Genomic DNA, 230,686 nt, shown 5'->3' with positions numbered 1-230,686 from the left:
CCTTCTGTGCATAATCGTTGTACTTCTCGGAGATTGGGATCACACGAACCTGCTCCGGGCAGAGCCATGTCGGGAACATTCCTGCGTATTTCTCAATGAGCCATGCCAGTGTTCTCTCATAGCATCCCATGGATGTACGGTGGATGATGTACGGACGCTGTTTGTCGCCATTCTCATCGATATAGTACATATCAAACTGCTCTGCAAGAAGTGCATCCCACTGGATCGTGATCATGGTGTCTTCTTTTCCGTATACGTTCTTTGCGTTGATATCAACCTTCGGTCCGTAGAAAGCAGCCTCTCCCACATCCTCTGTAAACGGAATGTTCAGCTCGTTCAGCATCTGGCGGATATGGCCTTCTGTCTCTTCCCATACCTCAGGCTCACCAATGTATTTCTCTTTGTTTGTCGGATCCCATTTGGAAAGATGATATGTTACATCTTCCTCAACACCAAGTACCTGCAGACAGTACTGGGCAAGTGCAATACAATCTTTAAACTCTTTTACCATCTGGTCCGGTCTTACGATCAGATGTCCCTCGGAAATAGTAAACTGACGAACTCGTGTCAGGCCATGCATCTCACCGGAATCCTCATTACGGAACAGTGTGGAAGTCTCGCCGAGACGGATCGGCAGATCACGGTAGCTGTGCTGCTCTGCTTTGTATACATAGTACTGGAACGGACATGTCATCGGACGAAGTGCATAAACCTCTTTGTCCTTCTCCTCATCACCAAGTACAAACATACCATCTTTGTAATGATCCCAGTGTCCGGAAATCTTGTAAAGATCGCTCTTTGCCATGAGAGGAGTTTTTGTTCTTACATATCCACGCTTTGTCTCCTCATCCTCGATCCAGCGCTGAAGCTCCTGCATCATGATCACACCGTTTGGCATGATAAGCGGAAGTCCCTGTCCGATCACATCTACAGTTGTGAAGATCTTCATCTCACGACCAAGCTTGTTATGGTCACGTCTCTTTGCTTCTTCCATCTGCTCCAGGTGCTCTTTCAGCTCATCCTTTGTAGCATAGGCAGTTCCGTAGATACGTGTGAGCATTGCGTTCTTCTCGCTGCCTCTCCAGTATGCGCTGGAAGAAGAAAGAAGCTTGAATGCCTTGATACCTTTTACACTCATCAGGTGCGGGCCTGCACAGAGGTCTGTCCAGTCTCCCTGGGAATAGAAGGAAATCTCCTCTCCCTCAGGAAGATCCTCGATCAACTCTACTTTGTATGGCTCATTTTTCTCTTTGAAGTATGCGATGGCATCTTCACGGGATTTTGTGAAACGCTCGATCTTTGCGCCTTTTTTGATGATCTTTTTCATCTCTTTCTCAATGGCGTCAAGATCTTCACGGGAAAATGGCTCGTGGTCGAAATCATAGTAGAAGCCTGTATCAATGGATGGTCCGATGGCAACCTTTGCCTCCGGGTATAAGTTCTGTACAGCCTGTGCCATTACGTGAGATGCTGTATGGCGGAGAACTGCAAGGCCCTTCTCGTCTTTCGCTGTAAGGATGTTAAGCTCACAGTCACTGTCAAGAACAGTACGAAGGTCTACGACCTCTCCGTTTACTTCTCCTGCACATGCAGCACGTGCAAGACCTTCGCTGATGTCATAGGCGATATCGATCACAGATTTTGCTTCTGCATATTCTTTTTTTGAGCCGTCTTTTAATGTAATGATCATTGTTGTTTCTCCTTTCGTTTTAAATGAAGTTTCTATGATACACAGCATGTGTCTGCTTTTGCAAGAGATTCTGCAATAAAAAAATCCCTCACAGTACATCACATACTGTAAGGGACGAGTTCATTCATTCTCGCGGTTCCACCCTGCTTGCTCTGCTGCCCGGTCATGCCAGGATACAAAGCCTCTCAATTATGATGATAACGGAATCACCGGACCGGATTGGGGCCACTCAGAGGTAGTCTTCGGCTGTTTCCCGATAAGATGTTTCCAGCACTTCACATCTCTCTCTGTAACGTTTCACAGCTTACTCGTCTCGTCAGCGTGTTTTTATTTCTTTTTCTGTGGTTCATTATAAGCGCAGTATTTTTATTTGTCAACGCATGTTGACAAAATTTTTGAGATTTCTCTTCTCGCACAGATCTACAGATTTCCCATGAGTTTGTCTTTGATAATGGCCAGAATCTCACGGGGAATGTAGATAAAAAGACGCCAGCTTCGATACCTGGAAGGTACCATGGCCACTTCCCGGAATCCACATTTTCTTGCAATGGCTGCTCCTCTCCATACATGAAAATTGTTCGTCACCACGCCTACGGAACAGTCTGTGGTTCCGATCTTTCTGCAGCTGAATTCCAAATTCTCTTTCGTACTGGTAGATTCCTCTTCCCGTATCAGTCTGTCCCCGTCTATTCCGTGACCGGTAAGATAACGATACATGGCCTCTGCCTCGGAAATGTTTTCTCCATCGCCTTTTCCTCCTGAGAGCACTGCCTTCGTACCCGGATTTTCTTCAAGATAAAGAAGGGCCCTTCTGGCTCGTTCCAGAAGGGCAAGTGTCATCCGTGTTCCGTCCACATGGGCACCTAACACGATAATGTAATCCAGATTCTTCTTTACGCTCATTATCTTCCGCAGCAGTGTTTGTATTTCTTGCCGCTTCCGCATGGGCACGGATCGTTTCTTCCGACCTTGTGCGGTTTCACAACTGTGCCGGATTTCTTCTGCTCCATGTAGAGGGTTTTCTTTTTCTCTTCTGTGAAGATCTTGTCCCACTGAGGAAGGTTGTAAAGCCAGTCAGCCTTGGCATCTACCATGTTCTTATAGAGTGCCTCTTTATCAAATGCAAGGTTTACCTTGGTATTCTCATCCATGGTCTCGATTGGGTTCGGAACCTTCAGACTGTCATTGATTCCGTCAAGGAAACCAACCATAGTCATAACATCCTGACCGTATTTCTCAGCAAGTTCTTTTACAGTTCCGGAAACAACCTCATCCGGGTTCTCAAGAAGCTGCTCATAAATATTCTTTTCAATGTTAAAATAATTTGCCCAGAAGCGCTGAAGCTTATTCTTATCTGCATTCTGATTATAAGCAATGGAACGCCACTGCTCAAGAATTGTCATATCGCTCATTGTCTGATCCTCTTTTCCAAAATTTTAGATAAATAAGACGGAGATTTATATTCCGCTTCGCAATTTCTACTTATTATATCATCTTTTGGCGAAGAAATCAAATATATCTGTTTCATATCTGAGTTATTTTATCACACTGAGTAGGCATTTGATTTGAAACAGATTGGATTGACAATTCGAGACTATTATGATAGTATGAATGTATAAACTATTGCAATAGTCTAAGAGGAGTAATTATGAATACGAAATTATATGATTCAGAACTTAAAGTTATGGAGGTTTTATGGAAGGAGGGAGATGATTCAGCTAAACATATTTCGGAAATTTTAAACGCAGAGATTGGCTGGAATAAAAATACTACTTATACGGTTATTAAAAAATGTGTTGCAAAAGGAGCTATTGAACGTTATGGAAGCAACTATATGTGCAAACCATTGATTTCCAAAGAGAATGTTGAAGAATTTGAAACAAAGGAACTCATTGATAAACTGTTTCACGGATCAAAAATAAATTTTTTTGCTTCCTTTGTGAGTCATGAAAAATTATCAGAGGAGGAACGTAGGCAGATAAAGAAAATGCTAGAGAAATGAGGTGCTGGACTATGATACGTCAGATGCTGATTATTTCAAGTATGTTTATTGGTCTGGTTTTGATGGCACATGCATGTCTGAAGAATCGTATTCCCGGACGTATTTATGTGATACTCTGGGAAATTGCATTGCTTCGCCTGATTCTGTCGTTAAAGTTACCAATTCTGCCATTTTTCAATCACATAGCTACTTTTCAGCAAGTACAGTTTCGTTAACAACAGGGAATATTGAGAAAATTTTTTTTATAATATGGAGAATAGGATTCAGTATTTCACTTATTACAGTCCTTAGCAGTTATTATAAAGAACGAATGATATAAGAAGTGGAGGGATACATTTATGAAGACTAACAAATGGTTATGTAGCTGTATGATTGTTGCTTTATGTTTATTTTCTATATGTACAACTGCTTTTGCAAATAATAATAACGTTAAAGTAGCATCAAAGCTGGATGCAAAAGATGTAAAAAATAGAATTGTAACAACTGTAACAATTCAAGATGTTAAAAGTGGCTTCGTCTCTTCATATAATGTTGAAGATGAAAACATTAAGTGTTCTCGTAGTGCTGATGGAAAGGAAATTATAGCCATTATATCTGTAGGAGATGAAAAAGCCAGTGCTAAAAGAGCACCGTCTCAAACAAATAGCAATACATTCTATGGGTGGAAAGGAAATGCCCGAATTTCTTGGTACGATGATGGAACTTGGGCTTGCCTTAAAACTGCAGGAGGTGATTGGACAAAAATATCAGGAAATTACAATATGACAGGGAAAAAAATAGTTTGGGGTCAAGATCTTGGTACTAATAGCAAATCGAGTAGTGCAACCTTTATTAATAGCTATAATACAACAACTAATTGGCCAAAAGGAAAGTATGGATATGGATTAGGACATAAAGTTGGTGCTTACATCAGTGGGACTGTGAATGGAAAAAAGGTTAGTGTATCCTGCAATTATGTTTTTTAATAAGAAACAGAAAATTTAAAAACAACAAAATCATTGATAAGTACAACTGAAAATTATAATACATACGATAATGGGAAAAGGTATCAAGTGGCAAAATAAAATTATTTATTCTTATATGTGTACGTATAGCACGGAGGTGGTTTTATGAAGTATATTCAGGATAATGGAAAAATTAAATTATGTGAAACTGATAATATGGATCATCTCGTGCGATTAACACAAGCGTTGAATGAAAATAATATTCCTTATGAAACCAGATTGAAAAAAGCAACATTTATCAATAATCTTTTTTTCTTGATTTTTTATCATACTTTTGCATCGGGAATTGATCATAAGAATGAAACAACATGTATTTATGTACTAGAAAAGGATTTTGATGCTGCCAAAAAAGCAATAGTAAACTACAGAGAGACTGTGAGAAAAAGTCTGTAAATAAGATTCTTCTATGATAATGAAGGGTGATTTCCTTGTAAAAAAAGGATTTTGATATGGATCACTTAAAAGAACTCTACCATCTCAGATGGTCACAGGAAACAGCATACCGGGATCTAAAATACCCACTATGTTTAAAAGCATTTCATAGCCAAAAGTATGCTTATATTGTACAGGAAGTATTTGCCAGGGTACCCATGAGCTTTTGTTACCGCTAGCAGTAACTGCCCACACTGCGATACAGGGGATCGAACACACTTTGCATACCGGAAATGTCTGTATCATCCCACCGCATACCACTCACAGTATGGGGATCTTTGATGACAGTGTTGCTTTTAATATCCTGGTACGTAGCTCCACCTTTCATTCCACATTCTTCCAGTCACTGACTGCTGACAGTGCCCTGACGCAGTTTTTTGCCCATGTGCTGTACCGCAAGACCGTGGGAAATTATCTGATCTTTCACAGTGGAAATGATGCACAGATCCATGACATGCTGGAAAATCTCTATATCGAATATCTCGGCCACGCCAAATACAGCTGCACCTTTCTCAACTCCATGCTGGTCATGTTCTGGGCCATGCTGCTGCGTTTTCACGAAAATGATATTGAATCCATCCTTACAAAGGACAGCACCGGAAATTCTGTAACGGAAATCCTCAACTACCTGAACCGTCACTACCAGAGCGTTACCTTACGTGAAGCTGCGAAGCATTTTGACTATAGTACTTCCCACTTCAGTACCCTGATCAAGGAAAGTACCGGACGGACATTTTTACAGATCATCCGGGATATCAAGCTGAACCAGGCATGTCATGCTCTGCGTGAAACCTCTCTCAGCAATCTTGCGATCTGTGAACTTGTAGGGTATGAAAGTCCGGAGCATTTCATGCGTACTTTTTAAAAAACATATGGAATGACTCCCGGTGAATACCGGAAGAAGAACAAGGAATAAAAGATTACAAGATCTTATATATTTTCTGTATAACAGATGCCGTTCCGGGAGATACTTATCATATCCTCCCCTTTAGAATGCAGAGGGCTTCGCGATGGTGCAGGCCCTCTGCGTTTCTCTTTTCACACTGAAGGTCATTTCACACCAAGCTTCTCAAGCGCCTTCGCCGCCTGCTTCAGATTCTCAAACTGGATGGTATGGATACCGGCTTTTCCGGCTCCCTCACAGTTCACGGCACGATCATCCAGAAATACCGACTTCTCCGGTTTCAGGCTGTAACGCTTCAGAAGTGTTTTGTAAATATCCACCTCAGGCTTGATCTGCTGCACATCACAGGAAAATACCACTCCGTCCATATATTTCAGAAAAGACATATCCTGCTTTGTACGATCCAGCATATAAGTTCCGTAGTTGGAAAGGACATAGAGATGATATCCCTGATTTTTGAGATATTTCACCCAGGTTTCCGCATAATCATACAGATGCATACACTCCGGATCACGTCGTACCACCTCACGGATATCTGCTTCATATTCCGGTGCACTTTCCACAAATTTATCTACATACCAGGACTCCTCATGCTGTCCACGGTCCTGTTCCTCCCAGATCGGGTTTCGAAATACTGCATCTGCGATTTTCTGATACTTTTCTTCCGGGAAGTCATAGCTCCGAAGATACTCTTCCCAGTCATAGCCCATCAGCACATTTCCCACATCAAAAATAATATTCTCGATCATACGGTTTTCATCCTCTCTCGGCTCCTTATTTCCCCAGATCCGGTACGCCATCCAGAAAACATACGCTACGATCGGTACCAGAACGGCTGCCGCAAAAGCCCCCCGGAACAAAGCCTGGGCGTTTTCACTGCTTCCCCAGGCAAATGCCATTGGAAGGCAGAATATAAGAAGTAATATGACAACACCTGCAAGTGCCGCGATTCTTTTAAAATTTTTCATTGAGCTTCCTTTCACATGATACATCCGCTATTCTATCTGTTATTTTAACTGAATATCTCTTTGAACCAAAAGGGCGCCGGAGAAATTCTTCCCCGGCGCTTCCTGTTGTCATAATCCTGATACTGTAAAAATAATTATCTGTAAATGATGTCGTTTCTTCCTGGTCCGTTAGAGATCATTGTGATCGGGAATCCAATATGTTTTTCTACGAACTCTACATATTTTCTGCAGTTCTCCGGAAGATCCTCATATTTTTTGATTCCACGGATATCGCATTTCCATCCCGGAAGCTTCTCAATAACCGGTTTTGCTTTCTCAAGCTGCACAGTTGTCGGGAATTCTGTTGTCACCTCTCCGTCGATCTCATAGCCTGTGCAAACCGGGATCTCATCCAGATATCCCAGAACATCCAGTACTGTAAAAGCAACGTCTGTAGCTCCCTGGAGACGGCATCCGTATTTGGATGCAACACAGTCGAACCATCCCATACGTCTCGGACGGCCTGTAGTAGCACCGAACTCACCACCATCACCGCCACGTTTTCTCAGCTCATCTGCTTCCTCGCCGAAGATCTCAGAAACGAATGCACCTGCTCCAACTGCACTGGAGTAAGCTTTGCATACGGTTACGACCTTCTTGATCTCATATGGAGGCAGGCCTGCACCGATGGCACCATAAGCAGCCAGTGTGGAAGAGGATGTAACCATCGGATAGATTCCGTGATCCGGGTCTTTCAGAGTTCCGAGCTGTCCCTCAAGAAGAACCTGTTTTCCCTCTTTCAGTGCATTCCAGAGATAGAGAGATACGTCGCATACGTATGGCTCAACCATCTTCTTGTATTCCATCAGCTCATTCATGATGTCTTCCGGTTTCAGAAGAGGCTTATGATAGAGATGCTCAAGTGTTACGTTCTTGGTCTCGCAGATACGTACAACCTTCTCTTTCAGTGCTTCCTCATCAAAAAGCTCACTTACCTGGAAGCCGATCTTTGCATATTTGTCAGAATAGAACGGAGCGATTCCGGATTTTGTGGAACCGAAAGCCTTGCCGCCAAGACGCTCCTCTTCATACTGATCGAACAGAATGTGGTAAGACATTACCATCTGTGCTCTGTTGGAGATCAGGATCTTCGGTGCCGGTACTCCACGGCCTACTACTTCGTTGTACTCCTTGAAGAATACCGGAATGTTCAGTGCAACACCATTTCCGATGACACTTGTTGTATGTCCGTAAAACACACCTGACGGAAGTGTATGAAGTGCGAATTTACCGTAATCATTTACGATGGTGTGGCCCGCATTGGCTCCACCCTGAAATCTTACGATGATATCAGCTTTCTCAGCAAGCATATCTGTGATCTTGCCTTTACCTTCATCTCCCCAGTTTGCTCCTACTACTGCAGTTACCATAACACAGTTCCTCCTTGTGTCTTTCTCTACTATTCGGAACGACATGTTCTCTGCCTGTAATACACAGAGACACGTCATTCCTGTCTGTGTTCATTTCTTAATGTTTATAACATCTTGGAATTATACGTTGATCTCAACCTTAACGCCAAGCAGATCCTTATGTGCATCCAGAACCGGCTGTACCACATTGGCAATAAATGCCTCTGTCTGCTCTTTGGCACGTCCTGTATATCTGGACGGATCCATGGATTTCTGAAGATCCTCAAGAGTCAGGTTAAATGCCGGATCTGCTGCGATCAGCTCAAGAAGATTGTTATCTTTACCCTCTACCTTCACGTTCTTTCCTGCTTCCATGGAAAGCTCACGGATACGCTCATGAAGCTCCTGACGGTCTCCGCCTGCCTTAACTGCATCCATCATGATATTCTCAGTTGCCATAAATGGAAGCTCAGACATCAGTCTCTTCTCGATAACCTTCGGATAAACAACCAGTCCGTCTACAACATTGAGGCAGAGATCCAGGATTCCGTCGATCGCAAGGAATCCTTCCGGAACGCTGAGACGCTTGTTTGCAGAGTCGTCCAGAGTTCTCTCAAACCACTGTGTTGCAGATGTGATCGCCGGGTTCAGTGCATCGATCATCACATATCTGGACAGGGAAGCGATTCTCTCACTTCTCATCGGATTTCTCTTATATGCCATAGCGGAAGATCCGATCTGGGATTTCTCAAATGGCTCCTCTACTTCTTTCAGATGCTGAAGAAGACGGATATCGTTGGACATCTTATGTGCACTTGCAGCGATTCCCGCAAGGATATTCAGCACACGGGTATCAACCTTTCTGGAATAGGTCTGTCCGGAAACCGGATAGCAGGATCTGAATCCCATCTTCTCTGCGATCATCGGATCGATCTTGTCGATGGTCTCCTGATCCCCGTCAAAAAGTTCCAGGAAGCTAGCCTGTGTACCGGTTGTTCCCTTGGAGCCAAGAAGCTTCATAGTGCTTAATACATACTCAAGGTCCTCAAGATCCATCAGGAATTCCTGAGTCCAGAGAGTTGCTCTCTTACCTACGGTTGTCGGCTGTGCCGGCTGGAAATGAGTAAATGCCAGAGTTGGCTGGTCCTTATACTGCGCTGCAAACTTGGAAAGCTCTGCGACCACGTTCACAAGTTTCTTGCGGACAAGTTTCAGTGCCTCTGTCATAACGATGATATCCGTATTATCTCCTACATAACAGGAGGTCGCTCCCAGATGGATGATACCTTTTGCCTTCGGGCACTGTACACCAAACGCATACACGTGAGACATTACATCATGGCGAACCTGACGCTCACGCTCCTTGGCCACATCATAGTTGATATCATCCGCATGAGCTTTCATCTCGTCAATCTGCTCCTGGGTGATGTTAAGGCCAAGCTCACGTTCCGTCTCAGCAAGTGCGATCCACAGCTTTCTCCATGTGCGGAATTTCATGTCCGGGGAAAAAATGTACTGCATCTCTTTGCTTGCGTACCGCTCTGACAGCGGGCTTACATATCTGTCTGTATTCATTATTATCCTCCTGATTACATACATCCGGGCCGGAATGGCGAATGATCCGTTATCTGCCCGAATCTGGTTAATTCACGCCTCTTGAAATTATATAACATTGCCTCTTTAAAAGCAACCGTTTGTTACTCCATACCCTGATGGAATTTTCCCAAAAATTCCTTCATTCTGCCATTTTCGGAAGAAAATACCTCCTGCGGCGTTCCCTCCACTGCGATCACACCCTTATCCATAAAGATGATACGGTCGGAAATATCTCTTGCAAAATTCATTTCATGAGTAACGATCACCATGGTAATATGCTCCTGAGCAAGATCCTTGATAACCTTCAGGATCTCACCAGTCAGCTCCGGGTCAAGTGCAGATGTAGGTTCATCAAAAAACAGGATCTTCGGATTCATACAGAGCGCACGGGCAATGGAAACTCGCTGCTGCTGTCCTCCGGAAAGCTGAAAAGGATATGCCTTCTCCTTGTCTGCAAGGCCCATTTTCTTAAGAAGGCTTCTTGCCTGGGCGTAAACCTCATCTTTCTTTCTCTTCTGCACCTTCAGAGGTGCATCCACTATATTTTTCAGTACGGAAAAATGCGGAAACAGATTGAACTGCTGGAACACCAGTCCCACATCACCGTTTTTGATGATCTCGCCGCTGTCCGGCGTCTCAAGTCCTGTAGCACAACGCAGGATGGTTGACTTGCCGGAACCGGAAGGACCGATGATACTTAAAACTTCTCCCTCTTCCACGTCAAGAGAGATATCTTTGAGAACTTCCAGTCCGTCAAAGCTTTTTTTGATATGTTTCATTTCAAATAATTTCATATTTTATACTCTCCATTCCGGTTAGCGGTAGTAATTCATACTTTTCTCAACCTTCTGCATCACAACAGCCACGATCAGGTTGAACACATAATAAAATATCGCAGCGATCACAAATGGCATCATTGTTGTCTGTGCACTTGCGATCTGCTTGGCAATGGTAAACATCTCCGCAACTGCCACAACGAACGCAAGGGAAGTATCCTTGACCAGCGTAATGACCTCATTTGTAATAGACGGCAAAATCCTCTTGATCACCTGTGGAAGGATGATGCGGAAAAATGTCTGCACCTTATTGTATCCAAGGATCTTTGCAGCTTCATACTGTCCCACCGGCATGGATTCAATGCCGCCGCGGTAGATTTCTGCAAAGTAAGCTGCATAGTTGATGGCAAATGCGATAAATACAGCGATCAGACTATATCCCATGGAAATACGGATCCCGAAGATAAAATAAGGGCCGAAATATACCACCATCAGCTGCAGCATCAGCGGCGTTCCTCTCATGATGGATATGTACCCGGATACAATGGTACGGATCACTTTGTTTCTGGACATTCTGCCAAAACAGATCAGAAGTCCCAGCGGCAGAGAAAACAGCAAGGTTACAAAAAAGATCTCAATAGAGACCAGCATTCCTCCTGCCAGCTGCTGGAGCATTACACTAAAACTCATTTTTTTCCTCCTGGTTCGGAGTATCAGTCCCATTTATCGGACTGATACCTGTAATTCCTGTAAACAACAGGAAATGAGCGTGTACGGCAGCTCTTTCTGCGCCGAAGCACCCTCATTTCCTTTTTATGCGGAAGCTTCAAAAGCTTCTGCTATGTTTCTTATTTCTACTGCTGTTGGATAGCTTAAAAAATATCTTCACAGCTTTTACTGTACCGGATCTGTACCGGATCATTTGGATTCAGAATCGGTTTCTTTCTCTGTGCTGTCTGCACTTTCTTCTGTGTCAGCTTCTGCTGAATCAGAATTCTCTGTCTTATCCTTGTCCTCGCTGATGCAGAGCATGCTCTTATCCAGTTCATACTTATCTGCAAGCTTGTCAACCTCGCCGGACTCGTCAAGCTTCTTGACCTCATCCCATACGAGATCCTTCAGTTCATCATTTCCCTTCTTGAATCCGATGCCATACTGTTCGTTCTGGATCGGCTCGTCAAGGATCACATATTTATCCTTGCCTCTCTGGGAAAGCTGATAATTAGCAACACCGATATCAACAGCGACAGCGTCTGCAGCTCCGGAATCAATATTCATAAATGCAGTGTTGTAGTCCGGATTCTCTGTAAGAGATGCAAAGCTGTCCTTCAGTTCCTTATTGTCATCGTTGTTCAGTGCGTCCAGCGCAGCGGATGCAGCCTGTACAACTACGTTCTTGCCCTTAAGATCCGCAAGCTTCTCAATTCCGGAATCCTTGGCAACTACGATCACCTGCTCATTGTTAATGTATGGATCACTCCATGTATAGTCATCCTCACGTCCGTTGATAGTAAATCCATTCCAGATACAGTCGATCGTTCCGGAGTTCAGCTCCATATCTTTGGAATCCCAGTTGATAGGCTTCTTAACAAGTTCCCAGCCAAGATTATTACATACTTCCTGGGCAAGGTCAAGGTCAAATCCTACATATTCTCCATTATCATCCTTATATCCGAATGGAGGGTATTCAGCATCAAATCCTACGATCAGGGTCTTATCCTCAACACCTGCCTGTACACTCACTCCTGTTACCATCATTCCTATTGTCATCGCTGCCGCCATTACTACTGCAACTGTTCTCTTCTTCATGGTCATTCTCCTTTTTTCAGCTATCTCTTTATCACATGGTCACTCTACCACGCGAAAGCGTATGGTTATAGTAACATACCCAAAAGGAGCTGTCAAGAGCAAACCTTCTGCTCCGCCAAATAATCTTTGTATTTCTTTCTGGCCGTTTTCAAATATGTTCTGGAAATTGGGATTTCCGTCTGTCCGACCACAAAACTGTTCTTCTTAAGTGAAGTTACCTTCTCCATGTTGATACAAAAGCTCTGATGGCATCTCAGAAAGCTGCTGTCTGACAGCTGTCCTGAAAAATCCCCCAGCCTGGCTCTGCAGCTGATCTTTTTTCCATCGGTAAGATGAAATGTCACACTGTGAAGACTACTGGATATATACGCCAGATGATCGTGCTGCAGTGTATAAACCTGTGTCCTGTAACGAAAATACAGTGCTCTTCCGTCTTCACGCCTGCATACCTCCAGGATATGTTCCAGAACATGTTCCAGTTCTCCACTTTCAACCGGTTTGACCAGATAGTTATAGGCAAACACTTCAAATGCTTCTTTATAGAATTTCTCATTCTCTGCCACCAGTACAACCGGGATATAATGTCCTTTCAGGCGCATTGTCCGTACAGTTTCCAGACTCCTGCCCTGATCACCATCCAGTCCCAAAAATATCAGATCGCAGATCTTATGTCCCTCTGCCAGTCCTTTCAGAAGACTCTCTCTGGTCCGATACAGAAGGAGCTCTGCATCAGGAACCAGTGTGGAAAGCTGCCTGTACAGCTTCTGTGCATCCTTTCGTATTTCATCACATATCGCGATCGTCATCACTGCCATTGCCGTGTTTTCCTCCATCATGCTCTTTCTGATATTTAACATTTTATTTTCAAAGAAAGACCTGCGCAATATGTGCTTCTAATTGTGCCTTGTTTTTTTACAAATTATTGCAATTCATGATCTGTTTTCGTATAATAATGCCATATAAGCACAAAAAGGAGTACTATCATGTCTGATTTCAGCAGCAAATGCCGGGAATACCTAAAGGATACAGGAGAAAACGTTTATCAGTTATCTGCTTATTCGGGACTTGACCGTACCTCTCTGCAGCGTATGATCACAGGGAAACGTCTTCCCGGTATTGATTTTGTGCGCCAGTTCTGCGATTCCCTCCGGATCAACCCTTCCCAACGCCGGGAACTGATGGAATTATATAAAATAGAAAAAATCGGAAAAGAAATTTATTACAACCGCAAATATATACAGGAACTTCTGGGTGTTATCAGCTCCCGGCAGGTCATTTCCCGGGAAGGTTTTCTCAGGCTTCCATCCTTTCCCTTTTACCGTGGAACTTTTTCTCTTGATGTGGAAAAGAAAGTCCTGAGCCTTTTTGAGGACATCCTGTCTTCCGGTTCTTCCGAAACGATCCGTACCAACCTTCCGGCCAACTGCCGACTTCTTGTACAGATTTTTTCCCATCTTTATCCCAAATATGAGAAACTGCCACCGGTGATCCAGATCCTGCCGCTTCACCAGAACCCGTCCGCCTCACCGGATTACAACATGAATCTGGAAACCTTTCTCTGCACACTCCTTCCGATCCTGTCAGGTTTTGCGGGCTACCAGCCATATTATTACTATACTCAGGCAGGCCGAGAGTTTTCCAGCTATGAACTGTTTCCTTTTTTCTTACTCACTGAAAAAAAACTGCTGCTGTTATCCTCAGATATGATGACCTGTATTTTTACCGAAAATCCGGAAGCGATCCACGCATATCAGCAGGAATTCCGGCGGGTTCTTGAGAATTCCAGTCAATTCTTCCTGCAATCGGATTCTCCGGACAGGATCCTTAATATCTTTGATTCTATCATGCAGACAAAGATCTCAACAAATTTTGCACTGGAATCTCATCCCTGCCTTGCACTGATGTCCTATGGTCCGGGCTTTATTCAGTCATTGTTTGATAACAGGGATATCGATCTTTCCGATCCGGTCTATACCCAGCTGGCAGCGGTCCTGAACCAGACTTCCTTTGCTTTTACAGAAGCTGCCTTTTCCTGCAATTATTTTACACTGAGCGGGATCCGGAAATTTGCCCGTACTGGACTCCTTGACGGTCCTTATTCCTACCATCAGACCCCTCTTCCGAAAGAAGAACGAAAAAAAGCTCTCAGGCATCTTCTTGACACAGATATGGGACATGAAAAATGCAGGATCCTGAAGCCTTCCGTACTTCCGGAAACCGGGATCCATCTGGAAGTTCTATCTGACTATTCCGTTTTTCTCTGCTTTCTTTCCACAAAAGATACTTTTCTCTGTATCTATCTGAAAGAGACCAGTATCGGACAGGCCCTGAATGATTACCTCTGTTCTCTGTCTGAGGAAGAATCCGTATATACAAAAAAAGAAGCCCGGCAGATCCTGCTGGGACTTCTTGAACAGCTTTAAGAGCCGGTACTTCTGTGATATTCTCTTGTAAGATCCTCCAGGATCCTGTCGGTTTCTCCGGATACGATATGCTGCTCCGGGAGACCGGCAAAGTTTTTCAGAGCCTGGTCTGTTTCCTGTATTACCCTTTCATCTGTCTTCAGCTCTTCCTGTCGTTTCCTGTATTCTTCTTCACTGTGAACACTGCGGTAGGCCAGAAGATAAACCTTCATTGCTTTCTCTGAATGATTCTCCTTCCATGCTTTCCAAAAGCAATCCAGCGCCTTATCCATCTGGAACAGATAACCGTATGCGCATCCCTGGTTATGCAGGATTCTTTCACGCATCTCTCCGGTAATCTCTTTCCCGCCATGCTCAAGAAGCTTCTGATAAACACGGAGCGCATTCACATACATCCGGTTTTCCATCAGTGCGTCGCCTTTTCGCTTCTCCCGTATTTCTTCAGGTTCACGTTTTCTGGCTTCGATGCGCCCGTTTAAGGTCTTAAGTTCTTCATAAGCCAGATAATTGATCTCTTTAAATATCGGATACAGTACTTCTTCAAGTCCGGCCTCTCTTCCAATATAAGGTTTCAGCTTGGCCGCAAGCTTCGGAAGCTCCAGTTCTTCCTCCAGCCAGGCACAGAGCTTACTGCTGATCAATGAGCTGTCCACAAGATAAAGATTGTTATAGAGATAATAGCAGAGTTCTTCTATAGAATAGATATTGGTACTGATATTTTCGATATAAAACGGCTTCTCTGCTTTTTTTACCTGACATAAAATATATCCGCTCATGCCTGATTCCTTTCTTCCTGCTCATCCCATCGTACCAGTTCCCTCCAGATTTTTCCACTGGAAGGATACATTTCGCCAAATCCCAGATCCTTCACTGTGATCTCGCAGTCTCTCGGCGATACGTATTTCAGCGTGAGGGAAAGCCTTGAAGTCCGATTAGGCCGCTTTGGCAGACCGTCAAGTGCCATGGCCACACGTTTCTTCTCGGTTTCTTCCGGAATACTTACCACAAATACCAGTTCACTGGTATCATCCAGGATCAGCTCGCAGGATGCACTGCATTCATACCAGTTGCTGCCGCTTTCGATCAGCGGATAGTAAGCCGGAGAGCCCATCACCCGCATGTCCATCCCTACGTCCACAGCCACCAGCGAATCACTTAAATAACGGTAACCTTTGAGTTTTTTATCTTCCAGCCTGTCCTTACCGGCTATGCAGGCTCCCTTTGCAAAAAGATTGTTTCCGTAAAAAACCTTCCGTCCCTGATGACACAGGAGCTTTACAGACTGCTGTGCCCACTGCTGGTCAAATCCCTCGCCCGTGATCTGCACACTGGAGAAGAGTTCTTTGCCGAGAGTCTTACTGATAAAACGGTAAAATTCCACATCACGGATCTCATCTTCCAGTTCAAGCTTTGTACTGACCGGATCCTCCAGTTTTACAAGCACCGGTCTGGAAGAGCCGTTGATGGTCAGCTTCCGGAAGGTTACCGTATCGCCTGCAAAGGCATACCATCCTACACTTCGATTCCAGGTTTCCCGTTTCTGCCCCAGCGCATAATAATAAAAGCTCTCGCCATAGTCCATAAGCATATATTTCTCACGTGAAAAACCTGCAAGGCTGCAGGCCTTCTGATAATTCCGTACCTGAAGTGTACTAAGTTCCGGCGATGTGATACAAAGGCACCGGGTATTCTTTACAATATCCTGGATTCCCAGAAATTTCAGGATTCCTCTCAGAAAATGTGCCAGAAGCTCTGCCGGCTCTTTTTCCTCTCCTGCCACCTGGATCTTTTCTTCCTTCTGACAGATATCATAAATATTTCCGATCATGATCCCGCCCTTTTCCCTGGCAAAATACTCTGCTTCCAGGCCTACGCAGTAATCACTGTGATCGGTACGATAGCAGATACAGCCCGGAGCTTCGTACTGACTGGCTCCTACCTTCATGGAAAGAGAACGGGCTTCTTCTGCTTTTCTGTCATAATAACAGATCTGTGTGTATTCTTTTCCAATATCAATTCCTATGATCAAGTCACGAATTTCATTCATCTTTCCGGTTCCTTCTCTATGACAAACATTTCATTAACGTACTGTTCCTGCCGGAGATACTGTGCCAGCTTCTCCTTCACTTCCGTTTCTTTCTCAAGTTTCCTTGCACAGAGTATCTGATTGATCAGCTGATATTTGCTGGATGCCTGGTCATTACTCTGGTTCATGGTCAATATTTTTTCTTCCGTTTTGTGTACACCGGTTTCATCTTCTGTCTGGAAATAATATCGCAGGGTTTCTCCATAAAACAATGTAAATGCTCTGGCAAAAATTCCCTCATAGACATTTTTGAGCGGTTCACTTTTATAGTCCGGTACAGTTCCAAGTCCGGTATCCAGGGAATAATACAGTGTGACCGAAGCCTCCGGTGAAGTATGATACTCTACAAAAGTCTTATCATCCAGCTGATACGGTCGCAGGATACTCTGATCCAGGTTCCGGAAAAACTCAAATGTCATTCCTTCCTTTACACAGGAAGAGAGGATTTTTTCTTCCATTTCCAGATTTTCTTCATCAGAAGTTTTTTCTTCGGAAAGCAGTTTCAGAAGGGTCAGGTCACAGATCCGGTCTCCGGGCCACTCCTTTTCTCTGCGATTTTTCAGATACTCCTTAAGTCCCGGCATCTCCGGCATTTCTTTTACAAACATTCCGTAAGACATCAGAGTCAGATACGCACCGATCACACTCTCTTTTCCGGAATGGCGGATATATGCTTTCAGGATATCCGCCCCCTCTGGCCGGTAATCCCAGTTAAACATCAGAAGAGAAAGGATCCTCTCCTCCAGATTATAGGTATCCATCTCAAACCCACAGGCACTTTTCCAGATATCCAGAAGTTCATCCACAGGTCCAAACCGGAATTTCATCAGATACATGAGGATCACTTCATCATAGATTCCCTGTCGGTATACATGAGAGGAAAGTGTGATCAGCTCTTCGTCTTCCGCACAGTCACAGCGGATGATCATACGGCTTACCAGCTTCAGAAGAGCACGCTCCTCTACTCCTTCAAATCCAAATGCTTCCACCACTCTCATAGCCTGCGGAAACAGTCCCCGCTGGATCAGGATCTCCAGAAGGGTTTTCCGGTCGACCATGGCATATTCCCGATAATCCATCATCTCCAGACAGGCATCCAGATCTTCTCCCTGTACGTGATCCCGATAATAATCCAGGATCTTTTTGCGGATCAGCCTCTTATATTCATCGGTAAACGCCGGTGAAAGGACCAGTTTCTGAAAAATCCCCAGATTCTTACGACTGATCTCCTGTCCCTGACAGTAATGTAAAAGCACAGCCGGTTCATCTGCCCCTTTTTCCAGCACTGCCGGAACCATCTCACGATCATCGAAAAGTGGTGTCAGATTATAATCTACCGTAGCAGCATAACGTCTCTGTTTTTCATCCTGAAATACAACGGCCGCATCTTCGCTGCAGATCCTCGGGTAAGCGATCCCATGGATACACGGATAGATTTCTTCCTGTTTCATCTGTCTGTGACGGACGATCACACTACGGACCTTCGGATCATCCGTATACAGCCGGTGGGTAAACATCCTGGAGGCGATCACCTGCGCTTTTTCGCTGTCCGATGGTTCTCGCATGAATTCCTGATAAACAGCGGCATAATTTTCATTCATCCGGCCTTCCCGTAACTTACGGAAAGCAAATTCCTCCATGCTTTCACGATAGCTTTCGTATGTCTGTGGATCACGTTCCTTCCCTGCAATGATGCATGCATACAGATAGGCACGCTTGGAATCACCGAGAGTATTGTTGTTATAGGTAAAATACATCAAAAGCGGTTTCGGCAGGACTCTCCGATAAGAGGTATCCAGTGTTTCCACATAATATTCATACAGCCGTGTGATCCGGATCCCGCGGTCCACGGCAGCAGAAAACCACTGAAAATATTCCGGTTTTCTTGGATTTCCCTTCATAATATATTTACAGATAGCCTCCACGGTATCATCCGACGGAAAGGCTTCACATCCCATGGCCATAGCACGGTACAGGCTTTCGTTAAAAGCTTTCTCATAGCCGGAAAGATATGCCAGGCGCATGACCAGCTCTTCCGTCAGCATCTGTTCTTTTCCTGCAAAAAGGAATACCTGGGCCCAGAACCCATTGATTCGATGCAGCAGCGACATATCTGCACAAATACTGTTCCATGCTTCCAGATACAGAAAAGGACTTGTACATCCCCGCTCAAAAAGTTCTTCCATCAGAAAGATCTTTTTTGACGGAGAAAGCGTATGATCCATTTCAAATGCCAGTTTCAGAAGGATAAAGCTGTCTTCCTTCTGCATCCGGAAATTCTGTACCTTGCGGAGGGCCTGTTCCTTATCCCGGTACAGCCCGGTCTGTGTACACAGATACAGATAAATCCCTGCCAGTTCCAGTTCATTGTGATGAAAGGATTTATTCTGATAACGCTCAAGGATTTCTGAAGCCTGGTCATCTTCTCCTTCCAGATGAAGAAGATAGGCTTCCAGAAGCTGATATTCCGGATATTTCAGTCCGCTTTCGCCCATACGGTCAAGTTTCTCATGAGTAAAGGCTGTCCAGGCCTGAAAATCTGTTCTTTTACAGAGATATCCCAGATATTCCTTCATCAGAGATATCCGGTACTGTTTTTCCAGAAGATCCAGGTTCACGGCACTCTCAGTTCCTCTGGATGCAAGAACGTGATATACCAGTTTCTGGTATGGGGTTTTTACAATGATCTCGCCGTACTGATTCCCTTTTCCCAGTTTTTCCTGGCGTATCACATAGTTTATTTCACAGGTACTTCCGATAAAATCCTCTTCTGTGACCACATGCTTGCCTGCCTCCAGAAAATCCCCGTTTACCTCAATATCTGCCCGCAGGTGTCCCCATCCGCTCCTGTGGATATAAAGAGATTCCTGAACAGATTCACTGACATCATAAAAACCGGCCTCTTCTCTGTTCAGACTCAATGTCACCTTTTCCTTGGCACCGGCTGCGATCAGAAATTCCTCCAGATGCTGATAGGTCACCGGCTGCTGTGACATTCCTGCATAAAGAGAACGGATTTTCTCACTCTGATCACTCAGGATCAGGGAAAAATGGCGTTCTGTAAAAATCCGGTAAGCCTCATGGAAATCTTCTTTTGCAATGTGCAGAAATTCTTCCAAAGAAGACACCTTTCTGCCTGCACTCTTCACCTCTTCCGTCTGTACCTGCACAGTGAACGGCAGCTTATATTCTCCGATACTGGTAGTAAAACACAGCCAGCCTTCAAAGCTCTCTCCCGGCTTCATTCCCTCTGCATCTACCCCATAAGGCATGCGCACCGTAGTTCCGGAAAAGCGGTCAAATCCGGGTACCAGTCTCCGGTCAGATGAAGTCACAAATCCACTGATCCTGCGGTTGTCATCGGTACCGAAATAAATCTCATCCTTTGTGGTCTCTCCTGCCTTCAGCGTAGCGAAAATACGGTCCTGTGAAAACAGAAGCTCCGGCTGTTCATAAATAAATTTTCCGTTAAGAAGCTGTTCTATCCTCTTTTTCAAAATATATACTCCTCATCAATATACACTGATTGTTGTCACTCGTATTTTATGATTATACACCAGATCAGAATGTGGCGCAACAGGTGTTCGCCTCTGTCCTTTTTATAAAGTTTCTGTTGGAAAAGCACGAAAAGCACGTCCGGCTCATAAGCTATAAGGAAATCCCCTTTGAGGTGAACTCTTGAAAACCTTTCTGAAACCGCTTTCTTTTGCGGAAGAGCAGTTCTATCTTCTGCAGCTCCAAAGGGGCGATCCGGAAGCAAAAAATATCCTTATCGAACACAATCTCCGCCTCGTAGCACATGTTGCAAAAAAATATCAGGGATGTGACGAGGATCAGGATGATCTGATCTCCATAGGCACCATAGGTCTGATCAAAGCCATTTCCACCTTTGATCCCAGCCGGACTTCCAAACTTTCCACTTATGCTGCACGGTGCATCGACAATGAGCTTCTCATGATGTTTCGTGCCCGCAGGAAACGTTCCAGAGAAGTTTCTCTCTATGAACCCATCGGCACAGACCGGGAAGGCAATGAGATCAGCCTTCTCGATATCATTGAAAGTCCCCCCGTTGATGTTGTGGATGATTGTTTCAAACGGGACAGCATTTCCTATCTTCTCCGTTATATCCGGACAGTACTCTCCCCAAAGGAATACCAGGTGATCTGCTGCCGCTACGGTTTGAATGGCCAGGAACCACTGACCCAGCGAGAGATTGCCAAAAATCTCTCCATCAGCCGCTCCTATGTATCCCGTATCGAAAAGAACGCTCTTCGAAAACTCCGTACTCTTTTTCCCGAAAATCAGTAAAGGGGAGAACGTTCTTTTCGTTCTCCCCCAAACACTCTCTTATCCACCCTTCCGGATCATTCACCTCTTCGGAGAATATCAAATACCTCCGGCATCTCTGTCAGTTTCACATAGATTCTCTGCTGGGCATGTGGTGCACTCTCCATAGCTTCGCCCTCTTCATTATAAATGGCTTCCACTGTGACCGGAATATTCCTTCCGTCCGGTTTCATGATCTCGATGGTCTCTCCTACAGAAAACTTATTTCTCTGTGTCAGTCTTGCCAGACCTCTCTCATCGATCTCTTCTGCAAATCCAAGATATGTGTATTCTCTTACATATGTGTTGCTGTCATAGATCTGGGTATTTTCATCCGGCTTTCCGTAGAAAAATCCGGTGGTAAACTGACGGTAGGTACAGTTTGAGATCTGCTCCTGATACCACGGCATATTTGCATGATATTTTTCCGAACTTTCCATACAGTCGTCAATGGCTTTGCGGTAGGTTCTTGCCACTGTTGCCACATAAAGAGCTGTTTTCATACGTCCTTCGATCTTCAGGCTGTCAATACCGCTTGTAAGGATATCTTCCATATGCTCTACCATACAGAGATCCTTGGAATTAAAAATAAAAGTTCCTCTCTCATTTTCAAATACCGGCATGTATTCTCCCGGACGCTTCTCCTCCACGACAGAATATTTCCATCTGCATGGATGGGTACAGGCTCCCTGATTAGCATCTCTTCCCGCCATAAAGTTACTGAGAAGACATCTTCCGGAATAGGAAATGCACATGGCGCCGTGAATAAACGTTTCAATCTCCATATCCTCCGGAATATGTGCCCGGATCTCCCGGATCTCTTCCAGAGAGAGCTCTCTTGCACTTACCACACGTTTGGCACCAAGGTTATACCAGAAACGGTAAGTCTCATAATTGGTATTATTTGCCTGTGTACTGATGTGACGCTCGATCTCCGGACAGATTTCCTTTGCATACATAAAGATTCCCGGATCTGCGATGATCAGTGCGTCCGGTCCGATCTCCTTCAGTTCCTGAAGATATTCCCTTACACCCTCAAGATCACGGTTATGCGCCAGAATGTTTACTGTCACATAAACCTTTACGCCATGGGAATGGGCAAATGCGATTCCCTCACACATATCTTCTTTTGAAAAATTCTTAGCCTTTGCGCGAAGTCCAAAAGCTTCTCCGCCGATGTAAACAGCATCTGCACCATATATGACGGCAACCTTTAAAACCTCAAGGCTGCTCGCCGGAACCAATAGTTCTGGTCGTTTCATAAGCCTGTTCTCCTGTTTTTACACTTACAGCCGCTCCGTCTCCAAGAGGAAGCACCGATGTACGAAGCACCGGACTGTGAGTCAGCTGCCAGAGATATTCTCTCATTCTTTTATAGATTGTACGGTTACGCCGTTCCACAAGATAATGAGATTCAATAATATCCCCTTCCTGCAGCACGTTGTCAGATACCAGCACGCTTCCCTCTTTCATCAGTCTCAGCACGTCAGGAAGCCAGTGGATATACTGGCCCTTGGCTGCGTCCATGAAGATCATATCAAAGGTTCCGGTAAGATTCTTCAGGATCTCTCCGGCATCTCCCTCCAGAAGCGTGATCTGTGACTCTCTTCCTGCGCGCCTGAAATTATCCTTTGCGACAGGAATTCTTTTTTCATAATTCTCTATAGTAACAATTTCCATATCTTCCGGCCCATACTCACACATAAGAAGTGTGGAGAAGCCTACGGCAGTCCCCACCTCCAAAATGCGCTTCGGTTGTTTCAGTGCCAGAAGCATCCTCATAAAGCTCTGCATATCTCTCCGGATGATCGGCACCCGGCCTGCAAGTGCCTTTGTCTCCAACTCCTGCAGAAATGGAGTATTCCCCATATCCAGTGAATTGATATAGGTCTGCATGCGTTCTTCTACGATCACTGGCTGTTCGATCCTTCCTTGCTCTCTTCTCCTGACAGCACTGCCATGATCCTGGTCGGTGTATAGGCTGTACTGAGAAGGTATGTACCGGCTTTGATCTGTCCGTGATATGCGGACATTCTTTCCTGTATGGTAAATGCAAGCGCATCCTTGACAAGGCCCTTCTGCTCCAGTGTCTTGCCTACTTTATATGCAGAGGCGCCTTCTTTTATGACTACCGTGACCTGCTGTCCCTCTCCCGGGCTCATAGCCTGCTGGTTAAACACATCGTAGCCAAACTGATATGCTGATTTTCCAACCCAGATCAGAAATACGATAATAAAGATATATACAGCGGTTTTAAATACCCCTCCAGCCAGAAAAACGCCGGCCCTGCCAACCTTGTCTCTTGTGTCTGCCATAGTCTTTCCTCCTATAAGTCAGGAATCTGTATGTCGATCCCGTCCACCAGCGTCCTGCATATCCGCTGCATCAGTCTGCACAGCGCAAGCTCAGCGTCGAGATAGGCATTTACTTTCAGGTTCTGTCTCAGACTTGCAGACTCCTGATTGAGCTGTTCCTCAATATGGAACAGCTCATCCTTGTCTGAATGATTCTGCAGTCTGAAATTATCTCCACGGAATCTCATCACTCTGGCTTTCAGCTCAGGATCCGCTTCAAGCTGGGCTGCCTGTTTCTGATATTCCTGATATTCATCGCTTCTGTGCACAGCATCGAGAAGCTTCTCGATCTCCATGCTGATCTCATCCATGAACCTACGCCTCCATAATGATAGGCAGGATCATAGGATTTCTCTTGGTCCGTTTCCACAGATACTCTCCAAGGGCATCCTTGACCTCGGTTTTGATCTTGCCCCAGTCAGTGATATTGTTCTCCAGGCAGGAATCCAGTGCAGTTTCCACAACCTGTCTGGCATGCTCCATAAGATCCTCAGATTCTCTTACATACACAAAACCTCTGGAAACGATATCCGGACCTGCGAGAACTACATTACTGTGGCGCTCCAGTGTCATAACTACGATCATGATTCCATCTTCTGAAAGGTGCTGACGGTCACGAAGTACGATATTTCCCACATCGCCAACTCCAAGTCCGTCTACGAAGATCGCACCTGTATGAACACTTCCTGTCACCTTGGCATCCTGTCCGTCCAACTCCAGAACATTTCCGGAAGAAAGGATAAAAATATTCTCCTTCGGGATTCCCAGATCTTCCACTATGTGTTTCTGTGCAGTCAGATGACGGTACTCACCATGGATCGGAATGGCATATTTCGGTTTTACGAGGGAGTAGATCAGCTTGATTTCCTCCTGGCAGGCATGTCCGGAAACATGAACATCCTGGAAAATAACCTTGGCTCCCTTCATAGACAGTTCGTTGATAACCTTGGAAACTGCCTTTTCATTTCCGGGGATCGGATTGGAGCTGAAAATGATGGTATCGTTAGGCTTGATCGTGATCTTCTTATGGATATTGGCTGCCATACGGGAAAGTGCCGCCATGGACTCACCCTGACTTCCGGTTGTGATCAGAACCACCTTGTCGTCCGGATAATTCTTTACCTGATCGATCTCGATCAGTGTGTTCTCCGGGATCTGCAGATAGCCAAGTTCTGACGCTACGGAAATAACATTGACCATACTGCGGCCTTCCACAGCAACCTTTCTTCCGAACCGGTATGCAGTGTTAATGATCTGCTGCACACGATCCACGTTGGATGCAAAGGTTGCAATGATGATCCTGGATGTACGGTACTCATTAAAAAGATTATCAAATACATGTCCCACTGTACGCTCGGACATTGTAAATCCCGGTCTCTCTGCATTGGTACTCTCACACATCAGTGCAAGCACACCCTTCTTGCCGATCTCTGCAAAACGCTGCAGATCGATGGCATCTCCAAATACCGGTGTATAATCAACTTTAAAGTCTCCTGTGTGTATCACGATTCCTACCGGTGAATAAATAGCAAGTGCGGATGCATCCTGGATACTGTGATTCGTTTTGATAAATTCCACAGCGAAATCCCCAAGATTGATCACCTGCCCGTGTTTTACTTCTTTCAGTTTGGTAGAACGCACAAGGTTATGCTCTTTCAGTTTGTTGCGGATCAGTCCCAGTGTCAGCTTGGTAGCATAGATCGGAACATTGATCTCTTTCAACACATACGGAAGAGCTCCGATATGATCTTCATGTCCATGAGTGATCACAAATCCCTTCACCTTGGAAATATTTTCCTTAAGGTATGTTACATCCGGAATGACCAGATCGATTCCCAACATATCGTCCTCAGGGAAAGAAAGACCACAGTCTACAACTACAATACTGTCGCCATACTCAAAAGCGGTAATGTTCATTCCGATCTGCTCCAGACCGCCAAGTGGTATGATCTTAAGTTTGGATGTTGCTCTGCGGCCGTTTTTCCGACCGGATGGCCTGCCGCTGGTCTTTGCCGGTTTCTGTGTGTTTCTGCTGTTTTTTACAGCGCCACCGGCTGCTGTTTTCTTTGCTGTTGGCCGGAAAGGCTTATCCTGACGGTTTTTGCCGCCACCACGATACTGTCTTGTTCTTGATCCGGCATTCTTTTGTCTTGATGCGGTTCTTCTGGCACCGCCTGCGGAAACTTGTACTCTGCTCTCCGCATTTTTGTTGTCATCGTTGTTCTCGCTTTTCAAAAATCGCTCCTCCATTCAAAATTCACGTCATCCAGCATCTGCTGAAAAACTGCATATACAGCCTGAAGTTCGTCATCATCCTCGACCATTTCATAACAGGCTTCTGTACTTCCCGGAGCTGAAATATCCTTCAGAATATATGCGTCTGCTTCCTCATCCTGTGAATCGGACACCAAAAGATAAGTCACACCCGCAATATTGGTCTGCTCCTCTACGTAAAACTCAGCAGCTGTGCCGTCGTCTGACTGAAATATTATTTTTTCCATATTTAATTCTTCCTTATCCGTTCTTGTCAAGCGGATATTCACAATCCGCATTTGCTACCTGATCCGCTCAAAACATCTATTTGCGTTTCCGATCATTCTTCCACGCCTTCCTGCTGCTCTCTTCTGTATGCGGCAGCATCCAGATATCCCTGCAGGATAAAGACTGCAGCTACCTGATCCAGATACTGTTTACGGTCTTCCTTATGCACACCGGTCTCCTCCAGAGTGCGGTCTGCCGCCATGGTAGTCAGTCTCTCATCCCACATAACAACAGGCAGGCCCGTACGTCTCTCCAGCATTTCCTTAAACTCCAGAGATTTCTCGGCCCGCTCTCCTACTGTATTGTTCATGTTTTTCGGGTATCCCAGAACGATCTCCGTAATCTGATACTCCGAAATGATCTCTTCAATACGTGCCAGAGTACGACGAAGCTTGTTTTCCTGCTTGCGCCATACGGTTTCCACACCTTGGGCTGTCAGACCAAGAGGATCGCTCACTGCAACCCCCACGGTCTTCGAGCCATAGTCCAGTCCCAGTACTCTCATATTACCGTTCCCAAGACTTGTTCTTGATATACTCGGTGAGAAGCTCTTCTACCAGTTCATCACGTTCCACCTTCATGATCATGCTTCTCGCACCCTTGTGGCTTGTGATGTAGGTCGGGTCTCCGGACATAATATATCCTACGATCTGATTCACCGGATTGTAGCCCTTCTCATCCATTGCATTGTACACCAGATCCAGGACTTCTTTTACCTGAAGCTCCTGATCCGGTTTTGTTCTGAAATACTGTGTATTTCCCAGATTATTCTCTGCCATTGTCTCTCACGTCCTTAAAATATATTCTTTTTTATTTTAATATAAATTTACATAAATTACAATCTTAAATTTAACAAGGATTGAGGATACAAACTGTCAACATTGCTGTTCACTCCGTTCTCAGTAACACGCTTCGCAAAATATTACCAGTGAACAAACAACCTTTCAACATACGATCCCGTTCTTCACTCCACGGCTTCACCGGTCATGATATGCTCTTCAAGAAAGCCTTCTGCCTTTACGCTTACGATATCATTTACGCCATAAGCTTCCGATTTCGGTACAGCAGTTTTTATATACTCCCGGCTGTGTCCCAGATACCAGGTCCGTCCATCCTTTGTATACTCTTCCTCGATCAGTACCTCCAGTTTTTTGCCAAGCATGGATTTCTCATAATCCCCTGCATGACGATGATGCAGCTCGATCATCTTCTCACTGCGGAAGGATTTCTCCGCCTCTGTCAGCTGTCCGTCCATGGCAGCCGCCTTTGTTCCCTGTCTTCTGGAATATTTGAAAATATGAGTCTCATAAAAACGGATGCTGTCCACAAAATCATAGGACTTCCGGAATTCTTCCTCCGATTCCTGCGGAAAGCCTACGATCACATCCGTTGTCAGTGCCGGATTTCCATACACTTCTCTTAAAAGCTCACAGCGTTCTCTGTATTCCCCGCTTCTGTATCTGCGGTTCATCCTCTCCAGAGTCTCATCACAGCCACTCTGCAGGGAAAGATGGAAATGCGGGCATACCTTTGGCATCGCAGCGATTCCTTCCGCAAATTCTCTTGTAACGATTCCAGGTTCCAGCGATCCCAGCCGGATACGCTGGATTCCTTCGATCTCATGCACAGCACGGATCAGAGAAAGCAGTGTCTCTTTTTTCTCATCCGGGAAATCCACTCCGTAGGAGCTTAAATGGATTCCTGTAAGGACCACTTCCTTATAACCTTTTTCCGCAAGTGCACGGACCTCCTTCAGCACACTTTCAATATTCCGGCTTCTGACACGGCCTCTTGCATAGGGAATGATACAATACGTACAGAACTGATTGCATCCGTCCTGAACCTTGATATATGCCCTTACATGTTCTGCTGTATGATCAATAGAAAGATCCTCATACTCTTTTGTCTGATTGATCTTGATCACATGGGAACCATGGCCCGGTTTGTTTTCCGCATATTCGGCCAGCGCCTCCACAATATTGATCTTCTGGTTATTTCCCAGAACAAGATCAATGGCTTCGTCTTTTTCCAGTTTCTCGCCACCGGTCTGTACATAACAGCCCGTTGCCACCACGATCGCTTCCGGATTCATTTTTTTGGCTTTGTGGAGCATCTGTCTTGATTTTCTGTCTGCAATATTGGTTACTGTGCAGGTATTGATCACATAAATATCCGCTCCCGGCTCAAAAGGCACGATCTCATATCCCGCCTCCTCCAGAAGCTGCTGCATGGCCTCGATCTCATAGGCATTTACTTTGCAGCCAAGGTTGTGTAATGCAACTTTATTTCCCATTTTTCCTCACTTTTTTTACACTTTAACTAATTATTGAAACAATTTTTATCTCTTTTCACCTTGACTTTTTGGGTACTGACAGGTAAGATGAAAGCTGTAAAACAACAAAAATCTATCAAGGGAGGTTATTATAATGAAAACAGCTAAAATCTCACTGAATTCCATCGATAAGGTGAAAGCATTCGTAAACGAGATCAGCAAATTCGACTGCGATTTTGATTTAGTATCCGGAAGATATGTGATCGATGCAAAATCCATCATGGGTATCTTCAGCCTGGATCTTTCCAAGCCGATCGACCTCAACATCCATGCAGACGGCGCTGCTCTGGATAACGTAATGCAGATTATTTCCAAATATACAATCGACTGATCTATACTGTATATTTGAGAGGAACTGTATCGGATACAGTTCCTCTTTTTCATGCTTTCAGAATTCTTCTGTTCTCAATGAACTCCCTTTTCCTGATATATCGGTAGCTCCAGGGAACCTCTACAGTGAGGTTCCCTGTTTGTTTTTTCTTATCTAAAAACGGATTACTGAATTTCAATGATCTCTGTGGTATTCAGAGCAGTTTCCATAAGCTCATCGATCTTCTCAGAAAGCTTCTGCTCAGAACGGCGGATCACCTTAAGATTCGGCTTTGTTACAGGATGTTTCGCTACAAAGATGGTACAGCAATCCTCAAACGGCTGAATAGAAGTCTCAAAGGTATCGATCTTTCTGGAAATACGGACGATTTCCTCTTTATCAAAGCCGATCACCGGACGGTATACCGGAAGTGTGCAGACCTCATTTGTGGAAGCAAGGCTCTGTAAGGTCTGGCTTGCAACCTGTCCGATGCTCTCACCTGTGATAAGTCCGAGACAACGGTCTTTTTTAGCGAAATGCTCGGCAATACGCATCATATATCTTCTCATGATAATAGTAAGCTCATCATGAGGACACTGATCATAAATATAAAGCTGTATATCTGTAAAGTTAACTACATGGAGACGGATCGGTCCACTGTATTTGGCTACCAGGCGGGCAAGGTCCACTACCTTCTGTTTTGCGCGCTCACTGGTGTAGGGCGGTGCATGGAAATATACCGCATCGATCTTGACGCCACGTTTTGCGATCATATAGCCGGCAACCGGACTGTCGATTCCACCAGAAAGAAGAAGCATGGCTTTTCCGTTTGTTCCGATAGGCATTCCGCCTGCGCCCGGAATGGTCTGGGAATATACGTAAATCTTGTCACGGATCTCAACAGAAAGATCCAGCTCCGGATGATGAACATCCACACTTGCCTCCGGGAACGCATCCAGGATACGTCCGCCAAGCTCAGCGCTGACTTCCATAGAGCTGATCGGGTAGGATTTCTTTGCGCGGCGTGTCCAAACCTTGAAGCTTCCGTTAAAGTCCGGATGCCACTGCTTCATATAACCCACAACATCTTCGGCAAGCTTCTCGAAGCCCTGTTCTTCATAGATCATAACCGGGCAGATGCCAACAATACCAAATACATGCTGCAGCGCATCTACAGCCTCATCGTAATCATAGTTCTCCGGGCAGAATACATAAACTCTTCCCTGCTCTTTTTTTACTTCAAAATCTCCCTCGATCTTGGAGAGTGCGATCTCCATCTGATGTACGAGAGCATCTTCAAAACGATAGCGGTTTTTTCCCTTAAGGGCAATTTCCGCATATTTGATCAGAAATGCATGTACTAACATAAAAATCCCTTTCTTCTGTATTCTCTATCGACGTGCATACCTGCGCAGCATCGGAATTGTTTTTCCCAGTGCTTCCAGGCAGTAATCTACCTCTTCAAAGGTATTTTCCTCACAGAAGCTGATGCGGACGGTACTTTCCACATCGGCTCTGCTCAAGCCCATAGCTGTCAGTGTTGCACTTGGTTTTCTCTTATGACTGGAGCATGCACTTCCTGCGGAAATATATACTCCGAATTCTTCCAGTGTATGGAGAAGAACCTCACTTCGTACTCCATGGAAGGTTACACTCATGATGTGTGGTGCTCCCTCCATTAACGGCATTCCGTTAACAGTAATATCGCCAAGCTTTGAAAGTCCCTCTGCCATCCGTTCTTTCAGAGCATAGAGCTGCTGTATCTTTTTATCAAAATCTGTGTATACCATATCTGCGGCAACGCCAAGTCCTGCGATTCCCGGCACATTGTCCGTTCCGGAGCGCATGCCGTTCTGCTGTCCGCCGCCAAGGATCTGCGGCTGTACTCTTACTTTTTCGTTAATATAGAGAAAGCCTACGCCCTTTGGTCCATGGATCTTGTGGCTGCTCACGGAAAGAAGATCGATCCCCAGCTTTTTCGGATAGATACGATACTTTCCGAATGCCTGGATGGCATCTACATGAAAAAGTGCTTTCGGACTTTTTTCATGGACAAGCTTTCCGATCTCTTCTACCGGCATCACAGCTCCTACCTCATTGTTCACGTACATTACAGACACCAGAATGGTATCCGGACGAAGAGCCGCTTCCAGTGCATCAAGCTTTACAACGCCGTGATGATCAACAGGAAGAATGGTCACCTCATACCCCTGTTCCTTCAGATAAGCAAAAGGCTGGGCCACTGCTGCATGCTCTACTGCAGTTGTGATGATATGATTTCCCATACGCTTATTGGCTTCCACACCACCGATGATGGCAAGGTTATCCGACTCTGTTCCACCCGAGGTAAAAAGAATCTCTTTTTCATTCACTTTCAGTAATTTTGCAAGGGTCTGGGCACTTCTGCGAACATAATTCTCCGCTTCCACTCCTTTTTTATGCATGGCAGAAGGATTTCCGAAATCTTCTGTCATGGTTTTGCAGACAATATCCTTTACTTCGTCGAAGCATCTCGTTGTCGCGGAATTGTCAAAATATGCTTCCATAATCTATTCATCCTCCAGTTGAAACATCAGAACAGAAAGTACTGCGAGTCCCGCGGTTTCTGTCCGTAAGATCCGGTGTCCCAGGGTGATGGGTTTCGCACCGGCTTCCATGGCATCTGCCACTTCCTGCTCTTCGAATCCACCCTCAGGGCCAATAAAGACACCTATGCTTTTTCCCGGTTCGATCGACCGGATCAGCTCCTTTGTCTCTTTCATTCCCTTTGCAAGCTCATAAGGGATCAGCAGAATGTCCAGTTCCTCTGCATAGGCAAGAGCTTCTTTAAAGCTCATCACGGAATGTACCTCCGGCACCAGCATACGTTTGGATTGTTTTGCCGCACTTTCTGCGATCTGCTGCCAGCGGAATACTTTTTTTTCTGCTTTTTTGTTATCCAGTTTTACCACGCAGCGCCTTGTTGAAACAGGAACTATGGAATATGCTCCAAGCTCTACTGCCTTCTGGATGATCAGCTCCATCTTATCAGCTTTCGGTAGACTCTGAAAGAGATAAATACGGTTCTTCAGCTCATAATCCGGCTCCTGTGCATAGAGGATATGAAGCAGGACTTCATCCTCACCCGTGTTTTCGATCACACAGTGATATTCTTTTTCCTTATCGCTGATCCAGAGCTCCTCGTCTTTTTTCATGCGGAGTACATTCACGATATGATTGACATCATTTCCTGTGATACGGATCTCATGTCTGTCCCTGTCGATCTGATGAGGTTCCACAAAAAATCGCTGCATGAGATCAGTCCTTTCTTGCTGTCACAGATACCCACTCGCCCTGATGAGTCACCTCAACAAGAGTCAGTCCGGCGTCTTTTACAGCCTTCACTACGACATCCTCCTTTACATCCAGGATGCCTGATGTAATGTAGTAAGCGCCTTTTTTCATCTGTGCAACGATCACCGGAGTCAGCGGTACCAGAACATCTGCCAGGATATTTGCAGTTACGATATCATATTTCTCATATCCGACCTGATCCTGAACTTCTTTGTCATCAATGATGTTTCCGATCATCATGTCAAAGGACTTCTCCTCGATCTGGTTGGCTTCCCTGTTCTCAGACACTGCCGGAACTGCACAGGGATCAAGGTCTGTACCAACCACATGGCCTGCACCAAGCTTCAGTGCAACGATTCCCAGGATTCCACTTCCGGTTCCCACATCAAGGATCTCCATTCCCGGCTTCACAAATTTCTTCAGCTGACGGATCACCAGCTGGGTAGTCTCATGCATTCCTGTACCAAAGGCAGTTCCCGGATCAATGTGAAGGATCATCTTGTCTTCATCTTCTGCCTTCACTTCTTCCCAAGACGGTACGATCAGAATGTCGTCTACATAGAACTGATGGAAGTACTGTTTCCAGTTATTGATCCAGTCTTTGTCCTCTGTCTGGGATTCTGTGATGGTTGCCTCTCCGATATCCACAAAGCTTCTCAGATCCTCAAGTGCAGCTTTCACATCTTTCAGGATCGCCTCGGTATCCGCATCCTCTTCCAGATAGAAGTTCAGATATGCGATCCCGTCATCTGCAGGTCCTTCCGGCATGATATCCACAAACATCTGTGCCTTGTCCTCATCAGTCAGCGGCTGCTTGTCCTGGATCTCCACACCTTCAATTCCCACCTCGGCAAGTGTACAGATCACAATATCCTCTGCCTCTGTTTTTGTCTTAAGTGTAAAACGGTTCCATTTCATATTTCTATATCTCCTTATGCTGTATACACATTTACGGATTTTCGTTCCTGTCTGTCGCCTGTTTTCTATTGTCCCGAAAACGGGCACTTCTTTTAATATACACGAATACAGAAAAAAAAGAAAGAGGCATTTTGTGCCTCTTTCCTGTTTTCACTTTATTTATTCCTCGAACATTTCCTTAACTTTCTCACGGAAACCTTTTTTCTTCTTTTCAGTTTTTTCGGAAGTCTCGGATGTGCTGTCCTCTGACGGACGGTTTCCACATGCCGCATCAAAAGCTTCCAGAGCTTTCTTTGCTTCCTCATTGAGATTTGTCGGAGTCTGGACTACCAGGGTTACATAGTGATCACCACGAACATTCTTGTTACGTAATGACGGAACACCTTTGCCCTTCAGACGAATTCTTGTATCAGTCTGTGTTCCCGGCTTCACCTCATAGGCAACCTCACCGTCTACCGTATTGATACGCATCTCCCCGCCAAGTGCAGCCTGTGCAAATGTGATCGGAGCTGTTGAAAAGATATTCATATCCTGTCTCTGGAAGATCGGATGACGGGCTACATTTACCTCCACCAGCAGATCACCTCTCGGTCCGCCGTTGGTTCCCGGTTCGCCTTTTTCGCGGATACGGATACACTGACCATTATCAATACCGGCCGGTACAGACACCTGGATCTTCTTTCTGGAAGAGGTATATCCTGTTCCACGGCAGGCACTGCATTTGTCCTTGATCACCTTACCGGTTCCATTACAGTCCGGACAGGTCTGAACATTACGCACCATGCCAAACATGGACTGCTGGGTGTAAACGATCTGACCCTGGCCTTTACATTTCGGACATGTGACCGGTGATGTTCCAGGTTTCGCACCGGTTCCGTGACATGTAGTACATTCATCCTTCAGAACGATCTCCAGTTCTTTCTCGCATCCGAAAACCGCTTCCTCAAAAGTAATGTTCACACGTGCACGAAGGTTGGCGCCCTTCATCGGTCCGTTGTTGGCCCGTCTGGTTCTGCCTCCGCCGCCGAAAAGGTCTCCGAAGATATCTCCGAAGATGTCTCCCATATCTGCACCGTTGAAGTCAAATCCGCCAAAGCCGCCAGCTCCGCCTCCACCGCCGTTTTCGAATGCCGCATGACCAAACTGATCATACTGTCTTCTCTTGTCGGCATCACTTAAAACGGAGTAAGCCTCTGTCGCTTCTTTGAATTTCGCCTCAGCCTCTTTATCACCCGGATTTACATCCGGGTGATATTTCTTGGCCAGCTTACGATATGCTTTTTTTAATGTTGCGTCATCGGCGTTTTTATCCACACCTAAGACTTCATAATAATCTCTTTTATCAGCCATTGTAATTGTTTCCTACTTGTCTTAGACTTCCTTGTAATCAGCATCTACAACATCATCGCCGTATCCTGCTTCATTTCCGCCCTGGGCACCAGCGTTTCCGCCCATGTTGCCCATATCCGGTCCAGGACCAGCCTGACCCTGAGCTCCCTGAGTCTGCTCATACATCTTGGAAAACAGCTTCTGAGCGCTCTCCATCATCTTCTCCTGTGCAGCCTTGATGTCTGCAACCTGAGAATCGGTAAGCTCCTGAGCATTTGCTGTCTGTGCAAGAAGATCCTTCAGTGCATTGAGGTCTGCCTCAACACTTGCTTTATCGTTTGCATCAAGCTTGTCGCCTGCTTCCTTCAGTGCATTCTCAACCTGGAATACCATGGAGTCTGCATTGTTCCTTGTGTCGATCGCCTCTTTACGTTTCTTATCCTGAGCCTCGAATTCAGCTGCTTCTTTGACAGCTTTGTCGATATCGGAATCGGACATGTTAGAACCAGCTGTGATTGTGATGTGCTGCTCCTTACCTGTTCCAAGATCCTTAGCGGATACGTTAACGATACCGTTAGCATCAATGTCAAATGTTACCTCGATCTGCGGAACACCACGACGTGCTGGCGGGATTCCATCCAGACGGAACTGGCCGAGGGATTTGTTGTCTTTTGCGAACTGACGCTCACCCTGTACAACGTTGATATCTACAGCTGTCTGGTTATCTGCTGCTGTGGAGAAGATCTGGCTCTTCTTTGTAGGAATTGTAGTATTTCTCTCGATCAGACGAGTTGCGATACCACCCATTGTCTCGATGGACAGAGACAGCGGAGTAACATCCAGAAGAAGGATATCACCGGCACCTGCATCACCTGCAAGTTTACCACCCTGTACGGAAGCACCAAGTGCAACACACTCATCCGGGTTCAGGTTTTTGCTCGGCTCTTTGCCTGTCAGCTGTCTTACCTTATCCTGTACTGCAGGGATACGGGAAGAACCACCAACCAGAAGTACCTGGCCAAGCTCGGAAGCTGTGATACCTGCATCAGACAGTGCACGGCGAACCGGCTCAGCTGTCAGCTCTACAAGATCATGTGTCAGCTCATCGAATTTAGCTCTTGTAAGATTCATATCGAAATGCTTCGGTCCTTCAGCTGTAGCTGTGATGAACGGAAGGTTGATGTTTGTTGTTGTTGCAGAAGAAAGCTCTTTCTTAGCCTTCTCAGCTGCCTCTTTCAGTCTCTGAAGAGCCATCTTGTCATTGCTTAAGTCTACGCCCTCTGTTCTCTTGAACTCGGAAAGCATGTAATCTGTGACCTTCTTATCAAAGTCATCTCCACCAAGACGGTTGTTACCAGCTGTAGAAAGAACCTCGATAACACCATCACCGATCTCGATCACAGATACATCGAATGTACCGCCGCCAAGGTCGTATACCATGATCTTCTGCTCTTTCTCATTGTCAAGACCATATGCAAGAGCTGCTGCTGTAGGCTCGTTGATGATACGTTTTACATCAAGACCTGCGATCTTACCTGCATCTTTGGTAGCCTGACGCTGAGCATCGTTGAAGTAAGCCGGAACTGTGATAACTGCCTCTGTTACTTTCTCACCAAGATAAGCCTCTGCATCCTTTTTCAGTTTCTGAAGGATCATTGCGGAGATCTCCTGTGGAGAGTATTTCTTCTCATCGATGGTTACACGGTAATCGGTACCCATTTCTCTTTTGATTGAGGAGATTGTTCTGTCTGCGTTTGTAACTGCCTGACGTTTTGCAGGCTCACCTACCAGACGCTCTCCTGTTTTTGTGAATGCTACAACGGATGGTGTTGTTCTTGCGCCTTCTGTATTTGCGATAACTGTTGGCTGTCCACCTTCCATTACGGCTACACAGCTGTTTGTTGTACCTAAGTCAATACCAATAATCTTTCCCATGATTTTTTCCTCCTGTTTTAGTCTGTATCTGTTAAAATAAAGTTTGTTGTCAGTTAGTTCGCAACCTTTACCATACTGTGGCGTACTACGAAATCCTTGTACGTGTAACCCTTCTGGAATTCTTCCACCACGATGTTCTCTCCAACCTCTTCATCCTCCACATGCATCACTGCATTGTGGAAATCCGGGTTGAATTCCTTTCCCACTGCTTCGATCGGCTTCACACCAAGCTCATCCAGTGTTGTGGTAAGCTGCTTGTAGATCATTTTCATTCCATCTGCAAAAGCATCGCCTTCCTGTGCCTGTGCAAGACCTCTTTCGAAGTTATCCACAACCGGCAGGATCTTTTCAACGATCTCTTTTGCTCCGATGATGTACATGCTGGATTTTTCTTTTTCCGTTCTTTTACGGAAATTATCAAATTCAGCCATGGTACGCTTCAGGCGATCGGTAAGTTCCTCCACCTTCTGCTCAGATTTATCTTTTTTCTTCTTTCCGAAGAAGGAAGTTTTTGATTTTTCTTCTTTTTTATCCTCTGAGGCAGCTTCTTCGCCTGGAGTATTGTTTTCTTCCTCCGGCAGATCTTCTCCCTCCGGTGTCAGGCTTTTTTCTTCCTGATCTCCATCAGTTACGGGGATTTCCTTCTCCGTTTCCTGCTCTTCGGATGTTTTCTTTGTTTCCTCCGACACTTTTTTTCTACCGCCTTTCTAAGTTTTCTTCTTTTTCAAAACGTCATCCAGATGATTCTTAAGCTCTTTCAGACTGTCCACTACATTCTCATAATCCATTCGTTTGGGACCGATGATCCCGATGGTTCCGTACATTCCGTCTCCCAGTTCATATCTGGCAGTTACAATGCTGCAGTCCTTCATGGTCTGGATCGGCATCTCATCACCGATATAAACCTGGATTCCTGTATTCTCTCCATCTGACATCTGTTCTTTTACAAGATCGGCAAGTTCATGCTTTTCCTCAAATGCGGAGATCAGCTCCGTTGCCTTTTCTTTATCGGCAAGCTCCGGATACTTGAAGATGTTGGTTGCACCTGAAGTATAGATCTCCATATCTTCCTCTTCCACATGAATGGTGGCTGCCACTGCATCCAGAACTGTTGCCACCACACCACTGTGGCTGCCTGCCTGTTCCTTCAGTCTGGCGATCATCCCAAGGTTGATATCCTGGATCGGGATCCCATTGAGATTGGTGTTAAGAAGAAGATTCAGTTTCAGGATCGTCTGGTCGTCCATTTCCTCGTCCAGATTGATGATCTGGTTCCGGACTGTGTTGTTGTCACTGACAACCACTGCCACAAGCTGAAGCTCGCTCATTCTCGACAGCTGGATGAACTTGATCTTGTTGCCGCTGTACTGCGGAACGGAAACCATGGTAGCATAATTGGTATTGGAAGCAAGAACCTTCGCAACCTTCTTAAGCACCTTATCCATCTTATCTGTCTTCTCAATGATCAGATCTCGCAGCTCTGCAACCTCTGCTTCCTTCTCCTTCATCAGCTCATTGACGTAAAGTCTGTAGCCCTTATCTGAAGGAATCCTTCCTGCTGAGGTATGAGGCTGGACGATATAGCCCATATCTGTCAGGTCTGACATTTCATTTCGGATCGTTGCGGAACTTACATTGAGATCCGCATACTTGGAAATGGTCCTGGAGCCAACCGGTTCTCCGGTCTCCATATAGGTCTTGATGATTGCTTTTAAGATTTTTTGCTTGCGCTCATTCAACACCTCTTCCATGAAGCCATCTCCTTTCCTTTTATTCTTTCCTGACGGATGTTGATTCTTTTTTATATCTGTTAGCACTCATTTTAGTGGAGTGCTAACATCTACAGTCTTTAAGATATCACCATGTAAAATATTTGTCAATATGTTTTGAAAAAAAGTTCTTATTTTTTCAAAACAAAAAAAGCATCAGTACGATGCTTTTTTGTAATACTTGTCTATGCAGTTCTGTGCCCCGGCAAAAAATTCCGCTTCTGTTTTCTGTCCCAGCACGTATTTCTGAAATTCCGTACCCATAGCCGAAACAGCTTCTATGGAATCGGTGCACAGTGGTCTTGCCTTCAGCTTATAATCTTTCAGATATTGCCGGATCATTTCAATGCCATCCAGATCAAAATTCTTATCCTCGATCACATCCAGTCTTGCCGGACACATTTTTGTCAGCTGTCCGTAATTTTTACTGGCCTCATATCCTGATACATACTGAAGGAACTTCAGAGCTGCTTCTTTATGATCAGAATTTTTATTCAGTACATACTGCCAGGTTGCGATATTGGTCACCTTCTCATCAAATTCCGGAAATGGTGCCATATGGATCTTATCTTTTCCATACACGCCTGCATTCTGAAAGGTACTCAACGCACCGGTATACATGAACATACATCCATACTGGCCGTTTATAAATTTTTCATTCAGCTGTTCATGCTGGTCGATCAGATTCTCCTCTGATATCATCCCTGTATCCAGCATTCGCTTCATATATTCTGCCGCTTCTCTGGTTTTCGGATCAGTCCAGTCTGTATAATCTCCTCCGAAAAAATTGACATACTCGCTGATACTGTTATATATGTAAGAAATCTCCCATGCATCTCCGTATGCATATTTTCCCATATTCTGAAGCTTTTTCTGAAGAATCTCAAGATCACTGAGATCGGAGATTCTGTCCAGACCTGCCTGATCCAGCAATTCCTGGTTCACCCAGAACGCCATGATATCCATCCTGAACGGTACCGAAAAAATATGTCCGTCTGACATGCATATTTCTTTCAGGTATTCCTGCGGAAAATTCGCCGCTGTCTCCTCCGTCATAACGGTATCTTCCAGCGGAAGAAGAAATCCCTTATGCTTAAATTCGGATATCATCTCATCATTTACTGTGATCAGATCAACAGAATCATCTCCTGATGTCAGAAGAGTTGCTATTTTGGCCTGGCGATTGTCCGCATTAGACGGACATTTTTCGATATGGATCTCTATTCCAAGATCCTTTTCCGCCTGACTGATAAAAGAATCAAAGCCCTCTGTGTCTGCATCCACATGAAGGATCGTCAGTTCCTGTCTGTTCTCCGGCACAATATCAGATGCAGTCTCCTTCTTCTGGGCTCCACATCCTGTCACTGCCAGAGCCAGGGCAAATACCCCGCAAAATACCTGTTTTTTCAATCTCTACCACCCTTTTTATCTGGGCCATCTATCCTCTTTTGACATCAACGGCTGGAACGGTGCATGAGGAAGTGTCTGATACCAGTACGCTACACTTGCCACATCATCCTGTCGTTCAAACAGACCACGGTATCCGACGCCTATCTGCTGAATGGTAACGCGAAGATCCTCTTCAAAGCAGATCGGATCCTGTAAATGCCATCTGTAAAAGCCTCGCATTGGCGGGCAGTCATCATTATGATAAAAATTGTGGATCAGTTCGTCATGGGCAGAATAATACGGATATCCAAGATATGGTGTGTTATAATTCTGTTCCACGGTTTTTCCATCCACCTGTTTGGCAAAGCTCCAGGAACCTCCAAAGTAATCTTCCGTTCCTGTTCCGCAGATGGTCGGATACTCCTCATCTCCGTCAATATAAAATTTCATTTCTCCCTCGCCCCACCAGTAACGTTCCAGTGTGGTAAGTGCCATGTAGGTTCCTATATAATGGCCTTTTCCTTTTACTCCATCCAAAATTGTATAATCTTTTGTTTTTTCTGTCAACCGTTCCCGTCTCCACTGCGCATGGAAATAAGCAATATCGTCCGGAAGCTCATCATAGAGACAGTAATCTACCTGATAAAAGAAAGCCGGTATTTTATTTGCATGCTGGTTTTCCAGTGTGATCTTTGCTTTCTTCTTAAACGGCATCGGGAAATAGCAGTTAAAGCCCCTGTTTGGAACAACAGCCACCGGAACAGAATTTACAAAACATTCTCTTCCGAATCCGCAGCAGAAGAAATCACCCAGAGGACTTTCCACGGAAGGAGTTTCCTCGTCATCCCAGTACATACGGATCACAAGATCCCTCAGTACAAAGCAATCTGCCTCTGTAGTCTTGTTGTCGACGGTGATCCAAATATGATTGATCTGTCCCGGTCCTTCCATTTCTGCCAGAGTTACCACAGCTCCCGGCTCAATATCCTTAAGACACGGGCTTCCTTTTCTGGACGGTCCGAGATGACTTGCAGCCATACCGCCTCTGCCTTTTTCTCCATGAGGATTTTCTGCATTAATCGCACGGCTTTTTCCATGCTTTGCAAGTGCGATTCCTCCCAGTCCGCCTGTAAATGCCTGATACATATCTGTTTTCTCCTCTCTTTTGGAAATTAAAAATATTTACGCTTTTACTCCACCTGCCATGATACCATCCATGATCTGTTTCTCAAAAACAGCTACAAAGATAATGATCGGAAGAAGGATGATCCATCCCATGGCGCTGACAAGATCCCACGGAACTCCATACATGTTGTCACGTAACGGAAGCTGTACGATGGAAACAGAAAGTACCTGAATACCATTTGAATAAAACAACGGTGTGAAAAAGTTATTCAGACAGGTAATAAAGTTGATGATGCAAACCGTAGCGATCGCCGGCTTCATCAGCGGCAGAACGATCGTAAACAGTCTCTGTGAAAAAGATGCGCCGTCAATAGCAGCTGCCTCCTCCAGTGAGATCGGGATCTCACCGACAAAGTTTCTGAGGATCAGAACCGTAAACGGTATAACGGTACTGATATAAAGAAGGATAAGTCCCGGATATGTATCATACAGCTTTACCTTCTGCATAAACTCATACAGCGGGCGGGCTGTAACAACCTCAGGGATCAGCATGGTAGCCAGAACAAATGCAAATGCAACAGAAACTCCCTTTGAGTTAAATCTTGAAAAGCCATAAGCTGCCATTGCACACAGCACGGTGCTGATCACAAGAGTAAGACCGACGATCAGTACGGTGTTTCCAATCTTTGAAAGCAGTCCGACATTCTGTAGCAGAAATGTGTAGCTTTCCAGTGTGGGATGATCCGGAAGATAATCAATCGGTGTTTTAAACAGTTCTCCTGCCGGTGTGATCGAAGAAATAAAGATCCAGTAGACCGGGAACAGGATCAGAAAAGCCACAATGGCAAACAGAACCCATCTTCCAACAGCTATCACTCCATGATAAACATTATATTTTCCTGTATTCTTCACGATAATTCCCCCCTAACTGTCAAACTTATTCATAACACGTATATTCAGCCAGCTGAAGATCGCCATTACAACAAACAGCAGCATAGCCAGCGCCGAAGCATATCCTACGTTTAGATTTGTAAATGCTTCTGTTGTGATTCTGTATGCGATCAGCGCAGTATCCTCGCCAGGACCTCCGGATGTCATGGAATAAACCAGATCGAAGGTTGTCAGTCTCCAGAGTGTGAACGGAATACATAAAGTCAGGACATTTTTTGCGATCAGCGGAAGTGTGATCCGGAAAAAGCTCTGAATCCCGTTTGCACCGTCTACCTTTGCTGCCTCATAGATATCGCCGGAAATAAACTGAAGTCCGGAAAGTACAAGAATTGCAAAGAACGGAAGATCCTTCCACAGGTCCATTGCAATTACCGCTGCTCTTGCAGTACCTGTATTGATCAGCCAGCTGTTCTGGTATCCCGGTACAAACCAGCGGATAAAATCATTGATCAGACCATAATCATTGTTAAATGCCCATTTTGCAGCCATACCGGCTACTACTGCTGGCATAGCCCATGGGATCAGCACAATAGTCCTCAGAAAACGGCGGCCTTTGAATTTCATATTCAGGATCAGTGCCAGAATAACTCCGAGGATCACATGCAGGATCATGGAAACAACCACAAATATTGCCGTAAAGCTGATCGATGTAAGCACTTTAGGATCAGAAAATACCTTCAGGTAATTCTTGAAGCCTATAAATTCATTGATACCTGCAAGGATACTGATATTAAAGAAGCTGTTTTTCACAGTCATCAGAATGGGATATACTGTTGTAAAGCCTCTGATCAGTACAACCGGCAGGATCAAAAGCCATGGTATCCACTTCATAGTTTTTTTACTTATTGTCATGGAACTTTCCTCCCTGTTCATCAAGCAATGTAAAGCAGACTTTTACCTCTGCTTTACATTGCTGTTTTTTTATATCTTTTACTTATACATATCTACCACATCCTGAGCCTTCTTGCAGAACTCATCAACTGTAATCTCGTCTTTCATACAGGACTGGAAGATCGTTCCCATATCGCTGATAAATTCCATTGTCTGTGCCACCAGTGGACGTCCCTGTACATTGCATTCATTTGCATATCTGCTGTACATTTCTTTTGCCGGGTCAGAATCCGGAACTACCTTCTCTGCAACATCCTTTCTTGCAGGATATCTGTCAAATGCTTTATAGGAAGCTTCCATTCCGCCTTCATCAGCCATATACTGAAGGAATTTCACAGCTGCATCTTTATTCTTGGATGCTTTGTTAAGAACATAGTTCCAAGAATCTGTAAAGATCGCACGCTCTCCCTTACCGCTGAAATCCGGTACCATTTCCATGTGGATCTTATCTGCGCCAAGCATATCTGCCTTTGCATAATCTGTTCCAAGGCCCCACATAAACCAGCATCCGTATTTTCCGTCATTGATCTTCGGATTCATCTGATCATATTTATCAGCAATCTGCTCAATGGAGGTTTCTTTATCAGCAACCAGATCATGGAGGAACTGAACCGCTTCCTTGTTTTCCTCTTTGGTCCAGTCAAAATAATCGCCGCCGAACATGTTTACAAACTGTGCAAGCTCGTTAAATGCATAAGTTTTCTCCCAGGAACCGCCGTAACCGAATCTTCCATCCTTGGAAACAGCCTTCATATACTTCATGAAGTCCTCTTTTGTATCAATGGACTTGATTCCGACCTCATCCATGATCTCCTGATTTACCCAGAATGCAAGATATCCTGCATAGCCTGGAACACCGATAATGTTTCCGTCCTTATCTGTGATCATATCCTCTACATATCCCTGAGCAAACTGATCAATGATATCATCTGTCATTACTGTATCATTCAGTCCTTCCAGCCATCCGGAATTTTTAAATGCCGCGCTCATCTCATCGTTGATCTCAATGACATCCACGGAAGTATCTCCTGTGGAAAGCATTGTGGTGATCTTCTGCTGACGGGTATCTGTATCTGTAGGTGCCGCAATTACATTAATGTTCAGGCCCGTGGCATCTTCCACATTTGCAAGCCAGTCCTCAAAATCCGGGTCTGTGGTGTTGACGCTGTATAAGGTAAGATCATATTTTTCCTTTGCGGAAACAGTAACCACGTTACCTGCCATACCCACAACCATCGCTGCTGCCAAAACTGCACTCATTACTTTTTTCTTCATATCTTTCTTCCTTTCTGGACATTTTCGTGTTTGTCCACACCTGTTTTTGATGGTTTAAGGATACCAGAGAGCCCCCTCATTCTAAATACAATATTTTATGATTTATTTATATTATTTTTCGTTCTCTTGTATTTTTGTTGTTTATTTTTTATAATCCTTTTATATAATCTATATTTGTAACGGCTTTTTCACAGCTGAATTCGGTTTCATTAATTTGTTTTTGACATAAAGGAGAATATGTACTATGAAATTCCACAAATGTATCCCACCCAGTTTTTCCTCATTTCGCTATAAGCTCCTGCTCGCATTTCTGATCGCAACTATGGTACCTCTGATTTCCCTGACCTTCATCAGCTATCACATTTCCTATAACATTGCCAGAGATCGTATCATCGATTCCGCCGTAATGACTGACAGACAGCTGGTTTCTCAGCTGAACGACCGTCTCGGCCAGGTTGAAAATGTAGCAGATACCATACAGTTTCAAATGTACTCCCTAAATCATTCTTCCTCCAATAAGGTAGATGCACTGAAAAAATTCACCACTGTAAAAAACAATATTTCGCTGTATAAATCCACATTCGATTTCTTCCATATATATGTTTTTCTGCGGCCGGATCAGCTTGGTTCAAAAGAAGGCCTGTACTTCTTTTCCACAGACGAGCTTTCTGCATATGGTCTGGATAAAAATACTGTTTCCGGTTCAGGCTTCTCCTCTGTCTGGATACCGGTTTCCAATATGCCGCTGCCTAAAATATTGTCCACAAAAAAATCATCCGCCGATGTGATCCTCTGCGTCCGGGCACTGAAAAATCAGGCCACCAGTATTCTGGAATACGCCTACGGCATTGCACTGGATACCTCAGAGCTTGCCACTTATCTGCAGCCTGCTGCTCTGGATTCCCGCATATACAGCTACATTCTCACAGATCACGGAGAGATTGCAGCGAAAAATACATCCTCACTGAATTTATCCGAAATTTCCAAAGCACAGTTTCAGAAACTCAAAGAAAATGCAGATTCTTCTTTTCACAGCGGCGACAAATATTATAACTGCTGTACCTTAAGCAATGGCTGGCTCCATGTTACCGAAATCCCTGAAAGCTACATTCAGGGCAACACACACATCCTGATCCGTGCCTTACTGATCACTGTCCTTATTTTTCTGCCCCTTACTGTTATCATCGTGATCCTGTTTTCCGAAAATCTTACCCGGAAGATCACTGCACTTTCCTATGCAATGGAAACCTTTCAGCTGGGACATGATCCGGAACATCTGTCTATCGTTACTGTTCCCCACCCGGATGACCCTTCCAGGTATGATGAGATCGACAGACTGGGCATCACCTTTGAAGATATGCAGCACACAATAGCCGGAAACCTGAAGTCCATTGTAAATCTTTCCGTAAACGAAGAACGTCTGAAATACCAGCTGCTCCAGTCACAGATCAATCCGCATTTTCTTTACAATATCCTGGGATCGATCCGTACCTGCCAGTCCCTTGGAAAGCTTGACATTGCTGATCAGATGATTGCAAATCTGACTGCCTTTTACCGTCTTACCCTGCGTAAATCAAAGGAACTTATTCCTATTAAAGATGAATTGGAAATTGCCCGGCTTTATCTGGAAATGGAAAAGCTCTGTCATAAAGATAATCTGGACTGGGAGATCGAAGCAGAAGATGGAATCGAAAATTTCCTGATCTGCAAGTTTACACTTCAGCCATTTCTCGAAAATTCCATTCTGCACGGGATTTCTTCGGGCACACCAGCTGTTTTCATTTCGATCCATGTTCTTTATGGCGATGATACGGTTGTGATCTCCATTGAGGACAACGGTGCCGGCATGGACTCCGAAACCCTTGCACAGCTGCGCCATGCTATTGAGCATAATGTTATTGATTATGAGAAGCATTTTGGAATTTCCAACGTAAGTTCCCGTATTTCCAACCCATTATACGGAAACGGTTCCGTAAGGATCCGCAGCAACCCCGGAAACGGCACATACGTCACCATTGAATTCGAACAGATGGAGGAAGATATCGATGAAAAAAATAATGATCGTAGATGATAATTACTTATCTGCAGAAGGTATCGAAAAAAACATAGACTGGGAAACACTGAATGCAGAGATCATCCATGTCTGCTACAATGGAACCTCTGCTATCGAAGCCATGAAAAAAGAACCGGCAGATCTGATCATTTCTGACATTGAAATGCCTGATCTTGACGGCATTTCCATGAGCCGTCAAGCTCTTGAGATCAATCCTATGGTGAAGATCATCCTGATCAGTGCCTATGATAAATTTGAATATGCAAGACGCGCTCTGCTCCTCGGTGCTCTGGATTATATCGAAAAGCCTCTGGATTATGCCTATCTTATCCAGAAGGTAAAAAACGCTTTTGCACTGATGGAAAAGGAACAGAAAAATCTCCAGCTTCTGAAACAAAGCAGGCCTCTTCTTACGGAAAAATTTTTCCGCGAGATCACACACCTTCCGTCTTCTGAAGCAGCCTACCGACTGAAGCCTTATCTTAAGTATCTGAACCTGGAGCTGAATTATGATTTTTATACAGTTGTTATTCTGGAGCTTGAAAATGCTCCGGATCTAAAAGCTGTTTACGGGATTGAAAAGTTTCAGATGGAGCTTTTCAACCTTCAGGATCTGATAACTGAGGAAACCGCTTCTCTTGATTTTGTGTATCTTCTCCCGGATATGGATGGCTATCTGTGCATTCTGGGACACAGCGGCTGTCAGTCCAACAGCTTCCGCCAGCTTACCAGCGGACTTATTTCCTCAATCGCAGATGCCTGCCAGCCACTGGGACTTTCTCTCAACGCAGGTATTGGAACAATTGTCCAGGATTTTTGGAACCTGAACCATTCTTATAAAAGCGCCGTACATGCACTGGAATACAGATTCTTTTTCCCGCATCAGAATATCTTTGACGGAAGAGAGGCTCTGGGTTCCGATCTGTCTGTTGCAGATTTTTCAGATACAAAGGAGGATGAACTGATCCGGCTTCTCTGCAAAAAGGATACCGCTGCCATAGATCTCTGGTTTCAGAATTTTTCCGACTGGCTCACTCAGAAATTTCGCACAAAGAATTTCGCTTTCATACAGATTTATTCTCTTCTTGGCCGGATCCTGAAATTTTTCTATGAATTAAATCTGGATACGCATGACCTTGAAGCTAAAATTTTGTATGTTTACAACCACATAAATGAGTTTCATAATACGGAAGAGCTATGTCAATGGCTGAAGGATCTGTGCCATCTTTTATGTCGGAAGCTTGATTCCTCCATGAATGATTATCACCAGAAGCTCTGCGAACTGGTGATTTCCTATATCAACGAACACTACACTGACAATACGCTCTGCCTCAATGATATTGCTGCCTCTGCCAATGTAAGCCCTGCTTATTTAAGTGCTCTTTTCAAAAAAAATCAGGGAATCAGTCTCAGTGACTTTATCACATCTCAGCGAATTTCCGCAGCCGCCCGTTACCTGACTACGACTACTATGAGTCTGAAGGAGATCAGCCTGAAATGTGGTTATGCCAATCAATATTATTTCAGCACCAGCTTCAAAAAGAAAATGGGGATCACACCTTCCGCCTATCGGGAACAGCATACATAACTTCTTCTCTTCTTTATAACAAAGTTACTGGCACAAATGCCAGTGCCCTTCTCCGGAATTTTACTTATAATCAATCAATAAAGAGAACCATCATATTTTTTCGAAGGAGGGATCGCTATGAAAAAATGGAAAAAAATCCTGATATCTCTGATAACAGTCTTTGTACTGACCATGCTTCCGGCAGAATCGGCAATTCTGCCTGGCACAGTCTGTGTTACAGAGGCCGCTCCCAGGATTAGTTCTTCCAAGCTAAGGCAGATTCTGACACAAAAAGATGCTTCCGAGCTTGCCAACGACACTCTGGATATGGCTGTTCCATATTGGGCTGATCTTCTCAAGGGCTCCAGCATCACCCTGCGCTCCCTGGGCTTTTCAACTACAAAATAAGCTTTTCCCAAAAACAGATCGAACATACCCGGCAACACCCCTGGCTGTAACAGCCAGGGGTGTTGTACTGTCAGCTGCTTTGCAGCCTATTCCGTTAATTCTTCCAGATTCTTTTTTAATTCGAGCATCTTGTCTCTCAGCTCAGCAGCCTGCTCGAAATTCAGGTCTGCTGCCGCAGCACGCATCTGCTTCTCTACCTGAGCGATTACCTTCGTCAGTTCTTTTCGGTTCATGGATTCCGGATCCTTTTTAAGCTTCACTTCTGTCTCTGCCACCTTCTTCGAAACAGCGATCAGATCACGGACCGCCTTCTTGATCGTGGTTGGAGTGATGCCATGCTCCCTGTTGTAAGCCTCCTGTATCGCTCTCCTTCTTTCTGTCTCCGAGATTGCTTTTTCCATGGATTCTGTCATATTATCTGCATACATGATCACATGGCCTTCGCTGTTCCGGGCAGCACGGCCGATAGTCTGTACCAGGGATGTTTCCGAACGAAGGAAGCCTTCCTTATCTGCATCCAGGATCGCTACCAGCGTGATCTCCGGAATATCCAGTCCTTCTCGCAGAAGGTTGATCCCGACTAGCACATCAAACACATCCAGGCGCATATCGCGGATGATTTCCGCACGTTCCAGAGTGTCAATGTCTGAATGAAGGTATCGGACACGGATTCCCAGATCCTTCATATAATCGGTAAGGTCCTCTGCCATACGTTTGGTCAGGGTCGTGATCAGGACTTTGTTTTTCTTTTCAATTTCCTTATTTACTTCTGCTACAAGATCATCGATCTGTCCTTCGATCGGACGCACCTCCACCTTCGGATCAAGAAGCCCTGTAGGACGGATGATCTGCTCTGCGCGGAGAAGCTCATGGTCATATTCATATTCTCCCGGTGTCGCAGATACAAACATTACCTGGTCAAGCTTGTTCTCGAATTCATCAAAGCTCAATGGACGGTTATCCTTGGCAGACGGAAGTCGGAAGCCGTAATCCACCAGTGTCTGTTTACGGCTCTGATCACCGGCATACATACCGCCAACCTGGGGAACTGTCTTATGGGACTCATCTATAATAAGTAAAAAATCATCTCCGAAGTAATCCATCAGTGTATACGGCGGCTGCCCCGGTGCAAGCCCTGTCAGGTGTCTGGAATAGTTCTCGATCCCGGAGCAGAATCCCGTTTCCTTCATCATTTCCACATCAAAGTTGGTACGCTCCGCAATTCTCTGAGCCTCGATCAGCTTATCCTCACTTTTAAAGTATTCCACCTGCTGCTTCATCTCTTCCAAAATGGCATCTGCTGCACGACGGATCTGCTCCTGAGGCACAACGTAATGAGATGCAGGGAAAATCGCTGCATGGCTTTCCACACTTTTGATCTCTCCGGTAAGCACATCGATATCTGTGATACGCTCGATCTCATCTCCGAAAAACTCCACCCGTACTGCCCGGTCTGTAGAATTCGCCGGAAAGATCTCCAGCACATCACCCCGGACACGAAAGGTTCCACGGTGAAAATCCATCTCATTTCTTGTGTACTGGATATCGATCAGCTGTTTGATAACCTCATCACGGTCCTTCTCCATTCCAGGGCGAAGAGAGATCATCATATCAAAAAACTCCTGAGGTGCACCTAAGCCATAGATACAGGATACCGACGAAACCACGATCACATCCTTGCGCTCACATAAGGCTGCTGTGGCGGAGAGACGGAGCTTATCGATCTCATCGTTAGTGGATGCGTCCTTAGCGATGTAGGTATCTGTGGACGGGACATAAGCCTCCGGCTGGTAGTAGTCGTAGTAGGAGACAAAATATTCCACTGCGTTCTCAGGAAAAAATTCTTTCATCTCGCCGTAAAGCTGGGCCGCCAGTGTTTTATTGTGGGCAAGTACCAGAGTTGGTTTATTTAACTTGGCAATGACATTCGCCATTGTGAAAGTCTTACCGGAGCCAGTAACACCAAGCAAAGTCTCGAACTGGTTGCCTTCTTTAAATCCCTCGACCAATTTCTCGATGGCCTGGGGCTGATCGCCGGTTGGCTTGTATGGGGCTTTTAATTTGAACTCATTCATGGTAAATCCCTCCATTTGTGACTTTTACTATGATCATTATCAGCCAAAAATTCGTATCCAGATTCGTAACGAAAAGCTCATTTTTATAGTGAATAGATGTGTTTCTCACCTCGTTACGAATAAAAGTCACAAAACTAATATTTGCGGATAAAACAGCACTCGGAAATACCTGAAAATACTAACCTCCGGTCCTGTCATATTTTTAATGTTTGTTCTTGTAACAGTCCCTATTATATCAAATAAATTTTTGAAAGTATATAGATTAACTCAAGAAAAAAAGTACAAATGTTCGATTCTTATTTGTACTTTTTTCTTTTGCCGTCGTACGGCAGATAATTATTTCTTATTTTTAATTGAAAAAGAATTTTTATAATATCGCTTATTTTTATATTTGAAAAGTTATCCCGCTTTTGCTTACCATATTATTTTCTTAAATTAACATTCATGTAACGCCCAATATTACGCAAATTCATCGAGTCCTCTACAAACTGAAGTTCATCCCAATATGCAGACCTTTGATTATACACGCTTATAAATTATTGGTTCATCATATCCAAAAGTTCTCTTTCCATTAACTTCCATGCTTTCCGATACTTCCAGAAAATTGTTGGAAAACTTTTCCCAAAGTTTGAATGTCATTACCGGAGAGAACTGGCTTGTGCTGCCTCCCTCCCAGATTCCGTCCTTTTCATGATAAAGTGCCGGATTAAATTTTTCAGATTTTTCTAGTTTAGAGTAATCAACATTCTTCATAGAATCATATGAAAATGTATTTTTATCTTCTCCTTTTGGAATTTTATAAGAAGAAAGTAAAATTCCCTGTTCTATTTCCGTGATAAGGAAAAGATGTGGAGATGCATGACGTTTTCCATTAATTTCATAATAACTCTCTTCAACAACAAATTTTCCTTTGAAATCTTCAGGAAGGTTATTTATTTTGTCATTACAGATTGTATTTACATGTTCCGCATATGGATATGTTTTCCCTTCTGCCTGCATCTTATTAAATTGATCCTTATTATCAAAATGTCCTGTCATCATTCCTACAAAATTATCAAGTTTCATCATATACTTTACCTCCTGGTATTTGCCTAATCACACTATTCCTCTTTTGCTTTTGCCATACTGGCGATATCTCCCACTCCATTCAATACCATTGTCGGAAGATAAGCATAAGTTTTGAGTGTATCCTTCGTTGAACATCCAGAGAGAACCAATACAGTAGACATACCACTTTCCATTCCTGAAATCACATCTGTATCCATACGATCCCCAACCATTACAGCTTCTGCTGAATGACATCCAAGCATATTCAATCCTGTTCTCATCATCAGTGGATTCGGTTTCCCACAGAAATATGCCTGTGTACCTGTTGCCATTTCTATAGGTGCAATCAATGCACGACAAGCAGGAGCGATGCCGTTCTCAATCGGTCCAGAAACATCTGAGTTTGCTCCGATCAGCTTTGCACCTTTCAGAACTAAATTCGTTGCTTTTGTTAATGTATCCAATGAATAGGAGCGTCCCTCTCCCACAACAACATAATCCGGATTTACATCATTCATTGTGATACCTACATCATAAAGTGCATTTAACAGGCCGGCTTCTCCTATCACAAACGCCGAACAGCCTGCCGCCTGTTCTTTTAAAAATGCGGCTGTTGCCAATGCACTGGTATAAAAATGTTCTTCTGGCACATCAAGTCCCATCCTAGCCAGTTTCTGATTTAATTCTCGTGGTGTATATCCACTATTATTTGTCAAAAACAAATATTCTTTCTTTTCATCATGCAACCACTGGATGAATTCTGGAACACCTGGCAATATCTGATTGCCATGATAGATCACACCATCCATATCACAGATGAATCCTTTTTTTTCATTAAAATCGATTATGGATTTTATCATGTTCATGTGCGCCCTGCCTTTCTTGTTTCTTTAGAATACACCTTACTCTTTTCATAATAGAATAAAACTCTTTTTTCTACAAATACTTTTATATTATATCATCCACACATGAAATCAAATACATAGCACTGTAAAATCAAAGTAAATATTTCGATCAACAGAACCTTTTATGACAACATCTCTTTCACACAAGTACTTCGATAATCACTTGGTGATATTTTATATCTTTCTTTAAATACTCGGTTAAACGTTCTCTGACTTTCAAATCCACTATCCAGACAAATATTTGTAATAGAATCACTCGTATTTTCCAAACGATGGCATGCATAGTTCAGCCTTGCATCGTTAAGATATTGATTAAAGTTTCTATGGAATGTCTTGGAAAAGAGTCTGGATAAAACATATTTGCTCACGCCCAGGTCTTTTGCCATCTCTTCCAACGAAAACTTCTTCTTGAAATTTGCTGATATATAGGAAACTGTCTGGTAAATAAGATCGTTGCTCCCCACACTGCTCTTTTCTACCAAATTTAATTTTCCTATGCAGCGTGCCAACACAATTTGAAGATATGCCTGTGCAACAGTAATATCCGACTGTTCTGTCTCTAAAATTGCATTTATAACCCTATATACCTCCGGTTCAACCTTTTCCGCTTTGATGATTGGGTATTCAGGAGCCATGGATTGCATGATATCTGCAAATTTGGCTATCGTAAATGGCGATGCAATCAGATAAGTCGCTTTATTTACACCGGGTGTCAGTACCTGATAGTGATGAATAACATCTGGAAATACAAAGCCTATATCTCCTTTTTCCATATGGTATAGTTCCTGTCCGACACCAAGTTCTAATGATCCACTTGTTACACAAACGATCTCCAGTGCATTATGAAGATGTGGTTCAATATGTTTTGACTTCCTATTTATTGCTATGATCTCCTCTTTTGTGTCAACATATTTTAACTGCATGAAATACTCCCCTTTGCAACATTTGTCTATATCTTCTTTCGATTTGGCAAGCAATCCTTTTACACCTATCTTATAATCAACTTGTAAATAAGGAAAGGAGGAATTGCAAATGAGCAACCTAAAAAAATATCTGAATGGCCTTTTAGTATTCTACACTGAATATTTTGAGCATCCTTACCATGTATAAATACTAAAAGGACTATTTTGTGAAAACTGAATATTTTCTTAAGGCCATTTCACAAAAATGAAGTGGTCCTTTTTTATTTTCAAAATACAGTTCAATCACTTTATATATAGAAAAAAGCACTGTCTCATCGAGCAACGACCAGACAACGCTTTCTCCTGTCAATTCTAATTTATGTCTGATGCATCTGTTACTTCATCTGCAGCAATTTCTTTTTCTGCTTTCAGTTTTTTATTTGCATCTTCTACATTCATTCTTGAAAGTACAAACATAATCAATACATCAAAGATTAACGGAAGCCAAAGATACATAAACTGCATCATATCAAGTGCAGACTGCGGCTGAGTTGCATTTGTTCCGATATATCCACTGAACTCAAGCAGCCATCCAACAACAGCGGTTCCAATACCTCCACCGATTTTTACGCCAAGAGAAGTACAAGAGTACATCGTTCCGTCAATTCTCTTTCCCTGTGTAAGATAAGTGTACTCAGAGCAGGATGCGATAACTGCATTCATATCTCCCTGCCATGGTCCCTGACCTAAGGCTGCAAGAGCTGTAAATGCCATCATCAGCGGAACACTGCCCATATATCCTGCAACAACAACAAGTGCTCTACCGATGACTGCTAAGACATAACCTCTTAAGTTCAGTTTATACATACCTTTCCACTTACCAACTAATGTCGGTGTGAAAATCAGGGCAATGATCAGTGGAATATTTACTGCCCATGCAAATTGTCCAAACAAATTCTTATTTTTCAGTACCCATGTCATGTAATAAATGCCAGCTCCAATCATGGCACTATATAACTGCTGTAAAATATATGTTCCACAAATCATCATGTAATATTTGTTTTTAACAAGAAGCTTGAATGCCTGTACCATTCCGTACTTTTCATTATCATCCTTTACTTCTCCTTCGTTAAGTTCTTCCTCCGGAAGTTCCTTAACAGAAAGTGCTGAAATCGTATTTATGACAAGACCAATGATTGCATAGATAATAGCAACCGTTCTCCATGCCGCAGCATCTCCACCACATTTATCTACAAATCCAACTGTAATCGCCTGAATCAGAAGACTTGTTGAAAACGCAAAAATAAAACGGTAAGATCCCATCTGCACACGCTCTTTGCTGTTCTTTGTAATCAGTGACGTAAGTGCTGAGTAAGCAATATTGTTTGCTGTATAAAACACACCATTTAACAGTGTATAAGAGATAAAGAACCATGCGTATTTAGCCGTTGTTCCAAAGCTGACTGGTACTGCAAAGCAGCAGACCAGCGTAATGGCACAACCAATGTATCCGTATAGCATCCATGGCTTCGCTTTTCCCATTTTACTGTGTGTTTTGTCAATCATTGATCCAAAAAATATATCCGTAAAACCATCAAATAGTTTTGATACGGCAATCAGGGTACCTACGACACCTGCAGCAAGTCCTACTGAGTCCGTCAGATAGACCATCATAAAAGATGTCAGGAAGGCATAGACTACATTACCTGCAATATCACCTGATCCATATCCAATTTTGTTATACCATTTCAAATACTTTTTTTCTTCCATCGAATTTCTTTGCTCCTCATCTTCATCGCACTTAGAATTTCAAGATGTCTAACAGAGTATGATGTCTAATTCTAGTTTTTTCTCTGTTTTTGTCTGATTGCTCTGTATATCCGGACTTTACATAACAATCAGACTCTCTTTCCTTGTTTACGGGTTACATGAAACTTTATTATCCCTTTATATACGGTATCAGTGTAAACTGGAACCGGAATAATACATCATCAAATCGGTACTGCTCCAATACAACTGGACCACAACTGTTAGAACCAATGCCATTTAGTGCATAGTCAACACAAAATACTACACTATCTGATTCTGTCAGTTCATAATTATGCGTTTTCTTCTCAAGTTCTTCCTGTGTATAATAAGAAGCATTGAATGAAAATGCCTTTTCTGCGGATGCCACAATTCCATATCGGCTGTTGTTAAGTTCTACATATTCACAATCATAATGGCTTCCATTTTCCTGTGGACGAATATAGTCCTCATGTAAATCCCCTACATCTGCCCGGTACAAACCGTGGCTCGCAGCCTGATGTTTATCACAATAACTTTCCTGTGGTCCCATTCCAAAGTATCTTACAGCTGAAAGTTTTTTATCCAGGAACATCCTCACACCAAATCTCGGAAGATCCGGGAATTCATCGTCTTTTGTTACTGCAATATCTGCATCAATCTTTCCAGCAGCTTCTATTTTCCATGTAATCGTCACATCAAGAATCTTCTGTACTGTCTCTGCCACAACGGAAGCATGGCTTGTAATCTTCACACCATGTTTTCCCTGCACAACCTCTGTCGTATAGGCTCTTGTGTAAGCCTTATCATAGTGGGCTTTCTTCCATTCAGACTTGATGTACATATCGTTATCTGTTGGAGCTCTCCAAATATTTAATTCCATCGGATGGTTCAAGTATTCCCGCCCTGCGAATTTCATCTCTGTAAAGAGTGCAGTACGTTTGTCTATGGTATAAGCAAATTCACGCCCCTTGATATGAATCTGTGTATCATTTTCATTTACCTGTAATTCAGAGTCCACTACTGTTTTTGGTATCCATTTCTCTGCAAGTTTACATTTTGTATCCTCTTTACTTACCTCAATTTCATCAAATCCAAGAATATGGTCTTTATCCAACAGTGGCAATTCTTTTTTCAGATGGTAAATAAGTTTTAAATAACATTTCCCATTCTCTGGAACATTGATCTTCAGGTTTGTTTTTCCTTCCCCATGTGGTGCCACAGAAAACTCCGGAAGTATGCCTTTGCTGATCACAAGACCATCCTGTGTCAGCTCATAACTAATCTTCACATAATCTTTCAAGTCATCAAAATCCATGTAGTTATGAAGCACCAGTTCTCCGCTTTCTTTGTTATAGGAAATAACTCTTGCCGGGCGATAAACATTCTTGTATTCCAAAAGTCCTGTATGTACCGTTCTGTCCGGATATACTAATCCATCCATACAGAAGTTGCCATCATGAATTTCTTCGCCATGGTCGCCCCCATAAGCATATATAGTCTTTCCATTCTCAGCAGTTCCATGAGCAATCGCATGGTCACACCATTCCCAGACAAAGCCGCCGCACATTTTATCATTATCCTGAATCATCTGGAAGTAATCTTCAAAATCTCCAGGTCCGTTTCCCATGCTGTGACAGTACTCTACCAAAAGGAAGGGTTTGCTTCCATCTTTATCCAGATATTCCTGAATTTCGGAAAGCGCTGGGTACATCCGGCTGTACACATCCAGATTGCTGTAATCATATGTTTCATCATAATTACGGTATCTTGCACTCTCATATTGTGTGATACGTTCTGGATCAAAATTCTTTGTCCATTCCAGTGCTTTTTCAAAGTTGCAGCCATAAGCACTCTCATTTCCCATTGACCACATAACAATACAGAAACGGTTTTTGTCACGTTCCACCATGAGTTTTACGCGATCAACGATTGCCTCTTCCCATACCGGATCATCTGCAATCTTCTCATTCCATCGTTTAAACCGATTGTAATCAGTGTCTTCTTTTCTATAGATCATAAATGGACCATGAGCTTCAATATCTGCTTCATCTATTACCATGAATCCATACTTGTCACACATTTCATAGAAAAATGGTGCGTTCGGATAGTGGCTGGAACGGATCGCATTAAAATTATGCTGCTTCATTAACGTAAGATCGGTTGTAATCTGTTCCGGATTGATTGTAAATCCAGTAACCGGATCAGAATCATGTCGATTGACACCACGGAATTTAATCTTCTGTCCATTTAAATAAATAACCTGGTCTTTAATCTCTATCTTTCTTAATGCAATGTGATCTACAATTACTTCATTCTCTGTCTCAAGAATCAGTTTATATAGATATGGATTTTCTGTATTCCAAAGTTCCGGACTTGCGATTTCTAATACAGCTGTTCCTTCTTCAGCAATACTTCCTAGTGCTACAACTGCTCCGTTTCTATCTTCAATCGAAATTTTTACATTTAACGGAGAGTAGAATTTCATTTCAATTTCTACTTTCGCAAGCATATCCTCAATTCTTGTTTTAATATGATAATCACTGATTGCCTGTTTTGGGCGTTTCAAAATGTACACATCCCGGAAAATACCACTCATACGGAATTTGTCCTGATCTTCCAAATAGGAACCATCACACCACTTCATTACCAACACTGCCACCGTATTCGTTCCATCCTGAAGTACATCGGTAACATCAAACTCACTGGTCATATGCGAAACCTGGCTGTATCCTATGTAAGAGCCATTGATCCATACGTAAAAGCAACTGTCTACTCCTTCAAAGTTCAAAAAAGATTTTGGCGCTTTCTCATCTCTACTGTACTCAAAAGTATGTACATAGACTCCACACGGAATGTCCTGTGGCACATATGGTGGATCAAACGGAAATGGATACCGGATGTTTGTATACTGGTGTGTATCATATCCAGCCATCTGCCATACACTTGGAACCTGAATCTCATCAAAATTTTCTGTATCATAATTCTTCTCAAAGAAAGAATCCTGAATGTCATAGATGCTGTTAAAATACTGGAATTTCCAAGTTCCATTCAATAACTGCATACGATCTGACTCTTCTCTGTGTTCCACCAAGTTATCCATTCTTCTGGATGCCGGAATATAATAGGCTCTGGCTGGCATTGTGTTTTCGTGCAGTACGCTTAGATTTTCATAATAACGTGGTACGATCATAAATAGCTCTCCTCCAATACATATACTTTTTTGTTCTTTGTTTTCCTAAAGAAAACCTTATACTTTACTTTTTGTTTACGTTCCTTAGTTATGCTATATATATAGCTTATCCTAATTCGCAAAATATGTCTATGAATTGGATTAGACAAAATATGCACTAAATGATACAATGATAAAAAGTACGAAAAGAGGTGCTGTCCTATGTATTTGAACACCGGTTATTTGAACCACTCACATATGGATTTCAAAGACAAAAGTCGTCCGCTGATTGTAGGTAGCTGTGGTACTTACCGTCTTTCCAGACATCCCAAACTTCCGACCTACCGTCCAAAGGGTCGTCTGGATTATCAGATTATATATATCACTGCTGGTTGTGGGCATTTTCATTTTGATAATGTAAATAATGAAACGATTGTTCCAGCCGGCAACATTGTACTGTACAGACCGAAAGAACTCCAAAAATATGAATATTACGGAGAAGATAAGACAGAAGTATACTGGATTCACTTCACAGGAAGCAATGTAAAAAATATCTTACGTCAATATGGGTTTCCGGATAAAGAACGTGTCTTTCAAGTGGGTACATCTAATGAATATGAACAAATTTTCAAACGTATCATTATCGAGCTGCAACGCTGTCAAGACAATTATGAGGAAATGCTTGTCCTTTTGCTACGTCATCTTCTGATCAGTTTCCACCGGGAACTGACAAGAGAGCACATATTAAAAAATGAATACCTTGATCATGAGATGGATAATGCTGTTACCTTTTTCAGTGAAAACTACAATCAAAATATCAATATTGATGATTATGCTGCCTCACGAGGCATGAGTGTCAGCTGGTTTATCCGAAATTTCAAAAAATATACCGGTTCTACACCAATGCAATTCATTGTGGGAATCCGCATCAACAATGCTCAGATGTTACTTGAAACAACAACTTATTCCATCCATGAGATTTCTAAGATTGTCGGATATGATAACCAGCTTTATTTCAGTCGGCTTTTTCACAAGTTGAAAGGATATTCGCCGAGAGAATACCGAAAAATAAGAAATAGGTTATGAAATCTATAATGTCATAAAAAGTGAACTACTCGGCAACTTAGTTACCAGAGCATCTGAAATCTGGCGGGATACCGCCTTTTTTCAGGGTACGTCCATGACACCAATACTGCTTGCCTTTCGGCTATACAGCTACTTTTATTATTTCTGGATTTTTTAGTCCGGTTACGGACAGTGTCTTCTCTTTTCCGGATGCGGAAAGATATTTCCGCAGGATATTAAATGCGCCTACTGCATCTGCATTGTAGCTTACTCCTTCAGTTATATACATGCCCCGTTCTTTTCGGTTTGTTGCTTCTGCATATCTTTTTGATACTTCCGGTGATAACGGACTGCACTGGCTGGTATAGCTTTCCTCCTGTTTTATCAATTGGATCCCATACAGTTTCAGCTTATATCCCAGCATGATATACAGCTTGTTATATGGCAGTCCGTGAAACTTCTGGTTGACCTTATGCCCCATATCCTTCTCTTTACGGATATTTCGGATATCTCCCACAACCACACAGCGGATATCTTCTTTTCTGCAGTATTCTGCAATCCATCTGGTCACTTTATGAAGATAATCCTTCACTGTATTCTGCTTTTTTCTGTAAAGTCTCTGGATATGTTTCGATGATCTTGGATATTTTATCCCTCTTTCCGATTGCTGCGCATACCAGACAGACTGCACTCTGGCGATCTCTTTATGAAAGTATCTTTCCAATGAAAGATATCTCCTTCCAAGGATAAAAGTCCGACCGTTTCCGGAATCATAACAGGTCATCAGATTATGAAGTCCAGGATCAATAGATAAATAATGTCCATTCTGGGAAAGCTGCTCTGTCCCTTCGATCTCATAGATAACGATAAGGTCACATTTTCCGTTTTCCGGCGGATAGATCCGCAATTGTTTTATATGATCCATGTCCCTGAAAATCTTATTTTCAAGATATAGAAATCTTTCATGGATCCCGTAGGTTTCTTCCATATAGCTTTTCAGATCCTTTGGCAGAGACAGCCGCAACCGATCTGAACCTTTCTCATGCCGGATCCCCATCTGCATGTATGTGACCGGGATATTGTCCTGTTTAAAACGGGGCGGATTTGGATCTTTGACCCCTCCGGTCTTTTTCAGGACATAAAAAGATCTCCATGCTTTGTCCAGCTGTTTGCAGATCTCCTGTGCTATCTGTGACGGAAGCTGTCTGTACCACAGATCTCCTTTATGCGCTTTTTTCTGATAATACCAGTCAGGATACTTTTCCAGTCCCAGCTCTTTATAATGATGACGTTCGTAGTTGCAGACATTCCAGAGTTTGGAAGCTGCATAACACATATGCCCTATGATATTGGAATATTCCGGCCGGATCTTTACAGATGTTCTGTGTGACAGCAGCATTCCTCTTCCCCCTTTGGACAGCTATGCAGATAGAAATCTACACTCCACCTTGGTTTAATACGACTTGCTCTGATGCTCAATATAACGGCGGATATTCTCCTCAGATACAGATCCGATCGTTTCCACATAATAGGAATGGTTCCACAGCTCTCCCTTCCATAGCTGGTCTCTTATTTCCTGAAAACGTTCGAACAGTTTTCTACCGGTGATCCCCTTCAGATACTTGACGATCGCTGTTATGGACAGCTTTGGTGGAGCTGATACAAAACAGTGGACATGATCACCTTCACCACATTCAAATAAATGAACGGTAAAACCTTTATCCTCAGCGATCTGCTGCACCAGTTCCTTTAGGTATTCCTCAATTTCTGGGTTTAATATCTTCCGCCGGTATTTCACCGACCACACCATATGGTAATTAATATTACACACACAAGTCCTGTAATGTATTAGATTTTCTTTCATACATATAGTATAACATAACGAATAAAAATGCGCAGCAAAAATCGAACATATTTTCGAATGATTATATGCCGGTTACGGCATTAATATCAAGGGATTGGGAGATTATTATATTATTTCAATGTGCAGATATGCACAATCTTGCGCTTTCATCTCGGTAATTGAATTGCCGAGGATTCCCGCTTATTGTCCTAAATGCCAAAAAAGGATGCCAACGAATCAAATCAGATTACGTGACATCCTCTTCTTTTTATTAGTGCTATTTTATAAATTCAACCGAATAGTAATACATGTACTCATTATCTGTATCTATATGCTCCCCTGCAATATCCTGTATTGGCAACGAGCTTAATCCTTTTTCTCCATAAATCAGTGCTGCTAATCCTTGCTCTGTTCCATACTCTATCCTGCATTTGTTTTCAATAGTCGTTGCTGATCTTCCATAATATTCCCTGTTTTTAACTCCCTCCAAAATTGGTATTTCTGTCATATATTTTGAATATTTATCTGCTGCGATGAGCTTTGCAGTAAAATTATCAAAATCCGGTGTAATGACAATCAATCCATTTGTGGAAGATTTCACATCTTCATAGGAAAGTTCCAAAACTTTTTTATGTGAAACTCGTTGTCCAAGCTGATATTCTGACAAGTAAATAGATAACGTTTTAAATGTATCCCTTGAATTGTATCGAAACATCATTGTTCCATCAATTCCTGATAACAATTCAGCAGTTTTCATTTCTATACTATCTGAGTCTACTGCTTCAATATAGTTTTGTGGTTGTCGCAATTTATTACATACGATGGATCCAAAAGTAACCATAGATATTCCCACTACAATAAGAAGCACTATAATGATTGACCAGTTTTTCGATAGCCTGAGGCTAGTCTCCTGTGGGTTGTATTCGGAGTGTAATTTGAAATGATCCATACGGTTCTCCTTGTTGTTCTGAAATTTGTGGATATGTAAATACTGCCTGTTACTATATGTAAAGAGAGTGCTTTTATCTTTATTATTGTTGCTTTTACAGTATATCATTCAGAGTAAAAAAATTTATCCAAAAAGCTTCGGCTCATTCTCGATCAAATCTTCTGCCAGATATTTTGCATCCATATTTTCTATTCCATAACTATCATTTGAAATTTGTTCTGCAAGTTTACTGGAATAAAATGGATAGTTCACAATCCACTTGTTAAAATGTGCTTCACTTTTTGCAATAGGCTTAATATCCGTGTCATGATCCATATTAAAGTCATAGGTCATGTACGAGAGCTGTTGTGCATATGCCTTTAATTCCAGATCTGATATATCTGCCAGAATCATAATGTCCACATCAGAATCCGGACGAAAGTCACCCCTTGCACATGAACCATAAAGGATTATCTGGCGTACATAGGAACCATAGATCTTCTTGATCTCTTCTACATACTGTTCGATTAAATCCTGCATCATCTTTGGCATATATCATCCCTCATTTTCTACTGATCATTCTATGCTCTGCTTACTTCTTAATTTTATTATAACCAGTTTACCCTTGTTTCTCAATCAGTATTTTCCATGTATCAATTTTACTGTTACTGAGAACGGAGTGAACAGTAACATCTTCTCAGTTTCCCGTAAAAAAAGCTGCCCGCATTTACGGACAGCTTTTTTGGCGTTATTTACAGTTTTCTCCTTTTTTGTCAGATTCCCTCATACCGTGCGATCTGGGAATAGATGTAGGAATTGTAGGTAAGTCCTGGTTCGTATCTTCTGTACAGGAACATAAGCTCGCTGGACTGTTTGCTGTCAACAGCTTTGGATACATACTCAACCTGCTGACGCAGAGATGCGAAGTATGCCTTTGCTGCTGTTGCAAAATATTTTCTGTTTGTATTATCATTCTGGCCGTTTGCCAGTTTTATTCGCAGATTTTCCATCTGGGACTGAAGATATCTTGTATTACAGATAGTGATCCATGCCTTATTGTAAGCTGAGATCGATGGCTGGATTCCGCTGAATGCCTTGCCCACCAGTTTAAATCCCCATTTTGCTACAAGGGTATAGCTGGAAGCACCCAGCTTCTGCCCCTTCCATACAGTATTTACGATACCTTTTGTTATAAGATCATTGGTAAGGTCTGCTGTTTCACTCAGAATATCATCTGCTATATAATCCACCGCCATACTGTAGATATCCTTACTGTACCACTGTTCCAGCTTATTCAGTCCTGTATAAAGACCACTGTCTGTCGGAACCAGATGCATCAGCTGTACGATCTGATCATATTCTACATGCAGGACCAGCATCCAGGAGATCACAAAGTCATAAAGGTCTAATCCCTTTCCAATTGCTTTGTTCGCTTTTTCGATCTTGCCCCAGTTATCCGTAAACAGTTTAAATGCATTATTCAGTTTGCTGGCATCTACCGCTCCATTTAAAAACTTTGAGGAAACTGTCCGGGCAAACTGATAACGGGTTCTCCCGTCCAGTTTAAAGCTTTCACGGATATTCTTGGCTTCACCGAAAAATCCATTTATTACTTTCAACAGATCTGCCAGCGAATCATATCTTCTGTTCCAGTCCTCTTCCTGCATACTCTGAAGAAGTTCTCTGGCCATCTCCATGTTAAGCTTATCTTCACTGTAGCTTACACCGGTAAAATGTTCAAATATGGCTTTTACATTCGGTGTGCCTGCTTCCAGCTGGCTGATCAGTGCTGCTGCCATATCATCAAATTTACTTTTTGATGCCATTGCAGTATAGGATTCACTCTGCAATTCTTTTGCAACCTTGCTGATCTCTGCATTTCCAAGGTAATCTGCATGATCTGTAAGGAATTCTTCTTCTGACATCTTCACGAAACTTGAAAGGAAGTTTTCTCCGTAAACATAGGAGGTAAGGCTTGCGTTTTTAAGTTTTTCATTGCCTGCGCCCCAGGAAATGGACTGAGTCCATCCTCTTTTGATTCCGGCATAAGCTGCTTCCGCAAGGCTTTCGCAGCCCTGGAAAGCATTTTTTCCGATTCTGGTCACATAACCGAAAACGTGTACCTTGCCGATAGCCCGGCAGTTTTCAAAAGCAGAATCTCCGATAGTCTCCAGATTTAACGGAAGATACAGCGCTCCCCCCATTGTGGTACATCCGGAGAAAGTATTTGCTTCAATGATAGTAAGCTCGTAAGGAAGCCTGATCATGGTAAGTGCAGAACAGTTCATAAACGCTGCGGCTCCAATGGATGTAACCGTTTCCGGTAATTCGATATTTTTAAGTTTTTTACAGTTCTTAAAGGCATTTGCGCCGATCTTCTTAAGTGCAGAAGAATTGCTGACCTCACTGAGGCTGCTACAGCCCTCAAATGCACTGGCTCCAATGGTATTTACGCTGGAAGGAATGCTTACGGACGTTATCGTCGTATTGTTCTTAAACAGTCCCGCCCCCAGTGCTGTTACTTTTCTTGCAGAGGAAGCTATGCTCAGGCTTGACGGAATACCGACCTTGGAATTCTTTCCATAATATCTTACCAGGGTTATGGTTCCGTTATTGTTCTGTTCATAAGCCCATTCCTTGCCGTAAACGGCAAAACCGTTCACCTCCACCGTAATGGTTTTGGTTGTCTTTGGGTAAACATGATGCTTACTCTCTTTTGCGGTGAGCCTGATGGTGATCTTTCCTCTACCCTTTGCCGTAAGCTTGTCTCCGCCGGTGATCCATGCTTCTCCATTTAATCCGGATGCATTCACGCTGCAGGTAACTGCCGCCTCATCCAGTGCCTTGACTCTTAATGGCTTCGCCAGAAGTTCGCCGGAGGTAACATAGGTATTGGCTTTTGTACCTTTTTTCATTCCGTCCGGATTTAAGGTAATGTTCTGTTTTCCCTGAAGAACCGCAAGAGCCTTTTTGGATACTGCCTTGTAATGCTTTGTGGCGCCTACATTTACGGTAATATAAGAATATCCCGTCTTCTGAAGTGTCGCCTTACTTCCGTTTAGCTTTGCAACGGAAGAATTGCTGCTCTTAAAGGTGATCTTCGGTTTATCTGCCTTACCTCCGTTGATCTTTGTGGAAATGGTGAACGTTTTTCCTTTATTGCCGGCTCCTTTGATCACATTGGATACCTTCAGTGTACGTGCAGCCTTATTGATCTTGAAATTTTTCTTTACAGATTTTGATCCTGCAAAAGCACCCGATCCCTTAATAGTCACACTTCCGGTTCCCGGCTCTTTGCTTTTGGTCGATGCCTTATAATCCTTACCGGATTTTAAGGTTATACCGTTAAATTTTACCGTTACCTTTGGAAGGGATGCCTTTCCGTTCCAGGTACGGCTTCCAACGGTGATCTTTGCCTTGGTCAGATCTGCTTTTGCCCAGTGTGCGTATAATGTCAAATCCTCGGGCAGAAGTAATAAAGACTTGGAAGTGATCTTCGTGCCGCCTTTTCCTGCTCTGGTATACCATCCCAGGAAATAATATCCCTTATAGACAGGTACCGGAAGGGTTCCGAATGCCTCTCCCTTTTTCAGGAGCTTTGTCTTCTGTTTCTCCGACAGCACTGCTTTTTTCGCATTTTTGTTGAATGTGATCTTAAAGTTTAATTTTTCTGTGGTTCCTACGGAAACAAACTTGAATGAGTGGTCCTTTGCGTAGCTTTCTGCATAGGATCCTGTATATCCGTAAATGGCAAAATTTTCTGATACGCCATCAAAAAGGCTATCATTCAGCTTTGTAACCCCGGAAGGGATCGTAGCATTCTTCAGGGAACTGCACTCCGCAAAAATATTGGAGCCTGTTCCATTTGCAATATTCCGGGAAGGAAATGTGATCTTCTCCAGTGCCGTGCATGCTTTAAAGACCTCAGATCCCATATAGACCAGCGATTCCGGAAGCTGGATTTCCTTCAGCGCACTGCATTTCAGAAATGCATCATTGTCGATCTGTGTTACGTTCTTTGGAATATTCACCTTTGTAAGCCCTGTACAGCCGCTGAAGGCATAGGACTCAATTTTTTTCACTGTATCCGGGATCTCTACGGTTTCAAGGCCTTTACAGTTCTCAAAAATGCTGTAGGGAACATTATCGATTCCCTTTGCGAATGTAACCTTTTTAAGATTGGAACAATCTACAAAAGGTCCTGCTTCCCGGTAAGCAGTATCAACACCTGCCGGCACATTGATCTCGTTAAGGCCTGTACAGCCTCCAAAGGCACTTCCTCCAAGAAATTCCAGTCCTTCCGGAAATACGATCCTGTCAATATTTTTACAGCCATAGAACGCAGAACCATTGATGACTTTCAGGGATGCCGGAAGTTCACTTCTGCTCAGCTTCAGATCCGTACAGTTCCAGAATGCATCTGCATCGATAGATTCCAGGTTTTTGGGCAGTGTGATCTCTTTAAGATATCCGCAGTTACAGAATGCCCGATAGCCGATTTTTTTTACGGAATCCGGCAGAACCACTTCCTCCAGCATGAGCATTGACCCCGGTGAATAAAAAATACCTCTCGGGATTTCTTCCATTCCCTGCTCAAATGTAACCTTCTTAAGTGTCGTCAGACCTGCAAACGGTCCTCCCCATGCTCTGTTGGCTGCGGTATAATCCTCTGTTTTCATCTGTGGCGGAATATTGATTTCTGTAAGACTGGTTTCGCTGAACGCACTGCCTCTTAAAACCTTCAGTGTGGAAGGCAGCTGGATCTTGCTCAGACTTTTACAGTTATTAAAGGCTCCTGCTTCGATAGACTCAAGCTTTGCGGAAAGATGGACATCTTTCAGATTGACGCAGCTGTTAAACGCATTTTTTTCGATATTTGTCACACTGTCCGGTATATTGATACTGAGAAGCCCGGTACAGCTTAAAAAGAATCCCTTGGGGATCGAGGTAATGCCTTCTCCGAAGGTTACATTCCGCAGTGCGCTGCATCGTGCAAATACGCCTGCATAGGCCGGACTTTCCCCGATGGCTCCATCCGCCTTTACAGATGCCGGTATATGAACAGAATTCAGTGCCGTACAGCCCTGAAAAACACCGGCACAGATGGTAACTCCATTATCCGGAAGTGAAATACTGCGAACAGAAGTACAGCCGCTGAAGGCTTCCCTTTCCACTCTCTTCACCGTTGACGGAATGACCACCTCAGTCATGTTAATGCAGTTCGCATAGGCTCCTCCTGCGATCTCCGTAACCGGATAGCCTGCGATACTTGAAGGGATCTTTCCGTCTGTCTGCTGACAGCGGTCCTCCCCGGTCTTTTTCCCGTCTTTGTCAAAATGCTGATCATAGACCACTGAAAGGATCGTTACTTCCCCATTGGATACCTTATAGTTAAGTCCGTTCCAGACGCCTGTGGTACCTGCGCCGGCTTCTTCTGTCTGGCCATCCTCAAAAGCAGATTCCTGTTCTCCGTCAGCCGGCTCTGGCAGAAGCTCCTGTGTTTCTTCCTCCTCTGTCATTTCCTCTGATGGCTGAATTTCTTCCGCTTCACCAGTGTCCGTGTTTTCGTCGGAAAGGATATCTTCCTGTACCTCCTCTTCTCCGGCTTCTTCTGTGTCTGCTTCCGGTTCTTCTTCAATTTCTTCTGTTTCCGGTTTCTCTTCCGTGTACAGAGAGTTTTCTTCACCGGAAGTAAACTCTGCCGCATTTGCCAGCCACGGTGTATACACACTTGTTGCCAGCATTGTCACTGTCAGAAGCAGTGCCAGTTTTCTCTTCATCTTACTCTCCTCCTTTTTCTTTTTCATAAATATTTATGGGAATGGTTTATTCCCGTTCAAAGACGACTTTGCCGCCAAGAACTGTCATATCCACCTTCACCGTCTTGATCTCATCGGGATCAATGGAATAAATATCTTTCTCAAGAACTACAAGATCCGCGTTTTTCCCGGTTTCAATCGTTCCGTTCTCCTTCTCTGTATAGGAAGCGTAAGCTGCGTTTTTTGTAAAAAGCTTCACCGCCTCATCTACAGACATTTTTTCGGATGGGATCCAGCCTTCCTGTGGCTGACCGCTGATATTTTTGCGGGTGACTGCAAAATAAATATTCTCCATGGCATCAAAGCTTACCACAGGAGCATCCGAACCGCCGGACGTATGGATTCCCATATCCAGCATGCTCTTCCATGCATACACCTTATCCATACGGTGTGCGCCGATGGCAGGTTCCACTGTGTTCATATCCAGATCGATAAATACCGGCTGGATATATGCCAGAAGATCCTGGTCTTTCATCCCCTGCAAAATACGCGGATTGGTGATCTGGCAATGCACGATACCATGTCTGCCCTTTTTATTATCCTTCCGGTAAGGAGATTTCGCTGCTGCCTCAATGACCATATCCATGGCACGATCGCCGATACAGTGTACCGCTGCCTGCATCTGATGCTGGTCAAAAAAAGCAAACAGATCGTCAAGCTCCTCCTGACTGAATGTGATGATCCCGGTATTTCCCGGCGAATCCTCGTAAGGCTCATTCATGGCCGCTGTTCTTGCACCAAGGGAACCATCTTGGATCAGCTTCATTGGTCCGACAGTAAAGTGATACCCCCTCTGTCCGGTACGATATCCTTCCTCAATAAAAGCCTTCGCATCCTCCGCCCGCTCAAAAAGGCACTGCTCATAATGGCGGATACTCAGCTCTCCTCTGGCATCCAGTGCCTTATAGGAGGCCATGATCCGACGCCAGTTTTTCCCCGGAAGTGAAGCAAGATCATCGGACTGTACACCTGTAAATCCACATTCATTCAGCTTCTTCGCACTGTATTTGATGTAGTCTTCCACTTCTTCCTGGGATGGTGCTTCCAATACGGAAGAATAAAACTGTACTGCATTCTCCTTCAGAAGTCCGGTATCCAGGTCAACCTCCTTCTCAATCTCCGGGAACTCCGGGATTTTTTTCAGAAGCTCCAGACCGCAGCTGTTGCACACAGCCACATGCCCGCAGACACGCACCATAATGATGGGGATTTCCGTTGAGAGCGCATCCAGCTCATCCTTGTGCGGATAGCGTGGCTTATCAAAATGCTCCTCATTCCAGCCTCTGCAGTAGAGCCAGGTCAGCTTCTGACCTTTGCTCTCCTCCAGTCTTTTTTTTGCTGCGGCAAGCATTTCCTCAACACTTGTGCAGTCAAACAGTTTTACAGATCTTTCCACAAATGCATAATGCAGCATATGCATATGTGTATCCACAAAACCGGGCAGCATCAGCCTTCCCTTAAGGTCGATCCGCTTTTTGCAGGAAAAAGCTTCCGCTTCTTTATCAGTTCCCACAAAAACGATCCGGCCATTTTCGATTCCCACAGCCTCTGCCACTTTTTCACTGTCATCCAGTGTTCTTATACATCCGTTAAAAAAAATTGTATCCACTGTTTATTTTTCCTCTTTTTCTTTTTTATCCTCGTAGAAAAGTGCCATATCCTTGTCTACCTTTCCGATTCCCATGTAACGCGCCTTGTAATCCTTCAGCAGTTTAAAGAAAGTACCACTTAAGATAAACAATGTGGCAACATTTACAAATGTAGGGAATACGGTTGTAAAGTCTGCAATTACCCACAGCTGCGCCGGTGTTCCGTTTCCGTAAAGAGTAAGCACTGTGACCAGAAGACCCCATAATGGTGTTCCAAGGATAAAAACCTTCTCTGCAATCTTCAGAACCTTCTGATTATTTTTCAGCCAGTGCTTCAGGATCACGCTGTAGTAGGTGAACCATCCGGTTGATGTTGTTAATCCAAAAAGAAAAATACTGATCGCGATCAGTGCTCTCGCAATGGAGCCCATTCCAGACTCAAATGCTGTCAGTGTCAGCTCTGATCCCTGAAGTCCTGAATTCCAGTAGCCGGTGATGATAACAACAAGACCTGTCATGGAGCAGACTACGATGGTGTCTGCAAATACCTCAAATGCTCCCATCAGTCCCTGTTTTACAGGATGGTCTGTCTTTGCGGAAGCATGGATCATAGGAGATGTTCCCCAGCCTGCCTCGTTGCTGTATACGGAACGGGCAAAGCCAAGACGCATTGCTGTTGCAACACCGGCTCCCATAAATCCGCCGACTGCCGCCTGTGTTGTAAATGCACCCTTGAAGATCAGTCCAAAGGTTTCCGGCAGCTTGTCAAAATTCACTACCAGTATTGCGAGAGAGCCTACAATGTAAAGCATACACATGATCGGTGTCATATAGGAAGAGATCACGCCGACTTTCTTTACACCGCCGATGATGATCAGATAGATCGCTGCCACATACAAAAGTGACGGTACGATGTACGGCAGGTGGAAGGTACTTCCGACAGCCTCTGATACTGTATAATTCTGCAAAGTAATGAACCATGTCATGAAAATACAGCCGCCGAACAGTACTGCAAAAAGTTTCCAGAAGGGAAGCTTTTTCTCTCCGCCAAGCCCCTTCTGCATGTAGTAGGTCGGGCCTCCCTGGTACTCACCGTTTGGCTGTTTCTCTCTGTAGTATACAGCAAGTGTTACCTCTGCCATCTTGATGACCATGGCAAGAAGCGCTGCGATCCAGAGCCAGAATAATGCCCCAGGTCCTCCTGTTGCAATAGCCGTTGCAACACCGGACATATTGGATACACCAACAGTACCTCCGATCGCAATGGAAATAGCCTGGAACGGTGTCAGGCTCTTTCCGTCATCTCCGCCTTCCTGGCGACGTTCTTTACTGAACATGTTTTTCACAATGTAACCAAAATGGCGAAACTGGAAGAAACCGGAACGTACTGTCAGATATACGCCTGTAGCGAGGATCGTGATCAGCAACGGCAGTCCCCAGAGCCAGTTGGTCAGATTTTCAAATAATTCAAACATCTTTTCCTCTCCTGTCCTTCTTATTTTTTGTCTTTTGCATCCACTCGGAAAATCTGTGTATAGAATATAAAAAATCCCCGGAACATGAAGGCAGATACGGATACCCGGTGTTCCCGACATACAGCTCTTCTGCCATATATCTGCGAGCCCCGTTTCTATCCTCTTTATCCTTCATGCTCTGGGGATCTTACATTTCAGCCCACGAATCTTCCAAACGATGACAGTATATCACAGTTCCGGAGGAATTTCTACTTTTTCTGTTTGAATTTTGTATTTTTATTCATTTTTCGTGAATATTACTATTTTACCGTATGGATTCCGGATACTCCACCCCTTCCGGCATGGAATCCCATTCGTTAAGGCCAAGGCTCTGCTTGAATTTCGCCTGTTCAAGCGTAAGCGTCGGGAGATCATCCTGCAGATAATCCATCAGCTCGCTGATGCCTTCCCTTGTCTTGTTATTTACCATAAAGATCCTCTCACAGCCCATGTTCTCCATCCACTGTCTGACCATGGGAATGTTGGCATGGGGAGAATCCACCTTGGTGATGATCCCGATCAGCGGCCGTAGTAGAAAATTCCTGCTGCCGTCACTAAACAGGTTAAAGGGCTCATTGGCTGCCTGTACAATGGCGATCACATCCGCCTCAAAGGAAAAGCAGGCCAGTCCTACGCTGAAATGCTTGGATTCCGCATATTCTCCCGGTGAATCAATAGTATCTTCATTTGTATTGGTATACTGAGTCTTATGATAATGAAGCTCTTCCCCTTTAAGCGCCTGTGTCAGGGATGTTTTGCCGGCTTCACTTCGACCCATCAGAAAAATTTTTTTCATTTTTTATCCCGTCCTGCCTCAGCTTCTGTGGATCTTACAGACATCGAATTTCAATGTCTCATGGAAAAATCGTACCACTTCCTCCACGGCTGTCATCACTTCCGTAAAACCGCCTGTCAGGATCAGCGTCCCGCAGAAACGATCCATAAATCCTACTTCCACATGAGCTGCCTTCACTGCAACATCTGCCGCAACCACGATTGCCTCCCAGGGTGTGACACGGACCATGCCGATGGCATCTCCTCTGTGATCTTCACCTTCATGAACACCGATATGTAACGCAAGATTCTCATATATCGATCTGTCATTTGGTGTAAAAACATGTGCAAAGGAAAGCTCCTTTCCAGGTACTCTCACCCGGGTCAGCCGAAGTCTTCTTCCCTTAAGGTTCTCATAATCATCATGAAACAGCCTCTCCAGCAGTTCTTCCTTTGTTATCCGTTCTTCCATGGTACACTTCCTTATCTCTTGGTGATATTGCATACTACATATCCCAGAGTATCACGGAAATAATCCACGATCTCCTCCATTGCAGTCTGCACATCGGAAATCTCTCCTGTTATGATCAGTGTTCCTGTAAAACGGTCTGCAAATCCAAGATACACATTACCGCTCTTCACAGCAATATCGGATGCGATCACAGCAGACTCGGAAGGTGTCATGTTCATGATACCAATTGCAGATGATCCATAGTCCACCTGCGGATTCAGTCCAAGCTTCTGATATATGATAGGTGCCGGACCACCCATGATATGGGCAAATGTGATCTCCTTACCGGCTACGGTTTCCTGTACGATTCTGATCTGATCTCTATGTTCATCCGCCATTGATGATTCCTCGCTTTCAAAAATTTCGTATTACAGCATTTTTTTAATTACTGCTATATTCTTCCCGATCGATCTATAGCACTCTCAGAAATTACTGCATCAAGTTCAGCTGTGCAAAACATAATTTGATGCGTCAGATGTTCTCGACGTACGTAATATTCGATAAGCCGGACTCTGTTCATCCGGCTTATAATTTCCCTACGTTAAATTTTACTATCTGAGCCTCTTAATGTCAATACAATTCTTCGAAAATAAGGCAAAAAACAACGTTAATCGAAATATAAATCCACAGAAAACAACATCTATTTCCACATCAGGATAAAAATCATTCAAAAATCTGCTCAGAACTCAAACACCTTCTTAATACTGTCATAATGTAGGAATTTTCCCTCTGCGGCAAACGCCCGGATCTGCTCCAGGGTTGCAAACATATATCCGTCTGTCTCTTCTGTCTGAAGCTTCAGATCCTTATCCTCCACATCCATGACAAAACGGTACACATCCACAAAGTAATTATCTCCTTCCCCCGGGTTCTCTCTTTTATATGTAAAAAGGTATCCGCCCTCTGCCTCACTGGCGTCCAGTCCGGTCTCCTCTTTCACCTCACGGAGTACTGCATCACGGGAAGCCTCTCCTGCCTGGGCTGCACCGCCGGAAACCTCCCACCAGCCCGGAGCCCAGGCCTTTGTCATCACACGTTTAGTAATAAGAAAGGTCTTGTCCGGTCTTGCTACCACGCCCAAAACTGTCAGATGATACTCTCCATCCTTTAAACACCAGTCATTGCGCTTCATAGTTCGTCCTGTCGGTTTCTTATCTGCATCGTAAATATCCCAGAATTCCATTTTATCTATCTCCTGTCTTTTTACAGAACGCGGAAATACAGTCTTACATTTGATCCGTTTCAGCCTGCCCGTTTCTCCGTTTTCTGTATCTTTTTTATTTGTTATGATAACACGTTAAAATCATATATGTAAACCCCTGGATCCGATACCATTTTCCAGTTAGCGTTACCGTTCTACATCTGTTTTTTTCACATTATAAACATGCAAGTACCTGCAGCCTGAAAGATGATACACAAAAATCTATAGATTATTTTTATTATATCGCTCGTATTATGAATTAGTTTTATAGATTATTTTGTTATATAATTAACACAAACAAACGATTCTATTTAAAATAACCAGGGAGGTTTTTTTCAGATGAAGAATGATTATCCGCATATTTTTTCCCCATTAACCGTTAAAAATATGACTATCAAGAACCGTATTGTTATGATGCCGATGGGCACCAACTACGGTGAACAGAACGGCGAAATGAGTTTTCTTCATATCAATTATTATGAGCAGCGTGCGAAGGGTGGCACAGGTCTCATCATCGTAGAGAACGCAAGCATCGATTCCCCGCAAGGCTCCAACGGAACCACACAGCTGCGCATCGACCATGACAACTATCTGCCACGTCTTTTCAAATTCTGTGAAAATATTCATAGATACGGAACAAAGATCGCGATCCAGATCAACCATGCCGGAGCTTCCGCTGTTTCTTCCAGGATCAACATGCAGCCGGTTTCCGCATCTGACGTTCCATCCAAAGAAGGCGGCGAGATCCCGCGACCTCTTTCCAAAGACGAGATCCTTCACATCGTAAAAAAATACGGTGAGGCTGCAAAACGTGCACAGACAGCTGGCTTTGACGCGGTAGAGATCCATGCAGGACACTCCTATCTGATCAGTCAGTTCCTCTCCCCGATCACAAACAAGCGTACCGACGAGTTCGGCGGATCTGTTGAGAACCGTACCCGTTTCTGCCGTATGGTCATCGATGAGGTAAGGAAACAGGTAGGACCTTTCTTCCCGATCATGCTCCGTCTCAGTGCGGATGAGCTGATGGAAGGCGGAAATACACTGGAGGATACTCTGGAATACCTGGATTATCTTCAGGAAGAGGTTGATATCTTTGATGTTTCCTGCGGACTTAACGGTTCCATCCAGTACCAGATCGATGCAAATTATCTCCCGGACGGATGGCGTTCCTACATGGCAAAGGCCGTAAGAGAAAAATTCAACAAGCCATGTATCTCCATGGGTAATGTCCGTGACCCGAAGGTTGCTGAGCGTATCCTGGCTGACGGTGATGCAGACTTGATCGGTATGGGCCGTGGTCTGATCGCAGACCCTGCATGGGTAAACAAGGTTGCCACAGGTCATGAGTGTGACCTCCGCAAATGTATCTCCTGTAACGTTGGCTGTGCCGGAAACCGTATCGGTGTAAACCGTCCGATCCGCTGTACTGTAAACCCATCTGTTCTTGAGGGCGATGTATATAAGAAAAAACATGTAAATAAAAACTGCAACGTAGTCGTTATCGGCGGCGGCACTGCCGGACTGGAAGCTGCCTGTACAGCCGCAGAGGTTGGATGCAATACCTTCCTTCTGGAAAAAGGCAATGAGCTTGGCGGACTTGCATCTCTGATCTCAAAGATCCCTGCAAAGAACCGTCTTGCTGATTTCCCGCACTATCTCATGCATCGTGCTGAACAGCTTGATAATCTTTACATCTTCAAAAACACAGAAGGAACACCGGAAAACATCCGCAAGTTCCATCCGAATATCATCGTAAGCTCCACCGGCTCCGCTCCGCTTCTGCCTCCGATCGCAGGACTGAAGGATCGTATTGACAACGAGAAACATAATATTTATTCTATTCTTGGTATGATCAGCCACATTAATGATTTTCCGAAGGATCTGGAAGGCAAAAAGGTTGTTGTTGTAGGCGGCGGTGCTGTAGGTCTTGATGTTGTGGAATTCTTTGCTGACAGAAACGCAGACATCTCTATCGTTGAGATGATGGATCAGATCGGACGTGATCTTGACCCGGTAAGCAAAAATGACACAAAGACCATGATGAAAAAACACAATGTACATCAGCTTACAAAAACTGCTCTCCTTGAGGTTAAGGATTCTTCCTTCCTTGTCAGGGGCGACGGTGAGCCTTATGAGTTTCCATTTGAGTACGGCTTCGTATGTCTCGGAATGAGAGCTCAGGGACAGCTTTACCAGAACCTCACAGAGGAATTTTCTTCTGAGGATGTTGAGATCATGAACATCGGCGACAGCCAGAGAGCAAGACGAATCATTGACGGTACCCAGGAAGGACGCAATATCCTTACCATTCTTGAGCAGAAGGGATACCTTTAATATTTTTCCGCTATACCCTTTCCGGGAATATTTCAATCCTTCTACCGGAAAGTGTATATAGATCTGTTACAGTTCACTCGGTGATCCGTAACATAGTTTTTCCACGTCTTCCTCCCCCGCAGCCGTCCGGAGAATGTCCGCAACTTCTTCAGATCTATGTGGCGGGAGGTTTAAAAAAGACAAATCTTCATCCAGATTTTACCAATGAGAGGAGTTATTACCATGTCAGAAAGAATCACAGGACATACCGAACTGATTGGTCTTATGGCATATCCGATCCGCCACTCCAGCTCTCCTGCCATGCAGAATGAAGCTTTTGCAAAGCTTGGCTATGATTATGCATATCTTGCATTTGAGATTGGTGCAGACGAGATCGAGGATGCTGTAAAGGCCATCCGTACTCTGAAAATGAGAGGTTCCAACGTTTCCATGCCGAACAAAACTCTGGTAGGCCAGTACCTTGACGAGCTTTCACCGGCAGCAGAAATGTGCGGCGCTGTAAACACCATCGTTAATGATCATGGTCATCTTACAGGCCATATCACAGACGGTATCGGATTTATGGCAGCACTGAAAGACAATAACATCAACGCCATCGGAAAGAAAATGACCATCGTAGGTGCAGGTGGTGCCGCAACTGCTATCGAGATCCAGGCAGCACTTGACGGTGTAGGCGAGATCGTGATCTTCAACCGCAAAGATGAATTCTGGGACCGTGCAGTATCTACGGTAGAAAAGATCAACACCAGAACTTCAAGCCATGCTGTTCTCTATGATCTGGCAGATCTTGACCAGCTGAAAACAGAAATGGCTGACAGTTATATTTTCGTAAATGCGACAGGTGTTGGAATGAAACCACTGGAAGGTCAGTCCGTTGTTCCGGACAAGTCTTACTTCCGCCCGGAGCTTATCGTTGTTGACGTGCCTTACTCCCCTCTTAAAACTGCTATGCGTTCTATGGCAAAGGAAGTTGGCTGCAAGACAATGAACGGCCTTGGCATGATGCTTTTCCAAGGCTCCGCTGCATTTGAACTGTGGACCGGCGAACCGATGCCGATCGAACATATGAAAGAGATTCTTAACATCAGATACGACGACTAAACTGCTATCTGTTCCTGTCGTATCAGAAAGGACCATTATGAAAACAGTTCAGGTAAGAAATATCACACTCGGAGAGGGAAGACCGAAGATCTGTGTCCCGATCGTGGGACAGACAAAGGATGATATCCTCCTTGAGGCAGGGACCTTCGCAAGGATACCCGTAGACGTTGTGGAATGGCGTGTTGACTGGTTTGAGGACGTTTTTGACACAGACAAGGTTCTGGATGTGGCAAAAGATCTCCAGACCGTTTTAAAGGACACTCCGATCCTCTTCACCTTCCGTACGGCAAAGGAAGGCGGAGAAAAAGCAATCTCCAATAAAGATTACAAAGCTCTTAACATGGCCGTTGCAAAGAGCGGCTATGTAGATCTCATTGATGTAGAAGCCTTCACAGGTGAGGAGATCGTAAAAAGCATGATCCAGGAAGCACACAGCTATGGCGTAAAGGTCATCGCTTCCAACCATGATTTTGACGCAACTCCTGCGAAGGATGAGATCGTGCGCCGTCTCTGCATGATGCAGGACTATGGCGCAGATATCCCCAAAATGGCTGTTATGCCAAGAAACAAACAGGACGTGCTTACACTCTTAAGTGCCACTCTGGAAATGTCCGAGCAGTTCGCCGACCGCCCGATCATTACCATGTCCATGGCAGGTACCGGTGTTGTCAGCCGTCTTACAGGCGAGACTTTTGGTTCCGCCCTTACCTTCGGTGCAGCTACAAAAGCTTCCGCACCGGGACAGATCAATGTCAACGAGCTTGAACAGGTTCTTGACATTATCCACAAAAGCCTGTGATCCTGTGACCTCCCATAAAAAGGATCTACAGTAGATTTTTGTAACAGAACGCGAATTATAAACCAATTTTTAAACCCAATTGATGTAACAAATTTTTGCAATTTTAATCCCATAATAGCAAATCTATTAAAATAATAATTAAAAACAACAAATCTCATGACAAAAAAAGAAGTGTGCTGACCCATCCAGCACACTTCTTCTTTTTCTGTTTTTTATATCTTTGTTATTCCTCTGATCAATTTTTATCCTCGATGGCATTCTCCTCTTTCTTTCTGGGATCCCAGTTTGAAAGGAAGATATTCAGACCGAAGCCTACAGCCAGGGCCCATGCGGATGCCCATGCAGTTCCCTGGGTTGCAAGCACAGCTGCCATAACACCTGCGATCATCTTGTCACGGTCTGTTCTGCAGTAATCCATACCGATCCTTGCACAGACAAAGGCCTGGAACATCAGAGTAATGGAGGAACCGACTCCGAAGATCGGACGGAAGAAGCTTACAACCGGAATGATCAGCACACTTAAAAACGTTGCAATACGGAAGGATGCCATACCGCCGATCAGAGACTTCATAGCTTTCTTTCCCTCCTTGTAACGGATGGAAACAGATACTGTCATTCCAACCCATAACGGACCGGAAAGCGGCGGAAACGGCGCAATGACGGAAAGGATCAGGTTCCTGATGCCGCTGACCAGGTTGGAACGGCTGGAATTGAAATCAATATACTCATCGTTTCTGGACTGACGTGCCTCTGTAACCAGTGTCTCTGTGGTAACAAAATCACCAAATGCGATAACATAGCATACAAGTGCCAGAGGAAGCGCTTTGACAAACATGGAGACCGGCGGGATTCCCACACCAAAGATACTTACCTGTGAGATGATCTCTTTGAACTGCGGGATCTTGATAAAGGTTCCCAGCTCCAAACCAGGCGCATCCAGTTCTCCTACAAGAAGACCTACCACCATGGCGATCAGATACGGGAAAAGGTTTCCATACCTGGCAACAAGATCCAGGAATTTGTTGTTCTTTCTCTTCTCCTGATATTTATCTGAAAAGCTGATCAGGATCAGAAGGCCTACACCGGCAACGATCGCCAGCGGATACTTATGCATGTTGCCGCCCTCTCCCAGCTGTCCTGCCATAACCGTCACCGGCGCAGCAAGAAGGATACCACCCTTAACAGAATTTGGTACTGCATGGACAAATTTATCCGCAAGCTTGGTGATGCCCATAAATATGAACACGAGACCAACCAGCATCTGCAGGGCGATCATTGCCTGGATACGTTCTTTTCCCATAGGGAAGCCTTCCAGGAATACGATCGTCAACGGAAGGGTCGGTGTGATCCATCCCGGTACAACCGGATCACCAAGTAAGCTGTGTAGCATATACAGCATGGTCTCTATGATCACACAGCTCCATGCCAGCTCATAAGGCAATCCCAGATATTGTTCCAGATAAGGAACCGCCGCCAGTGCCGTAACCCCGAGGATCAGGCCCTGGATAAACTCTACGGACTCAATTTTATAGTGAATAAACGGAAAACGAATCTGAAATGGCCCAAACGGAATGTAGGGCAGTTCGTTTTCTCTTCGCTGTCTTGCTGCACGTGCCATAACGATTCTCCTTTATCGTTTTTTTGATAATACATATATAGTATCTTTTATTTTGTAAGTTTGTTAATTAACAAACATTTTCAGAAACGGTAAAGTCCAATCCGGGAATTGTTCCCGAATTGGAACTTTGTTTTGCACAGATTCAGTCATCTTTGTCTGTATCCATACAATGATTCACTTTTTTTACTGTAGTCAAACGGATATTCACCCCAAGGGATTTCCTTGATTCAGTCAAGCCTCTTTTCCACGGTTCATCTTAACGAACAGTGCAAGAAGGATTCCTATGAATGTCACTGCCATATTGAGAAGCAGGATCATTCTCGGAGCACTGGTTCCGGCAGTCTTTGTAATGTAGCCGGCCAGTGTCAGAATGGTGTAGTTCGCAACGCTGGATGCGATCATGACCATGGATGTTGCAGTTCCCTTGTTTTCCGGGAAGAACTCCGCAGTTGTGGAAACAGCCAGCTGAAGCACACCGCCTGCGCCTGCAAAACCGATCACAAATCCACCGATAAGACAGATTGTCGGATTCTGGATAAAGTAGCAAAGTCCCAGCATGATGAAAGAGATCAGCGGATAAATGATCAGGATATTGATCTCCTTCAGTCCTTTTTTGATAAATACAGAGGAACACAGGATCGCTGCAAAGGTTCCTACTGCATAAAAGGACTGGATCTTGGAAGGATCACTTAAGTTATAAAGCTTTCCGAGCTCCTGGTTACAGTTCAGCCACAGCATGAATGTAGAAGAGCTTGTAAATCCGATGAGGATTGCTGCAAGAGCTGCAGGAGTGATCTTTAATTTTGCTTTTTCTTTCTTTACTGTACCTGCTGTATTTCTCTCCGGGAATGGCAGGAACAGGATCAGGATTCCATCGATAAAGATCGCAGCACCTGCAACAATAAAAATGGTTCTGTAGGACATATTCGCCGCTGCTACAAATCCGATGAGGAAAGGAAGCAGAAACTGGCTGATACACATGGAGAATTTTGTAAACAGGTTCGCTACAGAAGGATTGTTTACATAAATCTCCATACATGTCGGGCTTACGCAGGTGTCCAGGAAGGAGTTTGCGATACCGCCTACAATGGCAAAGGCGTAGGCAACTCCCATAGACGGAGCAAATGCGATTCCCATAAAGTATGCTGCATAACAGATCACGCCGATGATTCCGCTTAATCTGCGTCCGAATTTGTCGGACAGGGGACCGGAAAATGGAAGAGAGATCAGTCTTCCAAGTCCCAATGCAGCGATTACAGATACTACCATGCTGACATCCATAGTTCCGTCACTTAAGGCCTTGGCTCCCCAGTGAGCTGCAAACTCCGGTTTGTACTGACCCATGATGGAAGCACCGATTCCGTGAATGAAATATGTAAAGTACAGCGCAATAGAAGTAATTACTAAATTTTTCTTACCTGTCTGGCTCATTTTTCTTATTTCCCTTCGTTCTCAGCCTGGAATTTCTGGTATTCAGCTGTCGGCATCTCAAGACCTGTATAAAGCTTGTAAGATGCTGCACCCTGCCACAGAAGCATTCCTTTTCCGCCTACTGCAAGTTTTACGCCTGCCTCTTTTGCCTCTTTTACCATTCTTGTCTCTGCCGGATTGTATACGCAGTCAGCAACAACAAGATCTTTATGGAACATGGATTTGTCAACAAGAGTAAGGTCGTCATGTGGTTTCATACCTGCAAGTGTTCCGTTTGCAAGGATATCAGCGTTTGCGATCTCTTCTCTCAGTTTGTCCTGATCGTCAAGGCAGTATACATTTACTTTGCAGTCCGGTACTTCTTTTGCAAGTTTCTCAGCTGTTCCTTTTGCTCTTTCAAGGAATGGATCATTAGGGTTGAAGATTGCGATGGAAGCAGCTCCGTCAAGGGCACACTGTACAGTAAGAGCTGTTGCAGCTCCGCCTGCTCCCAGAACTACCATCTTTTTGCCTTTTACATCAACGCCATGCTCTTTTAAGTTGCGGACAAAACCGATACCGTCTGTGATATGTCCTACAAGCTTTCCATCCTCGTTAACGATGGTATTTACAGCACCGATGATCTTTGCTGCCGGTGAAAGCTCGTCTACACACTGGGCAACTTTGTTCTTGCAAGGCATGGTTACGTTGCATCCTCTCATCTTGAACAGACGCATTGCATCAAGAGCTGCCGGAACCTGGTCCTCTTTGATATCGAATGCCATGTAAGCATAGTCCAGGTTATGGTACTGGAAGCTGAAGTTGTACATAGCCGGGGATCCGGAATGTCCCACAGGGCTTCCGATCAGTGCAAGTAAACCAGTTGTTCCTTTAATTCTCTGTTCCATTTCTTTTTACCTCCTGCATTTTCCCCTGGCAGACAGCGGATATATCTTCTCTGGTGTCTGCCGGGGCATCTTTTTAATTTTTATACCGTCCGGTTTATTGGATAGATTGGCAGATCAGATCCTGGAAGCTACCTCGTAAGCCTCTTTTGTTGCATCCAGTGCACGTCTTGCACGGATAGCATCTCCGATCACATGTGTCTCAGGCACAAGATCTTTGATCTTCTCTTCCAGAGGATTGTAGTTGCGGAATCCCATGGAAAGGATCACAGAATCATATCCTCTTGACTCGTGACGTACTCCGTCAGCGGTCTCATATTCTACACCGTCTTCATAGAATTTGCATACCTTTGCTCCGGTGATCTCCTTGATTCCGTAGTCCTCGAAATCCTTCATCAGATATACTCTGTGCTCGTGGATCACGTCTGCACCTACAGTATCACGGAACTCGATAACCGTTACATCATGCTCCTGCTCACCTAAGAATGCAGCTGTCTCGCATCCAACCATTCCACCGCCGACAACGAGAACCTTTTTGCCTGCTGCTCTCTTGCCATCCAGAAGGTCAGAGCCGTGGATGATAGCCGGATTGTCGATTCCCTCGATCGGAAGGATCAAAGTCTTGGAACCGGTTGCGATGATCACTCTGTCCGGCTTCTCTTCTTTGATAAGCTCCGGAGTTACCTCACAGTTCATCACGATCTTAACGCCATCCTTCTGACAGCGATGGATGTAGCTGCGGATCATGTTCGTGATGTCACCTTTTCCTGGCGGATATGCGGCAAGTCTCATGTTTCCGCCGAGAATATCCCCTGCCTCATAAAGTGTTACCTCATGGCCTCTCTCCTTTGCGATAAATGCGGCAGAAAGTCCTGCAACACCACCACCGATAACCATAACCTTCTTCGGCTCCTCAGCTTTCTCAAGCGGCTCTGCCTCATGACCCAGGAACGGGTTTGTCAGACAGCATACCGGATTTCCTGCATACATGTTTGCAACGCAGCCCTGAAGACAGGCAATACAAGGAGTCATATCCTCAAGACGCTCTTCCTGTGCCTTCTTCGGCATAGCCGGATCTGCAAGGCTCTGACGCCCGAATGCCACAAGGTCAGCTCTTCCTTCTTTTACCATCAGCTCTGCGAACTGTGGCTCTGTATAACGTCCAACTGTGATCACCGGGATATTTACCGCACGTTTGATCTCTTCAACCTCTGCTGCGGAAAATCCACCGTGGATAACGGTCGGTGCCCACATAAACTCATCCTTGATATGAACAGCACGGGATACATGAAGTCCGTCCAGTCCACAGCTTTCCAGATATGCTGCGATCGCTGCACTGTCGTGGACATCAAGTCCGCCCGGAACCTCGTCTGCACAGTTGATTCTTGCAAGAACTGCAATTTTTCCCTGTGTTGCTTTTTTAACTTCCTCAATGATCAGACGGGAGAAACGCATACGGTTTTCAAAACATCCGCCAAACTCATCCACTCTTTTGTTTGTTCTCGGAGAAAGGAAGGTACTTACCAGATAACCGTGTGCCATATGGATCTCAACAGCATCCGCTCCTGCTTCCATTGCTCTTCTTGCTGCCTCACCGTAGCCTTTGATCAGCTCGTAAACTTCCTCAGTTGTAAGCTGCTTCGGAATATCACGTCCGCATACAGACGGAATGCTGGTTGCTGCTGTGATCGGTGCTCCTGCGTTCTTTGCATTTCCCTCAGGACCTGCGTTCTGAAGCTGGATGGACACCTTTGCTCCTTCTGCATGACATCCGTCGATGACCTTGCGGAAGCTTTCGATAGTGGAGTCATCATAAAGACATGGTTTACGCGGGCCGCCCTTTGCGCCCTTGTGAACTACAGTAGCCTCGATGGTGATCAGGCCAAATCCGCCTTTTGCTCTTTCTCTGTAATATGCAGCGGACTGCTCACTCATTGTTCCGTCTGTGTTTGCAAAGTTGTTTCCCATTGGCGGAACAACAAAACGGTTCTTTACTGTCATAGGACCGATCTCGATCGGCTGAAACATCGCATTGAATTTCATATGCGTTCTCCTTTCCTTTGAAACAATCTTTTTTCTCTCACGGGAACGCCCTGTCACCGGTATGACGTCGGAAACAGGGACCCGTCTGAAATATCAGTTTCTTATATTAATTACAGTACTTCCGGCCAAGCCTCTTCCAGTACCTTCTTTGTGTTCTCATATGTATGTTTTGCAGCATACTCGATACCTTTTTCAAGGTTTGCATCGCTGATAACCTCTACGCCGATGGCATTTGGCTTAATGCCTTTTTCTTTGATCATTTTTACGAACGGCACAGTTGTTCCGATTCCTGTTCCAGGAGCAAGACGGTCATGCATGGACTCATCTCTTAAGATCGTTGTTGCATATGGTCTTTCCCATACATCGTTGATCTGGATGGATACGATCTTGTCTGCCGGGATTCCCTCAAGTACGGAAAGCTCAATCGGCTGGTTTGCTCTTACCCAGTGCCATGTATCAAGGATCAGTTTTGCATTCTCGCAGTCAGCAGCTTTTACAACAGCCCAGCCCTTTTTCACATCCGGGATTCCGCTGTATGGCATTGGCTCAACACCGATGATGTATTTGCCTGCTCTGTGGCAAAGCTCACGAAGCTTCTGCGCTGTGTACTCTACGGAATAGTTCTCCATCAGTCCGCAGTTGATCTGTTTTACGTTAAATAATTCACACATATGGAAGCAAAGCTGTTCTTTGTATTTCTGCTCATAGGAACGATGCTCCTCTGCCCACTGCACGATGTACTCAACCTCTGTTACCTTCATGTCATATTTATCCAGGATTGCCAGGATATCCTCGTCGAAAAGTCCCTCATTCAGGGCATCTACGTAGGTTTCTGCTCTCAGACCGATTCCCTCATAGCCAGCCTCTTTGGCAGCTTTTACACGGTCCTCAAATTTACACTGATCTCCAAGTGTCCAGGAACTGATTGTGATTGGAAATTCTTTTGACATGATAATTCCTCCTGAAAATATAAATAATTTTATTTGTTTTTTTTTAATTATTTTGTATCTTTTTTCTATAAGCATTATATAACTTTGTTAAATACAAAACAAATTGATTGTACCAGGAGAATTCATAGATTTTATCAATATATCATGTTATACTATATAAAACATATTCAGCCGTATTGCCGCCGTCACAGCATACGGCCCGGCAAATCTCTTATGTCTGTCAGACTTACCGGGGATCTGTCCGAAGCAAAACATTCAGATAAACTTACGAAAGGAGTATTGAAAAATGAATCTGTATCATCTTCGCTATTTCGTGACACTGGCTCATCTGGAACATTATACAAAAGCTGCGGATGTTCTGGCCATCACACAGCCCAGCCTAAGTCACGCGATCTCTTCTCTGGAGGAAGAGCTTGGAGTGAAATTATTTGAAAAAAACGGACGGAATGTTTCTCTCACCAAATATGGCAAGTCTTTTCTGGAGGATGTGGAACAAACCCTGAACCGGCTGGATTCCTCTGTAAACGGTCTCCAGCTTGCAGGAAAGGGAGAAGGACAGATCGATGTGGCTTTTCTCAGAACTCTGGGTGTTGACTTTATGCCAAAGATCATCCGCAGCTTTCTTAATGCCAATAAGGGAAAACAGATTCATTTCAATCTGTTCTGTGATAAGGTGCTTACCGGCGATATCCTCACCGGACTGAAAGAGAAGAAATACGATATCGGCTTCTGTTCCAAATTTGACGACGAACCACTGATCGAATTTATTCCGGTTGCCAAGCAGGATCTGGTCGTCATCGTTCCGCCGGAACATCCTCTTGCTGAGAAATCCGAGATCCATCTGGAGGAAACGCTTCCATACAAGCAGATCATCTTCAAGAAGAGAAGCGGTCTCCGCCAGATCATTGACCAGTTATTTAAGAGCATTGGTCAGTACCCGGATGTGGCTTTTGAGATCGATGAGGATCAGGTTGCCGCAGGGTTTGTTGCCAATGATTTCGGCATCTGCATTGCACCGGATATCCCGATCCTGCACTCTCTGAACCTTAAGATCCTGCCCCTTGTCTCTCCAAGCTGGCAGCGGAATTTCTACATGGCCATGCTGAAGGATGTATACCATCCGCCGGTCGTGGAAGCCTTTAAGAAATTTGTGATCGAGGAAACCTCGAGGGAGATTTTTTATAAGACCAATTAAACGATCTGTTCATCTGCAAATATATGGTCCGGATCTTTTATATCATAAAGGACAGCTGTCCGATCTCCGTTCTGTTTCTGTACGGTTTATCGGACAGCTGTCCCTTTTATATGTAAAACTATTCTGTTTTATGATCAGCAGTTATTTATTTGCCTCTGCCTCACGAAGTCTGTGGATCAGCTCCTCGCAGATCTCAAGCTCACTCTTTCCGTCTGTCTCAACAACTATATCTGCTGCTGCCTCATATTTCGCGCGACGTTTTTCCAACAGATCAGCGATAAATGAAACATTTTTGTTGTTCTCAAGTAAAGGACGGTCATGATTATCCTTTACACGTTCCAGAATAGTTTCCGGCTTTGCAGTCAGAAGTACAACACGGCCATTTTTTTTCATCTCGGTAACATTGCGCTCCCGCATCGGAACACCACCGCCACAGGATACTACAACATTCGATCTGGACTGCATCTCGATCAGAAGATTTGTCTCGAGCTCACGGAAATACTCTTCACCGTAAGTCTCAAAGATATCGGAAATGCTCATTCCCTGTCTCTCCACGATACACTGATCCATCTCCACAACATCCATGGCAAGAACATTCTTCAGATAATCGGAGATCGTAGATTTACCAGCTCCCATAAATCCGATCAGGAAGATATTATAATTGAAAAGATTTCTGGACTGGATCCTTTTACTGTTCTGTGTGATGCTTGCAAAAACATCATTGACCTCTTTCTTATGACGTCTGCCTTCCATTCTGGCTTCCAGCCATCCTTTCTGCTTCGCCTCCTGTTCCGGCTGAAGTACCGGAAGATCGTTAGCTTCCTTGTATACCATGATGTCCTCTACGATCCTGTTTCTCATAAGGAGTGCGTCCAGGATGATCTCATCGCACTGTCCAAGGCTTTCTCTTAATACTTCTAACTGGTTCATAATATCTCCTTTACTTCGTTCATTTTATTACGGATTTCCGTCATCACTTTATCACTTTAAATCAAGTATCTGTCCTTATTATACCAACTGGTCATTTTTATCTCAACCCAAATTTTCATTGAATTTACGCATGTGATCTATAGATTATTTTTATAATTTTTAGGCACGGCAAAGATATCTGACGCAGGACTTCACGCTATGATGGACTGGATTGTTTGCAGTAATTTATGGAATTGCTATAGTATTCACGCCAGGATCTGTGTCAAAAAAATCTCCGCCCTATTATAGAAGCAGAGATTTTTTACAGAAATTATATCACCAAGATTCTACTGTATCACTTCATAGATCCGGTAATGCTTATATATATAATCCCGGAACTGCTCCACAAGCGCACTTGGATACCGGTTTTTCATCATTCCCATATATATATATCGGCGATAGTGAAGATTCTCGATATTTAAGATTTTCACAGGAAGTGTATGGATCACCGGTACATCCGGCACAATGCCTACCCCAAATTCCTCCGCCACCATACCTGCCAGTGCACCATCCTCTTCTACCTCAAAGGCCGTCTCCGGTGAAAGTCCTTCCTTTTCGAAAAGCTCCCGGATCACAAAATACAGTCCGCTTGCAGGGGTAAAGGTCACCTGCGGATACTGTCCCAGCTCTTTTATGGTCACTGAATTTCGGTCTGCAAGAGCATGGTTCTCAGGCACTACAGCCACCAGCTTTTCTTCTGACACCGGCACAAAGCTGATTTCCTTCTCTCCCTCTGCCCGGGAACAGAAGATCACGTCGAATTTCTCTTCCTTCAGACCCCGGATCAGACTTCCGGTAGCTGCATTCTGAAAACGGAAATCAATCTTCTTCCCCTCCTGTTCATTAAGGAACCCCCGGACAAGCTCCGGGATAAATCTGCGTCCCTGGGTATGGATATATCCGATGGAAATACTTCCTCCCGGAATCCTTGCCGCTTCCTGTATCCTCTCCACACCAAGATTCAGGATATGTAAGGAGTCCTGCACATATTTCAGAAACATTTCCCCGTATTTGGTCATGGTCACATTTCTTCCGTGACGCTCAAAAAGTGGAACCTGCAGTTCCTTTTCAAGGTTGGAGATCGCATGGCTCAGGCTTGGCTGGGTTATATCCAGCCTCTTGGCTGCTCTGGTATAATTTTCGATCTGGGCAAGAGTCACAAAATATGTGAGCTGATTTAAGTTCATATGTCAAAAAATCCTTTCTTTCCTCCGCGCGAGAGACCTTCAGGCAGGTAAGCTCAGACACCTCGCTGCCTGGTCTGTTTCACACTCCAAGGCTCAGGAGTTCTTTTCCCGCCGCAAGTCTCTCATAAAACTGCTCATAAAAATCTCGCTTCTCATCATAAGGCTTCCTGTAAAACTGGTTTACCACATACATGTTCAGGTTTCGGATCAGATCACTGTCCTCGCTCTCATAGAGAACCGCCTGGACATCCAGAAGAAAATAATGCCAGTCACAGACAAATTTTTCGTAATTTCGAAAATCCGGAGTATCTACCCATTTCCGGACCTTGATCTTACTGCGGCTGGTCTTTTTGCACTCGTGGATCTGAAGAATGTATTTAAAACTCCCGTCCTCATAGTATCTTCCCAGCGGGAACAAACGGCAGAAGCCCGGACGGAAGCTGTGGATGGAGCATCTTCCGTTGCCATTCAGAAATACGCATCGTTCCTCTGCCCCTGTCATCCTAAGATGCGGCAGAATATTTCCGTCTGTGACGCCAAGCTCTATTTTTCCGGCAAGCAGCTGGTCCACACTTAAGTGAAGTCCCTGACTTAACCGCCATACATCCAGCGGATCCAGTACAACAGAATCTCCCATTCCCGTACAGCAGTCAAAACAGCCCTTACAGTCCTGACAGTCTGCCTTTACCATGTCATTTGCCTCGTATAAACGACCGTCGGAAATTTCCTCCAGTGTAACCTCCCGCCGCATTAGACAAGTGCCTCCAGTCCTGTAACTCCCCAGTCCTCAGCCAGGCTTTTCAACCCGTCCAGAATCTCCTCCCTGGAATAATCGTGATCATCCAGGTAATCTACGTCCATATCATTGAGATGCAGATAAAAGGTAAGGGCAAGCTCCAGATAATCCGGATCATCTTCCTCCATGTTCATAAGAAGCTCATTTTCCGCTCCGTTGATGTCACCCTCATCAGCAAGTCCGATAACCTTCTTAAAAAGCTGGTCTGCCTCTGTATAATCTGCCTCTGCTGCAGGAAGTGTATACTGCGGCATATCTCCCTTAAGAAGAAGTCTTGTGATCAGTCTTGCGATATCCTGAATATTTCCTGACATTCTGTCATCCTGTAATCCCAAATCGTTTTCCTCTCTTTCTGCTGTCCTGTTCTGCCAGACACATTTCTCCGACCGACGTATCTGCATCCGGTCCTCCGCTCATCCGAACCCCGGATATCTGGACAGGCAATTTATTTAATCCAGTTTAATTCCTGACAACGCCTGCGCAAATGCATTGTTCACCGGCTCATTGGCCTCTTTCTGCTGTTTCTTAAGATAACGCTGCACATCACGCTTATTCACACCTGCACCCTCTTTGGCTCGTCTTGCCTGGAAGGATGAAAGCTTTTCTTTATAGCCGCACTGACATACAAAGGTCTCTTCTTTTCCCTTCAGAAGCATCTCCATACGCTTATGGCATTTCGGACAGCGCGCATTGGTGGTCCTGGATACTGTCTCTCTGTATCCGCATTCCCGGTCCTCGCACACCAGCATTTTGGCATTCTTTCCGTTGACTGCCAGAAGATGTTTGCCGCAGTTAGGGCACTTCTTGTTTGTCATATTGTCATGGCGGAAGGTTCCCTGTCCGCCTTTGATCTCATCTACGATCTCACAGGCATATTTACGAATCCCTGTGAGGAATTTATCCTGACGGAGCTTTCCGTTTGCAATATCACTGAGCTTCATCTCCCAGTCTGCGGTAAGCTCCGGCTTTTTCAGTTCTTCCGGAACCAGCTCCAGAAGCTGTTTCGCCTTGGAGGTAATGTAGATCTCATTGCCTCTTTTTTCCATCATAAAGCTGTTGAAAAGCTTCTCGATGATGTCCGCTCTTGTGGCTACCGTTCCAAGTCCACCGGTCTCACCAAGGGTTTTTGCCGCTTTTTTGTCGTGGCTTTCCATAAAATGAACCGGATTTTCCATGGCACCAAGAAGTGTGGCCTCTGTAAATCTGGCCGGTGGTTTTGTTTTGCCTGCTGTAAGAGCTGATCCTTCCACAGTAAGTATCTGACCTTCCGTAAGCTCCGGAAGCTTCTGGTCTTTCAGCTTATCACCGGATTCCTCTTCATCCTCATCCTGCCAGCCGCCTTCATAGACTTCTCTCCATCCGGCACTTTTTACAATACGTCCGCTTGCAGCGAAAGTTTCTCCTGCTGCAGTTCCTTCCATGCTTACCAGCTCATATACAGCCGGCGGATACAGCACGCTCAGGAAACGGCGTACTACCATATCGTAAATCTTTCGTTCCTCGTTGGTCATATGATCCAGCTGTACAAACTGTTCTGTAGGAATGATGGCATGATGGTCACTGACTTTTTTGTCATCCACAAAGCCAGCACTGGTCTGGATTGGTTTATTGGCCAGTACACCGGCAAGTTTCCGATAAGGACCTGTCCCGCATGCCTGAAGACGCTCTTTAATGGTAGGAACTACATCTTTTCCTATATATCTGGAATCCGTTCTTGGGTAGGTAAGGACCTTGTGATTCTCGTAGAGCCTCTGCATGATATTCAGAGTTTCCTTTGCAGAAAAGCCGTATTTCTGATTGGCTTCTCTCTGAAGAGTGGTCAGGTCATAAAGCCCCGGCGCATAGGTCTTCTTCGGCTTTCTGGAAACCTTTGTTATGGTAAGGCTGCTTTTTCCTGCCTTTGTCTGGATCTCCTGGGCACGCTCCTTCTTAAAGGTGCGGAGGCTTCCGCTTTTTCCGTCACGCCAGGTCCAGCGTACATTTCCCGCCTGCAGAGTGATCCCGTAATAATCCTCCGGCTTAAATTCCCGGATCTCCTGCTCTCTTCTTGCGATCATGGCAAGGGTGGGGGTCTGCACACGTCCGCAGGAAAGCTGGGCATTATATTTACAGGTCAGTGCTCTGGTCCCGTTCATTCCCACCAGCCAGTCCGCCTCCGCCCTGGCCTGTGCCGCACGGTAAAGATCATCATAATCATGGCCGTTTTTAAGGTGGGCAAAGCCGTCACGGATCGCTTTGTCCGTTACGGACGAGATCCACAGACGCTTAATAGGCTTATGGCAGTCTGCCTTTGCAAGGATCCACCTTGCTACCAGTTCTCCCTCACGTCCGGCATCTGTGGCAATGATGATCTCCCCAATATCTTTCCTGTAAAGCTGGGTTTTCACCGCATTGTACTGCCTGGAGGTCTGGCGTATCACCACCAGTTTCATTTTCTCCGGCATCATGGGGAGCGTAGAAAGCTCCCATTTGGTATATTTTTTATCGTATTCTTCCGGATCTGCCAGTGTTACCAGATGTCCCAGGGCCCAGGTCACTACATAGTCTTTTCCTTCCAGGGTTCCGTTCCCCTTCTGACTGCAGTGGAGGACTCTGGCAATGTCTCTGGCAACGGATGGCTTCTCCGCAATTACTAATGATTTCATATTTTTTTCTTTCACCTCTTACTCTTTGGAGCCTGTTTTTCAGAGCTCCGGGGTTCAACTATTATAGCATGAAAAAAGCACTTCGTCCAGAAAAGGGCCGAAGCCTTTTTCCGTCGAAATGCTCTTTACTTTCATATTACTCTCAGCAGCTGTTCATGCACATTTTCCGCTGATCTTATAGCCCACTCCACGAACGGTTTCCACCAGATCTCCTGCCGGTCCAAGCTTCTGGCGAAGGGTACGGATATGTACATCTACGGTTCTGCTCTCCCCGTCGAATTCATATCCCCAGATCTGATTTAAAAGCTGTGTTCTGGAAAGAACCGTACCACTGTTTTTCAGAAGGAGACAAAGCATCTCGTATTCTTTCAGTGTCAGATTCACAGGCTCCTGATCAACAGTTACCTCATGTCTTCCCGGACATACATAAAGATTTTCCATACGATACTCCTCTGCGCCATTGTCCTCTGATCTCCGAAGAAGGGCACGTACCCTGGAGATTAGCTCCATCATGCGGAACGGCTTCGGAATGTAATCATCTGCACCGCTGTCCAGACCTACCACGGTATCAAACTCACTTCCTTTTGCAGTAAGTATGATCACCGGAAGTTTCCGCACATCCGGACGGATACGGATTTTTTTTAAAATAGACAGTCCGTCTTCCTCCGGAAGCATAATGTCCAGAAGCACCAGTGAAGGCAGTTCTTTTTCCAGCGCTTTCCAGAAAAGTGATGGCCGTTCAAAGCCCTGTGCCTCCAGCCCCTGACTGTTTAATGTATATACAACAAGTTCACGGATACTTTCATCATCTTCCACAAGATATATCATAATTTTCCTCCAGCTTCATTTTTCATCTGATACGTGCAAGTATAAAGTGCATTCGTAAAATCCAGCATAGAAAAAAGGTTAAGTTTATGTAAAATATAGAAATCCTTAAGAAATTTTAATTTGTAAAAGCCGAACGTCAATGTTATGATAAAGCTGACAGTTGTCTGGAGGTTTTTTATTATGTATTCTTTTATTGTGAATCCCAATTCAAGATCCGGTGAGGGACGTAATGTCTGGAACCGGCTTCGCAGCATCATGGAAAGTCAGGGGATCTCATATCAGTATTTTCTCACAGAATATGTGGGACACGCCACAGTACTGGCACGAAGGATCAGTGCCGCCGGAACACCGGAGGATCCGGTAACTCTGGTAACAGTAGGCGGTGACGGCACTATTTATGAAGTACTTACCGGGATCATTGATCTGTCTTCGGTTGTTTTCGGATTTATTCCGGTCGGGTCCGGCAACGATTTCTGCCGCAGTATGGGCCTGCCCTTTGATCCTTTTGAAGCGCTTCGCTCTATTCTTGAGAACAGACGGACCATTTTCATGGATGTTCCTGTTCTCCACCTTGGCAGCCATTCCTACCGTTTCGGCATCAGTGCAGGAATGGGCTACGATGCGGCAATCTGTCAGGAAGTCCTGATCACACCTGGCAAAAAATTTCTCAACCGTCTCCATATGGGTAAACTCATCTACCTTATGGTGGCACTGAAGCAATTTCTCTTCCTTACTCCGTCCCCGGTCACGATAACACTTGACGGAAACAAACCACAAACCTTCAGCAGGACTTGGTTTGCGGCTGTAATGAACCAGAAATATGAAGGCGGAGGCTTTAAATTCTGTCCAGACGCCAGTCCGGAGGATGGTTTACTGGATGTGATCGTTATTGAAGGAATCTCCAAGCTGAAAATGCTGTTCTGCCTGCCGAGCGCTCTCTGGGGAAAACATACCCGCATTCGCGGTGTACATATTTTACAGTGCAGGAACGTACATATTACAAGTGCCCATTCCCTTCCTGTGCATAAAGACGGAGAATCCGGCGGAATCCAGCGTGAATTTTCTGTGACCATTGAAAAGAAACCTTTAAAAATCATAATGCCTGTGTTATAGTAGCAGGTAGATACTTAACAAAAAAGAAGCTTAAGGCTGACATCAGCCATACCTCAAGAAAAGGAGCGGCAAAATGTTGAGTAAAATTAAAAAATACAGGCACGGTTTTATCATAGCGATCTATTTCGTTGCCTATCTTATCCTGTTTGGATATCTGGAGCAGCGGCCTGTACGAGCCTACCATGTTGTACATACTGTTTTTGATGATATGATCCCGTTCTGCGAGATTTTTATTATTCCGTACCTTTTATGGTTTCCATATGTGGTAATGACGGTTGTGTATTTCCTGTTTCGCAATAAGAATAAAAAGGAATATTTCCAGCTGATCTTCAACCTGATGATGGGAATGACGGTTTTCCTTGTTGTTTCCTACATCTATCCGAACGTTCAGTATCTCCGCCCTGCGGTATTCCCCAGAAGCAACATCTTTACACGACTGGTGGCTGAGATCTATCGGACAGATACTCCCACCAATATCCTGCCAAGTATCCATGTATTTAATTCCCTGGCTGTTTATTTTGCCATTCATCACTGCCAGGCACTAAAAGACAGGAAATGGCTTCAGCGAGGAGCTCTGATCCTTTCTGTTCTGATCATCCTGTCCACCATGTTTATCAAGCAGCACTCCGTGATCGATGTATGTCTTGGTACCACACTGGCACTGTTCGGACATCTCCTGTTCTATCCACAGAGAGTGGAGGATTACGAGGAACAGCGTTCCCTATCTCATATGCGCAAGAAGAAGCCGGAACAGAATTTATAAAAAAAAGCCCCGTTGGGGGCTTTTTTTAATTAAATCCATAAAACTTCTGACAGATCTTATAGGCTGCCACAAACATCTTTCTTCCACCTCTTCCGGGAAGATTGGACACCCTTCCGAAGAGACTTCTCCGAAGCTTCCGGTACAGTCCCATATTCTGATCTTTGATGTAATCCTGCAGCTCCTGTTTTTTATCCAGGCATTCCTGCGTTGCAGCTCTTACCAGCATGATCGAAGAAACGGTTGTGATGATATCCAGATAGCTGAACATATAAGCACGAAGTCTGCGGTTGCTCACATTAGCCTTCAGATAGGCGTCCACCATCAGTTTGTTTACACGGATCTGCTGATCGATACGCTTGATCATCACTTTCTCATTGACAGACTGATCATCTCTTCCAATAAAATATCGATAGAAATTTACATCCAGATAATAGAGATTTTTTACATAGGGAAGCGGCTCAAACGCAAACAGGTTATCTACGTAGAACGTATGCTTCGGAAGCTCCATTCCACAGTCATGGAGAAGTTTTGTACGGTATATCATGGAATGCATAAGGAGATACTGGCCTTTTTTCATGTGGCGTACCTCATCCCATCCGAAAATCTGGTTTGTCGGAAAACAGTGTCTGTACTGCATGACCTTTTTGCGGGTAGCTCCCTGCTTCTCATAAACGAAATTACTGATGAGAAGATCCACGGTCTCAGCCCCACGTATCAGTTCATAAAGTGTTTTCAGGACCTCATAGTAGGCATCCTGATTTACCCAGTCATCACTGTCCACAACCTTGAAATAAAGTCCTGTTGCGTTTTTGATCCCTGTGTTGACTGCCTGTCCATGGCCGCCATTTTCCTGATGTATGGCTTTTACGATAGTTGGATATTTCTCGGCATAATCATCTGCGATCTCGGCAGTACGGTCACTGGAGCCATCATCTACAATGATGATCTCTACTTCCTCTCCTCCGATCAGCAGGGAATTGATGCATTTTGACATATAAGCCTCTGAATTATAGCATGGTATTGCTACGCTCAAAAGTTTCATGTGTTTTCCTCCTTCATATATCTGGTGTATGCGCGAAACGCAGATGGTATTGCATATTTTTTATCGGATTCTCTCTTATCCACAAACAGGAACTCCCCCTGCGGTGCTTCTTCCAGAGAGGATACAGCGATACGATAAGCACACATCCTCCATTCAATATGGGAAAAAATGTGCTTCGCATCCGGCAGTGCTTCGATCCGCAGTGGTTCCAGCCCCATGGCTTTTACCCGGGCAAGTGCCGCCTTCTCCGTCAGATGTCCTTCCACATTTGGAAGCTCATAAAGGCCTGCCAGAAGTCCTGTATCCGGACGTTTACGGATCGCTGTGCCTGCTCCGTCCTGGATCACAAGGACCGTTCGCTGTTCTATGGTGCGGGCTTTCTTCGGTGCTTTTACGGGAAGTTCTTCTACAGTTCCATGCTTTCTGGCAAGGCAAAAATGCCCCAACGGGCATTCTTCGCACTTTGCTGCTCCGTTTGGAACACAGACTACAGCTCCCAGCTCCATCATAGCCTGGTTGAAATCCCCTGGTCTGTCCTCAAACATCTGCTCTGTAAGATCATTTTCCACCGATTTCCGTACAGACTGTTTCATGATATCTCCACGGTTTTCGGTGAGTCTTGCGTATACCCGCAACACATTTCCATCTACTGCAGGGACTTTCTTTCCGTAGGCAATGGACGCAATGGCACCTGCCGTATATCTTCCTATTCCTTTTAACGAGAGAAGTGTCTCAAAATCCTCAGGGATCCTGCCTCCATATTCTTCCATGACCTGAACAGCCGCTTTCTGCATGTTGCGGACACGGCTGTAATAGCCAAGGCCTTCCCACAGCTTGATGATCCTCTCTTCCGGTGCCGCCGCAAGGGCTGCTACATCCGGAAGTTCCTGGATAAAGCGCTGAAAATAAGGTTTCACCGCTTCCACTCGGGTCTGCTGGAGCATGATCTCAGATACCCAGGTATAATAGGCATTGTCTTTATCTCTCCAGGGCAGGATCCTTTTGTTTTTATCGTACCATTTCAGAAGGGGTTCTGCAATGTTTTCAGGCATATCGTTTCCTTTCTATAATCTTACCGGTATCGGATCACATATCTTCATGGAATCTTCCGTGACAACACAGTCATAGGCCAGGATGTGAACACCGGCATCTGCTGCCGCCTTAAGTGTTTCTCCAAATTCCGGATGTGTCTCCCGATTTGGTTCAAAATACCTTACACCCTTCATCTGGATCACCAAAAGAAGATACGCCTCATAGCCGTCAGCTGCTGCATGCATCAGCTCACAGAGATGCTTGATCCCCCGTTCTGTAGGTGCGTCCGGAAAACGCACGATATTATTTTCTTCCAGAGTGACGCCTTTTACCTCGATAAAAGCCTTTCGCTTCCCGGATTCCACATACAGGTCAAAACGGGAATTTCCGTATGTCTTTTCTCTCCTGACAGTCACTTTCTCCGGAAAAAGATTTCCGGCCGCCACCCACTCTTCTGCTGCTTTATTTGGGGCCTGGGAATCCATATTGATCCAGCGGCCCTCCTTGTTCACACTGATCAGATCGTATTTCGTTTTCCTGGCAGGATTATCACTCTTTTCCAGGATCACTTCTGCTTCCGGAACAAGAAGTTCCCGGCATCTGCCTGTATTCTTCACATGGACCGTTTCCAGCTGATCCCCGATCTGCACATGAGCGATAAAACGGTTAGGCCTGTCTTTGAATATACCTCTGATCGTATTCTTATAATTCATAGTTTTTCCCTCGTAACCCTTACTATAACATAAAATCTTCAAAAGCGCAGTTGCTTTTTTTTCTTTTCTCATATAGAATTGTTTTGATAACTGTTCACTGGTAATATTCTGCGAGGTGTTTTTTGTGAGCGAAGGCCACAGAAAACCCGAGACATACCGCGCGAATTTATTCGATTAGCATAAATTCTGTGCATCGTGAAGCGTATTGCTGAGAACGGAGTGAACAGTAACTTGTTTTGTACTATGTCCAGTACAAAGGGTTGCTTTTTTTACATATCATAGTTTTTTGGGGAGGTTTTTCTGATGGACAGTATTATTTTTGATGTTGACGGTACGCTCTGGGATTCCACCGGAATCGTAGCTGAGGCCTGGAGTGATTACCTTATCCATACGGAGCACATGGATACCGACGTAAGCGCCAAACGACTGATGGGGCTTTTCGGCCAGCTGCTGCCGGATATCGCAAAGGCTCTTTTCCCTGAGCTTCCGGAAGCAGAACAGCTTCGTATCATCGACGGCTGCTGCCAGGCAGAGCACGAGGCACTGCTTCGCAAATGTGCTCCGCTGTATCCGGATCTTGAGGAAACACTGAAGATTCTTTCCAGCCGTTTTCCTCTTTTTATCGTCAGTAACTGCCAGGCCGGATATATTGAAGTGTTCCTGAAATCCACAGGCTTCGGACACTATTTCAAGGGCCATCTCTGTCCAGGTGACACCGGCATGGCCAAAGCGGAAAATATCATGAAGATCCGCGAGGATAATAATCTTTCCGATCCGGTTTATATCGGTGATACTATAGGAGACTTTAATGCCTGCCAGAAAGCAGGAGTTCCTTTTATCTTTGCTGAATACGGTTTCGGTCAGGTGGATAAACCGGATTACCGGATCACCAGGCCTTTTGACCTTACGGAGATATGCAGATGAGTATGAAAAAATCAAAATCCATAGACCTTACTTCCGGTCCGATCCTGAAAACGCTTTCAGAGCTTGCTCTTCCTATCATGGCATCTTCCCTTCTTGGAACTGCCTATAATATCACAGATATGGCCTGGATCGGACTTCTGGGCTCCAAGGCAGTTGCCGGTGTCGGTGTGGGCGGCATGTATGTGTGGCTTTCCCAGGGACTTGTAGCCCTTCCGAGAATGGGCGGACAGGTAAACACCGCACAGTCCTGCGGCCGGAAGGATTATAAAGAGGCACGTTCCTACGCGGCCAGTGCCCTGCAGATGACCATTCTCTTCGGGCTCTTATTTGCTGCAGCAAGTATTATATTTCTTGATCCTCTGATCGGATTTTTTAATCTGACAGACCCGGAAGCATATTCTTCTGCCAGATCTTATATGCTGATCACCTGCGGACTGATCATTTTTTCCTTCCTGAACCTGACTCTCACCGGACTTTTTACAGCCCAGGGAGATTCCAGGTCTCCACTGATGGCCAATTTTCTTGGACTTGTGGGAAATATGCTCCTGGATCCGCTCCTAATCCTTGGCATTGGACCTTTTCCACGGCTTGAAACGGCAGGTGCTGCCATTGCCACAGTAACTGCACAGTTTCTGGTTTTTGCAGTGCTGGTTTTCCGGATCTTTACTTCCGGGCTGGAAACAAATGTACTTCGTGAACTTCATCTTTTTTCACGTTTTCCGAGAAAATTTTATAAAAATATCTTCCGCATTGGTTTTCCAACCGCTATCCAGAGCATGCTCTACTGTATGATCTCCATGGTACTGACCAGAATGGTTTCCGCCTTCGGTGCTGCTGCCATTGCTGTCCAGCGTGTGGGCGGACAGATTGAATCCGTTTCCTGGAACACCGCGGACGGCTTTGCCTCTGCCTTAAATGCTTTTACCGCACAGAATTTCGGTGCAAAAAAATACGACCGCATCCGCCAGGGCTACCGTATTTCCTTTGGTATCCTGACAATCTGGGGCCTTATCATAACTGCAGCCTTTGTGCTGCTCCCACGCCCGATCTCCGGACTGTTTTTCCATGATCCGGAATCCCTTGGGATTTCTGTAAATTACCTGATCATCATCGGCTTCTGTGAGGCTTTCATGGCCATTGAGCTGATGACCATCGGTGCACTGTCCGGCCTTGGTATGACCAAGCTCTGCAGTATCATCAGTATTATCCTGACAGGGGCCAGAATCCCGCTTGCCATGCTGCTGACTCATGCGGGAATGGGACTCAATGGTATCTGGTGGGCACTTTCCCTTACTTCTATCGTAAAGGGAATCATCTTTACTCTGACATTCCGGCAGACCAGCCGAACGAAATTAAACTAAATACAGACAGAAAAACTCCCCGCGGATACCGGAGCCTGATCAGACAGGTTACCGTTTCACGGGGAGTTCTGCTTTTTTACCTAAAGGATAGTTCTGATACTTCTGATCATTTTTTGATACATTTTGTTCTGAGTACAAACAGAAATACCGCAAGTATCACAAACAGAATTACTACATAGGCAATCTTTGCTGCTACACTTGTGGTGAATGCGTCAACTCCTGTAGCCACTCCGATAAGTATCAGACAGATTCCTGAAACCTTTTCCATTTTTTTCTCATCATACTTCTGGGCTCTGGCCTGTGTGTTTCCGCCTTTCATAAAAAAGGAACCGTGTCCGGTAAAAAGCATAAATCCTACTACCAGTGCTGCGATTGTAAGTATAAAGCTGAATGACTGATCAAACATAATGTTTTCCTCCTGCTAAAGAACAGGAGCCACACACCGGATCACCGGCTGGCTCCTGTTTGTTTTTTGACTACAGCTCCGATCAATAGAAACAGACGATCGGAACATTATACTGGATAATGTTGTAAAGCTCTCCCGCTTTATCCGGCGGCATATTGATACAGCCGTGGGAACCTCCGGTTAGATACCGATCGCCTCCAAAATACGGCTGCCAGTCTGCATCATGGAATCCAATGCCTCCGTTAAACGGCATCCAGTAGGTTACCGGCTGTTCATAGGAATAGGTTCCGTCTGGTTTCTTGGTGCCACGTAACACATCCGGGCTCTTCTTATAGTACAAGGTGAAGATTCCAGGAGGTGTTTTTCTCTTGGGATCACTTGCAAGTCCGGATACGATATCTGATTCAAAGATCACATTTCCATCCTGATAATACCACATATACTGTTCTGTAAGGTCCACTTCAATGTAGGTATTTCCCAGATCATTCACACCATAGGAATTGGCTCTCATGGAATAAACCGGCTCTCTGGTCGTCTGAGCTCCGGACTGGATCTCCTGGGTAAGCTGTGCCACCTCTCCGTCCTGATCGATCTTCCAGCCATATGCAGAACCGGAAACCGAAACAGTTCTTCCGCTTGTTGTCTGGAACTGACGCTCTGTACCTACTGTATCATGATCCGCTGCAAGCTGTGCCACATAATCCACGATATGCTGTTTGAAGGATGCATCATCCTGGATCAGCTGGCCCTTTTCGTCAAACTGCAGCCAGTTCTTGATGGTGCTTCCATCAAGTGTTACTGTCTCATCTCCAAATGTGTAGGTGATGCTTGCCCTCGCAAAGTTATTATATGCATCCACCGTTGCCTGCAGATCTGCACTGTCGCTGGTCACATCTGCTTTCACATAAGCATCCGGGTTACTGCCAAGATCTACTTCCCCGTCATCGCTGCTGATAGCATCACTGATCATCTGATAGGCTTCTTTTACCTTCAGTTCACTTCCCACTGTCTCCGGCACGATCGTAAACTCGGAATCATTAAAGCTTACGTACGCATTCTCCGGTGCTACCTGATTCTCTTTCTGGGCACAGTTCAGTGCTTTCACTTCTGACTCCAGCTTTGACTTGTCAAAAGCTGTCTGCTCACTGGCTGTGTAAGTCGTCTTTTCAAAAAATCCTCTCACCCATTCATAGGGCTTCTGCGCTTTCAAAAGCTTCAGAACTTCACCACTGGATATATAACGATAACTGATATCCGTTCCTTCTATCGTCTGCGGTTCCTGATCTCTGGCCTTTACCTGGATGGAATAGCCTTCCATTTTTTTTGCGATCTCCTGCTCAACCTCATATGCAGTCCTGTTGGAGCTGTCGATCCCGTTAATCGTTGTGCCCTCAAAGAAATGACTGGTATAATAATAAGATACTCCTGCATATGCACAGCCTGCCACTACCAAAACCATGGCGGCGATCATTCCGGTCACCTTCAGTGCCTTATGCTTTTTCTTTTCGGGTATAACAATAGGTTCAAATTCAGATTCATCGATAGGTACGTAGGTGATCTTCCTTGGCCTTGCTGATTTCGAAGGTCGTGCCGACTTGTGAGCAGCTGATCTGTTATTTTTATTTTCAGGCTGAGGCTCTCCTGCAGTATCACTGACGATCTTTGCCATGGCATCATTGATCCTGTCCTCGATATCCCTCTTTTCATCGTTGCTCATATTTATTCACCTCTATGTTCATGTGCCTTCAAAAAAGGCATCTTTCCATTGATACTTTCTGGTCTTACTCACCAGCTTTTTCATTATATCATACTTTCCGGAAATTGCATCTCATTTCACGGTTTTTTTATAACTTATTTGTACCGTACAGCTTCCGCGCCATATCTTTCATAACATAGAAATACATTACCCAAAGGAGCACTGACGCAAAGATCCAGGCCACCGGACTTGCAAGACAGGTACCGATATAGCTGCTTTTTCCGGCTGCAACGGTAGCGGTGATCCCTCTTCCTGCAAGCTCAGCCACACCGGCCATCATAGGAAGAAGACCATATCCCATTCCCTGGATCCCGTTTCGCAGTACATTGACAAAATACAGAGGAATAAAAAACAGTGCCACACATTTTACATAGATTGCTACCATAGGAAGCACTTCTTTAATGTTATCTGAGATAAACAGATATGCGAAATATTTTCCCGCAAAGAACAGAAAACTGCCAACAACAACAGAATATACAATTCCTATAAAATGCGAAGCCCGGAAGCCTTCCCGCACTCTCTCAAGCTTTCCGGCTCCGATATTCTGTGCATTGTAGGTAGCGCTGGCAGTTCCCTGTGCCACATATGCCTGGGTGAAGATCTGCTCGATCTTACTTCCTGCTGTAAACGCCGCCACCGCATAAGAGCCAAGCATATTTAAGGCTGACTGTACCATCATGGTTCCGATCGCCGTAATGGAATACTGCAGTCCCATTGGGATTCCCACACCGATCTGCTTGGCTGCGAGGTTACGTCTAAAATACCAGTCTTCTTTTTTCATACGGAGCTCCGGCACAAACTTCCAGATATATACCAGACATAAGACTCCTGAAACTCCCTGGGAAATAATGGTAGCCCAGGCTGCTCCAGGTGCTCCCAGCTTAAACACGATGATAAATACAAGGTCAAGCACAATATTCAGCATTGCAGATAAGATCAGAAAATACAGTGGTACCTTACTGTTTCCCAGTGCACGGAGGATACTGGCCAGGATATTATATAATGCCTGGGCAAAAATCCCTCCGCAGATGATCATAACGTAAGCATATGCATCCTTGAAAATATCATCCGGCGTATGCATAAATTTCAGAAGTGCATGCATACCTGTCATGCTGACTGCTGTCATCACTGCCGAGACCAGCGCTGTCAGGATCAGTGCATTTCCCACGGTCTGACGCATCTCATCCATTTTTCCCGCACCGTACTTCTGTGCAGTCAGTACGGTAAAACCGGCAGTAAGTCCCAGAAGAAAGCCTATGATCAAAAAGATGATAGTTCCTGTTGAGCCAACTGCCGCCAGTGCCTTTGTTCCTACAAATTTTCCTACAACCACCGCATCTACCATATTGTAGAACTGCTGAAATACATTACCAATAAATACCGGGATCGTAAATCCCAGGAGCACTTTTACCGGTTTTCCCTGTGTCATGTCTGTTTTCATGAAATCTTTTTTCCCCCCATTTAATTTGATCGTTCATAAACTTTGTGCTGCTTTTTGTTATTCTTTTTATTATTCTTTCTGTAACTTTACAGTTGCTCAAAAGTTACCTGTTTTTATGTATCAGAGGGATTATAGTTGAAATGGAATGATTTTACAAGATGATTTTGAAAATTTTTTTCATGTGTGGAAACAGAAACAATCGGATGAAAAAATCCCGGCAGATCCGTAAAAATCTGCCGGGATTCCGTGAAGCTTATTTATTTCTCAACAAGAAGAGACTCTCCTGTCATTTCCTTCGGCTGCTCCATACCCATAAGCTGGATCAGAGTCGGAACGATATCTGCAAGACATCCGTTCTCACGAAGTGTGTATTTCGGATCTGCGTTTACAAGGATAAACGGTACCGGGTTCGTTGTATGAGCTGTCCACGGCTCACCTGTTTCATAATTTACAAGCTGCTCTGCGTTACCATGGTCAGCGCAGATAAAGAGCTGTCCGTCAACCTCTTTGATCGCCTCTACAGCCTTACCAACACACGCATCAACAGTCTCAACAGCCTTGATCGCAGCTGCCTCAACACCTGTATGGCCAACCATATCCGGGTTCGCAAAGTTGATGATGATCACATCATATTTGTCAGATTTGATCGCCTCTACAAGCTTTTCACAAACCTCCGGTGCACTCATCTCCGGCTGCATATCGTAAGTCGGAACCTTCGGGGATTTTACAAGGATTCTGTCCTCTCCTTTGTTTGGTTCCTCAACACCACCGTTGAAGAAGAATGTAACATGTGCATATTTCTCTGTCTCGGCGATACGTGCCTGTGTCATATCGTGAGCTGCAAGGTACTCACCAAAGGTATTGTGAAGAAGAACCTTGTGGAATGCTACCAGCTTATTCTGGATGGTATCATCATACTCTGTGAAGCATACGAATGTGGTATCCAGTCTCTTTGCTCTCTCAAAGCCCTTAAAATCGTCATCACAGAAAGCTCTTGTGATCTCTCTTGCACGGTCCGGACGGAAGTTGAAGAATACAACGGAATCCTTATCGGAAATAGTTGCAACCGGTTTGCCGTCCTTCTCGATAACAGTCGGAAGCACAAATTCATCTGTCTTGTCATCATCATAGGAAGCCTGAACTGCTGCTGCAGCATCTGTTCCCTTTACGCCTTCGCCCTGTGTAAGAGCTTTATATGCAAGCTCAACACGATCCCAGCGGTTATCACGATCCATTGCATAATAACGTCCGGAGATCACACCGATCTCACCAACGCCGATCTCTTTCATTTTAGCTTCCAGCTGCTCTACAAACTCTTTACCGGATGCAGGCGGTGTGTCACGTCCATCCAGGAAGCAGTGTACGTAAACTTTCTTGAGTCCCTCTCTCTTTGCCATCTCAAGAAGTCCGTAGAGATGTGTATTGTGGCTGTGTACTCCACCGTCAGAAAGAAGTCCCATAAAATGGATCGCGGAATCGTTGTCTTTTGCATTCTTCATAGCAGTAAGAAGTGCCTCATTCTTGAAGAAATCGCCGTCCTGGATCTCTTTTGTGATCCTTGTAAGCTCCTGGTATACGATACGGCCTGCGCCCATGTTCATATGACCAACCTCGGAGTTACCCATCTGTCCGTCCGGAAGACCTACCGCAAGACCGCTGGCATTGCCTTTTACAAACGGATAATCTTTCATGAGTCCGTCCATAACCGGTGTTTTTGCCTCATATACAGCATTTCCGTCATGTCTGTCATTGAGTCCGTATCCATCAAGGATCATTAAAACTGTTGGTTTTTTGCTCATAATTTTCCCCTTCTTATCTTTGATCGAAAATCTGTCCGGCACAGCTCTTCACTGATTCTGAAACCCTCTGTACCATTCAGGATTCTTTTGTTTTCCATTTTATATAGTACCAAAATCCAGAAATTTTGCAACGTTTTCTTTGACAAAAATTTGTCTGTTTTCAATTTCCCGACAACTGATACAGCTGATCTGTAAATTTACGCGAAAGATATTATTTCTGGTATACACGGATCATAGAAGAAATCTTTCTTACAGATGCGCTGTTTTCCAGTTCTTCCTTAACCTTAAAGAAAGCGCCCTCGCTTACAAGTTTGGTGATCACAACAACCTCTGCGGTATCCGGTCTCTTGCTTTCTTTCTGCATGATCTGTGCCACGCTTGCCTGATATTTTGCAAAATGCTCCAGGATTTCAGCCAGCACACCGCAGCGGTCCTCTACCTGCAGGCGGAGGAAATAACGGTTATGGGTATCTGCCATATTTTTTACCGGAAGTGTCTTATAGCAGGTGCAGCCTACTCTTCCGCAGCAATCTGCCTTCATATTACGGACTACCTCAAATACATCACCGGCAACCGCACTTGCTGTAGGAAGCTCACCTGCTCCACGTCCGTAGAACATGGTATCTCCTACTGCATCTCCGTGTACAAAAACCGCATTATAAGAATCATTGACGGATGCAAGGGGATGCTCTGCCGGGATCAGCATCGGGCAGACATAGGCCTCAACGCCGTCCTCCTGACAGCGTGCAACACCCAGAAGCTTGATCTCGCAGCCCATTTCTTTTGCGTAACGGATATCCTTTGCCGTGATCTTTGTGATTCCTTCTATATGAACATTATCAAGGGTAACTCTGGAATTAAAGGCAACTGATGCAAGGATGGCAACCTTTCTTCCAGCATCAATTCCCTCGATATCTGCAGTAGGATCTGCCTCTGCATATCCAAGTTCTGTAGCAAGAGCAAGAGCATCTGAAAATTCCATTCCCTCCTGGGACATCTTGGTAAGGATAAAGTTCGTAGTTCCGTTTACGATTCCCATAACTTCCGTTACATGGTTGGCCTCAAGACTGTTCTTCAACGGGCTGATGATCGGGATTCCTCCGGCAACTGCTGCCTCAAACAGAAAATCCTTCTGCGCTGCCCTGGCAGTTTCCAGGATCTCTTTTCCGTGGACTGCGATCAGATCCTTGTTTGCAGTTACAACGTTCTTGCCGTCTTTCAGTGCTGCAAGGATATAAGTACGTGCCGGCTCGATCCCGCCGATCAGCTCGATCACAATATCAATGGAAGGATCTCCCTCAATATCTGCCCAGTCTGTTGTAAGAACAGAAGGATCGTCTACCTTCCCGGACGCTTTCTCAAGGTTACGCACCAGGATCTTTGTGATCTTTACTTGGCATCCAAGCTTGGCTGTCATTTCCTGCTCCTGGCTTTTGATCACTTTATATACACCGGTTCCTACTGTTCCGAGACCAAGAAGGGCCGCATTTACGACTTTTTCGTTCATTTTCTGATGTCCCCTTTCCGTTTTTTCCAATTTTTATCAGAGTAACTCCTATGTTATGGCAGAAAACGCTTTTTGTCAAGTTCCGGCAGAGGAAGCAATTCCAGCCAGCTGCCAAAAAGTCCGGTGATCAGTTCCTGCACCATAGCTTTTGACTGTGGTTCCAGTTTATCCAGCTGGCGCACCATGGCAGCCAGACTTTTCAGGCCACCTTCCTGGATTTGGGAAATGGTATCTGCTCCGGTTGCTTCCAACACAGAAAAGAGTTCCCCGATGAGATGCTCTCTCTGCTTTTCATCCATATGGTCGATCCATTTATGAAGACTTCGATCTGACGCCGCAGCTCTTCTTGTCAAACTTTCTTTCTCTATAAAGGATGGCCCCATTACCTCCCAGGTAAAAGCATCATGCTGCAGGATTCCCTTCTGTGTACTGGCTACGATCCGCGGATCTTTCTGGTGGCTGAGCAACATACCGATCACAGATGCCTCGGGAATGATACGAGTGACTTTTGGCAAAACCCTTTCCACTCTTCCGGGACTGAAAAATCCTTCTGGAAAACCCGGGCCATCATTATCATAGACAGAAAGAAGCTTTTCCTGCAGGATGTCACTGCACTGCATCGCTGCATACATAGCCAGATTTCCGCCTTTGGAATGACCGCCGATCCGCAGCATGGACTGTATATAAGTTCCATGCGTTTCCAGATATCCCAACGCTTTTCTGTGCGAAGGAACAACTCCGTTGCTTAAGTTAAAATCCTCCTTCCATCCCACAATGGTATCATCGGTTCCCCGAAAGGAAATATATGTGGTTCCATCATCCAGTCCTATAGTCACTGCCGCAAACTGCTGAGCCTGACTGGAAAGGATTTCATTGACAAAGCCTCCTACTGTACATTTCCGGAATCTCTCCGCACAGGCCATTTTTTCAAGGAGCACCGGTGTATTCTGCAGAAATGCACTTTCTGCTTTCAGATCCTTCTTCATTTCCCGTCTGGAAAAAGCCGCAAAGAGTTCTTCTACAGAAAGAGTATTTCCGTTTTTTACTTCTGCCCTCTCATCCAGATCAAGATAGGAAAAACACGCCAGTATCAGATTGTCAACTTCATTAAAGGGTGACTGCTCAAAGGTAAGATCTCCTCTCCAGTCAAGATAATCCAGAATATTCCCCATAAAATCCTCCGCAAATGATCATATAAGCGTCTTACGCACAGCTACAGGCTTTCTTTCTATTATAATACGTAACGGCTGCATCACAACACAGCCATCTGATGCGTTTCTGCCGTTATCAGATAACCGTTTTCTGAAACGACATACCCTGCCAGATATTTATTGTTATCATACCATAAATCCTGATCATTTGCTCCTTTCATCCATTTTTTTTCTGAGATAAAGGATGTAATGAATGCAGCCGCAGGTAAAAGCCGGAAACAGTATCGACAGGCCTGCTGCTGACATCATATAGATCACTGCCCCTTTTCCGTCATCCGGTGTTCCTGCCACAAAGCAGTAGAACATGGTAGCTGAAAAATACAGTGTGATCACCACTGAAATTAAGATTTTAAAAAACTTCCTCATTGCTTCTCCTTTCTGTAGTGTCGATATAAGGACACTGTTGTGATTCCAATTTTACCTTCATAATAAGATTAATTCAAGGATGAATCGGACAGGATATATATCTGATAAAATATGACAGATTTTGGGTCACGATGAAGAAGCGTGGGATCACTCAGTATGATCTTTATGAACATTATCAGATCACCCGTTCACTTCTGGACAGACTTCGAAAAAATAAAAATGTTGAAATTTATACCATAGACAGGCTGTGTTCCATTCTCCACTGCGAGATCGAGGACATTGTGGAACACGTTCCCGAGCCTGACGAAAGGAACGAACATACAGAAAAAGCTTCAGAGAAAAACAATCCTTACTCTGAAGATAAGAAAAACTCTCTCTGACTGTGATCAGATGCAGCTTTTTTGTTAGCTGTGCTATCCGTGTCAGGGAGAGTTTTTCTGGTTTTTTTATAAAAAGATATAAAAAAAGGGGCCGAAGCCCCTTTTTAAGTGAATCTTATTTGTAGTTTACGATCTTTCCGAAATCTGGTTTCAGGGAAGCGCCACCTACAAGACCGCCATCGATGTCAGCCTGAGCGAATAAGTCAGGAGCTGTTGCAGCGTTTACAGATCCGCCGTACTGGATACGGATCTCTGCTGCTGTAGCATCATCATAGATCTCAGCGATGCATTTACGGATATCAGCGCAAACTTCCTGAGCCTGCTCTGTTGTAGCTGTCTTACCTGTTCCGATAGCCCAGATCGGCTCGTAAGCGATAACTGCTGTCTTAGCCTGATCAGCTGTAACACCCTGGAATCCAACCTTAACCTGCTGACGGATGAAGTCCATTGTTACGCCCTGCTCTCTCTGAGTAAGTGTCTCACCACAGCACATGATCGGTGTGATGCCATGCTCGAAAGCTTTGAGCATTTTTTTGTTAACGTCCTCGTTTGTCTCACCGAAGTACTCTCTTCTCTCGGAGTGTCCAAGTACAACGTACTTAACGCCTGCATCTACGAGCATAGCCGGAGCGATCTCACCTGTGTAAGCGCCTTTCTCCTCGAAGTACATGTTCTCAGCACCAACCTGGATGTTAGAACCTTTAGCTGCCTCAACAACAGGGATGATGTCGATAGCCGGTACGCAGAATACTACGTCAACTTCATCGTTAACAACAAGCGGTTTTAAAGTCTCAACAAGCTTTACAGCCTCGCTTGGTGTCATGTTCATTTTCCAGTTTCCAGCAATGATTTTCTTTCTTGCCATGGTTTTATCTCCTTTTTTGTGTTCTTGGAACACTTTATTTTTTATCAGTCTTTATCGTTAGCTGCTGCTACACCCGGAAGCTCTTTTCCCTCAAGGAACTCAAGAGAAGCACCGCCGCCTGTGGAGATGTGTGTCATCTTGTCGCCATATCCGAGGATATTTACAGCTGCTGCAGAATCACCGCCACCGATGATCGTTGTTGCATCTGTCTCAGCAAGAGCTTTGGCAACTGCTTCTGTACCATGAGCGAAGTTCGGCATCTCGAAGCATCCCATCGGTCCGTTCCATACAACAGTCTTGGCATCTTTTACAGCGTCTGCAAAAAGCTTCTCAGTCTCCGGTCCGATATCCATTCCTTCCCATCCGTCCGGAATCTCACCACGTTTTACAACCTGGATGTTGCAGTCGTTGGAGAAGTTATCACCGATTCTGTTATCTACAGGAAGAAGAAGCTTCACGCCCTTCTCCTCTGCTTTCTTCATCATGTCAAGAGCATACTGAAGGTAATCATCCTCGCAGAGGGATGTTCCGATATGTCCGCCCATAGCCTTGGAGAATGTATAGGACATACCACCACCGATGATCAGTGTATCTACCTTGTCAAGAAGGTTGTTGATTACAGAGATCTTGCTGGAAACCTTAGCACCGCCAAGAATTGCTACGAATGGTCTCTCCGGATTGTTTACAGCGTTTCCAAGAAAATCGATCTCTTTCTGCATCAGATATCCTACAACTGCTGTTTTTACATATTTGGTAACACCTACGTTAGAGCAGTGAGCTCTGTGAGCAGTTCCGAATGCATCATTTACAAATACATCACAGAGGGAAGCAAGATCTTCGCTGAACTTGTCTTCGTTCTTTGTCTCTTCTGCACGATAACGTGTGTTCTCAAGAAGAACTACATCGCCATCTTTCATCTCTGCTACAGCAGCTTTTGCGTTCGGTCCTACTACCTCAGGATCTGCTGCAAATTTTACTTCCTGGCCAAGAAGCTCAGAAAGACGAACTGCTACAGGTGCAAGAGAAAGCTCCGGTTTCGGCTCTCCCTTCGGTTTTCCAAGGTGGGAGCAAAGGATAACCTTTCCGCCGTCTGCGATCAGTTTCTTGATTGTAGGAAGAGCAGCTACAAGACGGTTCTCATCTGTGATCTTTCCATCCTGAAGCGGAACATTGAAGTCGCATCTTACAAGTACTTTCTGTCCTTTTACATTGATATCGTCAACACTTTTTTTGTTCAGCATCTCTATATCTCCTTAACTTTTATTTCTGCAAAAGCAGATGAATAAGGGCGAGCGGTATTGTTGTCCGCTCTGTTAACAGTCATTCCTCAGACATTTTTTTGTTTGGTCTTTTGGAAAAAAAGGGCCCGGTCCTCTTCAGACCGGACCCTTTCTGAGTCTATTCTTCTACACCCGTTCGCAGAAAATTAAGCGTTCAGAAGTTTTCCGAAGTGCTTGATTGTACGAACCATCTGGCTTGTGTAGGAGTTCTCGTTGTCATACCAGGAAACTACCTGAACCTCTGTTGTGCCATTCTCAAGTGGAAGTACCATTGTCTGAGTAGCATCGAAGAGGGAACCAAATCTCATACCAACGATATCGCTGGATACGATCTCATCCTCGTTGTATCCGAAGGACTCATTGGAAGCTGCTTTCATAGCTGCGTTGATCTGCTCTTTAGTAACGTTTCCTTCAACTACTGCTGTAAGGATTGTTGTAGAACCTGTTGGGGTAGGTACACGCTGTGCAGAACCGATAAGTTTGCCGTTAAGCTCTGGGATAACAAGTCCGATAGCTTTAGCAGCACCTGTGCTGTTCGGAACGATGTTAACTGCAGCTGCACGGGATCTTCTCAGATCGCCTTTTCTCTGCGGTCCGTCAAGTGTCATCTGATCGCCTGTGTAAGCGTGGATTGTGCACATGATACCGGATTTGATCGGTGCAAGATCGTTAAGAGCCTTAGCCATTGGTGCAAGGCAGTTTGTTGTACAGGAAGCTGCGGAGATGATCTTGTCCTCGTTTGTAAGACCCTGATGGTTTACGTTGTAAACGATTGTCTTAAGGTCGTTTCCAGCCGGAGCGGAAATAACTACGTGCTTAGCACCTGCATCGATATGAGCCTGAGCTTTGTCTTTGGATGTGTAGAAACCTGTGCACTCAAGAACTACGTCTACACCGATCTCTCCCCATGGAAGCTCTGCAGCGTTAGCCTTAGCATAGATTTTGATCTCTTTTCCGTCTACTGTGATGGAATCCTCGCCTGCTGTTACTTTATCAGCAAGAGCATATCTTCCCTGTGTAGAATCATATTTTAATAAGTGAGCAAGCATCTTAGGAGATGTAAGATCGTTGATTGCTACGATCTCAAATCCTTCTGCTCCAAACATCTGACGGAATGCAAGACGACCGATACGTCCAAAACCATTAATTGCAACTTTTACTGCCATGATAAATTCCTCCTATGAATTGAATGGTGATTTAAATCGTTCCTTTGTTAAAGAAACATCAACCTGTTTCATATTGTACCTAATTCCAAACAAAAATTCAAGAGCTATTTATAAAAAAGAACATTAAAATAAATATTAAGAAAATTTCTGAAAAATGTGCTATAATTCTCTGATAGAAAGTTCTGTCCTGCTGATTCCCAAAACGGATATCTATATTCCCGCTGGGAGTTTGACTTTCCCGGATTCATAACAGGCAGATACGATCATTGTCACAGAATATAAAGGCTTGAATATGGAGGTACAAAATGGACCAGAAAATTTTATGGGACTGCCATATGCACTCCTCTTTTTCCGCAGATTCCGATACGCCGATGGAAGAAATGATCCAGACTGCCGCAGACCAGGGTCTCACGGGAATCTGTTTTACTGAACATTTTGATCCGGATTATCCCGATACTCCGGAAAATCTTGATTTTTTCCTGAATATCCCTGCATACCGCCAGAAACTTGAGAGTCTTGCGGATGCTTTTAAAGACCAGATCCAGGTTAACTTCGGGATCGAGCTTGGACTTCAGCCTCAGCTTGCAGAATCTTTTTCCGATCTTCTGAAAGAAGTTCCCTTTGATTTCGTTATCGGTTCCTCCCATGTGGTGCACGGATACGATCCTTATTATCCTTCTTATTTTGAGGGCCGTAAGGAATCCGCATGCTACATGGAATATTTTGAATCCATCCTGGAAAATATCGCTGCTTTTGACGAGATGGATGTGTACGGACATATCGACTATGTAGTACGTTATGGTCCAAATCAGAACCGTCAGTATTCTTATGGAAGATATAAGGAGATCCTGGACGAGATCCTGCGGACATTGATCCGCAAAAATGTGGGAATCGAGCTGAACACAGGCGGTTATCACTACGGGCTTGGTGAACCGAATCCATGTGTCAATATTATCCGACGTTACCGTGAGCTTGGCGGTGAGATCATCACCATCGGTGCAGATGCCCATACTCCGGATAAGATCGGCTATGCTTTTGACAAGGCGGCTGATGTTCTCCGTGAATGTGGTTTTTCCTATTATGCTGTATTTAAAAACCGCCGTCCTGTTTTTCATAAGCTGTAGCTCTGTTTCTCTCTCCAGTGAGAGAGTTTACATTTTTATACCGAAAATATCATTTTATCTAAGGAGGAATTCTATATGTCAACAAAAAGACTCCAGAAAAAGAAAGCTGCCATGCAGGCAAAAAAAGAAAAGCAGCTGAAAAAAAATACCTCTGCTGCCGGCACCAGTTCCAGTGTTGCCAAATCTGTTGAAAATGCTAAAGCCGAAGTGAAAAAACTTGAAACCGTAAAGAAGGAAACGCTTAAAGTCGAAACCTCAAAAACCGAACCGATCAAAGTCGAGACTTCCAAGACCGAGCCGATCAAGGTCGAGACTTCCAAGACCGAACCGATCAAGGTCGAGACTTCCAAGACTGAGCCGATCAAGGTTGAGACTTCCAAGACCGAACCGATCAAGGTCGAGACTTCCAAGACTGAACCGATCAAGGTCGAGACTTCCAAGACTGAGCCGATCAAGGTTGAGACTTCCAAGACCGAGCCGATCAAGGTTGAGACTTCCAAGACCGAACCGATCAAGGTCGAGACTTCCAAGACTGAGCCGGCAAAAGTTACTACTTCCAAGATTGAGCCTCTGAAAGTCGAAACTTCCAAGGAGGACACAGCTTACGATGCCCTCTACGAGAAACGTCTGAAACACTACTACAATGATCTGAAATGGCTTTACTGCGAGCTGTTCCGCGATCACCCGGAAGTTACCGGCACATTCTCAAGCCTCACAAAAAAGATGAAAGAAATCTACCGTGAGCGTTCTCTTTCCATGAAGGAAGCCGACCAGAACTGCGCTGCAGATCCTGACTGGTTCCGTAAGACTACTTTCACCGGAATGGCTGTAAATCCTGCTGACTTCGCAGATACTCTTTCCGGGCTGTCCGATAAGCTGGACTATATCAGTGAATGCAAAGCAGACACTCTGTACCTGACAGATCTTTTCCAGGCAACCTCCAACTGCTCTCTTCGCATTATCCCGGAGATCGGAACCTCCGAAGATCTGTACACACTTGCAGCTAACTGTAGGAAAGCAGGTATCCGCCTGGCTCTTGAGATCCCGTTAAGTCTTTCTGTGGATGACCCACAGTCCGGTGCGCCATGTGTGCTCCAGACTCCGGCTTATTTCAATGCAATGCTTCTTCAGATCCTGGAGCTTGCAAATGAAGGTGCTTCTATATTCAGCCTTGGTGTCCTTCCGATGATGCCGGAAGAAAATCTCTGGAAGCTTCACTCTCTGCTGCGTATGACCCGAATGGTGTGTGAGATTGTATGCCCCGGAATTCTTCTCCTTGGCGAAACAGACCGCCCACCTGCAGAGGCTGCTGCATTCGGCGGAACTTCCGATATGCCGGAACTTCACATTGTAAACAGCACCCAGCTGATGTCCGATCTCTGGCATACCGTTGCCACAAAGGACACTGCCCTTCTCCGCCGGGGAATCGACAGAGCTGCAGACCTTCCGCAGGCACCGGTATTCCAGAATTACCTCCGTAACCGCAACACGGTACGCTGGAATCTGGACTATGATTTCCTGAAAGGAAGCTTTATCACAGAAGGGCCTCACAGAGATTATCTGAATGAATTCCTGGCAGGTATTTTCCCTGATTCCTTTGCCCGGGGTGAAATTTATGTGAATCCGGAAACCGAGGAATCGGAGCTCTGCGGAACAACCGCATCTCTTGCAGGAATCGAGCGTTTTGATTATGAAGGAAATATGGAGGGTGTCAGCCGGGGAATCCGCTATGACGTAGCACTTCATGCATTGCTTCTTTCCCTCCCCGGAATTCCGGTACTTCGAAGCGGTGACGAGGTCGGACAGCTGAATGACTACACCTATAAAGCCGACATTTCCAAAGCAGCTGATCCCCGCTGGCTCCACAACGGACGTTTCAACTGGGCACTTGCCCGGAACAGAGCCGATGCCGAAACGATCCAGGGACGCATTTTCAACAGCCTTGAGCAGCTGGAATCCATCCGTGCCAGCCATCCGGTATTTGCACCTAAAGTTTCTGCACATACACTGGAAACCTGGGAAAAAGCTCTCCTTGCCCTGGTAAGAGAAACTTCTGAAGAAAAGCTGATCTGCATCTACAACTTCAGCGACCAGGATAAGGTAGCCTGGATCAACGAACAGGACGGTACCTACACAGATCTTCTCACAGGAGTTCAGAGAGGCGCACAGGCTGTAGAGATCCCGGCCTTCGGATTTATCTGGCTTATGCACACGAAATAATAGCTTTGTCAGGCGGATATCCACAATCTGCATTCTCTACACAGCTCTGCACCGGATAACTTGATAACTGCTTCACAGTTTATTTGCAAAAAAAGGACACTGCCATTTTCAACGGGCAGTGTCCTTTTTTATTTCTCATATTATTATTTTCTCAGCTTATCAATAAATGCAGCAAATTTCCCCTGTTCCCCACTATCCAGCGAACGGCTGTAAATATTTCTGAGCCAGGCCGTGATCACATCGATTAGGATCGGAGAAAATGTCATCAGAAGGAACACCAGAATGATCATTCCGAATTCCAGCGATCCCAGTGTCAGAAGATTCTGCAGAACCACCGCCGCACCGAAAAAGATCACCTGCATACTGTAAATGATCACCTTTCGATACTTATTCAGAGGTGCGTAAACTGTCTTAAGTGCCGCCATATAATTCCATCCTGTTACAAGCACACAGGCTGTATTCAGCATAGCATTGGAATGGTATACATTCTGGCATACCAGCATCACACTGAACACACAGCCCGTGATGGTCACAGCAGCCGGAAATGCATTCATAAATACATGACGCAAAAATGTATGGTCGATCTTCTCATAATTATTCTCCTGTGCCAGAAGGAATGTAGGAATACCAACAGCGCAGGCACTGATCAGAGACATCTGGATTGGCTCAAAGGGATAGGAATCCCCGAAGAAGATCGTGATCAGTGACAGCAGCACGGAAAAAATCGTTTTGATCAAAAACATAGATGCCGCAGTACGGATATTATTTACAACCCGGCGTCCCTGATTCACAATTTCCGGCATTGCTGCAAAATTAGAATCCAGCAATACCACATTGGCAATATTCTTGGCAGCATCACTGCCCTCAGCCATGGCAATACTGCAGTCCGCCTCTTTAAGCGCCAGAACATCATTGACACCATCACCGGTCATGGCAACCGTATGCTGCTGAGCCTGTAAAGACTTCACCATTGCCTGCTTCTGCTGAGGTGTTACACGCCCGAACACACTATATTCTGCAACTGCCTCGTCCATCTGTTCCTGTGTTGTGATCGTTGTTGCATCGATATAATGCTCTGCATTTTTAAGGCCTGCACGTCTGGCAATGGCAGAAACTGTCACCGGATCATCACCGGAGATCACTTTCAGATCAACACCCTGGCTTTCAAAATATGCCAGCGTATCCGGTGCCTCTGCACGGATCACATCGGTAATAAGCAAAAGTCCGACAGGTTCCAGTCCCTCCGGAAGCTCCGCTCCCTCACTCACATTTACACTATGGGCAAGAACCAGCACACGAAGACCTTCCTCTGCAAATCTGCCACAATACTCCATCAGCTCCGGGTTCCCTTCCGGAAAAAGAAACTGCGCTGCCCCCATCAGATAAGTACCTGTATCTGTAAATGCAGCTCCGCTGTACTTCCTGTCAGAAGAAAACGGGATCACATGATCCAGCTCCATATCCTGAGATACTTTAAATCTTGCCCTGAGTGCATCGGCAGTGGCATTCTGATCCTTCAGCACAGAAAGCAGATTTCCCATGATATGCTCGATCTCCCGGATCTTCTCCGGATCTTCCTGACTATGTTTCTCCGGGTCAGCTTCTGACTTTTCCTGTAATACGAGATTCGCGCTTCCATCCTCCTTTGCGATCGCATCTGTTGCTGAAACTGCAGAAGTCGCAGAACTCTCAGTTCTATTGCCGTCACCTTCGCCGAATTCAGGATCTTTCCCGGATATTTTCTCTGAAATCTCATCATACACCGGCGGATAGCTCTCCACCGCCTCCACACACATGGTACCCTCTGTGATAGTTCCTGTCTTATCCAGGCAGAGCGTATCCACGCGTGCAAGAGTTTCTATACAGTACAGCTCCTGCACCAGCGTCTTCTTCTGGGCCAGCTTCAGCGCACCCAGAGTCAGTGCCACACTGGTAAGAAGGACCAGTCCCTCCGGAATCATTCCCAGGACCGCTGCAACCATATTGACAACAGAATCCCGGATATTGTCTCCCACAAAATAATACTGTTTATAAAAAAGCATCGCACCCATTGGTACGATAATGATACTGATCACCTTCAGAATGGCATTCAGGGAATTTCTAAGCTCTGAATTATGGCGTTTGAATTCCTTGGCCTCGCTGGTGATCCTTGACGCATAGTTGTCACTTCCCACATGGATGATCTGGCAACAGGCCTGTCCCGCCGTCACAAAGCTTCCGGAAAAAAGCTCATCTCCAGGATTCTTCGGAAGATTGTCTGCCTCACCGGTAAGCAGGGATTCATTGACCTCAAGGCTTCCCTCCAGGATCTTCGCATCTGCCGGAACCTGTTCTCCGGCCTTCAGGAATATCAGATCATCGACAACCAGCTTCTCTGTAGAAATTTTCCATTTTTTTCCTTCACGCAGAACAACCGTCTTGGATTCTGTCAGGATGGCCAGCTTGTCAATCGTCTTCTTGGCACGGACCTCCTGAATGATCCCGATCACGGTATTAATAAAAATGATTCCTACAAACATGGAGTTTTTGTAGGAACCAACCAGCAGTACGAGAACCAGCAGCACCAGGTTCAGAAAATTGAAGAATGTCAACGTATTCTCCAGAATGATCTGCTTATATGTCCTGGTGTTGGGGTTTTCGTTATTATTTACCTGGCCCTGCGCAATTCTTTCCTGAACTTCTTCGTTCGTAAGTCCTGTCATGCTTCTTACTTACCTGTCCTTTCAATGGCTTACGGTTCTGTTCGACTGAAGCTTGCTCATGCCCCGGTTATGATCGTAAATAAAAGGGATCAATACTCCTCTTCTGTATCCTCTTCACCCTCGTGGATATCAGACTTCGGTTTGGAAAGACCCTCGATCTTAATGTGATGTTTCTCTGCATAATCCCAGAGAGCTGCATGAATTGCTTCCTCAGCAAGCAGGGAACAGTGGATCTTTACCGGCGGAAGTCCGTCCAGAGCCTCCATAACGGCCTTGTTGGTTACTTCCATAGCTTCCTCAATGGTCTTGCCCATTACAAGTTCTGTTGCCATGCTGCTTGTTGCAACTGCTGCACCGCATCCAAATGTTTTAAATTTGCAGTCTTTGATAATATGAGTTTCGTCATCGATATCAAGGAATATTCTCATAATATCACCGCATTTTGCATTTCCTACAGTACCCACGCCGCTTGCGTTCTCGATCTCACCGACATTACGTGGATGCTGAAAATGATCCATTACTTTTTCACTATACATTATTTTTTCCTCCTGGCAAGTATTTTTATTATTTTTTCTGCTTTTTAATAAAATCTTCATATAATGGAGACATGCTTCTTAAGTTTGCAGTAATATCTTTCAGCTTATCTACTACAAAATCAACATCCTCCATTGTCGTCTCCTCGCTTAAGGTCATACGGAGAGATCCGTGTGCGATCTCATGAGGAAGACCGATAGCTAACAGAACGTGTGACGGATCCAGAGAACCGGATGTACATGCGGAACCGCTGGATGCACAGATTCCGAAATTATCAAGCATCAGAAGAAGTGACTCTCCCTCGATGAACTGGATGCTTACATTTACGTTGTTCGGAAGACGTTTTACTTTATCTCCATTGAGACGTACGTACGGGATCTCTGTGAGGATCCTGCTGATCATATGATCTCTGATCTCGATTTCTTTTGCAGTACGCTCTTTCATGGACTTGTTTGCACGCTCTGCTGCAAGACCGTATCCTACGATACCAGGAACGTTCTCTGTGCCTGCACGACGTTTTCTCTCCTGTGCTCCGCCATGTACGAAGGAGCGGATCTTAACGCCCTTACGGATATAGAGGAAGCCGATTCCCTTCGGTCCGTTGATCTTATGTCCGCTGGAGCTGAGCATATCGATATTGAACTCATCTACATTGATCGGGATCTGGCCGAATGCCTGAACAGCATCTGTATGGAACAGGATTCCATGCTCATGTGCGATCTGTCCGATCTCTTTCAGCGGCTCAAGAGTACCAATCTCATTGTTTGCAGCCATAACAGAGATCAGGATGGTCTCCGGTGTGATGGCTTTCTGAAGCTCATCCAGGTCAATGAAACCATTCTCATCTACATCCAGGTATGTGACCTTGGCACCACGCTCTTTTTCAAGGTACTCGCAGGTATGAAGGATGGCATGATGCTCGATCTTTGTTGTGATGATATGGTTTCCTTTATTTTTATATGCCTCAAAGGTCGCTTTCAGAGCCCAGTTATCAGACTCGGAACCACCTGCAGTAAAATAGATCTCCTCTTTTTTGGCTCCGATCACATCTGCGATCTGCTGTCTTGCCTTTGCGATGGCAGCCTTGCTGTTTGCCGCAAAATCATAAACGGTTGAAGCATTTCCATAAAACTCTGTAAAATACGGCAGCATAGCCTCCACAACTTCCGGTGCGGTCTTTGTGGTAGCCGCATTGTCCAGATATATCATTTTTCCCATTTTCTTTTCCTCCTGTTCAGGATAATTATTTTTCGTGTATTCTCCGGCTTTCTTCGATCAGCTCACTGAGCATCAGGGTATCCACTGCATCTGTGATGCTGTCGTTGATCCTTTTCCACACTAATTTAGCCACGCAGAGATCAGAACCTTGGCAGCCACCGTCACCTTCTGTTCCCGGACATGTTGCAGCCTCCAGGCCACCCTCCAGGACACGAAGGATATCTCCCACTGAAATCTCTTCTGCCGGTCTTCCAAGGAAATATCCTCCGGCTGCACCGCGGACACTCTTCACAAGGCCCGCTTTCTTCAAAAGTGCCATCAGCTGCTCCAGATAGCTGACTGATATATTCTGACGGCCCGCAATACTCTGAAGCGAGACCGCTTCTTTTTCACTGTAAAGACCAAGGTCTATCAAAGCCTTAAGTCCGTATTTTGCTCTTGTTGACAGTTTCATCCGCTCACCTCTTTTTCAATTCCCAGTGTTTTCCTCGGATTTCATGTTTACTCTATCAGAAACATATGGTTCTGTCAAGACTAACTTCTTCATATACTGACAAAAAAGACTCAAGGTTATCCATGTCAAAAAAAATATTTCTCAAAGGAACCCTGATTCTTGCCTGCACAGGCCTTATCAGCCGTATCGCAGGTTTCTTTTATAGAATATTCCTCTCCCATGCCATTGGTGCGGAAGGTCTTGGTTTGTATCAGCTGGTTCTTCCTCTCCAGGGACTTATGGCCGCTTTATCCTATACAGGGATCCAGTCTGCCCTTTCACGCCTGATCGCGTCCAGACTTGCCCTTCAGGAGAAAAAGGAGGCACGTTTTTCGCTGGTCACAGGAACACTTATGGCTGTCTTTTTTTCTGCTGCAGCCGGTTTTCTGCTTTTTCAGCACGCATATTTTTTTGCTTCCGCAATTCTGAAAACACCGCAGACTGCCGGTCTTCTTCGCATAACAGCTGTCAGTATTCCTCTCTGTGCCATTCATTCCTGCATTGACAGCTATTATTATGCCCGGAAAAAAGCCTCTGTTCCGGCAGCCGTGCAGCTTTCGGAGCAGTCTGCACGGATCGGCACTACCTATATCCTGTATCTGATCTTTCTTTCCGAAGGACGTCCGATCACTGCATTGATCGCAGCGGGAGGTTCCCTTGCCGGAGAGACTGCCGCTTCGCTGGTGTCGCTGCTGGTAGTTTCCTTTCATTTCGGAAATCACCCTGTACACGAAAAGACTCCCGTCAGGATCTTTCCGCTGATAAAGGACCTTTTCACACTGTCTTTTCCCATTTCCCTGAACAGGATCCTTCTGACACTTCTCGGCAGCATAGAAGCGGTCCTGATCCCACAGATGCTTCTGCGTTCCGGCATGACAGCCTCAGACTCACTGAAGATCTATGGGATCTTTACAGGAATGGCACTGCCCCTGCTCCTGTTTCCTTCCACACTTACCTCTTCCGCCGCTGTGATGCTGATGCCTTCCATCGCACAGCTTGATGCACTGGGAGAGCAGCAGCAGATCCGCCGTGTCACTGACCAGACCTTTTTTCTGTGCATGTTCCTGGGATTTCTATGCGGAAGCGGATTCTTTCTTTTTGGCCCATTCCTCGGAACATTGCTTTTTCACAGCCAGACTGCCGGAACCTACATACGGTATCTGTCTTTTATCTGTCCTTTTCTTTATACAAACACCATGCTCACCAGCATCCTGCAGGGACTTGGAAAACCGGGGCTCTGTCTGATCCACAGTATTGCCGGCATTCTCATCCGTATTTTCTCCGTTGTTTTTATAATTCCGGCAACAGGGATCCGAGGCTATTTTTACGGAATTTTTCTGGGTGAGCTGCTGCTTACTCTTCTACACGTGAAAGCGCTAAAATTTCCCTATCGACAATCGGCCAATAATCGTTTATAATAAATAATTGAAATGTCTATAGTTATGGAGGAATAAAGTACTATGAGTTTTGAATTCATAAAAAAACTGCCAACTCCTGAGGAAATCCGCAATCAGTATCCGCTCGATGCTGAACTTCAGGCGCTCAAGGAGAAACGCGATGCTGAGATTCGCGACGTTTTCACCGGAAAATCCGATAAATTCCTCGCTATCATCGGACCATGTTCTGCAGATAACGAAGATGCCGTATGCGATTATCTTTTAAGACTTCGCAAAGTTCAGGAAAAGATCGAGGATAAAGTCCTTATCATCCCGCGTGTTTACACAAACAAACCACGTACGACCGGTGAAGGATACAAGGGAATGGTCCATCAGCCGGATCCTGAGAAAAAACCGAACCTTCTTGCCGGGCTGATCGCGATCCGCAAGATGCACATGCGTGCTATCCGCGAAAGTGGCTTCACCTGTGCAGATGAGATGCTTTACCCGGAGAACTACCGTTATCTCTCTGATCTGCTTTCCTACGTTGCTGTAGGCGCACGTTCTGTTGAAGATCAGCAGCACAGACTGACTGTCAGCGGCATGGATGTTCCGGCTGGTATGAAGAATCCTACCAGTGGTGACTACAGCGTTATGCTGAACTCCATTGTTGCAGCACAGGGCGCTCATCGTTTTATTTACAGAAGCTGGGAGGTTGAGACCACCGGCAACCCACTCTCTCACGCAATCCTTCGCGGTGCGGTAAACAAGCATGGGGAAGCGATCCCGAACTACCATTACGAGGATCTTCGTCTTCTCTATGACAAATACCATGCAAAGAACCTTGCCAACCCGGCAGTGATCGTGGATACCAACCACTCCAACTCCAACAAGCATTACGAGCAGCAGGTTCGTATCGCAAGTGAGGTTCTTCACAGCCGTCAGGTAGATCCTGAGCTTCACTCCATGGTAAAAGGTCTCATGATCGAGAGCTATATCGAGCCAGGCAACCAGAAGATCGGTGGAGATCACATCTACGGAAAATCCATCACAGATGCCTGCCTTGGTTGGGATGAGTCTGAGAAGCTGCTTTACACGATTGCTGAAAATTGCTAAGATCTGTCTGATCTGCAGTTCAGGAAACGGATATTTGTGATCCTTTTACACTTTATGTTCAAAAAAAGAACCGGCATTCTTCCATTTTGGAAGCTGCCGGTTCTTTTTTGAACGCGTTTTTTATATTATTTCTTACAGATCAATGCCTCGGATGTGCTTTCATATATACGTCTCGCATTTTCGCAACGCCAAAATTCAGATAGACCTGTGTGGTGGAAATATCCGAATGTCCAAGCATTTCCTGCACACTCTTCACGTCCGCTCCATTCTGCAGCATATGTGCGGCAAAAGAATGTCTCAGTGTATGCGGCGTGATATCATGCTGGATCCCGGCTTCCTCTGCATATCCCTTCAGAACCTTCCAGAATCCCTGTCTGCTCATGGATTTTCCTGAACAGTTGGTAAAAAGACTCTCCGTCTCATTTTCTTTCACAAATTTTCCACGGGCTTCCTTCAGATATTTCTCCATGGCTGTTTTGCATACATTTCCTATCGGGATCACCCGTTCCTTATCCTCATCGTGACAGACTACATAACCAAGCCGCAGATTGAGATCCTCCAGATTCAGCCGCAAAAGTTCACTGACACGCATTCCTGTAGCATACAAAAGCTCCAGCATGGCACTGTCCCGGATTCCCTTCGGTGTATTCAGATCCGGCTGTTTCAAAAGGCGGTCCACCTCATCCACAGTAAGGATCTCCGGCATCCGCTTTTCAACCTTGGGCGGCTTCAGTTCCAGAGACGGATCCCTCTCGATCCTGTTCTCCTGATAAAGATACTGAAACAAGGCACGGATAGATGCTACATTTCTGGAGATCGTTGAGGAAGCGAACTGTCCTCTCTCCATATAGCTGAGATAGCCTTCCAGCTCCAGTTCTCCTACATCTCGGATATCATAGATCCCACGATCTGCAAAATACACTGCCATCTTCTTCAGGTCTCTCTGGTAAGATACTTCTGTATTATGTGACGTCCTTTTTCTATTATGTAAATATGTAATAAATTCCCGTATCTCTATGTCCATTTCTCTGCATCCCGTTTCTCTAAAATCATACTCGTTTATGACTGAATTATACTGTGAATTTTACATAAAATCAAACAGTTTTTCATCGTAAAACCGCACAATTTCAACACTTTCCGGCACAAACCACCAAATATCGCAGATTTTATGGAAACCATCACTAGATATTGTGGAAATTTTCCTCAAAAAAATTTCAGGCCCTTTATAACTTTTTCTACGATCCAAGGATTCAGAAAACTTTCTGCGAGGATTCCTCCTGTATACAGCAGAAAAACTGTGATCCCCTGCCGAAAATAAGCCCCTGTTTTCTGCGGCACAAGTCCATAATTTTTCCAGATCCCATACGATTGTCTGTATACGATACCTGCAAGATAAAAATACGCCGGAATATAGACCAGATACTGCGGCATCAGAAGTCCGGCGCCGGCCACACCGCCATAAATACCAAATTCCAGAACCGATAATGCCAGAATCATTCCTGTCTCCATTCCCAAAAACAGCATATATGCGACCGTCAAAGGCACTCCGAATATTGTAAATCCGCATAAAAACAACAGAAGAAAAAAACCTCCTCTTCGTCGCAGCACTTCCAGGAAATAAGCTCCGCCGGAAATATCTTTTCCTGCAAAGCTGCGGATCAGATAAAAAGAAGCCAGGGTTTTCTGTTTCCACTCCATTTTCCAGATCAGATTCGGCAACACATTTCCCGCAAAAACTCCGGTCATAAAAAGAAGCTCCGCCGGAAAACGTCCGGCATTTTTCCACTTCCGGTTCTCTGTCTTACTCTCCATTTACTCACCCTGTACCAGTTTACGCCTGTTTTTCCAGTAATATGACCGTTTTTCCACATGACAAAAAAAGGCCGGCCAGCTAAAAAGCTGTCCGGCCTTTGGTATTTCCAGAACTTTCTTCCATTGAAAGCTTATTTTGCGTAGTCAACCGCTCTGCTTTCACGGATCACATTAACTTTGATCTGTCCAGGATACTCAAGCTCTGCCTCGATCTGCTTTGCAATATCTCTTGCAAGGAGAACCATATCTGCATCACTTACATGATCCGGCACGACCATAACACGAATTTCTCTTCCTGCCTGAATAGCAAAAGACTTCTCTACACCCTTGAATTCATTGGTGATATCCTCAAGCTGTTTCAGACGATTGGTATAGGTTTCCAGGGTCTCACGTCTTGCTCCAGGTCTTGCTGCGGAAATTGCATCAGCAGCCTGTACAATACACGCGATCAGAGATTCCGGCTCCACATCACCATGATGAGACGCAACCGTGTTGATAACGATCGGGGACTCCTTGTATTTCTTGCAAAGATCCACACCGATCTGAATATGAGAACCTTCTACCTCATGGTCAATGGATTTACCAATGTCATGAAGAAGTCCGGCACGCTTGGCCATACGCACATCCACACCAACTTCTCCTGCAAGAAGTCCGGAAAGCTGTGCAACCTCAATTGAATGTCTCAGAGCATTCTGTCCATAGCTTGAACGGAATTTCATACGTCCAAGAAGCTTCAGAAGTTCCGGATGGATTCCATGTACCCCTACATCCATGGCAGCATTCTCACCGTCTTCCCGGATCTGTGCTTCCACTTCTTTCTGGGCTTTCTCTACCATCTCTTCAATTCTTGCCGGATGGATACGTCCATCCACGATCAGTTTCTCAAGAGCCACTCTGGCGATCTCTCTCCTGATCGGATCAAATGCGGAGAGTACCACTGCCTCCGGTGTATCATCAATGATCAGATCCACACCGGTAAGTGTCTCAAGTGTACGGATGTTACGGCCTTCACGACCGATGATCCTTCCCTTCATTTCATCACTTGGAAGCTGTACCACAGAAATCGTTGTCTCGGAAACATGATCCACTGCACATTTCTGAATGGCATTGACTACATATTCCCTGGCTTTCTTATTGGCATCTTCCTTGGCTCTGTTCTCAAGCTCTTTATAGAGTCTTGCAACATCCACCTTTACGTCATCTTCTACAGATTTCAGTAATTCTTCTTTTGCCTGTTCGGAGGTAAGACCTGAAACTCGTTCCAGTTCCTGTACTCCTTTTTCCTCAAGTTCATTTACTCGTTTTTCTTTTTCTTGTAACTCGTTAAATTTCGCTGTACATTCCAGCTCACGCTTCTCCACTGCATTGGCTTTTTTGTCAACAGATTCCTCTTTTGACAAAACTCGCTTCTCGTATCTCTGCAGCTCGTTTCTCCGTTCCTTGGTTTCCCTTTCCAGTTCATTTTTAGTTCGCAGAGATTCTTCCTTTACTTCAAGTAAAGTTTCGCGTTTCTTGGTCTCTGCTGCTTTCAATGCTTCATCAAGAATATTCCTTGCCTTATCCTCTGCTGTACCTATGATTTCCGCATCCTTGCGTACTTTCTTGTCAACAGCAACCTTGCAAGTAACAGGAACTGCAATAAGTAGCGTGACTACCACAGCGACAATAACACCGATAATTGTGCCTGCCACAGGAGCACCTCCTTATTTAGTTTTCATTGTACAAATACAACAATACAAGTTTAGCTGTTTTTCACATTTATGTCAAGTTTTTCTCATGAAAAAGCAGATTTTGGTTAGCACATATAAACTGGCTCTTTTTCTCCGCAGAGTTATTGTTACTGTTCACTCCGTTCTCAGTAACACGCTTCGCGATGCACAGAATTTATGCTGATCGCATAAATTCGCGCGGTATGTCTCGGGTTTTCTGTGACCTTCGCTCACAAAAAACACCTCGCGGGACATTACCAGTGAACAGTAACGAGTTATTCCATATCACGGTTCACCCGGATGTTCATTTCTTCCAGGGTATGGGAAATATCCTCATACCGGAACGCTCGTCTGGCCAGATATCCATACAGCCTTCGCATCTGTCCTTCATCAAGCTCTGTGTCCGGCGCATATTTCTTCTCGATCGTCCTGCGTAATACCTCCCGCTCGTCCGGTTCCAGAAGCTCTTCCATCTCATTCCAGGCATCCAGGGCAGTCTGACGGTCCACACCCTTTAACTGAAGTTCCGAGAAGATCTTCTGACGACTTCTGGATTCCATGCGGAAGGAGATATAGGTTCTGGCATAACGGGCATCGTTGATATACCCATAGGACTTCACATAAGCAATGGCATCTTCTACTGCCTCCGGTGAAAATTCAGCCTGACGGAGTTTATCCGTCAGGCCTTTCTCTGTGCGGTCCATATGTTCCAGAAGCCGCATGGCTTTCTTTCTTGCACGGTTTCGTTCTTCCAGATCCAGCATGGATTACTCTTCCTTCTCTGTATCTTCTGCCTGTACTACTGCTTCTGCTGTCTCATCTGCCGGATCCAGATGATAATGTACACGAACCTTCTTCTCGATCTCATCGCGGATCTCCGGATGCTCTCTCAGGAATAATTTGGCATTCTCACGTCCCTGTCCGATCTTATCCCCTTCATATGCATACCAGGCTCCGCTCTTGTTTACGATGGAGCATTCTGCAGCCAGATCCAGGATATCTCCCTCTCTGGAAATACCGGTTCCGAACATGATATCAAACTCTGCCTGCTTAAATGGCGGAGCCACCTTGTTCTTAACTACTTTCACACGGGTGTGGTTTCCAACCATCTCACCACCCTGCTTCAATGTTTCCACACGGCGTACATCCATACGGACAGATGCATAGAATTTCAGCGCACGTCCACCGGTTGTAGTTTCCGGATTACCAAACATCACTCCAACCTTCTCACGAAGCTGGTTGATAAAGATCACCACGCAGTTAGACTTGCTGATAACAGCCGTCAGTTTACGGAGTGCCTGTGACATCAGACGGGCCTGCAGACCTACATGGCTGTCTCCCATATCTCCTTCGATCTCAGCCTTGGGGACCAGGGCTGCAACAGAGTCCACGATCACGATATCCACAGCACCGGAACGTACCATAGTCTCTGTGATCTCCAGCGCCTGCTCTCCGTTATCCGGCTGTGAAATATAAAGGTTGTCGATATCAACACCTATACTCTTGGCATAAACAGGATCAAGAGCATGCTCCGCATCGATAAATCCTGCGATTCCGCCTCTCTTCTGCACTTCAGCGACCATATGTAAAGCTACCGTTGTCTTACCACTGGACTCCGGTCCGTAAATCTCCACGATACGTCCCTTGGGAACACCACCTACACCAAGGGCGATATCCAGACTTAAGCATCCTGTGGGAACTGCCTCCACCTGCATATGGGAACTGGAATCTCCAAGCTTCATGACAGAGCCTTTACCGAACTGTTTCTCAATATTTCCAAGAGCCGCTTCCAGCGCCTTCTGCTTCTCTTCACTGATCATTATGTAATCTCCTATTCTTTATTCTCTTTCTAATCAGGTTTCCTTTAATCCGAACCTTTGTTCGTGTTTTCTGTATTACATAGTATTATAAAACGGAATGATTGTCAATAAGATACTTGAAAATCCCTCTGTTTTTTTGTTGACAAGATCTCTGAAAATCCGACAAAAGGCTTCCCATACATGATTTCTTTTTCCTCTCTGAATGCAAAAAAAGCAGATAAAAAGATTTCCCTCTTCATCTGCTTTTTATGCAATATATTTCCTGTCACTGATCGTTGGTCAGCTTCAGTTTGTCCAGAATATAGAATACAAGGCTTAATGCCATGGCAACCACACATGCCAGCACCATACCGGTAAGCTCAACATTTCCAAGCTTCAGGGCAATTCCGGAAAGACCTACAACAAAGACAACGCTTGTCAGCGTCAGATTTCTGGACTTGCTGTAATCCACGTGATTGTCAACCAGCATACGAAGGCCGGAGGTTCCGATCATTCCGTAAAGAAGGAAGGAAATCCCACCGATCACCGGACCTGGAATGGTACTGATCAGGGCTGCCAGTTTACCAAGGAAGGAACAGCAGATAGAAAGCACTGCCGCACCACCAATCACCTGTACACTGTAAACCTTTGTCACTGCCATGACACCGATGTTCTCACCGTAAGTAGTTGTCGGCACAGAACCAAGGCATCCGGAAACTGTGGTAGAAAAGAAATCTGCAAACAGGGATCTGTGGAGACCCGGATCTTTCAGAAGATTTCTTCCAACAATCTTTCCGGTTACGATCTGATGGCCGATATGCTCGGAGGTTACCAGAAGCAATGCCGGAAAGATCGTCATAATGGCCTCAAAATTAAATTTCGGAGATGTAAAGTTGGGAAGAGCCAAAAATGCCGCTTCCCTTACCTGTGTAAAATCCAGAAGCCCGCATGCACCTGCTGCCACATATCCCGCAATGATCGCGATCAGGATCGGAATCACAGAAAGGAAGCCCCGGAACAGGATCTGCCCGAATACCGCAACTCCAAGTGTGACCAGAAATACGATCACATTCTTCGGATCTACCTTCTCGTCCAGAAGTCCTGCCGTACTTGCTGCATTTCCCGCAAGTTCCAGACCGATCAGTGCCACTACCGGTCCCATTGCCGCTGTAGGAAGCACGATATCGATCCAGTCTGTTCCGCACTGGCGGACGATCAATGCCACGCACATACCAGCAATACCCAGAACAACGAAACCACCAAGGGCATACTCATATCCATACTTGCTGATCACCAGAAGAGCCGGTGAAAGGAAGGCAAAACTGGAGCCCAAATAAGCCGGTGCCTTTCCTTTTGTGATGAAAATAAAAAGGAGTGTTCCCACACCATTCATCAGAAGCACAATAGCCGGACTGATACCAAAAAGGAATGGCACCAGTACGGATGCTCCGAACATGGCGAACATATGCTGGATACTTAACGGTATCAGCATCTTTGCAGGTACTTTTTCTTCGACCTGTATGATTCTTTTTTCCACTCTCAAATCCTCCTGTTTTTTATTATCTCACAGATTATAGCACAGGTTTTCACATCGTGGGAGATTTTTTACATAAATATGCAGGTATTGTGTGTTATACTGTTATTATCTCCGTAAAAACAGGCGGATTCCATAAATACAGCTGCCGTCTGTTCCGGAAGGAATTTTTCAGAAAGGAATATTCTTCTATGAAAGCATACCAACGACTTCTATCCTATGTAAAAATATCCACACCCAGCAATGAAGAAAGCTCTTCTTCCCCCTCTTCCCAGTGCCAGTTTGACCTGGCCCGGCTTCTTGTGGAGGAACTGAAAGGCCTTGGGATCTCTGATGTGTCTCTGGATGAACACTGTTACGTTTATGCACATCTTCCTGCTACAGAAGGTCTGGAGCACTGCAAAGCACTGGGCTTTATCGCTCATATGGATACGGTTTCCGATTTCTGCGACCATGCAGTCACACCGGTGGTCACAGAAGATTACGATGGAAAAGAGCTTCCTCTCGGCACAAGCGGCAGAACTCTTTCCCCGGAAATGTTCCCCCATCTTGCTTCACTTGCCGGGCGTACCCTGATCACCTCAGACGGAACCACGATCCTAGGCGCAGACGACAAGGCCGGCATTGCAGAGATCCTCACTGCGCTGGAGCATATCCTTACGGAAAAAATACCTCACGGACCTCTCTGCGTTGCTTTTACTCCGGATGAAGAGATCGGCATGGGACCGGCACACTTTGATGTAAAAAAATTCGGTGCGGATTATGCATATACCCTAGACGGTGATACGGAAGGCGAGATCCAGTACGAAAACTTTAACGCCTGCAGTGCAAAAGTAACCTTCCAGGGCGTTAATGTACATCCCGGTTCTTCCAAAAATACCATGATCAACGCAGCCCTCGTTGCCATGGAATTTAACTCCATGCTTCCGGCGGCAGATACTCCCAGGAATACAGATGATTACGAAGGATTTTTCCATCTGTGCTCCATGAAGGGAGATGTTTCCCAGGCTGAGCTTCAGTATATTGTCCGGGATCACGATGCCGCTTCTTTTGAGATCCGTCAGAAAACGCTCACACATATCACGGAGATCCTCAATGAAAAATGGGGGGAAGGTACCGTAACTCTTACCATCACCCAGCAGTATCGCAATATGAAAGAGATCATCGATACCTGCCCATGGCTGATATCTCTGGCAGAAGAAGCCTGCCACAGTTGCGGTGTTACACCGCTGATCCTGCCTATCCGCGGCGGCACAGACGGTGCACAGTTAAGCTTTATGGGACTGCCCTGCCCGAATCTCGGAACCGGCGGACATGCCTATCACGGGCCTTATGAGCACATTACAGCAGAAGGAATGGATGCCGCTGTGAACGTTACTCTGGAGATCATAAGACTATTTTCACAGAGAAAAGACTGAAAAGAAACTTTTCTTCGAAAGTCTGCATTCCCTGAAATCTGATATAATGAAAAAATACTCACAGATCCTCCGGCTGGAAATCTGCCGGAACAAATCTGTGAGTATTTTTTCCTGTGCTAGCTGTGTTCACTTTGAGTTCTGCACCGAATAACTGTATTGCCGTTTACTGATCGGACTTACAGATCAGATGATCTTCATCATTCTCGCCAGCTTCTTCATATATCTTCCACCAGGCATCATACCCAGCTCATCTTCACCGGGCTTGCTTACAAACAGATATACAATAAAGTATACACCTGCTGCCAGCATCACGGAAATACCAAGACAGATCACATTGGAATGGATCAGTGCATACAATCCGTAATACACCACTCCCGCAACAACTCCCATCGGGATAGATGCCAGGAACGGGCTTAAATAAGCACTTCTCCACGGATTCTTATAGCCCATATATTTCTTGATGGAACGGTCATTGAGAAGACACATCACAACTGCATAAACGATCTGGGCGATGACAATGGTATAAACACCAAGATTGGTAAATACCAGAAGCAGGGCCATAGCTATCACATCTGCCACCAGTGCAATGGCTGCATGGATCATCGGGAGCTTCGGCTTGCCGATTCCCTGAAGTACACCGTTGGTGATATTGGAGTTGCCATTCAGGATAATGGTGATTCCTCCCAGGATCAGAAGCTGTCCGCCTACGCCATTGGTTCCCGGGAAGATCAGTCTCGTGATCGGTCCGGAAAGAACTGCAAGACCTACTGCCGCCGGAATGGATATCAGCATACTGATCCATGTGGCACGGTCTGTCTTCATATTTGCACCTTCAATATCATGCATTGCATAATGCGCGGAAACCTCAGGGATCATAGATGTCGGTGCTGTACTTGCCAGGGTAAGCGGGATATTGATCAGCGTCATATAATATCCGTACTCGGAATACAAGGTCTGGATCACGTCCTTGGCAGCACCCTTGATATCCATGATACCGGAATACATATAACTGTTGATATATCCGTTTACATTATAAATAAAAGCACTGAGAATGATCGGCATGATGATGAGCACGATATTACTCATTACATGACCCATACTCTCATTTATAGAATGGCGGTCATTGACGATCCTTTTCCGGATGATCTTACGGTTTACCCCATAAACGATCAGCATAAAGATCAGCGCAGAAGCCACACCTGCTCCGGTACCCATGGTAGCACCTGCCGCACCCCAGCGATGGACCAGATCCATATCTCCTGTTGCGGAAAAATGCTGGATAAATACATGTGACATCAGAAGCGCAAAGGTTGCCACAAAGATCTGCTCAATGATCTGCGAGATCGATGTAGGCATCATATTGCGGTATGCCTGGAAATATCCACGGAATACACCGCAGAGACCGGACATGAAAATTGTGGGCGCAAGCATCTGCAGTGCCAGACGGGCGTTAGCCATACTGTCCGGAACCAGGATTCCTGCACCAAATACACAGATCAGCGCCACGATACCGCCGGCAACTGCCGCATAGATCAGTGCACCGTAAAATACCTTCTGTGCATCCTTATATCTGTGAAAAGCGATCTTCTCCGCCATGATCTTGGATACAGCCTGAGGAATACTGAAGGACGCGATCATCAGCAGAATAAAATATACATTCTGTGCAAACTGGAAAAGTGCAAAGCTCTGACTTCCCAGTGTAGTTGAAAGCGGACTCTTGTACAGCATTCCGATGATCTTGGAGATCAGCGCCGCAACCATAAGAAAAGATGCGTTTTTCACAAGTGTGTTATCATTTTTTTTACCCATTTTACTTTCCTTAACTTAAATATTCTCAATCTGCCAGTCAACAGGTTCTACCCCATTGGCTTTCAAAAATTCATTAGCCTTGCTGAAATGCTTGCATCCGAAAAATCCCCGGTAGGCAGAAAGGGGACTTGGATGTGGTGCTTCCAGGATCAGATGCTTCGGATTATGAAGCATGGATGCCTTCATCTGAGCAGGCCGCCCCCAGAGAAGAAACACGATCGGGCGATCCTCCTGGTCCAGGATCCGGATGGCCGCATCGGTAAACTGTTCCCAGCCGATCCCTCTGTGGGAATTGGCCTGATGTGCACGTACAGTCAGCACTGTGTTCAAAAGAAGCACGCCCTGCTTTGCCCATTTTTCCAGATTACCGTTGTTTGGGATATAACATCCCATATCATCCTCAAGTTCCTTATAAATATTCACCAGAGATGGCGGTGTTTCCACACCTTTTTTTACGGAAAAGCAAAGCCCATGAGCCTGTCCGTCATTGTGATAGGGATCCTGTCCCAGGATCACAACCTTTACCTGATGCAGAGGCGTAAAATGAAACGCATTGAACATATCTTCCGGCGGCGGAAAAATCTTTCTTGTTCTGTATTCTGTCATCACGGTTTTATAAAGTTTGGCATAGTAGGGCTGATGAAACTCACCTTTCAGTGCCTCCTGCCAGTCTCCTGCTATAGGAGCCATATCTATCACCTCTCATCCAACTTATCTTCTCACGGAAATTCCTTTTTCCGCAAGGTAATCCTTCACTTCCCGGATCTCCAGCTCTTTGTAGTGGAACAGAGATGCTGCCAGTGCCGCATCTGCTCCGCCTTTTGTCAGTGCATCATAAAAATGCTCCAGGGTTCCGGCACCACCGGAGGCGATCACCGGGATGGAAACCGCATCTGCAACGGCTCTTGTAAGTTCAATATCATACCCGGCCTTGGTTCCGTCACAGTCCATACTGGTAAGAAGGATCTCACCTGCGCCAAGTTCTTCCACCTTCTTTGCCCATTCAAGAGCATCAATACCGGTATCCAGTCTTCCGCCATGTTTGTAGATATTCCAGCCGCCATCCTGTCTTCTCTTGGCATCAATGGCAACTACTACACACTGGCTTCCGAATTTCTGTGCGGCCTCATGGATCAGCTCCGGACGGTCGATAGCTGCGGAATTTACAGAAATCTTATCTGCACCTTCACGGAGAAGCTTCCGGAAATCATCTACGGTACGGATTCCTCCGCCTACGGTAAACGGGATAAATACGTTGGCTGCAACAGCTCTTACCATATCCACCACGGTATCACGCTCCTCGCAGGAGGCAGTGATATCAAGAAAAACAAGCTCGTCCGCACCGGCTGCATCGTAAGCTTTGGCAATTTCCACCGGATCTCCGGCATCCTTAAGATCAACAAAATTCACGCCTTTTACTACACGTCCTTTATTTACATCCAGACATGGAATGATTCTTTTTGTAAACATGATTATGCCTCCTTTCCGGTGCCTGACTCAAGTGCCGCAAAATTCTCAAGGATCTTCAAGCCCCACCGGCTGCTTTTTTCCGGATGGAACTGACACGCAAATACATTTCCCTTCTCCACAGACGCATGGATGCATGTGCTGTACTGAGTGGTCGCTTTCACGATCTCTTCCTCCTCTGCCTGAAGATAATAGGAATGTACAAAGTAAACGTAGGTGTTTTCCGGAATACCCTTAAATAATCTTCCGCTGTTCTGAATATGCAGGGAATTCCAGCCCATATGCGGAATCTTCAGTCCCGTACTTGGCGGGATGCGCAGGATTTTCCCCTTCAGGATTCCAAGACCTTCCACTCCCGGTGTCTCATCACTGCTCTCAAAAAGCAGCTGCAGTCCCAGGCATATCCCAAGAAAGGGCGTTCCCTTTTCCACGATCTCATGTATTACCGGAACAAGTCCGTATTTTTTGAGATTTTCCATAGCATCACCAAAGCTTCCAACCCCCGGAAGGATTACTTTATCTGCTTTCAGAAGCACCTGGGGATCTCTTGAGACGACAGTCTCCTGTCCCAGATACTGAAGTGCTTTTTCCACACTTTTGATGTTTCCTGCATCATAGTCAATGATTCCTATCATAATAATGCTTCCTCCTGCTCTTTTGTATCTCGATATTCCTCTCTCACCTTCGATTTACATTGCTTTAGTATAACGCAAAAACAGGCGGTTGCAAAGACTTTTCTCTGCTGCCGCCCATTTTTTCACATTATCACGGTAAAGTTTTATTATTTCCGGTCCAGTGTAAACCAGAATTCCACGCCATTATCAAAGTTCTGCACGCCATATTCCTGGTTCATGCTTTCCATGATGGCCTTTACAATGGATAAACCGATACCGCTTCCGCCGTATTCCCTGGTTCTCGCTTTATCAACTTTATAAAATTTATTCCAGAGATTCGGTACATCTGCCTCAGGGATCGGAGTCCCTGTGTTAAACACACTGATCTTCACACGGTTACCCTCATCCTGCAGCTTGATCTCGATTTCTTTCTCTCCCTCCAGATGGTTCAGGGCATTGCTTACATAGTTTGTCACAACCTCTTCGATCTTAAACTCATCGGCCCATACATAAACCGGCTTCTCCGCCTCAAAGATCACTTTTGCATTCTTCTGCCCGATCATGATATTCATGGTCTGAAGCACACCGCGGATCAGGGATACGATATCAAACCGCTCCATTACAACTGCATCTTTGCCGGATTCCAGCTGATTCAGTGTTAGAAGATTTTTTACCAGTTTATTCATCTTGGAGGCTTCATCCATAATGACATCGCAATAGAACTCTCTGCTCTCAGGATCATCAGAAATATTTTCTTTTAAGCCTTCTGCATAGCCCTGGATCAGGGCAATGGGAGTTTTCAGTTCATGGGACACGTTATCCAGAAATTCCTTTCGCATCTTGTCGATCTTGATCTTGTCCTCAATGTCACGCTGCAGTTCATTATTTGCAGATTTCAGTTCACTGATGGTAGTCTCCAGCTGTGAGGACATCCGGTTGAAATTATCTCCCAGAACATCGATCTCATTGCCGACCTTGCTCTCGTATTTTGCCTCAAAATCCAGATCTGACATTTTTCTGGAAAGTTCCGTAAGCTCACTGATGGGACGGGTGATCCTCCTGGTCACGACCATAATGACCAGACCACTTAAGATTATGATCATCAGACCTACCGCAAAGTAAAACTTATTGGAAATATCAGCGCTCTCCCGGATGCTCTCAAGGGGTGTCCTTATGATAAAATAATGTTCCTCATCCAGCTGTCCCCAGCATTCCACATAATCCATTCCCGCAAAACGGTCATGCGACTGCTGGATGGTATAATTGTCACCCTGCTTCAAGGTCCGGCTCTTATCTCCGTCCTCATCCAGATCATAGACATATCCGAACAGCTTGCTCTGAAGCATTTTTTCATTTTCGCCCCAGGAAAGCCAGCTGGTATTGCTGCTGTCAATGATAACCCAGGAAAGATTGTTTCTGGAGCAGGCTCTCTGGATCTCATCGGGAATACTCTCCATACCTTTCGAGCTATTGCTGTTCATCATCTTGTCAATATCTGTATTTTCCAGAGTTGTTCGGAGATTCAGAAGTACATCGATCTTTTTTGTCACATAATATTTTTCAAGAAAGGCTCCGTTGATCACGGTAATAGTCAGAATGGATAAAAACAGCAGACCGATAAAGTATGCTGTGATCTGATGGCGGAGACTGTGGATCTTTTTTATTTTTTCCTTCGGTTTTTTCATTCTCCTACCTCAAACTTATAGCCCATCCCCCAGACTGTCTTGATATACTCGCCCTTATCGCCCATTTTACTTCTCAGTTTTTTGACATGAGTATCAATGGTTCTGGCATCTCCGAAATAATCATAATTCCACACAGAATTCAGGATCTTTTCTCTGGAAAGAGCGATTCCCTCATTCTCCAGGAAATAAGTCAGAAGCTCAAATTCCTTGAAGCTCAGATCCATCGGTTTATCATCTACCGTTGCCTGATGCGCTGCCTTGTCAATGACAATCCCACCTGCTGAAAGTATCTCATCCGGGTTGCTCTGTCCCGTTCTTCGAAGAATGGCTTCTACACGTGCTACAAGGATCTTGGGGCTGAAGGGTTTGGAGATATATTCGTCCACCCCGAGTTCAAATCCCAGAAGCTCATCACGCTCATCTCCTCTTGCTGTCAGCATAATGATGGGAACCTTGGAATTTTTGCGGATCTCACGACATACTTCCCAGCCATCCATCTTCGGCATCATCACATCCAGGATCAGAAGCGCAATGTCCTTTTCTTTATAAAAAATATCCATGGCCTCCTCACCGTCACCGGCTTCCAGTACCTGGAAATTCTTTTTGGTGAGAAAATCCTTTACCAGTTTTCTCATTCTGCTCTCGTCATCTACTACAAGAATTTTTAATGCATCCATTCTATCTTCCTCCGTTTCTCAGTCGCTGTTCCGGACAGCTGCTGACAGCCCGAAATGCTCTGTATCATCCCTCTTTACAAAAAGCTGAGCTTTTACTTCCGGTTCATTCTAAAGCGGATATTTCCATTCCGCTTTGCTACTGCTCATAATATATCACAGGTTTGTGTTGTGTGTGTGAACGTAATTTCATTTTTTTAATTTTATCCGCAAAAAAGGAGAACCCTCTAAAAGGATTCTCCGATCTTTTCTCCCATGAATACTCTTGTTTCAATTCCTTCACGGGAATTGTTTAAAATATCTTCATCCGGCTTTACCGCATTTTTTTCGGTGATCAGCACAATGGTGGAGCCGCCGAAAGCAAAATTTCCTTTTTCGTCTCCCCGTTTCACAAATGCTTTCCCTGGCCGGTTTTCGATCCTTCCGACAAGAAGAGCACCTACCTCCATCATCAGCACGGTACGGAAATTCTCTGTTTTCAAAAGAGAATACTCTCTGCTGTTTTCCTTGTAGATCGGATAGGCATCGTTGGCCACGGGGTTGACTGTATGCAGGATCCCCGGGATCCTGATGCGTCCGGACTCCGCCGCATTGTCCGGATAAATATATCTGTGATAATCCTGAACGCAGAGACGAAGCACCCACACATAGCCACCCTGATATCTTTTTCCAAGAGAAGGATTCCTGAGAAGCTCCTCTATGGTATATTCGGTCTGTTTGATATGAAGACGGGCTTTTTCATCTACCGGATACACACTCACCCTGCAGTCACAGGGACTGATAAAATGTCCCGGTTCCATATCAATATGGCGGGCACCCTCCCGGATCTTCCGCTTGAAAAAATCATTGTAAGAGATGTATTTACGCTTTTCATAATCACTCATATCCAGATGATTGAACCGTATAAAGGGTTTCACCGCTGCTGCCGAAAGCCTGGAATCCAGAAGCTTTCCCATGGCAATGGAAACAACAGGAGTGACCAGTGGACGTATCAGCATGCGTCCGGCTACAGAACCGTAGATTTTTTCCAGAAGGTTGTTCTGAAAGGAATCCTCCTCTGTAATATGCCCCATTCTGTCCGCTGTCCGGATCATAGATTACCACCTCTCTCCATGGAAAGCTTATAGAGATAATTGAACTTCCACCATCCTTCGTTGTAGAAAAGTACAAGAAGGACTGCCACAGAAACTACCGCAACAATGATCACCAGCTCCCTGTTGGTGGGCTTACGGAATTTAAAATCCAGGATAAACAGAAGTCCTACCGTCAGCATTGCAATATGAAGGAGCACCACAAACCATTTATACTCCGGAAAAAGCAGGGATACCACAAACAGAAGCGGCAGGACCACAGACATGGATGTGATGGGAAGTCCCTGATAATATTTTCGGTTTTCGGAGGTTTCATTCTGACGTTTTTCCTCCATAACATTGAAGTATGCCAGACGGATCAGGCCTGCCAGACCGTAAAATAAAAGAATAGCTATTCCGTAAATATGACACATTCCAAGCTTAAATCCCAGCACAATGGGAAGGATCCCGAAACAGACGATATCTGCAAGGGAATCGATCTGGATCCCGAAGCATTTCTCTTCCTCCGTTCTGTTCTTCTTAGTTCTTGCGATCTTTCCGTCAAACATATCGCACAGTCCGGAAAATGCAAGACAGCACACCGCTGCTGAAATATGGTCCGTCACAGCGCAGAAGATTCCGATCATGGAAGAAACTACGCTTATGTAAGTCATTATTACCGTGTAATCATAAAATCCTATCATTTGCACACCTCTTTTTTCTTTTTCATGTCAGGCTATATTCACAGTCCCACAGGAGACTTACCTGATCTGGGTCAAGCAGATCTCCGCGATCTGCATTCGATCAAATCTTTTCAGGATTCCTTTTTTCCGATAGTGAGCTGAGCCACCGCAGTAAACACCGCACTGATCAGCAGCTCTCCGTAATATCCCAGCCCTCTGCTAAGCACCATTCCCGGAAGCAGCAGGCCACCGAATACCGGACTGAAAATGGTAAGAAACAAAGTCTCACTGATCCCCATTCCTCCCGGAAGCGGCAGCATATCCACAGATACCGATATCACTGCCTGGAGAAAAAGGATATCCCAGAAACCGGTTCCATGGAGTCCAAAAGCCTGATATACGAACCAGGTTACTGCAAACAGTGCCATACGCTGGATAAAAGTGATCTCTATTACTTTAACGATCACCAGCGGATTATTCTTCAGATATGCCGCAGTATTTCGGTAAGTATCCATGGAAGCTTCCAGTTTTTTCAGCCGTCCCTCTTTTTTCCTCATCAGATGAAACCGTTCCAAAAGCTTCATGCCCTTCATCAGGATCGCTTTTGCCAAAAGCGGATGAAATACCAGAATGGTCATAAAAGTGACACAGAAGATATTCAGCATCAGCCCCAGATAAAACACCGGCAGGATTCCTTCCAGATATTTGTGAAGAAATCCTCTTCCGAAAATTGCGATCCCAATACCGATCACCACAAGCACCAGCTTATAGGTAATCGTCACGATCATCAGGATCACCGTTGACACCGGAATGGAAATCTTCTCTTTTTTCATATAGTAGATCTGCATGGGCTGTCCGCCGCTGGCGGATGGTGTGATACAGCTGAAAAAGAATCCTACAGACGAAAACAGAAAGCAGGTTCTTTTTTTCAGATGAATCCCGCTGGAACGCATCATATACCAGATAATGATGGATTCCCCCCAGATAAAAAATGCTACCAGTGCAATTCCCGGAAGCAGCCACCGTTTATCTGCCCTATGTATGGCATCCATCATGGAAGACAGGTCTTCTCCATGAAAAACGCCGTAGATAGTCAGGGCAAAAACTACTGCCAGGAACACTCCGTTAAATATGATTTTTTTTCTGCTCTTCATCACTTGACACCTTCTGTATAGCTGTTGATCTTCTTTTCAATTTTAGTTCCAAACCGTTCATAAATATGCCAGAGTTTTGTTTTCTGTCCCAGAATAAAGCATACCTGAGCCAGGATCACACCACCTGCCACATCCACAAGTACATGCTGCTTGGTAAAAATGGTAGACAGAAAAACCAGCACAGCCAGTGTAAACGATACCCCCTTATACCATGTCGGAATTCTTTTCTGATCCTTGATCCCCAGAAAACAGAACCAGCTTACCAGACAATGGATAGATGGAAACAGGTTATCTGCCGCATCAATGGAATACAGCCAGCCGGCCAGCAGATCCCAGATTCCGTTTCCTTCGATCACCGGTCTTGTATTGGTAGTGGGATATGCCAGAAATATGATCAGACACACACAACGGGATATAATATCCGCAGTAAAAAAACGGTAAACCTGTTCCCGCTCCTGCCTTGCCGCAAGGATATAATTCACTGCCCAGAATACATAACAGCCAAAATAGATAATCAAAAACTGCGGCACAAATGGGAGCCGCAGATCAAGATTACTTTCTATATTGTGATGATACCAACCGCCTGCGATCGCCCTTGAACCGGAATATACAAGACAGTTAAATACAAATGAAAAAACAAGGGGAAAAAGCCCGTACGCAGGTACGATCCCTGTTACATATTTCCAAAAACGTTTCATAAATTCACGCCTCATTATTTTATTGATATCAGGAATAAAACATATTCTTCTCCTGCTAACATCTGCTAGTCACAGTATAACAGTCGGGGCGTATGGTTTCAACTAAATATGGAAAGTTTAAGAATTGTTAAGATTTGAGTTCAGTTATTTTTTCTTTTTTGTTCATACTTTTTTCAGAATGACGTCACAGAATGACCACAAAATATGAGTATATTATTAGATGTGCAAAGGGTACTACCTTTGATAACACTTTTTTCTTTTTCATACTGCCGGGGCTACCTCCAAACAAAGCCCCGGCCTCCTTCCTTTTTATTTTCCCATTTTTTAATTATGCCATGCAAGACGTACACTGGATGGATGTACTTCTTTTGTCATCCAGTCCACATCGTTGGTGATCCAGTCCATGATCCCGAGCTGGCGTGTCTCCCATGCGATGGTTGCCTCTCTTGCTTCCGGTGTTTCTTCCACTTCCATGGTTGTGTCGATCTCATCATATCCAAAAATATATCCGCCTGCACTCCAGATGCTGAAGTTGCTGTCCGGGCCCGGATCTATTGTTTCGCCTCTCTGCGCCACAAGTCCGTCATGACGGGCTTTATATTCTTCCTCACAGCCGTCTTTTAATTTTGTCATGAACATTCTGTGGCGGATCAGCTCTTTGTTTTCTCTCACAACACCAAAATTATGATACATCAGGCGCATGTCTTTTCCAGGAGTAGAGATCCAGGTAAAGGTATCTCCGATCTTTTCAGTCAATGCTGCCTTTACTTTCTCCTCTTCCGGAGAGATCACCTCTCCGTCTGCATTTTCGTAATATCCGAAGATCAGGTCTGCCGCATTCCAGATGCTGAAATTATGGATGCCGTTACGGTCAAGATATGCAGTAAGCTCCGGCCAGATCTCGCCTAAGGTCTTACGGTAATCATTCATTTTTCCTTCTTTTACTTTCATTGCAAAAGCATGTCGTTCCATTTATGCTATCCTCCTGTTTTGATGATCCTGTGCTATGTTTTTCACTATGAGCAGATATAGTTCTTCTGCCCTCATATGATTTGATTCTATCACTTTTATTTTGTTTTTACAATTATGAGGGCAGGATTTCCGATCACTGTTCACAGGTAATATCCGCAAAGCATGTTGCCTGACACAAAGTTATCCGTAACGATTCCCTGAGATGCTCAGGCAAGATACAACATGACCATCAGTGGCATGGTTATGATACTTACCAGCGTTGTCATTACATTGATGGTGCTGGCATAGACCGGGTCCTGATCGTAGAGCTGTGCCAGCTGTACAACCGTTGTTGCCGACGGTGTGATCACTGCCATCAGACTGATAAGCAGAATGGTTTTTCCATCCTTTACCATTGAAGCCAAGGGCAGATACTTCAAAAACAACAGTATGAGCAGCGGAGTCACCACCATTTTCAAGATCGTGATCAGATAGATCCTGGAATGGCTGAAAATATCTTTCCATTTTACCTCCGTCATGGTCATTCCAAGCATGATCATACATACAGGTCCCAGGGTGGCTGAAATCTGGCTCATGGTGTTTCCAAGGATCAACGGCAGTCTGATCTGCGTGAAGAACAGAACGATTCCAAGGATAATAGCGATCAGATTGATGTTGCAGAGGATTTTTTTCCAGTTGATGCCAGCCTTCGCCTCCATCAGCGACTGTCCGTGGGTCCACATCAGGATCATCTGCACACTCAGGAAAGCACTGGCATAGATCACCCATTTTTCACCAAGGACTACCGTTACAAGAGGGATCACCAGATTTCCGGAATTGGAATAGATGATGGATTCTTTTTCTACCACACTTAATTTCAGTGGCTTGCCGATGATCTGTACAAATACCAGAAGAAAAATATGGATCAGGATGGCCGCTGCCACTGCCAGAAGGAAGCCATTCCGAATGCTTCTGGAATATTCGATCTGAAAAGCATTGATCATTACACAGGGCATGATGATGTAGATACAGATGACTGAAAGTGTCCTGCTGCTTTTTGCATCGATAAGTCCGCATTTTACCACTGTAAATCCACAGGACATCATCAGAAAAAATACGATGATCTGCTGCAATAATTGTAAAGTTATCATTTTTTCTCCCCTCCGAACGCGTCAGCTCTGTCCTATCTCTTTCAGGGCTGTCTGAAGTTGCGCGTCTTCTTTATGTGTAAGTTCTGTCCAGTCTGTGATGTCTCCGGAAAGCTCTGCTTCCACATCCGGAGTGATTCCTTTTTTGTTGATATCATTGCCCTTTGGCGTAAAATATTTTGCGATGGTGATCTTTACCGCACTGCCATCGGTAAGAGGCTGGATGGTCTGCACCACGCCCTTCCCATAGGTAGTTGTTCCTACAATCGTTCCAATTCCGTAGTCCTTCACCGCCCCCGCAAAGATCTCCGATGCACTGGCACTGTTTCCGTTTACCAGAACAGCCAGCGGCATGTCCAGTTCATTTTTTCCGTCGCAGGTTTCCTCTTCCCTCTTTCCGTTTTTGTCCTCTGTATAGACGATCAGCCCTTCCGGAAGTATCTGGCGGAGTACGCCGCAGACTGCAGTAAGAAGGCCTCCCAGATTATCACGGAGATCCACAACCAGCTTCTTCATTCCCTGATCCTTCAGATCTGCAAATGCTTTTTTATACTGATCGCTGGTCACCTCAGAAAATTCGGAGATCCGGATATAGCCGGTGTCTTCGGAAAGCATCTCATGGGAAACGGTCTGAATCTCCACATCCCGGATCTCCACTTTGACATCCCGGGTTTTCTCTTCGTTTTCCCGCTGTATGGTCAGCATTACGGAAGCTTTCTCACTGTCACGGACCATGGAAGCAATATCGGAAGTTTCTTTGTCTGTAACATCAGCTCCATCTACTGCCTTGAGCACATCTCCCTTTTTCAGTCCCGCCTGTTCTCCAGGGCCACCCTCATAAAGCTGTATGATCTTTGCCCCTCCGGTGTCATCCTTCTGAAGAACGGCACCGATCCCTACGTAGGAGCCTTCATTGGAAGTATTCAGCTCTTTATACTGTTCTGCTGTGTAATAGGTGGAGTACGGATCCTTCAGGCCGGCAAGCAGGCCAGCATAAAGCCCCTCACGCAGGCTGCTTTCGTCTTTTTCATCCAGATATTCTTCATCGATCAGTTCTTCCAAGTAATTCAGCTTCTGAACCGTTTTCACATCGGAAAGCGCATTGCCTTTCGGAAACAGTACTTTCTGATAGCTGGTAAAAACAGCGCCTGTCACAACCAGCGTTGCTGACACTCCAATGGCTATACCTTTTTTGAATTCTTTATTTTTCATATTTTTCCTTTCTTCTGCACAGCCGGTAAAGCCGATAAGATCACAGATTTTCTGTACTCCTCTGTGCGCCGTCCGGTTTTTATATACCGAAAACGGCTGCCGATATTCCGACAGCCGCTGTATATCTTATGATCACACATCATGCGGATACATAAGATTCTCTGCTATTTGGTTATACTCTGAGATGTTTTCTTGTTGTGAAAAAGCTTCCCAAAAGACCGATTCCCACACCAAGTCCAAGTCCCATAGGAACCAGACCCTCATAAATCTGCCAGATTGGAATGAAATCCACGATTCCTGTCAATACATTGAATTTTGTCAGAATAAACTCTACAGCGGAATTATACAGGAAAAACAGGCAGATCAGCGGTATCGCCGCACCGATCACACCGAGGATCATACCTTCCAGAAGGAATGGCAGTCGTACAAAAGCATCTGTAGCTCCTATGTATTTCATAATTCCGATTTCTTCCTTGCGGACAGAAATACCCATAGATACTGTATTGCTGATCAGGAATATAGAAATGATCAAAAGGATTGCGATCACGGCAATCGACACATAAGAAACCAGCTTGTTAATGGAACCAAGTGTCCTGGATGCCTGTTCAGACTGATTTACCTTCCGGACATGTTCCAGTCCCTGGATATAATTCACCAGTTCTGTCTGCTTGGTAATATCATTAAGATATACCTGATAATTGGATGAATTGGCAAGAGGGTTATCATCTTTAAATCCATCTGCCGCATCTTCATCTCCAAAATATTTCTGTTTGTATTCTTCCCATGCCTGATCTGCGGACTGATAGTCCATCCTGGCCACTTCCGGCCTGGACTGAATAGCATCGCCGATCGCCTGGATCTCTTCCTCTGAAGTGCCCTCATCAAAGAATACTGTGATCGGTACTTCTTCTTCCACCTTATGGGCAATATTACCGACGTTGTTCACGATGGAATAGAAAATGCCTACCAGAAAAATGCAGGCTGCCATCGTGATGATACATGCCAGGGAAAACATCCAGTTTCTTTTTATATTCTTAAAGCCCTGCTTCAGGGTATACCAGATCGTACTAGGCCTCATGATATCCTCCCTCTTTCTCATCGCTGATGATCTTGCCGTTGTGCATGGTGACTACTCGCTTGCGCATGGCATTGACGATGTCCTTATTGTGGGTGACTACCAGAACTGTGGTTCCTCTGTCATTGATCTGCTCCATCAGAGCCATGATCTCTTCAGAGGTTTTCGGATCCAGGTTTCCGGTCGGCTCATCTGCCAGAAGGATGTCCGGGCGGTTTACCAGTGCTCTGGCAAGAGCAACTCTCTGCTGCTCACCACCGGAAAGCTCATCCGGGTATGCCTTATACTTTCCTGCAAGTCCTACCTCCTGGAGAACCTCCGGCACACGTTTGCGTATCACACGGGTAGGTCTTCCTATGACACGCTGCGCAAATGCTACATTCTCATATACATTACGGTCTTTTAAAAGACGGAAATCCTGAAATACTACCCCAAGCTTTCTGCGATACTTGGCAACGCGTCTGTGTTTCATCTTCTCCAGACGTTCCCCGCTGACTGTGATCGTTCCGCTGGTAGAATCCAGTTCTTTCATCAGAAGCTTGATCAGTGTGGATTTACCGGAGCCACTGCTTCCTACTACAAATACGAATTCCCCTTTATCAACATGTAAGTTCGCATGATTCACAGCCGGAAGACCCGGGCCGTAAGATTTGCTCACATCTACAAGATCGATCATATATATCCTCCTCTATATTATAAAAGCATAATTCTCTTAATTTTTTTGTAACATTATTGTAATATATTTTCTATTTAAATGCAAGAATAAATTTCCCGGGCCCTACAACTGTTACTGTTCACGTTACTGTTCACTCCGTTCTCAGTAACACGCTTCGCGATGCACAGAATTTATGCTGATCGCATAAATTCGCGCGATATGTCTCGGGTTTTCTGTGACCTTCGCTCACAAAAAACACCTCGCGGGACATTACCAGTGAACAGTAACCTGTTCACTCCATTCTCAGTAATGCGCTCCGCGGAATATTACCAGTGAACAGTAATCAACGGCCCTCTTCAAATTATTTATTTTAACGTAAAAATACCAAAATTACAATAGAATCATGGATGTTATCTGTGAAGTTCATGTGAATTCGTTACTGCTCACTCCGTTCTCAGTAACACACTTCGTGAATGCTTCCAAACAGGAGGGACATTTACACAATATTCCATGATGAAAAACGCTCATACAAAAACTGCCGCCTATTCCGGGAAGGAATAAGCGGCAGTTTAAAAGTTCTAATATGTTACCTTAATATAGCAAACTATCATCTTGCATTCCGAATGCTATTAATACTCTAAGGTTTCCATATATTTCATATATCGAACAACCATCAGCGCGATCTTAAATGTAATGGCATCCTCAAACACTCTCAAATCAAGGCCTGTACTCTTCTGGAGTTTATCCAGACGATATACCAGCGTATTTCTGTGGATATACAGCTGACGTGAAGTTTCAGATACGTTCAGACTGTTCTCAAAGAATTTATCGATGGTGACAAGTATCTCCTCATCGAAATCATCCGGAGATTTGTTGTCAAAGATCTCGCGGATAAACATCTTACACAGAGGAATAGGCAGCTGATAGATCAGGCGTCCGATTCCAAGTGAGCTGTATGCGATAACTTCCCTGTCTCCGAAGAAGATCTTACCTACATCAAGGGCCATACGCGCTTCCTTGTAGGAACGTGAAACTTCTTTCAACTCATTGACAATGGTACCGTATGCCATGTGGACATCCTCACCGTCTTTATTCAGATCCAGAGTATCCATAATCGTATGAGCCAGCTTATCCATCTCCGGATAGCCCTCTCCCTCTTCCAGTTCCTTGACTATAATGATGCTCTTCTCATCAACAGCAGTGATAAAATCTCTGCTCTTTCCGCCAAAAAGGCTTTTCACGCTCTCTACAGAGCTGTGATCTTTCTCCTGGTTCAGTTCCAGGATCATAACTACACGACGGACATCTGCTTCAATATGAAGCTTCTTCGCTCTGTTGTAAATATCCACCAGAAGAAGATTATCAAGAAGAAGATTCTTGATAAAGCTGTCTTTGTCAAAACGCTCCTTGTACGCAACGATCAGATTCTGGATCTGGAAGGCTGCAAGCTTGCCTACCATATAAGTATCCTCATCATCTCCGTGGGCTACCAGGACATATTCCAACTGATAATCATCACAGACCTTAAAGTACTGAAATCCCTTGACAAGCTGGCTGTCCGCCTGGGATTCTACAAAAGCCTGGATATCTGCCGGCTGGATCTCAAAATCAGAAAAGGTAGACGCAAGTACCTTGCCGTCTGTGTCAATGACACAAAATTCCGTCCTTGATATTTCTTTAAGTCCCTCGAGCGTATTCTGTAACACCTGATTCGATATCATTCCGTTCAATCCCTTCTCACTTATGTGTATGCTTATCTTCTGTCTTTCCCTCTCTATCTATGGCTATTTTAATACAAAATCACCAAAAATGAAAGAGTAAAACTGAAAAAATTTACAAATTTTTGTTGAAATCAGCCTAATTTTTCTCTATAAAACCTTCTCCATGAACTTCTCTTGCATCGGAAACGATCACAAAAGCGTTGGGATCAATATCATCTACCAGCTCTTTCAGCTTCACAATTTCCTTTTTGTTTACCACACAGAAGATGATCGTCTTCTCCTGACCGGAATACATCCCCTTGCCACAGATCCCTGTCGCTCCGCGATCCAGGTCTTCCATAATGACTCTGGCAACCTCATCCGGCTTCTCCGTGATGATAAATGTCTGTTTGGAAAACTTCAGACCTTCGATCAGACTGTCGGATACTTTTGTTACCAGATAAACCGCAATGATGGCATACAGGGCCCGCTGGATACCGAACACATACATTCCTACGATCACAATAAGCCCATCAATAAACTGCATGATCTGTGCGATGGAATAATGACGCATATACTTCTGGATCAGTGCTGCCATCATATCCGTTCCGCCTGTGGTTCCCTGTCCAAGGAAAACCATTCCAATGCCGATTCCCAGGATCACACCACCGTATACAGCAGCCAGAAGGAGATCATCTCCCGCAATATTCCACACCGGCTGAATGGCAAGCCAGGTTGAGAGGGAGATCTCACCGACCAGAGCTTTTTTTACAAAGGAAAAGCCTTTGATCCGCCATCCCAGAAAAAACAGCGGGATGTTCAGCGTGATATTGGTAAGCCACAGTGGAACCCCGCCATCTACGATCCCACCGGTCCAGTGCTTCACCAGGATCGCAATACCGGAAAAGCCTCCGGTTACCAGCCCGGTTGCATCAAAAACGGAATTGATGGCAAGTGCCATCAGCCCGGTTCCTACTATGATCAGAAGATAATCCAGATACCAGTCCTTTTTTTTCACAAGACTCATAAAGTGCTCCTTTCATTTTTTACAGCAATTCCCGGAATTTCTGTCTTGAAATGTCCTCAATATTTCTATTCCGCTGTGAAAATCCCAGAAATGCTATAGTATCATATGACAACTGCATCAGTTTCCCGCACTGACGTGTCATAAAAAGAACGGGACCGTACACTATTCTGCGTCCGTTCCCGTTCTCCATGCTATTTTTCTGTCTTTTTATTTATAAAATGAACAAATTCATAGCTTTCCATTATCTGAAAGTATTTTACGATTCTCGGATAAAGCGGTTCTGCCTTATCTCCGAAATGCTCTTTCACCAGCAGGGCAAGCTCCTGCACGGTTTTGGCTCCATCGATCTCAGGCCAGATAAAAGTTCCCATTTCATCAAGATGAACCTTGGAAAACCTTGGCTTGCCAAAAACCTTCTGCGCGATGGTATTGAACATACCCTTATTCTCTATCTCAAGAATGATCCGCTGCTTCAGGTCCCGGTGCCACCGGATCGACTGGTTTGTTTCCGGGATCAGATCAAGATAGTTGATATCCTGTTTCTTATCCTTTTTGTTTTTTCTCATCAGGCTTTCTTCTTTCTCCAGATAGAGAATTTAAGCAGTGACAGGATCATGATGATCATCAGCACAACGCCGCCGATATTTCCAAGGTTTACAACGCCGGACATATCAAGGCTGATACCGACAACTGCAAAGATCGCAAGAAGAATTCCAACAAGACCCTCGCCGGCGATCATACCAGCACAGTACAGGGTACCATCTGTGGACTGAGCTGTCTTGGTTTTTTCGTCAACACCTTTTCTGCTGTCAAGTAATCCACGAACGATACCACCGATCATGATGGTTGCGTTCAGGTAGATTGGAAGGTAAAGACCGATTGCGAAAGGCATTACCGGGATACGGAGGATCTCAAGGCAGATTGCAAGGAATACACCTACAAATACAAGTCCCCATGGAAGGTTTCCGCCCATGATTCCCTCAACGATCATCTTCATAAGCTGAGCCTGTGGCGCAGGGATCTCTGCTGTACCGTAGCCCCATGCTGCATCCAGAAGATACAGAACACCGCCGATAGCAAGACCGGAAACAACAACACCGAGCATCTCGCCCATCTGCTGCTTCTTAGGTGTAGCACCGAGAAGGTATCCTGTCTTAAGGTCCTGAGAGGTATCACCGGCGATCGCTGCGATGATACAGATAACAGAACCAACAGCGATCGCTGCTGTCATTCCGTCGATACCTGTTTTACCGGAGCTCTTGATCGCAAATGTAGCAATCAGAAGAGTAGCGATAGCCATACCGGAAACCGGGTTGTTGGAGCTTCCTACAAGACCTACCATACGGGAAGATACTGTTGCAAAGAAGAATCCAAAAACTACGATGATACATGCACCAAGAAGAGTTACCGGGATTGCCGGAACGATCCAGATGATAAATACCATTGCTATAACACCGAGAAGGATGAACTGCATCGGAAGATCCTGTGCGGTTCTCTCTGTGCTTGTGTTCTTGCTTCCCTTCATGCTCTTCATGGAGTCACGGAAGGTTGTAACGATCAGCGGCAGGGATTTGATCAGGGAAATGATACCACCTGTTGCGATAGCACCTGCGCCGATATATTTAACATAAGTAGACCAGATTGCTGATGCTCCGCCGTTTGCGTAAAGCTGGGCAATGGTCGTTCCCTCTGCTGCCGGATACATCCATGTATCAGGTCCGAACAGGCAGATCAGCGGAATGATGACCATCCAGCCGATAAGAGAACCTGTAAACATGTAGGATGCGATCTTCGGTCCTACGATATAACCAACACCGAGAAGTGCCGGATAAACCTCCATACCGATCTCACCCTTGAAGGATTTAAATGCTGCAGAAACATCTGCCGGAAGAAGCTTCAGTCCATCAACAACAAATTTGAAGACAGCAGCAAGTCCCATACCGGAGAATACTGTGGAAGCATTTGCTCCGCCTTCCTCACCGGCAAGAAGAACGTCTGCGCAGGCAGTTCCTTCCGGATAGAGAAGAGTTGCATGCTCTTTAACAATGAGGGCATTACGAAGGGGTACCATGAAAAGTACACCAAGGATACCACCGCAAAGTGCGATCAGAGTGATCTCAACGATGCCTGGTTTGCTTGTAAGTCCTTCCTCTGCCCAGAGGAACAGTGCAGGCATGGTGAAGATAGCACCTGCTGCAAGAGACTCACCGGCTGAACCGATAGTCTGGACCATATTGCTCTCCAGAATGGAGTTTCTGCGAAGAATCACGCGGATAACACCCATGGAGATAACTGCCGCCGGAATGGAGGCAGATACTGTCATACCAACACGAAGACCAAGGTAAGCATTGGCTGCGCCGAAGATGACAGCAAGAATACATCCCATGATCACAGATGTAACTGTGAGCTCCGGAGTGATTTTCTCCGCAGGAATGTAAGGTTTGAACTCTGTGTTTTTGTTCATATTTCCTCTCCCTTTATCTAGTAAATTAGTAACGTTATATAGTATAGCAAATTTCGCAGTATTTTGCAAGAAATTATATCTGAGATATTATATATTATTTACAATTTTCTGTATAATTATAAGCAAATAATTGGTCACTATGCAGCTTTTATGCTAACATAGTGACCTTATTCCTTACAATTGAATATTATACATTTAAAATAAAATACTTTTTTTTTTCAGTTGTCCGTTTCCAGCTGTTTTGTCAGATATCGCCCTACGATCTTCGAGAAATTTCCGATATCCCGGATATAGGCAAAATCCTTTCCAAAAATCTTCTTTTCCGCCGGAAGATCCTTCTCTTCGCCTGCAAATACCCCCAGAACACTGACGCCCTGGCTCCGAAGACGCCGCACCTCTGTTGCAGTATCTGAAATGGCATATTTTCCCTGATAAGGGGCCGGATTTTTTGCATTGGGGCGGTTTATGATCACATCGTAGGGGCGTCCGTCACTTAAGATGATCAGGATCTTTTTTTCCTCTTCCCTCTGCAAAAGACTGTATCCCGCTGCTTTTATGGCAAGCCCGTCCCGATTATTGGAGGAAGTCACATAATTGAAAATATCCTCATCCGCCGAAACCGGATCATCATATTCCCGGAACCTGTGCAGGATCGTATGATCCCAGAATGTGCAGTAGCTCATAACCCGATGAGGAATGTCCACATTACTCAGGGCAGAGCTGATCATATAAGCCTGCAGTGCCACATCTCCCTGTCGGCTCATCTGTGAACCACTGGCATCGATCAGTATATCCACCACAAAATCCGTATTGTCTCCACGAAGAATCCTCTTGAAAAGATTTGCCTCACCGCTTCTGCCTATACGCCACAGCCTGGAAGGAACGATAGTTCCCCGGTCTGATAGGACTTCCTGATTTTCACTTCGGATCACCAGTGCTTTTTTCAGGAGTTCAGTCAATATGGCAATATTTCGTTTTGCAATTCTGTGCTTGTCATGATAGATCCATATGTTCTTATTACGCAGACGCTTTGCATACTGATACTGATAATTATCACGAACCGGATTTTTCAGGATTCCTTCTGTAAAATACAGGCTGCAGTCTCCGTGTATTCCCCGGCACATAAGATGGTTCATTCTTTTTTCTTCCGCAGGTGTGAGATAGGTTTTTCCAAAATTCAGTTCCACATAGGTATGAGCTTTCTGAAGAGCTTCCTCTGAAATCACCGTGATCTTGTTTTTCACCTTACGTTTTTCTTCCATATCCTGTGTCAGCGAGGAATCTTCTATATCTGTCATCCGGTCTGTGAGCTTTTCCACGTAATTTTCCAGAGCTTCCTCATACATCTCTTCATTAAGGTAGTCTTCCCAGCCAAATTCCGTCAGTTCTTCCAGCGTCACCGCCATTACCCGTTCAAGGGAACCGTTTTTCTTCTCAAAGTCCGGATCGATGACCGCATTATAGAGGCTGTCGATGATCCGAATCAGTTCCATGGTGTCTCTGCTTTCTGCGCAGGCATAAATCTGATCCCGGAATGCAGACAGTTTTTTCTCCAGAGGCTGTACGCTTCCTGTAAGTACATCACGGAATACTGCAATTTTCAGCCTGTCTAACAACTTATCGTAGAAAGGCAGGGTTTCATATTCCTGATCCAGGATATCTTCCAGAGCTTTTTTTCTCATGCGGCGAACCCCGGGGCGCTCTTCACAGATCCGCTCTCCCACTGCCGCTTCGATACAGAGCTGTGTCAGCCCGGTCAGCTCCGTCTCAGAGGCATCCAGATAGATTTTTTTTACAAGATAAAGACCAAGAAGATTTTTGTCAAAATATCTGGCAAAAGCCCCCTGTTTGATTCCATCGTAAAGAGCGATCTCTTTTGAGCGGAGAAACAGCGATACATCCGGCTTCACATCCAGTGTATAGTCGCCGCTTACCGTCCAGAGGAGATTACGGATCCGGTTTTCCAGCTCCATCTTGTAATCTTCTATAGAAAGTTCTTCTGTCAGATCTTTATGCATAGACATCGTCCTTTGTCCACTCTTCCGGGATCCTTGTGCGGACTACATCGTCCACGATCTCCTTTTCAAAAATATCGAAGGTTTTGTTCACCACTCCCATCTGCACTGCTGCCAGGGGAGAAAGTCCTGCACGAACAATCTTCATGGCAGCCAGAAGTCCTCGAAGATCCAGCGCTTTTGTGGAGATCTCACTGTTTACGGATTTCTTCTGAAGATCCATAAATACACCGATAAACTGTTCCACTGCCTTTTCCCTTGCCTCCGGGAACATTTTGCGGAAAATAAATCCCAGGGTTTCTTCTGTCTGTGCTGGCATATCGATCACCAGGAAACGGGAAACCAGAGCTTCGTTCAGCTCCTTTGTTCCTGCATATCCGTAGTTCATGGTTCCGATAAAACGTGCCGCAGGATGAAGGTCGATCCGGTCATAGCCCGGAACATCAATGGAGCGACGATAGTCCAGAGTCGCATGAAGGACAGAGACCGCATCGTTCTTTGCCATATTGATCTCATCCAGAATACCGAAGCCACCATACTCGGCACACTGATAGATGCTGCCCTTTCGGAGGCAGACTTCATTGTTTACAAAGGTATCCGTTCCGATCAGGTCTCCGCTGTTTGTATTGACATGGAAAGATACATTATAAACCGGACGGCCAAAAGCATATGCCAGATTTTCTGCCAGGATATTTTTTCCCGTGGCCTTTGGGCCTGCAAGAAGAAGATTTTCTCCTTCCAGAAGTCCTGCAATGGCCATTTCCAGGATTTCTTTTCCATAGAACGGTATGGACGGTCTGGTAACTCTGGCTGCAGCCCCCTCGTCAACGTTATAATTTTTTCGAAACTCCTCGATGCCGTGGATCAGGCTTTCGGAAACGTTCTGTTCTTTTAAAAATTCTAATTCTATCATATATATTTACTCCTGAATCTGATTGAATACCGCAGATATCCTCATCCGCAGTTATTATATGATCCTATGACGGATAACCGCTTACAGATTCTTTCTCCGCCAGGTAAAAAACGGGACAGATCTTACATCTGTCCCGTCATTTGATTTCAAAGATGCCGCTGCACCCAGGGAACATCTCTTATTTCCTGTATTTTATTTAACCGATCATACCTCAAAGATCAGATCACCGTAGGATGGCATCGGCCACATATCTTTATCTACGATCATCTCAAGCTCGTCTACAGGTTTTCTTAAAGCCTGCATTGCCGGTACCACGCTCTCTCTGAAGAATACAGCACGGTCACGTCCCTCTTCATGGGATTCCGACTCAGCGATCAGTCCGGAAAGCTTATCCATAGCTGTCTTGGTCTCAGCAAGAAGTGCGGAGGATTTTTCCAGAAGACTTGTCTGTACACTGACATCAAGCGCTGCGCTCACTGCCTTCACAGAATTGATGGACTCTGCAAGAACCGTTGTATAACGGATCACTGCCGGGATGATCTGCTTGGTAGCTACATCCACCATGGTCTTGGCCTCAATGTTGATAGCCTTTGCATAGCCTTCATACTGGATCTCTGCTCTGGACTCAAGCTCTGCTCTTGTAAATACATTAAAGGATTCAAAAAGCTTCACAGCCTTATCTGTAGTCAGCGCAGGAATGGCATCTACCATGGACGGAAGGATCGGAAGTCCACGTCTCTTTGCCTCTGCCTCCCACTCCGGTGCATATCCGTTTCCGTTGAATACAATACGCTGATGCTGGATCGCATACTCCTTGATCAGGTCATGTACTGCAGTATCAAAATCGTCTGCTGCTTCCAGACGGTCGCATGCATCGCGGAATACTTCTGCTGCAATCGTGTTCAGAACTACGTTGCACTCGGAAATGGAATCACGGGAACCAACCATACGGAACTCAAATTTGTTTCCTGTGAACGCAAATGGTGATGTTCTGTTTCGGTCTGTAGCATCCTTCATGAAATCCGGAAGTGTCTTAACACCGGTATCCAGGATCTCGCCGGTCTTACTGTGTGTGGCGGTACCTGTGCTGATCAGCTGCTCCAGAACATCCTGAAGCTGCTCACCAAGGAATACGGAGATAACTGCCGGCGGTGCCTCGTTTCCTCCGAGACGTTCATCGTTTCCAACGTCTGCTGCAGACTCTCTCAGAAGATCTGCATGCTCATCAACGGCTTTCAGGATACAGGTGAGAACAAGAAGGAACTGGATATTCTCATGAGGAGTTTTTCCCGGCTCAAGAAGGTTGATCCCGTCATCCGTTGTCAGGGACCAGTTGTTGTGCTTACCGGAACCGTTAACTCCTGCAAACGGTTTCTCATGAAGCAGGCAGCGCATACCATGGCGGCTTGCAACTTTTTTGAGGATACGCATCATGATCTGGTTGTGATCTGCTGCAATATTTACCGGTGCGTAGATCGGTGCCAGCTCATGCTGTGCAGGTGCAACCTCATTGTGCTGTGTCTTTGCTGTTACGCCCAGCTTCCAGCACTCCTCGTTGACTTCCTTCATGTATGCGGAGATTCTCTGACGGATGGTTCCGAAATAGTGGTCATCCATCTCCTGCCCCTTCGGCGGCATAGCACCGAAAAGAGTTCTTCCTGTATAGATCAGGTCTTTTCTCTGGAGCCATTTCTCCTTATCAACCAGAAAATACTCCTGCTCAGCTCCAACGGAAGGAGTTACTTTTTTTGATGTTGTATTTCCGAAAAGGCGAAGAAGTCGAAGCGCCTGTGTATTGACCGCTTCCATGGAACGAAGAAGCGGTGTTTTCTGGTCAAGCGCCTCTCCTGTGTAGGAGCAGAATGCTGTGGGGATACATAAGATCCCGCCGGCTGCGTCATGACGTACAAAGGCAGGTGATGTGCAATCCCATGTTGTATAGCCTCTTGCCTCGAATGTTGCACGAAGTCCTCCAGATGGAAATGAGGATGCATCCGGTTCACCCTTGATCAGCTCCTTGCCAGAAAAGCTTAAGAGTACCTTGCCGTCCTCTCTTGGCGCTGTGACAAATGCGTCATGTTTCTCGGCAGTAACACCTGTCAGCGGCTGAAACCAGTGACAATAATGAGTAGCACCTTTCTCAATAGCCCATTCCTTCATCTCATGTGCAACCACATCAGCGATCTCCATGGACAGCTCCTTACCCTCTTCTATTGTCTTTTTCAGTTCGCGGTATACCTTCTTCGGCAAACGGTCCTGCATAACAGAATCGTTAAATACATCGCAGCCAAAGATTTCCTTTACGTTGATATAATCTCCCATTTCTTCCTCCTTTTCGTTCCTGTATATCCAGTCTTTCTTATGAGGAAAGACATTTTCACCTCTGTATGATCACCTTGTCTTCGGATACTCGGATCATTCTTCGCTCTTCTGGGTAATCTCCTTGATCTCCTGCATTTTCTGGTTCAGCCGGCTTTTTTTCTGTTTCTTACTGCTGGTAAGATAAAGGTTCATGGCCTCATGAAGATTATCGATTTCCACATGGGTCTGATCTCCACCGAACTCTCCATCCAGCGTCCACGGAACAGCCTCCTCTGACTCTATCACAACATGCGCAGACTTAAAAGAATAGATCAGATCTGTATTATCCTCTGCAGTAAGAAGCGCAGTCATGATCTCCTGAAGCTCCAGCGGATTCTTCGGATTGGTGATCAGTGTCACCTCAAACAGTCCGTCATTCATATCCACGTTTTTTCCGGTAAGATTCTTAAATCCGCCTACAGATCTGGAATTGCTGATCATACCGTAGATAAAATCATTCTCCACAGTCAGCTCATCGGAGGTTACCTTCAGATGATAGGATTTCACCTCAAAAAGCTGCTTCATCCCTTCCAGCACATAGGCAACATGTCCCAGGATATTTTTCAGATCCTGGTCTGTCTCATAAGAAACATTGGTAAACAGTCCAAACGCAGCCACATAGGCAAATGTCTGGTTATTAAATTTACCGATGTCACAGTGATAGATCTGCTCCTCCATGATCATGGAGGCAGCTGCAGTCATACTCTTCGGCATAAACAGACTGTTGGCAAAATCATTGGTGCTTCCTGCAGGGATATACCCGATCGGTGTCTGGCTGCCCACTTCCACGATTCCAGTAACCACCTCATCCAGTGTACCGTCACCTCCACTGCAGGCGATCAGATCTACCTGATCTGCATATTCCTTCACCTGTTCATAAGCATCCTTCGGTCCCTGCGTGGCACGGATGATCACTTCGTACCCACCTTTATTAAAGATATCCACAATGTCCAGCAGATGCATCTTGATTCTTCCTTTTCCTGCTTTGGGGTTGAAAACAAAAAGCATTCTTTTTTTCATTATACAATCCTCATTTCCCGAAATGATTCGTTATGTCTATTCTTTTACTATGATAAAAAAAACGATGTAAAATGTCAATCTTAACTTTTCACATCTGGTCTTACCACAGGCAGCCGGAATTTTATAACAAAAAAAGTCCAAAAACCCAATAAAATTGAATCTTCAGACCTTTTGTTAAGTAGCGAGAGGGGGATTCGAACCCTCGACACCACGGGTATGAACCGTGTGCTCTAGCCAACTGAGCTATCTCGCCATATTCTTTTGTAACATGGGACCTATAGGGCTCGAACCTATGACCCTCTGCTTGTAAGGCAGATGCTCTCCCAGCTGAGCTAAGATCCCATATAAATAGCGAGAGGGGGATTCGAACCCTCGACACCACGGGTATGAACCGTGTGCTCTAGCCAACTGAGCTATCTCGCCATATCTTTTTGTAACATGGGACCTATAGGGCTCGAACCTATGACCCTCTGCTTGTAAGGCAGATGCTCTCCCAGCTGAGCTAAGATCCCATAACAGTTGTTCGTCTTAGGAACTCTTCCGTTCCGCAACTCGCTTTGCTATTATATAATGGTTTGTGACTTGTGTCAACAGTTTTTTTCACTTTTTTTAATTTTTTAAAAAATATATGCTTTTTTGTATTTTTACAGTGGCAGGGAGGTCTGAAATCCCCTGCCACTGTAAGGATGTTATGGGCAAAGTATTGCCCATAACTTGATACTCCCGGATTGCTCCGCTGCACGCAGCTCACGCAATCCTCAAACATTCGGAATCCGCTAATTTACTACGTAAATTGCAACTTCCTCATGTTTGGCGGGGTCCAAGTTCAAAAGTCTTATCGTGCAAGCACGAACGACTTTTTGACCTTTTCCCCCTGGTATTATCTGAAGTACTCAACACCAGATTCGAAAATCTTGATATCCTGCTCTCCGTAAATATTGACAGCCACGCCTGCGTCACGACGCTCACTGTGTGCCATCTTTCCGAGAACACGTCCATCCGGGCTTGTGATTCCCTCGATGTTCATATAAGAGCCGTTTACGTTAAACTCACCCTCATATCCAGTCTCATCTACCGGTACATACTCCGTTGCGATCTGTCCGTTTTCCTTGAGTTTCTTCAGCCACTCATCGTTTGCAACAAAACGTCCCTCACCATGAGAAGCCGGATTACAGTATACGCCGCCAAGCTGTGCTTTCTGAAGCCATGGAGACTTGTTGCTGACAACCTTGGTGTAAACCATCCTGGATACGTGACGTCCGATAGTGTTGTAAGTCAGTGTCGGAGAATCCTCTTTCTGTCCGCAGATCTCACCGTACGGTACCAGTCCAAGTTTGATCAATGCCTGGAATCCGTTGCAGATACCAAGAGCAAGACCGTCACGCTCATTGAGGAGCTTCATAACTGCCTCCTTGATCTTCTCGTTCTGGAATGCGGTAGCAAAGAATTTCGCAGATCCGTCCGGCTCATCTCCAGCTGAGAAGCCGCCCGGGAACATGATCATCTGTGCCTGAGCGATGGCTTTCTCAAAGAGTTCTACAGAATCATGGATATCTTCTGCTGTAAGGTTCTTGAATACCTTTACGTCTACCTCGGCACCTGCTCTCTCAAATGCACGGGTGCTGTCATATTCGCAGTTTGTTCCAGGGAATACCGGAATAAATACACGCGGTTTTGCAACTTTATGTTTGCATACATAGATGCTGTCTGCTTTGTAAAGGGAACCGTCATCTGCTTTGACATCCTCGGTTCCTGCTGCTGTCTTGAATACGTTCTCCAGAGTGCCCTCCCATGTGGAAAGTGCCTCTTTCAGAGTGATCTCAGTATCGCCGTAGGAGAATTTCGCATCGTCTGTAGCCTCACCGATCACTGTGTAAGTGATAGCAAGCTCGCCGACTTTTCCATCCGGAACTTCGCAGATGATATCTCCGAATGCCGGGGCAAAGAAATCTCTTGGATCAAGGCTATGCTCGATCTTCACGCCCATACCGTTACCAAATGCCATCTTGCTGACTGCTGCGGCGATTCCATGACGGTCAAGTGCATATGCGGAGATCACACGGCCAGCCTGGATATCCTGATGTAATTTGTCATACTGCTCCATAAGAGCCGGATAATCCGGAAGGTCATAAGCGTCCTTCGGTGCACGGAGCCATACCAGTTTGCTTCCTGCTTTTTTGAGCTCCGGTGTGATCACGTCTTTTACTTTTGCAACATCCACTGCGAAAGATACCAGTGTCGGAGGAACATCAATGTCATTGAAGGTTCCGGACATACTGTCCTTACCGCCGATGGAAGGAAGGCCGAATCCGATCTGTGCCGCATAAGCGCCAAGCAGTGCGGAAAACGGCTGGCTCCATCTCTTAGGATCTTCTGTCATACGACGGAAGTATTCCTGGAAGGTGAAACGGATCTTCTTATAGTCACCACCGGTTGCAACGATCTTGGCAACAGACTCAGTTACTGCGTAGGCAGCTCCATGATACGGACTCCATGAGGAAAGGTATGGATCAAAGCCGTAGCTCATCATGGTAACAGTCTCTGTTTTTCCGTTCTGTACCGGAACCTTTGCAACCATGGACTGTGTCTCTGTCAGCTGATATTTGCCACCGTGAGGCATAAATACACTGCCTGCGCCGATGGAGCCGTCAAACATCTCCACAAGGCCCTTCTGTGAGCATACATTCAGGTCAGCAAGAACATCCAGCCATTTTTTCTTTACGTCTGTTACATCCGGACGTTCCTCGAAAAGATTTCCGTCCTTTGACGGGATCTCAACCTCAACGGAGGTCTCCTGATGTGCACCGTTGGTATCCAGGAATGCACGGGAGATATTTACGATCTCTTTTCCTCTCCAGTTAAGGACAAGGCGTGGCTCCTCAGTTACAACTGCAACCGGAACTGCCTCAAGATTCTCTTCATTTGCGTATTTCAGGAAAGTATCCACATCTTTCGGGTCAACCACAACAGCCATACGCTCCTGGGACTCGGAGATGGCGATCTCAGTTCCGTCAAGACCTGCATACTTCTTCGGAACTTTGTCAAGGTCGATCTGAAGTCCTGGTGCCAGCTCGCCGATGGCAACAGAAACACCGCCCGCACCGAAGTCATTACATTTCTTGATGATATGGCTGACCTCTTCTCTGCGGAACATTCTCTGGATCTTACGCTCTGTCGGTGCATTACCTTTCTGCACCTCTGCGCCGCAGACCTCGATGGAAGCCTCTGTATGGACCTTGGAGGAACCGGTAGCACCACCGATACCGTCACGGCCGGTACGTCCTCCAAGAAGGATGATGATATCTCCCGGATCGGAATTCTCACGGATAACCGCACGTCTCGGAGCAGCACCCATAACCGCACCGATCTCCATACGTTTTGCAACGTAGTCCGGATGATAGATTTCTTTTACAGCACCGGTTGCAAGACCGATCTGGTTTCCGTAGGAGCTGTAACCGTGAGCTGCGCTGCGGACAAGTTTCTTCTGCGGAAGTTTACCCTTCAGAGTTTCTTTTACGGATACAGTCGGATCAGCCGCACCGGTTACACGCATTGCCTGATATACATAGGTACGTCCGGAAAGCGGGTCACGGATGGCACCGCCAAGGCAGGTAGCCGCACCACCAAAAGGCTCGATCTCGGTCGGATGGTTGTGGGTCTCGTTCTTGAAGTTGATCAGCCACTCTTCTTCTTTTCCGTCCACATCCACCGGTACCACGATACTGCAGGCATTGATCTCATCAGACTCTTCCTGATCTGCAAGCTTGCCTTCTGCTTTCAGTTTCTTCATTGCCATAAGTGCAAGATCCATCAGGCAGACAAACTTATCGTCACGGCCCTTGTACATGCTCTTATGGGCATCCAGATATTCTTTGTATGTTTTTTCGATAGGAGTCTTATAATCACCTTCATCAAACTTCACGCTGGTAAGCTCTGTGGAGAAAGTAGTATGACGGCAATGATCAGACCAGTAGGTATCCAGAACGCGGATCTCTGTCATGGAAGGATCGCGTTTCTCTTCATTCCTGAAATAATTCTGGATATGCTGGAAGTCCTTGAATGTCATGGCGAGGTTCAGAGAAGCGTACAGCTCCTTCAGATCAGCCTCAGCCATATCCTTGAATCCGTCAAAAATCTTCACATCCTCAGGATCCGGGAATACTGTTACCAGTGTTTCCGGCTTCTCAAGACCTGTCTCACGGGAATCCACAGGGTTGATGCAGTGATGTTTGATCGCCTCAAACTCTGCATCTGTAACGGTTCCTTCAATTACATAAGTAGTTGCTGAACGGATGATCGGTGCTGCATTCTCATCCAGGAACTGTACACACTGCACTGCAGAATCTGCTCTCTGGTCAAACTGTCCGGGAAGGAATTCTACGGAAAATACACGTGCGCCCTCTGCCACATCAAATTTTTCAAGATACAGATCATCTACCGGCGGCTCTGCAAATACGGTCTTGCAGGCTTTCTCAAATACTTCATCGGAGATATTCTCCACGTCATAACGGATCAGCTCGCGGACTGCTGTCACAGTGCTGATACCAAGATAATGTTTGATCTCATGTTTCAGTTCCTTTGCTTTTACTGCAAAGGCAGGTTTCTTTTCTACATACACACGTCTTACGTTGCTCATAGAAGGCTCCTTTCTCTATATCCGATAATAAGGATGGTAAACGTGCAGAAAGCATTTCAGTCTTTCTTTTCTGCTGAAAATATAGTATCATAGGAAATATCATTAGTAAAATTAATATATCTTATATCATTTATAAGCGGAGGATTTTTCACATATGGATATCAATCTTGAACTTTACAAAGTGTTTTATTATGTGGCCACAACACTGAGCTTTTCGGAGGCTTCCAGACAGCTTTTTATCTCACAGTCTGCAGTAAGCCAGGCCGTCAAAAACCTTGAAAAAAAGCTGGGCCATACTCTGTTTGTGCGCAGCACCAAACGGGTCATCCTGACTCCTGAGGGAGAGCTTCTTCTCCAACATGTAAAACCGGCCCTTTCCATGCTAAACGAGGGAGAGGCTGTCCTTTCCGGAGAAGGAAATCTTACCGGTCAGCTGCGGATCGGTGCCAGCGATACTCTGTGCCGCTATTTTCTCATCCCCTATCTCCGCCGTTTCCACAAGGATCATCCGGAGGTACGGATCAAGATCATCAACAGTACTTCTATCGGATGTGCGGAGCTTCTGGAAAACGGCCAGGCTGAGCTGATCGTCACCAACTACCCGAATTCCCGGCTTTCGGCCCACACCAAGCTTCAGACTGTGCTGGAATTCCGGGATATCTTCGTGGCAAATCCGGACTATTTCACCATGGGCAAATCTCCTCTTTCCATGGAAAATCTTCTGGATTATCCCATCCTGATGCTCGCTCCAAAGAGTACCACCAGCGAATATCTTCATCAGGTGTTTGCAGCCCAGGGACTGAAGCTGCTGCCTGAGGTTGAACTGAACAGCAACGATCTGCTGATCGATCTTGCAGAGATCGGACTTGGTATTGCCTGTATCCCGGATTATATGCTCCGCAACCGTCCGGGCCTGGAACCTGTCCATCTGAAAACACCTCTGCCCGCAAGAAGTGCCGTGATCGCTCATCATGAAGCACTGCAGCTTTCTCAGGCTGCCCAGTGTTTTCTGAAATATTTTTCCCAGATCTGATACGATCAAGTCCCTGCCGCTTTCTGCTTTTCGCGATTGAAGCAGGAGACTTCCCTGATCCAATAAAAAAGCCACCGGAATCTGCCATAAGGTTATTACGATCCTTATATACTCAATTCCGGTGGTCTTTTCTGTTATTGATATCGGTCAGATATTATTCTTATTACTTACACTTCAGCCTTCGGCATCACGTCTGCTGCCGCGGTGATATACTCATTCTCGATCTTACCAAACAGACCGCTGTCTGCAAGCTCTGCAAGCTTCACGTCAATCGGCATCTTGCCCAGGACCGGAACCTTCAATTCTGCAGCGATCTCATCGATATGGCTCTCGCCAAAAACCTTGATCTCTTTTCCGCAGTCCGGACATTTCACATAGCTATAGTTCTCCACGATTCCAAGGACCGGAACCTTCATCATATCAGCCATGTTATAGGCCTTCTTGACGATCATGCGGACCAGATCCTGCGGGGAAGTAACGATCACAACACCCTCGATCGGCAGGGACTGGAATACTGTCAGCGGAACATCTCCGGTTCCTGGCGGCATATCTACAAAGAGATAATCCAATTCACCCCAGATCACATCACTCCAAAACTGTTTTACCATATTTGCAAGGACCGGACCTCTCCAGATCACCGGTGTCTCCTCATCCGGAAGAAGAAGGTTTACAGACATAACCTCGATTCCATTTGCAGTTGGCATCGGATAGATCCCGTTGTCACTGCCCTGTGCATTGCCCTTGATGCCATACATCTTCGGAATGGACGGACCGGTGATATCAGCATCCATAATGCCCACTTTATATCCCTTGGAAGCCATCAGGTTTGCCAGGGAGCCTGTTACGAAGGATTTACCCACGCCTCCCTTTCCGCTGACAACTCCGATCACATGTTTTACGTCAGAAAAAACATTTGGTTCTGCTATGAGGCTCTGGTTTTTTTTCTCTCCGCAGCCTTCACAGCTTGATTTGTTGCAGGATGTATTGCTACACTCTTTTGCCATAATAGATTCCTCTCATTCTTTGTATTTACACTGACAGAACTGACTCTCTGTCCGTGCATTTTTCTCATTCATGATCTCTCATGAACCCCTTACCTTACTTCATAAATCTGTCGATCGCTTTTTCCAGTTCTTTGATAGCATCCCTGTCTCCATGCTCTACTGCATCCACGATGCAGTGTTCTATATGATCCTGCAGTATGATCTTGCCTGTATTATTGATCGCAGATTTTACGGCTGACAGCTGGATCAGCACTTCGCTGCAGTCACGTCCTTCCTCCACCATACGCTTAATGGATTCCATATGACCAATGGCCCTGGAAAGTCTGTTGAGTACGGCCTTGGTCTGTGCGTGGCTGTGATGATGAGGATGTGTGCTATCGTGAGTATGCACATGTTCCTGTTCCCCGTGGGTATGCTCAAGAACGGTTCCATCCTCGAGAACGTGCACATGTGTTTCTTTCATGTGTATTTCCTCCTTCAGATCTCCGTGAAAGAACAGCGCTGCCGGATCATAGATGTCTGAATGTCAAAAATGATGGTTCCGTCTTCCAGTACTGTCTTCTCGTAGGAGACATCCTTCCCCTGAAATTTCTGTTTCACATACGCTTCCGGATCTGCAATCTCCACTTCTTCCACAAATACATCACGCATCTGATTTCTCGGACATTTGTTAAAAATTTCCCAGATTACTTCGTACTCTTTCATCTGTGCCTGTTCCTTTCTTCGTCATCTTATCTATTATAATAATTTTATGTTTTTTTGTCAAAAATAATTGCACTCACGCAAATATTGTCGTATGATACATATTAAAAATATTACTGCTCTGTCCGTGGGCAGTAAACATATATTAATGTGATAAATCAAAGGAGATAAATTTCATGCAGCTTTTAAAAGACAGAATTCTGACAGACGGCGTAGTAAAAGAAGGAAATATTTTAAAAGTGGACAGCTTTCTGAATCATCAGATGGATATTGACCTGATCAACGAGGTCGGCAAAGAATTCAAGAAACGTTTTGACCACTGTCCAATCACCAAGATCCTTACCATCGAAGCTTCCGGTATCGGTATTGCCTGTATTGCGGCACAGTATTTCCATGTACCGGTTGTATTTGCCAAGAAAGCACAGAGTGTGAACCTTGACGGCGAGATGTACACCACCAAGGTAGAATCTTTCACCCACAAGAAAGTTTACGATGTGATCCTTTCCAAGAAATTTCTCGGACCGGAAGATCACGTACTCCTGATCGATGATTTTCTTGCCAATGGCTGTGCACTTCTCGGTCTGATCGACATCGTTAAGAAATCCGGCGCAACTCTTGAAGGAGCCGGAATCGTTATCGAAAAAGGCTTCCAGTCCGGCGGACAGACCATCCGTGACATGGGTATCCACCTGGAATCCCTTGCTATCATTGATTCCATTGCTGATGGCAAACTTACTTTCCGTGAATAAGATTTATCATAAAAAATACTCCTGAAAACTTATATACATTGTTTCCAGGAGTATTTTTATTTTTATCACAGCCGGATCATGATGTCATTTCTGATCTATGCAGCTGCATCCTTTTCTGGCTTCTCTGAAGGTGTCGGAGTTACTGTTTCCTCCGGTGTCGGTGTTCCGGAAATTTCCGTCTCTTCCTTTTCCGATGAAGCCGATGCAGCTTCCGTTGTATTTTCATCTATATCCGGTTCTTCCGTCACCGTAGCTTCCGGTGTCACTGTCGGCGTTGGTGTGGCAGTTGCCTCCGGCATGATTTCATTCTCTTCATAATATCCGTCATCCACAAGCATCTGATAATTATCTGCATCGATCAGCTGGATATCACTGGTCACAGTTCCCACGATCTTGGTCCCGTTATCATACTGCTCATAATCGGAGATCTCCGGTTTCTCCCCTTTCAAAATAGCATCCACCATCGTTACACAATCATTTGCCAGTACACGGTTATCAAACAGCAAATCATCCTCAATCTTTCCCTGGATCACAGCTGTCACTGCTTCTGCCTCACAGCCGCCTCCTGTGATCATAGGCCAGCCATCCTCTCCAGACACATATCCAGCATCCTCCAGAGCATCCACAGCCCCAAGTGCAAGGTCATCGGCACCTGTGCAGATAATATCCGGCGCACCCTCTGTATAATTCTGAGAAAGGATCTCCGCCATATCATTCTTTGCGGTATTTCTTCCGGAACGCATCACTGCAGTATCATCAAAGGTCAGCTTTCCTGAAGTACATACCAGTGTTCCATCGTCGAAATATTCCTGAAGCTCCTCCATCACTCCATTATAAAAGAACAGTGCGTCACGATCATCCGGAGAGCCCATAAGGAACTCAATGGTCAGAGTTTTCTTTTCTTCCCGTGCTTTCTCCAGATCCATTTTTTTTATGATGGAATCTCCCACCATTTTTCCGGCTTCTCTTGTATTAAAGGTAACATAATAGTTGACCTTATCTGTATCCATGATCAGCTGATCGTACGAAATCACGGGAATGGATTTCTCGTACACCTGCTCCAGCACATCGTTCAGGCTGTAAGCATCTGCAGGTGCGATGACAAGTGCAGAAAGCTCTTCATCGTCCAGAATGGACTGAATCTGGGATACCTGCGTATCACTGTCTTCATCTGCCCAAAATATCTCTGCATCATATCCATCATCTTCCAGTGTATTCTGAAGAGTTTCTCCATCAGCAGACCAACGGGGATCATCTGCTGATGAAGGCAGAAACACTCCTACTTTCTTATCTGCTGCCGCAGTTTCCTTTGCTTCTTCTTTTTCTTCTTTCTCTGCATCATCGCTGTTTTTGGCTTTTCCTTCCGGGTCTTCAGACTCCACACTTTCATTGGCTGCCTCTGTCGCCTCTTTGTTTTTTCCACAGCCGGAAAAGGCTGCTGTAAAGACAAAAGCTCCCACAAGCAGGATTGCTGTTTTTTTCTTCATGATCAAATCTCTCCTATAAGCCTTTATAGTCCTTTGCCAGTGATTTCAGATAGTCTCTGTAGGCGGCTGCAGATTTCTTGGGTTTCAGGATACGTACACTGCCGCCCATCCCGGTCAGCCATCCGTAGAATTTTCCATTTTCCGGAAGTTCTGCAGTTACCGTCAGATCTCCGCTATCTTTCATTTTATATTCTGCAGCTGTGCCGAAAAAGTCTCTCACCTCCACCTGTACAGCTCCGGCACAGAGAAGTTTTATTTCTTTTTTTATGGTTCCGGCTGAAGCCTCAAGAAGCTTCCGGTACCCTGTCACAGATGTCTCATGAATATCTTTAGTTTCACGAATATCCTTAGCTTCAGCAGTCAGCCCGGGTTCTTCAGACAGCTGTTCCTCTCCGGCACTCTCACCGGCAAGATAATAACCACCCGGCCGTTCTCTTGTATAACGGATATCCATTCCAAAAGAACGTAATACCTCCACATCATCATAAATGCTCTTTCGCTCTGCACGGATTCCCTGTTTCTCAAGATTCTCAAGGATCTTCTGCATAGATATTACCCGATGCTCCCCTGTTTCCCGCAGCATTTTTTCAAGGTACAGGATCTTCGCCTTCTGATTGTTTGATTTTGCCATACTGCCCTCTTATCCTTCGTTTTTTACAAAGCGGTGGAAAATATAGGAGTTTGCCTCCTGTTCCTCGCTGTCGTCCAGTTTCTCAAGTTCGATCTTTTTACCGTATTTCTTTTCCAGTGCACGGCTGATCAGAAGATCTGCAAGCTGCGGATTTTTAGGAAGAAGTGGTCCGTGAAGATACGTACCGATCACATTTTTGTATACAACCCCTTCCTCTCCGGATTGTCCGTCATTTCCGTATCCTGACAGAACCTTCCCCAGGGATTTGTTGTTTCCGATGGTGGTACGCCCTCCATGATTTTCAAAGCCTACGATAGGCATATCAAAAAGATCGCTCTGCATCACAATGTTTCCAATAAGGCGGCCTTTTCCCTGCTCAGTGCTCATATCTACAAGCTTCAGCCCTTCGATCATTCCCTGATCAGTTTTATAATAATTTCCAAGGAGCTGATACCCTCCACAGATTGCGATCACAACTCCATTATCTTCCACATACGCCTTGAAATCCTTCTGGATTTCCTTCAGCTTTTCGCATACCAGCATCTGTTCTCTGTCGGAGCCACCGCCAAGAAGTACGATATCCAGTTTGGAAAAATCGATTCTGTCATCCAGTTCGTAGGCTATGGTTTCTGCCTCGATTCCTCTCCAGATACAGCGCTTCATCAGACACTGGATATTTCCTCTGTCACCGTAAAGGTTCAGAAGATCCGGATATAAATGTCCTATCGTTATCTTCATTTCTCACCCTCCAGTTTCTTCAGGATATTTCTGGTGCCAAACAGCGCCGTATAATTTACAAGTACATAAAGATTGCCGCATCCATCCCCGATTCGTTTGCGGATGGCTGTCTCCACATCATTTTCCAGCATGGACGGGATATCCACATATTTCAGACGGAGGCGCATATCCTGACACCGGATACCACTGACTGTGATGGAATTGATATTGTCCCCTCCGAAAAGATCAAAATCCACATCCCAGAGCCAGGAGATATCTTTTCCATCCTGTGCATTATCATTGATCACAATGATGATATCCTTTGGTGATCCGTCCTGCATCACAGCTGAAATGTTCTGGTTAAAACCGGCCGGATTCTTAGCTAGATTCAGAACAACACCGGTGCCCTTGATCCGAAACTGTTCATTGCGTCCGTTCTCCGGGTTAAACTTCCGGAGCATCTCATTAAAATGCTCCGCCTTAAAGCCTGCGGTACGAATTCCCGCATAGGCAGCCAGAATATTATACACATTATAAAATCCCTTATAATTGGCCACGATCCGTTTATCTTCCACTGTAAAGGCGATCTGATCATCCACCTTCACATCTGTGGCATCAAAGTCGATCTCCGGACGTTTAAAGCCGCATTTCGGACATCTGTAGTCACCCAGCTGACTGTAATGATAGAAGCTGTAGATCAGTCTTTCTCCACAGCACTTACAGAACCGGCCCTCACGGATCTCGTTTGTTTTGTTCTCGATCACCGGTTTGCTGATCCCGTAGGTTACAAAAGGATTTCCGCAGTCCATGGCAAGATATGCAGACAGTGCATCGTCGCCATTGACAATGACCTTCATATCCGGAACCTTTTTCATCATTTCTTCCAGGATGTTCATAGTGATATCGATCTCGCCATAACGATCCAGCTGATCACGGAACAGATTGGTCATAACCATATAATCCGGTTTGATTCTTGTGAACACATGTCTTGTGGATGCCTCATCCACCTCTATACAGGCATAATCCGCATCCAGTTTTCCGCTGAATTTGGCCCCCAATACAAAGGCTGCCACAACTCCATTCAGCATATTTGAACCGGTATGATTGCAGATGACCTTTTTTCCCTCTGCCTCAAGGCCTGCGCACAGCATGTTATTGGTTGTGGTCTTTCCGTTGGTTCCGCATACTACAAATATTTTTTCTCTTACCTGAGAAGAAAGCTCTTCCAGGATATCCGGACAGATCTTCATCGCGACCTTACCGGCCCAGGTCACACCCTGCCGGCCCATAAGCTTACAGACATGTCCTGTGATCTTTGCTGCCATCACAGCAATAGTTGTTCTTATTTTCATAATCTTCTGATTCCTTTGTTTTTATTTCTCTTACCACAGATCTTCCGCTGTCAGGAAATCGGTACAGATTCCTTCTGCGCCCTGTGAAATATACCTTCTGGCCTGGTCACGGTCATTGACCGTATAAACATACAGACTGATCCCATTTTTTTCGAAGATCTTCTCCGTTTCTTCTGACCAGTACTCCCAGTATACTGTTGCTGCCGGAATTCCCTTATCTTTACAGAAGGATGCAATATGCTCCAGTTCTTCCACAGAATACTCCTGCCACAGTGAGTATACATAGGAAGGAAAGGAATAGATCATGGCTGTCCCGGGGAACATTGCTTCACTGTAGATTTCCGGAATGATCTGATCCAGCGTCTCACCGGCACCTGCACTCCTGGCGATTTCCACATAATCACTGTAATCCTCCAGTGTTCTCTGATAATTACGAAGAGAATACTGTTTGGAATCGATCAGCACATATGCATCCGGATAATCTTTCAGAAGAAGAAAAAAATCCTCCAGTGTCATGGGGGTGTATTTCCCATATATTTTACTTTGTCTGAATTCCTTTTCTGTAAGGACTTTTTTTCCGTTGCCATCCCACTGTCCCATGGAATCGTTCCAGTTATGCCTGCAGACCCATACTCCATCTGATGTCCTGGAAAGATCCAATTCAAAAAGACGTACTCCCTGTTCATACATGAACAGAAATCCCTCTCTGGAATTCAGGTAATCCTTTCCGTCCATACCTCCCAGAGCATGTGCAATGGTCCTGTGGTCCTTCCAGCTAAATCCTCCTGATGTATTCCGGGCAGCTTCTGTTTCCGGAAAACTTCCTCCCAGAAGAAAAAGCGATACAAACAGTATTTCCAATGTCAGTATAAAACGTCGCATCATCTCAGGCAACAAAAAAATGCACAAGACGTAAAGGAAAACAGTTCCTCTCTGCTTTCCTTTTTATCTTCTGCAAATTTATCATATCCGGGAAACTGTCCCAAATCATTCCTATATTGTTTCTGTCCGGTAATACCAAAAGTCCCACCGACCATGTTTATCATCCTTTCGCATACGTGTAGTCGTATTTCGTACATTACCGATTGTACGCTAAAAAAGGATAATAATCAAGTTAATCCTCTTCTTCCTCGTCATATTCCTGCTGAAGTCTCAGATATTCATCATATTTCTCGTGTGCATTCCGGTTATAGGATCGAGAGATCGGTATTACATGCTCGCCAATATGAAAGCTGTCATTTTCAGCTCCTGTGACCCGTTCCATATTTACTATAAAACTCTGATGACACCGCAAAAATGTACTGTCATCAAGCTGTTTTTCAAAATCTTTCAACTTACCTCGGCACTGAAGTATGCTTCCGTCTGTCTTATGGAAATTCACGATATGAAGACTGCTGGTAATATAACTCACCTGACTGTACCGCACCGTATACACACGGGCGCGATACTGAAAATGGATCACCTGATCATCATTTCCGTTGCAAAGTAGCTTCTTCAGTGGTTTCATTACATATTCCAAAGTTTCTTCGGTTACAGGTTTCAGTAAATAGTTATATGCAAACAGGTCAAAAGCCTCTCTGTAATATTCATCGCTTCTGCTCATAAAAAGCACTGCCATTGACATTTCTTTTTCCCGTATCTTCCGTATTGTTTCCAGTCCGTCTACTTTCTTTGAATCAATGTTCACAAAGATTGCATCATAAGGTTTCCTTTTCTTTTCCAATTCTTCCAGTAAAAGCTCGCCGCTTTTAAATATCCGAATTTCTGACCCTGGAACGATCCGCTCAAGCTGTTTGTGAAGTCTCCTTGCATCCACCTGCATGTCGTCACAAATGGCAATGGTCATCATCGTCATATATATGTATCCCCTTTTACTCCATCATTGTTACCTTTTGTTCTATATATTATACCATGATTTGTTATTCAAATTATGGTATCTTCATGTAATTTATGGTCGAAAATCCACCATTTATGCATTTTTTCAAACTTTTTGGAATATAAAAAAAGGACATTTGCATTTCTGCAAATGTCCTTTAAATCGGTCAGAAGTAAATTATACAAGCTCGATAAGAACTTCCATAGCTGCATCGCCCTTACGCTGTCCGATCTTAACGATTCTTGTGTAACCACCGTTACGATCTGCGTATTTCGGAGCGATCTCGCTGAACATCTTGTCAACCATGTCAACTTCTTTTGTGTTTTTCTTTCTGCCAGCGCCCTTAGCAGGAACATCTGTTACAGGATAGAAAACTTTCATCATCTCACGACGTGCATGAAGTCTGGAAGAAGCATCTTTCTTGATCTCTTTCTGAACTTCGTCGTAAACTGTTTTCTTCTTACCGTCTACAACTTCTTTTACACGTTTTCCGTCAGCATCTTTACGAGCAACCTTAGCTGTTACTGTAACTGTTTCGAAATTGTCTTTCTCACGTACAGCCATAGCAATAAGTCCCTCAGCGATCTTACGGATCTCTTTAGCCTTAGCTTCTGTTGTCACGATCTTTCCGTGATAAAGAAGGTTTGTAACCTGATTTCTGAGAAGTGCTTTTCTCTGGTTAGATGTTCTGCTTAATTTTCTATATTTTGCCATTTTATTATCCTCCATCTGTGGGACACCAGGACATGCTTGTTCGGTCTTACTGCCCTGCTGCTGACACCCCACTCATTACTCTGTTTCCGGATTATTCCTCGGTAGGCTGGAGCTGAAGTCCCAGCTCTTTGAGTTTTGCAAGTACTTCCTCTAAGGATTTGCGGCCCAGATTACGAACCTTCATCATATCGTCAGAAGTCTTGTTGCATAATTCTTCAACCGTATTGATACCGGCTCTCTTAAGGCAGTTGTAGGAACGAACAGAGAGCTCAAGCTCATCAATGCTCATCTCCAGAACCTTTTCCTTCTCATTGTCTTCTTTCTCGATCATAACCTCTGCGGTCTTAGCATTCTCGGAAAGATCAATGAACAGACTTAAATGCTCGCTGAGAACCTTCGCTGCAAGGCTGACTGCCTCATCCGGATCAAGTGTTCCATTGGTATATACATCCAGTGTAAGCTTGTCGAAGTCAGTTACCTGACCAACTCGTGTATTCTCTACGATCATGTTGACTCTGTCTACCGGTGTGTAGATCGCATCCACTGCGATCATACCGATCGGCATGTCATCGGTTTTGCCTTTGTCTGCACTGATATAGCCACGTCCCTTGGTAATGGTAAGCTCCATGGCCAGTCTGCAGTCTTTTCCACCGTTCAGGGTTGCGATCACCTGATCCGGGTTCATGATCTCAATATCCTGATCTGCCTGGATATCAGCTGCTGTAACAACACCTTTTCCCTCACACTCAATGTATGCGGTCTTCGGCTCATTGTCACTGCTGTGATTCTTGATGGCAAGAGATTTCAGATTCATGATGATCTCGGTCACATCTTCCTTCACGCCCGGAATAGAGCTGAATTCATGAAGTACACCATCGATCTTCACCTGGCTTACTGCAGCTCCCGGAAGGGAGGACAGCATAATTCTTCTTAAAGAATTGCCAAGGGTAGTACCATAACCTCTTTCCAGAGGCTCTACAACGAATCTTCCAAACTTCTTATCTTCGGATATTTCGGTAATTTCGATTTTTGGTTTATTGAAATCAAACACTATAAGGTTCCCTCCTTCTGGGTTAATCAACATTCGAGGGTATTACCAATTTTTATAACTGTAGACACAGTAAACAGTTATTAATTATTTAGAATACAGCTCGACGATAAGCATCTCGTTTACAGGAACATCGATCTGCTCTCTTGTAGGAAGCTCTTTAACTACACCCTTCAGGTTCTCCTGATCAACGTCGATCCACTCCGGAACAAGTCTTCCGCCAGTGATCTCAAGGATTCCTTTATATCTCTCAGAACCTTTGCTCTTCTCTCTGATCTCAATTGTGTCTCCTGCTTTGCACAGGTAAGACGGAATATTTACAGATTTTCCGTTAACAAGTACGTGCTTGTGATCTACGATCTGACGAGCCTCTCTTCTTGTTCTGGCAAATCCCATACGGAAAACGATGTTGTCAAGTCTGCTCTCAAGCATAACCATAAGGTTCTCACCTGTCTGGCCCTGCATTCTGTCGGCTTTCTTGTAGTAATTACGGAAAGGTTTCTCAAGAACTCCGTAGATAAATTTTGCTTTCTGTTTCTCTTTTAACTGAAGACCATACTCAGACACCTTGCGGTTTGCACGTTTTAACTGTCTTGTGGACTTCTTATCAATTCCTAAGTAAATCGGATCCAGGCCAAGGGATCTGCATCTTTTCAGAACAGGTACTCTATTTACTGCCATTTCAACTACCTCCTAATTAGACTCTTCTGCGTTTTGGTGGACGGCATCCGTTGTGAGGAACCGGAGTTACGTCACGAATGCTGGTTACTTCAAGTCCGCATGCCTGAAGCGCACGGATTGCAGCTTCACGGCCTGAGCCCGGGCCTTTTACCATAACGTCTACTGTTTTTAATCCATGAATTAAAGCAGCCTTTGTTGCAGTCTCTGCTGCCATCTGTGCTGCATAAGGGGTAGATTTCCTTGAACCTTTAAATCCAAGACCACCGGCACTTGCCCATGAAAGAGCGTTTCCTTCGTTATCTGTCAGTGTGACGATTGTATTGTTGAAGGAAGACTGAATGTGTGCCTGTCCGTGTTCAACGTTTTTCTTGACACGACGTTTTGTCGTTTTCTTTGTAACTTTTGCCATTTTAAAACTAACCTACACTTTCCTTTTATTGAAATTAATTAGTTATATCTATAAATTATTTCTTCTTGTTTGCAACAGTTCTCTTCGGTCCCTTGCGAGTTCTCGCATTTGTCTTAGTCTTCTGACCACGAACCGGGAGTCCTTTACGATGACGGATACCTCTGTAGCATCCAATCTCCTGCAGTCTCTTGATGTTAAGGGCGATTTCCCTTCTCAGATCACCTTCTACTGTCATTGTCTCATCAATAACAGCGCTCAGTCTCTTAACCTCATCATCAGTCAGATCTCTGACACGTGTGTCAGGATTAACCTCTGCTTTAGCAAGAATTTTGTCTGCGCTTGGTCTACCAATTCCATAAATGTAGGTAAGACCGATTTCAATACGTTTCTCTCTTGGTAAGTCTACACCAGCTATACGAGCCATGTACTGTTTCCTCCATTTTCTGTTTCTGAAAGTTCCGCATATCGTATGTCACTTGCTCTCGCAAGGTGAAATGGGACATATCGACCTGCCGCTTTCTTTTCTAGTTTCCTAATTGGGGTGCCTCGGTAAAACACCCAGCTGTAATTGGCGAATCACAGCCTTTCCGAAATTGCGGATCTTAACCGCTGTTGCCTCTCGGTATTAGGCAATACATGCTTATTATCTGTTCAGCAGAACAACCCTACCGGGTGTTTCATACTGCAGCCGCACGTTTCACAAACATTCCAAAGAAGTTCCGATATGGAAATCAACCCTGACGCTGTTTGTGCTTCGGGTTCTCACAGATGATTCTGATGGATCCCTTTCTCTTAATGACCTTGCACTTCTCGCAGATCGGCTTTACAGATGATCTTACTTTCACTGGAAATCCTCCTTCCGTAAATTAGTCTCATATCTGCAGTTTCACAGGCGCACTCATACACAGTATTTGCGCGCTTGAAATATATACTAACACCTGTTTTCCTGAAATGCAAGAAAAATTTAAAAAATTTTTGATTTTTTTTACGGGCTGTATTATAATGGGTGGCAAAGTCCGGCAGACATATGGAATCTGCCTATTTTAATGAAAGGAATCTTTACATATGCATACGGAAATGAAGTATCGTTTTCTGATACATTACACCTTATCTTTTATCGGTGGATACCTGGGGCTTTATGCCATTGTGTCAAGAGCTGATCTTTTTGGCAATGCCCAGACAGCCAACCTTCTTGGTGTTGTTCGTGATCTCATAGGCAGGGATTTTTCGGATATGCTACTGCGTGTGGGTGCGCTTCTCATATATATGGCTGCTGTGATCCTTACGGTCTGGATCCCGGAGCATTTTTCCACAGATCTTCGTTTTATCAGTATCGGGATCGATATCTTTGCGATCCTGCTCCTGGGATTCTTTCCTTCCGGAATGTCTCCGGTTGTCGCTCTTTACCCCGTGTTCTTTGCGATGCCTTTCCAGTGGTGTACCTTCAAGGCTCCCGGCGGATATAACAGCTCAACGATCTTTTCCACCAACAATCTCCGTCAGTTCACCACAGCTGTCACACAGTTTCTTATGAAAAAGGACAGCGCACAGTGCGATAAAGCAAAATTCTACGGAATGACGCTGCTTTCTTTCCATACAGGTGCAGCTCTGTCTCTGATCCTGTATATGACCTGCGGTCTCTCAGGCGTATGGCTCTGTCTGGTTCCTGCCTTCTATGCTGTATGGCTGATCAGTGCAGACCGGAATACTGCTGATACACCGGCAGTTACCCGAAGCAGCGCTTCTGCCTGCAGCAGCTTCAGGAATCTTTCTTATAAGAAAAAAGAGGCCTGACTTTATTTTAGTTTTGATAAAAGAAGGGGAAATGTGATCTGTTTTTACACTGTCACATTTCCTTTTTTGTTTACGCGCAGCTTACAGCTTATATGCGTTCGAAATCCAGTATCATGGTTTTGAATAGCCGCAAATTGATTTCATCTATATTTCTCATACTGTCTTCATAACATATCAATATGTTTTTTAACTTGTTTAAACATTTTCCGGCATTTTCATTGCACTTGCCGGGAAAATCTCTTATAATTATTTCAGAAATCATAAATCCCTCTATATATTTTTGACCGAACATGAATGGAGAATTGAAATGCCCAGAAGTATTTACGAAGATATTTATAAAGATCTGAAAATGAAAATAGAGGACAACACCTTTGCCTATCAGGAGCTTCTGCCTTCCGAAAACACTCTGATCCGGACTTATGGCTGCTCCCGCAATACCCTGCGCCGTGCAGTCCGTCTTCTTGTCAGTGATGGCTATGTACAGACCATGCAGGGAAAAGGTGTCCGCAATATCTACCGTCCAAACGAACAGACTGCTTTCACCATCGGAGAGATTGAAACCTTCAAGGAATCTGCTGCAAGGAACGGTCAGAATGCCCATACAGAGGTGGCTCTCTTTACAGAACTTTGTATCAGCAAAAAGCAGTCTGCTTACACAGGATTTCCCGCTGGTGCAGAAGTATATTATATTCAGCGTATCCATTATCTTGAAGATATCCCACTGATCATCAACCATAATTATTTTCTGAAGGAATCCGTTCCCGGCCTTACTGCCGAGATTGCCAGCCATTCTATCTATGAATACCTGGAGCAGGAGCTTCATATGACCATTGTCAACAGCAAACGTGTCATGACTGTGGAAAAGGTTACGGAAATTGATGAAAAATATCTTCATCTGAATGTAAAAGATTATAACTGCGTGGCTGTGGTGTCCAGCCAGACTTATAACAGTGATGGCGTGATGTTTGAGTATACCCAGTCACGACACAGACCGGATCACTTTCGATTTTATGATAATGCCCTGCGCCGATGAGCCCGGCTCATAACTGCTTCGCAGCTATACGGTTATAAGCCGGCAACAAATGTGGCTCACAAATATCCGCCTGGATCTGTATAGATACCTGAATCTGTATAGATGCTGCAGTTTCCTATTTCCCGGAATTATGTTATACTGAAACGATCAAATGGAGAGAGGATATTTTATTTATATGAAAAAACGAGAATCTTTTAACAGCCGCTGGGGATTCATTCTTGCCTGCATCGGGTCTGCGGTTGGAATGGGAAATATCTGGATGTTTCCCACCAGAGTTTCCCTGTATGGAGGGGGATCGTTCCTGATCCCGTATTTTATTTTCGTAGCACTGATCAGCTTTACCGGAGTGATCGGTGAGATGAGCTTTGGCCGTGGGACACGTTCCGGGCCCATTGACGCCTTCGGCATGGCCTGTGAAACCCGCGGAAAGCGAAAGCCTGGCGAACTGCTCGGATGGATCCCTGTGATCGGAGCACTGGCTATGGCTATCGGCTATACAGTTGTTATGGGATGGATCTTCCGATATATGATCGGAGCCTTTACAGGATCTACCCTGGCACCTGCGGATATTGAGTCCTTTGAGTCTCAATTCGGAGGTATGGCCTCTGCCTGGGGAAATAATCTCTGGCAGCTGGCTGCTCTTGTGATCTGCATGTTTATCCTGATGTACGGCGTTGGAAGCGGTATCGAAAAAGCCAACAAGATCATGATGCCTGTTTTCTTTATCCTGTTTGTGATCCTTGGCATCTATGTTGCGTTTCAGCCGGGCTCAAACGCAGGATACCGCTATATCTTCCGCGTGGAGCCGGAAGTTCTGGCCAAGCCTTCCACCTGGATCTTTGCACTGGGGCAGGCATTTTTCTCCCTGTCTGTGGCCGGAAACGGAACCCTGATCTACGGTTCCTATCTTCCGGACAGTGAGGATATCCCGGCTTCTGCTGCAAGAGTGGCTCTTTTTGATACCATTGCCGCCATGCTGGCAGCTCTTGTGATCATTCCGGCCATGGCGACCACCGGAGCCAAGCTTGACCAGGGCGGTCCCGGACTTTTGTTCATCTACCTGCCGCACCTGATCAAAACCATGCCCGGCGGACGGATCATTGCCATCATCTTTTTCGTAGCTGTATTCCTTGCAGGTATGACCTCGCTTATGAACCTTTATGAAGCACCCATTGCCACAGTCCAGGAAAAAACAGGTCTTGGCCGGACTCCTTCCTGCATGGTGATCGCAATGATCGGCGTTGTAGCTTCTCTGCTGATCCAGGGCATTGTTTCTGACTGGATGGATGTGCTTTCCATCTATATCTGTCCTCTCGGCGCAGGATTTGCAGGGATCATGTTCTTCTGGATCTTCGGCCGGAGCTATGTGGAAAGCCAGGTCAACAAAGGCCGCGAGAAACCATTCACGAAATATTTTTACCCGGTGTGTAAATATCTTTATATTCCGGTGTGCTTTCTGGTGCTGATCCTTGGTGTTGTGCTGGGCGGGATCGGATGATAAGGTGATAACATAAGTAAAATAAAAAATTATCTGCATAAACAAATCCCCCGAAAAATGATTTTTTAATCATTTCCGAGGGATTTTTATGTTTTATCTTATAATATTCGTAAAGCCAGGATTTTCGATTTGCTGCATATCCTGAATACACTCACTTCACAGTTTGTCAACAAGTTTAAGTTTTACACTGATTTCCAATTATTCTACATTCTTAGAGTGTATCCGGTTTCTCCACTTCGTAATCAGACCAGGAAGCAATTGTATCGCTGCCTGAGAAACGTAAAAAAATGTGAGTGATAAATTCCACTTCAGATTCTTTTTCTGCAGAAAAGGCAAAAAAAGACCCGGCAGCTTAACGCCACCAGGTCATCTTTTACAATATTTCTTATTTATCTCTCCAGATGATTCTTCCTTTGGAAAGATCATACGGAGAAAGTTCGATCGTTACTTTATCTCCCGGGAGAATACGGATAAAATTCATACGGAGCTTGCCACTGATATGTGCAAGTACCACATGTTTGTTTTCCAGTTCCACTTTAAACATCGCATTAGGCAGTTTCTCCAGAACAGTGCCTTCTACTTCGATCACATCTGCTTTTGACATTTTTTACCTCCTATGTCATGACAACAATTGCTGCTTACAGATTCGTAAGCGTCAGAATCTCTGGTTCCCCATCGGTGATGAGGATCGTGTTTTCATAATGGGCGGAAAGTGAACCATCCATGGTTACCACTGTCCACTCATCGTCCAGCCATGCCACGTCCGCACGACCAAGGTTGATCATGGGCTCGACGGCCAGGGTCATTCCCGGAAGGAGCTTGATGCCCCTGCGCTTCTGCGGGAAGTTTGGAATCTGCGGATCCTCATGAAGATGAGTTCCGATTCCATGTCCTACAAGGTCACGTACAATACCATAACGGTATTTCGCTGCGTGGGCTCCGATGGCTTTGGAAATATCATTTAAATGATTTCCGGCTTTTGCCATTTTCAGTCCTTCAAAAAAGCACTCTCTTGTAACCTTAATGAGCTGCTGTGCTTCTTTGGATACTTCACCTACCGCATAGGTACGTGCTGCGTCAGAATGGTAGCCCTTATAAATCAGGCCGGCGTCGATCTTAACCAGATCCCCGTCCTGGATGATCTTCTCCTCGGATGGAATTCCATGCACAACCTCATCATTCAGGCTGATGCAGAAAGAAGCCGGAAAACCTCCGTAGTTCAGAAAGTTCGGAATACAGCCCATAGACCGGATCATTTCTTCTCCGATCTTATCAATCTCTTTGGTGCTGACACCCGGTTTGATGTAAGGGATCAAACCGTCATGCACCTTCTCAAGAAGATGGCCTGCTTCTCTCATAAGTTCGATTTCATGCTGTGTCTTAATTGTTACGGACATTCTTATTCTCCTAAGATGTCAACGATCTCCTGGAATACCTCATTCAGATCCCTGGTTCCGTCTACCGTCTTCAAAACACCCTGTGTGGTGTAATAGTCAATCAATGGCTGTGTCTGCTCATGATAAACATTCAGACGCTTCTGAACTGTTTCCGGCTTGTCATCATCACGGAGTACAAGCTTGTCACCACAGGTATCGCAGACCCCCTCTGTCTTCGGTGCTGCAAATACAACGTGATAAGTTGCACCGCATTTCACACATGCACGGCGTCCGCCCATACGTTTCACGATGTTATCATCCGGCACATCCACATCGATCGCATAGTCAATTTTGCTTCCAAGTTTGTTCAGAGCCTCTGTCAGACATTCTGCCTGCGGAATTGTTCTCGGGAAACCATCCAGAACATACCCTTCCCTTGCGTCATCCTGCTGGATTCTGTCAACAACAAGGTCGCAGGTCAGTTCATCCGGAACAAGAAGTCCCTGATCCATGTAAGTTTTTGCTTTGTTTCCAAGCTCGGTACCGTTTTTGATGTTAGCACGGAAAATATCTCCTGTGGAGATGTGCGGAATCCCATATTTCGCCGCAATTTTCTTAGCCTGAGTACCTTTACCTGCCCCCGGTGCACCCAACATAATAATTCTCATAGCATACCCTCCATTTTCCTGTTTTCTGCCTGATTTTCAGACAGTCCTGTTTACAAATCAAGGCTGCGACACTTTCGCACCGCAACCTTCATTTTCAATTAGTTCAGGAAGCCTTTGTAATTACGTACAAGCAGCTGAGATTCCACCTGCTTAACGGTCTCCAGGATAACACCTACGATGATGATGATAGATGTACCGCCGAAGGAAACATCCGCACCGAACACACCGTTGAAGAAGAACGGTATAACGGCCACGATAACAAGACCTACTGCACCTATAAATATAATATAATTCAGGATTTTAGTCAAATAATCTGAAGTCGGTTTTCCCGGACGGATGCCTGGGATAAAACCGCCCTGCTTTTTGATATTATCGGCTACTTCCAACGGATTAAAGGTAATTGATGTATAGAAGTATGCGAAGAATACGCAAAGTACCACATACACGATCAGACCCCAGCTGTACTGGATCTGACTTGGATTACACCAGTTATTGGAGGAAAGTCCTCTTAAGATCTCACTTCCGATGCCCGTTCCGTTTCCTTTGCCAGCGAACTGAGCAATGATCGACGGGAAAGACATGATAGAGGAAGCAAAAATAACCGGGATAACGCCGGCAGTATTTACCTTGAGCGGGATGTTTGTGGACTGACCGCCCATCATTTTACGTCCAACCATCTTTCTGGAATACTGAACCGGAATTCTTCTCTCTGCTCCGTTGAGGATAAGTACGAGCACTACAACAAACAGAATAATCACAGCAATGATGCAGGCTGCAAGCATTCCTTTTGCAATTGTTTTGCCCTTGACGAAGTTCTCATAAAGAAGGGACATATCACTCGGGATCCTGGACACGATATTGATAGTCAGGACGATGGAAATACCATTTCCAATGCCCTTCTCTGTAATACGCTCGCCCAGCCACATAAGCATTGCGGAACCCGCTGTTAAACTTGCAACAACTACGATTCCTTTAAGGAAGCTCATGTTCGGGATCATACCCTGACGTCCAAATCCGATTGCCATGGCAACAGACTCAAACAGAGCAAGACCAACCGTTACATAACGTGTGATTGCTGTAAGCTTTTTTCTTCCTTCTTCTCCGTCACGCTGCATCTCTTCCAGTGCCGGAATGGCAATGGTAAGAAGCTGAATGATAATGGAAGAAGTAATGTAAGGTGTGATGTTCAATGCGAAAATTGACATCTGAGTAAAGGAACCGCCGGTGAACGCATCAAAGAAATTGAATGCGTCACCGGTATTAGATTCAAACCACTGCTTAAAGAAGTCACTGTCGACTCCCGGTACAGGAAGCTGGGATCCGATTCTGATCACGAATATCATCCAGATCAGATAGAGAAGCTTTCTTCTCATTTCCTTTACTTTGAAAACACTCTTAAGAGTCTCAAACATTAGATCACCTCTACTGTACCACCAGCAGCTTCAATTTTTGTTTTTGCAGTCTCGCTGACAGCGTTTACTTTAACATTAAGTTTTTTTGTAAGCTCGCCGTTTCCAAGGATCTTAACACCATCACCGATCTTGGAGATTGCACCGCTTGCAAGTAAGCTGTCAACTGTAACCTCTGCGCCATCCTCAAAACGATTGAGAACGTCTACATTGATTGCGATAATTTCTTTAGAGTTTCTGTTAGTGAAACCTCTCTTAGGAAGACGTCTGTATAAAGGCATCTGACCTCCCTCGAATCCCGGTTTCTTATGTCCGGAACGAGCAAGCTGTCCTTTATGTCCTTTACCAGCAGTTTTGCCGTTTCCTGAACCATGTCCACGGCCTCTTCTGAAGTTATCGCTATGCTTGGAACCCTCTGCGGGTCTTAAGTTTGATAATTCCATTCTGGCACCTCCTTAATCTTCTACTTTTACCAGGTGCTGCACCTGCTGAATCATTCCTCTGGTTGCAGCGTTGTCTGGCATCTCAACTGTTTTATGCATCTTTGTAAGACCCATAGCTTTTACAGTTTTTTTGTGTTTCGGTACTGCACCGATTGGAGATTTTACCAGTGTAACCTTGATTGTATCTGCCATTTCCATATCCTCCTTAACCCAGAATCTCATCTACAGATTTTCCGCGGAGCTTTGCAACCTCTTCCGGAGTCTTTAACTGGCTCAGGCCTGCGATTGTTGCCAGAACTACGTTCTGTTTATTTCTGGAACCCATACATTTTGTACGGATGTTTTTGATACCTGCAAGCTCGATTACGGCACGTGCCGGGCCACCGGCGATAACTCCAGTACCTTCCGGAGCTCTCTTCAGAAGCATCTCAGCGCTTCCGAATTTTCCGATGAAGTCATGTGTAATGGAATTGTTCTCGTCTCTTGCAACAGTAACAAGCTTCTTCATAGCGTCCTCTTTACCTTTGCGGATCGCCTCCGGAATTTCTGCTGCTTTTCCTAAACCTGCACCAACGTGTCCATTGCCGTCACCTACAACAACTAAAGCTGTGAAACGGAAGTTACGACCACCTTTAACAACCTTGGTAACACGCTTGATTGATACTACTTTATCTTCTAACTCTAACTGACTAGCATCAATAAGATTACGTTTCATGTGTTCTTTTCCTCCTCTTAGAATTTCAGTCCAGCTTCTCTTGCTGCATCTGCCAGTGCTTTAACTTTTCCGTGGTAGATATATCCACCTCTGTCGAAAACAACGCTCTCGATACCAGCCTCAACAGCTTTTTTACCGATCACTGTTCCAACTTTTGCTGCAGCCTGTACATCATCAGTGTTCTCAAGCTCTGCTTTTACGTCCTTCTGGAGAGTAGAAGCGGATACTAAAGTTTTACCAACTGTGTCATCAATAATCTGTGCATAGATGTGCTTGTTGGAACGAAATACTGCCAGACGAGGAGTAGTTGCAGTTCCGTTTAAATGATGACGTAATCTTCTATGCTTCTTTTCGCGAATTTCGCTTCTGGATGCTTTGTTAATCATATTCTCACTCTCCTTAATTATTTCTTACCGGTCTTACCGACTTTACGTCTGATAACTTCGTCAACGTACTTGATTCCCTTGCCCTTGTATGGCTCAGGTCTTCTCTTGTCTCTGATCTCAGCTGCGTACTGGCCAACTTTTTCTTTGCTGATACCAGATACGATGATCTTGTTTCCATCAACTGTGGACTCAAGACCTTCTGGATCTTCCATCTCTACCGGGTGAGAATATCCGAGGTTAAGTACAAGTTTCTTGCCCTGCTTAGCAGCTCTGTAACCAACACCGTTAACCTCAAGCTCTTTTTTGTATCCTTCGCTTACACCAACAACCATGTTGTGGATAAGGCTTCTTGTTAAGCCGTGAAGGGCTTTGATTCTCTTTAAGTCGTTCGGTCTTGTTACAACTACATGACCGTCTTCAACTTTGATCTCTAACTCTGTCGGGAGTGCTCTCTCAAGTGTTCCCTTAGGTCCTTTTACTGTTACAACGTTTCCATCTGCGACTGTAACCTCAACGCCAGCTGGAATTGCAACCGGAAGTCTTCCGATTCGTGACATAAATTTGTCCTCCTTACTTAGATTGTCGGAGAGGGCCCATGCCCTCTCTGTTTTCAGTTTAAAAGCTATATGACTGCTTCGTTAAGCGGCTTTGGCCTACCAAACGAATGCAAGTACCTCGCCACCAACCTGAAGCTTACGAGCCTCTTTGTCAGTGATAACGCCTTTGTTTGTGGAAAGGATTGCGATACCAAGTCCACCAAGAACCTTCGGAAGCTCATCCTTGCCTGCGTATACACGAAGACCTGGTTTGGAGATTCTCTTAAGTCCTGTGATGATCTTCTGGTTTTTGTCCTCACCATATTTCAGTGTGATGTGAAGAGTTTTAACAACTCCATCCTCAACCAGATCATATTTTGCGATGTATCCCTCATCTACAAGGATGTTTGCGATAGCAATTTTCATCTTGGATGCCGGTACGTCTACAGTGTCATGTTTTGCAGTATTTGCGTTACGGATTCTTGTAAGCATATCTGCGATCGGATCGCTCATTGTCATGTAAGTTTCCTCCTCTTTCTTCAGACTTTACATGTCGTGTGAATATTATTTAAATGATTAAAAAGTTGCTTTCGCCTCGACCTACCAGGAAGCTTTCTTAACACCCGGGATCTGACCTTTGTATGCCAGCTCACGGAAGCAGATTCTGCAAATTCCGTATTTTCTCAGGTATGCATGTGGACGGCCACAGATTCTGCAGCGAGTATACTCTCTTGTGGAGAATTTAGCTTTACGCTGCTGTTTAATTTTCATTGCTGTCTTAGCCATGAATCTTTTCCTCCTATTTAGCAAATGGCATGTTGAATAATGTCAGTAATTCGCGTGCCTCTTCATCTGTTTTAGCAGTTGTAACGAAGATAACGTCCATTCCTCTTACTTTATCAACCTTATCGTACTCAACCTCTGGGAAGATCAGCTGCTCTTTGATACCAAGAGCATAGTTTCCTCTGCCGTCGAATGCGTTCGGGTTAACACCACGGAAGTCACGTACACGTGGAAGAGCAAGGTTGATAAGACGATCAGCGAACTCATACATCTTCTCGCCTCTCAGAGTAACTTTACATCCGATCGGCATACCCTCTCTGATTTTGAAGTTAGCGACAGATTTTTTAGCTTTTGTAGCGATTGCTTTCTGTCCTGTAACAAGTTCCATATCTGCGATTGCAGCGTCAAGAAGTTTAGCGTTCTCTTTTGCCTCGCCAACACCCATGTTAACAACGATTTTCTCGAGTTTTGGCACTTCCATTACGTTTTTGTATCCGAATTTCTTGGTCATGGCATCCATGATCTCGTTCTTGTAAAGATCTTTTAATCTACTCACCTTTATATGCCTCCTCTCTTAATTAATCGATTGTCTTTCCTGTTGCTTTGGCAACACGAACTTTTTTGTCTCCATCCATCTTGAATCCAACTCTTGTAGCTTTTCCGTCTACAACGAGCATTACGTTGGAGATATGAAGCGGAGCTTCTTTTGTCACGATTCCACCGTTCTGATTAGCTGCGGACGGTTTAGCGTGCTTTGTAACCATGTTTACGTTCTCAACAACTACTGTGTTGTCTTTTACGTTAACTGCAAGGACCTTTCCGTCCTTACCTTTATCTTTTCCAGCGATTACCTTTACAGTATCACCTTTTTTAATTTTCATAGCTGACATTCGGCACCCTCCTATAATACTTCCGGAGCTAAGGAAACGATCTTCATGAATTTCTTCTCACGAAGCTCTCTGGCAACTGGTCCAAAGATACGTGTTCCTCTCGGAGTTAAGTCATCCTTGATAATTACGGCAGCATTTTCATCGAAACGGATGTAAGATCCGTCTTTACGACGAGCGCCTTTTTTAGTTCTAACAACTACAGCTTTAACAACGTCACCTTTTTTAACAACGCCGCCTGGTGTTGCATCTTTAACCGTAGCAACGATTGTGTCACCGATGTTTGCATATCTTCTTGTAGAGCCGCCCATAACACGAATACAAAGGATTTCTTTTGCACCAGTGTTGTCGGCAACTTTCAGTCTAGTTTCCTGCTGAATCATACTGGTTTCCTCCTTATTTAGCTTTCTCTACGATCTCAACCAGTCTCCATCTCTTGTCCTTGGACAGCGGTCTGGTCTCCATTACCTTAACGGTATCTCCGATGTTGCACTCATTGTTCTCGTCATGAGCTTTTAATTTATATGTTCTCTTCACGATTTTTTTGTAAAGAGGATGTTTTACATGGTCTTCAATTGCAACTACGATGGTCTTATCCATTTTGTCGCTGATAACCTTACCCACGCGGGTTTTTCTCAGATTTCTTTCCACGATTATGTCCTCCTGTCCTATTTGGAAGCGTTTGCCTGCTCAGTGATTACTGTCTGGATTCTGGCAATATTTTTACGAACCTCTTTGATTCGTCCTGTATTGTCTAACTGGTTTGTTGCATTCTGAAATCTCAGATTGAAAAGCTCTTTTTTAGCAGCTACTAATTCTTCATTCAGTTCTGCAACTGACTTTGCTTTTAAATCTTCCACGAACTTATTAATTTTCACTGTTATCACCGCCTTCTAAGTCTGCACGAGAAACGATTTTACATTTACATGGTAACTTGTGCATTGCAAGACGTAATGCTTCACGGGCAACCTCTTCGGACACGCCTGCAATCTCAAACATAACACGACCTGGTTTTACTACTGCTACCCAGTACTCCAGAGCGCCTTTTCCGGAACCCATTCGAGTCTCAGCTGGTTTAGCTGTTACCGGTTTATCCGGGAAAATCTTAATCCAAACTTTACCGCCACGTTTGATGTAACGGGTCATAGCAACACGGGCTGCCTCGATCTGATTAGATCTGATCCAACATGGCTCAGTAGCAACAAGACCGAAATCACCATAGTTGATAACATTGCCTCTAAGGGCTTTTCCTCTCATGGAGCCACGGAATTGTTTACGACGTTTTACTCTTTTTGGCATTAACATTATTTATCGCTCCCTTCCTTAGTTCCTTTTGTCGGAAGAATCTCACCATTGTAGATCCATGCCTTAACACCAACTTTACCGTATGTGGTGTCTGCTTCCGCAAAGCCATAGTCGATATCTGCACGAAGTGTCTGAAGCGGGATTGTTCCCTCGCTGTAGAACTCTGTACGAGCCATATCAGCTCCGCCGAGACGTCCGGATACGGAAGTCTTGATTCCCTTAGCGCCAGCCTTCATTGTTCTCTGCATTGTGGACTTCATAGCACGTCTGAAGGAAATACGATTCTCAAGCTGAAGAGCAATGTTCTCAGCAACCAGCTGTGCATCTTTGTCCGGTCTCTTAACTTCTTTGATGTCAACGATAAGCTTCTTGTCTGTGTATTTCTGAAGCTCAGCTTTAACTTTCTCGATCTCTGCGCCGCCCTTACCGATTACGATACCAGGTTTTGCTGTGTAGATGATGATCTTAACTCTGTCAGATGCTCTCTCGATCTCGATTTTGGAAACACCTGCGCTGTATAATTTCTTTTTAAGGAATGTTCTGATGTTGTAGTCTTCTACCAGGTAGTCAGCAAACTTGTCTTCTGCATACCATCTGGAATCCCAATCCTTGATAACTCCGACTCTAAGGCCATGCGGATTAACTTTCTGTCCCATGCTTTTCCTCCTTACCTTTCATCAAGCACAACTGTGATATGGCTAGTTCTCTTCTCGATTCTGTAAGCTCTACCCTGTGCTCTCGGCTGAATTCTCTTCATTGTAGGTCCCTTATCTGCATAGCATGCTGCAACATAAAGGTTGTCTGCGTTCATTCCGTTGTTGTTCTCAGCGTTTGCTACTGCTGACTCAAGCAGTTTTTTGATCACGCTGGAAGCGTATCTCGGATTGTATGTCAGGATACCAAGTGCTGTCTGTACATCTTTGCCACGGATCGCATCTAATACGTAGCAGGCTTTCTGAACAGAAATTCTTGCATAAGATAACTTTGCAGACGGCCTTGTCTCTCTATTATTCTCATTTCTGGCTCTCTTTATCTGGCTTCTATGTCCTTTTGCCATCTTAAAGTGCCTCCTTTCTTAAATTCGATATCTAAGTTATCTGCCAGCTGTCTTAAATTGACAGCGGGCAGTTATAAATCTGATGACTAGCGTACTCCGGACTTCTTCTCGTCTTTTCCGTGTCCTCTGTAAGTTCTTGTTGCAACGAACTCACCAAGTTTGTGTCCTACCATATCCTCTGTGATATATACCGGCACATGTTTTCTTCCGTCATGAACAGCGATTGTGTGTCCTACGAAAGACGGGAAGATTGTGGAACGGCGAGACCAAGTTTTGATTACGGATTTATCATTTGCAGCGTTAAGAGCGTCTACTTTTTTAAGTAAGCTCTGGTCTGCAAAAGGTCCTTTTTTCAGTGAACGAGACATGCTTTCTCCTCCTTATTATTTCGATAATGCTTTTCCATCGCGTCTTCTTACGATGTACTTGTTGGACTGTTTGTTTTTCTTTCTGGTCTTCAGGCCGAGAGCAGGTTTGCCCCACGGTGTGCAAGGACCTGGGCGTCCGATACCGGTCTTACCTTCACCACCACCATGTGGATGGTCATTCGGGTTCATTACGGAACCACGAACTGTAGGTCTGATACCCATGTTACGTTTACGTCCGGCTTTACCGATGTTAATAAGGTTGTGATCTCCGTTTCCGATTACACCAACAGTTGCGCGGCATACGATCGGAACCATTCTCATCTCACCGGAAGGAAGACGAAGTGTTGCGTACTTTCCTTCTTTAGCCATGAGCTGTGCGCCGTTTCCTGCAGAACGAACCATCTGTCCGCCTTTTCCAGGATGAAGCTCAATGTTGTGAACCATAGTACCAACCGGGATAAGCTCCAGTGGGAGGCAGTTTCCAACACGAACCTCAGCTTCCGGACCATTGTAAACCTTCTGGCCTACTTTAAGTCCCTCTGGAGCGAGGATGTAAGCTTTCTCGCCATCTGCGTAGCAGATCAGAGCGATGTTAGCTGTTCTGTTCGGATCGTACTCGATTGTTTTAACTGTTGCAGGGATTCCATCTTTTCTTCTCTTGAAGTCGATGATTCTGTATTTTCTTCTGCTTCCGCCACCCTGATGTCTTACAGTGATCTTACCCTGATTGTTACGTCCAGCGTTCTTCTTAAGGGAAGTAACGAGGGATTTCTCTGGTTTTGCAGCTGTAATCTCAGAGAAGTCGGAACCAGTCATATGTCTTCTTGACGGTGTATATGGGTTATAGCTTTTGATTCCCATGATGTTTCTCCTTTCGAATTTGTTCTCGTGCTTTCGTGCACATATTCGGACTTATCTGTTAATTAAAGTCCCTCAAAAATCTCGATATCTTTGCTCTCTTCTGTAAGAGCTACGATAGCTTTTTTAGTCTTAGCAGTTTTTCCAACTACCATTCCACGGCGTTTTTTCTTTCCATCACTGTTGATGGTGTTTACGCTCTTAACTTTTGTTCCCTCGAACATCTTCTCAACAGCCTCTTTGATCTGAGTCTTGTTAGCTTCCGGATGTACAAGGAATGTATATTTCTTCTCACCCATGTCTGCCATGGATTTCTCTGTGATAACCGGACGGATGATTACGTCATAGTACTGAATACTTGCCATTATGCGTATACCTCCTCGATAGATGCAACGGCATCCTTTGTAACAACTACGGTGTTGTGTTTCATAACATCGTATGTGTTGATTGTAGCCGGTGTTGCAGTTTCCACGTCAGCGATGTTTCTTGCAGAAAGAACTACGTTCTGATCGTTGTCAGCTGTGATTACAAGAGCTTTCTCTGCTTTCAGGTTTGTAAGAACCTTCTGCATCTCTTTTGTCTTAACCTCAGCAAGTGCAAGGCTGTCAACAACAACAAGTTTATTATCCTGAACCTTGGATGTCAGAGCGGATTTAAGAGCTGCTCTTCTTTCCTTCTTGTTCATTTTCACTTCATAATCTCTCGGAACCGGAGCGAATACAACACCGCCGCCTGTCCACTGTGGTGCACGGATGGAACCCTGTCTTGCATGACCTGTTCCTTTCTGTCTCCACGGTTTTCTTCCGCCGCCTCTTACCTCAGAACGAGTTTTCGCTTTCTGAGTTCCCTGACGGTTATTTGCAAGCTGACGAACAACTGCAAGATGAACGAGATGCTCGTTGATCTCAACGCCGAATACTGCGTCATTCAGCTCCATTGTGCCAACTTCATTGCCTTCCATATTATAAACAGTTACATTAGCCATTCTGATGCTCCTCCTTTCCTATTATAAGGACTTTACTGTCTCTTTGATTGTAACCAAAGATTTCTTAGGTCCTGGAACAGCACCCTTAACTAACAGTAAGTTATTTTCTGTATCTACACGTACGATCTCAAGATTCTGAACAGTTACCTGAACATGTCCCATGTGACCTGGCATATGTTTTCCTTTGAAAACCTTGCTCGGATCGGAGCAAGCGCCGTTGGAACCTGCATGACGATGATATTTAGAACCGTGAGCCATAGGTCCTCTGGACTGGCCATGTCTCTTGATGGCGCCCTGGAAGCCTTTACCTTTGGAAACTGCAGTAGCATCGATATGATCTCCTGCTGCAAAGATATCAGCCTTGATCTCCTGTCCAACCTCATACTCGCCGGCATTGTCAAATCTGAACTCTTTTACAAATCTCTTTACAGCTACACCAGCTTTGTCAAAGTGGCCTTTCTCCGGTTTGTTGACCAGTTTCTCTCTGATCTCGCCGAAGCCAACCTGAACTGATGTGTATCCATCGTTCTCCTCAGTTTTAACCTGAGTTACAACGCAAGGACCTGCCTGTAAAACAGTTACCGGAATTAACATTCCATCTTCATTGAAGATCTGAGTCATTCCGACTTTAGTAGCTAAAATAGCTTTCTTCATTTCTTTCTTCCTCCTTATAGCGGATTACCATTCGGTAATCATATAGTTAATGTCAAATGACATTATTAGCGGTTTTTCATCTTGATATCGATGTGAACACCAGCCGGCATTTCCAGTCTGGAAAGTGCATCTACTGTTTTCTGAGTTGGTGTCAGGATATCGATAAGTCTCTTATGTGTTCTCTGCTCAAACTGCTCTCTGGAATCTTTGTATTTATGAACAGCTCTTAAGATTGTAACAACCTCTTTCTTAGTAGGAAGCGGAACCGGTCCACTTACCATTGCTCCGTTCTTCTTTACTGTCTCGATGATTTTTGCTGCAGATGCATCAACGAGCTGATGATCATATGCCTTTAATGTGATTCTCATTACCTGATTTGCCATAAAAAAAGTCTCCTCCTATTCGTACTTATATAGCAGTACGACAAGCGGCGACTGTACACATCTCCGTGTGTGTCATGGTATATTTACACACACGTCCCATCCCAAGATGGTTATTGAACTTTGTACAGTGACTTGTCGTCAGTTTCCTAACTTGACATTCGCTCCACGGAAAACCTGCCAGTGTGGCAGCAACCTCACGCTTCATAGCTATCAATGTCACAGCAAGGATTAGTATATACGATGATTCTTCAGAATGCAAGCCTTTTTTTAATTTTTTTTGATTTTTTTTAAAAAAGAAGAAAATGGCTCATTTCTGAGCCATTTTCTTCTTATATAATAGGTATTTATTTTATTCTTCCATATCGTCCACATCACCACTGATGATATCCGAGTAATCAAACAGTGTAACCTTCGTGATGTCATCCTTAACGATATCCGGTGCATCACCGGCCTTTTTTACGCGGCTTGCAAGCTGCGCTGCGGAATAAGACGGCATCGCAAGGCTTCCAATGGTAACCGGCTCCTCTTCCTCTTCCGGAACCTCTTCGACCTTTCCGGCCGGATGCGGCTTTCTGTTTTCTTCAACCGTACGTTCTGCCATTTCCAGTCTGGAAAGCATATCTGCTTCTTCTGAAGTGGCTGCTGCAATCTCTTTCTTAAGTTCCGCATGAGCTTCACTTGCGGCAGTCTGTGCAGTCTGCTGTATGGCAGCCTTCTTTTTATTCTCCGAATAGCCTGTAACATCCTCTTCGTCAATCTCATCTACGAAACCGCCCGTACGGACCTTACGCTTATCTGCTTTTTTATTTTTGTGTTTTCGTGCCTTTTCTTCCTGAATGATCTCTTTTTCTTCTTCCTTCATTCTTCTGGCACGTGCTTTTTCTTCCTGCTTCAGTTCTTTCCTGGACTTCACATAACCCGGTTCCGGATCGTTCACATCTTCCTCAATATCATCCGGCTCTTTCTTCCAGAGTTCTGCGATCACATACAGGATGATCAGGAACAATACGACCAGACCAAGAATGATCAGGCCTTCAATACTTTCTGTAGCCACCATAAGATATCCCACATAGCCAATGGTAACTACAACTTTTGGAACATAATCTCCAACCTTAATGGTAAAAGTCTTTCCTCCGGAAACGGACTGATCTGTTACTGTTCCGGTTCCCTTGGAGGCATCGAGATTGGTGATCGTATATTTATATGTCTCGGAATCTTTCTGTACAAGGATCGGAGTACCTGCGCTGATCGCAGAACTCTTCTCCGGGATCGCATATGTAACAGATCCGACTGGGAGGTTCGTTGCCTTATCGGATTTATCCACGATCACTGTTCTCACCCCGAAGAACGGCGGAAGAACAAGTCCCAGTACACAGATCAGTGTGCATATCACAACAAAATGTACGATAAATTTCAATACTTTTGACATAGGTAATCTTCCTCTTTCATATTTGTAGGTACTTTGAAGCGGAAAGGGATACAGCGGGAATCGGTCTTCCTTTCCGTCTGTATCCCTTTATATTCCACATCCGCAGGAATCTACCATTTTCCGCGGACTGCTCTGTTCCAACTGATTACTGGTTGCTTAAATACTGTTCAATGCTCTCCATCGCTGCATTCTCATCATCACCGTTGGCAGACAGTGTAATCTCTTCTCCAGCGTCAAGTCCCAGAGTCATCATTCCCATAATGCTCTTTGCATTGACTCTTTTTTTGCCAATCTCAACATAAATTTCACTGTTAAACTGGCTTGCCACCTGAACAAGCTGTGCTACAGGTCTTGCCTCCAGTCCAGTGGATAAGTTGATAGTGATTGGTTTTTTAATCATAATAGCTCCTCCTTGTTCTCCCGCAGCTCATCTGCGATCTCACTCAGCTTGCGAAGCCGGTGATTCACACCTGATTTGCCCACCTGCGGATTCAACATCATACCTAATTCTTTCAGTGTGGCATCCGGATACTGCAGTCTCAGCCTGGCTATCTGTGCCAATCCATCACTTAAGCTCTCAAAGCCGATAGTTCTGCTGATCAGCTGTATATCTTCCACCTGTCTCACTGCCGCATTTACCGTTTTATTGATATTCGCAGCCTCACAGTTCACCTTACGGTTTACCGTGTTACGCATTTCCTTAAGTATCCGGATGTTCTCCAGATCCATAAGGGCTACGTTCGCCTCCATGACTGCCAGCATGTCAACGATCTGCGCGCCTTCCTTCACATAGACCACATATGATTTCTTGCGCACCACAATTTTAGCTTCTACGTGAAAACTGCGGATAATCCCCTGTAATTGTTCTGCTTTCCTGCTGTCCGGACACACGATCTCAAAATGATACCCTTTCTCTGGATCACTGATCGAACCGGACGACAAAAAAGTACCGCGAATAAATGCCCGCTTGCAACAGTTCATCTGAACCACAAGCGAATTATCCATTTCAAGTAAACCGGTTTCGTTATCCACAGAAAGCTTTGTCCCCTGCAGTACTTCCTCTGTTCTGGCAGGATCCGTAACCTCAACAAGATATACCTTACCCCGTTTGAGATGAGCCCCTTCCCGGATAACAATCGCTGTCTCTATATTAAAGGTTTTTCGCAATAATGTAAAGCTTTTTCTTGCAACTGCTTCATTTTCTGTCTGGATCCATAGTTTTCTGTTTCCATCCGACATTTTTTCCACACGGCCGCAGCCGCAGAGCAGTGCCGCCAGTTCTGCCACCTGACAGTGCCTGGCCAGACTAAGCTGTCCTGAAAGTTCTTCTTTGACTTTTCCTGAAAATGACATCCCGAACCCTCTTTTACTGTTTCCCTGCCACCCTTTTCATCGCGGCAGTTATTTTTTCAGAAGTCTGTCCTTCTCCGCATCCCTGTGCTCCAGGCGGATGCCGTATTCATCCGATTTGGAAAGCCTGGAAAAAAGTTCTCTGGCAATAGTAACAGAACGATGTTTTCCCCCTGTACATCCGATACCGATCACAAGGCTTGTTTTCCCTTCTTTAATGTAGTTAGGGATCAGAAAACGGATCATATCCTCCAGTTTGTCCGCGAAGGCTTTCGCCGTATCACTGGCCATCACATAATTGAACACTTCATCGTCAAGGCCTGTCAGAGGACGCAGTTCATCCACATAATAGGGATTGGGAAGAAATCGCACATCAAACACAAGATCTGCATCTGCCGGGATTCCATACTTAAAGCCGAAGGAAAGCACAGAGATCATGATATTGCTGAACTCTCTGTCATCCACAAAGATCTTTTCGATTTCCTGGCGAAGCTCCCTGGTAAGCAGATGGCTGGTATCAATGATATAATCCGCACGTTTCCGGAGAAATTTTGTTTTCTCACGTTCCAGGCGGATTCCCTCATCCACTCTCCCTGCTCTTGCCAGCGGGTGGCTTCTTCTGGATTCTTTATAGCGTTTTACAAGGACCGAATCCTCTGCATCCATAAACAGGATCTCGTAATCATACCCGGTCTGCTTCATACGGTCCAGAACTACTTCCAGTTCATCAAGGGCACTTCCGCTTCTGGCATCGATCCCAAGAGCCACATTTCTAACATTTTCGCTCTGCATCTCAGGAAGAAGGGAAGCAAATTTTTCCAGAAGCTGGATTGGAAGATTATCCACGCAGAAATATCCCATATCCTCCAACATTTTAAGTGCAGCTGTTTTTCCTGCTCCTGACACACCTGTAACGATCACAAAACGCATAGTCTCTCTTCCTTTCCATTTCTTCTTCCGTTATCTGTAAAGCGTACATACGCATTCCTGTTCCCTCTGTTTCATATCCTGGGTATCTGAAAGCCGGGCTACGCTGAGGCTTTTAGGTCTGTGCGATCGGATCCACAGACAAGTAAGTGGTATAATTATTTTGAAAACGATGTACCAGAAATGGTCATCAGGCTTCAAAATCACCCAGGAACTTCACCTCCGGTTCCAGCGTAACTCCATATTTCTTATAAACGATATCCCTGACATTATCCATCAGCGTGCGGACATCCCTGGCAGTTGCACCGCCTGCATTGATCACAAAGCCACAGTGTTTCTCAGAAACCTGTGCACCACCTACCTGATATCCAGCAAGACCGCTGTCCATGATCAGCTTACCTGCAAAATATCCCTCCGGTCTCTTAAAGGTACTTCCAGCACTGGGATACTCCAACGGCTGTTTGGTGGTACGACGGATCGTCAGATCTTTCATGGTCTCACGGATCACTTCCGGATTTCCCTCCTTCAGCTGCAGCTTTGCTTCCAGCACGATATAACCTGCGGTTTTGATGATGCTGGTACGATATCCCAGTTCCAGTTTATCTGCCGGAAGGGTAACGATCTCTCCCTCCTCATCCATCACAGTTACCTCTGTGAGAACATCCTTCATCTCGCCGCCATAGGCACCTGCATTCATCACAACCGCACCGCCCATAGTTCCCGGGATCCCGCCTGCAAACTCAAAGCCTGTAAGAGCTGCATTTTTTGCTGCTGCTGCCACCGATGAAAGCAGCGCACCTGCCTGTACGGTGATCTCTGTTCCTTCTACGGTAACGGCAGACATATTTTTGTAGATCTGGATAACCGCACCACGGTAACCGCCGTCTCCTACTAGAAGATTACTTCCATTTCCGAGGATAAAATAAGGGATCGCACTTTCTTTACAGATTTTTACGATACGCCCCACATCTGTGTCTTTATCCGGCATCAGAAAATAATCCGCCGGACCTCCGATCTTAAAAGTTGTATGACGGCTCATTGCTTCGCCTGTAAAAACACGTTCTTCTCCAAGAAGATCGCAGAACTTTTTTATGATTTCTGAATTCACTTTTTATTTCCTCAGTCTTTCTGTTTTATTTCTGTAAAGCAGACATTACTGTTCCGCCTTGACTCATGCTCATGAACTGGATCTGTCCGTGATCTGCGCTCAATTTCTCATTTGCTGTCAGCTGTGTGAAGCGTTTCCGGCTGACAGTATATCCCGCACAACTTCTCCCGCCAGCAGATATCCCGCAGTCCCTGTCACAAAGGAAATATTTCCTTCGGCAGGCTTCTTCACCATAGTTCTTCTCCGTCTGAAAAGCTTTTCTTTTGCCGGTTGTTCTCTGGAATACAGTACTTTGAGTTTACGTATTCCCTGTTTACGTAGTTCTTTTTTTATGATCCTGGCCGCCGGGCATACTGTGGTCCTGCTGATATCCGCAACCTCAAGTCTAGACGGGTCTATCTTGTCCCCGATGTCCAGGCAGGAGATCACAGGCACACGTCCCTCCCTTGCTCTGCTGATCAGAAGCAGTTTTGACGACAGTGTTCCCATTGTATCCACAATATAATCAAAGGAACGTAATTCAAACATTCCCGCAGTCTCCTCATTATAAAAGGTTTCGTAGGTATGCACCAAAATATTCTCATCAATATCCCGGATTCTCTTCTTGGCCGCCTCTACCTTGCTCATTCCCAGAGTAGAATGAAGTGCCAGCACCTGGCTTCCGATATTCGTCAATGTGATCTTTTCATGATCGATCAGTGTCAGACTCCCCACACCGCAGCGCGCAAGTGACTCTGCCACCTGTGATCCGGCTCCGCCAAGACCGAATACTGCAATTTTCGCCCTGCTGAGTTTTTTTACACCTGTATTTCCAACGAGCAATTCCATACGTGAAAAAGCATCCTGCATATCCGTCCTCCTGACACTGTTTTTTCTTTTGATTGAGAAAGACAGCGCCTGTCCGCCGCTGTCTATATTCTTTTTTATTATACTATCTCTGTCCGTAAATGTACAGATATTCTTGTTTTTTAAGATTTTCGCATAAAAAATTTATATTTTCTCATACTATTCCCATACAATCCCACAAGGAGGTTCTGTCCATGCTTCAACAGCTGATTCTGTGCTTTATCGGTTTCTGTGCCGGGATCATCGTTGCAGGAGGTGTCTCCGGACTGCTGATCGGCCTTTCCATTGTTCCCCGCTATGCAGGTATCACGCATACAGCTGACCAGATTTTTCTTTATGAAGATCTGACACTTCTGGGAACAGTTGCCGGAACCGTCGTCACCCTGTTTCCGATCAGAATTCCGCTGGGACCTTTTTTCCTGGCTGTCTGCGGAGTATTTTTCGGAATTTTCCTGGGCGGCTGGATCCTTGCACTGGCAGAGATCGCAAAAGTCTTTCCCGTCTTTGCCAGACGGCTGAAGCTCTCTCAGGGGCTTTCTCCGGTAATAATTTCCATTGCTGCCGGAAAAGCCCTGGGCTCCCTGTTTTATTATGCCATGAGCTGGATGTAATTCTTACTGTCACTCTACCATCTCACGAAAGGATTTTCCATATGCAAAATATCAACAAAAAAAAATATGAACAATATGTCAAACAACTTACTCCCACCCACAGTCTGCCGCTGAATATGGCAAAAGCTTTTCTCACAGGCGGACTGATCTGTCTTCTTGGACAGGTTATCTTAAACACAGCACAGGCTCTCGGCGCAGATGCTTCCGATTCCAGAACCTGGTGTTCTGTCCTTCTCATTCTCTTAAGCGTCCTTCTCACAGGCTTTGGTATTTATCCCAAGATCGGCAAATTCGGCGGTGCAGGAAGTCTTGTTCCCATTACCGGATTCGCCAACTCAGTGGCTGCATCCGCCATTGAGTTCCGGGCAGAAGGACAGGTTTTCGGCATAGGGTGCAAGATCTTTACTATTGCAGGTCCTGTGATCCTCTACGGCATCTTAAGCGCCTGGGGACTGGGTGTGATCTATTATATCCTAAAGATCCTGGAGGTGATATCATGAGCAAAAATCTCAGACTTGGCGCAGCCAGCATTGCATTTTCACAGCCTTTGTATATCGAAAGCGCCGCATCCATCGTCAGTCAGAAAGAGGCGGACGGTCCTCTTGGAGATCTTTTTGACCTGGTCTGTGAAGATCCCATGTTTGGCTGTGAAACCTGGGAATCTGCGGAAAGCACACTGCAGAAAGAAACTGCCACTCAGGCCATAAGCAAAGCCGGACTGAGCTCCGAAGATATCCATCTGATGTTCGCCGGAGATCTTCTCGCTCAGACATCAGCCACCTGTTTCGGCTCCGCTGGACTTGGAATTCCCTTTTACGGTCTTTACGGCGCCTGCTCCACCATAGGGGAAGCACTTTCTCTCGGTTCCCTTGCTCTGACCGCCGGATTCGGCACACGGGTCTTATGTGCCACCTCCAGCCATTTCGCAAGTGCGGAAAAAGAATTTCGTTTTCCTCTGGGATACGGAAACCAGCGGCCGTTTTCTGCCACCTGGACAGTAACCGGAAGCGGTGCCTGTATCCTAAGTACATCTCCTCCCGGAGAAAAAGCTCCTCTGCGCTCCGGCAAAGGCTGTGCTGCTATCACCGGCCTTACTGCCGGCCGTGTGATGGATTATGGTCTCAGGGATTCCATGAACATGGGAGGCTGTATGGCTCCTGCAGCCTGCGATACCATTGCACGAAGCTTTTCGGATTTCGGGCGGACGCCTTCGGATTATGATGCCGTCTTTACCGGGGATCTGGGAATCATCGGGCAGAAAATTCTCCTGGATCTTCTGGAGGAACAAAATATCCGGCTTTCTCCCATTCATAAAGACTGCGGTATCCTGATCTATGACAATCCTTCTCAGGACACCCACGCAGGAGGAAGCGGCTGCGGCTGTTCTGCTGTAGTCCTTGCCTCCTATATCCTTCCGAAGATTGTATCCGGAGAATGGAAGCGGATCCTTTTTGTACCAACAGGAGCGCTTCTTTCCAAAGTAAGCTTTAATGAAGGTGACAGTATTCCGGGTATTGCCCACGGAGTTGTCATCGAGCATATGGAGGTATGAGCATGGATTACTTTAACGCATTCTGGTTCGGCGGCCTTGTCTGTGCCCTGATCCAGATCCTTCTGGACAAGACAAAGCTGATGCCTGGCCGTGTGATGGTACTTCTGGTATGTAGCGGCGCCCTGTTAAGTGCCGTTGGCATCTACCGGCCGCTGGTGGATTTTGCAGGTGCCGGGGCCTCCGTCCCGCTGATCGGTTTCGGACATGTATTATGGGAGGGTATGAAAAAAGCCATTGAAGAAGACGGCATCCTTGGGCTTTTTACAGGAGGCTTCACTGCCTGTGCTGCCGGAGTTTCCTCCGCCCTGATCTTCTCTTATCTGGCCAGTCTCTTCTTCCGTCCCAAAATGAAAAAATAATATTCCGGGAAAGGAGTTTTTTCTCATGAGTGATACTCTTTATCTGCAGCTGGATCAGAACATTGAAGTCACCAACCCACATGTATATCTTCAGGATATCGCTGCACTTTCCATGAGTGACCCCAAAATCCTCAATCGTCTGCGGGTCATGCCTGTGATCGTTCTGGATGTGAAAAAGCCCGGACGCTATGTGATGTCTGTCTCGGATCTTCTGAAAAAGATCCAGAAGCTGGAACCCTCCATTGATATTTCTCCCATCGGGGAAACGGATTTTATCATCACCTACCGCATCAGCTCTGCCACAGGGAAAATTTTCCGGTATGTAAAAATCCTTTTTGTATGCCTGGTTTCCTTTTTCGGCGCCGCTTTTTCCATTATGACCTTTAATAATGACGTAGATATGGGCAGCCTTTTTAGCCAGTTTTACGCTCTTGTTACGGGAAAAAGTTCCTCCGGCTTTACCATCCTGGAGATTTCCTACTCCATCGGGATCGGCCTCGGTGTACTGATCTTCTTTAATCATTTCGGGCATCTGAAGCTAAGCGATGATCCCACACCTATGCAGGTGCAGATGCGGACCTATGAGGATGATGTAAACCGGACACTGATCGAACAAGCTGCACGAACAGAAAATCCAGAAACTGAATCATAACCAGAGCACACTCTCATATCCGTACAATTCCGCCGCCTGTCGCACAAAAAAAAGCTCCCTGCAGATTTCTCTGCAAAGAGCTTTTTTTATATAATATGGGTTTACTTTTTTTCTGAAATGATATTTACAGAAGTCCTCCGATGGATAAGAACAGAGGAGCAAATACCAGTGATACAATAGTCATAAGCTTGATCAGGATGTTAATGGAAGGCCCTGATGTATCTTTGAACGGATCGCCGACTGTATCGCCGACAACGGCTGCTTTGTGCGCCTCGCTGCCTTTTCCGCCATGATGACCTGTCTCGATGTATTTTTTTGCATTATCCCATGCACCACCTGCGTTGGACATGAAGATCGCCATCAGTACACCTGTTACAAGAGCACCGGAAAGAAGTCCTCCAAGAGCCTCAACGCCAAGAACAACACCTACGATAACCGGAACAACGACCGCCATGATTCCAGGAAGCATCATCTCGTGAAGAGCTGCTGTTGTGGAGATCGCAACGCATGATTTGTAATCCGGTTTCTCAGTCCCCTTCATGATACCCGGTTTCTCACGGAACTGGCGTCTTACTTCCTCGATCATCTTGTAAGCAGCCTTGGAAACGGATTCCATTGTGAAGGCTGAGAAGAGGAATGTAAGCATACCACCGATAAAGATACCGATCGTAACACGAGGAGCAAGGATATTGATCGCATCCAGATTTACTGCATTCGCATAAGATACAAACAGAGCAAGCGCTGTAAGAGCTGCGGAACCGATCGCGAAGCCTTTACCCATAGCTGCTGTTGTGTTACCTACAGAATCAAGCTTATCTGTGATCTCACGAACTGACTCATCCAGACCTGACATCTCTGCAATACCCCCGGCATTGTCAGCGATGGGTCCATACGCGTCAACGGCAACTGTGATTCCTGTTGTGGAAAGCATACCAACTGCTGCAAGAGCGATTCCGTATAATCCATCCACACCGTATGCTACAAAAATACCAACACAGATCAGCAGGATCGGGAATGCTGTAGATTTCATACCTACTGCGATACCACTGATGATAGTTGTAGCTGCACCTGTCTCAGACTGCTCGCCGATTCCCTGAACCGGTTTGTAATCTGCAGATGTGTAATACTCTGTAATGTTTCCGATGATGACACCGACAACAAGACCTGCGATCACAGCAATGGCTGCCTTCATGTCTCCGAAGAGAGTCTTGCTGAGGATCAGGGACACGATGATAACAAGTGCTGCAGATACATAGCTTCCTCTTGTGAGGGCTTTCTGCGGATTGGAATTATCATCACCTTTTACAAAGAATGTTGCAATGATGGATGCGATCAGTCCACAGCCTGCAATAGCCAGCGGATAGAGAACACCGGAAACTGCTCCGGCTACCGCACCAAGTGTAAGGGCAGATACCAGAGATCCTACATAGGACTCAAAAAGGTCTGCACCCATACCGGCAACATCACCTACGTTATCACCTACGTTATCCGCGATAACAGCCGGATTACGAGGGTCATCCTCCGGGATTCCTGCCTCAACCTTACCTACAAGGTCAGCTCCTACGTCAGCTGCCTTTGTATAGATTCCACCACCAACACGTGCAAACAGTGCGATGGAAGAAGCACCAAGGCTGAATCCAGAAAGTACGTCAACGTTCTTTGTGATGATATACACAACGCTGACACCCAGTGCACCAAGACCTGCAACACACATACCCATAACAGCACCGCCGGAGAATGCAATGGAAAGAGCCTTGTTCATTCCTCCCTCTTTTGCTGCATTTGCTGTTCTTACATTAGCCTTTGTTGCAACGGTCATACCGCAGTATCCTGCGATTGTTGAAAACAGAGCACCTACTACGAAGCAGATTGCTGTTACCCAGCTTCCAACTCCGATTCCGATCAGTACAAAAAGTACGGCTACAAAAATAACCAGGATCTTGTACTCTGCTGTTAAGAAGGCGCGGGCACCTTCTGCGATCGCACCTGCGATCTCCTTCATTCTGTCTGTTCCTGCATCCTGCTTGCTGACCTTCGCTGCAAGGTATGCTGCGAACAGAAGTGCCAGTACTGCTGCCACCGGCACCAAATACATGTAGTTTTCCACTCTTTTTACCTCCGTTCATGTATTGTTAATACTTTATCACATTATTTTGCATATTTCAAATAGAATTTTCACTTAGTTTTTTGTTAATATTGTGATATAATAAAAATTTATATAAATGGGATAAAAATTTTTTATATTATTGCTCGCATTTTTTCAGTTTCAGACAGCTTATATAATAGGAAGTTTTTTATATCTCTATTTGGACAAAATTTCCATTTTTCTTTCCAGAAGATTTTTTTCCAATAATTGTTTTTCTGCATTTTCGAATCCAATTCGTTCTATAGTCTCGGCAAAACGTTCTCCCTTTAATCCCTGGTCCTTAAAAAGCAGGATTGCCTTCTCAATAACATCCAGTGCCTCTTCCTCTGACGTAAAGATCCGGTTCAGGGCCTTTCCATGAGAAATTTTCTTTCCCCAGCGTCCACCGATATAGATCTTGAATCCGTAGGTACCGTCCGGGATGGAATGGAATGGACATTTTCCCACACACCTTCCGCAGTGTCTGCAAAGCTCCTCATCAATGTGCAGTTTCCCGTCAACGACTTTCGCCACTTTGTTTGGACATGCAGCTTCAATGGCACATTTTTTGCAGCCCTTGCATGCCTCGCTGTCAAAGTGCGGGATCCTCTGTCCGATGATCCCCACATCATTCAGATTTGGTTTCACACAGTTATTCGGGCATCCGCCTACTGCGATCTTAAATTTATGCGGCAGTGCAACCTGACGGTAGCCTTTATAGAATCTCCGGAAAATCTCTTCTGAAATTGCATAGGAATCCAGAAGTCCATACTGACAGGTGGTTCCCTTGCAGGATACTACCGGTCGGACCTTTGCTCCTGTTCCTCCTGTCTCCAGACCTTCCTTCGCAATAAATTCCTGAAACTCTTCGATCTTTTCGTAGGGGATTCCCTGGATCTCCACGGAAAGCCTGGTCGTGTAGGTAAGATTTCCGTTGCCGAATTTCTCTGCTGCTTCCGCCATACATCTGTGCTGTGCCGCTGTCACCTTTCCGTTTACAGTGATCACCCGTGCAGAAAATTCATCGGTTCCCCGGTTATTTAAAAAACCCTGCCCCTTCAGTCTTTTCTCTTCCTCTTTGCTTACAGTTAATGCTGACATATTTCCTCCTCCTGGTCTCACCGGCATTCCGATACTTTCCCACGGTATCGTTGCCCTGTATTTTGCAATGTTGAAATCGTTTTCACGTACTTCCTACTATACCACTTGAAGATGTATTTGAGAAATGATATTATTTTATAAAAATGATAGGTTTTACCTATATACCAATTTACAATAAAAGGAGATTCCATATGACCATCCGCCATCTCACTGTTTTTGCGGCCGTTGCGGAACAGGGCTCCATGAGTGCTGCTGCCAAACATCTTTATCTTTCCCAGCCAACAGTCAGTCAGGCCATCCGTGAGCTGGAAGCTCATTATAACGGCCTTCTCTTTGAACGTCTTGGAAAAAAGCTTTATCTCACAGAACGGGGAAAGCTTCTTCTTCCCCATGCCCGTGAAATGATCCGCCAGTTTCAGCAGCTGGAAGAGCTGATGCAGAACCAGGGACAGTCTTCCACCCTGAAGCTTGGCTCCACCCTCACTGTGGGAACCTGCCTGACCCCATCCATTATCCTGGATCTGCAGAAAAAAATCCCGGACCTTGACGTTTACTCCTTTGTCACCAACACGCAAAATATCGAACAGAAGCTTCTGCGTTCTGAGCTGGACGCTGCTGTGGTAGAAGGTGAGATCCATTCCCCGGACCTTGTCGTTCTTCCCATCATCGACGACTGTCTGGTCCTTGCCACCGGAAAAAAGCATCCGTTTTACCGCAGAGGACGCATCCATGTCCAGGAGCTGAACAACCAGAAATTTGCAGTCCGGGAATATGGAAGCGGTACCAGACAGCTTTTTGAGGATTACACCCTTCGCCATGATCTGAAAATCCGGACTGCCTGGGAAGCCAACAGTCCGCAGGCACTGCTGAACGCAGTGCTGTATAACCAAATGCTCTCTGTTATGTCCATACGTCTTATGCATCATGAGATCCGTCACCGTTCAGTCCGGGTCTTCTGCAACGAAGCAGGGGAATGGAACCGGAAATTCAAGCTGGTCTATCACAAGAATAAATTTCTTACCCCTGCTATCTTTGAGCTGGAAAAGATCCTTCACACCTATCAGCAGCTAGAACTGCCCTCTGTCATGGGTGTTCTGGAACAGGAATAAGCAGGGGACTTACCTGATCCAGTAAAAAAACGGCCGCACATATCGCTCTTACGATATGTACAGCCGTTTTTCGTTTTTTTCTCACCCGACAGGGTCGGATCTTTTTTTGAACCGGATATTTAGTTTGATTCGTTGAACACGTTTTTATCCAGTGCACCGTTCTGGTGTGCAACGATGGTTGTGCAGACTGCATCACCGGTAATGTTAACCGCTGTTCTGGTCATATCCAGGATACGGTCAATACCCATGATCAGACCAATTGCCTCAACCGGAAGTCCTACAGAGTTAAATACCATGGTCAGAGTAACAAGACCAACACTTGGTACACCGGCAGTTCCTACGGAAGCAAGGGTTGCAGTTCCGATAACTGTCACATAATCCATCGGACTTAAGTGGATACCAAAAGCCTGTGCCGCAAATACTACGGCAACACCCTGCATGATAGAGGTACCGTCCATGTTGATGGTAGCTCCAAGAGGAATGGTGAATGAAGAAATCTTCTTGGAAACACCCACTTTTTTGGACAGGGTATCAATGGACATCGGGATCGTGGCATTGGATGTAGCTGTTGAGAATGCAAATGCCATAACCGGGAAAAATTTCTTGATGAATTTTATCGGATTCAGTCCTGTGAAGATCTTCAGCAGGATCTGGTATACGCCGAAGCACTGGATTGCCAGTGCAAGGAGAACACCGATCATATATTTTGCCAGTGGGATAAATGCGCTGAAACCGATGTTTGCAAAGGTTCTGCTGATAAGGCAGAATACACCGATCGGTGCAAGTGCCATGATCATCATGGTCATCTCCATCATGATGTCATTGAACTGGCTGAAAAAGTTCGCTACTGTCTCTGCGCGCTCTCCCATTTTCGCAAGGATCACACCCACGATCAGGGCAAATACGATAACCTGAAGCATGGTTCCGCTTGCCAGGGAATTGATCGGATTGTCCGGAATGATATTCAGGATGGTATCCGTAAGAGAGGTCGCCTCCATAGTCTCCACAGAGGAAGCGGAGGACTGAATAGAGCTCATATCGAGTCCCACACCCGGATTGATCAGATTACCTACCGTCAGAGCAACCGAAACAGCCAGAGCTGTAGTTGCCAGATAAAATACCAGTGTTCTCACACCTACGGTTCCAAGCTTCTTGGTATCACCGATGGACATACTTCCGCAGACAAGGGAACAGAATACCAACGGTACAACCAGCATTTTCATCAGACGGATAAATCCCTGTCCGATCACATAAAGGATTCCCTCCACGATCACATCTTTCTTGAAGCTGCTGTCAGGAACCAGGTAACAGAGAATGATTCCCAGTATCGCACCTGCGATCAGCGCCACAAAGATCTTCGTGGTAAGGCCCATTTTCTTTTTCTGCTGTGTTTTCTCTTTTATATTTTTCTCTTTCATTCTAGTCCTCCGCTCTTTCATCCATATATTCTTTCAGCGATGCTTTCCAGTCCGGCATGTCATACACTTCAATAATACGGAGGATAAAATTATCAAGGACAGCATATGGCGGTCTGACAGAAGAAAGATCTGACTGCTCTGTCGGCACGGATCTCAGTTCGATCTCCTTTCCTGCAAGGCGAAGGATCTCGGTTGCAAACTCATAACGGTTGCATACACCGCTGCAGGTTACGTGATAAGTTCCATATTCGTTGGTATCGATAAGATACAGGATCATTCTTGCCAGATCCTTGGCGCTGGTCGGTGATCCGAACTGATCCGAAGCAACGGAAAGCGCCTGGCCTTTTTCTGCTGTCTCCAGCACACGGTTTACAAAATTGTTTCCGCCTTTTCCGTATACCCAGTTGCTTCGGATAATGAAATGTTTGTGTGTAAACTCTTTTACATAGTTCTCTCCGGCTCTCTTGGAACGGCCGTAAACAGTCAGCGGATTGGTATCGTCAAACTCTGTATACGGTTTTTTGCTCTTTCCGTCGAAAACATCATCTGTGGAAAGCTGGACGATCTTTGCCCCGCATTTTCTTGCCACGATGCTTAAGTTTCTTGCTCCCAGTGCGTTGACACGGTATGCATGTTCCGGATTCTTCTCACACTCATCGGTATCTGTGATACCGGTGCAGTTGATGATCACATCCGGACGGTTAATGGAACCGAAGTTGATCACTTCATCTGTGTCTGTGATATCCAGCTCATCAAGATCTGTGTTCAGAGTCTCGATCTGCATTGGATCCAGAACATCATTCAGTGCCCGTCCGATCTGTCCGTTGGCACCTGCGATCCATACTTTTAACATCTTTCTACCTCCCTGGTGTAATATGTGTGATATATAAAATAAAGAGACATTGATTTAGATCAAAACCAATGCCCCTTTAACCTATATACTGTAATATATTTTATCAATATCACAAAAAACTGTCAAGAAAAAAGCCCCTGTTTCCATAAGGTTCCTGCTGCTGATGTTACTGCCCACCAGCAGTATTTCCTCAAGATGTTTTTGTGAACAGAATTTACAGAAATCCTGAGGATCGGGAGTTCCATAACTCCCGATTTTGTATTGTAAATTCTGTCCCATGAATTATAATCTAAACAGGAGATCATCTAAAAACACATACAAAGGAGAAACTTATGAAAAAGCTAAAAAAATTAACATCTCTGCTATTTCTGTTCTGCTGTCTTTGCTTCTGTCTGATCCTGTTTCCACAGACAGCCCGGGCAGGCTCTCTTACGCCAACCGCACAGGACAATCTCAATGTCAGGTTACGCCGTACCTCTGATCTTATTCCTGTTTCTGGCGGATACATGAGGATCTTCCACCAGAAAAATTCTGTCGGCGTTGAATATTACGATAATGATCTGAAGATCAGAAGCAAGCGCAAGATCAACATGGAGCTTCCACTGTGGGGTGGCTTTTATGCCGGATCTGACGGATATTATCTGGTAGAAGGCCAGACAAACAACAAAGAAAACGATTCCGCTGAGGTCATCCGCGTTATCCGCTACGATACAAACTGGAACCGGAACGGTGCAGCAGCAATTACCAGTAACCCGGAGCTTTTTGGCGGTGAGGTCCGCACGCCCTTTGACTATGGCTGTGTGGAAATGACAGAAAGCAACGGCAAACTCTATGTTGTTACCGGTCACGAAGGATATGTGGATCCCTCTGTCGGTCAGGGACATCAGGGCTTCCTTATGGCCGAGATCGACCAGGCAACCATGAAAGGAAAGATCGTTTCCTGCGATCTGTGGCATTCCTTTGCACAGTATATCAAATCACAAGGTTCTTATCTCTACGTACTGGAGCAGAGTGAGGGTTCACGATGTACAAAGCTTTCCAGATACGACAGCACTACACTTGCCTGCACCACCATAGAGCTTTTGCCATACGGAGGCTCACATACTTCTGTGTGGGCACTGGCCTGCTACGCAAGCGTTGACGGCATGGCTGTTTCCTCTGACAGTGTATTATGCGTTGGCACTTCCATCGATCAGTCCAAATATGATAAGGTATCTGAAAACACGCCTCATAACCTTTATCTGTCCGTCACACCAATGTCTGACTTTTCCGAAAAAGCAACCACTACCAGGAAGCTTACCAACTTTACAGGCGGAGGAAAAAGCTTTGCGGGCGTAAAGATCACCAAAATAAATGACAACCGTTTTATGATTTCCTGGGAAGAATACGTCTCCGACGATAACAAGAAAAACTCTTCCGCTAACGATCCGCTCTCTTCCAGCACCCTTCATTATCTTTTTGTGGACGGAAAGGGAAAGAGTCTCAGCAAAGAGTTTACAACAGCTGCTCCGATTTCTGACTGTCAGCCTGTGGTAAAGGATTCCAGGGTCGTTTATTATGCTTCAAACTCCAACACCTTGAACTTTTATTCCATTAATTCCGACAACGGAAAAGCTGACAAAAAAACTTACCATATCGCAGGTGACAACGCAACCTGGAATTTCAAAAACGGTATCCTTACGATCTCCGGCTACGGACCACTTTCTATTTCCACAGAGGAAAACCAACGATACCCGGTCTCTTCAACAAAAGGCTGGTTTATCTTCTCCAACGATTCCTCCTGGAAAGCTATCAAAAACCAGATCAGAAAGGTAATAATAAAGCCCGGGATCACAAGTATTTCCGAAAGGGCCTTTGTTTATCTTCCTGAGCTGAAAGAAGTGGACATCCAGAAAGGGGTCACAAAGATCGGAAAAGAAGCTTTCGCCTACTGTGACAAGCTATCCAGGATCAACATACCTGATACTGTTAAAAGCATTGGAACGGATGCTGTGTGGGGCGGCTACGGGTATGTCAACTCTCATGCATATTTTTGCAAGATCCATGCTCCGTACGGCTCTTACGCAGTTACATATGCCAAGAAAAACAATATCAGCTATGCATGCAATATTTCCGATGCAGCTGTAACAGGGATCAAAAAAACATATACCTATACAGGCTCTGACATAAAGCCCGTTCCAACCGTAACTCTTGGAAAAGCAAAGCTTTCTGGCATCAATGATTATCATGTGACATACCAGAACAATAAAAAAGCAGGAACTGCTACCCTGAAGATCATCGGTGATAACCATTTCTACGGAACCATCACCTTAAATTTCCAGATCACTCCTGCAGCCACACCAAAGCCACAGACTGCAAAAACATTCCGGGATGCTTATAATGTCTACACAGTCAATACCACCGGGACTTCCGTAGCACTAAAGGGACCACGTTCACGCAATACTGTCACTGCAAAGATTCCGGCCACTGTCAAAGCTAACGGAAAAACCTACAAAGTCACAGCCATTGCAGCCAATGCCTTCAAAAACTGTAAAAACCTGAAACAGGTAACGATTTCAGGAAATATCACAAGCATAGGTGCCGGAGCCTTCCAGGGATGCATAAGTCTTCGTACTGTAAAAATCGGTTCCCGAGTTTCTGCGATCGGCACAAAAGCTTTCTGTGACTGTAAGGCCCTTACCTCTGTCACCATACAGACAGGACGTCTTACTTCCAAAAGCTCAGGTAAATATATCTTCACAAGAGCAGGTCAGAATAATTACAAAAAACTGACTGTAAAGGTTCCGGCAAGCAGACTTTCCTCTTACAAAAAGCTGTTTCAGAGCCAGGGTCTGTCCACACAGGCTAGGGTTATCAAATAGTCAGGATCGTACCTTGCATTTCCACGCCCCTTATGCTATACTCAGTTTCGCTGCAAAAGCCCGCAAAAACCAAGGTCGTACAGGGCTTACAAGGCGGTCACCGCCTATAAATGTGCCGAGTGTTCGTGACCTTCCACTCGTAAAACAAAACTAAAGGAGAATAAAAAACATGAAAAACAAAGGTACTCATTTTCTGGTACAGGGAGCTGCCATTGCAGCTGTATATGTTGTCCTGACACTGGTATTCGCGCCACTTAGCTTCGGTGAAGTTCAGATCCGGTTTTCCGAGGCGCTGACCGTGCTTCCGTTCTTCACACCGGCTGCCATCCCGGGACTGTTTGTGGGATGTATCATTGCCAATCTTCTTGGCGGTGCGATTCCGGTTGACATCATTTTCGGAAGCATTGCCACACTTATCGGTGCATTCTTTACCTACAAGCTTCGCAATACAGGCAAATGGACAGCCCCGATCCCGCCGATCGTTTCCAACATTGTGATCGTTCCTCTTGTGCTTCGTTACGGATATGGCATTAACCTTCCTATCCCGTTTATGATGCTCACAGTAGGAGCCGGCGAATTTATCTCAGCCGGTGTGATCGGTATGATCCTTCTTGGAGCACTTTCCAAATACAAAAATGTACTTTTTCATAAAAAAGCAGCAGTCTGACTAAATCTGCTGCCCACAAAAAGGAGCCATGAGAAAACAGCAGCATTTCTCATGGCTCTCTTTTATTTTTTCTCTGCGGATTCCTGCAGACTGCGCAGGATCCTCTTTTCCATTCTGGATACCTGTACCTGGGATACGCCAAGCTCATGGGCGATCTCCATCTGGGTCATGTTCTGAAAATACCGCATATAGATCAGCCTCCGCTCCTTTGCCTCCAGAGTTCCCAGTATCTCTTCCAGAAAAATCCTGTCCAGTACTTTTTCCTGCCGGTTTTCTTTTTCCGGAAGCTTGTCCATCAGAGAAATCTCCGTTCCCTCACCCTGATAGATCGTTTTGTGAAGAGATTCCACCTCTGCACCGGATTCCATGGTCATTACCAGTTCTTCTATGGAAATTCCCATTTCCTCTGCCATTTCTCCCGTCGTAGGTTCCCGCTCCAGCCGGCGTGTCAGTGCTTCTCTCACCTGATAGATCCTGTAATGGTTTTCCTTCAGAGAACGGCTTACCTTCAGTATCCCGTCGTCCCTGAGATAACGTTTGATCTCTCCGATGATCATGGGAACGGCATAGGTGGAAAATTTCACATCATAGGACATGTCAAACTTATCCACAGCTTTCAGAAGTCCGATGCTGCCGATCTGGAACAGATCCTCCATCTCCACCCCTCGTCCCAGAAAACGCTTTGCCACACTGTATATCAGTCCTGTATTTTCCTCAAACAAAAGATCTCTTGCCGCTTTATCCCCCTGGTGTGCACGCCCGATGAGGACAAGAGTACGATCCATAGTTACCTCCTGATGATCTTTTTCATGTGCACTGTAGTTCCACGGCCAACCTCCGATTCCACCTGAAGCTCATCCATAAACGCCTCCATGAATGTAAACCCCATACCGGAGCGGTCTTTATCAGCCTTTGTGGTAAACAGAGGCTCCATGGCTTTTTTGATATCCGGGATCCCGGCTCCGTGATCTGTCACATCTACCTGAAGCTCCTGCCCCCGGAGACGACATTCTACACGGATCTTATGTATCTCTCCTTCATACCCGTGTATGATGCAGTTGGTCACTGCCTCCGATACTGCGGTCTTCAGATCCGAAATTTCCTCCAGCGTAGGATTCAGCTGTGTGCAGAATGAAGCCACAGCAACTCTTGCCAGTGCTTCATTTACCGGTCTGCTGTCAAAAATGATCGTCATTTCATTTGTGTTTTCCATCATAAACACCCTCCTGTTCACCTGCCGATTTTTTAATTCCACAGATTTCAATATATTTTCCCACTCCGGATAGCCGCAGAAGCTTTGCAATATGACTGTTCACATTGACAACCTGCACACATTTCCCCCTCATGCCAAGTGCCCGGTACCTACCCATCAGCAGACCGATCCCGGAACTGTCCATAAAAACGGTCTCTGAGAAATCAAAAATCATATTTTTTATATAGTTATGTCCAATAATCCGGTCTGAATCTCTCCGAATCTCATCAGAAGCCGGATGATCCAGTTCCGCCGGAAGATGTACAGTCAGCACGGTTCCGGATTTTTCAAAACCTGATGTCATTCTATCATTCCCCCATTTTTGATTTTTTATTCCATTTTTCATGACCAAAGGGTAAAAAAAGAGGAATGCGCCAACGCACATTCCCCTTATCCGAGGTTTCTCCTCTGTATGAGTTATGATCTTTTTTATTCTGTATAACCTCCATCGTAAGAGGAATCCTCATATCCTCCGTCAATGTAGCTGCTGTCTTCTCCGGAATCTCCGTCAGAGCTCTGTGCATCTTCTCCCGCTGAAGCTGCGGCATCCGCTCCAGCTTCAGCCGTTCCATCTGTGCTGCTGTCAGCACTGGACGTTCCACCAGAAGCTCCGCTCTCGATCCCGCTTACACCGGTCTTTCCGCTGATAGTACTGTAAATCCCCTTTGCAGAATCTGACAGTGTATCCACATATACCTTCTGTAGTTCCAGCGCCGCTGTATCCAGATCCTCCTGCTGCATGGCAGTATATGCATTAAACAAAGCCTCATAGCTCTGACTGCGTTTCTGCTCTTCCTCTGCCTGCTTGGCAACTGCATCTGCCGTATCACTGGACTGGGCAGCTTCTCCCTGAGCTTTGGTAAGCTCCACGCTCTGGCTGGAAAGAGAATCACTGTACTGTATGATCTGCTGATTGGCCTGCCTGTAAATATCCTGTTTCACAGCCGGCAGCACAAGGAGCCAGAATGCTGCCGCCCCTGCCGCAAATCCAAGTACCGTGGTAAAGAAAAGTGATATCTTTGATCTTTCTTTATAAGACGACGGCCTTACAACGATTTCTCCTGAAATATTATCATTCTCATTTTTTTCATTTCCAAACAAGCCCTTACGCCGTTTTTCCATCTTTGTGGTAACACCCGTCTGCTCGTCAACTTCACGCAGGAAACGAAGTGTGGTGGTATTGGTCTTGTCGATCCTGGCTGCTTTTTTCAGGGTTCTTCTCGCCTTATTCCACTCCTGATTCTTCATCTGGATCAGAGCAAGAAGATGATACCCCTTGATCAGCTTGGGATTCTGGGACAGGATCTTTTTCAGGCGGATGGCCGCCATATCCTCATGGCCTTCCCTACACATGGCGAGGGCATTGTTATATTTCTTGATGCTTTCGTTGATTGTTTCCAGTTTGTTCTGGTTTGCCTGAAGCCTGGCAATATATTCTGAAGCCAGATTTCGGTTCTTCTGGATATTCTTGCTGATGACCCACTCACTCAGTGCGGCAACCACCTCACCGGTCTCAAAATATACAAGACCAAGAAGATTTCTTGCACGGATATTCCGTTTGTCATAAGCAAGACTTTGCTTCAGACAGCTGATCGCCCCGGACAGATCCCGGATGCTGGCTTTTTCCAGCCCCTGATTATAATAAAGCTTGGAAAGATAATCCACCTTCTTCTGGATCAGTACATTGGCTCCACAATGCGGACAATAATCCAGATCTGTATCCGTCAGGAACGCTCCACAGTTTATGCAGTTCATCCACTTCTCCTTATCTTACACGTCTGTTGCTCTTGACCTCACGCAGCATCTCCTGGAGTACATCCATGATATCTGTGATCTCCCGGTCATAAATGACACCTTCTACATCTGCCACATCCAGACATGGTTCAAATTTCTTCAGTTCCTCTTCGTAATCGATCATAATTTTTTCCTCCTGATCACAGCCTTGATCTCACCGACCAGATAAAGGGATCCTACACAGAACAGCATTCCATCCTCACCTTTTTCCTTTACTGCCCGTTCAAAAGCTGCTGGAACATCCTCTATTGCTTCCACTTCCGGTACTCCGTCTTCACGGAAGATCTCCGCAAGCTCTTCTACCGGAACTTTGCGGTATCCGCCTACCTGTGTGACGATCACATGTCGAAAACGGATCCTGCTACAGATCGTGCGGATCATATCCGTATAGTCCTTGTCATCCACTGCGGAAAACAGCAGAGTCAGAGGAAATTCCTTCTGGAAATGTTCTGCTGTCTCTACAAACTTCTCAACACCGTCTTCGTTATGTGCGCCATCTACGATCACACCCGGAAGAACCGTTTCCATCCTTCCCTGCCAGCGTGTTTTTGCCATACCAGCCTTCAGAGCCTCCAGAGATACCGGAATCTGATCTTCCAATACCTGAATGGTTTTCACCGCAAGAGCTGCATTCATAACCTGATAACGGGCGATAAACGGTATATCAAATACGGTATCACCATATGTCTCGTCCTTAAGAGAAAATCGGATTCCGTCCTTTGTGATCTTATGGATCTCTGTGTCTTCCCGTTTCAGCTCATAATATGGACATCCCAGCTTCTCTGCATGCTCACGCATCACTACGGCCGCATCCGGATCATTTCCATCGTAGATCACCGGAACACCCGGCACCATGATCCCTGCCTTCTCTCCTGCGATCTCGGAAACTGTATTTCCAAGATACTGCATATGATCGAGGCTGATGGATGTGATCACACAGGCTGCCGGATCCTCCACAGCAGTGGTTGCATCCAGACGTCCGCCAAGACCGGTCTCCAGTGTTACATAATCCACGCCGGCTTCTGCAAAGATCACCATTCCCATCAGAAGGAGTGTCTCAAAATAGGTGGGATGATAGCTTCCCTCAGCAACCAGCTCATCGGAAAGCTTTTTAACTTTTTCAAAAGCACGAAGGAAAGTATCGTCATCGATCACTTCCTCGTTGATCTGAAAACGCTCGTTGATCTCCACCAGATGAGGAGATGTAAAAAGTCCGCAGGAATATCCTGCTTCCCGAAGGACCGATGTGATAAAAGCACAGGTACTTCCCTTTCCGTTGGTTCCTGCCACATGGATCACACGGAATTTCCTCTGCGGATCTCCAAGTCTTCTTAAGCATTCTCTGGTATGGTCCAGGCTGTTCTTAGTAGTAAATCTCGGTATATCTTCAATATACGCAACTGCTTCTTCGTAATTCATAAAAAAAACCATCACTTATCTATAATGTATTCGTAAAGAACTTTTGGGGAGAAAAGCTTCTCCCCTCCTGTTCGTTACGATACCATTATATAATAGTGGTGGAAGATGTCCAGTCCTAATCGTAATATTTTATCCGACATTTTTTGTATCGGAGTATCTTTTCTATGCCATTTACTGGTTGTCTGTACTGTTTTCTTCACCGGAATCTTCTGTGGATTCCGTTTCTGACGCTGTATCCGTTTCCTCCATTGACCCTGTATCAGAACTGCTCTTTTCACTGTCAAGCTTCCACTTGCTGTCAGCGAGCAGCGCATAGACCGCCCGGTCATGGCTCTTTGTCATGGCCTTTCTTGTGGAACTGTTGCTTCGCTGCACTACCGAGAGCCGGTCAAAATCATCCAGTTCCTTTCCGGTAATGATCAGCTTGGTAGGATTCACGTAAACCGTATCATACCATTCTCCGTTGATCTTCACCTGGCTGGACGGCGTAAAGTTTGTCCCCTGGATATAATAGGTGTGATCCGTCTCAGACACAACCTGAATGGAATCCAGCGTGGTATCATAGATTCCCATACGCATCTTTGTCCGCTCAAAAGGATTCGCTCCGTCATATGTATACTGCTTTCCGTAGAGAAGATCGTACTGCAGGGTCTCCAGATCCACCTGATAATTTTTGGTGTTTCTTCTTGCCTGATGATACTTGAAAACATTTCCCTCATGGATACCTACACGATCCATAACCTCTGCTGCCATCTGGTATGCCGCAAGATTTTCTTTCTTTTTCTTAAGTCCGAAATTATCCCACATCACATACTCTGTCTGGAACAGATATTTATTCTCCACATCCTCCACGGTCAGTCCCATGGTCGGCAGATGATCACCATACATGACCAGTACCACATCTTCCGGATAATCTGCCAGCCTGTCAGTCAGCTCTTTGACAAAATTATCCATCTCATGGATCTGATTTACATAATACTCCCACTTATTATTCAGCTCGTCAGTAGGTGCCCCGGAAACTGTGATCTCCGGATTTTCCAGTACCGGTTCTGAAGGATAATCTCCATGTCCCTGCACGGAAATAGTATATACATAATCAGGTCCTTCTGTGGAATCCAGACACTTGACGATCTCATCGGTGAGGACACTGTCCTTGGTCCAGCCCAACGGGTTCTTCTGATTTTCATCCTTCATGTACTCTGCCGAAGTGAAGGTATCAAATCCCAGATTCGGAAAAATGCTTCTTCTTCCGTAGAAATTCGCCTCATTGTTATGTACTGCATGAGCAGTATAGCCCAGATTCTTCAGAACATACGGTGCGCTCTCACAGGTAGTTTCCTTAAGGATACTCTTGTACGGATATTCACCCGGTCCAAAATAATGAAGGCTCATTCCGGTAATGGATTCAAACTCAGTATTTGCGGTTCCAGCTCCTACGGAAGGTACCTTATAATATCCGGAGGAATACTCCTTCATCAGCTTTCTGAAATTCGGAATAGGATCTTCTGACAGCTCCAGATAATTTACCAGCGTAGGATCAAAAAAGGACTCCAGCTGCAAAAACAGAATATTCGGATGACTGCCTTCTTTCGTTTCCGGAAGATTTTCTTCCGACTTCTCGATCCTTTTGATCTCGCTTTTGGAATAGTCTCTCGGGGCACTGATTCCAGTATTAAAGATCGTCGTTGCCAGACAGTAGGGATATCCGTAATCCTCATAAGCTATGGCAATATTTCCAAAATAATTGGAAAGAACTCTTTTTTCCAGAGCAAGCTGTGTGATTCCTCCAAATGCAAGAACCCCGACCAGGACCAGCGGAATATTTACCTTATATTTCAGCTTGCCTCTGTACTTCGGCGATCTTATCAGGATGATCAGAAGAATCAGAACTGCAATCCCCAGAAGAACTGCACCTATGGTCATCTGGGTATGGGTCAGATATTTTTTTGCAATACTGAGACCATCTGTCAGATTCTTCACATCCGGTCCTGTAAACGGTGTGACACGGTTGAGAAGAAGCACACCGTTTACGATTCCCAGAAACAGCCATAAGCTACCCACAAAGATACGCCAGAAAATTCTCTTTCGGAAGAGATAAACAATCAGCATCGTTGTAAAGATAAACGCTGCATTATAAGCAAATACAAGCGGCTTTGTGGTCATGTAGGTCCACGCCTCTGTGAACGAGTGCCTGCATATGGCCTCGATCACAAAGTACAGGACTGCACAGCCCAGAGCCTGAAGTATCAGCGAAATCTTATTGAAAAAGTTACACCACTTCATTAAAACACTCCTTCGTTATTTCACCATCTGTGTTAACTGCAGGTTCACTTTCTCTTTCATCTCTTTGTATTTCTCAAGTTTCTCCTTCTCTGCCTCTACCTTGGCTGCTGGTGCCTTGTTCACAAAATTCGGATTGTTCAGCATTCCCTCGCAGCGTGCGATCTCTTTTGTAAGACGCTCCTGCTCTTTTGTGAGACGTTCGATCTCTTTTTCACGGTCGATCAGATCCTCCAGCGGCAGATAAACCACACCGTCTGCCACAACGATGGATACCGCATCCTCACCGATTCCGTTCTTATCCTGCTGTACGTGGATCTCTTTTGCAAACGCAAGGTTTGTAAAGGATTTCTTGCAGGACTCAAAACGTGCACAGCACTCTGCATCCTTGCCTACGATGTAGATATTGGTCTTTCTGTTCTGCGGTACGTTCATCTCGTTTCTGGTGTTACGGATTCCACGTACAACCTCCTGGAAGCTTGAAACTGCTTTCTCAGCATCTGCAAAATCCATCTCGTCTCTGTATACCGGCCAGTCGGAGATCATGATGGACTCTTCCTCCGGAAGCAGTGTGCAGTAGATCTCTTCTGTGATAAACGGCATGAACGGATGAAGAAGCTTCAGTCCCTGTGTCAGCGCAGTGCGGAGTGTCCACAGTGCATCGTTTGCTGCTGCCGGGTTTTCCTCTGCCTTCCACAGTCTTACCTTTGCCATCTCGATATACCAGTCACAGAGCTCATCCCACAGGAAATCATAGACCTTCTGTACGGCAATTCCAAGCTCATATTTATCCATATTCTCAGTAACATCACGGATCACTGTGTTCAGTCTGGAAAGGATCCATTTATCCTCGTTGCACAGTGCGTTCAGGTCTTCCGGCGCTGTTACTGTCTTGCCCTCCAGGTTCATCATAATGAAACGGGAAGCATTCCAGATCTTATTTGCAAAGTTACGGCTGGATTCTACACGCTCCCAGTAGAAACGCATATCATTTCCAGGTGCATTACCTGTCATCAGTGTCAGACGAAGGGCATCTGCGCCGTATTTGTCGATAACCTCCAGCGGATCGATACCGTTTCCAAGAGACTTACTCATCTTACGTCCCTGTGAGTCACGTACCAGACCGTGGATCAGTACATGGTGGAACGGTGTCTCACCGGTCTGCTCCAGTGCGGAGAATACCATACGGATAACCCAGAAGAAGATGATATCATATCCGGTTACCAGAACATCTGTAGGATAGAAATACTCAAGCTCCGGTGTCTTATCCGGCCATCCAAGTGTGGAGAACGGCCACAGTGCGGAACTGAACCAGGTATCCAGAGTGTCTTCATCCTGATGCATATGTGTGCATCCGCATTTCGGGCATTTCTCCGGCATCTCTCTTCCAACCACCATCTCACCGCACTCATCGCAGTAATAAGCCGGAATCCTGTGTCCCCACCAAAGCTGACGGGAAATACACCAGTCACGGATATTCTCCAGCCAGTGCAGGTAAGTCTTGTCAAAACGTGCCGGAACAAACTGAAGGTTTCCGTCGTCCAGAGTTTTGATAGCAGCTTTTGCCATTTCGTCCATTTTTACAAACCACTGTGGTTTGATCATCGGCTCTACCGTTGTACCGCAGCGGTCATGGGTACCAACACTGTGGCTGTGCGGAACAACCTTTACAAGAAGTCCCTGCTCCTTCAGGTCCTCTACCATGGCCTTACGTGCCTCGTAACGGTCCATACCTGCATATTTTCCGCCAAGACTGTTGATGGTGGCATCATCATTTAAGATGTTGATCTCCTCAAGGTTATGACGGCGTCCAACCTCAAAGTCGTTGGGGTCGTGTGCCGGTGTGATCTTAACGCAGCCTGTTCCGAATTCCTTGTCAACATACTCATCGGCAATAACCGGGATCTCTCTGTCTGTAAGAGGAAGCTTCAGCATCTTTCCTACAAGGTCTTTATATCTTTCATCCTCCGGGTTTACAGCAACTGCTGTATCGCCGAGAAGTGTCTCCGGACGAGTGGTCGCGATCTCAACAAAACGTCCTTCCTCACCTACGATGGGATAATTGATGTGCCAGAAAAATCCGTCCTGGTCCTCATGTACAACCTCTGCATCAGAAATAGAGGTCTGGCATACCGGACACCAGTTGATGATCCTGGAGCCTTTGTAGATATAGCCTTTCTCATAAAGGCGGATAAATACTTCCTGAACAGCCTTGGAGCAGCCCTCATCCATGGTAAAGCGCTCACGCTCCCAGTCTGCAGATGCTCCCAGCTTTTTCAGCTGATTGATGATCTTTCCGCCGTACTCCTCTTTCCATGCCCAGGCATGTTTCATAAATTCGTCACGGCCGATCTCGTTCTTGTCAATCCCTTCCTTACGAAGCTTCTCTGTTACCTTAACCTCTGTAGCGATGGCTGCATGGTCAGTTCCCGGCTGCCAGAGAGCCTCATAGCCCTGCATTCTTTTGAAACGGATCAGGATATCCTGCATGGTCTCATCCAGTGCATGTCCCATATGCAGCTGTCCGGTTACATTGGGCGGCGGCATTACAATTGTAAAAGGTTTTTTGTCCGGATTAACTTTTGCATGGAAGTATCCGTTATCCATCCATTTTTTGTACAGACGATCCTCAATACCCTTGGGATCATAAGTCTTTGCAAGTTCTTTACTCATGTTTTCCTCCTGAATCTTTCTGATTATAGGAACCTTAAAATGCTCCTGTTCTCTGCAAGAAAAAACACGCCCTCCACACAAAAGCCAATAACTAATGTGCGAAGGGCGATCATTCTCGCGGTACCACCTTCATTATCCGGAAAAAACATCTGTTATTCCCGTCTATCTCTTGTCCCTTAACGCGGGGTACGTGAAAACCTACACAGCAGCATCTGCATCTGTTCTGCATTTCTGCTTTCAGTTTCCCGGCTCCTAAGCTACCTTCTGCAGTCCTCCATCTGAAAATGCCTTTCAGCCTGCGCTTCTCTTGCGTCTGTGCATTTCTCTCTGTCAGCGTAGATCTGCATACTCCTCTTATTCAACGCCTTTGCCATGTTCCTACTATAATGAAATTTTCTTTTTTTGTCAAGACAGAGGCCTTATTTCAAAAGTAAAAATCAAAATAAAACAGAATATCTCCACCGGTTATTTTTTCCAATGGAGATATTTTTTTATCTATCTTTCTTTTATTGTTTTGTACTCCTTCTCAATGCCTGCGATCAGTGTTTTCATTGTATATTCCAGAATTTCATTTCCGAATGCTTCCGATGATTCTCGGACCGGATGACGTCCTGCAATACCGATCAGATTACTCTCATCTTCTTTTACCTGTCCAAAGTCAACCAGTTCCGGCCGAACAGCCATTACAATAGAGGTCTCATTTGCTCCGGCATGATCATTCTGATATTTCAGTCTCTCATCATCCGCATAGGTCCATGCTGTCATAATGCACAGTCCGTATTTTTCTTCTGCCTCTTCCTTCATTTCCTGAAATGCATTTGTTGACGGACCGTGTCCATGTCCCACAACGATGCGGACTCCTGCTCTGGAAAGCTGTGCAAAAATACTGCGCAGCAGATCCTGAAACAGTCCCTTTTCCATCCAGTAAGCACTGCCCTTCATCTGCTGGGCACAATAGATATTCAGTGCGCCCTCTGTATTGATATCCATTCCATAAAATACAGTTCCCCGATCATCAAATAAACGGTCAGGTCCCATGAACAGCATCGGAAGCACTACACCACCGACCTTTTCTGCCACCCGGACAAACAGTTCTTTTGACTGGATCCCGTCAGCTCCAAGAGGCATATGCGGACCATGCCATTCCAGTGTGCCAAGTGGCAGATAGGCAACCGGCATCTCCTTTATCCTCTGTACACATTCTTCCGGAAGTAATTCCTCGTATAATACTTTTTTCATGCTCGTCTCCTCCTCATATAATCAAGTGTTTTTTATTGAAAATTCAAGTTTTTTCAACCTTTATATCTCAGTGAACAAGCCAAAGCTATAAGCATTTCGATATATCAAGTACTGAAATAGTGGTTAGAAGGTATACGAAATAAAACGTCATTGATTTCCGCTTTACTGGCCTTGTGTATACCCATCCCTCTATGGCAGCTAACCTCCTATATCCACCAGGATCATCTCTGTCTCCAGAGGTCCTAACTTGTCGGGTAGAAACACCTATTACTAAGTATATCCCCCACAGATCCGTACGTGCCCAATTCAGGCATACGGCTCTTCACGACACTTATGCCTCAGATTATCCATATAGGCTCACATAAATACGTGGTCTTACTATAGGATGCTCCTTCAAAAACTGATTGAATCCATCCCATGTATAACTTTTCCTCTGACTATGCCTATTCATCCAAAAATAAAGAATCTGAATAACTCTCTTACGGAAGTTATCCATCATTTGATAGTTATCACTTATTCCATAATAATGTTAATACCCGATTAAAATCTGATTTACTTTTGCAAGAATATATTTCTTCTTTTCAAATCTCATGTGTCAGCTATGCTCCTTAACGGGGTCATATGCCCCATGGTGACTATTTCTGCCGACTACTGGCTCATTCTTTGTATTGTTGATTACTGACTTGCTTCCTGTACCAGCACTGTGATCAGTGGACGTTATCTGTTACATTCTGCTTGATTCAGTGGCTGCCCAGATGACAGCCTCTACTATAGTTACTTTTTTCTTACGCTACTTGCAGATAAGCTGCCGGTCTCCTGATATCACTGACCAGCTTTTGGGGGTCATAAGCCACACCTTTTGTCAGCATCGCATAAAAGTCACGTATCAGCTTGGCCGCAACCGCCATAAGTGACTGCATCTTCTTTAATGGATTCAGTTTTCTGGTTGTGTAATAATTATGGAGTTCTCTGAACTCCGGATTCTTCGCTACAAGCGACATTGCAACCTCAAAGAGCAGGTATCTGAGTCTCTTTCGGCCCCGTCTGCTTATTGTTGTCTCGCCCTTGTGCTTTCCTGAACTATTTTCAACCAATGCCAATCCTGCAAGCTTCTGCAGTTCCTTCGGATTGCTGAAGCGGCTAATATCACCTACTTCTGCAAGGAACCCTGACACTGTCCTGATTCCCACACCTTTGATCCCTAACAGCTTTTCAGCCATCGGAATCTGTTTTACCAGTTCTTCAATTAGAACCATAACTTCCTGCAGACGTGTATTTCTGGATTCATAGTCCTCCAGAAGCATTCGGATCTCCATTCTTGCAGATACTGCTCCTTCTTTGCTTCCAACGCTGTGCTCTGCAGCTTCTATCAGAGTCTTCGCCCTCGCTTAGCGGTATCTTCCTTGACGGTATCTTCTTTAGCGGTGTCTCCTCCAGAATTGCCAGCATTTCCGGCTGTTCCGCATCCTACAAGAGTCAGCAGTGACATTGATGCCGCAATACCGGCGGCAATTAATTTTTCGCTTTCATATTTTTCCTCCTATTTTTCATAATGACCAGGAATTCCCACACTGTCACGGATCTGCAGCAGATATTCATTTTCCTTTTCATCACATGGTCTCTCGGCTCCATCCTGTAGATACAGCATGCCGTTTATGATACTTTTTGCCTGATATTCTACCGGCTGACTGATCGTAGACAGTGAAGGCGTTATGCGTTCCGCAAACGGAATACCGTCAAACGAAACTACAGATACGTCCTCCGGAATTCTGTAACCATGCTTCATGATCCAGGACATTACCTCTATCGCAACTTCATCGCTGTAACAAAACAATGCCGTTGGCAGCTTTTGAGGTACAAATATCTTCTCTATCACAGAAATCAGACTGCTTTTTTCATAGTCTCCATGGATCTGACCGATCAGGGATTCTTCTTGATCCAGCTGCATCTGCCTTACAGCTCTTAAAAATCCCCGTTTCCTTGCAATAAGGAAGCTGTCGTCCATTTCGTCAATGCAAAAGATGCCCCCTATCCTTCTGTGGCCAAGCTGGGCAAGATAGCATATGGTCTCATAGACAGAGCTTTCATTTTTTTCCATGATATTCAAACGCATTTCCGGTGACTGCATATGACAGACTTTAATCCTAAAATTTTCTTTTATATACGCTTCCTCTTCCCGTGAGAGCAGAAAAAGGCTAAAGCAGACTTCGATTCCTCTGATCTCCAGTTCTCTTAATGCTTCCAGTTTTTCCTCAAATCCTGAATTGCAATAACGGATAATACAGCCATATCCCATCTTACATGCAAACTCATTCAGATACCGAAACAACAGAAGCTGATACTGATTAATGTAGTTTGTCATTATAAAGCCGAACAGTTTTGACTTCTTACCAGCCAGATACTGTGCGTGAACGCTGGGATTATAATTGTACTTTCTGATGGTATCTACCACTCTTTTCTGCAGCTTCTCGCTGACTGGTTTGGAACGGTTGATAACACGGGAAACTGTAGCGATCGAACACCCGCTTTTTTTCGCGATAAATTTAATATCTATATTTGCCATATTTAAAATTCCTCCGGAAGAATTCTATGGTTACATTTTATAGGAAAACGTTTACATTTCAATTGTGAAATACTTACAAAATTAGCTTCAGGCAGATCATGGTCATCCCAGTCTTTCAGGATATTCATTACAAAACTGCCTGCATACAGGGAAATATGTAAAATTCCTGTATGCAGGCAGTCTTATCATTTCATTATTTTATTCCACGCTCTTCAGTGACTCTACCATATTGATCTTTTTCAGCTTAAAATGCATCACCATATTTACAAACATGGAGAATCCGAAGGTAATGAGCCCACTGTAGACAAAGCTTATTGGCTTGATATTTCTTCCGAACATCACCGCATCTACCTCAACGGTTGTGATCACATACCGGTGGAGGAAGATTCCGAACACTGCGCCTGCCAGAATCCCTATGAAGGACAGCAGGATATTTTCCCGGAATACATACTGGGAAACTTCGCCATCATAAAATCCCAGGACCTTCAATGTTGCAAGCTCTCTCTGACGCTCTGTGATATTGATGTTGTTCAGATTATACAGTACCACAAATGCCAGCATTCCGGCAGAAATAATCAGGACCCAGATCACCGCTCCGAGGGATCCCAGCATTCGCTCTACCTGACCTGCTGTGCTGCTTGTATAGCTGATACTTAAAGCTGCCGGATATTTCAGGATTGCATTTCCAAGAGTTTCCAGATCACTCTCTGCATCCTCTTTCATAGTATATACTGTACTTGAATATTCCGGTTTCTCTCCGAATGTTTTTTCATAACAGGGTGGGGTCATGTAAACGTAATGTCCCATATAGTTCTCCGTGACAGCAGTGATCTTTACTTTATATTTTCTGTTGTCTTTCTCCAGGGTAATCTCGTCTCCTGTTTTCACACCGATAAGAGAAGCCGTTTTTTCACAGATCACCGCTCCATCATCGGTAAGCTCATACTGCTCGTGGGACTTTCTGTCACGTAATGTTACATCCTCTTTAAAATTTTCCGTATTTTCCGGAACATACACATAGATACTGACACTTCCCTTTTCTTTTGGTGCCGTCATCTTGGTGAGCTGCACACGGGTATAGTGATCGATCTCGCTGTTTCCGTCCAGGAATTTCAGAAGATCCTTTTCCTGGCTGTCTGTGGCATCCTCATCATTGATCACCATGGCATCATAGTGCTGGATCTGGTCATATTGGAGAATTGCAATATCCATAATGGAATCATAAAGTCCGAATCCTACAAGCATCAGTCCCATGCTTCCTGCAATTCCGAAAATGGTCATAAAAAGACGCTTTTTATAACGGAAAAGATTTCGCATGGATGATTTCCAGGAAAAGCTCAGATGCTTCCAGATAAAGCTAATCCGTTCAATAAGGATCCGTTTTCCTTCTTTCGGTGCAGGCGGACGCATCAGAGATGCCGGTGTTTCTGCCAGGGTCTTTGCGCAGGAAAACAGTGTAGCGCCCATAGTACAGATCACCGCTGCCCCGGAAGCGATCAGTGCATATTGTAACTCATAATCCAGCTGCATGTGATCGCCAATATTCCAGTACATGATTCCATACGCCTGGATAATGATAAACGGAAGAACCTTTTCTCCGAAAAGTACTCCTGCGATACTTCCACCTACTGTAGCCAGAAATGCGTAGCTGAGATACTTGGATGCAATGGATGCTTTTCCGTATCCCAGCGCTTTCATGGTTCCGATCTGGGTTCGCTGTTCCTCCACCATTCGTGTCATCGTGGTAAGACTGATCAGAGCCGCTACAAGGAAGAATATCATCGGGAAAACCTTTCCGATGTTTTTCAGTCGCTCTGCGTTATCACCAAAATCCGAATATTCTGGAAGGTCATTGCGGTCCGTGACGATCCACTCCGGTGTTTCAATATCATCCACCTCTTTCTGGGCATCCTCGATCTTCTGCTGGGCTTCCGCAATTTTGTCATCGGCTTCTTTTTTGCCGTCCTGATATTCTTTCTTTCCATCGGAAAGCTTCTTTTTGGCGTCCTCCAGGTCTTTTTTGGCGTCTTTTAATTTCTGTTCATTTTCCCGGATCTCTTTTTCACCATCCAGGAGCTTCTGTTCATTTGCATCCAGTTCTGCCTGACTGCTGGTAAGCTTTTCTGTGTTGGCCTGGATCTCTGCCTGACCGGCATTTAACTGGGCCTGTTTTTCCTCCAGCTGCTGCCGCCCTGAGCTGAGCTGGGCTCTGGCCGAATCCAGCTGACTCTGGCCATCATCCAGAGTTGCCTGGTTTACCGCAATTTCTTCTTTTGCCGCGGAAAGCTCTGCTTTCTTTGTTTCCAGTTCTTTTTTCCCTTTATCCAGTTCTTCCTGGCCTTCGTTCAGCTGTGCCTCTGTCCTGGAAAGTGTCTCTTCCTGTTCTTTGATCTGGCTGAAGCCCTCATTGATCTGACCTAGGCTGCTCTCCAGTTCAGCTCTTGTCTGGGCCAGCTCTGATTTTTTTGCAGTAAGCTCTGCCTGCGCCCCGTCGATCTGGGCCTGACCGGCATTTATCTGTTCTTCCATTGCACTGATCTGACCATTTAAAGTCTGGATCTGCGTGGAAAGCTCCGCCAGCTCTTCCTCGGTTTTTCCTGCTTCCACACCGGCGTCATACTGCGCCTGCAGCTCCGCCGCCTGACTGCTTAATGCCTCTTTCTGGCTGGTCAATTCATCCAGCTGTGCCTGCTGCCCGGAAAGGGCTTCTTCACTGGAACTGATCTGGGATTCGCCCTCGGAAACCTGTACAAGTCCTGCCTCACACTGTTCTTTCTGACCGGTGAGAGCAGTCTTTGTTTCTTTGATCGTATTCTTTCCCGTTTCCAACTGTTCTCTTCCACTGTCAAGCTCAGCCTGTTTGCTTTCCAGTGTTTTTTCCGCTTCCCGGAGCTGGACCTCACCGTCACTTACCTGCTGTTTTGCGGCATTCAGCTGTTCATATCCGGCAGTCAGCTCTGCCTGCTTCTCATTTATCTGTGCTTCGGAGTCGGCAAGCTGGGATCTGGCAGTATTTAACTGGGACAGACCGTCTTCCACCTGCTGTTTTGCGCTGTTAAGCTGAGACCATCCATCTTCAATCTGCTTTCTTCCGTCAGCAAGCTGCTGTTTTCCATCGGTCAGCTCCTTTTTTGCATCACTGAGCTGCTGTTTTCCATCTTCGTACTCTTTTTTTCCATCCTCATACTTCTTCTGCCCATCATCCAGCTTTTTCTTCGCGTCGCCAAGTTTTTCCTCTGATTCCTTCTTTCCGTCCTCAAGCTCTTTTCTGGCATCATCCAGTTTTTCATTGGCTTCTGCGACGATCTCATCGTAGCGCAGGCTGCACTGTTCTTTTTCGATGCCTTCCACACGCTTCTGTATTTTCCTGATAAGATTGTCGTAAGCATCGGTATAGCTGATCACATCCCCGGATTCATGGACCATAATATAGATCTGGGTAAAAGCTTCCTGTTCAAAATCCTCAGGAAGAATGTATCCGAAGCCGCTGACCTCACCGGATCCAAGAGTCGTATTTCCTCTGTTAAATGAAATATAAAGAGGGCTGCTTCCGATTCCCACAACTGTATAGGTTGTTTTTTTCAGAAGCTCACTGTCTCCATCCTCACTGACAGATATGGTATCCCCGATTTTATACCCCCGATTCTTTGCAAATGGCTTGTCCAGAAAAATCTCGCCGCTTTTTTCCGGTATCCTTCCTTCATCTGCTGTAAGTAGATTAAAATTGCTGCTGATAGATTCCAGATGAAGAACCTTCCTGGCATCGTCCTCTCCACTCATAACATCCGTAGAGTAGCTGCCCTCAGCCAGTTCCACATCGTCAATATCCGATACCGCTTTTACATCACGCTGAGTCAGTCCCAGGGTTCCCTGGATCTTCAGATCCATCAGCTTTGCTGCTTCATAATAAGCATCTCCGGAATATCTCATATCCGGAGAAGACGCCTGGATCCCGGAAAAAAATGCAACACCCAGTGCCACGATCAGAAAGATCGAGATAAAACGTGCTTTACTTTTCCGGATCTCCATCCAGAAATCTTTGTGTAATGCCTTCATTCCGTCACCTACCATTCAATCTCTTCCACTGGTGTGGGATGTGCATTTTCAGTCATCCTGGAAACCTTGCCGTTTTTGATCTTGATCACACGGTCGGCCATAGGTGTCAATGCAGAGTTATGAGTAATGACAATAACCGTCATGCCCCGTTCCCTGCAGGTATCCTGAAGGAGCTTCAGGATTGCCTTGCCGGTCTGATAATCCAACGCTCCTGTAGGTTCATCACAGAGCAGAAGCTTTGGATTCTTCGCCAGCGCTCTGGCTATGGAAACTCTCTGCTGCTCACCGCCGGATAACTGTGCCGGAAAATTGGTCAGTCTCTCCCTCAGCCCTACTTCCTCCAGAACTGTCCTAGCATCCAGAGGATCCTTACAGATCTGAAGAGCAAGCTCCACATTCTCCAATGCAGTCAGATTTGGCACCAGATTATAAAACTGGAATACAAATCCAATATCCTCCCGTCGGTATCCGGTCAGCTGCCGGTCTGTATATTTTGCAATATTTTTTCCATCGATCCAGACATTGCCGGATGTGGCCTTATCCATTCCGCCCAGGATATTCAGCACCGTTGTCTTTCCGGCACCGCTTGGTCCTACCACAACCACAAATTCTCCTTTTTTTATCCGGAAGCTGATCTCATCCACAGCTATGATCTTCACTTCTTTTGAGCCATAGATTTTGGATACATTCTCCAGCTTCACATATTCTTCCGTATGCTCCATTTCCACCCCTCCTCTTTACTCTCTATATGATTTCAGGGGGCTTTTATCTGCCCCCTTTTAATTCTCTCACTCACGTATCACAGCTGTAGAAAAATGTTTTCGGCTGTGATCGAATATTATTAATAACTATATTTATAAGTATATCGGTTCTTAATTCAAAATGCAATTTCTACTTATATTTTACAAAGATTTTTCATTCCTGCGCATTTGTATTTTACATTTCTTTTCTATAATACAGACAGATAAAGGAAATCAATATTATGGCTGACTGTTGCTGACAACAGCAGAAGTATAATTCCAGCAAAACAGGAGGAATGGATTATGTATAAAGTACTGTGGAATCACTTAGATCAAAATTTAAAAAAGGCCCCTGCGCCAGCTGTTTTTCTTGCACTTTTGACAGCTGGATGGAGTGTAGCCGGAATTCTTGCAGGATTACTTGTTTGTCTGGAACTTCAGACAGAACTGATGGTGAAGCTGACTGTGATCTTATGTGCCGGTGGATACGCCGGACTGATTCCCGGTTTCTTCGGTGGGATCTTTTATCTTTACCGAATGGATCTTCGGAAACCTTCTGCGGGTCCTGTAGCTGATCTGGCAGCTGAAGCGGAAAAAACTTCTGCCGATCCTGCTTCATTGATCTATTTTCACAATAATTGACAAAAAAGCAGAACTCTGCCTGGTTGTGCAGGGTTCTGCTTTTTTTATTGAATATGTGTATTAAGTTTGATTACTTTCTTATGGAATCCGCAAGCTTTTTTGCTTCTGCTGTCAGTTCTCTTATTTTGTCAAATTCTCCTGCCTTCACAAGATCTCCTTTTACCATCCAGCTTCCGCCGCAGCAGAGGATTTTCTCACAGGAAAGATAGTCCTCAAGGTTTTTCGCATTGATCCCGCCGGTAGGCATAAAACGGATTCCTGTATAAGGAGCTGCCATTGCAGAGCATGACGCTTTGCGTGCTCAGGATGCCATGTACCTTCACCTGTTTTATAATCGTAAACGAATCCTGCTTACGGAAAAAAATTCCTGATGCTGTCCGATCTTCCAGAAGTCTGTCTTCACGGTCTTCAGCAAGTACATTTTTATAGGAAAAATAAGCCCTGGAAATTCATCTTTCCAGGGCTTTCTAAGAGGTGCCACCCGGATTTGAACCGGGGATAGAGGTGTTGCAGACCCCGGAAAAAAACCTCGGAACCCTCTAAAACTCTAAGGTTTTCCAAACTGTCCACCTTATATCCACCCTAATTTTCATGTTGCTTTCATGCCATATCAGGTATTTTACTGTGCCAAATCTATGCCACTTAGCACCCCTATGGGCATATTATATACATTTTAGTATCTTTCGTCTACAATTATTTTACTACAACTACAATATTATATGGAGGTTTATCGTGAATTATCAATTAGAATTAAAACAAATTGTGGATTTTCCACGCTGCCGGATTTACCGGGAATTTATACAAACCCTTATGAAAGACAGAAGCATCCGTACCAACGGAGGTTCCTGTCTTTTTTATTTTCTCATTTTATGTTCTTATGCAAATTACAGCTCCTCTTATCGGAACATCGAACACCTTACTTACAAAGTTGTTCCTGGCGAATGGATCTGTTCTCTTAAAGAACTCCAGATTCACTTCCGCCAAAAATTCCAGCACCAGGTCATATCCATATTGGATACCCTGGTTGAGCAAAACCTTTTAACCTACTCACTGCACGAAAAAAATAAGATTATCCAATACAAGATCAAAGACTGGCCAAAAGATAATACTGCCCTTTCCTATAATTACCCATGCAAAAAAGACATCGGGTTTTTCTTTTTTCCAATCGCAGATGTTCATAAACTAATCGGACTGGGAAAATGTTCAGAAATGGATGCTCTTTTGGATCTTTGGATTCATGCAGTCTATAATGATCCATCTGTGCAAGGCTCTGATGCCGGTCCAGTAGTATATTTTCGCAATCAGACTGGAAATCCCTTGTTCAGTTATCAGGAACTTGCCAGACGTTGGAAACAGTCGAAATCTTCTGTATCCCGTCTGCTTAAAAAACTTGAAGATACCGACATGATCACACTGATTTCCTATTCCGGGAAACATGGTAGCATGGTATATCTGCGTAATTATCTGTCCGTTATGTTTAATATCAGTGATGTCATGATTGATAAGGAGGAAATTGCCATGAAAATGCAACTGCCAATACATATAACCGAAGATACCTTGCCTGACAAAAACAATTCTGAATGCGTTTCAGAATCTATTACTGACGAACAAATCATCGTTTCACAGGAAGGCTCCTGCGTTCCAGAATCACACATCAAAGTCATTGTTCGCAAAGTCGCTGAAATACTGGAAATACAAGGCATTTCTTGTTGTAGATGCCCCAAAACAAAGTATATATTATCTCCTTTATCAGCCTGCAAGGATAGTATATATCTATATTCACTACGTATTATCTGCCCCTGGGGGAAAGCAGCCTATCAGTTTGAATTAAAACTAAAACCGGAAAATCACGCCGTCACCAACGTCCCAGGGCATACTCCGCCTCTGCAGCATACCTTACCTGCCTTCGCTGAAATCCCAGAAGTTCTGTTGAAAGGAGGGGTTGTATAATGGCAAAGAAAAATCACCACCCTGTTTCTGCTGAAGTAGAAAATAATCCGTTGTACCATGATACCTATAAGCTGCTCCGTTGTTACCGGGATTCTACTTATAGCCTGATGGTTGCTGTCCGGCAGGTGGAAATTCAATTCCAACTGGAATACAACACCAGTGTAGACGAATTTCTAGATTCCATCTATGCTGCAGGAGCAGATCTGGGAGACAGCCAGATTGAAGAATGGGCAAAAAGCATTGCCCGCAGTAACAAAATGATAAAGCTGCTTCTCTCTTCTGTGGATCTGCTCCGGAAAAATCATAAGCATGGGGAAGAATATTACTGGATATTATATTACGCCTTTCTGTCTCCCCATGAACTGAAAAATACAGAGGAAATCCTGGAAGAGTTGGAAAAGCACGTTCCCAGTATCTCCTACCGGACGTACTACCGAAGGAGGCAGGCTGCTATTAACGCTCTTAGCAGCATACTATGGGGATTTTCTGCAAAGGGGACACTGGAAACTTTAAATAAGTTTTTCCCAAAATAAAATCGACATTTTCCATATAGGCACTCAT

At 45.0% G+C, this 230,686-nt stretch carries 214 protein-coding genes, 4 tRNA genes and 3 pseudogenes (1 of these 221 only partly in view); 42 read left to right on the top strand and 179 right to left on the bottom strand.

What is annotated here, in order from left to right:
* The 3 genes from thrS to LKD46_RS01685 form a co-directional block, all read right to left on the bottom strand.
* A protein-coding gene (gene thrS, locus LKD46_RS01695; protein WP_227573699.1) for a threonine--tRNA ligase crosses the window boundary here: on the bottom strand, nucleotides 1-1,690 show its 5' portion. The gene continues 272 nt to the left of window position 1, outside the view; the window shows 1,690 of its 1,962 coding nt (coding positions 1-1,690); it begins with the start codon at nucleotides 1,688-1,690; its stop codon lies beyond the left edge, outside the window.
* A gap of 420 nt (nucleotides 1,691-2,110) precedes the next feature.
* Entirely contained in the window at nucleotides 2,111-2,593 is a 483-nt protein-coding gene (locus LKD46_RS01690; protein ID WP_092071306.1) for a YdcF family protein, read from the bottom strand.
* Nucleotides 2,593-3,102 (bottom strand): SEC-C metal-binding domain-containing protein, encoded by a 510-nt coding sequence (locus LKD46_RS01685; RefSeq protein WP_110102484.1) that lies wholly within the window; start codon nucleotides 3,100-3,102, stop codon nucleotides 2,593-2,595. Before LKD46_RS01685 ends, LKD46_RS01690 begins: the two co-directional genes overlap by 1 nt.
* A 236-nt stretch (nucleotides 3,103-3,338) precedes the next feature.
* On the opposite strand from LKD46_RS01685, the gene LKD46_RS01680 reads away from it, so the two are divergent.
* From LKD46_RS01680 to LKD46_RS01660, 5 genes are all read left to right on the top strand, one after another.
* The gene (locus LKD46_RS01680) at nucleotides 3,339-3,692 is read left to right on the top strand and encodes a BlaI/MecI/CopY family transcriptional regulator (RefSeq protein WP_110102485.1); all 354 of its coding nucleotides are present in this window, start codon (nucleotides 3,339-3,341) and stop codon (nucleotides 3,690-3,692) included.
* Nucleotides 3,693-3,703: 11 nt separating this feature from the next.
* A complete protein-coding gene (locus tag LKD46_RS01675; protein ID WP_147417227.1) occupies nucleotides 3,704-3,907 on the top strand; it encodes a hypothetical protein in 204 nt (67 codons plus the stop codon).
* A gap of 123 nt (nucleotides 3,908-4,030) precedes the next feature.
* Nucleotides 4,031-4,657, top strand: coding sequence for a hypothetical protein (locus LKD46_RS01670; protein WP_110102487.1), 627 nt, complete (start codon nucleotides 4,031-4,033; stop codon nucleotides 4,655-4,657).
* A 144-nt stretch (nucleotides 4,658-4,801) separates the two neighbouring features.
* On the top strand, nucleotides 4,802-5,089 hold the full coding sequence (locus LKD46_RS01665) for a hypothetical protein (RefSeq protein WP_110102488.1): 288 nt from the start codon (nucleotides 4,802-4,804) through the stop codon (nucleotides 5,087-5,089).
* A gap of 259 nt (nucleotides 5,090-5,348) precedes the next feature.
* Nucleotides 5,349-5,993: a helix-turn-helix domain-containing protein gene (locus LKD46_RS01660; protein ID WP_227573698.1), complete on the top strand. Its 645-nt coding sequence runs from the start codon at nucleotides 5,349-5,351 to the stop codon at nucleotides 5,991-5,993.
* Nucleotides 5,994-6,178: 185 nt separating this feature from the next.
* Here the strand turns inward: LKD46_RS01660 and LKD46_RS01655 are convergent, their stop codons facing one another.
* The 7 genes from LKD46_RS01655 to LKD46_RS01625 form a co-directional block, all read right to left on the bottom strand.
* The gene (locus tag LKD46_RS01655) at nucleotides 6,179-7,000 is read right to left on the bottom strand and encodes an HAD family hydrolase (protein WP_227573697.1); all 822 of its coding nucleotides are present in this window, start codon (nucleotides 6,998-7,000) and stop codon (nucleotides 6,179-6,181) included.
* Between the two features lie 134 nt (nucleotides 7,001-7,134).
* Nucleotides 7,135-8,409 carry an adenylosuccinate synthase gene (locus LKD46_RS01650; RefSeq protein WP_022426147.1) on the bottom strand — a complete coding sequence of 425 codons (1,275 nt, stop codon included), beginning with the start codon at nucleotides 8,407-8,409 and terminating at the stop codon, nucleotides 7,135-7,137.
* Between the two features lie 120 nt (nucleotides 8,410-8,529).
* Complete coding sequence (purB, locus tag LKD46_RS01645; protein ID WP_173740406.1) at nucleotides 8,530-9,963, bottom strand: adenylosuccinate lyase; 1,434 nt, start codon at nucleotides 9,961-9,963, stop codon at nucleotides 8,530-8,532.
* 122 nt (nucleotides 9,964-10,085) lie between these two features.
* Complete coding sequence (locus LKD46_RS01640) at nucleotides 10,086-10,778, bottom strand: amino acid ABC transporter ATP-binding protein (protein WP_021652351.1); 693 nt, start codon at nucleotides 10,776-10,778, stop codon at nucleotides 10,086-10,088.
* Nucleotides 10,779-10,799: 21 nt separating this feature from the next.
* Nucleotides 10,800-11,450: an amino acid ABC transporter permease gene (locus tag LKD46_RS01635; RefSeq protein ID WP_022426149.1), complete on the bottom strand. Its 651-nt coding sequence runs from the start codon at nucleotides 11,448-11,450 to the stop codon at nucleotides 10,800-10,802.
* Between the two features lie 228 nt (nucleotides 11,451-11,678).
* A complete protein-coding gene (locus LKD46_RS01630) occupies nucleotides 11,679-12,569 on the bottom strand; it encodes an amino acid ABC transporter substrate-binding protein (protein ID WP_227573696.1) in 891 nt (296 codons plus the stop codon).
* Between the two features lie 92 nt (nucleotides 12,570-12,661).
* Nucleotides 12,662-13,426 (bottom strand): LytR/AlgR family response regulator transcription factor, encoded by a 765-nt coding sequence (locus LKD46_RS01625; RefSeq protein WP_173753887.1) that lies wholly within the window; start codon nucleotides 13,424-13,426, stop codon nucleotides 12,662-12,664.
* 126 nt (nucleotides 13,427-13,552) lie between these two features.
* Here LKD46_RS01625 and LKD46_RS01620 point away from each other — a divergent pair, with 126 nt between their 5' ends.
* A complete protein-coding gene (locus tag LKD46_RS01620) occupies nucleotides 13,553-14,992 on the top strand; it encodes a helix-turn-helix transcriptional regulator (RefSeq protein ID WP_173753886.1) in 1,440 nt (479 codons plus the stop codon).
* On the opposite strand, the gene LKD46_RS01615 is transcribed toward LKD46_RS01620, so the two are convergent.
* From LKD46_RS01615 to LKD46_RS01605, 3 genes are read right to left on the bottom strand one after another with little or no spacing between them, the layout of a single operon-like run.
* Complete coding sequence (locus LKD46_RS01615; RefSeq protein ID WP_227573695.1) at nucleotides 14,989-15,768, bottom strand: hypothetical protein; 780 nt, start codon at nucleotides 15,766-15,768, stop codon at nucleotides 14,989-14,991. The two genes, LKD46_RS01620 and LKD46_RS01615, sit on opposite strands and share 4 nt — an antisense overlap.
* A complete protein-coding gene (locus LKD46_RS01610; protein ID WP_173753884.1) occupies nucleotides 15,765-17,039 on the bottom strand; it encodes a DUF5716 family protein in 1,275 nt (424 codons plus the stop codon). The genes LKD46_RS01615 and LKD46_RS01610 overlap by 4 nt, the downstream gene beginning before the upstream one ends.
* Complete coding sequence (locus LKD46_RS01605; RefSeq protein ID WP_227573694.1) at nucleotides 17,036-20,575, bottom strand: DUF5717 family protein; 3,540 nt, start codon at nucleotides 20,573-20,575, stop codon at nucleotides 17,036-17,038. Before LKD46_RS01605 ends, LKD46_RS01610 begins: the two co-directional genes overlap by 4 nt.
* A gap of 181 nt (nucleotides 20,576-20,756) precedes the next feature.
* Here LKD46_RS01605 and sigK point away from each other — a divergent pair, with 181 nt between their 5' ends.
* On the top strand, nucleotides 20,757-21,386 hold the full coding sequence (sigK, locus tag LKD46_RS01600) for an RNA polymerase sporulation sigma factor SigK (RefSeq protein ID WP_118624091.1): 630 nt from the start codon (nucleotides 20,757-20,759) through the stop codon (nucleotides 21,384-21,386).
* 56 nt (nucleotides 21,387-21,442) lie between these two features.
* Here the strand turns inward: sigK and LKD46_RS01595 are convergent, their stop codons facing one another.
* The 9 genes from LKD46_RS01595 to mtaB all read right to left on the bottom strand — a co-directional run bounded on the left by LKD46_RS01595 (nucleotide 21,443) and on the right by mtaB (nucleotide 28,592).
* Nucleotides 21,443-22,666 (bottom strand): peptidase U32 family protein, encoded by a 1,224-nt coding sequence (locus LKD46_RS01595; RefSeq protein ID WP_118624093.1) that lies wholly within the window; start codon nucleotides 22,664-22,666, stop codon nucleotides 21,443-21,445.
* Nucleotides 22,626-23,318 (bottom strand): O-methyltransferase, encoded by a 693-nt coding sequence (locus tag LKD46_RS01590; RefSeq protein WP_227573693.1) that lies wholly within the window; start codon nucleotides 23,316-23,318, stop codon nucleotides 22,626-22,628. The genes LKD46_RS01595 and LKD46_RS01590 overlap by 41 nt, the downstream gene beginning before the upstream one ends.
* A complete protein-coding gene (locus LKD46_RS01585) occupies nucleotides 23,315-23,719 on the bottom strand; it encodes an endolytic transglycosylase MltG (protein WP_118513091.1) in 405 nt (134 codons plus the stop codon). Before LKD46_RS01585 ends, LKD46_RS01590 begins: the two co-directional genes overlap by 4 nt.
* 11 nt (nucleotides 23,720-23,730) lie before the next feature.
* Complete coding sequence (locus LKD46_RS01580; RefSeq protein ID WP_173753882.1) at nucleotides 23,731-24,069, bottom strand: YlbF/YmcA family competence regulator; 339 nt, start codon at nucleotides 24,067-24,069, stop codon at nucleotides 23,731-23,733.
* A 4-nt stretch (nucleotides 24,070-24,073) separates the two neighbouring features.
* On the bottom strand, nucleotides 24,074-25,708 hold the full coding sequence (locus LKD46_RS01575) for a ribonuclease J (RefSeq protein ID WP_118513134.1): 1,635 nt from the start codon (nucleotides 25,706-25,708) through the stop codon (nucleotides 24,074-24,076).
* A gap of 281 nt (nucleotides 25,709-25,989) precedes the next feature.
* Nucleotides 25,990-26,259, bottom strand: a complete 270-nt coding sequence (locus LKD46_RS01570) for a DUF1292 domain-containing protein (protein ID WP_059086846.1) — start codon at nucleotides 26,257-26,259, stop codon at nucleotides 25,990-25,992.
* Nucleotides 26,260-26,351: 92 nt separating this feature from the next.
* Nucleotides 26,352-26,804, bottom strand: coding sequence for a Holliday junction resolvase RuvX (gene ruvX / locus LKD46_RS01565; protein ID WP_227573692.1), 453 nt, complete (start codon nucleotides 26,802-26,804; stop codon nucleotides 26,352-26,354).
* A 1-nt stretch (nucleotide 26,805) separates the two neighbouring features.
* On the bottom strand, nucleotides 26,806-27,078 hold the full coding sequence (locus tag LKD46_RS01560; protein WP_015527087.1) for an IreB family regulatory phosphoprotein: 273 nt from the start codon (nucleotides 27,076-27,078) through the stop codon (nucleotides 26,806-26,808).
* Between the two features lie 185 nt (nucleotides 27,079-27,263).
* Nucleotides 27,264-28,592 (bottom strand): tRNA (N(6)-L-threonylcarbamoyladenosine(37)-C(2))-methylthiotransferase MtaB, encoded by a 1,329-nt coding sequence (mtaB, locus tag LKD46_RS01555; RefSeq protein ID WP_227573691.1) that lies wholly within the window; start codon nucleotides 28,590-28,592, stop codon nucleotides 27,264-27,266.
* A gap of 133 nt (nucleotides 28,593-28,725) precedes the next feature.
* Here mtaB and LKD46_RS01550 point away from each other — a divergent pair, with 133 nt between their 5' ends.
* On the top strand, nucleotides 28,726-28,962 hold the full coding sequence (locus tag LKD46_RS01550; protein ID WP_015527084.1) for an HPr family phosphocarrier protein: 237 nt from the start codon (nucleotides 28,726-28,728) through the stop codon (nucleotides 28,960-28,962).
* Between the two features lie 164 nt (nucleotides 28,963-29,126).
* Here LKD46_RS01550 and thiI read toward each other — a convergent pair whose 3' ends face one another.
* From thiI to LKD46_RS01485, 13 genes are all read right to left on the bottom strand, one after another.
* On the bottom strand, nucleotides 29,127-30,308 hold the full coding sequence (thiI, locus tag LKD46_RS01545) for a tRNA uracil 4-sulfurtransferase ThiI (RefSeq protein ID WP_015527083.1): 1,182 nt from the start codon (nucleotides 30,306-30,308) through the stop codon (nucleotides 29,127-29,129).
* Nucleotides 30,309-30,332: 24 nt separating this feature from the next.
* Nucleotides 30,333-31,487 (bottom strand): cysteine desulfurase family protein, encoded by a 1,155-nt coding sequence (locus LKD46_RS01540; protein ID WP_118624101.1) that lies wholly within the window; start codon nucleotides 31,485-31,487, stop codon nucleotides 30,333-30,335.
* 3 nt (nucleotides 31,488-31,490) lie between these two features.
* Entirely contained in the window at nucleotides 31,491-32,234 is a 744-nt protein-coding gene (locus LKD46_RS01535) for a 16S rRNA (uracil(1498)-N(3))-methyltransferase (RefSeq protein WP_227573690.1), read from the bottom strand.
* A gap of 4 nt (nucleotides 32,235-32,238) precedes the next feature.
* Nucleotides 32,239-33,192 (bottom strand): 50S ribosomal protein L11 methyltransferase, encoded by a 954-nt coding sequence (prmA, locus tag LKD46_RS01530; RefSeq protein WP_227573689.1) that lies wholly within the window; start codon nucleotides 33,190-33,192, stop codon nucleotides 32,239-32,241.
* A 159-nt stretch (nucleotides 33,193-33,351) separates the two neighbouring features.
* Nucleotides 33,352-34,542: a molecular chaperone DnaJ gene (dnaJ, locus tag LKD46_RS01525; RefSeq protein ID WP_118513083.1), complete on the bottom strand. Its 1,191-nt coding sequence runs from the start codon at nucleotides 34,540-34,542 to the stop codon at nucleotides 33,352-33,354.
* A 21-nt stretch (nucleotides 34,543-34,563) separates the two neighbouring features.
* A complete protein-coding gene (gene dnaK / locus LKD46_RS01520; protein ID WP_227573688.1) occupies nucleotides 34,564-36,456 on the bottom strand; it encodes a molecular chaperone DnaK in 1,893 nt (630 codons plus the stop codon).
* Between the two features lie 53 nt (nucleotides 36,457-36,509).
* Nucleotides 36,510-37,145 carry a nucleotide exchange factor GrpE gene (gene grpE, locus LKD46_RS01515; protein WP_227573687.1) on the bottom strand — a complete coding sequence of 212 codons (636 nt, stop codon included), beginning with the start codon at nucleotides 37,143-37,145 and terminating at the stop codon, nucleotides 36,510-36,512.
* An 18-nt stretch (nucleotides 37,146-37,163) separates the two neighbouring features.
* Nucleotides 37,164-38,207: a heat-inducible transcriptional repressor HrcA gene (gene hrcA, locus LKD46_RS01510; protein ID WP_015527075.1), complete on the bottom strand. Its 1,044-nt coding sequence runs from the start codon at nucleotides 38,205-38,207 to the stop codon at nucleotides 37,164-37,166.
* Between the two features lie 174 nt (nucleotides 38,208-38,381).
* Complete coding sequence (locus LKD46_RS01505; RefSeq protein ID WP_227573686.1) at nucleotides 38,382-39,635, bottom strand: ABC transporter substrate-binding protein; 1,254 nt, start codon at nucleotides 39,633-39,635, stop codon at nucleotides 38,382-38,384.
* Between the two features lie 15 nt (nucleotides 39,636-39,650).
* Nucleotides 39,651-40,760: a glycoside hydrolase family 172 protein gene (locus LKD46_RS01500; RefSeq protein WP_021976674.1), complete on the bottom strand. Its 1,110-nt coding sequence runs from the start codon at nucleotides 40,758-40,760 to the stop codon at nucleotides 39,651-39,653.
* Between the two features lie 36 nt (nucleotides 40,761-40,796).
* A complete protein-coding gene (locus LKD46_RS01495) occupies nucleotides 40,797-41,651 on the bottom strand; it encodes a carbohydrate ABC transporter permease (protein WP_118062779.1) in 855 nt (284 codons plus the stop codon).
* A gap of 12 nt (nucleotides 41,652-41,663) precedes the next feature.
* On the bottom strand, nucleotides 41,664-42,542 hold the full coding sequence (locus LKD46_RS01490; RefSeq protein ID WP_118062778.1) for a carbohydrate ABC transporter permease: 879 nt from the start codon (nucleotides 42,540-42,542) through the stop codon (nucleotides 41,664-41,666).
* 78 nt (nucleotides 42,543-42,620) lie between these two features.
* Nucleotides 42,621-43,856, bottom strand: coding sequence for an ABC transporter substrate-binding protein (locus LKD46_RS01485; RefSeq protein ID WP_118062777.1), 1,236 nt, complete (start codon nucleotides 43,854-43,856; stop codon nucleotides 42,621-42,623).
* Between the two features lie 244 nt (nucleotides 43,857-44,100).
* Between LKD46_RS01485 and LKD46_RS01480 the strand changes: the two genes are divergently transcribed.
* From LKD46_RS01480 to LKD46_RS01470, 3 genes are all read left to right on the top strand, one after another.
* Entirely contained in the window at nucleotides 44,101-45,927 is a 1,827-nt protein-coding gene (locus tag LKD46_RS01480; RefSeq protein ID WP_227573685.1) for a sensor histidine kinase, read from the top strand.
* On the top strand, nucleotides 45,902-47,497 hold the full coding sequence (locus LKD46_RS01475; protein WP_021652321.1) for a response regulator: 1,596 nt from the start codon (nucleotides 45,902-45,904) through the stop codon (nucleotides 47,495-47,497). Before LKD46_RS01480 ends, LKD46_RS01475 begins: the two co-directional genes overlap by 26 nt.
* A 117-nt stretch (nucleotides 47,498-47,614) precedes the next feature.
* Nucleotides 47,615-47,884, top strand: coding sequence for a hypothetical protein (locus LKD46_RS01470; RefSeq protein WP_110102503.1), 270 nt, complete (start codon nucleotides 47,615-47,617; stop codon nucleotides 47,882-47,884).
* A gap of 86 nt (nucleotides 47,885-47,970) precedes the next feature.
* Here the strand turns inward: LKD46_RS01470 and uvrB are convergent, their stop codons facing one another.
* From uvrB to LKD46_RS01440, 6 genes are all read right to left on the bottom strand, one after another.
* Entirely contained in the window at nucleotides 47,971-49,959 is a 1,989-nt protein-coding gene (gene uvrB / locus LKD46_RS01465; RefSeq protein ID WP_110102504.1) for an excinuclease ABC subunit UvrB, read from the bottom strand.
* A gap of 519 nt (nucleotides 49,960-50,478) precedes the next feature.
* The gene (locus tag LKD46_RS01460; RefSeq protein ID WP_015527045.1) at nucleotides 50,479-51,027 is read right to left on the bottom strand and encodes a hypothetical protein; all 549 of its coding nucleotides are present in this window, start codon (nucleotides 51,025-51,027) and stop codon (nucleotides 50,479-50,481) included.
* A 32-nt stretch (nucleotides 51,028-51,059) separates the two neighbouring features.
* Nucleotides 51,060-51,872: an HAD-IIA family hydrolase gene (locus tag LKD46_RS01455; RefSeq protein WP_021652318.1), complete on the bottom strand. Its 813-nt coding sequence runs from the start codon at nucleotides 51,870-51,872 to the stop codon at nucleotides 51,060-51,062.
* A 161-nt stretch (nucleotides 51,873-52,033) separates the two neighbouring features.
* On the bottom strand, nucleotides 52,034-52,834 hold the full coding sequence (locus tag LKD46_RS01450) for a helix-turn-helix transcriptional regulator (RefSeq protein ID WP_015527044.1): 801 nt from the start codon (nucleotides 52,832-52,834) through the stop codon (nucleotides 52,034-52,036).
* A gap of 351 nt (nucleotides 52,835-53,185) precedes the next feature.
* Complete coding sequence (locus LKD46_RS01445) at nucleotides 53,186-54,583, bottom strand: MFS transporter (RefSeq protein ID WP_110102505.1); 1,398 nt, start codon at nucleotides 54,581-54,583, stop codon at nucleotides 53,186-53,188.
* Nucleotides 54,584-54,752: 169 nt separating this feature from the next.
* Nucleotides 54,753-57,791 carry a glycoside hydrolase family 2 TIM barrel-domain containing protein gene (locus LKD46_RS01440; protein ID WP_110102506.1) on the bottom strand — a complete coding sequence of 1,013 codons (3,039 nt, stop codon included), beginning with the start codon at nucleotides 57,789-57,791 and terminating at the stop codon, nucleotides 54,753-54,755.
* 201 nt (nucleotides 57,792-57,992) lie between these two features.
* Here LKD46_RS01440 and LKD46_RS01435 point away from each other — a divergent pair, with 201 nt between their 5' ends.
* Complete coding sequence (locus tag LKD46_RS01435) at nucleotides 57,993-58,856, top strand: AraC family transcriptional regulator (RefSeq protein WP_044961974.1); 864 nt, start codon at nucleotides 57,993-57,995, stop codon at nucleotides 58,854-58,856.
* 121 nt (nucleotides 58,857-58,977) lie between these two features.
* Here LKD46_RS01435 and LKD46_RS01430 read toward each other — a convergent pair whose 3' ends face one another.
* From LKD46_RS01430 to LKD46_RS01375, 12 genes and pseudogenes are all read right to left on the bottom strand, one after another.
* Nucleotides 58,978-60,234, bottom strand: coding sequence for an RNA-guided endonuclease InsQ/TnpB family protein (locus tag LKD46_RS01430; protein ID WP_227573684.1), 1,257 nt, complete (start codon nucleotides 60,232-60,234; stop codon nucleotides 58,978-58,980).
* A 54-nt stretch (nucleotides 60,235-60,288) separates the two neighbouring features.
* Nucleotides 60,289-60,699, bottom strand: a complete 411-nt coding sequence (gene tnpA / locus LKD46_RS01425; RefSeq protein WP_180211315.1) for an IS200/IS605 family transposase — start codon at nucleotides 60,697-60,699, stop codon at nucleotides 60,289-60,291.
* A 256-nt stretch (nucleotides 60,700-60,955) separates the two neighbouring features.
* The gene (locus LKD46_RS01420) at nucleotides 60,956-61,627 is read right to left on the bottom strand and encodes a transcriptional regulator (protein WP_227573683.1); all 672 of its coding nucleotides are present in this window, start codon (nucleotides 61,625-61,627) and stop codon (nucleotides 60,956-60,958) included.
* A 228-nt stretch (nucleotides 61,628-61,855) separates the two neighbouring features.
* Nucleotides 61,856-62,158 (bottom strand): annotated as a pseudogene (locus LKD46_RS01415) (nucleotidyltransferase domain-containing protein); the annotation flags it as partial.
* A 221-nt stretch (nucleotides 62,159-62,379) separates the two neighbouring features.
* Complete coding sequence (locus tag LKD46_RS01410; protein ID WP_059085378.1) at nucleotides 62,380-67,386, bottom strand: leucine-rich repeat protein; 5,007 nt, start codon at nucleotides 67,384-67,386, stop codon at nucleotides 62,380-62,382.
* A 46-nt stretch (nucleotides 67,387-67,432) separates the two neighbouring features.
* Nucleotides 67,433-69,034 (bottom strand): amidohydrolase, encoded by a 1,602-nt coding sequence (locus LKD46_RS01405; protein ID WP_110102509.1) that lies wholly within the window; start codon nucleotides 69,032-69,034, stop codon nucleotides 67,433-67,435.
* A 3-nt stretch (nucleotides 69,035-69,037) separates the two neighbouring features.
* A complete protein-coding gene (locus LKD46_RS01400) occupies nucleotides 69,038-70,489 on the bottom strand; it encodes an alanine/glycine:cation symporter family protein (protein WP_021652308.1) in 1,452 nt (483 codons plus the stop codon).
* Complete coding sequence (locus LKD46_RS01395) at nucleotides 70,482-70,664, bottom strand: hypothetical protein (protein ID WP_015527038.1); 183 nt, start codon at nucleotides 70,662-70,664, stop codon at nucleotides 70,482-70,484. The genes LKD46_RS01400 and LKD46_RS01395 overlap by 8 nt, the downstream gene beginning before the upstream one ends.
* 129 nt (nucleotides 70,665-70,793) lie before the next feature.
* Complete coding sequence (locus tag LKD46_RS01390) at nucleotides 70,794-71,324, bottom strand: EutP/PduV family microcompartment system protein (protein ID WP_022426452.1); 531 nt, start codon at nucleotides 71,322-71,324, stop codon at nucleotides 70,794-70,796.
* Between the two features lie 18 nt (nucleotides 71,325-71,342).
* Entirely contained in the window at nucleotides 71,343-71,774 is a 432-nt protein-coding gene (locus LKD46_RS01385; RefSeq protein WP_044961969.1) for a BMC domain-containing protein, read from the bottom strand.
* 11 nt (nucleotides 71,775-71,785) lie between these two features.
* Complete coding sequence (locus tag LKD46_RS01380) at nucleotides 71,786-72,151, bottom strand: BMC domain-containing protein (protein ID WP_015527035.1); 366 nt, start codon at nucleotides 72,149-72,151, stop codon at nucleotides 71,786-71,788.
* 341 nt (nucleotides 72,152-72,492) lie between these two features.
* The gene (locus tag LKD46_RS01375; protein WP_092069605.1) at nucleotides 72,493-72,996 is read right to left on the bottom strand and encodes an NUDIX hydrolase; all 504 of its coding nucleotides are present in this window, start codon (nucleotides 72,994-72,996) and stop codon (nucleotides 72,493-72,495) included.
* Nucleotides 72,997-73,353: 357 nt separating this feature from the next.
* On the opposite strand from LKD46_RS01375, the gene LKD46_RS01370 reads away from it, so the two are divergent.
* From LKD46_RS01370 to aroD, 3 genes are all read left to right on the top strand, one after another.
* A complete protein-coding gene (locus LKD46_RS01370) occupies nucleotides 73,354-75,351 on the top strand; it encodes an oxidoreductase (protein ID WP_227573682.1) in 1,998 nt (665 codons plus the stop codon).
* A 222-nt stretch (nucleotides 75,352-75,573) separates the two neighbouring features.
* A complete protein-coding gene (locus LKD46_RS01365; RefSeq protein WP_110102511.1) occupies nucleotides 75,574-76,452 on the top strand; it encodes a shikimate dehydrogenase in 879 nt (292 codons plus the stop codon).
* Nucleotides 76,453-76,489: 37 nt separating this feature from the next.
* Nucleotides 76,490-77,251, top strand: a complete 762-nt coding sequence (gene aroD, locus LKD46_RS01360; protein WP_110102512.1) for a type I 3-dehydroquinate dehydratase — start codon at nucleotides 76,490-76,492, stop codon at nucleotides 77,249-77,251.
* A 235-nt stretch (nucleotides 77,252-77,486) separates the two neighbouring features.
* Here aroD and LKD46_RS01355 read toward each other — a convergent pair whose 3' ends face one another.
* The 5 genes from LKD46_RS01355 to LKD46_RS01335 form a co-directional block, all read right to left on the bottom strand.
* Nucleotides 77,487-78,869 carry a hypothetical protein gene (locus tag LKD46_RS01355; protein WP_110102513.1) on the bottom strand — a complete coding sequence of 461 codons (1,383 nt, stop codon included), beginning with the start codon at nucleotides 78,867-78,869 and terminating at the stop codon, nucleotides 77,487-77,489.
* A 231-nt stretch (nucleotides 78,870-79,100) separates the two neighbouring features.
* Nucleotides 79,101-80,300 carry an MFS transporter gene (locus LKD46_RS01350; protein WP_227573681.1) on the bottom strand — a complete coding sequence of 400 codons (1,200 nt, stop codon included), beginning with the start codon at nucleotides 80,298-80,300 and terminating at the stop codon, nucleotides 79,101-79,103.
* A gap of 5 nt (nucleotides 80,301-80,305) precedes the next feature.
* Complete coding sequence (aroE, locus tag LKD46_RS01345; protein WP_118513068.1) at nucleotides 80,306-81,187, bottom strand: shikimate dehydrogenase; 882 nt, start codon at nucleotides 81,185-81,187, stop codon at nucleotides 80,306-80,308.
* 114 nt (nucleotides 81,188-81,301) lie between these two features.
* Nucleotides 81,302-83,227, bottom strand: a complete 1,926-nt coding sequence (locus LKD46_RS01340; protein WP_227573680.1) for an FAD-dependent oxidoreductase — start codon at nucleotides 83,225-83,227, stop codon at nucleotides 81,302-81,304.
* A 110-nt stretch (nucleotides 83,228-83,337) separates the two neighbouring features.
* Complete coding sequence (locus LKD46_RS01335; protein WP_118513066.1) at nucleotides 83,338-84,177, bottom strand: sugar phosphate isomerase/epimerase family protein; 840 nt, start codon at nucleotides 84,175-84,177, stop codon at nucleotides 83,338-83,340.
* A 286-nt stretch (nucleotides 84,178-84,463) separates the two neighbouring features.
* On the opposite strand from LKD46_RS01335, the gene LKD46_RS01330 reads away from it, so the two are divergent.
* Nucleotides 84,464-85,372, top strand: coding sequence for a LysR family transcriptional regulator (locus LKD46_RS01330; protein WP_021652297.1), 909 nt, complete (start codon nucleotides 84,464-84,466; stop codon nucleotides 85,370-85,372).
* 141 nt (nucleotides 85,373-85,513) lie between these two features.
* On the opposite strand, the gene LKD46_RS01325 is transcribed toward LKD46_RS01330, so the two are convergent.
* From LKD46_RS01325 to LKD46_RS01300, 6 genes are all read right to left on the bottom strand, one after another.
* Nucleotides 85,514-86,302, bottom strand: a complete 789-nt coding sequence (locus LKD46_RS01325; protein WP_021652296.1) for a shikimate kinase — start codon at nucleotides 86,300-86,302, stop codon at nucleotides 85,514-85,516.
* 326 nt (nucleotides 86,303-86,628) lie between these two features.
* Nucleotides 86,629-87,528, bottom strand: a complete 900-nt coding sequence (locus tag LKD46_RS01320; RefSeq protein ID WP_110102514.1) for a LysR family transcriptional regulator — start codon at nucleotides 87,526-87,528, stop codon at nucleotides 86,629-86,631.
* Nucleotides 87,529-87,607: 79 nt separating this feature from the next.
* Entirely contained in the window at nucleotides 87,608-88,279 is a 672-nt protein-coding gene (locus tag LKD46_RS01315) for a YkgJ family cysteine cluster protein (RefSeq protein ID WP_110102515.1), read from the bottom strand.
* Nucleotides 88,279-88,659, bottom strand: a complete 381-nt coding sequence (locus tag LKD46_RS01310; protein ID WP_022426444.1) for a DUF6483 family protein — start codon at nucleotides 88,657-88,659, stop codon at nucleotides 88,279-88,281. The genes LKD46_RS01315 and LKD46_RS01310 overlap by 1 nt, the downstream gene beginning before the upstream one ends.
* A 114-nt stretch (nucleotides 88,660-88,773) precedes the next feature.
* Nucleotides 88,774-90,969 carry a DNA topoisomerase III gene (locus LKD46_RS01305; protein ID WP_110102540.1) on the bottom strand — a complete coding sequence of 732 codons (2,196 nt, stop codon included), beginning with the start codon at nucleotides 90,967-90,969 and terminating at the stop codon, nucleotides 88,774-88,776.
* A 153-nt stretch (nucleotides 90,970-91,122) separates the two neighbouring features.
* A complete protein-coding gene (locus LKD46_RS01300) occupies nucleotides 91,123-91,797 on the bottom strand; it encodes a response regulator transcription factor (protein ID WP_110102516.1) in 675 nt (224 codons plus the stop codon).
* Nucleotides 91,798-91,977: 180 nt separating this feature from the next.
* Here LKD46_RS01300 and LKD46_RS01295 point away from each other — a divergent pair, with 180 nt between their 5' ends.
* Together LKD46_RS01295 and LKD46_RS01290 are read left to right on the top strand one after the other, a co-directional pair.
* Nucleotides 91,978-92,910: a diacylglycerol/lipid kinase family protein gene (locus tag LKD46_RS01295; protein WP_110102517.1), complete on the top strand. Its 933-nt coding sequence runs from the start codon at nucleotides 91,978-91,980 to the stop codon at nucleotides 92,908-92,910.
* A 73-nt stretch (nucleotides 92,911-92,983) separates the two neighbouring features.
* The gene (locus LKD46_RS01290) at nucleotides 92,984-93,673 is read left to right on the top strand and encodes a phosphatase PAP2 family protein (RefSeq protein WP_110102518.1); all 690 of its coding nucleotides are present in this window, start codon (nucleotides 92,984-92,986) and stop codon (nucleotides 93,671-93,673) included.
* Nucleotides 93,674-93,698: 25 nt separating this feature from the next.
* On the opposite strand, the gene LKD46_RS01285 is transcribed toward LKD46_RS01290, so the two are convergent.
* The 3 genes from LKD46_RS01285 to sfsA are packed head-to-tail and all read right to left on the bottom strand — an operon-like array spanning nucleotide 93,699 to nucleotide 96,460.
* Nucleotides 93,699-94,715: a glycosyltransferase family 2 protein gene (locus tag LKD46_RS01285; RefSeq protein WP_021652289.1), complete on the bottom strand. Its 1,017-nt coding sequence runs from the start codon at nucleotides 94,713-94,715 to the stop codon at nucleotides 93,699-93,701.
* Complete coding sequence (gene mutY / locus LKD46_RS01280; protein WP_110102519.1) at nucleotides 94,712-95,767, bottom strand: A/G-specific adenine glycosylase; 1,056 nt, start codon at nucleotides 95,765-95,767, stop codon at nucleotides 94,712-94,714. The genes LKD46_RS01285 and mutY overlap by 4 nt, the downstream gene beginning before the upstream one ends.
* A 12-nt stretch (nucleotides 95,768-95,779) precedes the next feature.
* Nucleotides 95,780-96,460 (bottom strand): DNA/RNA nuclease SfsA, encoded by a 681-nt coding sequence (gene sfsA / locus LKD46_RS01275; RefSeq protein ID WP_022426438.1) that lies wholly within the window; start codon nucleotides 96,458-96,460, stop codon nucleotides 95,780-95,782.
* Between the two features lie 303 nt (nucleotides 96,461-96,763).
* Here sfsA and LKD46_RS01270 point away from each other — a divergent pair, with 303 nt between their 5' ends.
* The gene (locus LKD46_RS01270; protein ID WP_022426437.1) at nucleotides 96,764-97,384 is read left to right on the top strand and encodes an HAD family hydrolase; all 621 of its coding nucleotides are present in this window, start codon (nucleotides 96,764-96,766) and stop codon (nucleotides 97,382-97,384) included.
* 2 nt (nucleotides 97,385-97,386) lie between these two features.
* The gene (locus LKD46_RS01265; RefSeq protein ID WP_173741545.1) at nucleotides 97,387-98,745 is read left to right on the top strand and encodes an MATE family efflux transporter; all 1,359 of its coding nucleotides are present in this window, start codon (nucleotides 97,387-97,389) and stop codon (nucleotides 98,743-98,745) included.
* A gap of 106 nt (nucleotides 98,746-98,851) precedes the next feature.
* Here the strand turns inward: LKD46_RS01265 and LKD46_RS01260 are convergent, their stop codons facing one another.
* The 7 genes from LKD46_RS01260 to LKD46_RS01230 form a co-directional block, all read right to left on the bottom strand.
* Nucleotides 98,852-99,151 carry a DUF3784 domain-containing protein gene (locus LKD46_RS01260; RefSeq protein ID WP_015527011.1) on the bottom strand — a complete coding sequence of 100 codons (300 nt, stop codon included), beginning with the start codon at nucleotides 99,149-99,151 and terminating at the stop codon, nucleotides 98,852-98,854.
* Nucleotides 99,152-99,233: 82 nt separating this feature from the next.
* A complete protein-coding gene (locus tag LKD46_RS01255; protein ID WP_021652284.1) occupies nucleotides 99,234-100,868 on the bottom strand; it encodes a L,D-transpeptidase family protein in 1,635 nt (544 codons plus the stop codon).
* Nucleotides 100,869-100,995: 127 nt separating this feature from the next.
* Complete coding sequence (locus LKD46_RS01250) at nucleotides 100,996-102,348, bottom strand: MATE family efflux transporter (protein ID WP_092069591.1); 1,353 nt, start codon at nucleotides 102,346-102,348, stop codon at nucleotides 100,996-100,998.
* Nucleotides 102,349-102,605: 257 nt separating this feature from the next.
* A complete protein-coding gene (gene gpmI / locus LKD46_RS01245) occupies nucleotides 102,606-104,147 on the bottom strand; it encodes a 2,3-bisphosphoglycerate-independent phosphoglycerate mutase (RefSeq protein WP_059085365.1) in 1,542 nt (513 codons plus the stop codon).
* A gap of 211 nt (nucleotides 104,148-104,358) precedes the next feature.
* Nucleotides 104,359-105,654: a homoserine dehydrogenase gene (locus tag LKD46_RS01240; protein WP_227573679.1), complete on the bottom strand. Its 1,296-nt coding sequence runs from the start codon at nucleotides 105,652-105,654 to the stop codon at nucleotides 104,359-104,361.
* A 53-nt stretch (nucleotides 105,655-105,707) separates the two neighbouring features.
* The gene (locus tag LKD46_RS01235; RefSeq protein WP_173722595.1) at nucleotides 105,708-106,826 is read right to left on the bottom strand and encodes an Mbeg1-like protein; all 1,119 of its coding nucleotides are present in this window, start codon (nucleotides 106,824-106,826) and stop codon (nucleotides 105,708-105,710) included.
* Between the two features lie 183 nt (nucleotides 106,827-107,009).
* Nucleotides 107,010-107,231: a hypothetical protein gene (locus LKD46_RS01230; RefSeq protein ID WP_021652279.1), complete on the bottom strand. Its 222-nt coding sequence runs from the start codon at nucleotides 107,229-107,231 to the stop codon at nucleotides 107,010-107,012.
* A gap of 131 nt (nucleotides 107,232-107,362) precedes the next feature.
* Between LKD46_RS01230 and LKD46_RS01225 the strand changes: the two genes are divergently transcribed.
* A complete protein-coding gene (locus LKD46_RS01225) occupies nucleotides 107,363-107,611 on the top strand; it encodes a helix-turn-helix domain-containing protein (protein ID WP_331465925.1) in 249 nt (82 codons plus the stop codon).
* A gap of 115 nt (nucleotides 107,612-107,726) precedes the next feature.
* Here the strand turns inward: LKD46_RS01225 and tpiA are convergent, their stop codons facing one another.
* The 3 genes from tpiA to gap form a co-directional block, all read right to left on the bottom strand.
* On the bottom strand, nucleotides 107,727-108,476 hold the full coding sequence (gene tpiA / locus LKD46_RS01220) for a triose-phosphate isomerase (protein ID WP_021977259.1): 750 nt from the start codon (nucleotides 108,474-108,476) through the stop codon (nucleotides 107,727-107,729).
* 44 nt (nucleotides 108,477-108,520) lie between these two features.
* On the bottom strand, nucleotides 108,521-109,717 hold the full coding sequence (locus LKD46_RS01215; RefSeq protein ID WP_015527000.1) for a phosphoglycerate kinase: 1,197 nt from the start codon (nucleotides 109,715-109,717) through the stop codon (nucleotides 108,521-108,523).
* A gap of 185 nt (nucleotides 109,718-109,902) precedes the next feature.
* Nucleotides 109,903-110,922: a type I glyceraldehyde-3-phosphate dehydrogenase gene (gene gap / locus LKD46_RS01210; RefSeq protein WP_021652276.1), complete on the bottom strand. Its 1,020-nt coding sequence runs from the start codon at nucleotides 110,920-110,922 to the stop codon at nucleotides 109,903-109,905.
* Between the two features lie 305 nt (nucleotides 110,923-111,227).
* On the opposite strand from gap, the gene LKD46_RS01205 reads away from it, so the two are divergent.
* Nucleotides 111,228-112,046, top strand: a complete 819-nt coding sequence (locus tag LKD46_RS01205; RefSeq protein WP_092069585.1) for a histidinol-phosphatase HisJ family protein — start codon at nucleotides 111,228-111,230, stop codon at nucleotides 112,044-112,046.
* A 75-nt stretch (nucleotides 112,047-112,121) separates the two neighbouring features.
* The gene (locus LKD46_RS01200; RefSeq protein ID WP_227573678.1) at nucleotides 112,122-114,266 is read left to right on the top strand and encodes an alpha-amylase family glycosyl hydrolase; all 2,145 of its coding nucleotides are present in this window, start codon (nucleotides 112,122-112,124) and stop codon (nucleotides 114,264-114,266) included.
* Nucleotides 114,267-114,409: 143 nt separating this feature from the next.
* Here the strand turns inward: LKD46_RS01200 and LKD46_RS01195 are convergent, their stop codons facing one another.
* From LKD46_RS01195 to LKD46_RS01180, 4 genes are all read right to left on the bottom strand, one after another.
* Complete coding sequence (locus LKD46_RS01195) at nucleotides 114,410-116,968, bottom strand: HAD-IC family P-type ATPase (RefSeq protein ID WP_118368454.1); 2,559 nt, start codon at nucleotides 116,966-116,968, stop codon at nucleotides 114,410-114,412.
* An 89-nt stretch (nucleotides 116,969-117,057) separates the two neighbouring features.
* Nucleotides 117,058-117,504: a Fe-S cluster assembly scaffold protein NifU gene (gene nifU / locus LKD46_RS01190; protein WP_015526995.1), complete on the bottom strand. Its 447-nt coding sequence runs from the start codon at nucleotides 117,502-117,504 to the stop codon at nucleotides 117,058-117,060.
* 28 nt (nucleotides 117,505-117,532) lie between these two features.
* Nucleotides 117,533-118,720: a cysteine desulfurase NifS gene (nifS, locus tag LKD46_RS01185; protein ID WP_021650819.1), complete on the bottom strand. Its 1,188-nt coding sequence runs from the start codon at nucleotides 118,718-118,720 to the stop codon at nucleotides 117,533-117,535.
* Between the two features lie 25 nt (nucleotides 118,721-118,745).
* Nucleotides 118,746-119,174, bottom strand: coding sequence for an RrF2 family transcriptional regulator (locus LKD46_RS01180; RefSeq protein ID WP_015526993.1), 429 nt, complete (start codon nucleotides 119,172-119,174; stop codon nucleotides 118,746-118,748).
* Nucleotides 119,175-119,296: 122 nt separating this feature from the next.
* Between LKD46_RS01180 and LKD46_RS01175 the strand changes: the two genes are divergently transcribed.
* Together LKD46_RS01175 and LKD46_RS01170 are read left to right on the top strand one after the other, a co-directional pair.
* The gene (locus LKD46_RS01175; RefSeq protein ID WP_118368453.1) at nucleotides 119,297-120,631 is read left to right on the top strand and encodes a polysaccharide biosynthesis protein; all 1,335 of its coding nucleotides are present in this window, start codon (nucleotides 119,297-119,299) and stop codon (nucleotides 120,629-120,631) included.
* Between the two features lie 42 nt (nucleotides 120,632-120,673).
* Entirely contained in the window at nucleotides 120,674-121,705 is a 1,032-nt protein-coding gene (locus tag LKD46_RS01170; RefSeq protein WP_015526991.1) for a 3-deoxy-7-phosphoheptulonate synthase, read from the top strand.
* Between the two features lie 139 nt (nucleotides 121,706-121,844).
* Here the strand turns inward: LKD46_RS01170 and xerD are convergent, their stop codons facing one another.
* The 6 genes from xerD to uraA form a co-directional block, all read right to left on the bottom strand.
* On the bottom strand, nucleotides 121,845-122,729 hold the full coding sequence (gene xerD, locus LKD46_RS01165; protein WP_015526990.1) for a site-specific tyrosine recombinase XerD: 885 nt from the start codon (nucleotides 122,727-122,729) through the stop codon (nucleotides 121,845-121,847).
* A 179-nt stretch (nucleotides 122,730-122,908) separates the two neighbouring features.
* Complete coding sequence (locus LKD46_RS01160) at nucleotides 122,909-123,517, bottom strand: stage II sporulation protein M (RefSeq protein WP_021650815.1); 609 nt, start codon at nucleotides 123,515-123,517, stop codon at nucleotides 122,909-122,911.
* Nucleotides 123,518-123,648: 131 nt separating this feature from the next.
* Entirely contained in the window at nucleotides 123,649-125,208 is a 1,560-nt protein-coding gene (gene rny, locus LKD46_RS01155; protein ID WP_021650814.1) for a ribonuclease Y, read from the bottom strand.
* Between the two features lie 293 nt (nucleotides 125,209-125,501).
* Nucleotides 125,502-125,990, bottom strand: a complete 489-nt coding sequence (locus LKD46_RS01150; RefSeq protein ID WP_021650812.1) for a regulatory protein RecX — start codon at nucleotides 125,988-125,990, stop codon at nucleotides 125,502-125,504.
* 3 nt (nucleotides 125,991-125,993) lie between these two features.
* Nucleotides 125,994-127,046, bottom strand: a complete 1,053-nt coding sequence (recA, locus tag LKD46_RS01145) for a recombinase RecA (RefSeq protein ID WP_021650811.1) — start codon at nucleotides 127,044-127,046, stop codon at nucleotides 125,994-125,996.
* 265 nt (nucleotides 127,047-127,311) lie between these two features.
* Nucleotides 127,312-128,562 carry a uracil permease gene (gene uraA, locus LKD46_RS01140; protein WP_021650809.1) on the bottom strand — a complete coding sequence of 417 codons (1,251 nt, stop codon included), beginning with the start codon at nucleotides 128,560-128,562 and terminating at the stop codon, nucleotides 127,312-127,314.
* Nucleotides 128,563-128,750: 188 nt separating this feature from the next.
* On the opposite strand from uraA, the gene pepT reads away from it, so the two are divergent.
* Nucleotides 128,751-129,977, top strand: a complete 1,227-nt coding sequence (pepT, locus tag LKD46_RS01135; RefSeq protein ID WP_092069665.1) for a peptidase T — start codon at nucleotides 128,751-128,753, stop codon at nucleotides 129,975-129,977.
* A 183-nt stretch (nucleotides 129,978-130,160) separates the two neighbouring features.
* Here pepT and LKD46_RS01130 read toward each other — a convergent pair whose 3' ends face one another.
* From LKD46_RS01130 to LKD46_RS00995, 28 genes are all read right to left on the bottom strand, one after another.
* Nucleotides 130,161-131,786 carry a putative polysaccharide biosynthesis protein gene (locus tag LKD46_RS01130; RefSeq protein WP_092069576.1) on the bottom strand — a complete coding sequence of 542 codons (1,626 nt, stop codon included), beginning with the start codon at nucleotides 131,784-131,786 and terminating at the stop codon, nucleotides 130,161-130,163.
* Nucleotides 131,787-131,801: 15 nt separating this feature from the next.
* Nucleotides 131,802-132,476: a uracil-DNA glycosylase gene (gene ung / locus LKD46_RS01125; RefSeq protein ID WP_021650805.1), complete on the bottom strand. Its 675-nt coding sequence runs from the start codon at nucleotides 132,474-132,476 to the stop codon at nucleotides 131,802-131,804.
* 21 nt (nucleotides 132,477-132,497) lie between these two features.
* On the bottom strand, nucleotides 132,498-133,256 hold the full coding sequence (gene hisF / locus LKD46_RS01120) for an imidazole glycerol phosphate synthase subunit HisF (RefSeq protein ID WP_015526984.1): 759 nt from the start codon (nucleotides 133,254-133,256) through the stop codon (nucleotides 132,498-132,500).
* 2 nt (nucleotides 133,257-133,258) lie between these two features.
* Nucleotides 133,259-133,888 carry an imidazole glycerol phosphate synthase subunit HisH gene (gene hisH / locus LKD46_RS01115; RefSeq protein WP_118368452.1) on the bottom strand — a complete coding sequence of 210 codons (630 nt, stop codon included), beginning with the start codon at nucleotides 133,886-133,888 and terminating at the stop codon, nucleotides 133,259-133,261.
* 146 nt (nucleotides 133,889-134,034) lie between these two features.
* Entirely contained in the window at nucleotides 134,035-135,552 is a 1,518-nt protein-coding gene (locus tag LKD46_RS01110) for a sensor histidine kinase (RefSeq protein ID WP_022426553.1), read from the bottom strand.
* Nucleotides 135,549-136,229: a response regulator transcription factor gene (locus tag LKD46_RS01105; RefSeq protein ID WP_015526981.1), complete on the bottom strand. Its 681-nt coding sequence runs from the start codon at nucleotides 136,227-136,229 to the stop codon at nucleotides 135,549-135,551. Before LKD46_RS01105 ends, LKD46_RS01110 begins: the two co-directional genes overlap by 4 nt.
* A 224-nt stretch (nucleotides 136,230-136,453) precedes the next feature.
* Nucleotides 136,454-137,320 (bottom strand): phosphatidylserine decarboxylase, encoded by an 867-nt coding sequence (locus tag LKD46_RS01100; protein WP_193599907.1) that lies wholly within the window; start codon nucleotides 137,318-137,320, stop codon nucleotides 136,454-136,456.
* Nucleotides 137,317-138,000: a CDP-alcohol phosphatidyltransferase family protein gene (locus LKD46_RS01095; protein ID WP_015526979.1), complete on the bottom strand. Its 684-nt coding sequence runs from the start codon at nucleotides 137,998-138,000 to the stop codon at nucleotides 137,317-137,319. The genes LKD46_RS01100 and LKD46_RS01095 overlap by 4 nt, the downstream gene beginning before the upstream one ends.
* Before the next feature lie 110 nt (nucleotides 138,001-138,110).
* A complete protein-coding gene (locus LKD46_RS01090) occupies nucleotides 138,111-139,133 on the bottom strand; it encodes a lysylphosphatidylglycerol synthase transmembrane domain-containing protein (RefSeq protein WP_022426551.1) in 1,023 nt (340 codons plus the stop codon).
* Entirely contained in the window at nucleotides 139,133-139,831 is a 699-nt protein-coding gene (locus tag LKD46_RS01085; protein ID WP_044961052.1) for a phosphatase PAP2 family protein, read from the bottom strand. The genes LKD46_RS01090 and LKD46_RS01085 overlap by 1 nt, the downstream gene beginning before the upstream one ends.
* 324 nt (nucleotides 139,832-140,155) lie before the next feature.
* The gene (locus LKD46_RS01080) at nucleotides 140,156-140,803 is read right to left on the bottom strand and encodes an L-rhamnose mutarotase (RefSeq protein ID WP_015526977.1); all 648 of its coding nucleotides are present in this window, start codon (nucleotides 140,801-140,803) and stop codon (nucleotides 140,156-140,158) included.
* A 206-nt stretch (nucleotides 140,804-141,009) separates the two neighbouring features.
* Nucleotides 141,010-141,933, bottom strand: coding sequence for an AEC family transporter (locus tag LKD46_RS01075; RefSeq protein ID WP_118368451.1), 924 nt, complete (start codon nucleotides 141,931-141,933; stop codon nucleotides 141,010-141,012).
* A gap of 21 nt (nucleotides 141,934-141,954) precedes the next feature.
* Nucleotides 141,955-143,142, bottom strand: a complete 1,188-nt coding sequence (locus tag LKD46_RS01070) for a S41 family peptidase (RefSeq protein WP_118368450.1) — start codon at nucleotides 143,140-143,142, stop codon at nucleotides 141,955-141,957.
* A 172-nt stretch (nucleotides 143,143-143,314) separates the two neighbouring features.
* Nucleotides 143,315-144,220, bottom strand: coding sequence for a permease-like cell division protein FtsX (gene ftsX / locus LKD46_RS01065; protein ID WP_015526973.1), 906 nt, complete (start codon nucleotides 144,218-144,220; stop codon nucleotides 143,315-143,317).
* Nucleotides 144,210-144,893 (bottom strand): cell division ATP-binding protein FtsE, encoded by a 684-nt coding sequence (gene ftsE / locus LKD46_RS01060; protein WP_015526972.1) that lies wholly within the window; start codon nucleotides 144,891-144,893, stop codon nucleotides 144,210-144,212. Before ftsE ends, ftsX begins: the two co-directional genes overlap by 11 nt.
* 608 nt (nucleotides 144,894-145,501) lie before the next feature.
* Complete coding sequence (locus LKD46_RS01055; protein WP_227573677.1) at nucleotides 145,502-146,593, bottom strand: PucR family transcriptional regulator; 1,092 nt, start codon at nucleotides 146,591-146,593, stop codon at nucleotides 145,502-145,504.
* Between the two features lie 136 nt (nucleotides 146,594-146,729).
* The gene (locus LKD46_RS01050; protein WP_015526969.1) at nucleotides 146,730-147,599 is read right to left on the bottom strand and encodes a YitT family protein; all 870 of its coding nucleotides are present in this window, start codon (nucleotides 147,597-147,599) and stop codon (nucleotides 146,730-146,732) included.
* 191 nt (nucleotides 147,600-147,790) lie between these two features.
* The gene (locus LKD46_RS01045; RefSeq protein WP_021650789.1) at nucleotides 147,791-148,165 is read right to left on the bottom strand and encodes a PqqD family protein; all 375 of its coding nucleotides are present in this window, start codon (nucleotides 148,163-148,165) and stop codon (nucleotides 147,791-147,793) included.
* Nucleotides 148,165-150,063 carry an OPT family oligopeptide transporter gene (locus LKD46_RS01040; protein ID WP_044961039.1) on the bottom strand — a complete coding sequence of 633 codons (1,899 nt, stop codon included), beginning with the start codon at nucleotides 150,061-150,063 and terminating at the stop codon, nucleotides 148,165-148,167. The genes LKD46_RS01045 and LKD46_RS01040 overlap by 1 nt, the downstream gene beginning before the upstream one ends.
* Before the next feature lie 218 nt (nucleotides 150,064-150,281).
* Nucleotides 150,282-152,081, bottom strand: a complete 1,800-nt coding sequence (locus LKD46_RS01035; protein ID WP_021650787.1) for a vWA domain-containing protein — start codon at nucleotides 152,079-152,081, stop codon at nucleotides 150,282-150,284.
* Nucleotides 152,074-152,991 carry an AAA family ATPase gene (locus LKD46_RS01030; RefSeq protein ID WP_186582078.1) on the bottom strand — a complete coding sequence of 306 codons (918 nt, stop codon included), beginning with the start codon at nucleotides 152,989-152,991 and terminating at the stop codon, nucleotides 152,074-152,076. Before LKD46_RS01030 ends, LKD46_RS01035 begins: the two co-directional genes overlap by 8 nt.
* A 204-nt stretch (nucleotides 152,992-153,195) precedes the next feature.
* Entirely contained in the window at nucleotides 153,196-155,313 is a 2,118-nt protein-coding gene (locus LKD46_RS01025) for a glutamine synthetase III family protein (RefSeq protein WP_110102533.1), read from the bottom strand.
* 93 nt (nucleotides 155,314-155,406) lie between these two features.
* The gene (locus LKD46_RS01020) at nucleotides 155,407-156,372 is read right to left on the bottom strand and encodes a diacylglycerol/lipid kinase family protein (protein WP_015526961.1); all 966 of its coding nucleotides are present in this window, start codon (nucleotides 156,370-156,372) and stop codon (nucleotides 155,407-155,409) included.
* Between the two features lie 179 nt (nucleotides 156,373-156,551).
* Nucleotides 156,552-156,625 (bottom strand) — tRNA-Met (locus tag LKD46_RS01015).
* Nucleotides 156,626-156,641: 16 nt separating this feature from the next.
* Nucleotides 156,642-156,714, bottom strand: a tRNA-Val gene (locus LKD46_RS01010).
* A gap of 7 nt (nucleotides 156,715-156,721) precedes the next feature.
* Nucleotides 156,722-156,795: transfer RNA gene (locus tag LKD46_RS01005), tRNA-Met, on the bottom strand.
* A 16-nt stretch (nucleotides 156,796-156,811) separates the two neighbouring features.
* Nucleotides 156,812-156,884: transfer RNA gene (locus tag LKD46_RS01000), tRNA-Val, on the bottom strand.
* Between the two features lie 368 nt (nucleotides 156,885-157,252).
* Nucleotides 157,253-161,008, bottom strand: a complete 3,756-nt coding sequence (locus tag LKD46_RS00995) for a phosphoribosylformylglycinamidine synthase (protein WP_227573676.1) — start codon at nucleotides 161,006-161,008, stop codon at nucleotides 157,253-157,255.
* A 154-nt stretch (nucleotides 161,009-161,162) separates the two neighbouring features.
* On the opposite strand from LKD46_RS00995, the gene LKD46_RS00990 reads away from it, so the two are divergent.
* A complete protein-coding gene (locus LKD46_RS00990) occupies nucleotides 161,163-162,041 on the top strand; it encodes a LysR family transcriptional regulator (RefSeq protein WP_021650784.1) in 879 nt (292 codons plus the stop codon).
* A 167-nt stretch (nucleotides 162,042-162,208) separates the two neighbouring features.
* Here LKD46_RS00990 and LKD46_RS00985 read toward each other — a convergent pair whose 3' ends face one another.
* The 3 genes from LKD46_RS00985 to LKD46_RS00975 form a co-directional block, all read right to left on the bottom strand.
* Entirely contained in the window at nucleotides 162,209-163,045 is an 837-nt protein-coding gene (locus LKD46_RS00985; protein ID WP_227573675.1) for an Mrp/NBP35 family ATP-binding protein, read from the bottom strand.
* Between the two features lie 94 nt (nucleotides 163,046-163,139).
* On the bottom strand, nucleotides 163,140-163,508 hold the full coding sequence (locus LKD46_RS00980) for a metal-sensing transcriptional repressor (protein ID WP_118513024.1): 369 nt from the start codon (nucleotides 163,506-163,508) through the stop codon (nucleotides 163,140-163,142).
* A 14-nt stretch (nucleotides 163,509-163,522) separates the two neighbouring features.
* Nucleotides 163,523-163,750 carry a hypothetical protein gene (locus LKD46_RS00975; protein WP_015526956.1) on the bottom strand — a complete coding sequence of 76 codons (228 nt, stop codon included), beginning with the start codon at nucleotides 163,748-163,750 and terminating at the stop codon, nucleotides 163,523-163,525.
* A 173-nt stretch (nucleotides 163,751-163,923) separates the two neighbouring features.
* Here LKD46_RS00975 and LKD46_RS00970 point away from each other — a divergent pair, with 173 nt between their 5' ends.
* Complete coding sequence (locus LKD46_RS00970; RefSeq protein ID WP_015526955.1) at nucleotides 163,924-164,496, top strand: xanthine phosphoribosyltransferase; 573 nt, start codon at nucleotides 163,924-163,926, stop codon at nucleotides 164,494-164,496.
* A gap of 95 nt (nucleotides 164,497-164,591) precedes the next feature.
* Here LKD46_RS00970 and LKD46_RS00965 read toward each other — a convergent pair whose 3' ends face one another.
* The 12 genes from LKD46_RS00965 to rpmJ all read right to left on the bottom strand — a co-directional run bounded on the left by LKD46_RS00965 (nucleotide 164,592) and on the right by rpmJ (nucleotide 174,256).
* Nucleotides 164,592-165,983 (bottom strand): substrate-binding domain-containing protein, encoded by a 1,392-nt coding sequence (locus tag LKD46_RS00965; protein WP_227573674.1) that lies wholly within the window; start codon nucleotides 165,981-165,983, stop codon nucleotides 164,592-164,594.
* A 13-nt stretch (nucleotides 165,984-165,996) separates the two neighbouring features.
* Nucleotides 165,997-166,614, bottom strand: coding sequence for a WCX domain-containing protein (locus tag LKD46_RS00960; protein ID WP_118513022.1), 618 nt, complete (start codon nucleotides 166,612-166,614; stop codon nucleotides 165,997-165,999).
* 9 nt (nucleotides 166,615-166,623) lie between these two features.
* A complete protein-coding gene (locus tag LKD46_RS00955; protein ID WP_227573673.1) occupies nucleotides 166,624-167,352 on the bottom strand; it encodes a type 1 glutamine amidotransferase in 729 nt (242 codons plus the stop codon).
* Nucleotides 167,349-168,683: a MurT ligase domain-containing protein gene (locus LKD46_RS00950; RefSeq protein ID WP_118513021.1), complete on the bottom strand. Its 1,335-nt coding sequence runs from the start codon at nucleotides 168,681-168,683 to the stop codon at nucleotides 167,349-167,351. Before LKD46_RS00950 ends, LKD46_RS00955 begins: the two co-directional genes overlap by 4 nt.
* Before the next feature lie 30 nt (nucleotides 168,684-168,713).
* Nucleotides 168,714-169,418, bottom strand: coding sequence for a phosphatidylinositol-specific phospholipase C/glycerophosphodiester phosphodiesterase family protein (locus LKD46_RS00945; protein ID WP_227573672.1), 705 nt, complete (start codon nucleotides 169,416-169,418; stop codon nucleotides 168,714-168,716).
* Between the two features lie 379 nt (nucleotides 169,419-169,797).
* Nucleotides 169,798-170,538 carry a LytR/AlgR family response regulator transcription factor gene (locus LKD46_RS00940; protein ID WP_227573671.1) on the bottom strand — a complete coding sequence of 247 codons (741 nt, stop codon included), beginning with the start codon at nucleotides 170,536-170,538 and terminating at the stop codon, nucleotides 169,798-169,800.
* Nucleotides 170,539-170,736: 198 nt separating this feature from the next.
* On the bottom strand, nucleotides 170,737-171,273 hold the full coding sequence (rplQ, locus tag LKD46_RS00935) for a 50S ribosomal protein L17 (protein ID WP_118513018.1): 537 nt from the start codon (nucleotides 171,271-171,273) through the stop codon (nucleotides 170,737-170,739).
* Between the two features lie 91 nt (nucleotides 171,274-171,364).
* Nucleotides 171,365-172,324, bottom strand: a complete 960-nt coding sequence (locus LKD46_RS00930; protein ID WP_118513017.1) for a DNA-directed RNA polymerase subunit alpha — start codon at nucleotides 172,322-172,324, stop codon at nucleotides 171,365-171,367.
* A gap of 84 nt (nucleotides 172,325-172,408) precedes the next feature.
* A complete protein-coding gene (gene rpsD / locus LKD46_RS00925) occupies nucleotides 172,409-173,002 on the bottom strand; it encodes a 30S ribosomal protein S4 (protein WP_118513016.1) in 594 nt (197 codons plus the stop codon).
* A gap of 16 nt (nucleotides 173,003-173,018) precedes the next feature.
* Nucleotides 173,019-173,411, bottom strand: a complete 393-nt coding sequence (gene rpsK, locus LKD46_RS00920) for a 30S ribosomal protein S11 (RefSeq protein ID WP_015526942.1) — start codon at nucleotides 173,409-173,411, stop codon at nucleotides 173,019-173,021.
* A gap of 55 nt (nucleotides 173,412-173,466) precedes the next feature.
* Nucleotides 173,467-173,835, bottom strand: coding sequence for a 30S ribosomal protein S13 (rpsM, locus tag LKD46_RS00915; RefSeq protein ID WP_008707282.1), 369 nt, complete (start codon nucleotides 173,833-173,835; stop codon nucleotides 173,467-173,469).
* 307 nt (nucleotides 173,836-174,142) lie between these two features.
* On the bottom strand, nucleotides 174,143-174,256 hold the full coding sequence (gene rpmJ / locus LKD46_RS00910; protein WP_003022746.1) for a 50S ribosomal protein L36: 114 nt from the start codon (nucleotides 174,254-174,256) through the stop codon (nucleotides 174,143-174,145).
* A gap of 220 nt (nucleotides 174,257-174,476) precedes the next feature.
* Here rpmJ and LKD46_RS00905 point away from each other — a divergent pair, with 220 nt between their 5' ends.
* The 3 genes from LKD46_RS00905 (at nucleotide 174,477) to LKD46_RS00895 (ending at nucleotide 177,736) form a co-directional block, all read left to right on the top strand.
* A complete protein-coding gene (locus LKD46_RS00905) occupies nucleotides 174,477-175,205 on the top strand; it encodes a YoaK family protein (RefSeq protein ID WP_227573670.1) in 729 nt (242 codons plus the stop codon).
* 307 nt (nucleotides 175,206-175,512) lie between these two features.
* Nucleotides 175,513-176,238 (top strand): UTRA domain-containing protein, encoded by a 726-nt coding sequence (locus LKD46_RS00900; RefSeq protein WP_227573669.1) that lies wholly within the window; start codon nucleotides 175,513-175,515, stop codon nucleotides 176,236-176,238.
* Nucleotides 176,239-176,413: 175 nt separating this feature from the next.
* Complete coding sequence (locus LKD46_RS00895; protein WP_227573668.1) at nucleotides 176,414-177,736, top strand: sodium-dependent transporter; 1,323 nt, start codon at nucleotides 176,414-176,416, stop codon at nucleotides 177,734-177,736.
* Between the two features lie 385 nt (nucleotides 177,737-178,121).
* Here LKD46_RS00895 and infA read toward each other — a convergent pair whose 3' ends face one another.
* From infA to LKD46_RS00740, 31 genes are all read right to left on the bottom strand, one after another.
* Nucleotides 178,122-178,340: a translation initiation factor IF-1 gene (gene infA, locus LKD46_RS00890; protein ID WP_005428560.1), complete on the bottom strand. Its 219-nt coding sequence runs from the start codon at nucleotides 178,338-178,340 to the stop codon at nucleotides 178,122-178,124.
* Between the two features lie 34 nt (nucleotides 178,341-178,374).
* The gene (map, locus tag LKD46_RS00885) at nucleotides 178,375-179,133 is read right to left on the bottom strand and encodes a type I methionyl aminopeptidase (protein ID WP_015526936.1); all 759 of its coding nucleotides are present in this window, start codon (nucleotides 179,131-179,133) and stop codon (nucleotides 178,375-178,377) included.
* 2 nt (nucleotides 179,134-179,135) lie between these two features.
* On the bottom strand, nucleotides 179,136-179,780 hold the full coding sequence (locus LKD46_RS00880) for an adenylate kinase (RefSeq protein ID WP_015526935.1): 645 nt from the start codon (nucleotides 179,778-179,780) through the stop codon (nucleotides 179,136-179,138).
* Nucleotides 179,781-179,878: 98 nt separating this feature from the next.
* Nucleotides 179,879-181,192 (bottom strand): preprotein translocase subunit SecY, encoded by a 1,314-nt coding sequence (secY, locus tag LKD46_RS00875; protein WP_015526934.1) that lies wholly within the window; start codon nucleotides 181,190-181,192, stop codon nucleotides 179,879-179,881.
* Nucleotides 181,192-181,632, bottom strand: a complete 441-nt coding sequence (gene rplO / locus LKD46_RS00870) for a 50S ribosomal protein L15 (protein WP_015526933.1) — start codon at nucleotides 181,630-181,632, stop codon at nucleotides 181,192-181,194. Before rplO ends, secY begins: the two co-directional genes overlap by 1 nt.
* Nucleotides 181,633-181,644: 12 nt before the next feature.
* Nucleotides 181,645-181,824, bottom strand: coding sequence for a 50S ribosomal protein L30 (rpmD, locus tag LKD46_RS00865; RefSeq protein ID WP_015526932.1), 180 nt, complete (start codon nucleotides 181,822-181,824; stop codon nucleotides 181,645-181,647).
* Nucleotides 181,825-181,837: 13 nt separating this feature from the next.
* Entirely contained in the window at nucleotides 181,838-182,347 is a 510-nt protein-coding gene (gene rpsE / locus LKD46_RS00860; RefSeq protein ID WP_015526931.1) for a 30S ribosomal protein S5, read from the bottom strand.
* A 17-nt stretch (nucleotides 182,348-182,364) separates the two neighbouring features.
* Nucleotides 182,365-182,733: a 50S ribosomal protein L18 gene (gene rplR, locus LKD46_RS00855; protein ID WP_015526930.1), complete on the bottom strand. Its 369-nt coding sequence runs from the start codon at nucleotides 182,731-182,733 to the stop codon at nucleotides 182,365-182,367.
* A 17-nt stretch (nucleotides 182,734-182,750) separates the two neighbouring features.
* Nucleotides 182,751-183,290, bottom strand: a complete 540-nt coding sequence (rplF, locus tag LKD46_RS00850; protein WP_015526929.1) for a 50S ribosomal protein L6 — start codon at nucleotides 183,288-183,290, stop codon at nucleotides 182,751-182,753.
* A gap of 96 nt (nucleotides 183,291-183,386) precedes the next feature.
* On the bottom strand, nucleotides 183,387-183,788 hold the full coding sequence (gene rpsH, locus LKD46_RS00845; protein ID WP_015526928.1) for a 30S ribosomal protein S8: 402 nt from the start codon (nucleotides 183,786-183,788) through the stop codon (nucleotides 183,387-183,389).
* An 81-nt stretch (nucleotides 183,789-183,869) separates the two neighbouring features.
* On the bottom strand, nucleotides 183,870-184,055 hold the full coding sequence (locus LKD46_RS00840) for a type Z 30S ribosomal protein S14 (RefSeq protein ID WP_015526927.1): 186 nt from the start codon (nucleotides 184,053-184,055) through the stop codon (nucleotides 183,870-183,872).
* Between the two features lie 13 nt (nucleotides 184,056-184,068).
* Complete coding sequence (gene rplE / locus LKD46_RS00835) at nucleotides 184,069-184,608, bottom strand: 50S ribosomal protein L5 (RefSeq protein ID WP_021650765.1); 540 nt, start codon at nucleotides 184,606-184,608, stop codon at nucleotides 184,069-184,071.
* A 22-nt stretch (nucleotides 184,609-184,630) separates the two neighbouring features.
* A complete protein-coding gene (rplX, locus tag LKD46_RS00830; protein WP_021650764.1) occupies nucleotides 184,631-184,942 on the bottom strand; it encodes a 50S ribosomal protein L24 in 312 nt (103 codons plus the stop codon).
* Between the two features lie 11 nt (nucleotides 184,943-184,953).
* On the bottom strand, nucleotides 184,954-185,322 hold the full coding sequence (rplN, locus tag LKD46_RS00825) for a 50S ribosomal protein L14 (protein ID WP_019162495.1): 369 nt from the start codon (nucleotides 185,320-185,322) through the stop codon (nucleotides 184,954-184,956).
* A 13-nt stretch (nucleotides 185,323-185,335) separates the two neighbouring features.
* Entirely contained in the window at nucleotides 185,336-185,590 is a 255-nt protein-coding gene (rpsQ, locus tag LKD46_RS00820; protein WP_021650763.1) for a 30S ribosomal protein S17, read from the bottom strand.
* A 17-nt stretch (nucleotides 185,591-185,607) separates the two neighbouring features.
* On the bottom strand, nucleotides 185,608-185,817 hold the full coding sequence (gene rpmC / locus LKD46_RS00815) for a 50S ribosomal protein L29 (RefSeq protein WP_021650762.1): 210 nt from the start codon (nucleotides 185,815-185,817) through the stop codon (nucleotides 185,608-185,610).
* Nucleotides 185,807-186,244 carry a 50S ribosomal protein L16 gene (rplP, locus tag LKD46_RS00810; RefSeq protein WP_015526924.1) on the bottom strand — a complete coding sequence of 146 codons (438 nt, stop codon included), beginning with the start codon at nucleotides 186,242-186,244 and terminating at the stop codon, nucleotides 185,807-185,809. Before rplP ends, rpmC begins: the two co-directional genes overlap by 11 nt.
* Nucleotides 186,244-186,900: a 30S ribosomal protein S3 gene (gene rpsC / locus LKD46_RS00805; protein WP_015526923.1), complete on the bottom strand. Its 657-nt coding sequence runs from the start codon at nucleotides 186,898-186,900 to the stop codon at nucleotides 186,244-186,246. Before rpsC ends, rplP begins: the two co-directional genes overlap by 1 nt.
* An 11-nt stretch (nucleotides 186,901-186,911) precedes the next feature.
* A complete protein-coding gene (gene rplV / locus LKD46_RS00800; RefSeq protein WP_015526922.1) occupies nucleotides 186,912-187,301 on the bottom strand; it encodes a 50S ribosomal protein L22 in 390 nt (129 codons plus the stop codon).
* Nucleotides 187,302-187,387: 86 nt separating this feature from the next.
* On the bottom strand, nucleotides 187,388-187,669 hold the full coding sequence (gene rpsS, locus LKD46_RS00795) for a 30S ribosomal protein S19 (protein WP_015526921.1): 282 nt from the start codon (nucleotides 187,667-187,669) through the stop codon (nucleotides 187,388-187,390).
* A gap of 15 nt (nucleotides 187,670-187,684) precedes the next feature.
* On the bottom strand, nucleotides 187,685-188,530 hold the full coding sequence (rplB, locus tag LKD46_RS00790) for a 50S ribosomal protein L2 (protein WP_015526920.1): 846 nt from the start codon (nucleotides 188,528-188,530) through the stop codon (nucleotides 187,685-187,687).
* 62 nt (nucleotides 188,531-188,592) lie between these two features.
* Nucleotides 188,593-188,892 carry a 50S ribosomal protein L23 gene (gene rplW / locus LKD46_RS00785; protein WP_015526919.1) on the bottom strand — a complete coding sequence of 100 codons (300 nt, stop codon included), beginning with the start codon at nucleotides 188,890-188,892 and terminating at the stop codon, nucleotides 188,593-188,595.
* Nucleotides 188,892-189,512 (bottom strand): 50S ribosomal protein L4, encoded by a 621-nt coding sequence (rplD, locus tag LKD46_RS00780; RefSeq protein ID WP_015526918.1) that lies wholly within the window; start codon nucleotides 189,510-189,512, stop codon nucleotides 188,892-188,894. Before rplD ends, rplW begins: the two co-directional genes overlap by 1 nt.
* A gap of 21 nt (nucleotides 189,513-189,533) precedes the next feature.
* A complete protein-coding gene (rplC, locus tag LKD46_RS00775) occupies nucleotides 189,534-190,166 on the bottom strand; it encodes a 50S ribosomal protein L3 (protein ID WP_015526917.1) in 633 nt (210 codons plus the stop codon).
* 65 nt (nucleotides 190,167-190,231) lie between these two features.
* The gene (gene rpsJ / locus LKD46_RS00770; RefSeq protein WP_015526916.1) at nucleotides 190,232-190,549 is read right to left on the bottom strand and encodes a 30S ribosomal protein S10; all 318 of its coding nucleotides are present in this window, start codon (nucleotides 190,547-190,549) and stop codon (nucleotides 190,232-190,234) included.
* A 349-nt stretch (nucleotides 190,550-190,898) separates the two neighbouring features.
* A complete protein-coding gene (locus LKD46_RS00765; RefSeq protein ID WP_022427085.1) occupies nucleotides 190,899-191,978 on the bottom strand; it encodes a hypothetical protein in 1,080 nt (359 codons plus the stop codon).
* Nucleotides 191,979-192,123: 145 nt separating this feature from the next.
* Complete coding sequence (locus LKD46_RS00760; protein ID WP_015526913.1) at nucleotides 192,124-192,378, bottom strand: HPr family phosphocarrier protein; 255 nt, start codon at nucleotides 192,376-192,378, stop codon at nucleotides 192,124-192,126.
* Nucleotides 192,375-193,331, bottom strand: coding sequence for a DNA-binding protein WhiA (gene whiA / locus LKD46_RS00755; protein WP_110103642.1), 957 nt, complete (start codon nucleotides 193,329-193,331; stop codon nucleotides 192,375-192,377). Before whiA ends, LKD46_RS00760 begins: the two co-directional genes overlap by 4 nt.
* Before the next feature lie 48 nt (nucleotides 193,332-193,379).
* Entirely contained in the window at nucleotides 193,380-194,258 is an 879-nt protein-coding gene (gene rapZ / locus LKD46_RS00750; RefSeq protein WP_015526911.1) for an RNase adapter RapZ, read from the bottom strand.
* A gap of 187 nt (nucleotides 194,259-194,445) precedes the next feature.
* Nucleotides 194,446-195,363, bottom strand: a complete 918-nt coding sequence (gene murB / locus LKD46_RS00745) for a UDP-N-acetylmuramate dehydrogenase (RefSeq protein ID WP_021650759.1) — start codon at nucleotides 195,361-195,363, stop codon at nucleotides 194,446-194,448.
* Between the two features lie 117 nt (nucleotides 195,364-195,480).
* Complete coding sequence (locus LKD46_RS00740) at nucleotides 195,481-196,212, bottom strand: tRNA threonylcarbamoyladenosine dehydratase (RefSeq protein WP_110103643.1); 732 nt, start codon at nucleotides 196,210-196,212, stop codon at nucleotides 195,481-195,483.
* Between the two features lie 191 nt (nucleotides 196,213-196,403).
* Here LKD46_RS00740 and LKD46_RS00735 point away from each other — a divergent pair, with 191 nt between their 5' ends.
* The 5 genes from LKD46_RS00735 to LKD46_RS00715 are packed head-to-tail and all read left to right on the top strand — an operon-like array spanning nucleotide 196,404 to nucleotide 199,383.
* Complete coding sequence (locus LKD46_RS00735; RefSeq protein ID WP_015526908.1) at nucleotides 196,404-196,820, top strand: stage V sporulation protein AB; 417 nt, start codon at nucleotides 196,404-196,406, stop codon at nucleotides 196,818-196,820.
* Between the two features lie 41 nt (nucleotides 196,821-196,861).
* Nucleotides 196,862-197,320: a SpoVA/SpoVAEb family sporulation membrane protein gene (locus tag LKD46_RS00730; protein ID WP_118368442.1), complete on the top strand. Its 459-nt coding sequence runs from the start codon at nucleotides 196,862-196,864 to the stop codon at nucleotides 197,318-197,320.
* On the top strand, nucleotides 197,317-198,372 hold the full coding sequence (locus LKD46_RS00725) for a stage V sporulation protein AD (protein WP_118368441.1): 1,056 nt from the start codon (nucleotides 197,317-197,319) through the stop codon (nucleotides 198,370-198,372). Before LKD46_RS00730 ends, LKD46_RS00725 begins: the two co-directional genes overlap by 4 nt.
* Before the next feature lie 2 nt (nucleotides 198,373-198,374).
* On the top strand, nucleotides 198,375-198,731 hold the full coding sequence (locus LKD46_RS00720; RefSeq protein ID WP_044961024.1) for a SpoVA/SpoVAEb family sporulation membrane protein: 357 nt from the start codon (nucleotides 198,375-198,377) through the stop codon (nucleotides 198,729-198,731).
* A 25-nt stretch (nucleotides 198,732-198,756) separates the two neighbouring features.
* Nucleotides 198,757-199,383: a stage V sporulation protein AA gene (locus LKD46_RS00715; protein WP_118368440.1), complete on the top strand. Its 627-nt coding sequence runs from the start codon at nucleotides 198,757-198,759 to the stop codon at nucleotides 199,381-199,383.
* 124 nt (nucleotides 199,384-199,507) lie between these two features.
* On the opposite strand, the gene LKD46_RS00710 is transcribed toward LKD46_RS00715, so the two are convergent.
* Nucleotides 199,508-201,490 carry a sodium-translocating pyrophosphatase gene (locus tag LKD46_RS00710; protein ID WP_044961021.1) on the bottom strand — a complete coding sequence of 661 codons (1,983 nt, stop codon included), beginning with the start codon at nucleotides 201,488-201,490 and terminating at the stop codon, nucleotides 199,508-199,510.
* Nucleotides 201,491-201,685: 195 nt separating this feature from the next.
* The gene (locus LKD46_RS00705; protein WP_021977051.1) at nucleotides 201,686-202,609 is read right to left on the bottom strand and encodes a ferredoxin-like domain-containing protein; all 924 of its coding nucleotides are present in this window, start codon (nucleotides 202,607-202,609) and stop codon (nucleotides 201,686-201,688) included.
* 191 nt (nucleotides 202,610-202,800) lie between these two features.
* On the opposite strand from LKD46_RS00705, the gene LKD46_RS00700 reads away from it, so the two are divergent.
* A complete protein-coding gene (locus LKD46_RS00700) occupies nucleotides 202,801-203,718 on the top strand; it encodes a LysR family transcriptional regulator (protein ID WP_118368439.1) in 918 nt (305 codons plus the stop codon).
* A 119-nt stretch (nucleotides 203,719-203,837) separates the two neighbouring features.
* Here the strand turns inward: LKD46_RS00700 and LKD46_RS00695 are convergent, their stop codons facing one another.
* The gene (locus LKD46_RS00695; protein ID WP_015526900.1) at nucleotides 203,838-205,136 is read right to left on the bottom strand and encodes a dicarboxylate/amino acid:cation symporter; all 1,299 of its coding nucleotides are present in this window, start codon (nucleotides 205,134-205,136) and stop codon (nucleotides 203,838-203,840) included.
* Between the two features lies 1 nt (nucleotide 205,137).
* Nucleotides 205,138-205,989 (bottom strand): dTDP-4-dehydrorhamnose reductase, encoded by an 852-nt coding sequence (gene rfbD, locus LKD46_RS00690; protein ID WP_015526899.1) that lies wholly within the window; start codon nucleotides 205,987-205,989, stop codon nucleotides 205,138-205,140.
* A gap of 332 nt (nucleotides 205,990-206,321) precedes the next feature.
* On the opposite strand from rfbD, the gene LKD46_RS00685 reads away from it, so the two are divergent.
* Nucleotides 206,322-208,850 (top strand): leucine-rich repeat domain-containing protein, encoded by a 2,529-nt coding sequence (locus LKD46_RS00685; protein ID WP_227573667.1) that lies wholly within the window; start codon nucleotides 206,322-206,324, stop codon nucleotides 208,848-208,850.
* A 169-nt stretch (nucleotides 208,851-209,019) separates the two neighbouring features.
* Nucleotides 209,020-209,517, top strand: a complete 498-nt coding sequence (locus tag LKD46_RS00680) for a QueT transporter family protein (RefSeq protein ID WP_015526895.1) — start codon at nucleotides 209,020-209,022, stop codon at nucleotides 209,515-209,517.
* Between the two features lie 62 nt (nucleotides 209,518-209,579).
* On the opposite strand, the gene LKD46_RS00675 is transcribed toward LKD46_RS00680, so the two are convergent.
* The 13 genes and pseudogenes from LKD46_RS00675 to LKD46_RS00615 form a co-directional block, all read right to left on the bottom strand.
* Nucleotides 209,580-210,302, bottom strand: a complete 723-nt coding sequence (locus LKD46_RS00675) for a SigF/SigG family RNA polymerase sporulation sigma factor (RefSeq protein WP_021650746.1) — start codon at nucleotides 210,300-210,302, stop codon at nucleotides 209,580-209,582.
* 2 nt (nucleotides 210,303-210,304) lie between these two features.
* On the bottom strand, nucleotides 210,305-210,730 hold the full coding sequence (gene spoIIAB, locus LKD46_RS00670) for an anti-sigma F factor (protein ID WP_015526893.1): 426 nt from the start codon (nucleotides 210,728-210,730) through the stop codon (nucleotides 210,305-210,307).
* Nucleotides 210,714-211,073, bottom strand: a complete 360-nt coding sequence (locus LKD46_RS00665) for an anti-sigma factor antagonist (protein ID WP_044961012.1) — start codon at nucleotides 211,071-211,073, stop codon at nucleotides 210,714-210,716. Before LKD46_RS00665 ends, spoIIAB begins: the two co-directional genes overlap by 17 nt.
* Nucleotides 211,074-211,198: 125 nt before the next feature.
* Nucleotides 211,199-212,524: a hypothetical protein gene (locus LKD46_RS00660; protein ID WP_227573666.1), complete on the bottom strand. Its 1,326-nt coding sequence runs from the start codon at nucleotides 212,522-212,524 to the stop codon at nucleotides 211,199-211,201.
* A 10-nt stretch (nucleotides 212,525-212,534) separates the two neighbouring features.
* Nucleotides 212,535-212,687, bottom strand: coding sequence for a hypothetical protein (locus LKD46_RS00655; RefSeq protein WP_015526890.1), 153 nt, complete (start codon nucleotides 212,685-212,687; stop codon nucleotides 212,535-212,537).
* The gene (locus tag LKD46_RS00650) at nucleotides 212,684-213,982 is read right to left on the bottom strand and encodes a bifunctional folylpolyglutamate synthase/dihydrofolate synthase (RefSeq protein WP_015526889.1); all 1,299 of its coding nucleotides are present in this window, start codon (nucleotides 213,980-213,982) and stop codon (nucleotides 212,684-212,686) included. Before LKD46_RS00650 ends, LKD46_RS00655 begins: the two co-directional genes overlap by 4 nt.
* 171 nt (nucleotides 213,983-214,153) lie before the next feature.
* A complete protein-coding gene (locus LKD46_RS00645; RefSeq protein ID WP_015526888.1) occupies nucleotides 214,154-216,265 on the bottom strand; it encodes an LTA synthase family protein in 2,112 nt (703 codons plus the stop codon).
* Nucleotides 216,266-216,280: 15 nt separating this feature from the next.
* Nucleotides 216,281-218,935, bottom strand: coding sequence for a valine--tRNA ligase (locus LKD46_RS00640; RefSeq protein WP_118752599.1), 2,655 nt, complete (start codon nucleotides 218,933-218,935; stop codon nucleotides 216,281-216,283).
* A gap of 495 nt (nucleotides 218,936-219,430) precedes the next feature.
* Nucleotides 219,431-220,174: a creatininase family protein gene (locus LKD46_RS00635; RefSeq protein ID WP_110103653.1), complete on the bottom strand. Its 744-nt coding sequence runs from the start codon at nucleotides 220,172-220,174 to the stop codon at nucleotides 219,431-219,433.
* A 785-nt stretch (nucleotides 220,175-220,959) separates the two neighbouring features.
* Nucleotides 220,960-221,391: pseudogene (locus LKD46_RS00630) on the bottom strand (transposase); the annotation flags it as partial.
* A 323-nt stretch (nucleotides 221,392-221,714) separates the two neighbouring features.
* Nucleotides 221,715-222,737 (bottom strand): LacI family DNA-binding transcriptional regulator, encoded by a 1,023-nt coding sequence (locus tag LKD46_RS00625; protein ID WP_110103654.1) that lies wholly within the window; start codon nucleotides 222,735-222,737, stop codon nucleotides 221,715-221,717.
* A gap of 198 nt (nucleotides 222,738-222,935) precedes the next feature.
* Nucleotides 222,936-226,808, bottom strand: coding sequence for an FtsX-like permease family protein (locus LKD46_RS00620; RefSeq protein WP_227573665.1), 3,873 nt, complete (start codon nucleotides 226,806-226,808; stop codon nucleotides 222,936-222,938).
* Complete coding sequence (locus LKD46_RS00615; protein WP_021977039.1) at nucleotides 226,802-227,515, bottom strand: ABC transporter ATP-binding protein; 714 nt, start codon at nucleotides 227,513-227,515, stop codon at nucleotides 226,802-226,804. The genes LKD46_RS00620 and LKD46_RS00615 overlap by 7 nt, the downstream gene beginning before the upstream one ends.
* Before the next feature lie 321 nt (nucleotides 227,516-227,836).
* Here LKD46_RS00615 and LKD46_RS00610 point away from each other — a divergent pair, with 321 nt between their 5' ends.
* Nucleotides 227,837-228,175, top strand: a complete 339-nt coding sequence (locus LKD46_RS00610) for a hypothetical protein (RefSeq protein WP_110103656.1) — start codon at nucleotides 227,837-227,839, stop codon at nucleotides 228,173-228,175.
* Between the two features lie 70 nt (nucleotides 228,176-228,245).
* Here LKD46_RS00610 and LKD46_RS00605 read toward each other — a convergent pair.
* Nucleotides 228,246-228,455 (bottom strand): annotated as a pseudogene (locus tag LKD46_RS00605) (bifunctional 4-hydroxy-2-oxoglutarate aldolase/2-dehydro-3-deoxy-phosphogluconate aldolase); the annotation flags it as partial.
* A 452-nt stretch (nucleotides 228,456-228,907) separates the two neighbouring features.
* On the opposite strand from LKD46_RS00605, the gene LKD46_RS00600 reads away from it, so the two are divergent.
* Together LKD46_RS00600 and LKD46_RS00595 are read left to right on the top strand one after the other, a co-directional pair.
* Nucleotides 228,908-230,125 (top strand): MarR family transcriptional regulator, encoded by a 1,218-nt coding sequence (locus LKD46_RS00600; RefSeq protein ID WP_055154206.1) that lies wholly within the window; start codon nucleotides 228,908-228,910, stop codon nucleotides 230,123-230,125.
* A complete protein-coding gene (locus tag LKD46_RS00595; RefSeq protein WP_015526878.1) occupies nucleotides 230,125-230,658 on the top strand; it encodes a hypothetical protein in 534 nt (177 codons plus the stop codon). The genes LKD46_RS00600 and LKD46_RS00595 overlap by 1 nt, the downstream gene beginning before the upstream one ends.
* Nucleotides 230,659-230,686: the final 28 nt, after the last annotated feature.

The sequence above is a fragment of the Blautia fusiformis genome (genome assembly GCF_020686995.1).
In the GTDB taxonomy this organism is placed as follows: Bacteria; Bacillota; Clostridia; order Lachnospirales; family Lachnospiraceae; genus Blautia_A; species Blautia_A fusiformis.
The sequence above is the reverse complement of the archived record's forward strand: the minus strand, read 5'-3'. Positions and strand labels throughout refer to the sequence as shown.

Excerpts from the sequence above, each read along its gene's own strand:
- LKD46_RS00725 (WP_118368441.1), top strand. The coding sequence starts at position 197,317 with ATGAGCAAAAATCTCAGACTTGGCGCAGCCAGCATTGCATTTTCACAG.
- tnpA (WP_180211315.1), bottom strand. The coding sequence starts at position 60,699 with ATGAAAGAAAATCTAATACATTACAGGACTTGTGTGTGTAATATTAAT.
- LKD46_RS01055 (WP_227573677.1), bottom strand. The coding sequence starts at position 146,593 with ATGATATCGAATCAGGTGTTACAGAATACGCTCGAGGGACTTAAAGAA.
- LKD46_RS01295 (WP_110102517.1), top strand. The coding sequence starts at position 91,978 with ATGTATTCTTTTATTGTGAATCCCAATTCAAGATCCGGTGAGGGACGT.
- LKD46_RS01580 (WP_173753882.1), bottom strand. The coding sequence starts at position 24,069 with ATGGATGAGATCAGCATGGAGATCGAGAAGCTTCTCGATGCTGTGCAC.
- rpmD (WP_015526932.1), bottom strand. The coding sequence starts at position 181,824 with ATGGCAGATACAATCAAGGTTACACTGGTAAAATCTCCAATCGGTGCA.
- rplC (WP_015526917.1), bottom strand. The coding sequence starts at position 190,166 with ATGAAGAAAGCTATTTTAGCTACTAAAGTCGGAATGACTCAGATCTTC.
- LKD46_RS01665 (WP_110102488.1), top strand. The coding sequence starts at position 4,802 with ATGAAGTATATTCAGGATAATGGAAAAATTAAATTATGTGAAACTGAT.
- hisF (WP_015526984.1), bottom strand. The coding sequence starts at position 133,256 with ATGTTTACAAAAAGAATCATTCCATGTCTGGATGTAAATAAAGGACGT.
- LKD46_RS01235 (WP_173722595.1), bottom strand. The coding sequence starts at position 106,826 with ATGGGGAATATTCTGGATTATCTTGACTGGAGAGGAGATCTTACCTTT.
- gpmI (WP_059085365.1), bottom strand. The coding sequence starts at position 104,147 with ATGAGCAAAAAACCAACAGTTTTAATGATCCTTGATGGATACGGACTC.
- LKD46_RS00880 (WP_015526935.1), bottom strand. The coding sequence starts at position 179,780 with ATGAGAATTATTATGTTGGGTGCACCGGGGGCAGGTAAAGGTACTCAG.
- LKD46_RS01095 (WP_015526979.1), bottom strand. The coding sequence starts at position 138,000 with ATGATAGGATTTTATGATTACACGGTAATAATGACTTACATAAGCGTA.
- LKD46_RS00995 (WP_227573676.1), bottom strand. The coding sequence starts at position 161,008 with ATGAGCAACGTAAGACGTGTGTATGTAGAAAAGAAACCTGCCTTTGCA.
- LKD46_RS00715 (WP_118368440.1), top strand. The coding sequence starts at position 198,757 with ATGAGTGATACTCTTTATCTGCAGCTGGATCAGAACATTGAAGTCACC.
- rplN (WP_019162495.1), bottom strand. The coding sequence starts at position 185,322 with ATGATTCAGCAGGAAACTAGACTGAAAGTTGCCGACAACACTGGTGCA.
- LKD46_RS01655 (WP_227573697.1), bottom strand. The coding sequence starts at position 7,000 with ATGAAAAATTTTAAAAGAATCGCGGCACTTGCAGGTGTTGTCATATTA.
- LKD46_RS01570 (WP_059086846.1), bottom strand. The coding sequence starts at position 26,259 with ATGGAAAAAATAATATTTCAGTCAGACGACGGCACAGCTGCTGAGTTT.
- LKD46_RS01335 (WP_118513066.1), bottom strand. The coding sequence starts at position 84,177 with ATGTCAAAAGAATTTCCAATCACAATCAGTTCCTGGACACTTGGAGAT.
- rplO (WP_015526933.1), bottom strand. The coding sequence starts at position 181,632 with ATGGAATTATCAAACTTAAGACCCGCAGAGGGTTCCAAGCATAGCGAT.
- nifS (WP_021650819.1), bottom strand. The coding sequence starts at position 118,720 with ATGGGAAAAATGATATATCTGGACAATGCGGCTACCACAAAGACCGCA.
- LKD46_RS01250 (WP_092069591.1), bottom strand. The coding sequence starts at position 102,348 with ATGAAAACAGACATGACACAGGGAAAACCGGTAAAAGTGCTCCTGGGA.
- LKD46_RS01215 (WP_015527000.1), bottom strand. The coding sequence starts at position 109,717 with ATGCTGAACAAAAAAAGTGTTGACGATATCAATGTAAAAGGACAGAAA.
- LKD46_RS01675 (WP_147417227.1), top strand. The coding sequence starts at position 3,704 with ATGATACGTCAGATGCTGATTATTTCAAGTATGTTTATTGGTCTGGTT.
- LKD46_RS01340 (WP_227573680.1), bottom strand. The coding sequence starts at position 83,227 with ATGAAATTCAATGCGATGTTTCAGCCGATCGAGATCGGTCCTATGACA.
- LKD46_RS01370 (WP_227573682.1), top strand. The coding sequence starts at position 73,354 with ATGAAGAATGATTATCCGCATATTTTTTCCCCATTAACCGTTAAAAAT.
- LKD46_RS01100 (WP_193599907.1), bottom strand. The coding sequence starts at position 137,320 with ATGATCCGGACAGCGGACAGAATGGGGCATATTACAGAGGAGGATTCC.
- LKD46_RS01315 (WP_110102515.1), bottom strand. The coding sequence starts at position 88,279 with ATGCGGCGGGAGGTTACACTGGAGGAAATTTCCGACGGTCGTTTATAC.
- LKD46_RS01630 (WP_227573696.1), bottom strand. The coding sequence starts at position 12,569 with ATGAAGAAGAGAACAGTTGCAGTAGTAATGGCGGCAGCGATGACAATA.
- LKD46_RS01170 (WP_015526991.1), top strand. The coding sequence starts at position 120,674 with ATGAGTTTTGAATTCATAAAAAAACTGCCAACTCCTGAGGAAATCCGC.
- LKD46_RS00640 (WP_118752599.1), bottom strand. The coding sequence starts at position 218,935 with ATGAGTAAAGAACTTGCAAAGACTTATGATCCCAAGGGTATTGAGGAT.
- LKD46_RS01445 (WP_110102505.1), bottom strand. The coding sequence starts at position 54,583 with ATGGAAGAAAAAAAGTATTTGAAATGGTATAACAAAATTGGATATGGA.
- LKD46_RS01200 (WP_227573678.1), top strand. The coding sequence starts at position 112,122 with ATGTCAACAAAAAGACTCCAGAAAAAGAAAGCTGCCATGCAGGCAAAA.
- gap (WP_021652276.1), bottom strand. The coding sequence starts at position 110,922 with ATGGCAGTAAAAGTTGCAATTAATGGTTTTGGACGTATCGGTCGTCTT.
- LKD46_RS00610 (WP_110103656.1), top strand. The coding sequence starts at position 227,837 with ATGTATAAAGTACTGTGGAATCACTTAGATCAAAATTTAAAAAAGGCC.
- aroD (WP_110102512.1), top strand. The coding sequence starts at position 76,490 with ATGAAAACAGTTCAGGTAAGAAATATCACACTCGGAGAGGGAAGACCG.
- LKD46_RS01595 (WP_118624093.1), bottom strand. The coding sequence starts at position 22,666 with ATGAAACGACCAGAACTATTGGTTCCGGCGAGCAGCCTTGAGGTTTTA.
- rpsJ (WP_015526916.1), bottom strand. The coding sequence starts at position 190,549 with ATGGCAAATCAGGTAATGAGAATCACATTAAAGGCATATGATCATCAG.
- ruvX (WP_227573692.1), bottom strand. The coding sequence starts at position 26,804 with ATGAGAGTACTGGGACTGGACTATGGCTCGAAGACCGTGGGGGTTGCA.
- LKD46_RS00955 (WP_227573673.1), bottom strand. The coding sequence starts at position 167,352 with ATGAAGATAACGATAGGACATTTATATCCGGATCTTCTGAACCTTTAC.
- rplV (WP_015526922.1), bottom strand. The coding sequence starts at position 187,301 with ATGGCAAAAGGACATAGAAGCCAGATAAAGAGAGCCAGAAATGAGAAT.
- rpsH (WP_015526928.1), bottom strand. The coding sequence starts at position 183,788 with ATGACAATGAGCGATCCGATCGCAGATATGCTTACAAGAATCCGTAAC.
- rplF (WP_015526929.1), bottom strand. The coding sequence starts at position 183,290 with ATGTCACGAATCGGAAGACTTCCGGTTGCAATTCCAGCTGGCGTTGAG.
- LKD46_RS01585 (WP_118513091.1), bottom strand. The coding sequence starts at position 23,719 with ATGGCAGACACAAGAGACAAGGTTGGCAGGGCCGGCGTTTTTCTGGCT.
- LKD46_RS00620 (WP_227573665.1), bottom strand. The coding sequence starts at position 226,808 with ATGGTAGGTGACGGAATGAAGGCATTACACAAAGATTTCTGGATGGAG.
- LKD46_RS01670 (WP_110102487.1), top strand. The coding sequence starts at position 4,031 with ATGAAGACTAACAAATGGTTATGTAGCTGTATGATTGTTGCTTTATGT.
- secY (WP_015526934.1), bottom strand. The coding sequence starts at position 181,192 with ATGTTTGAGACTCTTAAGAGTGTTTTCAAAGTAAAGGAAATGAGAAGA.
- map (WP_015526936.1), bottom strand. The coding sequence starts at position 179,133 with ATGTCCGTAACAATTAAGACACAGCATGAAATCGAACTTATGAGAGAA.
- LKD46_RS01435 (WP_044961974.1), top strand. The coding sequence starts at position 57,993 with ATGTATTTGAACACCGGTTATTTGAACCACTCACATATGGATTTCAAA.
- LKD46_RS01430 (WP_227573684.1), bottom strand. The coding sequence starts at position 60,234 with ATGCTGCTGTCACACAGAACATCTGTAAAGATCCGGCCGGAATATTCC.
- LKD46_RS00645 (WP_015526888.1), bottom strand. The coding sequence starts at position 216,265 with ATGAAGTGGTGTAACTTTTTCAATAAGATTTCGCTGATACTTCAGGCT.
- LKD46_RS00840 (WP_015526927.1), bottom strand. The coding sequence starts at position 184,055 with ATGGCTAAGACAGCAATGAAAATTAAACAGCAGCGTAAAGCTAAATTC.
- LKD46_RS01255 (WP_021652284.1), bottom strand. The coding sequence starts at position 100,868 with ATGAGCAACGATGAAAAGAGGGATATCGAGGACAGGATCAATGATGCC.
- LKD46_RS01260 (WP_015527011.1), bottom strand. The coding sequence starts at position 99,151 with ATGTTTGATCAGTCATTCAGCTTTATACTTACAATCGCAGCACTGGTA.
- LKD46_RS01490 (WP_118062778.1), bottom strand. The coding sequence starts at position 42,542 with ATGACAATAAGTAAAAAAACTATGAAGTGGATACCATGGCTTTTGATC.
- LKD46_RS01455 (WP_021652318.1), bottom strand. The coding sequence starts at position 51,872 with ATGAACATGATAAAATCCATAATCGATTTTAATGAAAAAAAAGGATTC.
- LKD46_RS01365 (WP_110102511.1), top strand. The coding sequence starts at position 75,574 with ATGTCAGAAAGAATCACAGGACATACCGAACTGATTGGTCTTATGGCA.
- ftsE (WP_015526972.1), bottom strand. The coding sequence starts at position 144,893 with ATGATCGATCTTGTAGATGTGAGCAAATCTTACGGCCCGGGTCTTCCG.
- LKD46_RS01400 (WP_021652308.1), bottom strand. The coding sequence starts at position 70,489 with ATGTTTGAATTATTTGAAAATCTGACCAACTGGCTCTGGGGACTGCCG.
- LKD46_RS01450 (WP_015527044.1), bottom strand. The coding sequence starts at position 52,834 with ATGCAGTTAAAATATGTTGACACAAAAGAGGAGATCATAGCAATAAAT.
- rpsD (WP_118513016.1), bottom strand. The coding sequence starts at position 173,002 with ATGGCAGTAAATAGAGTACCTGTTCTGAAAAGATGCAGATCCCTTGGC.
- LKD46_RS01475 (WP_021652321.1), top strand. The coding sequence starts at position 45,902 with ATGAAAAAAATAATGATCGTAGATGATAATTACTTATCTGCAGAAGGT.
- LKD46_RS00700 (WP_118368439.1), top strand. The coding sequence starts at position 202,801 with ATGACCATCCGCCATCTCACTGTTTTTGCGGCCGTTGCGGAACAGGGC.
- LKD46_RS00695 (WP_015526900.1), bottom strand. The coding sequence starts at position 205,136 with ATGAAAGAGAAAAATATAAAAGAGAAAACACAGCAGAAAAAGAAAATG.
- LKD46_RS00900 (WP_227573669.1), top strand. The coding sequence starts at position 175,513 with ATGCCCAGAAGTATTTACGAAGATATTTATAAAGATCTGAAAATGAAA.
- LKD46_RS01270 (WP_022426437.1), top strand. The coding sequence starts at position 96,764 with ATGGACAGTATTATTTTTGATGTTGACGGTACGCTCTGGGATTCCACC.
- LKD46_RS01560 (WP_015527087.1), bottom strand. The coding sequence starts at position 27,078 with ATGGCAGAGAATAATCTGGGAAATACACAGTATTTCAGAACAAAACCG.
- LKD46_RS01290 (WP_110102518.1), top strand. The coding sequence starts at position 92,984 with ATGTTGAGTAAAATTAAAAAATACAGGCACGGTTTTATCATAGCGATC.
- spoIIAB (WP_015526893.1), bottom strand. The coding sequence starts at position 210,730 with ATGGAAAACACAAATGAAATGACGATCATTTTTGACAGCAGACCGGTA.
- rplQ (WP_118513018.1), bottom strand. The coding sequence starts at position 171,273 with ATGGCAAAATATAGAAAATTAAGCAGAACATCTAACCAGAGAAAAGCA.
- LKD46_RS01080 (WP_015526977.1), bottom strand. The coding sequence starts at position 140,803 with ATGGAACGACATGCTTTTGCAATGAAAGTAAAAGAAGGAAAAATGAAT.
- LKD46_RS01265 (WP_173741545.1), top strand. The coding sequence starts at position 97,387 with ATGAAAAAATCAAAATCCATAGACCTTACTTCCGGTCCGATCCTGAAA.
- infA (WP_005428560.1), bottom strand. The coding sequence starts at position 178,340 with ATGTCAAAAGCAGATGTGATCGAAGTAGAAGGCACTGTTCTGGAGAAA.
- LKD46_RS00735 (WP_015526908.1), top strand. The coding sequence starts at position 196,404 with ATGCTTCAACAGCTGATTCTGTGCTTTATCGGTTTCTGTGCCGGGATC.
- recA (WP_021650811.1), bottom strand. The coding sequence starts at position 127,046 with ATGATCAGTGAAGAGAAGCAGAAGGCGCTGGAAGCGGCTCTTGGAAAT.
- LKD46_RS00965 (WP_227573674.1), bottom strand. The coding sequence starts at position 165,983 with ATGAAGAAAAAAACAGCAATCCTGCTTGTGGGAGCTTTTGTCTTTACA.
- LKD46_RS00940 (WP_227573671.1), bottom strand. The coding sequence starts at position 170,538 with ATGACGATGATGACCATTGCCATTTGTGACGACATGCAGGTGGATGCA.
- LKD46_RS00980 (WP_118513024.1), bottom strand. The coding sequence starts at position 163,508 with ATGAAAGAAACACATGTGCACGTTCTCGAGGATGGAACCGTTCTTGAG.
- LKD46_RS00960 (WP_118513022.1), bottom strand. The coding sequence starts at position 166,614 with ATGGCAAAATCAAACAATCAGAAGGCGAAGATCCTGTACCTTGAAAAA.
- rpsK (WP_015526942.1), bottom strand. The coding sequence starts at position 173,411 with ATGGCAAAAGTTACAAAGAAAACGACAAAACGTCGTGTCAAGAAAAAC.
- LKD46_RS01105 (WP_015526981.1), bottom strand. The coding sequence starts at position 136,229 with ATGGATGCATTAAAAATTCTTGTAGTAGATGACGAGAGCAGAATGAGA.
- LKD46_RS00990 (WP_021650784.1), top strand. The coding sequence starts at position 161,163 with ATGGATATCAATCTTGAACTTTACAAAGTGTTTTATTATGTGGCCACA.
- LKD46_RS01485 (WP_118062777.1), bottom strand. The coding sequence starts at position 43,856 with ATGAAGAAAAAAGTAATGAGTGCAGTTTTGGCAGCAGCGATGGTTGTG.
- LKD46_RS01085 (WP_044961052.1), bottom strand. The coding sequence starts at position 139,831 with ATGAAACGTTTTTGGAAATATGTAACAGGGATCGTACCTGCGTACGGG.
- LKD46_RS01355 (WP_110102513.1), bottom strand. The coding sequence starts at position 78,869 with ATGGCACGTGCAGCAAGACAGCGAAGAGAAAACGAACTGCCCTACATT.
- LKD46_RS01540 (WP_118624101.1), bottom strand. The coding sequence starts at position 31,487 with ATGGAAGCATATTTTGACAATTCCGCGACAACGAGATGCTTCGACGAA.
- LKD46_RS00635 (WP_110103653.1), bottom strand. The coding sequence starts at position 220,174 with ATGAAAAAAGTATTATACGAGGAATTACTTCCGGAAGAATGTGTACAG.
- LKD46_RS00625 (WP_110103654.1), bottom strand. The coding sequence starts at position 222,737 with ATGGCAAATATAGATATTAAATTTATCGCGAAAAAAAGCGGGTGTTCG.
- LKD46_RS01240 (WP_227573679.1), bottom strand. The coding sequence starts at position 105,654 with ATGAACGAAAAAGTCGTAAATGCGGCCCTTCTTGGTCTCGGAACAGTA.
- nifU (WP_015526995.1), bottom strand. The coding sequence starts at position 117,504 with ATGTATAGTGAAAAAGTAATGGATCATTTTCAGCATCCACGTAATGTC.
- LKD46_RS01410 (WP_059085378.1), bottom strand. The coding sequence starts at position 67,386 with ATGAAGAGAAAACTGGCACTGCTTCTGACAGTGACAATGCTGGCAACA.
- LKD46_RS01375 (WP_092069605.1), bottom strand. The coding sequence starts at position 72,996 with ATGGAATTCTGGGATATTTACGATGCAGATAAGAAACCGACAGGACGA.
- LKD46_RS01205 (WP_092069585.1), top strand. The coding sequence starts at position 111,228 with ATGGACCAGAAAATTTTATGGGACTGCCATATGCACTCCTCTTTTTCC.
- LKD46_RS01285 (WP_021652289.1), bottom strand. The coding sequence starts at position 94,715 with ATGAAACTTTTGAGCGTAGCAATACCATGCTATAATTCAGAGGCTTAT.
- LKD46_RS01040 (WP_044961039.1), bottom strand. The coding sequence starts at position 150,063 with ATGAACAAAAACACAGAGTTCAAACCTTACATTCCTGCGGAGAAAATC.
- LKD46_RS00895 (WP_227573668.1), top strand. The coding sequence starts at position 176,414 with ATGAAAAAACGAGAATCTTTTAACAGCCGCTGGGGATTCATTCTTGCC.
- hrcA (WP_015527075.1), bottom strand. The coding sequence starts at position 38,207 with ATGGAAGAGGTGTTGAATGAGCGCAAGCAAAAAATCTTAAAAGCAATC.
- whiA (WP_110103642.1), bottom strand. The coding sequence starts at position 193,331 with ATGTCATTTTCAGGAAAAGTCAAAGAAGAACTTTCAGGACAGCTTAGT.
- LKD46_RS00655 (WP_015526890.1), bottom strand. The coding sequence starts at position 212,687 with ATGATCGATTACGAAGAGGAACTGAAGAAATTTGAACCATGTCTGGAT.
- LKD46_RS01160 (WP_021650815.1), bottom strand. The coding sequence starts at position 123,517 with ATGGAGAGTAAGACAGAGAACCGGAAGTGGAAAAATGCCGGACGTTTT.
- LKD46_RS01150 (WP_021650812.1), bottom strand. The coding sequence starts at position 125,990 with ATGCTGGATCTGGAAGAACGAAACCGTGCAAGAAAGAAAGCCATGCGG.
- LKD46_RS01230 (WP_021652279.1), bottom strand. The coding sequence starts at position 107,231 with ATGAGGAAGTTTTTTAAAATCTTAATTTCAGTGGTGATCACACTGTAT.
- uvrB (WP_110102504.1), bottom strand. The coding sequence starts at position 49,959 with ATGAATGAGTTCAAATTAAAAGCCCCATACAAGCCAACCGGCGATCAG.
- LKD46_RS01640 (WP_021652351.1), bottom strand. The coding sequence starts at position 10,778 with ATGAAATTATTTGAAATGAAACATATCAAAAAAAGCTTTGACGGACTG.
- LKD46_RS01305 (WP_110102540.1), bottom strand. The coding sequence starts at position 90,969 with ATGAAATCATTAGTAATTGCGGAGAAGCCATCCGTTGCCAGAGACATT.
- rplR (WP_015526930.1), bottom strand. The coding sequence starts at position 182,733 with ATGATTAACAAAGCATCCAGAAGCGAAATTCGCGAAAAGAAGCATAGA.
- LKD46_RS00685 (WP_227573667.1), top strand. The coding sequence starts at position 206,322 with ATGAAAAAGCTAAAAAAATTAACATCTCTGCTATTTCTGTTCTGCTGT.
- LKD46_RS01440 (WP_110102506.1), bottom strand. The coding sequence starts at position 57,791 with ATGATCGTACCACGTTATTATGAAAATCTAAGCGTACTGCACGAAAAC.
- LKD46_RS01020 (WP_015526961.1), bottom strand. The coding sequence starts at position 156,372 with ATGAAAAAAAGAATGCTTTTTGTTTTCAACCCCAAAGCAGGAAAAGGA.
- LKD46_RS01635 (WP_022426149.1), bottom strand. The coding sequence starts at position 11,450 with ATGAGTTTTAGTGTAATGCTCCAGCAGCTGGCAGGAGGAATGCTGGTC.
- LKD46_RS01420 (WP_227573683.1), bottom strand. The coding sequence starts at position 61,627 with ATGGATCATTTCAAATTACACTCCGAATACAACCCACAGGAGACTAGC.
- prmA (WP_227573689.1), bottom strand. The coding sequence starts at position 33,192 with ATGAAATGGAACCGTTTTACACTTAAGACAAAAACAGAGGCAGAGGAT.
- LKD46_RS01175 (WP_118368453.1), top strand. The coding sequence starts at position 119,297 with ATGTCAAAAAAAATATTTCTCAAAGGAACCCTGATTCTTGCCTGCACA.
- aroE (WP_118513068.1), bottom strand. The coding sequence starts at position 81,187 with ATGGAACAGAGAATTAAAGGAACAACTGGTTTACTTGCACTGATCGGA.
- LKD46_RS00765 (WP_022427085.1), bottom strand. The coding sequence starts at position 191,978 with ATGTCAAAAGTATTGAAATTTATCGTACATTTTGTTGTGATATGCACA.
- rplP (WP_015526924.1), bottom strand. The coding sequence starts at position 186,244 with ATGTTAATGCCAAAAAGAGTAAAACGTCGTAAACAATTCCGTGGCTCC.
- LKD46_RS00705 (WP_021977051.1), bottom strand. The coding sequence starts at position 202,609 with ATGTCAGCATTAACTGTAAGCAAAGAGGAAGAGAAAAGACTGAAGGGG.
- LKD46_RS00650 (WP_015526889.1), bottom strand. The coding sequence starts at position 213,982 with ATGAATTACGAAGAAGCAGTTGCGTATATTGAAGATATACCGAGATTT.
- LKD46_RS01395 (WP_015527038.1), bottom strand. The coding sequence starts at position 70,664 with ATGAAGGATAAAGAGGATAGAAACGGGGCTCGCAGATATATGGCAGAA.
- LKD46_RS00760 (WP_015526913.1), bottom strand. The coding sequence starts at position 192,378 with ATGATTAAAAAACCAATCACTATCAACTTATCCACTGGACTGGAGGCA.
- LKD46_RS01330 (WP_021652297.1), top strand. The coding sequence starts at position 84,464 with ATGAATCTGTATCATCTTCGCTATTTCGTGACACTGGCTCATCTGGAA.
- LKD46_RS01380 (WP_015527035.1), bottom strand. The coding sequence starts at position 72,151 with ATGGCGGATGAACATAGAGATCAGATCAGAATCGTACAGGAAACCGTA.
- rplB (WP_015526920.1), bottom strand. The coding sequence starts at position 188,530 with ATGGGAATCAAAAGCTATAACCCATATACACCGTCAAGAAGACATATG.
- LKD46_RS01535 (WP_227573690.1), bottom strand. The coding sequence starts at position 32,234 with ATGCAGCGATTTTTTGTGGAACCTCATCAGATCGACAGGGACAGACAT.
- rplW (WP_015526919.1), bottom strand. The coding sequence starts at position 188,892 with ATGGCAAGTATTCAGTACTATGACGTAATCATCCGTCCGGTTATCACA.
- LKD46_RS01650 (WP_022426147.1), bottom strand. The coding sequence starts at position 8,409 with ATGGTAACTGCAGTAGTAGGAGCAAACTGGGGAGATGAAGGTAAAGGC.
- LKD46_RS00730 (WP_118368442.1), top strand. The coding sequence starts at position 196,862 with ATGCAAAATATCAACAAAAAAAAATATGAACAATATGTCAAACAACTT.
- rplX (WP_021650764.1), bottom strand. The coding sequence starts at position 184,942 with ATGTCAGCTATGAAAATTAAAAAAGGTGATACTGTAAAGGTAATCGCT.
- LKD46_RS01690 (WP_092071306.1), bottom strand. The coding sequence starts at position 2,593 with ATGAGCGTAAAGAAGAATCTGGATTACATTATCGTGTTAGGTGCCCAT.
- rfbD (WP_015526899.1), bottom strand. The coding sequence starts at position 205,989 with ATGTTAAAAGTATGGATCGCAGGTGCCAACGGACAGATCGGACGGGCA.
- purB (WP_173740406.1), bottom strand. The coding sequence starts at position 9,963 with ATGAATACAGACAGATATGTAAGCCCGCTGTCAGAGCGGTACGCAAGC.
- LKD46_RS00740 (WP_110103643.1), bottom strand. The coding sequence starts at position 196,212 with ATGCAGGATGCTTTTTCACGTATGGAATTGCTCGTTGGAAATACAGGT.
- tpiA (WP_021977259.1), bottom strand. The coding sequence starts at position 108,476 with ATGGCAAGAAAGAAAATCATTGCTGGAAACTGGAAAATGAACATGACA.
- LKD46_RS01180 (WP_015526993.1), bottom strand. The coding sequence starts at position 119,174 with ATGAAACTGTCAACAAGAGCAAAATACGGACTTAAGGCTTTGATAGAC.
- LKD46_RS01685 (WP_110102484.1), bottom strand. The coding sequence starts at position 3,102 with ATGAGCGATATGACAATTCTTGAGCAGTGGCGTTCCATTGCTTATAAT.
- xerD (WP_015526990.1), bottom strand. The coding sequence starts at position 122,729 with ATGGACATAGAGATACGGGAATTTATTACATATTTACATAATAGAAAA.
- LKD46_RS01610 (WP_173753884.1), bottom strand. The coding sequence starts at position 17,039 with ATGAATGAAATTCGTGACTTGATCATAGGAATTGATATTGGAAAAGAA.
- LKD46_RS01030 (WP_186582078.1), bottom strand. The coding sequence starts at position 152,991 with ATGATAGAATTAGAATTTTTAAAAGAACAGAACGTTTCCGAAAGCCTG.
- rpsM (WP_008707282.1), bottom strand. The coding sequence starts at position 173,835 with ATGGCTCGTATAGCTGGTGTAGACTTACCAAGAGAGAAACGTATTGAA.
- LKD46_RS00615 (WP_021977039.1), bottom strand. The coding sequence starts at position 227,515 with ATGGAGCATACGGAAGAATATGTGAAGCTGGAGAATGTATCCAAAATC.
- rpsC (WP_015526923.1), bottom strand. The coding sequence starts at position 186,900 with ATGGGACAGAAAGTTAATCCGCATGGCCTTAGAGTCGGAGTTATCAAG.
- LKD46_RS00665 (WP_044961012.1), bottom strand. The coding sequence starts at position 211,073 with ATGACATCAGGTTTTGAAAAATCCGGAACCGTGCTGACTGTACATCTT.
- pepT (WP_092069665.1), top strand. The coding sequence starts at position 128,751 with ATGAAAGCATACCAACGACTTCTATCCTATGTAAAAATATCCACACCC.
- LKD46_RS01550 (WP_015527084.1), top strand. The coding sequence starts at position 28,726 with ATGAAAACAGCTAAAATCTCACTGAATTCCATCGATAAGGTGAAAGCA.
- LKD46_RS01680 (WP_110102485.1), top strand. The coding sequence starts at position 3,339 with ATGAATACGAAATTATATGATTCAGAACTTAAAGTTATGGAGGTTTTA.
- LKD46_RS01325 (WP_021652296.1), bottom strand. The coding sequence starts at position 86,302 with ATGAACCAGTTAGAAGTATTAAGAGAAAGCCTTGGACAGTGCGATGAG.
- LKD46_RS01090 (WP_022426551.1), bottom strand. The coding sequence starts at position 139,133 with ATGAAGAGCAGAAAAAAAATCATATTTAACGGAGTGTTCCTGGCAGTA.
- rpsS (WP_015526921.1), bottom strand. The coding sequence starts at position 187,669 with ATGTCTCGTTCACTGAAAAAAGGACCTTTTGCAGACCAGAGCTTACTT.
- LKD46_RS00945 (WP_227573672.1), bottom strand. The coding sequence starts at position 169,418 with ATGGACGGAAAGGATTACCTGAATTCCAGAGAGGGATTTCTGTTCATG.
- sfsA (WP_022426438.1), bottom strand. The coding sequence starts at position 96,460 with ATGAATTATAAGAATACGATCAGAGGTATATTCAAAGACAGGCCTAAC.
- LKD46_RS00595 (WP_015526878.1), top strand. The coding sequence starts at position 230,125 with ATGGCAAAGAAAAATCACCACCCTGTTTCTGCTGAAGTAGAAAATAAT.
- LKD46_RS01390 (WP_022426452.1), bottom strand. The coding sequence starts at position 71,324 with ATGAAAAAAATTTTTCTGATGGGTCGAAGTGAAGCCGGCAAAACATCC.
- LKD46_RS00680 (WP_015526895.1), top strand. The coding sequence starts at position 209,020 with ATGAAAAACAAAGGTACTCATTTTCTGGTACAGGGAGCTGCCATTGCA.
- LKD46_RS01050 (WP_015526969.1), bottom strand. The coding sequence starts at position 147,599 with ATGAGTCTTGTGAAAAAAAAGGACTGGTATCTGGATTATCTTCTGATC.
- LKD46_RS01320 (WP_110102514.1), bottom strand. The coding sequence starts at position 87,528 with ATGAACTTAAATCAGCTCACATATTTTGTGACTCTTGCCCAGATCGAA.
- LKD46_RS00720 (WP_044961024.1), top strand. The coding sequence starts at position 198,375 with ATGGATTACTTTAACGCATTCTGGTTCGGCGGCCTTGTCTGTGCCCTG.
- rplD (WP_015526918.1), bottom strand. The coding sequence starts at position 189,512 with ATGGCTAATGTAACTGTTTATAATATGGAAGGCAATGAAGTTGGCACA.
- rapZ (WP_015526911.1), bottom strand. The coding sequence starts at position 194,258 with ATGCGTTTTGTGATCGTTACAGGTGTGTCAGGAGCAGGAAAAACAGCT.
- LKD46_RS01045 (WP_021650789.1), bottom strand. The coding sequence starts at position 148,165 with ATGAGAAAAAACAAAAAGGATAAGAAACAGGATATCAACTATCTTGAT.
- LKD46_RS00905 (WP_227573670.1), top strand. The coding sequence starts at position 174,477 with ATGCATACGGAAATGAAGTATCGTTTTCTGATACATTACACCTTATCT.
- LKD46_RS00975 (WP_015526956.1), bottom strand. The coding sequence starts at position 163,750 with ATGAAAGAGTACGAAGTAATCTGGGAAATTTTTAACAAATGTCCGAGA.
- LKD46_RS01625 (WP_173753887.1), bottom strand. The coding sequence starts at position 13,426 with ATGTTAAATATCAGAAAGAGCATGATGGAGGAAAACACGGCAATGGCA.
- LKD46_RS01350 (WP_227573681.1), bottom strand. The coding sequence starts at position 80,300 with ATGAGCCAGACAGGTAAGAAAAATTTAGTAATTACTTCTATTGCGCTG.
- LKD46_RS00950 (WP_118513021.1), bottom strand. The coding sequence starts at position 168,683 with ATGAAAATAAGAACAACTATTGCTGTGATGGCAGCAAAGATCACAGGA.
- mtaB (WP_227573691.1), bottom strand. The coding sequence starts at position 28,592 with ATGGGAAATAAAGTTGCATTACACAACCTTGGCTGCAAAGTAAATGCC.
- LKD46_RS00970 (WP_015526955.1), top strand. The coding sequence starts at position 163,924 with ATGCAGCTTTTAAAAGACAGAATTCTGACAGACGGCGTAGTAAAAGAA.
- dnaJ (WP_118513083.1), bottom strand. The coding sequence starts at position 34,542 with ATGGCTGATAAAAGAGATTATTATGAAGTCTTAGGTGTGGATAAAAAC.
- LKD46_RS01110 (WP_022426553.1), bottom strand. The coding sequence starts at position 135,552 with ATGAAAAAACCGAAGGAAAAAATAAAAAAGATCCACAGTCTCCGCCAT.
- LKD46_RS00675 (WP_021650746.1), bottom strand. The coding sequence starts at position 210,302 with ATGGATCGTACTCTTGTCCTCATCGGGCGTGCACACCAGGGGGATAAA.
- LKD46_RS01025 (WP_110102533.1), bottom strand. The coding sequence starts at position 155,313 with ATGGGAGATTATATCAACGTAAAGGAAATCTTTGGCTGCGATGTATTT.
- thiI (WP_015527083.1), bottom strand. The coding sequence starts at position 30,308 with ATGTTAGTACATGCATTTCTGATCAAATATGCGGAAATTGCCCTTAAG.
- rpsE (WP_015526931.1), bottom strand. The coding sequence starts at position 182,347 with ATGAAACGTAATCTTATTGATGCTAGTCAGTTAGAGTTAGAAGATAAA.
- LKD46_RS01500 (WP_021976674.1), bottom strand. The coding sequence starts at position 40,760 with ATGTATCAGGCATTTACAGGCGGACTGGGAGGAATCGCACTTGCAAAG.
- LKD46_RS01070 (WP_118368450.1), bottom strand. The coding sequence starts at position 143,142 with ATGAAAAATAAAGAATTCAAAAAAGGTATAGCCATTGGAGTGTCAGCA.
- ftsX (WP_015526973.1), bottom strand. The coding sequence starts at position 144,220 with ATGAGGCCTAGTACGATCTGGTATACCCTGAAGCAGGGCTTTAAGAAT.
- LKD46_RS01195 (WP_118368454.1), bottom strand. The coding sequence starts at position 116,968 with ATGACAGGACTTACGAACGAAGAAGTTCAGGAAAGAATTGCGCAGGGC.
- LKD46_RS01615 (WP_227573695.1), bottom strand. The coding sequence starts at position 15,768 with ATGAGCGGATATATTTTATGTCAGGTAAAAAAAGCAGAGAAGCCGTTT.
- hisH (WP_118368452.1), bottom strand. The coding sequence starts at position 133,888 with ATGATAGGAATCATTGACTATGATGCAGGAAACATCAAAAGTGTGGAA.
- LKD46_RS01460 (WP_015527045.1), bottom strand. The coding sequence starts at position 51,027 with ATGATGAAACTTGATAATTTTGTAGGAATGATGACAGGACATTTTGAT.
- LKD46_RS01620 (WP_173753886.1), top strand. The coding sequence starts at position 13,553 with ATGTCTGATTTCAGCAGCAAATGCCGGGAATACCTAAAGGATACAGGA.
- ung (WP_021650805.1), bottom strand. The coding sequence starts at position 132,476 with ATGGCTCCTATAGCAGGAGACTGGCAGGAGGCACTGAAAGGTGAGTTT.
- LKD46_RS01130 (WP_092069576.1), bottom strand. The coding sequence starts at position 131,786 with ATGGGTAAAAAAAATGATAACACACTTGTGAAAAACGCATCTTTTCTT.
- LKD46_RS01470 (WP_110102503.1), top strand. The coding sequence starts at position 47,615 with ATGAAAAAATGGAAAAAAATCCTGATATCTCTGATAACAGTCTTTGTA.
- LKD46_RS00660 (WP_227573666.1), bottom strand. The coding sequence starts at position 212,524 with ATGAACTGCATAAACTGTGGAGCGTTCCTGACGGATACAGATCTGGAT.
- LKD46_RS01035 (WP_021650787.1), bottom strand. The coding sequence starts at position 152,081 with ATGCATAAAGATCTGACAGAAGAACTTTCTATAGAAGATTACAAGATG.
- LKD46_RS01300 (WP_110102516.1), bottom strand. The coding sequence starts at position 91,797 with ATGATATATCTTGTGGAAGATGATGAAAGTATCCGTGAACTTGTTGTA.
- LKD46_RS01385 (WP_044961969.1), bottom strand. The coding sequence starts at position 71,774 with ATGGAAGAACGGATAACAAAGGAAGAACTGCTGGAGAGGCTGTTTCAT.
- LKD46_RS01225 (WP_331465925.1), top strand. The coding sequence starts at position 107,363 with ATGAAGAAGCGTGGGATCACTCAGTATGATCTTTATGAACATTATCAG.
- dnaK (WP_227573688.1), bottom strand. The coding sequence starts at position 36,456 with ATGGGAAAGATTATTGGTATTGACTTAGGTACAACAAACAGCTGTGTA.
- LKD46_RS01480 (WP_227573685.1), top strand. The coding sequence starts at position 44,101 with ATGAAATTCCACAAATGTATCCCACCCAGTTTTTCCTCATTTCGCTAT.
- LKD46_RS01075 (WP_118368451.1), bottom strand. The coding sequence starts at position 141,933 with ATGATAACTTTACAATTATTGCAGCAGATCATCGTATTTTTTCTGATG.
- LKD46_RS00985 (WP_227573675.1), bottom strand. The coding sequence starts at position 163,045 with ATGGCAAAAGAGTGTAGCAATACATCCTGCAACAAATCAAGCTGTGAA.
- mutY (WP_110102519.1), bottom strand. The coding sequence starts at position 95,767 with ATGCCTGAAAACATTGCAGAACCCCTTCTGAAATGGTACGATAAAAAC.